The sequence below is a fragment of the Phyllobacterium brassicacearum genome (genome assembly GCF_003010955.1).
Lineage (GTDB): Bacteria > Pseudomonadota > Alphaproteobacteria > Rhizobiales > Rhizobiaceae > Phyllobacterium > Phyllobacterium brassicacearum.
In genome coordinates, this window is record NZ_PGGO01000013.1 from 1 (window position 1) to 167,594 (window position 167,594).

153 protein-coding genes, 1 tRNA gene, 4 pseudogenes and 1 riboswitch are annotated in these 167,594 nt (G+C 57.9%); of the genes and pseudogenes, 80 read left to right on the forward strand and 78 right to left on the reverse strand.

Translation table 11 applies throughout. The features are described from left to right. The first annotated feature begins 600 nt into the window (after positions 1–600). The 11 genes from CU102_RS17040 (at position 601) to CU102_RS17090 (ending at position 11,063) form a co-directional block, all read left to right on the forward strand. Positions 601–825: a hypothetical protein gene (locus CU102_RS17040; protein ID WP_106712306.1), complete on the forward strand. Its 225-nt coding sequence runs from the start codon at positions 601–603 to the stop codon at positions 823–825. 90 nt (positions 826–915) lie between these two features. Further along, on the forward strand, positions 916–1,260 hold the full coding sequence (locus tag CU102_RS17045) for an Rdx family protein (RefSeq protein ID WP_106712307.1): 345 nt from the start codon (positions 916–918) through the stop codon (positions 1,258–1,260). After that, positions 1,257–2,210 (forward strand): sugar-binding transcriptional regulator, encoded by a 954-nt coding sequence (locus tag CU102_RS17050; protein ID WP_106712308.1) that lies wholly within the window; start codon positions 1,257–1,259, stop codon positions 2,208–2,210. Before CU102_RS17045 ends, CU102_RS17050 begins: the two co-directional genes overlap by 4 nt. A 112-nt stretch (positions 2,211–2,322) precedes the next feature. Continuing rightward, the gene (locus tag CU102_RS17055; protein WP_106712309.1) at positions 2,323–3,633 is read left to right on the forward strand and encodes an ABC transporter substrate-binding protein; all 1,311 of its coding nucleotides are present in this window, start codon (positions 2,323–2,325) and stop codon (positions 3,631–3,633) included. Between the two features lie 103 nt (positions 3,634–3,736). After that, entirely contained in the window at positions 3,737–4,609 is an 873-nt protein-coding gene (locus tag CU102_RS17060; RefSeq protein ID WP_106712310.1) for a carbohydrate ABC transporter permease, read from the forward strand. A gap of 4 nt (positions 4,610–4,613) precedes the next feature. After that, positions 4,614–5,444, forward strand: coding sequence for a carbohydrate ABC transporter permease (locus CU102_RS17065; RefSeq protein ID WP_106712311.1), 831 nt, complete (start codon positions 4,614–4,616; stop codon positions 5,442–5,444). 18 nt (positions 5,445–5,462) lie between these two features. Further along, entirely contained in the window at positions 5,463–6,461 is a 999-nt protein-coding gene (locus tag CU102_RS17070) for an ABC transporter ATP-binding protein (RefSeq protein ID WP_106712312.1), read from the forward strand. Between the two features lie 18 nt (positions 6,462–6,479). Next, positions 6,480–7,256: an L-iditol 2-dehydrogenase gene (locus tag CU102_RS17075; RefSeq protein WP_106712313.1), complete on the forward strand. Its 777-nt coding sequence runs from the start codon at positions 6,480–6,482 to the stop codon at positions 7,254–7,256. A 64-nt stretch (positions 7,257–7,320) separates the two neighbouring features. After that, the gene (locus CU102_RS17080; protein ID WP_106712314.1) at positions 7,321–8,799 is read left to right on the forward strand and encodes a mannitol dehydrogenase family protein; all 1,479 of its coding nucleotides are present in this window, start codon (positions 7,321–7,323) and stop codon (positions 8,797–8,799) included. 3 nt (positions 8,800–8,802) lie between these two features. Further along, positions 8,803–9,480 (forward strand): HAD family hydrolase, encoded by a 678-nt coding sequence (locus CU102_RS17085; protein ID WP_106712315.1) that lies wholly within the window; start codon positions 8,803–8,805, stop codon positions 9,478–9,480. Further along, positions 9,477–11,063 (forward strand): FGGY-family carbohydrate kinase, encoded by a 1,587-nt coding sequence (locus CU102_RS17090; protein WP_166648481.1) that lies wholly within the window; start codon positions 9,477–9,479, stop codon positions 11,061–11,063. The genes CU102_RS17085 and CU102_RS17090 overlap by 4 nt, the downstream gene beginning before the upstream one ends. Before the next feature lies 1 nt (position 11,064). Here the strand turns inward: CU102_RS17090 and polA are convergent, their stop codons facing one another. Beyond that, a complete protein-coding gene (gene polA / locus CU102_RS17095; RefSeq protein WP_106712317.1) occupies positions 11,065–14,019 on the reverse strand; it encodes a DNA polymerase I in 2,955 nt (984 codons plus the stop codon). A 420-nt stretch (positions 14,020–14,439) separates the two neighbouring features. Between polA and CU102_RS17105 the strand changes: the two genes are divergently transcribed. Together CU102_RS17105 and CU102_RS17110 are read left to right on the forward strand one after the other, a co-directional pair. Then, positions 14,440–15,828, forward strand: a complete 1,389-nt coding sequence (locus CU102_RS17105) for a M20/M25/M40 family metallo-hydrolase (protein WP_106712319.1) — start codon at positions 14,440–14,442, stop codon at positions 15,826–15,828. 17 nt (positions 15,829–15,845) lie between these two features. Further along, on the forward strand, positions 15,846–16,463 hold the full coding sequence (locus CU102_RS17110; protein ID WP_106712320.1) for a ribonuclease D: 618 nt from the start codon (positions 15,846–15,848) through the stop codon (positions 16,461–16,463). Between the two features lie 5 nt (positions 16,464–16,468). Here CU102_RS17110 and CU102_RS17115 read toward each other — a convergent pair whose 3' ends face one another. Both CU102_RS17115 and CU102_RS17125 read right to left on the reverse strand, forming a co-directional pair. After that, a complete protein-coding gene (locus CU102_RS17115; RefSeq protein WP_106712321.1) occupies positions 16,469–17,587 on the reverse strand; it encodes an acyltransferase family protein in 1,119 nt (372 codons plus the stop codon). A gap of 282 nt (positions 17,588–17,869) precedes the next feature. Continuing rightward, a complete protein-coding gene (locus CU102_RS17125; protein WP_106712323.1) occupies positions 17,870–18,067 on the reverse strand; it encodes a hypothetical protein in 198 nt (65 codons plus the stop codon). Positions 18,068–18,244: 177 nt separating this feature from the next. Here CU102_RS17125 and CU102_RS17130 point away from each other — a divergent pair, with 177 nt between their 5' ends. Continuing rightward, entirely contained in the window at positions 18,245–20,446 is a 2,202-nt protein-coding gene (locus tag CU102_RS17130) for a transglycosylase domain-containing protein (RefSeq protein WP_106712324.1), read from the forward strand. A gap of 4 nt (positions 20,447–20,450) precedes the next feature. Here the strand turns inward: CU102_RS17130 and glpK are convergent, their stop codons facing one another. Then, positions 20,451–21,941: a glycerol kinase GlpK gene (gene glpK / locus CU102_RS17135; RefSeq protein WP_106712325.1), complete on the reverse strand. Its 1,491-nt coding sequence runs from the start codon at positions 21,939–21,941 to the stop codon at positions 20,451–20,453. 96 nt (positions 21,942–22,037) lie between these two features. On the opposite strand from glpK, the gene CU102_RS17140 reads away from it, so the two are divergent. Next, positions 22,038–22,811 carry an SDR family NAD(P)-dependent oxidoreductase gene (locus CU102_RS17140; protein WP_425351563.1) on the forward strand — a complete coding sequence of 258 codons (774 nt, stop codon included), beginning with the start codon at positions 22,038–22,040 and terminating at the stop codon, positions 22,809–22,811. A gap of 39 nt (positions 22,812–22,850) precedes the next feature. Here CU102_RS17140 and xylA read toward each other — a convergent pair whose 3' ends face one another. From xylA to CU102_RS17155, 3 genes are read right to left on the reverse strand one after another with little or no spacing between them, the layout of a single operon-like run. Next, complete coding sequence (gene xylA, locus CU102_RS17145; RefSeq protein WP_106712327.1) at positions 22,851–24,161, reverse strand: xylose isomerase; 1,311 nt, start codon at positions 24,159–24,161, stop codon at positions 22,851–22,853. After that, positions 24,158–25,612 carry a xylulokinase gene (gene xylB, locus CU102_RS17150; protein WP_106712328.1) on the reverse strand — a complete coding sequence of 485 codons (1,455 nt, stop codon included), beginning with the start codon at positions 25,610–25,612 and terminating at the stop codon, positions 24,158–24,160. Before xylB ends, xylA begins: the two co-directional genes overlap by 4 nt. A gap of 22 nt (positions 25,613–25,634) precedes the next feature. Then, positions 25,635–26,879 carry an ROK family transcriptional regulator gene (locus tag CU102_RS17155; RefSeq protein ID WP_106712448.1) on the reverse strand — a complete coding sequence of 415 codons (1,245 nt, stop codon included), beginning with the start codon at positions 26,877–26,879 and terminating at the stop codon, positions 25,635–25,637. Between the two features lie 211 nt (positions 26,880–27,090). Between CU102_RS17155 and xylF the strand changes: the two genes are divergently transcribed. From xylF to CU102_RS17170, 3 genes are all read left to right on the forward strand, one after another. Continuing rightward, positions 27,091–28,134 carry a D-xylose ABC transporter substrate-binding protein gene (gene xylF, locus CU102_RS17160; protein ID WP_106712329.1) on the forward strand — a complete coding sequence of 348 codons (1,044 nt, stop codon included), beginning with the start codon at positions 27,091–27,093 and terminating at the stop codon, positions 28,132–28,134. Between the two features lie 82 nt (positions 28,135–28,216). Then, the gene (locus tag CU102_RS17165) at positions 28,217–29,524 is read left to right on the forward strand and encodes a sugar ABC transporter permease (protein WP_106712330.1); all 1,308 of its coding nucleotides are present in this window, start codon (positions 28,217–28,219) and stop codon (positions 29,522–29,524) included. A 14-nt stretch (positions 29,525–29,538) separates the two neighbouring features. Further along, positions 29,539–30,318, forward strand: a complete 780-nt coding sequence (locus CU102_RS17170) for an ATP-binding cassette domain-containing protein (protein ID WP_106712331.1) — start codon at positions 29,539–29,541, stop codon at positions 30,316–30,318. 51 nt (positions 30,319–30,369) lie between these two features. Here the strand turns inward: CU102_RS17170 and CU102_RS17175 are convergent, their stop codons facing one another. From CU102_RS17175 to sppA, 15 genes are all read right to left on the reverse strand, one after another. Then, positions 30,370–30,948 carry a NifU family protein gene (locus CU102_RS17175; RefSeq protein ID WP_106712332.1) on the reverse strand — a complete coding sequence of 193 codons (579 nt, stop codon included), beginning with the start codon at positions 30,946–30,948 and terminating at the stop codon, positions 30,370–30,372. Positions 30,949–31,049: 101 nt separating this feature from the next. Then, positions 31,050–31,538: a universal stress protein gene (locus CU102_RS17180; protein ID WP_106712333.1), complete on the reverse strand. Its 489-nt coding sequence runs from the start codon at positions 31,536–31,538 to the stop codon at positions 31,050–31,052. A 44-nt stretch (positions 31,539–31,582) separates the two neighbouring features. Continuing rightward, positions 31,583–32,662 (reverse strand): tryptophan--tRNA ligase, encoded by a 1,080-nt coding sequence (gene trpS / locus CU102_RS17185; protein ID WP_106712334.1) that lies wholly within the window; start codon positions 32,660–32,662, stop codon positions 31,583–31,585. Between the two features lie 106 nt (positions 32,663–32,768). After that, the gene (locus tag CU102_RS17190) at positions 32,769–33,137 is read right to left on the reverse strand and encodes a VOC family protein (protein ID WP_208113845.1); all 369 of its coding nucleotides are present in this window, start codon (positions 33,135–33,137) and stop codon (positions 32,769–32,771) included. A 14-nt stretch (positions 33,138–33,151) separates the two neighbouring features. Then, the gene (murJ, locus tag CU102_RS17195; RefSeq protein ID WP_106712336.1) at positions 33,152–34,750 is read right to left on the reverse strand and encodes a murein biosynthesis integral membrane protein MurJ; all 1,599 of its coding nucleotides are present in this window, start codon (positions 34,748–34,750) and stop codon (positions 33,152–33,154) included. Between the two features lies 1 nt (position 34,751). After that, positions 34,752–37,565, reverse strand: coding sequence for a [protein-PII] uridylyltransferase (locus tag CU102_RS17200; RefSeq protein ID WP_106712337.1), 2,814 nt, complete (start codon positions 37,563–37,565; stop codon positions 34,752–34,754). Between the two features lie 82 nt (positions 37,566–37,647). Next, positions 37,648–40,308, reverse strand: coding sequence for a DNA mismatch repair protein MutS (gene mutS, locus CU102_RS17205; protein ID WP_245425394.1), 2,661 nt, complete (start codon positions 40,306–40,308; stop codon positions 37,648–37,650). 247 nt (positions 40,309–40,555) lie between these two features. After that, positions 40,556–41,395, reverse strand: coding sequence for a l-ornithine N(alpha)-acyltransferase (olsB, locus tag CU102_RS17210; protein WP_106712449.1), 840 nt, complete (start codon positions 41,393–41,395; stop codon positions 40,556–40,558). 147 nt (positions 41,396–41,542) lie between these two features. Further along, a complete protein-coding gene (gene lspA / locus CU102_RS17215) occupies positions 41,543–42,046 on the reverse strand; it encodes a signal peptidase II (protein ID WP_106712339.1) in 504 nt (167 codons plus the stop codon). A gap of 12 nt (positions 42,047–42,058) precedes the next feature. Then, entirely contained in the window at positions 42,059–42,931 is an 873-nt protein-coding gene (locus CU102_RS17220) for a TrmH family RNA methyltransferase (protein ID WP_106712340.1), read from the reverse strand. Further along, positions 42,928–44,034 (reverse strand): class I SAM-dependent rRNA methyltransferase, encoded by a 1,107-nt coding sequence (locus tag CU102_RS17225; RefSeq protein WP_245425381.1) that lies wholly within the window; start codon positions 44,032–44,034, stop codon positions 42,928–42,930. The genes CU102_RS17220 and CU102_RS17225 overlap by 4 nt, the downstream gene beginning before the upstream one ends. Before the next feature lie 69 nt (positions 44,035–44,103). Then, entirely contained in the window at positions 44,104–45,078 is a 975-nt protein-coding gene (gene lhpI / locus CU102_RS17230; protein ID WP_106712341.1) for a bifunctional Delta(1)-pyrroline-2-carboxylate/Delta(1)-piperideine-2-carboxylate reductase, read from the reverse strand. 24 nt (positions 45,079–45,102) lie between these two features. After that, a complete protein-coding gene (locus CU102_RS17235; protein ID WP_106712342.1) occupies positions 45,103–45,435 on the reverse strand; it encodes a LapA family protein in 333 nt (110 codons plus the stop codon). Positions 45,436–45,478: 43 nt separating this feature from the next. Further along, a complete protein-coding gene (locus CU102_RS17240; RefSeq protein ID WP_106712343.1) occupies positions 45,479–45,763 on the reverse strand; it encodes an integration host factor subunit beta in 285 nt (94 codons plus the stop codon). 91 nt (positions 45,764–45,854) lie between these two features. Beyond that, positions 45,855–46,841, reverse strand: coding sequence for a signal peptide peptidase SppA (gene sppA, locus CU102_RS17245; RefSeq protein WP_106712344.1), 987 nt, complete (start codon positions 46,839–46,841; stop codon positions 45,855–45,857). Between the two features lie 262 nt (positions 46,842–47,103). Between sppA and lptC the strand changes: the two genes are divergently transcribed. From lptC to ptsN, 6 genes are all read left to right on the forward strand, one after another. Next, the gene (gene lptC, locus CU102_RS17250; protein WP_245425396.1) at positions 47,104–47,820 is read left to right on the forward strand and encodes an LPS export ABC transporter periplasmic protein LptC; all 717 of its coding nucleotides are present in this window, start codon (positions 47,104–47,106) and stop codon (positions 47,818–47,820) included. Between the two features lie 55 nt (positions 47,821–47,875). Beyond that, positions 47,876–48,493: an LptA/OstA family protein gene (locus tag CU102_RS17255; protein WP_106712346.1), complete on the forward strand. Its 618-nt coding sequence runs from the start codon at positions 47,876–47,878 to the stop codon at positions 48,491–48,493. A 74-nt stretch (positions 48,494–48,567) separates the two neighbouring features. After that, positions 48,568–49,326 (forward strand): LPS export ABC transporter ATP-binding protein, encoded by a 759-nt coding sequence (lptB, locus tag CU102_RS17260; protein ID WP_106712347.1) that lies wholly within the window; start codon positions 48,568–48,570, stop codon positions 49,324–49,326. A 167-nt stretch (positions 49,327–49,493) separates the two neighbouring features. After that, the gene (gene rpoN, locus CU102_RS17265; protein ID WP_106712348.1) at positions 49,494–51,158 is read left to right on the forward strand and encodes an RNA polymerase factor sigma-54; all 1,665 of its coding nucleotides are present in this window, start codon (positions 49,494–49,496) and stop codon (positions 51,156–51,158) included. Between the two features lie 206 nt (positions 51,159–51,364). After that, positions 51,365–51,958, forward strand: a complete 594-nt coding sequence (gene hpf, locus CU102_RS17270) for a ribosome hibernation-promoting factor, HPF/YfiA family (protein WP_106712349.1) — start codon at positions 51,365–51,367, stop codon at positions 51,956–51,958. 76 nt (positions 51,959–52,034) lie between these two features. Next, complete coding sequence (ptsN, locus tag CU102_RS17275; protein WP_106712350.1) at positions 52,035–52,499, forward strand: PTS IIA-like nitrogen regulatory protein PtsN; 465 nt, start codon at positions 52,035–52,037, stop codon at positions 52,497–52,499. 49 nt (positions 52,500–52,548) lie between these two features. On the opposite strand, the gene CU102_RS17280 is transcribed toward ptsN, so the two are convergent. From CU102_RS17280 to hutI, 17 genes are all read right to left on the reverse strand, one after another. Beyond that, the gene (locus CU102_RS17280; protein ID WP_106712351.1) at positions 52,549–52,983 is read right to left on the reverse strand and encodes a Fur family transcriptional regulator; all 435 of its coding nucleotides are present in this window, start codon (positions 52,981–52,983) and stop codon (positions 52,549–52,551) included. A 124-nt stretch (positions 52,984–53,107) separates the two neighbouring features. Beyond that, positions 53,108–61,735 carry a glycoside hydrolase family 94 protein gene (locus CU102_RS17285; protein ID WP_106712352.1) on the reverse strand — a complete coding sequence of 2,876 codons (8,628 nt, stop codon included), beginning with the start codon at positions 61,733–61,735 and terminating at the stop codon, positions 53,108–53,110. 287 nt (positions 61,736–62,022) lie between these two features. Next, positions 62,023–63,060: a sulfate/molybdate ABC transporter ATP-binding protein gene (locus tag CU102_RS17290; RefSeq protein ID WP_106712353.1), complete on the reverse strand. Its 1,038-nt coding sequence runs from the start codon at positions 63,058–63,060 to the stop codon at positions 62,023–62,025. Between the two features lie 12 nt (positions 63,061–63,072). Beyond that, on the reverse strand, positions 63,073–63,954 hold the full coding sequence (gene cysW / locus CU102_RS17295; protein ID WP_106712354.1) for a sulfate ABC transporter permease subunit CysW: 882 nt from the start codon (positions 63,952–63,954) through the stop codon (positions 63,073–63,075). Beyond that, positions 63,944–64,804 (reverse strand): sulfate ABC transporter permease subunit CysT, encoded by an 861-nt coding sequence (gene cysT, locus CU102_RS17300; protein WP_106712355.1) that lies wholly within the window; start codon positions 64,802–64,804, stop codon positions 63,944–63,946. The genes cysW and cysT overlap by 11 nt, the downstream gene beginning before the upstream one ends. Positions 64,805–64,808: 4 nt before the next feature. After that, positions 64,809–65,840, reverse strand: a complete 1,032-nt coding sequence (locus CU102_RS17305) for a sulfate ABC transporter substrate-binding protein (RefSeq protein ID WP_106712356.1) — start codon at positions 65,838–65,840, stop codon at positions 64,809–64,811. A 253-nt stretch (positions 65,841–66,093) separates the two neighbouring features. Then, positions 66,094–66,273 (reverse strand): hypothetical protein, encoded by a 180-nt coding sequence (locus CU102_RS17310; RefSeq protein ID WP_106712357.1) that lies wholly within the window; start codon positions 66,271–66,273, stop codon positions 66,094–66,096. Positions 66,274–66,289: 16 nt separating this feature from the next. After that, positions 66,290–66,796, reverse strand: coding sequence for a hypothetical protein (locus CU102_RS17315; protein ID WP_106712358.1), 507 nt, complete (start codon positions 66,794–66,796; stop codon positions 66,290–66,292). Positions 66,797–67,202: 406 nt separating this feature from the next. Further along, entirely contained in the window at positions 67,203–67,793 is a 591-nt protein-coding gene (locus tag CU102_RS17320; RefSeq protein ID WP_106712359.1) for an SCO family protein, read from the reverse strand. Further along, positions 67,793–68,323, reverse strand: coding sequence for a copper chaperone PCu(A)C (locus CU102_RS17325; protein WP_106712360.1), 531 nt, complete (start codon positions 68,321–68,323; stop codon positions 67,793–67,795). Before CU102_RS17325 ends, CU102_RS17320 begins: the two co-directional genes overlap by 1 nt. Before the next feature lie 23 nt (positions 68,324–68,346). Beyond that, positions 68,347–69,711: a PepSY-associated TM helix domain-containing protein gene (locus tag CU102_RS17330; protein WP_106712361.1), complete on the reverse strand. Its 1,365-nt coding sequence runs from the start codon at positions 69,709–69,711 to the stop codon at positions 68,347–68,349. A gap of 81 nt (positions 69,712–69,792) precedes the next feature. Next, positions 69,793–70,176 carry a hypothetical protein gene (locus CU102_RS17335; protein WP_106712362.1) on the reverse strand — a complete coding sequence of 128 codons (384 nt, stop codon included), beginning with the start codon at positions 70,174–70,176 and terminating at the stop codon, positions 69,793–69,795. Positions 70,177–70,255: 79 nt separating this feature from the next. After that, positions 70,256–70,801 carry a HutD/Ves family protein gene (locus tag CU102_RS17340; RefSeq protein ID WP_166648482.1) on the reverse strand — a complete coding sequence of 182 codons (546 nt, stop codon included), beginning with the start codon at positions 70,799–70,801 and terminating at the stop codon, positions 70,256–70,258. After that, the gene (hutU, locus tag CU102_RS17345) at positions 70,801–72,471 is read right to left on the reverse strand and encodes a urocanate hydratase (RefSeq protein WP_106712364.1); all 1,671 of its coding nucleotides are present in this window, start codon (positions 72,469–72,471) and stop codon (positions 70,801–70,803) included. Before hutU ends, CU102_RS17340 begins: the two co-directional genes overlap by 1 nt. Beyond that, positions 72,471–73,274, reverse strand: a complete 804-nt coding sequence (gene hutG, locus CU102_RS17350; RefSeq protein ID WP_106712365.1) for an N-formylglutamate deformylase — start codon at positions 73,272–73,274, stop codon at positions 72,471–72,473. Before hutG ends, hutU begins: the two co-directional genes overlap by 1 nt. Then, positions 73,271–74,812: a histidine ammonia-lyase gene (gene hutH, locus CU102_RS17355; RefSeq protein WP_106712366.1), complete on the reverse strand. Its 1,542-nt coding sequence runs from the start codon at positions 74,810–74,812 to the stop codon at positions 73,271–73,273. Before hutH ends, hutG begins: the two co-directional genes overlap by 4 nt. Positions 74,813–74,815: 3 nt before the next feature. After that, the gene (hutI, locus tag CU102_RS17360; RefSeq protein ID WP_166648483.1) at positions 74,816–76,045 is read right to left on the reverse strand and encodes an imidazolonepropionase; all 1,230 of its coding nucleotides are present in this window, start codon (positions 76,043–76,045) and stop codon (positions 74,816–74,818) included. 49 nt (positions 76,046–76,094) lie between these two features. Between hutI and CU102_RS17365 the strand changes: the two genes are divergently transcribed. The 4 genes from CU102_RS17365 to CU102_RS17380 all read left to right on the forward strand — a co-directional run bounded on the left by CU102_RS17365 (position 76,095) and on the right by CU102_RS17380 (position 80,343). Continuing rightward, entirely contained in the window at positions 76,095–77,477 is a 1,383-nt protein-coding gene (locus tag CU102_RS17365) for a formimidoylglutamate deiminase (protein WP_106712368.1), read from the forward strand. Beyond that, entirely contained in the window at positions 77,474–78,175 is a 702-nt protein-coding gene (locus tag CU102_RS17370; protein WP_245425382.1) for a histidine utilization transcriptional repressor HutC, read from the forward strand. Before CU102_RS17365 ends, CU102_RS17370 begins: the two co-directional genes overlap by 4 nt. Before the next feature lie 332 nt (positions 78,176–78,507). Beyond that, a complete protein-coding gene (locus CU102_RS17375; RefSeq protein ID WP_106712369.1) occupies positions 78,508–79,737 on the forward strand; it encodes an Mrp/NBP35 family ATP-binding protein in 1,230 nt (409 codons plus the stop codon). Positions 79,738–79,848: 111 nt separating this feature from the next. Continuing rightward, positions 79,849–80,343, forward strand: a complete 495-nt coding sequence (locus CU102_RS17380; protein WP_106712370.1) for a hypothetical protein — start codon at positions 79,849–79,851, stop codon at positions 80,341–80,343. A gap of 14 nt (positions 80,344–80,357) precedes the next feature. Here CU102_RS17380 and CU102_RS17385 read toward each other — a convergent pair whose 3' ends face one another. From CU102_RS17385 to CU102_RS17395, 3 genes are all read right to left on the reverse strand, one after another. Then, entirely contained in the window at positions 80,358–82,358 is a 2,001-nt protein-coding gene (locus CU102_RS17385; protein ID WP_106712371.1) for a glycosyltransferase, read from the reverse strand. Continuing rightward, positions 82,340–83,572 carry an HlyD family secretion protein gene (locus CU102_RS17390; RefSeq protein ID WP_106712372.1) on the reverse strand — a complete coding sequence of 411 codons (1,233 nt, stop codon included), beginning with the start codon at positions 83,570–83,572 and terminating at the stop codon, positions 82,340–82,342. The genes CU102_RS17385 and CU102_RS17390 overlap by 19 nt, the downstream gene beginning before the upstream one ends. A 323-nt stretch (positions 83,573–83,895) precedes the next feature. Next, positions 83,896–84,537: an alpha/beta hydrolase family protein gene (locus CU102_RS17395; protein WP_106712373.1), complete on the reverse strand. Its 642-nt coding sequence runs from the start codon at positions 84,535–84,537 to the stop codon at positions 83,896–83,898. 513 nt (positions 84,538–85,050) lie between these two features. Here CU102_RS17395 and CU102_RS17400 point away from each other — a divergent pair. Beyond that, positions 85,051–87,006, forward strand: a complete 1,956-nt coding sequence (locus CU102_RS17400; protein WP_106712374.1) for an elongation factor G — start codon at positions 85,051–85,053, stop codon at positions 87,004–87,006. Positions 87,007–87,036: 30 nt separating this feature from the next. Here the strand turns inward: CU102_RS17400 and CU102_RS17405 are convergent, their stop codons facing one another. Continuing rightward, positions 87,037–88,665, reverse strand: a complete 1,629-nt coding sequence (locus CU102_RS17405; RefSeq protein ID WP_106712375.1) for an alpha-D-glucose phosphate-specific phosphoglucomutase — start codon at positions 88,663–88,665, stop codon at positions 87,037–87,039. A gap of 153 nt (positions 88,666–88,818) precedes the next feature. Here CU102_RS17405 and CU102_RS17410 point away from each other — a divergent pair, with 153 nt between their 5' ends. Together CU102_RS17410 and CU102_RS17415 are read left to right on the forward strand one after the other, a co-directional pair. After that, positions 88,819–89,076 carry a type II toxin-antitoxin system Phd/YefM family antitoxin gene (locus CU102_RS17410; RefSeq protein WP_106712376.1) on the forward strand — a complete coding sequence of 86 codons (258 nt, stop codon included), beginning with the start codon at positions 88,819–88,821 and terminating at the stop codon, positions 89,074–89,076. Then, positions 89,076–89,489 (forward strand): type II toxin-antitoxin system VapC family toxin, encoded by a 414-nt coding sequence (locus tag CU102_RS17415; RefSeq protein WP_106712377.1) that lies wholly within the window; start codon positions 89,076–89,078, stop codon positions 89,487–89,489. The genes CU102_RS17410 and CU102_RS17415 overlap by 1 nt, the downstream gene beginning before the upstream one ends. A gap of 46 nt (positions 89,490–89,535) precedes the next feature. Here the strand turns inward: CU102_RS17415 and CU102_RS17420 are convergent, their stop codons facing one another. Then, a complete protein-coding gene (locus tag CU102_RS17420) occupies positions 89,536–90,153 on the reverse strand; it encodes a L,D-transpeptidase (protein WP_106712378.1) in 618 nt (205 codons plus the stop codon). Positions 90,154–90,330: 177 nt separating this feature from the next. Here CU102_RS17420 and CU102_RS17425 point away from each other — a divergent pair, with 177 nt between their 5' ends. Continuing rightward, on the forward strand, positions 90,331–90,825 hold the full coding sequence (locus tag CU102_RS17425; RefSeq protein WP_106712379.1) for an MmcB family DNA repair protein: 495 nt from the start codon (positions 90,331–90,333) through the stop codon (positions 90,823–90,825). Position 90,826: 1 nt separating this feature from the next. Here CU102_RS17425 and CU102_RS17430 read toward each other — a convergent pair whose 3' ends face one another. The 3 genes from CU102_RS17430 to hrpB all read right to left on the reverse strand — a co-directional run bounded on the left by CU102_RS17430 (position 90,827) and on the right by hrpB (position 95,289). Next, positions 90,827–91,390 carry an ActR/PrrA/RegA family redox response regulator transcription factor gene (locus CU102_RS17430; protein WP_106712452.1) on the reverse strand — a complete coding sequence of 188 codons (564 nt, stop codon included), beginning with the start codon at positions 91,388–91,390 and terminating at the stop codon, positions 90,827–90,829. A gap of 72 nt (positions 91,391–91,462) precedes the next feature. Continuing rightward, positions 91,463–92,761, reverse strand: coding sequence for an ActS/PrrB/RegB family redox-sensitive histidine kinase (locus tag CU102_RS17435; protein WP_106712380.1), 1,299 nt, complete (start codon positions 92,759–92,761; stop codon positions 91,463–91,465). A gap of 83 nt (positions 92,762–92,844) precedes the next feature. Beyond that, the gene (hrpB, locus tag CU102_RS17440) at positions 92,845–95,289 is read right to left on the reverse strand and encodes an ATP-dependent helicase HrpB (protein WP_106712381.1); all 2,445 of its coding nucleotides are present in this window, start codon (positions 95,287–95,289) and stop codon (positions 92,845–92,847) included. A 218-nt stretch (positions 95,290–95,507) separates the two neighbouring features. Between hrpB and CU102_RS17445 the strand changes: the two genes are divergently transcribed. The 5 genes from CU102_RS17445 to fghA all read left to right on the forward strand — a co-directional run bounded on the left by CU102_RS17445 (position 95,508) and on the right by fghA (position 99,422). Then, positions 95,508–96,032, forward strand: a complete 525-nt coding sequence (locus tag CU102_RS17445) for a hypothetical protein (RefSeq protein WP_106712382.1) — start codon at positions 95,508–95,510, stop codon at positions 96,030–96,032. Positions 96,033–96,188: 156 nt separating this feature from the next. Next, a complete protein-coding gene (locus CU102_RS17450) occupies positions 96,189–97,301 on the forward strand; it encodes an S-(hydroxymethyl)glutathione dehydrogenase/class III alcohol dehydrogenase (RefSeq protein WP_106712453.1) in 1,113 nt (370 codons plus the stop codon). Continuing rightward, positions 97,301–97,774: a GNAT family N-acetyltransferase gene (locus CU102_RS17455; RefSeq protein WP_106712383.1), complete on the forward strand. Its 474-nt coding sequence runs from the start codon at positions 97,301–97,303 to the stop codon at positions 97,772–97,774. The genes CU102_RS17450 and CU102_RS17455 overlap by 1 nt, the downstream gene beginning before the upstream one ends. A gap of 6 nt (positions 97,775–97,780) precedes the next feature. Then, complete coding sequence (locus tag CU102_RS17460) at positions 97,781–98,431, forward strand: DUF1345 domain-containing protein (protein ID WP_106712384.1); 651 nt, start codon at positions 97,781–97,783, stop codon at positions 98,429–98,431. A gap of 157 nt (positions 98,432–98,588) precedes the next feature. Continuing rightward, positions 98,589–99,422 (forward strand): S-formylglutathione hydrolase, encoded by an 834-nt coding sequence (fghA, locus tag CU102_RS17465; RefSeq protein WP_106712385.1) that lies wholly within the window; start codon positions 98,589–98,591, stop codon positions 99,420–99,422. A gap of 3 nt (positions 99,423–99,425) precedes the next feature. Here the strand turns inward: fghA and CU102_RS17470 are convergent, their stop codons facing one another. From CU102_RS17470 to CU102_RS17480, 3 genes are all read right to left on the reverse strand, one after another. Then, positions 99,426–100,184: an RES family NAD+ phosphorylase gene (locus tag CU102_RS17470; RefSeq protein WP_106712386.1), complete on the reverse strand. Its 759-nt coding sequence runs from the start codon at positions 100,182–100,184 to the stop codon at positions 99,426–99,428. Next, positions 100,144–100,527, reverse strand: coding sequence for an MbcA/ParS/Xre antitoxin family protein (locus tag CU102_RS17475; protein WP_106712387.1), 384 nt, complete (start codon positions 100,525–100,527; stop codon positions 100,144–100,146). Before CU102_RS17475 ends, CU102_RS17470 begins: the two co-directional genes overlap by 41 nt. A 224-nt stretch (positions 100,528–100,751) precedes the next feature. After that, on the reverse strand, positions 100,752–102,134 hold the full coding sequence (locus tag CU102_RS17480) for a cytochrome P450 (protein WP_106712388.1): 1,383 nt from the start codon (positions 102,132–102,134) through the stop codon (positions 100,752–100,754). A gap of 201 nt (positions 102,135–102,335) precedes the next feature. Here CU102_RS17480 and gyrB point away from each other — a divergent pair, with 201 nt between their 5' ends. The 10 genes from gyrB to thiD all read left to right on the forward strand — a co-directional run bounded on the left by gyrB (position 102,336) and on the right by thiD (position 114,122). Beyond that, positions 102,336–104,777, forward strand: coding sequence for a DNA topoisomerase (ATP-hydrolyzing) subunit B (gene gyrB / locus CU102_RS17485; protein ID WP_106712389.1), 2,442 nt, complete (start codon positions 102,336–102,338; stop codon positions 104,775–104,777). A 237-nt stretch (positions 104,778–105,014) separates the two neighbouring features. Continuing rightward, positions 105,015–106,070 carry a dipeptidase gene (locus CU102_RS17490; protein WP_106712390.1) on the forward strand — a complete coding sequence of 352 codons (1,056 nt, stop codon included), beginning with the start codon at positions 105,015–105,017 and terminating at the stop codon, positions 106,068–106,070. Positions 106,071–106,103: 33 nt separating this feature from the next. Continuing rightward, positions 106,104–107,708 carry an ABC transporter substrate-binding protein gene (locus CU102_RS17495; RefSeq protein WP_425351566.1) on the forward strand — a complete coding sequence of 535 codons (1,605 nt, stop codon included), beginning with the start codon at positions 106,104–106,106 and terminating at the stop codon, positions 107,706–107,708. 27 nt (positions 107,709–107,735) lie between these two features. After that, a complete protein-coding gene (locus CU102_RS17500; protein WP_106712392.1) occupies positions 107,736–108,803 on the forward strand; it encodes an ABC transporter permease in 1,068 nt (355 codons plus the stop codon). Further along, complete coding sequence (gene nikC, locus CU102_RS17505) at positions 108,800–109,732, forward strand: nickel transporter permease (RefSeq protein WP_106712393.1); 933 nt, start codon at positions 108,800–108,802, stop codon at positions 109,730–109,732. Before CU102_RS17500 ends, nikC begins: the two co-directional genes overlap by 4 nt. Continuing rightward, a complete protein-coding gene (locus CU102_RS17510; RefSeq protein ID WP_106712394.1) occupies positions 109,729–110,562 on the forward strand; it encodes an ABC transporter ATP-binding protein in 834 nt (277 codons plus the stop codon). Before nikC ends, CU102_RS17510 begins: the two co-directional genes overlap by 4 nt. After that, positions 110,559–111,317, forward strand: a complete 759-nt coding sequence (locus CU102_RS17515; protein ID WP_106712395.1) for an ABC transporter ATP-binding protein — start codon at positions 110,559–110,561, stop codon at positions 111,315–111,317. Before CU102_RS17510 ends, CU102_RS17515 begins: the two co-directional genes overlap by 4 nt. Positions 111,318–111,465: 148 nt before the next feature. After that, positions 111,466–112,428, forward strand: coding sequence for a TadE/TadG family type IV pilus assembly protein (locus CU102_RS17520; protein WP_166648484.1), 963 nt, complete (start codon positions 111,466–111,468; stop codon positions 112,426–112,428). Between the two features lie 47 nt (positions 112,429–112,475). After that, positions 112,476–112,578: riboswitch (TPP riboswitch) on the forward strand. Between the two features lie 66 nt (positions 112,579–112,644). Further along, a complete protein-coding gene (thiE, locus tag CU102_RS17525) occupies positions 112,645–113,310 on the forward strand; it encodes a thiamine phosphate synthase (RefSeq protein ID WP_106712397.1) in 666 nt (221 codons plus the stop codon). Further along, positions 113,307–114,122 carry a bifunctional hydroxymethylpyrimidine kinase/phosphomethylpyrimidine kinase gene (gene thiD / locus CU102_RS17530; protein WP_106712398.1) on the forward strand — a complete coding sequence of 272 codons (816 nt, stop codon included), beginning with the start codon at positions 113,307–113,309 and terminating at the stop codon, positions 114,120–114,122. Before thiE ends, thiD begins: the two co-directional genes overlap by 4 nt. On the opposite strand, the gene CU102_RS30435 is transcribed toward thiD, so the two are convergent. Beyond that, a complete protein-coding gene (locus tag CU102_RS30435) occupies positions 114,064–114,810 on the reverse strand; it encodes a lytic transglycosylase domain-containing protein (RefSeq protein WP_106712399.1) in 747 nt (248 codons plus the stop codon). The genes thiD and CU102_RS30435 overlap by 59 nt on opposite strands. A 232-nt stretch (positions 114,811–115,042) precedes the next feature. On the opposite strand from CU102_RS30435, the gene CU102_RS17540 reads away from it, so the two are divergent. The 9 genes from CU102_RS17540 (at position 115,043) to CU102_RS17580 (ending at position 122,955) form a co-directional block, all read left to right on the forward strand. Further along, a complete protein-coding gene (locus tag CU102_RS17540; protein WP_106712400.1) occupies positions 115,043–115,798 on the forward strand; it encodes a FadR/GntR family transcriptional regulator in 756 nt (251 codons plus the stop codon). Positions 115,799–115,822: 24 nt separating this feature from the next. Further along, positions 115,823–116,800: a sialic acid TRAP transporter substrate-binding protein SiaP gene (locus CU102_RS17545; RefSeq protein ID WP_106712401.1), complete on the forward strand. Its 978-nt coding sequence runs from the start codon at positions 115,823–115,825 to the stop codon at positions 116,798–116,800. A 68-nt stretch (positions 116,801–116,868) separates the two neighbouring features. Beyond that, on the forward strand, positions 116,869–117,441 hold the full coding sequence (locus CU102_RS17550; RefSeq protein ID WP_106712454.1) for a TRAP transporter small permease: 573 nt from the start codon (positions 116,869–116,871) through the stop codon (positions 117,439–117,441). 3 nt (positions 117,442–117,444) lie between these two features. Beyond that, a complete protein-coding gene (locus tag CU102_RS17555; protein ID WP_106712402.1) occupies positions 117,445–118,851 on the forward strand; it encodes a TRAP transporter large permease in 1,407 nt (468 codons plus the stop codon). After that, a complete protein-coding gene (locus CU102_RS17560; protein WP_106712403.1) occupies positions 118,848–119,894 on the forward strand; it encodes an L-idonate 5-dehydrogenase in 1,047 nt (348 codons plus the stop codon). Before CU102_RS17555 ends, CU102_RS17560 begins: the two co-directional genes overlap by 4 nt. 224 nt (positions 119,895–120,118) lie before the next feature. Further along, on the forward strand, positions 120,119–120,937 hold the full coding sequence (locus CU102_RS17565; protein WP_245425384.1) for a D-alanyl-D-alanine carboxypeptidase family protein: 819 nt from the start codon (positions 120,119–120,121) through the stop codon (positions 120,935–120,937). A 262-nt stretch (positions 120,938–121,199) separates the two neighbouring features. Beyond that, positions 121,200–121,790, forward strand: coding sequence for a hypothetical protein (locus CU102_RS17570; RefSeq protein WP_106712405.1), 591 nt, complete (start codon positions 121,200–121,202; stop codon positions 121,788–121,790). Next, positions 121,787–122,383, forward strand: a complete 597-nt coding sequence (locus CU102_RS17575) for a hypothetical protein (RefSeq protein ID WP_106712406.1) — start codon at positions 121,787–121,789, stop codon at positions 122,381–122,383. The genes CU102_RS17570 and CU102_RS17575 overlap by 4 nt, the downstream gene beginning before the upstream one ends. A gap of 11 nt (positions 122,384–122,394) precedes the next feature. Then, entirely contained in the window at positions 122,395–122,955 is a 561-nt protein-coding gene (locus CU102_RS17580; RefSeq protein ID WP_245425386.1) for a hypothetical protein, read from the forward strand. Position 122,956: 1 nt separating this feature from the next. Here the strand turns inward: CU102_RS17580 and CU102_RS17585 are convergent, their stop codons facing one another. The 3 genes from CU102_RS17585 to CU102_RS17595 all read right to left on the reverse strand — a co-directional run bounded on the left by CU102_RS17585 (position 122,957) and on the right by CU102_RS17595 (position 126,340). Next, positions 122,957–124,252 (reverse strand): hypothetical protein, encoded by a 1,296-nt coding sequence (locus CU102_RS17585; protein ID WP_106712408.1) that lies wholly within the window; start codon positions 124,250–124,252, stop codon positions 122,957–122,959. 63 nt (positions 124,253–124,315) lie between these two features. Further along, positions 124,316–125,140, reverse strand: coding sequence for an aldo/keto reductase (locus tag CU102_RS17590; RefSeq protein WP_106712409.1), 825 nt, complete (start codon positions 125,138–125,140; stop codon positions 124,316–124,318). Positions 125,141–125,155: 15 nt separating this feature from the next. Continuing rightward, positions 125,156–126,340 (reverse strand): MFS transporter, encoded by a 1,185-nt coding sequence (locus tag CU102_RS17595; protein WP_106712410.1) that lies wholly within the window; start codon positions 126,338–126,340, stop codon positions 125,156–125,158. 165 nt (positions 126,341–126,505) lie between these two features. Here CU102_RS17595 and CU102_RS17600 point away from each other — a divergent pair, with 165 nt between their 5' ends. After that, entirely contained in the window at positions 126,506–127,450 is a 945-nt protein-coding gene (locus CU102_RS17600) for a LysR family transcriptional regulator (RefSeq protein ID WP_106712411.1), read from the forward strand. 53 nt (positions 127,451–127,503) lie between these two features. Further along, a complete protein-coding gene (locus tag CU102_RS17605; protein ID WP_106712412.1) occupies positions 127,504–128,370 on the forward strand; it encodes a protein-L-isoaspartate O-methyltransferase family protein in 867 nt (288 codons plus the stop codon). Here CU102_RS17605 and CU102_RS17610 read toward each other — a convergent pair. From CU102_RS17610 to CU102_RS17625, 4 genes are all read right to left on the reverse strand, one after another. Beyond that, complete coding sequence (locus tag CU102_RS17610; protein WP_106712413.1) at positions 128,361–129,257, reverse strand: DMT family transporter; 897 nt, start codon at positions 129,255–129,257, stop codon at positions 128,361–128,363. The two genes, CU102_RS17605 and CU102_RS17610, sit on opposite strands and share 10 nt — an antisense overlap. Positions 129,258–129,270: 13 nt before the next feature. Continuing rightward, on the reverse strand, positions 129,271–129,684 hold the full coding sequence (locus CU102_RS17615; RefSeq protein ID WP_106712414.1) for a VOC family protein: 414 nt from the start codon (positions 129,682–129,684) through the stop codon (positions 129,271–129,273). A 163-nt stretch (positions 129,685–129,847) separates the two neighbouring features. After that, positions 129,848–131,281, reverse strand: a complete 1,434-nt coding sequence (locus tag CU102_RS17620) for an FAD-binding oxidoreductase (RefSeq protein WP_106712415.1) — start codon at positions 131,279–131,281, stop codon at positions 129,848–129,850. Between the two features lie 269 nt (positions 131,282–131,550). Then, positions 131,551–132,354, reverse strand: a complete 804-nt coding sequence (locus tag CU102_RS17625; RefSeq protein WP_425351564.1) for a winged helix-turn-helix transcriptional regulator — start codon at positions 132,352–132,354, stop codon at positions 131,551–131,553. 59 nt (positions 132,355–132,413) lie between these two features. On the opposite strand from CU102_RS17625, the gene CU102_RS17630 reads away from it, so the two are divergent. Continuing rightward, on the forward strand, positions 132,414–132,575 hold the full coding sequence (locus CU102_RS17630; RefSeq protein WP_100000395.1) for a Thivi_2564 family membrane protein: 162 nt from the start codon (positions 132,414–132,416) through the stop codon (positions 132,573–132,575). A 25-nt stretch (positions 132,576–132,600) separates the two neighbouring features. On the opposite strand, the gene CU102_RS17635 is transcribed toward CU102_RS17630, so the two are convergent. Further along, positions 132,601–133,482, reverse strand: coding sequence for a LysR substrate-binding domain-containing protein (locus CU102_RS17635; protein WP_106712417.1), 882 nt, complete (start codon positions 133,480–133,482; stop codon positions 132,601–132,603). Between the two features lie 128 nt (positions 133,483–133,610). Between CU102_RS17635 and CU102_RS17640 the strand changes: the two genes are divergently transcribed. After that, positions 133,611–133,853 (forward strand): hypothetical protein, encoded by a 243-nt coding sequence (locus tag CU102_RS17640; protein ID WP_133624598.1) that lies wholly within the window; start codon positions 133,611–133,613, stop codon positions 133,851–133,853. A gap of 6 nt (positions 133,854–133,859) precedes the next feature. Here CU102_RS17640 and CU102_RS17645 read toward each other — a convergent pair whose 3' ends face one another. The 3 genes from CU102_RS17645 to CU102_RS17655 are packed head-to-tail and all read right to left on the reverse strand — an operon-like array spanning position 133,860 to position 134,863. Continuing rightward, a complete protein-coding gene (locus CU102_RS17645) occupies positions 133,860–134,048 on the reverse strand; it encodes a hypothetical protein (protein ID WP_106712419.1) in 189 nt (62 codons plus the stop codon). A gap of 42 nt (positions 134,049–134,090) precedes the next feature. Next, positions 134,091–134,492: a (R)-mandelonitrile lyase gene (locus tag CU102_RS17650; RefSeq protein ID WP_106712420.1), complete on the reverse strand. Its 402-nt coding sequence runs from the start codon at positions 134,490–134,492 to the stop codon at positions 134,091–134,093. Further along, positions 134,492–134,863 carry an ArsR/SmtB family transcription factor gene (locus tag CU102_RS17655; RefSeq protein ID WP_106712421.1) on the reverse strand — a complete coding sequence of 124 codons (372 nt, stop codon included), beginning with the start codon at positions 134,861–134,863 and terminating at the stop codon, positions 134,492–134,494. Before CU102_RS17655 ends, CU102_RS17650 begins: the two co-directional genes overlap by 1 nt. 122 nt (positions 134,864–134,985) lie before the next feature. Between CU102_RS17655 and CU102_RS17660 the strand changes: the two genes are divergently transcribed. Then, positions 134,986–136,161, forward strand: a complete 1,176-nt coding sequence (locus tag CU102_RS17660) for an MFS transporter (protein ID WP_106712422.1) — start codon at positions 134,986–134,988, stop codon at positions 136,159–136,161. A gap of 38 nt (positions 136,162–136,199) precedes the next feature. Here CU102_RS17660 and CU102_RS17665 read toward each other — a convergent pair whose 3' ends face one another. The 5 genes from CU102_RS17665 to CU102_RS30875 form a co-directional block, all read right to left on the reverse strand. Next, positions 136,200–136,652 (reverse strand): pyridoxamine 5'-phosphate oxidase family protein, encoded by a 453-nt coding sequence (locus CU102_RS17665; RefSeq protein ID WP_106712423.1) that lies wholly within the window; start codon positions 136,650–136,652, stop codon positions 136,200–136,202. A 72-nt stretch (positions 136,653–136,724) separates the two neighbouring features. Beyond that, positions 136,725–137,771, reverse strand: coding sequence for a fatty acid desaturase (locus CU102_RS17670; RefSeq protein ID WP_106712424.1), 1,047 nt, complete (start codon positions 137,769–137,771; stop codon positions 136,725–136,727). A gap of 88 nt (positions 137,772–137,859) precedes the next feature. Beyond that, complete coding sequence (locus tag CU102_RS17675; protein WP_106712425.1) at positions 137,860–138,063, reverse strand: hypothetical protein; 204 nt, start codon at positions 138,061–138,063, stop codon at positions 137,860–137,862. 225 nt (positions 138,064–138,288) lie between these two features. Beyond that, positions 138,289–138,762, reverse strand: coding sequence for an acyltransferase family protein (locus CU102_RS30870; protein ID WP_166648480.1), 474 nt, complete (start codon positions 138,760–138,762; stop codon positions 138,289–138,291). Continuing rightward, positions 138,759–139,166: an acyltransferase family protein gene (locus CU102_RS30875; RefSeq protein WP_106712427.1), complete on the reverse strand. Its 408-nt coding sequence runs from the start codon at positions 139,164–139,166 to the stop codon at positions 138,759–138,761. The genes CU102_RS30870 and CU102_RS30875 overlap by 4 nt, the downstream gene beginning before the upstream one ends. Positions 139,167–139,579: 413 nt before the next feature. Between CU102_RS30875 and CU102_RS17690 the strand changes: the two genes are divergently transcribed. Continuing rightward, complete coding sequence (locus tag CU102_RS17690) at positions 139,580–139,777, forward strand: hypothetical protein (RefSeq protein WP_106712428.1); 198 nt, start codon at positions 139,580–139,582, stop codon at positions 139,775–139,777. A gap of 273 nt (positions 139,778–140,050) precedes the next feature. Next, positions 140,051–140,824 carry a DUF899 family protein gene (locus tag CU102_RS17695; RefSeq protein ID WP_106712429.1) on the forward strand — a complete coding sequence of 258 codons (774 nt, stop codon included), beginning with the start codon at positions 140,051–140,053 and terminating at the stop codon, positions 140,822–140,824. Between the two features lie 565 nt (positions 140,825–141,389). Here CU102_RS17695 and CU102_RS17700 read toward each other — a convergent pair. The 3 pseudogenes from CU102_RS17700 to CU102_RS17710 all read right to left on the reverse strand — a co-directional run bounded on the left by CU102_RS17700 (position 141,390) and on the right by CU102_RS17710 (position 143,826). Next, positions 141,390–141,739: pseudogene (locus CU102_RS17700) on the reverse strand (ethanolamine utilization protein). A 79-nt stretch (positions 141,740–141,818) separates the two neighbouring features. Then, positions 141,819–142,743: pseudogene (locus CU102_RS17705) on the reverse strand (pirin family protein). A gap of 234 nt (positions 142,744–142,977) precedes the next feature. Then, positions 142,978–143,826 (reverse strand): annotated as a pseudogene (locus CU102_RS17710) (LysR family transcriptional regulator). Between CU102_RS17710 and CU102_RS17715 the strand changes: the two are divergent. After that, positions 143,819–144,130 (forward strand): hypothetical protein, encoded by a 312-nt coding sequence (locus tag CU102_RS17715; protein ID WP_245425388.1) that lies wholly within the window; start codon positions 143,819–143,821, stop codon positions 144,128–144,130. The pseudogene CU102_RS17710 and the gene CU102_RS17715 sit on opposite strands and share 8 nt — an antisense overlap. 38 nt (positions 144,131–144,168) lie before the next feature. On the opposite strand, the gene CU102_RS17720 is transcribed toward CU102_RS17715, so the two are convergent. Then, positions 144,169–144,245 (reverse strand) — tRNA-Arg (locus CU102_RS17720). Positions 144,246–144,491: 246 nt separating this feature from the next. On the opposite strand from CU102_RS17720, the gene CU102_RS17725 reads away from it, so the two are divergent. Further along, positions 144,492–145,751, forward strand: a complete 1,260-nt coding sequence (locus CU102_RS17725; protein ID WP_245425390.1) for a serine hydrolase domain-containing protein — start codon at positions 144,492–144,494, stop codon at positions 145,749–145,751. A 19-nt stretch (positions 145,752–145,770) separates the two neighbouring features. On the opposite strand, the gene CU102_RS17730 is transcribed toward CU102_RS17725, so the two are convergent. Beyond that, positions 145,771–146,865 (reverse strand): acyltransferase family protein, encoded by a 1,095-nt coding sequence (locus CU102_RS17730; protein WP_106712431.1) that lies wholly within the window; start codon positions 146,863–146,865, stop codon positions 145,771–145,773. Positions 146,866–147,062: 197 nt separating this feature from the next. Between CU102_RS17730 and CU102_RS17735 the strand changes: the two genes are divergently transcribed. Continuing rightward, on the forward strand, positions 147,063–147,746 hold the full coding sequence (locus CU102_RS17735) for a superoxide dismutase (RefSeq protein WP_106712432.1): 684 nt from the start codon (positions 147,063–147,065) through the stop codon (positions 147,744–147,746). A gap of 43 nt (positions 147,747–147,789) precedes the next feature. Here the strand turns inward: CU102_RS17735 and CU102_RS17740 are convergent. Beyond that, positions 147,790–148,023: pseudogene (locus CU102_RS17740) on the reverse strand (aldehyde dehydrogenase family protein); the annotation flags it as partial. Between CU102_RS17740 and CU102_RS31145 the strand changes: the two are divergent. The 8 genes from CU102_RS31145 to CU102_RS17785 all read left to right on the forward strand — a co-directional run bounded on the left by CU102_RS31145 (position 148,021) and on the right by CU102_RS17785 (position 155,204). Then, positions 148,021–148,302 carry a DUF533 domain-containing protein gene (locus tag CU102_RS31145; RefSeq protein ID WP_425351567.1) on the forward strand — a complete coding sequence of 94 codons (282 nt, stop codon included), beginning with the start codon at positions 148,021–148,023 and terminating at the stop codon, positions 148,300–148,302. The pseudogene CU102_RS17740 and the gene CU102_RS31145 sit on opposite strands and share 3 nt — an antisense overlap. 491 nt (positions 148,303–148,793) lie before the next feature. Further along, positions 148,794–149,684, forward strand: a complete 891-nt coding sequence (locus CU102_RS17755; protein ID WP_106712435.1) for a LysR family transcriptional regulator — start codon at positions 148,794–148,796, stop codon at positions 149,682–149,684. Positions 149,685–149,817: 133 nt separating this feature from the next. Next, a complete protein-coding gene (locus CU102_RS17760; RefSeq protein WP_106712455.1) occupies positions 149,818–150,621 on the forward strand; it encodes a carbon-nitrogen hydrolase family protein in 804 nt (267 codons plus the stop codon). Positions 150,622–150,632: 11 nt separating this feature from the next. Next, on the forward strand, positions 150,633–151,304 hold the full coding sequence (locus tag CU102_RS17765) for an RraA family protein (RefSeq protein WP_106712436.1): 672 nt from the start codon (positions 150,633–150,635) through the stop codon (positions 151,302–151,304). 35 nt (positions 151,305–151,339) lie between these two features. Beyond that, positions 151,340–152,380 carry an ABC transporter substrate-binding protein gene (locus CU102_RS17770; RefSeq protein WP_106712437.1) on the forward strand — a complete coding sequence of 347 codons (1,041 nt, stop codon included), beginning with the start codon at positions 151,340–151,342 and terminating at the stop codon, positions 152,378–152,380. Between the two features lie 30 nt (positions 152,381–152,410). Further along, complete coding sequence (locus CU102_RS17775) at positions 152,411–153,526, forward strand: ABC transporter ATP-binding protein (protein WP_106712438.1); 1,116 nt, start codon at positions 152,411–152,413, stop codon at positions 153,524–153,526. Then, positions 153,523–154,404 carry an ABC transporter permease gene (locus tag CU102_RS17780; RefSeq protein WP_166648486.1) on the forward strand — a complete coding sequence of 294 codons (882 nt, stop codon included), beginning with the start codon at positions 153,523–153,525 and terminating at the stop codon, positions 154,402–154,404. The genes CU102_RS17775 and CU102_RS17780 overlap by 4 nt, the downstream gene beginning before the upstream one ends. A 5-nt stretch (positions 154,405–154,409) precedes the next feature. Further along, the gene (locus CU102_RS17785; protein ID WP_106712439.1) at positions 154,410–155,204 is read left to right on the forward strand and encodes an ABC transporter permease; all 795 of its coding nucleotides are present in this window, start codon (positions 154,410–154,412) and stop codon (positions 155,202–155,204) included. Between the two features lie 83 nt (positions 155,205–155,287). On the opposite strand, the gene amaB is transcribed toward CU102_RS17785, so the two are convergent. Together amaB and hglS are read right to left on the reverse strand one after the other, a co-directional pair. Next, a complete protein-coding gene (amaB, locus tag CU102_RS17790; RefSeq protein WP_425351565.1) occupies positions 155,288–156,799 on the reverse strand; it encodes an L-piperidine-6-carboxylate dehydrogenase in 1,512 nt (503 codons plus the stop codon). 77 nt (positions 156,800–156,876) lie between these two features. After that, the gene (gene hglS, locus CU102_RS17795) at positions 156,877–158,283 is read right to left on the reverse strand and encodes a 2-oxoadipate dioxygenase/decarboxylase HglS (protein ID WP_106712441.1); all 1,407 of its coding nucleotides are present in this window, start codon (positions 158,281–158,283) and stop codon (positions 156,877–156,879) included. Between the two features lie 124 nt (positions 158,284–158,407). Between hglS and CU102_RS17800 the strand changes: the two genes are divergently transcribed. From CU102_RS17800 to CU102_RS17810, 3 genes are all read left to right on the forward strand, one after another. Next, positions 158,408–159,304 (forward strand): LysR family transcriptional regulator, encoded by an 897-nt coding sequence (locus CU102_RS17800; RefSeq protein ID WP_106712442.1) that lies wholly within the window; start codon positions 158,408–158,410, stop codon positions 159,302–159,304. A 136-nt stretch (positions 159,305–159,440) separates the two neighbouring features. Next, positions 159,441–160,724, forward strand: coding sequence for an NAD(P)/FAD-dependent oxidoreductase (locus CU102_RS17805; RefSeq protein ID WP_106712443.1), 1,284 nt, complete (start codon positions 159,441–159,443; stop codon positions 160,722–160,724). Positions 160,725–160,809: 85 nt separating this feature from the next. Continuing rightward, a complete protein-coding gene (locus tag CU102_RS17810) occupies positions 160,810–161,661 on the forward strand; it encodes an endonuclease/exonuclease/phosphatase family protein (protein ID WP_106712457.1) in 852 nt (283 codons plus the stop codon). Here CU102_RS17810 and CU102_RS17815 read toward each other — a convergent pair. Both CU102_RS17815 and CU102_RS17820 read right to left on the reverse strand, forming a co-directional pair. Next, positions 161,633–163,093, reverse strand: coding sequence for a phospholipase D-like domain-containing protein (locus CU102_RS17815; RefSeq protein ID WP_106712444.1), 1,461 nt, complete (start codon positions 163,091–163,093; stop codon positions 161,633–161,635). The two genes, CU102_RS17810 and CU102_RS17815, sit on opposite strands and share 29 nt — an antisense overlap. 17 nt (positions 163,094–163,110) lie before the next feature. Next, entirely contained in the window at positions 163,111–164,610 is a 1,500-nt protein-coding gene (locus CU102_RS17820) for a sensor histidine kinase (RefSeq protein ID WP_106712445.1), read from the reverse strand. Positions 164,611–164,870: 260 nt separating this feature from the next. On the opposite strand from CU102_RS17820, the gene rpmH reads away from it, so the two are divergent. The 3 genes from rpmH to yidC are packed head-to-tail and all read left to right on the forward strand — an operon-like array spanning position 164,871 to position 167,286. Next, positions 164,871–165,005: a 50S ribosomal protein L34 gene (gene rpmH / locus CU102_RS17825; RefSeq protein WP_040853797.1), complete on the forward strand. Its 135-nt coding sequence runs from the start codon at positions 164,871–164,873 to the stop codon at positions 165,003–165,005. 37 nt (positions 165,006–165,042) lie between these two features. Beyond that, a complete protein-coding gene (rnpA, locus tag CU102_RS17830) occupies positions 165,043–165,405 on the forward strand; it encodes a ribonuclease P protein component (protein ID WP_106712446.1) in 363 nt (120 codons plus the stop codon). Positions 165,406–165,438: 33 nt separating this feature from the next. Beyond that, positions 165,439–167,286 (forward strand): membrane protein insertase YidC, encoded by a 1,848-nt coding sequence (yidC, locus tag CU102_RS17835; protein ID WP_106712447.1) that lies wholly within the window; start codon positions 165,439–165,441, stop codon positions 167,284–167,286. 76 nt (positions 167,287–167,362) lie between these two features. Here the strand turns inward: yidC and CU102_RS17840 are convergent. Next, positions 167,363–167,594: IS3 family transposase (locus tag CU102_RS17840; protein ID WP_146146472.1), on the reverse strand; the 232-nt coding region annotated here is incomplete at its 5' end.

Sequence of the window (167,594 nt, forward strand, 5' to 3'; positions counted from 1 at the left end):
CCAGTGGTCATGTGCGACCACACACAAAGGCCGCACATATGGAAGCAAGCGATCTGATCAAAAAAAATCTGCAGAAAACACTTGCAAGCGGGAGCCGTCCACATATGGGAACTGCTTCCGGAGCCGTCGAAGTGGGAGAAGGACCGGCGCCTCCGATGGCGGGTAACGGGCCCGCTGGCCGGGGAAGTTCCGTCCAAGGGTTCCCCTGCCGGTACTATGACCGGCGCGTGCTGGAGCACTCTAAGGGGCGCGTAGGCGACGCATGTGTTGCTCTGCCAAGGGCAACCCCGGTGCCGAGGCCTCCCAAGCGGAACGGACGGGATGAAAAGTCGCCGGATGGGCGGTCTTCGGAGCGCAGTCACTACTTTTGATGAGCGTTCCGATGACCGCCCGTCTTCCCAACCATTTCAATGGCCAGACTCAGATGAGGGCGTGGCAAGGAGCAACCGCAAGGAGGTGATACATGGGCAAGCATAAACGGACGTCAGCGGGCAAAATGATTTCGTTCTCGCAGTTCCGAAGCCGTTGCCGACAGTCCCTTTGGAAAGGCGACCGCGGAGAGCCCAACAGACCGACGAGCAACATGCTGCGGAATGGGAGATGAACAAGCGGACACATCGGCGTTGGGTGGTGATGCTGTCGCTTTTTCAGGCAATGGCAACTGTTTATGGCTACCACAAGACGTGCAAGAAGCCGCAATGCCGCCGCAAGCTCCGCTGCACCGGAATACGGCTGCCGGGGTCGAAGGACAATTATCCAATTCCCCTGTTTCCCTTTTGCGGTACCATCGATATGGCCGAACGGGTCCGTAAGGGAGGTGGTTGAGATGTCCGCCATAATGAACACGAACCATTATGTCCTGGTCGCCCCAGACGGCAGCTTACATCCCAGTCCGGAAATGATAGAAGACGAAACATGACAACGAAACCGCGCATCACCATTCTATATTGCACGCAGTGCAGCTGGCTTCTTCGCTCCGCCTGGATGGCGCAGGAGCTGCTGTCTACCTTCGGCGCCGATCTCGGCGAAGTGGCGCTCATCCCCGGCACCGGCGGTGTGTTCGAGATCCGTGTGAACGGCGATCTGATCTGGGAGCGCAAGCGCGACGGCGGCTTTCCCGAGGCCAAGGTGCTGAAGCGACTAGTACGCGATATCGTCTGGCCGGAGCGCGATCTCGGGCACTCGGACGGGCATAAGAAATCCGGGGTCCCCATCAGCGACGAGCACCGCGAGGAGCTTAAGGGTGGGGCAAATAAGTGAGTAAGCCGGAGATTACAACGACCAAGCTCGACGACGCGGCGCGCGCCGGCTGGCTCTATTATGTTGCCGGCAATACGCAGGATGAGATTGCCGCCAAGCTTGGCATTTCGCGCCAGTCGGCGCAGCGCATGGTGTCGCTCGCCGTCTCGGAAGGGCTGGTCAAGGTCCGGCTCGACCATCCGATCGCCCATTGCCTCGATCTCGCCGAACAGCTGAAGCAGCGATTCGGCCTGAAGATGGCGGAAGTGGTGCCGACCGACCCGGGCTCCACATCGACGACGCTTGGCGTTGCCGATGCGGCAGCGGCAGAGATGACGCGCTGGCTCCGGTCGGACGCGCCGATCATCCTTGGCATTGGCACCGGCCGCACGCTGAAAGCAGCGATCGAGCAGCTGTCGCCGATCGAATGCCCGCAGCACAAGGTCGTCTCGCTGACCGGCAATATTTCGCCCGATGGTTCGGCGGCATTCTATAACGTCATCTTCAACATTGCCGACAAGATCAAGGCGCGCTCCTTCCCGATGCCGCTGCCGGTCATCGCCTCCTCGCCGGCGGAGCGCGAGCTCCTGCACAGTCAGGCGATGATCCGCCCGGTGCTGGAATTGTCGGCACGCGCGAACGTGGCGTTTCTCGGTATCGGCGACCTTGAGGAGGACGCGCCGCTCTTCATCGATGGCTTCATATCGCGCGAGGAGCTGAACGCCCTGCGCACAGCCGGAGCCGTGTGCGAAATCATCGGCCGTGCCTTCGACGAGAACGGCCAGCCCATCGAGGGCCTGACCAATGACCGCGTCGCCAGTGCGCAGATCCCGCCGCGCGACACCGCCCTCGTCATCGCCACCGCCAAGGGGCCGAAGAAGCTGCCGGGCATTGTCGCAGCGATAAAAGGCAAGCTTATCAATGGCTTGATCACAGACGAGTACACTGCCGAAACCCTGCTCGCCCGCTAGATACCATCCAATTGTTGCAATGCAGCGACGAATTGCTCTTGACTTGTTTCGTCGTTGTGTGAGTATTTGCCCATACAACAAGCAATTGCTCATAACATTCGGGAGGAATGAGATGTTATCAAGAACGCTTCTGCTCGGAGCCGTGTCTGCGCTCGCGCTCGGCGGTGCAGCCCATGCCGAGACGCTGACCATCGCCACGGTCAACAATAGCGACATGATCCGCATGCAGAAATTGACCGAAGATTTCACCAAGAAGAATCCGGATATCCAACTCGAGTGGGTGACGCTCGAGGAAAACGTGCTGCGTCAGCGCGTCACCACCGACATTGCCACCAAGGCTGGCCAGTACGACATCGTGACGATCGGCACCTACGAAGTACCGATCTGGGCCAAGCAGGGCTGGCTGCTGCCGCTTGACGGCCTCGGCGATAGCTATGACAAGGCGGACCTTTTGCCGGCTATCAGCGACGCCGTTTCGGTGGACGGAAAGCTCTATGCCTCACCGTTCTACGGCGAAAGCGCCATGGTCATGTACCGCAAGGACCTGGCCGAAAAGGCTGGTGTGACCATTCCGGAGAAGCCGACTTGGGACCAGATCGCCGAAGCGGCGAAGAAGATGACCGACAAATCCACCGAGACCTACGGCATCTGCCTGCGTGGCAAGGCCGGCTGGGGCGAAAACATGGCGCTCTTGACGGCGACGGCCAATTCCTATGGCGCACGCTGGTTCGACGAAAAGTGGACCCCGCAATTCGATCAGCCGGAATGGAAGAAGGCGTTGCAGTTCTACGTCGACCTGATGAAGGAAGCCGGCCCTCCCGGAGCGTCGTCCAACGGCTTCAATGAAAATCTTGCGCTGTTCCAGACCGGCAAATGCGGCATCTGGATCGACGCAACGGTTGCCGCCTCCTTCGTGACCAACCCCAAGGAATCCAAGGTCGCCGATCAGGTTGGCTATGCACTGTTCCCGACCGGTGGCGTCGAGAACCACGGCAACTGGCTCTGGGCCTGGAACCTCGGCGTGCCGGCGGGCACCCAGAAGGCGGAAGCAGCGCAGAAGTTCGTCTCCTGGGCAACGGACAAGGCCTATTCCGAGCTCGTCGCGAGCAAGGAAGGCTGGGCCAACGTTCCTCCGGGCACGCGCAAGTCGCTCTACGCCAATCCGGAATATGAGAAGGCGGCTCCCTTCGCCAAGATCACGCTTGATGCGATGAATGCGGCGGATACGAGCAAGCCGACCGTGAAGCCGGTACCCTATACGGGTGGCCAGTTCGTCGCCATTCCTGAGTTCCAGGGCATCGGCACGGCTGTCGGCCAGCAGTTCTCCGCGGCTCTCGCCGGCTCCGTCAGCGTCGACCAGGCTCTGCAGAGTGCGCAGCAGCTGACGACTCGCGAGATGACCAAGGGCGGCTATATCAAGTAGGATCCTCCTGGCTCCGGACGGCTCCTGACGCGAATGTCAGGGGCCGCCCGGGCCTCCGTTTAGAGACCCGCTTTTCAGCAATCGCTGCATTGGAAACCCGACCATGGCTACGCTTCAGACACGCGCGACTGCCCGTTTTATGATGTCCCCCGCCGTCATCCTGCTGTTTCTTTGGATGATCGTGCCGCTTGTCATGACCCTGTATTTCTCGTTCCTGCGCTACAATCTCTTGATGCCGGGAACCGAGGAATTTATCGGCTTCCTCAACTATCAATATTTTCTTACCGACCCGGCATTCTTCACCGCGCTCAAGAACACCCTGGTGCTGGTCGGTGGTACGTTGCTGATTACGGTGATCGGCGGCGTATTGCTGGCGCTGGTGCTTGACCAGCCATTCTTCGGACAAGGGATTGTCCGGCTGTTGGTCATCGCGCCCTTTTTCGTCATGCCGACCGTGTCTGCGCTGGTGTGGAAAAACATGCTGATGCATCCGGTGAATGGCCTTTTTGCCTGGATCGCTCGCACGTTCGGACTCCAACCGATCGACTGGTTCGCCGAAGTCCCGATGTTCTCGATTATCCTCATTGTCGCCTGGCAGTGGCTGCCGTTCGCGACGCTCATCCTGCTCACTGCCTTGCAATCGCTTGACGGCGAACAGATCGAGGCGGCGGAGATGGATGGCGCAGGGGCGCTCTCGCGCTTCTTCTACCTGGTGCTGCCGCATATGTCGCGGGCGATCACTGTTGTCATCCTGATCCAGACGATCTTCCTGCTTAGCGTCTTTGCGGAAATTCTGGTGACGACCAATGGTGGTCCGGGCATCCAGACGACGAACATCACCTATCTCATTTATGCGCAGGCGCTGCTGCAATTCGATGTGGGTGGAGCTTCGGCCGGTGGTATCGTAGCGGTCATCCTTGCCAACATCGTCGCATTCTTCCTCATTCGCCTCATCGGCAAAAATCTGGAGAGGTAGAGCCATGGCCCGCGCAGTAACGACACGACGCAAGATGACATTCACCATCATCGGTTGGGCGATCGGCCTTCTGATCTTCTTCCCGATTCTGTGGACGTTCCTGACCAGCTTCAAGACCGAAGGGACCGCGGTTGCAACGCCGCCGCAGTTCCTGTTCTTCGACTGGACCTTGGAAAACTACCACGAGGTGCAAAGCCGCTCCAACTACATGAAGCACGTGACCAATTCGGTGGTGATCTCGGTCGGATCGACATTGATTGGCCTTGCTCTCGCCATCCCGGTTGCCTGGGCCATGGCGTTCTCACCGACAAAGCGGACCAAGGACGTGCTGATGTGGATGCTTTCCACCAAGATGATGCCGCCTGTCGGTGTCCTGGTGCCGCTCTACCTGATCTTCCGCGATTGGGGCCTGCTCGATACGCGTCTCGGCCTCGTTGCGGTCCTGACAATGATCAACCTGCCGATCATCGTCTGGATGCTCTACACCTATTTCAAGGAAATCCCGGGCGAGATCCTCGAGGCGGCCCGCATGGATGGCGCGTCGCTGATGAAGGAGATCGTCTACGTGCTGACGCCGATGGCGGTGCCCGGTATCGCATCGACCATGCTTCTCAATATCATCCTTGCATGGAACGAGGCATTCTGGACGCTGAACCTTTCCGCCGCCAATGCCGCACCGCTCACCGCGTTCATCGCGTCCTACTCAAGTCCAGAAGGCTTGTTCTGGGCCAAGTTGTCGGCTGCATCCACCATGGCGATCGCCCCCATTCTCATCATGGGGTGGTTCTCGCAAAAGCAGCTGGTTCGCGGCCTGACGTTCGGCGCGGTGAAATAGGATTTCAGGGAGGATATAATGGGAAGTATTACGCTCCAAAAAGTATCGAAGTCATTTGGAACAACCTCGGTCATCCCGGAAATCGACCTCGAAATCAACGATGGCGAGTTCGTTGTGTTCGTTGGTCCCTCCGGCTGCGGTAAATCGACCCTCTTGCGGATGATCGCTGGCCTTGAAGACCTCAGCGGCGGCCGCATCGTCATCGACGGCAAGGACATGTCCAATGAGGCACCGGCAAAGCGCGGCCTGTCGATGGTATTCCAGTCCTATGCACTCTATCCGCACATGAGTGTCTACGGCAACATCGCCTTTCCGCTGAAGATGGATGGCCAGGACAAGACGGCGATCGATAAGAAGGTCAAGGACGCGGCCCACATCCTCAACCTCACCAACTATCTCGACCGGCGGCCGGGTCAGTTGTCCGGCGGCCAGCGCCAGCGTGTTGCAATCGGACGCGCCATCGTGCGTCAGCCCAAGGCGTTTCTCTTCGATGAACCGCTATCCAATCTGGACGCTGCGCTGCGCGGTAACATGCGGCTCGAGATAAGTGATCTGCATCACCAGCTGAAAACGACGATGATTTACGTCACCCACGATCAGGTGGAGGCGATGACGATGGCTGACAAGATCGTCGTCCTGAATGCCGGACGCATCGAGCAGGTTGGATCACCACTCGACCTCTACCGTAGCCCGAGGAACGTCTTTGTTGCAGGCTTCATCGGTTCCCCCCGGATGAACCTTATCGAGGGGCAGGAAGCAGCCAAGCAGAGTGCCGTAACCCTTGGCGTACGGCCCGAGCATATGCGTATTTCGAAAACTGAAGGCACATGGAAGGGCATCGTTGGCGTAACCGAGCATCTCGGCTCCGACACGTTCATCCACGTGCAGGTCGACGGCGTTGGCAAGATCACCGTGCGAACCGATGGCGATTTCAGTACCGAATTCGGCCAGCAGGTATATCTCACGCCAGAGCCGGCGCGGCTGCACCGCTTCGATGCGGACGGCCAGGCAATCTGAAATGATAGGCAATTTGAAATGAACAGACTGGAAGGCAAGACAGCATTCATCACGGGATCGGCGCGCGGCATTGGCCGGGCGTTCGCTGAGGCATACCTGCGTGAGAGCGCGGCCCATGTGGTGATTGCTGACATCAATCTGGAACGTGCGCAAGAAACCGCGAGGGAGCTTGGTGCCGGGGCTTATGCGGTTCGCCTCGACGTTACGGATCAGGCGTCGATCGACGCGGCCGTCAGCGAGACGGTCACGAAGTTTGGCGGGATCGACGTGCTCATCAACAATGCGGCCTTGTTCGATCTGGCGCCGATCGTTGAAATCACCCGCGAAAGCTATGAAAAGCTCTTTGCCGTCAATTTTTCCGGCACGCTGTTCACCTTGCAAGCCGTTGCGAAGGCGATGATTGCGCGCGGCAAGGGTGGCAAGATTATCAACATGGCCAGCCAGGCCGGACGACGCGGCGAACCGCTGGTAGCGATCTACTGCGCGACCAAGGCTGCAGTGATCAGCCTGACCCAATCGGCCGGGCTCAATCTTATCGAACACGGCATCAATGTGAATGCGATGGCGCCGGGTGTGGTCGATGGCGAGCACTGGGAAGGCGTCGATGCGCTCTTTGCCAAATACGAGAACAGGCCACGCGGTGAGAAAAAGCGCCTGGTCGGCGAAGCTGTTCCTTATGGCCGTATGGGTACCGCCGAGGACCTGACCGGCATGGCGATCTTCCTCGCAAGCAGCGAAAGCGATTACATCGTTGCCCAGACCTACAATGTCGACGGCGGCAACTGGATGAGCTGACGTTTTCCTGCGCTGCGGCAACCGCGGCACAGGTGCACCTTATGTGAAAGAGGGGTGAAGCCCGATGACTGTCAAACTTTCAAAGGCCACGCTGCAACAATTGCCGCAGAATGTCGGTGTTCCTCGCTATGACCAGTCCGATCTGAAGGCCGGGATCATCCATTTTGGCATCGGTAATTTCCATCGTGCGCATCAGGCTGTCTATCTCGATGAATTGTTCAATGCGGGCACTGACCATGAATGGGGCATCGTGGGTGCCGGAGTTCTGGCCTCCGATGAAACCATGCGGCAGAAGCTGCGGGAACAGGACTGGCTGACCACGGTCGTCGAACAGGACAGTGGCCACAGGACAGCTCACGTCACCTCCTCGATGATCGACTACCTGAAACCCGGCGAGGCGGCGAACACCATTACCCGGCTTGCCGATCCCGAGATTCGTATCGTTTCGCTGACAATCACGGAGGGCGGGTATTTTATCGATCCTGCTTCCGGCGTTTTCAATCCGGAACATCCGGCAATCGTCGCCGACGCCGCCAATATCAAGGACCCGAAAACCGTTTTCGGCTTGATCCTGGCTGGTTTGATCCGCCGTCGCAGCGACGGCACAGCCCCATTCACCGTGATGTCCTGTGATAACATACCGGGCAATGGTCACGTGACCAGCGATGCTGTCAGCGGTCTCGCCGCTCTCGTCGATCCGAGCTTTGCCGATTGGATCAAGGCCAATGTCGCGTTTCCCAACAGCATGGTCGATCGTATTACCCCGGCAACAACGGACCGCGAACGCAATCTTCTGGCGACGGATTTCGGTGTAGAGGACAATTGGCCGGTTTTCTGCGAACCGTTCAAGCAATGGGTGCTGGAGGATCACTTTCCGACAGGACGCCCTGCGTTGGAAAAGGTTGGCGTGACTTTTGTCCGGGACGTGGCGCCGTATGAATTGATGAAAATTCGCATTCTCAATGGTGGCCATGCCGCCATCGCCTATCCGGCAGCGCTGATGGATATCCACTTTGTCCATGAGGCCATGGAGGAACCGCTGATCCGCGATTTCCTGATCAAACTTGAGTCAGAGGAAATCATTCCGGTCCTGCCGCCGGTTCCGAACATGCCATTTGATGACTATTTCGCTCTCATTGTCAGACGCTTCTCCAATCCCAAGATTGGCGACACGATCCAGCGCCTTTGCCAGGACGGCTCCAACCGCCAGCCGAAATTCATCCTGCCGACAACTGCGGACCGTCTCAAGGCTGGCAAGGGTATCACTGGACTGTCACTGGTTTCGGCTCTCTGGTGCCGGTTTTGTGCCGGAACGACCGACAGCGGCAAGCCGACGAACTATCTTGATGCGAGTGAAGAACGATTGAGGGTCGAAGCATTGAAGGCGAAGGATGATCCGAAGGCGTTTCTTGCGATGAACGATATTTTCGGCGATGTTGGGACGTCTCCAGTTTTCGTCGAATCGTTCTCAAGCATCCTGCGGACACTCTGGGACAAGGGCGCGCGTGAAACCTTGAAGCTCTATCAGTTCAACAAGCTTTGACAAATGGCAAAGCCCGCTCTTGTCATATTCGATTGTGACGGTGTTCTGGTCGACAGCGAGCCTATTTCCATTGCGGTGCTACTGGACATGATCGCCAAAAGCGGGACGACATTATCCGAGGATGATGCGTATGACCGTTTCCTCGGTCGTAGCATGACAACAATCAGCAAGATTCTGCACGAAGAGTACGGCTTTGCTGCGAGCGAGGCCGACCTCGATGAGATGCGCGCCAATCTCTTTGCGCGCTTTGAACTGGATTTGAAGCCGATCCCAGGTATTGCCGAGACATTGAGGCGGCTCGACGTGCCGCGCTGTGTTGCCTCATCAAGCCAGCCCGACCGCATTCGGTTGTCACTGTCACTGACTGGCCTGCTCGGCCTTCTCGATCCGCATATCTTCAGCGCAACCATGGTGAAGCGCGGCAAGCCGGCCCCTGATCTCTTCCTCTTTGCAGCCAAAACCATGAAAGTTGAACCCCGTGATTGCCTCGTGATCGAAGACAGCCCGGCCGGGATTGAAGCCGCGAAGAGTGCGGGCATGCGTGTTTTTGCATTTACAGGCGGGACACATTCGCGAGGCGGACGATTGGAAGCGGCACTTGCGTCCCTCAAACCAGACCGTATATTCGACGACATGTTGCAATTGCCGGGCTTGCTGGAAGCCACGCCGAAAGTTCGTTGATGCCGAAATTCGTCTGTGCGGTCGATGTTGGGACGGGAAGCGCGCGTGCGGGCATTCTTGACGCAATGGGAAACCTCCTCGGCCGCGTTGAACATCCCATCTTGATGAACCGTCCGCTTGCCGATCATGCAGAGCACGATTCGGAAGACATCTGGAAATCTGTCTGCATCGCGGTGCAAGGTGCCGTTGCGGCCGCCAGAGTCAGCCCTTCCGATGTCGCAGGGATAAGCTTTGACGCAACCTGTTCCTTGGTCGTGCGCGACAGGGAGGATACGCCGCTCACGGTTTCCACCACAGGAGAACCACGCTGGGATACAATTGTCTGGCTTGATCATCGCGCGTTGACGGAAGCCGATGAGTGTACGGCCACAGGTCATGAGGTCCTGAGTTTCCTTGGCGGCGTTATGTCTCCGGAAATGCAAACCCCGAAACTGATGTGGCTGAAACGGCATTTGCCGGAGACATGGAACAAAGCCGGCTATTTCTTCGATCTCGCTGACTATCTGACCTGGAAGGCGTCAGGTTCGCTGGCGCGATCGCAATGCACGCTGACCTGCAAGTGGACCTATCTCGCGCATGAAAGCGGGGGCTGGCAGTCTGATTACCTCAAGACAATCGGCCTTGAGGATATGATCGAGCGCGGAAATCTGCCGCAGCATGCGAGCCCCATGGGAGCCTTTGTCGGCGCGCTGACGCCCGAGGCCGCCAAAGCCATGGGACTGACCACCGACTGCCGTGTTGGAGCCGGCCTGATCGACGCATATGCGGGTGCGCTCGGCGTTCTGGGCGGCTTTGCCGGAGATCTTTCGGAAATTGACCGACACCTTGCCCTGATCGCGGGAACGTCAAGCTGCTTGATGGCTCTGTCACAGGAGCCGGTTTCCTTCAGTGGTGGCTGGGGACCTTATTATGGCGTCGCGCTCCCGGATTGCTGGCTGAGCGAGGGGGGGCAGTCGGTGACCGGCGCCTTGCTTGATCATGTCATTCGCTGGCACGGCGCAGTTGGTGAACCCAACACTGCCCTCCACAAGAGGATCACCGACCGGGTGATGGAGCTGCGTGAAAAGGAAGGTCTGGACCTTGCTGGCAGGCTGCACGTTCTACCGGATTTTCACGGCAATCGTTCGCCGCTCGCTGATCCGCATGCCGTGGGTGTGATCAGTGGCCTTACCCTCGATGCTTCGTTCGACAGCCTCTGCCGCCTTTACTGGCGCACTTCTGTTGGGATCGCACTGGGGGTGCGCCACATTCTCGATGCGCTGAACGACAAAGGCTATGCGATCGACACCATGCATGTCACCGGCGGACACACCAAGAATCCGCTGCTGATGGAGCTTTATGCGGATGCCACAGGCTGCACCGTCATTACATCCGCCGCCGAAGATGCGGTTTTGCTGGGCACAGCCATGGTGGCGGCGACAGCGGCGGGGCTCTATCCCGATTTGCCATCCGCCTGCATCGCAATGAAACAGGGCGGCTACCCGAGGCAGCCAAACGCCGATGCACGTAAGCGTTTCGACCGCGACTATCGCATTTTCCTTGAGATGCATGCCCAGCGAAAGGTACTGGACACGCTACAATAGATCAGTGCGCTTCTTCCCAGTTGTTGGCGGCGCGGGCGTCGACTTGGAGCGGCACTGCAAGCGAGATGGCAGGCATCGCGGCGTTCTGCATGACGTCCTGAATAACCGGGATCGTCGCTTCCACCTCCACTTCCGAGGTTTCGAAGATCAACTCGTCATGCACTTGCAGGAGCATGCGCGCCGAGAGCTTCGCTTCGTTCAGGGCGGGTTCCATACGCACCATGGCGCGCCGGATGATGTCGGCTGCCGAACCCTGAATTGGCGCGTTGATCGCGGCACGCTCGCTAAATGCCCGATGTTGCGGATTGGATGAGCGAATCTCCGGATAATGCGCGCGCCGGCCGAAGATCGTCTCAACATAACCGTGCTGACGGGCAAAAGCCTTGGTCGACTCCATGTAATCCCGGATACCCGGAAAGCGGTCGAAATAGGTGCGGATATACTGGCCGGCCTCCTCGCGCGGGATCGACAGCTGGTTGGCAAGCCCGAAGGCCGAAATGCCGTAAATGATGCCGAAGTTGATTGCCTTGGCGCGGCGGCGCACTTCGGACGGCATGTCCTTGACCGGAACACCAAACATTTCCGATGCTGTCATTGCATGAATGTCGATGCCGTCGGCAAAGGCCTGGGTGAGTTGAGGTATCTCGGCGACATGCGCCAGAACGCGCAATTCAATCTGACTGTAGTCCGCAGAAATCAGCTTGTTGCCGGGCTCTGCGATGAAGGCGGTGCGGATCTTGCGGCCCTCGCTGGTTCGCACCGGTATGTTCTGGAGGTTTGGCTCGGATGAGGAGAGTCGACCGGTCGACGTTGCGGCCATGGCATAGGACGTATGCACACGTTTCGTCCGTGGGTTGATGTAGCCAGGCAGAGCGTCGGTATAAGTTGACTTCAGCTTGGTCAGTTGGCGCCAGTCGACGATCTTCCTTGGTAGCTCGTGACCTTCTGCAGCGAGGTCTTCAAGGAGTTGAGCTGAGGTAGACCATTGGCCGGTCTTGGTCTTGGACCCGCCGGGCAAACCCATCTTGCCGAACAGGATGTCACCCATCTGCTTCGGCGAGCCGATATTGATCTTTTCTCCCGCAAGTTGGTAGATTTCCTCCTCGATGGCTGCTGCCGATTGGGCGAGATCGCCGGACAAACGCGACAGAATTTGCCGGTCGACGGAAATGCCGCGTTCCTCCATACGGGCGAGCACGGGGATGAGGGGCCGTTCCAGCCGCTCGTAGACCGATACGAGCCCATCCGCAACAAGACGGGGTTTCAACAAGCGCCAGAGACGCAAGGTGATGTCTGCGTCTTCTGCCGCATACTCGGTGGCGCGCTCAATGGCGACCTTGTCAAAGGTGACCGACGATTTGCCTGAACCAATCAGGTCCTTGTAGGCGAGCGGCGTATGCCCAAGCCAGCGGTCGCAAAGGCTATCCATGCCGTGGCTGCCTTCACCGGCATCAAGCACGTAGGAGATCAGCATTGTGTCATCCACGGGATGAAGATCGATCCCGTGGCGATGCATGACGAGCCATTCATACTTCATGCTGTGCGCGATTTTCAGAACGGAACGGTCTTCGAGGAGCGGCTTCAATAGACGGAAGACATCCTGTTCAGGTATTTGATGTTCCACCAAACCTCCGCCAAGGAGGTCACCATCGCCGGACTTGTGGTTGATGGGGATATAGGCAGCGCGGCCGGGCCGGGTGGCGAGTGACAGGCCCACAACTTCCGCCTGCATCGGATCGGCGGAGTTGGTCTCCGTATCGAAAGCGACGATGCCGGACGCCATCGCCTCATCGATCCAAACCTGCAACGTCGCCATATCGCGGATGGTTGCGTATGCGCTCCGATCAAACTTCGCCGCAAGGATCTCGTCGGTACGCGATTTGGCAAGATCAGCAGGGGTAGCTGCACCATTTGATGCCGACTGCTTTGGCGATCCCACTGCCAGATTTATTGCCGGCGATGCTTCGCCGATCGTAGCTGGAGCGGACGCAATGTCGACGTCGGGTCCATGTGCCTCGGCTACCGCTTCTATCTTGAGAGGGGCGGGTTGTATCGCGCTCGCGTCGACACCAGTTGCTTCCGCCGCCCGCTTGATCAGCGAGTTGAATTCCATCGTTTTCAGGAATGCGATGAGCTTCCGTCCGTCCTGCGGTTCCAGGCTGAAGTCTTCGATGCCGACATCGATTGGCGTGTCTTTTTTCAAGGTCACGAGTTGACGCGAAATGCGGGCTTGCTCCGCGTATTGGAGAATGTTCTCGCGTCGCTTCTGCTGCTTGATCTCACCAGCGCGGGCCAGCAGTTGGTCAAGATCGCCGAATTCCTCGAGCAACTGCGCCGCCGTCTTCGGTCCGATGCCCGGAATGCCTGGAACGTTGTCCGTCGAATCGCCGGTCAGCGCCTGCAGGTCGATCATCTTTTCCGGCGGCACGCCCCATTTCTCAATGACGTCCGGAATGCCGATCTGTTTGTCCTTCATGCTGTCATACATCGACACGTTTGGCGTGACGAGCTGCATGAGATCCTTGTCGGAGGAGATGATGGTAACCTCGGCGCCTGCCTCCTCGGCCATGCGCGCATAGGTTGCGATCAAGTCGTCAGCTTCGAATCCTTCCTTTTCAATGCACGGCAGATTGAAGGCCTTCGTTGCCTGACGAATGAGCCCGAATTGCGGGATCAGGTCTTCAGGCGGTGCTGAGCGGTTCGCCTTGTATTCCGGATAGATCTGCTTGCGGAATGTATGCGACGAATAGTCGAAGATAACCGCAAAATGTGTCGGGGTATCGCGCACCGAAGTGTCCCGGGCTTCCCGGAGCAGCTTCCACAACATATTGCAGAATCCCGAGACAGCACCGACGGGTAATCCATCGGATTTCCGGGTGAGCGGCGGGAGCGCATGGTAGGCCCGAAAGATGTAGCCGGACCCGTCGACGAGGAAGAGATGATCACCTTTTTTCATGGGCGATAGGATTAAATGATGATCTGCAAAAAGGAAATGAGCAGTCTATTTCTTTCCCCGAAAGTTCACGAAAGTGCGGGTCCATACTGACAAATGAGCATCACGCGTTTGTTACAAAGATGTAATGTCCAATGCCCTTGAATTGCCACGGTTTGCCCCCCAAATCCTAAGTGTCGACGTTAGATCGATGTCCGGGTTAATAGGCTCGTCCCCCGCCTGATCCCGGACGCGGCCAGCCTCATCCCCCTCTCCAGGGTTGACCGCATATGAGTGTAGTGATCTGGTCGCCTGTGGTCCCCCCGCCACGGCGACCATTTCTTTTGTGGCGTCAGCCGCAGCCACTTTTTTATGCCGCGGTTCCAAAAATACGCTAAGAAGAACCCCCTTCACGAATCCCGGCTATAGAAATCAGGAAACACCATGCCAGCTCTCGAACCTGTCTTGAACACACTTGATAACAACCTCGATAAAAGCCTGGAGCGCCTGTTCGATCTGCTGAAAATCAAGTCGATCTCGACCGATCCGGGGTTCAAGGCTGAATGCCGCAAGGCTGCCGAATGGCTTGTCGCCGACCTCAAGTCCGTTGGTTTCGAGGCCAGCGTCCGCGACACGCCTGGCCACCCCATGGTGGTTGCCCATCACGATGGACCGAGCGCCGATTCGCCGCATGTGCTGTTTTACGGTCATTATGACGTGCAGCCGGTCGATCCGTTGGAGTTGTGGGAGAATGATCCGTTTGCTCCGGCAATCAAGGATGTCGGCAATGGCCGCAAGATCCTTACCGGACGCGGAACGTCCGATGACAAAGGCCAGCTCATGACCTTTGTTGAAGCATGCCGCGCTTACAAGGAGGTCCATGGCAACCTGCCGGTCAGGGTATCCATTCTATTCGAGGGCGAAGAGGAATCCGGCTCGCCATCGCTCAAGCCATTTCTGCAGGCTAATCGAGACGAATTGAAAGCAGATTTTGCCCTCGTTTGCGATACGGGTATGTGGAATGCCGAAACGCCGGCAATCTCAGTTGGCCTGCGCGGTCTTGTCGGTGAAGAAATAGTGGTCAAGGCCGCTGATCGGGACCTTCACTCCGGACATTTTGGCGGGGCTGCCGCCAATCCGATTCGGATTCTCGCAAAGGTGCTCGCTGATCTGCATGATGAGAACGGCGCCGTCACGATCCCCGGATTCTATGATGGTGTCGAAGAAACGCCCACGCAAATTCTGCAGATGTGGGATGGATTGGGCACCACACCTGAAAGCTTTCTCGGACCCATCGGGCTTTCCGTTCCTTCCGGTGAAAGAGGCCGCTCGATCCTGGAATTGATCTGGGCCCGCCCGACGGCCGAGATCAATGGTATTACCGGCGGATATGCCGGGCAGGGCTTCAAGACGGTTATTGCAGCCCAGGCCTCGGCCAAAGTATCGTTCCGCCTCGTGCACAAGCAAGATCCGGTGAAGGTCCGTGAAGCTTTCCGGGCGTTTGTTCGCGAACGCATTCCGGCTGATTGTTCGGTGGAGTTCCATGAACATGGCGGTTCGCCGGCAATTCAGCTTTCCTATGAATCACCGCTGCTTACCAAGGCAAAAGATGCATTGAGCGATGAATGGTCGAACCCGGCCGTGCTCATCGCCATGGGTGGATCGATCCCGATCGTCGGCGATTTCCAGAAAATGCTCGGCATGGAATCGCTGCTCGTTGGTTTCGGCCTCGAGGATGACCGGATTCATTCGCCAAACGAAAAATATGAGCTGAATTCTTTCCACAAGGGTCAGCGATCGTGGGCGCGCATCCTTGCAGCGCTCGCCAAGTAATCGAAAGAGAAAATCCCATGAGCATCCGTTTTCACCGCAACGATCTCCCCAACCTGAGCAATTATCAGGTCGATGCCGTTGCAATCGACACGGAAACGCTGGGCCTCAATCCCCACCGTGACCGGCTTTGTGTTGTACAGATTTCGCCTGGCGACGGGTCAGCCGACGTCATTCAGATTGAGAAGGGCCAGAAAACGGCGCCAAATCTGGTGAAGCTTCTTGGCGATGATGCGATCACCAAGATCTTCCATTTCGGGCGCTTTGACCTTGCAGTGTTGTTTCACACCTTTGGTGTCATGCCAAAGCCGGTCTTTTGCACAAAGATCGCCTCGCGTCTGGTGCGCACCTACACCGACAGGCATGGCCTGAAGGAAATCTGCAGCGAGTTGTTGGACATAAACCTTTCCAAACAGCAGCAATCGTCAGACTGGGCAGCACCGGAACTGTCCCAGGCTCAGCTGGAATATGCGGCGTCGGACGTGCTGTACCTGCATCGTCTACGCACCATCTTGCAGCAGCGGCTGGTACGCGACGGACGGTCCGACGAGGCCTCGGCCTGTTTCGAATTTCTGCCCACGCGCTCCAAGCTCGATTTGATGGGCTGGGAAGAGCAGGACATTTTTGCGCATAGTTGAGACGGCTATTCGGCCGAAGCCAACGCTTCCCTGCGTGCCGGGGCGCGATCAATATGCGCCCATTGCGGTCGTTTGAACAAAAATTGCCCGTACCCGCTCCATTGGATCAGTCCGTAAAGGATCACGGGACTAAGCACGCCGCTCGCTACCGTAAGAAGCGATATCGTGCCGATGTCGGTGATGATGCCAGTTTTCAGCAGAATGGTACGGGCGATCGCCATTGGCAGGAAGAATGCGAGATAAACGACGATCGAATGAGCTCCAAGCCAACGCAGTGGTGTGACGACCCTTTCCCACGAGGAGAGGGAGCCTGCAATCAGTGCGGAGACCGAGACGATGGCCAAGGCTCCGGCGAAACCGGCGGTCAAGGAGATTACCGGGACGCTGCTCCAGCCGCCGAGGCCGCCTGACGTGTAGCTTTCCTCCGGGATCCAGGCCGAAAACGGCTCGGATGCAGGATGGAACACCAGCCACCCATTGGTGAGCGCCCAGAAACCGAGAATAGTAAGGGCTACAAGCGGTCGCTGCCGCAGCCAATCGGCTAGGCGGAAAATTGCAGGAGCGAAGGCGTAGCCGGCAAAGAAATAGACGAACCGGCTGCAGAATTCGTCAATCACCAACCAGCCGGTGTGGATGGGCAAGGTTTCCAGAGCTGCGGCAACGCCCAGAACAAACCAGACATTGACGCCCTTGAGGAGGCGCGTGAAGACGAAGAAAACCGGTAATAGATAGATGAACCAAAGGGTTCCGAACGGTTGGACAAAGGCCAGAAGATAGGCGGTGATGGCACCCCCTATACCACTTTCTGCAATGATTCCCGGTGCCTTGAACAGGAACTGTATGGTCAGCCACAGCACGTAGAAATAAGCAAAGTGGATGATCTTGCGGTCCGTATAACGTAGCCACGGGCGGTCGATCACCAGTCCGAGGAAAAGGCCCGAAATCAGGAAGAAATCCGGCATTCGGAAAGGCTGGGCAAATGCAACAACCGGGTGCATCCAGCCTCGGGCCCCTGCCTCGTTTTCGACACCGAGAACCGAATGCATCATCACGACAAAGATTATGCAGATGCCTTTGGCAATATCGACCCAATCGACCCGTGTCTTTTCACCGGTGCTTACCATTCTCTGTTCCCCAACCCGTTCTGCTTTGATACGCGAAAATCGCGAAGAGGAAGTAAAATTCAGGTGATGGATGGTCAAACAAAAAAGCCGGGCAAAAGCCCGGCGAATTGTGAACGCTAAAGCGTCCAGAGGGGAACACGCAACGAGCGAAAAATGGGAGGAGAACCACTCGTTACGCATGAATGAAAATAGAGCTGCCCCAGATGCTTTTCAAGGGGTGCAAGATATTATTTTACGCGCGCGATCATTTTTTGTCTCGGGCGGCTTGGAACCGGCCTGATTTTAGTTGGCTGGAGTACGGGGCTGGGCACTCTGGCCGGAGAATTCCTCCAGATCCTTGCAAACGCCATGGCCGCGCAGCTGGCAACCACCGAGACGATACTGTGCTTCCGATGCCGGTGCAGGATTGAGGCGCTCTATGGCACCGCCGGCGCAGCCGCTCAACAACACCGACAAACCGGCAAGGACGACAAAACGCATTGATTCACTCCGTCATTGATACCGGCAAGGTAGCGTTGGTTACCTTTTTTCTCAATCGTTCAACGGCGCGTATTAAATCCGATAAACTCGACTTTAACCGCACCTTAAATCGCCGCATTTACCCTGCAACGGGTCGCGGATCATTCTTGCGGCTCATGTGGGGCGGGACTTCTATTAATGGCATCACGCGATAGGGGCAGACAACGTATCGAGCCGGGGTTCAGTTCGGACCGCCGTTCGGGCGACGATTTGCGCGCAGATCCGGAGGACAGGCCTGTGGCGAAACGCAAGACCGTACGAAAATCCACCAAATCCAAACGCGGCAAATCCCGCCGTGGCAGCGGAAGCGGTGGTTTCTTTGGCCTGTTGCGGCGCGCGGTCTATTGGTCGTTCGTGCTCTGCATCTGGGGCGGCATCGCCTTGGCGGGGACGGTCATCTATTTCGCAGCCAAGATGCCCCAGACAACAACCTGGTCAATTCCGGACCGCCCGCCCAATGTCAAGATCGTTTCGGTCGAGGGCGACCTGATCGCCAATCGTGGTGCTTCAGGCGGTGAAGCAATCAGCCTGCACGACATGTCACCATACCTGCCAGAGGCTGTGGTCGCCATTGAAGACCGGCGTTTCTACTCGCATTTCGGCGTCGATCCGATCGGCTTTGCCCGCGCCATGGCAGCCAATGTCATGTCCGGGCGATTGGTCCAGGGTGGGTCGACCATTACCCAACAATTGGCGAAAAACCTTTTTCTGACGCCGGATCGCACCATCGAACGCAAGGTTCAGGAAGTGTTGCTGGCGCTCTGGCTGGAGCAAAAATACACCAAAGACCAAATCCTGGAGATGTATCTGAACCGCGTGTACCTGGGTTCTGGTTCCTATGGTGTTGCCGCGGCCTCACGACGTTATTTCGACAAATCGGCAAAGGAAGTGACCTTGCCAGAGGCGGCACTGATTGCCGGGCTGTTGAAGGCGCCATCAAGACTGTCGCCGGCACGCGATCCAAAAGCAGCCAGTGAGCGCGCGCAGCTTGTCCTCGCCGCCATGCGCGAACAGGGCATGATCGGAGACAAGGAACTGACCTTTGCCATGAAGCAGCCGGCAACCCGCGCTGCATCCTATTGGAGCGGCTCGGAACAATATGTTGCCGACCGGGTGATGGAGGAGTTGCCGGGTTTGATCGGCGACGTGCGCAGCGACGTCATTGTCGACACCACCGTCGATCTCGGATTGCAAAAGCTCGGCGAAGCATCAATTCGCGATTTGATCAGCAAGAACGGCGAGAAACTGAATGTTTCGCAAGGTGCGATGGTGTCGATCGATGGCACTGGGGCCGTGCGAGCACTCATTGGCGGTTATGACTACGCCAACAGTCAGTTCGACCGCGCCAGCGAAGCCAAGCGCCAGCCTGGGTCAGCATTCAAGCCGTTTGTATACCTGTCAGCCCTGGAGCAAGGCTTTACACCGGAATCCGTACGCAACGATGCGCCGATTCGCATCGGCAATTGGACACCTGGAAACTACAACGGCAAATATTTCGGCAAAGTCACGCTTGCCGAGGCGCTTGCACGCTCGTTGAATTCGGTTTCGGCGCAGCTGGTGATGGAAGTAGGGCCCAAGACTGTTGTCTCGACCGCACACCGCCTGGGGATCGAATCCAACCTCACCTCGAATGCCTCACTGGCGCTCGGAACGTCCGAAGTCACGCTGCTTGAGCTGACCGATTCCTTCGTGCCTTTTGCCAATGGCGGCTACAAGGCGCCGCTGCACATTATTCGCCGTGTGACTACCAATGAAGGCAAGGTGCTTTACGAGTACAAAAGCCCGGCGCCGAACCGCGTCATTGACCTGCGCAATGTCGGGATGATAAATGCGATGCTGCGGCAGACAGTCGAAAGCGGGACGGCCACCAAGGCGAAGTTCGGTTGGCCAGCGGCCGGAAAGACCGGGACAAGCCAGAATTTCCGCGACGCCTGGTTCATCGGGTACACATCGAACCTGGCAACGGGCGTGTGGTTCGGCAATGACGACGGCAGACCGACAAAGAAAATTACAGGCGGTTCGCTGCCTGCTATCGCCTGGAAAGACTTCATGGTTGCCGCCCACAAGGGTGTGCCGGTGGCGTCACTGCCAGGTGAATATCAGCTGGATCAGCAGGTCAACGATGGCAACGATATTTTGCCGTCGTCCGGAGTAGACCCCGCGGCGCCTGCATCCGAGGGAGTGCCATCAGCGCAACTCAACCCGGCAGGGCCCATGCCGCCGGTTGACGTCGGGAACCAGACTGGATCAACCCGTCCGGTTCCGCCGGCGAATGTTGGCAGCAATGGTCAGAAGGGCCGTAAGACCACCACGCTATTCGATTTGATCATGGGAAACTGACGGCTTAGCTCGTCAGCGTCCGCTTTACCGCGGTTTTCCAACCCGCAAGCTTCGTCTTACGGGTTTTCTCGTCCATTTTCGGGGTGAATTGCACGTCACGTTCCCATGTCTTGGAAAACTCGCGCCTGTTTGGCCAGATACCGGCTTTTGAGCCGGCAAGCCAGGCAGCGCCGAGAGCCGTCGTCTCGAGGATCTCTGGACGGTCTACCGGCGCATCGAGGATGTCGGCGAGGCGCTGCATGGTCCAGTCAGACGCGACCATGCCGCCATCGACACGCAGCACCGTTTTCGTGCCGGATGACTTCCAATCCTTGCGCATGGCGTCAAGCAGGTCGCGCGTCTGGTAGGCAACCGACTCAAGCGCCGCACGCGCGAACTCCGCCGGGCCGGTGTTGCGGGTAAGACCGTAGATCGCGCCGCGCGCTTCCGCATCCCAATGGGGAGCGCCAAGACCGACAAAGGCCGGAACCAGATAGACGTTCTGACTGGGATCCGCCTGATCGGCGAGCTTACCGGTCTCCGGCGCCGATCCGATGATCTTCAGTCCATCGCGCAACCATTGTACGGCCGCGCCAGCGATGAAAATGGAGCCTTCCAGCGCGTAGGTCGTCTTGCCATTGAGCCGGTATGCAATCGTCGTCAGCAACCGGTTCTTCGACAGGACCATGTCGCTGCCGGTGTTGAGGAGCGCAAAGCAACCGGTGCCATACGTCGATTTGAACATGCCCGGCTCGAAACAGGCCTGGCCAATAGTGGCGGCGTGCTGGTCGCCGGCGACGCCAAGAATGGGAATCGTTGCGCCGAACAGTTCGGCCTCGGCGGCACCGTAATTGGCGGCGCAATCCTTGACTTCCGGCAGCATGGCACGAGGGATGCGGAGTATATCCAGCAGCTCATCATCCCACTCATTCGTGGCGATGTTGAAGAGCAGCGTCCGCGAGGCATTTGTGGCGTCAGTCGCGTGCACCTTGCCGCCGGTCAGCCGCCAGATGAGAAAACAATCGACTGTCCCGAACAATAACTCGCCGTTGGCGGCGCGTTTTCGCGCGCCCGGGACCTTGTCCAGGATCCACGCAAGCTTGGTACCGGAGAAATAGGGGTCAAGAAGGAGGCCCGTTTTCTTGGTGAACGTCTTTTCGAGCCCTTGTTTCTTCAGTCTCTGGCAGATCGGCGCCGTGCGTCTGTCCTGCCAGACAATGGCATTATGGACAGGTTTTCCCGTCGCCTTGTCCCAGACGATGACGGTCTCGCGTTGATTGGTGATGCCGATGGCGGCAACATCGCCCGCATGTATCTTGGCGTTCTCGATCGCGACTTGACATGTGCTGAGGACGGATTGCCAGATTTCTTCCGGATCATGCTCGACCCAACCGGACTGCGGATAGATCTGTGTGAATTCCTGCTGGCTTTTGCCAACGACCTTGCGATTCTTGTCAAAAATAATGGCGCGGCTCGATGTGGTGCCTTGATCGATGGCCAGAACATATCCGTTCATGCTTCCCCCCTGATTTGCGGTCACAATATTTATCTGAGCGGAGCAGATCAATCGTTGCGACATGATATGCCTCGAATTTCACGCTGCGATGCGATAATGCTGTGCCAACGGAGTATTCACATGACCAATGATGAACCACGCAAGGTGCTTGTGCTAACCGGTGCCAGCCGCGGTATCGGCCACGCCACTGTCAAACGTTTCTCGCGCGCAGGCTGGCGCGTCATCACCTGTTCCCGCCAGAGCTTTGACGACAATTGTCCTTGGCCGGCCGGTCCCGAGGACCACATCAAGGTGGATCTGGCCGATCCCGCCGACGTCGACCATGCAGTTTCTGAGATACAGCAACGGCTTGCGGCCGAAGGCGGCAAACTCAATGCACTCGTGAACAATGCCGGCATTTCGCCGAAGAACAGCACGGGCGACCGGCTTGATTCGATCGAGACACCAATGCAGACATGGATGACGGTGTTTCAGGTGAACTTCTTTGCGCCGATCATGCTCGCTCGCGGTCTGTTCAAGGAGCTTGAGGCGGCACAGGGGTCGGTGGTCAATGTGACCTCGATTGCGGGCAGCCGCGTCCATCCTTTCGCAGGAACGGCCTATGCGACCTCCAAAGCTGCACTGGCTTCGCTGACCCGGGAAATGGCATCGGATTTTGGGCCGCACGGCATTCGCGTCAATGCGATTGCACCGGGTGAAATCGATACGGCGATACTCTCTCCAGGGACCGACAAGCTGGTCGAGCATTTGCCGTTGCGACGTCTTGGCAAGACGGCCGAGGTGGCTGAGACGATTTACTTCCTGTGCACCGAGTCGTCTTCTTATGTGACCGGATCGGAGATCCACATCAACGGCGGGCAGCACGTTTAATAGCCTGCCCTCCCCGTGGAGCGGGCAGGCTTTTGATGTTCAAACGTAGCGGTTAACGACGTTCTCGAGGTATTCCTGCTTGCCCGAACGCGGTTGCGGCTGAATGTTGTTTCCTTCAACTTTCTTGGCAATGTCTTCGAGCGAGAGTTTACCCGAAAGCATGGCTTGCCCATCCGGCTTGGACCAGCCTGCGTAACGCTCGTCAACAAAGCTGGTCAGAACCTTGTCTTCGATCATCTTCGCTGCCGCCTTGAGACCCCGGGCGCACGTGTCCATGCCGCCGATATGCGCGATCAGCAAATCCTGGGGATCAAGCGACTGCCGGCGCAGCTTGGCGTCGAAGTTCGTGCCGCCCGTCGTGAAACCACCAGCCTTGAGGATCTCGTAATAGGCCAGGGCTACTTCCGGAACATTGTTCGGGAACTGGTCCGTGTCCCAACCGGACTGATAATCGTTACGGTTCATGTCGATTGAACCTAAAATGCCCAAGGCGGCAGCCGTTGCCAGCTCATGCTCGAAGGAATGGCCGGCAAGGATTGCATGTCCCTGTTCGAGATTGACCTTCACTTCGTTTTCGAGCCCGAACCGCTTGAGGAAGCCGTAAACCGTCGCAGTGTCGTAATCATACTGGTGCTTGGTTGGTTCTTGCGGCTTTGGTTCGATGAGGATTGCGCCCTTGAAGCCGATCTTGTGTTTGTAATCGACGACGAGACTGAGGAAGCGGCCCATCTGGTCGAGTTCGCGTTTCATGTCGGTGTTGAGCAGCGTTTCGTAGCCTTCGCGGCCGCCCCAAAGGACGTAGTTCTCGCCCTTTAGCTTCTGCGTGACATCGATACAGGTTTTGACGGTTGCGGCAGCGTAGGCGAATACATCGGGGTCCGGATTTGTTGCTGCACCGGACATGTAGCGGCGGTTGGAGAAAAGATTAGCTGTGCCCCAAAGCAGTTTAGTGCCGGTCATTGCCATCTTGCCTTCGAAATAATCGGCGATTTCGTAGAGACGCTTGTTACTTTCCGCGATCGTATCGCCTTCCGGACGCACATCGGCATCATGGAAACAGAAATACGGTGCGCCAAGAATGGAAAACATCTCGAACGCAACGTCCGCCTTCAGCCTTGCCCCATCCATCGTGTCGTTGAACCAAGGACGTTCGAAAGTCTGGCCACCGAAGGGATCCCCGCCCGGCCATACGAAAGAATGCCAATAGGCGATGGCAAAACGCAGATGGTCCTCTTGCCGCTTGCCGAGAACAATCTCGTCGGGATTGTAGAAGCGATAGGCGAGCGGATTGATGCTTTCCGGGCCTTCGTACGTGATGGGTTTTATATCACCAAAGAATCCGCTGCTCATGACTGAACTCCTTTTAATGCTGGATAGAGGTTGTGATAGCGATTGTACGCGGCGTCGAAGGCGTCGGTGAGAGCCGTTTCGGGTTCGATCGTGTAATCTGTGGAAGGTGCGGCACAGATTGCGCGAGGGTCGCCATTTTCTGCAGCGATAAGACCGAGCCGGGCGGCGCCAAATGCAGCACCGAAATCACCATCGGCCGGAACGTCGACCGGGATGTTCAGCGCCGTCGCGATAGCCTTGAGCCAGTAGGTCGAACGCGAACCACCGCCAACTGCTGTCACGCGCTCAAGCTTTGTCCCCGCGGCGGCAAGCGCGTGCAGGCAGTCGCGAAACGCAAAGGCAACGCCTTCAAGGACAGCCTGCGTCAGGACAGCCCGGTCGCTGGCGTGTTCGAGGCCATGGAACGAGCCGCGGATGGCGGAATCGTTGAGCGGTGTGCGCTCACCGGAAAGATAGGGGAGGAATGTGACGCCGGAAGGTGCGCGCAACTGGTCACCAAGCTCACCCGTCAGTTCTGCCGGCTGGCGGGATGCGATCCCTGCATACCAGTTCAGCGCGTCGGTCGCCGACAGGATAACCCCCATCTGGTGCCAGGTGTTTGGAAGGGCATGGCAGAAGGTATGAACGGCGCTTTGGGGATTGGGCAGATAGGCACTGTTGGCCGCAAAAAGCACGCCGGAGGTGCCGAGCGACACAAAGGCATGGCCTTCAGCGACTGTCCCCATGCCGCAGGCTGAAGCAGCGTTGTCACCGGCACCGCCTGCCACCACCACGCTGGTGCCCATACCCCAGCGCGCTGCAAGGTCAGCTTTCAATTTACCGGAAACCTCGGTTCCTTCGACAAGCGAGGGCATAAAGCTTGCATCGAGACCGGTTGCGGCAAGCAGTTCTGGAGACCAGGCGCGTTTGCCGACATCGAGCCACGAAGTACCCGCTGCATCGGACATTTCCGATACATGCTCGCCCGTGAGCCATAGCCGCAAGTAGTCCTTTGGCAGGAGCACTCGGCTGAGCTTAGCGAAGACATCAGGCTCGTTGTTCTTGACCCAGGCGATTTTGGGTGCGGTGAACCCGGGGAACACGATGTTGCCGCTCAGCGCGCGGAAGATTGGGTTGCTGTCGAATTCGGCGGCTTCCTTATGGCTGCGCGTATCATTCCATAGAATGCAAGGCCGCAGCACCTGATCACCGGCATCGAGCAGCGTTGCTCCGTGCATCTGGCCTGACAGACCGATACCCTTTACAGCAGCAAGTTCCTTGCCATGCGTGGCTCTGACCGCTGCAACCGCACCCTCGGTGGCCTTGATCCAGTGGGATGGATCTTGCTCCGACCATCCAGATTGTGGCCGCGAGATATCGAGTATCCCGGTACCCGAGGCTATGACGGACTGTTTCTCGTCGATCAGCAATGCCTTGACACCGGACGTGCCCAAATCGAGACCTAGATACATAGATTCTTCTCCTGAAATTTAGCTAGATCGCACGCTTGAGCGGCGCTTCCTTGACGTCACCAGGTGCGAAGATCTGGGTGTCAAGGTGAAGCAACGACGTCATCATGCAACCTTGAAGGATCAGCGGATGTTCGTCCGGGTAGCAGCGGATATTGAGATCCTGTGTCGCACCCCAGCCCGAAGTGCCCGAAACGATACCGCGCAATTCATCCTCCATGAGATCGAAGACTCCCGCTCCTGGACCAACCAACGCCACGGGAACCGGGTCAATGAGGGAGAACAGACTGCGCAACCCAGATCCGATCGCTTGCCCAGCCTTCCGAAACGCTGCGCGCTCGCTGCCGTCGTTTGCGCGCGCGAGATCGGCGACTTCGCCAAAGGCTGCGGGATCCACATCCTGGGCAGGCTGGGAATTGTCTTCTTGGCCGGACGTTTTTCGCAAGATCGCATAGTCGCTGGCATAGGCTTCGATGCAGCCATGACGGCCGCAACGGCATAGCGCACCGTTTGGTACGTGCAGCATGTGGCCGAATTCGGCAGCGGAGGATTGAGCTCCGACGAATGGTTTGCCCTTGAGATACAGGCCCATGCCGATGCCGTGCGAAAGCAGAATTGCTGCAAAATCCTCAGCATAATGGGAGGGGTCGCTCCAGCGCAGCGCTTCAGAGATCATGTTGCAGTCGTTTGCGACGGCAACGGTTACGCCATATCGCTTTGAAAGCGTTTCTCCGAAAGCAATGTTGCTGTCAGGTGTAATTGGGGACCAAAGCATGGTGCCGCCGGCAGAGTCCGTGACGCCTTGCACACCCATCGATATATGCATCAGCCTTCCTGCTTTGGGGGGAAGACTTCCGAGCTGATTATCGAGCATCCGGCATATCGACTGGTTGAGATCGTCCGCCGCTGCCGCCAGTGTCGGGACGCGTTGGAGCTCCTCGGATATCACCTGTCCCTTGTAGTCGAACAAGACGGCGTGAACGAGGTTGAGGGCGAGTTCGACAGCAGCGATCGTGCCTATTTCCGGGTTCAATGCGAGAGCGACCTGCGGCCGTCCGCGGCGGTTCGAAGCGACATCGCTGTCGCGGCTTTCGCCTATGATTCCTTCGGCAATGAGCGCTGTTGTAATGGCCGATACCGTGGATGGGCTGAGACCGGTCTCGGCAACGATATCGGTGCGCGACAGCGACCCGTGCCGGCGCAGGCCCGTCAGGACGAGCCTTCGATTTTGGCGCCTGACATCGTCCGGTCTCGCGATCTCATCGATCAACAAAATGATTTCCTCCCGAAATCTTTTTTTGTGCGTCGCAAAATTATTGTTGCGCTGCAATAGGTTATCCTACGCAAAACCAAGTTGACATGGAAATGGTTTTAAGTCACTATTTTTTTCGAGCCTCGAAATAAAGAGGTTTTGGTGCTGGCCGGAGGTGAAAGGTCAAGCATCGATCAGTCAACGTGCTGCATGCACTGGGAGGATTATCATGAAAAAATATGCAACCGCTTTGGCGGGTGCCGCTGTTCTTGCTGTCTCCATAGCCGGACCTGCTCTGGCGAAGGACAAGGTTGTTGGTGTGTCTTGGTCCAACTTCCAGGAAGAACGCTGGAAGACCGACGAAGCAGCTATCAAAAAGGCGCTCGAGGCCAATGGCGACAAGTACATTTCGGCTGACGCTCAGTCTTCCGCTTCCAAGCAGCTGACCGACGTTGAAAGCCTCATCTCCCAAGGTGCGAACGCCCTGATCATCCTCGCGCAGGATTCGGGCGCCATCGGACCAGCTGTCGAGAAGGCCGTTGCCGAAGGCATTCCAGTCGTCGGCTATGACCGGCTGATCGAAAACAAGGACGCGTTCTACATCACCTTCGATAACAAGGAAGTTGGCCGCATGCAGGCGCGCGGCGTCTTCGCTGTGAAGCCCGAGGGCAACTACGTGTTCATCAAGGGCAGCTCCGCTGATCCGAACGCAGACTTCCTGTTCTCGGGTGCCCAGGAAGTCCTGAAGGAAGCAATCGACTCCGGCAAGATCAAGAACGTCGGCGAGGCCTATACGGACGGCTGGCTGCCTGCCAATGCCCAGAAGAACATGGAGCAGTTCCTCACTGCCAACGACAACAAGGTTGACGCTGTTGTTGCCGCCAACGACGGCACCGCAGGCGGTGCAATCGCTGCTCTGCAAGCACAGGGCCTTGCTGGAAACGTTCCGGTCTCGGGCCAGGACGCCGACTTCGCTGCGTTGAACCGCGTTGCGCTCGGCACGCAGACCGTGACGATCTGGAAGGACTCGCGTGAGCTGGGTGCGCAGGCGGCCGGCATCGCTTCGGCTCTCGCCGACGGCAAGAAAATGGAAGAAATTCCAAACGTCCAGAAGTTCGCCGGTGGTGCCAACAAGGTTGAAGTCAACGCTGTCTTCCTGACACCGGTTCCGGTGACCAAGGACAACCTCGATGTCGTCATCGATGCTGGCTGGGTGACGAAGGACGTCGTCTGCCAGGGTGTCAAGGCTGGCGCTGTCCCGGCCTGCAAGTAAACCGCTCAAATCTGCTAATATTGAACGCCGCTGGTCCACTGGATCAGCGGCGTTTTAAAAAACATGGAACTGGGAGAATAAAATGAGTGATCCAGCCATAAGTCTCGACCGGGCACGCGCCTCAGAACTTGGCATAGTTGCCCGGTTCTTCAAGGCAACTGAGCTCGACACACGCCTTCTCGGCATGATCGGAGCGCTGGTCATCATCTGGCTTGCCTTCCAGTTCCTCTCGGGGGGGCAGTTCTTGACGCCGCGCAACCTGTGGAATCTGTCGGTCCAGACATCGTCCATTGCCGTGATGGCAACCGGCATGGTCCTGATCATCGTTACCCGCAATATCGACCTCTCGGTCGGTTCCGTGCTCGGCTTTGTCGGGATGATCATGGGCGTCACCCAGGCAGAATTCCTGCCGAAGCTGATAGGCTTCGAGCATCCAGCCACCTGGATCATTGCCCTCGGCATCGGCATCCTGACAGGCGCGCTGATTGGTGGTTTCCAGGGCTTCATCATCGCATTCCTCGGCGTTCCGGCCTTCATCGTTACCCTTGGCGGGCTCCTCGTTTGGCGAGGCGCGGCCTGGTGGGTCACGTCCGGCCGCACGGTTGCGCCGATGGACTCGACCTTCCGCCTCATGGGCGGTGGACCTGAAGGCGCAATCGGCGCCACGTGGAGCTGGGTTGTCGGTATTATTGCTTGCCTTGCCATCGTCGCGATGGTCGTCAACAGCCGCCGCCAGCGCAAGCGTTTCAATTTTCCGCGCAGACCAGTTTGGGCAGAGGTGTTCATGTCGGCTGTGGGCTGCGGTCTCGTCCTCGGGGCAGTTGCCCTCGCCAACGCCTATTACTGGCCGATCGGTATCGTGCGCAAATACGCAGAAGCCAGCGGCATCACGATTCCCGACGGCGGCCTGTTCATCTCGCATGGCATCGCCCTGCCAGTGCTGATTGCCGTCGCGACGGGCATTATCATGACGTTTGTCACAACACGCACGCGCTTCGGCCGCTATGTCTTTGCCATGGGTGGCAATCCGGAGGCGGCCGATCTTGCCGGTATCAATACCCGCTGGGTTACGATGAAAATCTTCATCATCATGGGCATTCTTTGTGCCATTGCCGGTGCGATCTCCACCGCACGCCTGAATGCTGCGACCAATGCGCAAGGCACACTGGACGAACTCTTGACCATCGCCGCTGCGGTTATCGGCGGCACGTCCCTGGCGGGCGGCGTCGGCACGATCGCCGGGGCGATGATTGGTGCACTGCTGATGCAGTCGCTGAGTTCGGGCATGGTGCTTCTTGGTCTTGATACGCCGTTGCAGAACATTGTCGTCGGTCTCGTTCTCGTCGTTGCCGTATGGCTCGACACGATCTATCGCCGCCGCACCGCTTGAGGGGAGAACAAGAAATGACCAGTACACAAGCACCTCTCGTTGATATGGAAAACATCTCGATCGCTTTCGGTGGTATCCGGGCGGTCGATGGAGCTTCCGTCAATTTGTACCCTGGTGAGGTCGTGGCTTTGCTCGGCCATAATGGCGCCGGCAAGTCGACGCTGATCAAAATCCTCTCGGGCGCCTACAAGCGCGACAGCGGGACGATCAAGGTCAATGGCGAAGAGGCCGCGATCAGCAACCCCCGCGACGCCAAATCCCACGGTATTGAGACGATCTATCAGACATTGGCGCTCGCAGATAATGTGGATACGGCCGCCAATCTCTATCTCGGCCGCGAGCTGATGACACCCTGGGGCACACTAGACGACGTGGCGATGGAGCACAGCGCGCGCGAAGTCATGGGGCGGCTAAATCCGCGCTTCCAGCGGTTCAAGGACCCGGTTAAGGCACTTTCCGGCGGTCAGCGCCAGTCGGTCGCCATTGCACGCGCGATCCTCTTCAACGCCCGCATCCTGATCATGGACGAGCCCACAGCCGCGCTCGGACCGCAGGAGACTGCCCAGGTTGGTGAACTCATCAAGCAATTGAAAAGCGAAGGTATCGGTATCTTCCTGATCAGCCACGACATTCACGACGTCTTCCATCTCGCAGATCGAGTGGCCGTGATGAAGAACGGTCAGGTCGTCGGCACCGCCAAGGTAGGGGATGTAACCGAGGATGAAGTGCTTGGCATGATCATTCTAGGTAAATGTCCGCCAGGCGCGATACCGGGTCCCGGTGCCGTCAACTAAACGCAATAAAAAGGCCGCTTTAAGCGGCCTTTTTATTGGGAGCTGGATTGCTCAGATTGATTCGACGTGCTGGACCTCGGGAACGAAATGCTTAAGAAGGTTCTGGATGCCGTGTTTGAGGGTGGCCGTCGATGAGGGGCAGCCAGAGCACGCACCCTTCATGTGCAGGAAAACAGTGCCGTTCTCATAACCGCGGAACGTGATATCGCCGCCATCCTGGGCCACAGCGGGGCGGACACGGGTTTCAAGCAGTTCCTTGATTGTATCGACAATTTCCGTGTCGGCACTGTCAAAGAACTCGCCATCGGTCTCGCGCTGTGCCGTATCGGCAACCTGGGTCGCATTGGCCATGACGGGCGCGCCCGACATGAAGTGCTCCATGATTGCGCCGAGGATGGCGGGCTTCAGGTGCTGCCACTCCGGGCCTTCGGACTTGGTCACCGTAACGAAATCGTAACCGAAGAACACGCCGGTAACACCGGGGATGGCAAAGATCTTGCCAGCAAGCTGAGAAGCCTCTCCCGCACTCGCCGCGTCGCGGAAATCAGCCGTTCCTTCCTCAAGCACCACCTTCCCAGGCAGGAATTTCAAGGTCGCCGGATTCGGCGTTGCTTCAGTCTGGATGAACATGGCGGATCTCGCGTGTCTAGTTTAGAACCATTCAAAGGGCGATATAGGCCTTTAAACCCAACTCTTCAAGTCAGGATTGTATCACGATTTTGCTCACGCGATCACGTAATCGCGTCGATGTCCTCATCGGAGAGATTATACGGAACGACCGTCACCGGAATGGAGAAGGATTCGCGCCCGGCAAGCGACTGGACGAGGGGGCCGGGGCCTTCTTTGCCGGAGCCCGCGGCCAGGACGAGGATGGCAATATCCTGATCCTCTTCGATCAGTTTCTGAATCTCTTCGGACGTAATTCCCTCACGCACAACGAGTTCCGATTCGATTCCAATCGATTCACGCACACTTGCCGCAAACTTGCTGAGCGTCGAATGGGCACGCTCCTCGGCTTCCGCACGCATGATCTGCTCGACGCCCAGAAACGCTTGGAAATCGGCCGAGTCGATGACGAACAACAGCAACAGCACGCCGCCGGTGGTCTTGGCACGGCGGGAGGCATAAGCGACTGCACGTTCGCATTCAGGCGTCTCGTCGATGACGGCCAGAAATTTGCGACGGTGGCCGGCTTCGCGGCTGAGACGTTTCGATACCATGTGGTCAACCTGCCCTAACCGTTGAGCGTCCGCAAGGCCCGGGCCTAATCCTGCAGAAAGCCCATAATATCACGGACATTGCGCATCGTCTTCTCGGCAAGAACGCTCGCGCGTTCGCCACCATCTTTCAGGATCGCATCGACATGGCCGGGGTCTGCCGAAATCCGGCGCATCTCCGCAGCGATCGGCGCCAGTTTCTCCACAGCAAGGTCGGCTAGCGCCGGCTTGAAGACAGAAAACTGCTGTCCGCCAAAATCGCGGATGACGCTTTCCTTGTCGCTGTCGATCAATGCAGCGTAAATGCCGACAAGGTTGTCTGCTTCCGGACGATCCTTCAGTCCGTCAACATCCGACGGCAGCGGTTCCGAATCTGTCTTGGCCTTGCGAATCTTCTTCGAAATCGTGTCCGCATCATCGATGAGGTTGATGCGGGATAGATCGGATGGATCGGACTTTGACATTTTTTTGGTACCATCACGCAGACTCATAACGCGTGCGGCAGGACCACCAATTACCGGCTCGGTCAGCGGAAAGAAACTTGCAATTGTTTCGTCACCCGATTGCGTCTCGACACCGAGCCCAAGTTCAGCAATTCGATCCGAAAAGTCCGTGTTGAACTTCTGGGCAATATCGCGCGTCAGCTCCAGATGCTGCTTCTGATCTTCGCCAACCGGTACGTGGGTTGCGCGATAGGCGAGAATGTCGGCTGCCATCAGATTGGGGTACGTAAAGAGACCGACCGAGGCATTTTCGCGATCCTTGCCCGCCTTGTCCTTGAACTGAGTCATCCGGTTCAACCAGCCCATGCGAGCGACACAATTGAAGATCCAGGCAAGTTCGGCATGCTGGTGAACGCGGCTCTGGTTGAAGACGATATGCTTCTTTGCATCGATGCCCGAGGCGAGGAACGCAGCAGTCACTTCTCGCGTATTGCGCATCAGCTCGGCCGGCCCACCCCAGACGGAAATGGCCTGGGTGATCGCATGCTGGTCCACGACGCAATAGATACAGTTGTTACTTTCCTGCAGTGCAACCCAACGGCGGATTGCACCGAGATAGTTGCCGAGATGCAGATTGCCGGTTGGCTGGACACCGGAAAAGACGAGCGGTTCAAACGTGCTCATAAATCGTCCTTGATCGTTCGGAGATCGGGCCCGCGGCGCCGATAGCAATGAAGACGCGGTTTTGGCAGAGGGAGGCGTTGTATTCAAGCCCTATCAATGCAAGGGCTCATTTGAGTTCCAACAGATCCCATTTATTGCCGTAAAGGTCTTCAAACACGGCAACGCTGCCGTAGGTCTCATGGCGCGGTTCTTCGAGGAACCGCACGCCATCTTTCATCATGGTCGCATAATCCTGCGCAAAATCGTCAGTCTGCAGAAACAGTGCGACGCGTCCGCCGGTCTGGTTGCCGATACTTGCCTCCTGTATCTCACCGTCGGCTTTGGCGAGGAGCAACCGGCTGTCGCCCTTTTCGGGAGCGACGACAACCCAGCGCTTGGCATCCGAGAGAGGAGTGTCGCTGACAAGTGAGAAGCCAAGCACTTTCGTGTACCAGGCAATTGCCTCGTCATAGTCGCGGACGACCAGTGTGATCATGCCAAGATGACGACTCAAGATGCGGTGTCCTCGGGGGGGATTTCCGGGGTTTTTGCTCCGCGTCTGACGTTGCGCCGTATCATGCCGAGACTGGCACCGCCGGTCCCAAATGCCAGCGCGAAGTAAAGGATCATCGATAGTCCGACCAGTGACATGACCGCGATCGCCTGCGTGTGCAGCGGCGCATGCGGAGCAAGTGCGGGACCCATCCAGGCAATGGCATAATAAAGCGCAAGCCCCATCAGGCCGGCGGCGAGGACCAAGCGTGGAATGCGTGTCAGCAAGGGAATGTCGCGGCCCCAATGCCCTCTCCACACGAGCGTTGTGAATAGCAGGATTGCATTGGTCCATCCGGCGACGACCTCGGCTGTTGCTATGCCGGTCTCTGCCATTACGGGGAAAAGCGTTAGCGCCAGAGTGACATTCACGATGACAGCTATGATGGCAAAGATCATCGGCGTCCGGGTATCCTCGCGGGCAAAGAAACCCGGCAAAAAGGCTTTGATAAGTACGAAAGCGGGAAGTCCAAGGCCATAAATTGCCAGAATATTGCCGACAGTGTGGGTGGAAGCCGTAGAGAAATTGCCACGCTCGTAAAGCATGCGAACGATTGGCTCCGACATGACCAGGAGAGCGGCTGCAGCGGGAAGTGTCAGGAAAAGGGTGAATTCCACCGATCGGTTCTGCAGGCTGCCTGCCTCCTTGAGATTGCCTGAGCGCAGGGCACGGGCCAGTTCCGGCAGAAGCACTGTTGCAACGGCGATACCAACGACACCAAGTGGAAGTTGATAGATCCGGTCGGCATAGGCGAGAGACGAAATCGCCCCTGACTTCGCTGACGCAATATTCGTGTTGATAAGGAGGTTGATCTGGGTAATGCCACCGGTAACGGCTGCGGGGAAAGCGAGTACCAGCAACCGTTTGACGTTCGGGGTCAGGTGGGGCAAGCGGAATCCGATTGAAATCCCGGCGTTGCGAACAGCGAACCAGACGATCGCAAGCTGGACGACGCCTGAGGCCATTACACCCCAGGAAAGCGCATATCCAACCTTCGTGCCATCGTGTCCTTTCAGCCAAGCGTAGCCGAGGATGGCGATGAGGATCACATTCAGGAAGACCGGCGCAATTGCAGCCGCGAAATAGCGATGCAGAGAATTGAGCATACCGCTCATCATTGCCGCAAGCGACATGCAGGCAAGGTAAGGAAACATGATGATCGCCATCGACACGGTGTTGTCGAACTTCAGCGCATCCTCAACGAAGCCCGGCGCTATCACATAACGCACTATTAGCGGCATGGTGAGTTCCATAAGGATCGTCAGGCCGAGGAGCACCGTGAACAGGACGCCGAATACTTCCTCGGAAAAGCGCCGTGCGCCATGCAGTCCGTTGGCTTCGATTTCCTTCGCGAACAGTGGAACAAAGGCGGCGTTGAAGGCCCCTTCGGCAAAGAGCCTGCGGAACGTGTTCGGAAAGCGGAAAGCCGCGTTGAAAGCGTCAGCGATTGGACCAGTACCCAGCGCTGCTGCCATCAACATCTCGCGGGTGAAACCGAAAACGCGGCTCATAAGCGTGCCGGATGCAACCGTGGCAAATTTTTTGACCAGACTCATTCTACTCTGCCGTCATGAGAAGGTTTTGCCGTTGCGGCTGAGCCGTCGTTATGTCACCTTCACCGAAGAGCGCGAGCAGTTTTTTACGGATCCTATTTTGTCTCGCCGTGTTGGTAATTTGATGGCCAACGAGATCGGTGACATAGAACACGTCGATGACCTTCTCACCGAATGTGGTCACATGGGCTGAGGTGATGTCGAGTGAAAGATCCGAAATGATGCCGGTAATTTCAGACAGAAGGCCGGGACGGTCCAAGCCTTCCACCTCGATGACGGTGAATTTGTTGGAGAGCGTGTTGTTGATTTCGACCCTCGGTGTGATGCGGAACGCCTTGACGGCGCGCTTTGGTTTGGTGCGTGCGGCAAGCATTTCCGGCAAGTAGGATTTTCCGGAAAGCACGTCCTCGATCAGGCGACCAACACGCATGGCGCGCCGCCGCTCATCGTCGTCGGTCGGGAATTCACGGCTGATCAGGATCGTATCAAGAGCACGTCCGTCGCTCGTTGTAAAAATCTGTGCATCGACAATATTCGCGCCGGCTGCGGCACAGGCACCCGCGATGATCGAGAGCAGGCGCGGGTGATCGGGCGAAAGCACCGTGATCTCGGTGACACCCTCGAAATCATGGGTCTTCACCATGGTTGCAAGCGTTTTCCCGCCCGCGTCCGACTCGCGTATGAAGTTGGCGTGGCGTATCTGGTCATCAAGGCTGACCGTCAAGAGGTAGTTTTGATAGTGCAACGCCAGATAGGATTGGCGATCAACCTGTGGCCACGATGACAGGGCGTGATCAAGTTGCGCCCTGGCATGATCTGTCCGGTCCTTGCGAGATACTTCGGAGAAACCGCCCGTCAACAACAATTCGGTTTCGTAGAATAGGTTGCGCAGCAATTGGCCTTTCCAGCCATTCCAGACACCTGGTCCGACCGCCTTGATGTCGCAAATGGTCAGAACCAACAGCAATTTCATTCGATCAAGGGTTTGCACGATCTCGGCAAAATCCTCGATCGTCTTGCGATCATTGAGATCGCGCGACTGCGCCACTCGGCTCATCGTCAAATGCTGGTCGACGAGCCAGGCCACGGTTTCCGTATCCGCCTTCGAAAGTCCAAGGCGCGGACATATGCGCCGTGCAATGCGAGCACCGGCAACGGAATGGTCTTCCGGGCGCCCCTTCGCGATATCGTGGAGCAGCAAGGCGACGTAGAGCAGTTTCCGGTCTTTCTTGAGGCCCGGCATAATCTGGTTGGCGAGCGGGTGTTCCTGTCCAAGGTCGCCGTGCTCGATTTCCGAAAGTACTGCTATGCAGCGCAACAAATGCTCGTCGACAGTGTAGTGATGATACATGTTGAATTGCATCATCGCGACAATCTTGCCGAAGTCCGGGATGAATTTACCAAGAACGCCGGATTCATTCATCCGCCGCAAGATGAGTTCCGGGTTGCGTTCCGAGGTGAGGATTTCCAGAAAAAGACGATTTGCTTCGGGATTTTCCCGCAGATCGGCGTTAATCAACGACAGAGAACGCGTCACCAGCTGCATGGCATCCGGGTGAAATTCCAGCCCGTGTTCATCCGCAAGATGAAACAGGCGAATGAGGTTGACCGGATCCTTGCGGAACACGCCGTCATTGGCAATTGTGATGCGATGATTGTCGACGACAAAGTCGACAGTACCGGCAAGTTTGCGCTTGCGCCGCGAAAACGTCAGGAAAATGCGGTTAAAGCCGGGGACGTGCTTTGCCTGTGCTTCTTCGAGAGCAGCGCAGATAATGCGCGTGAGATCACCGACTTCCTTGGCCACGAGGAAGTAGTGCTTCATGAAACGTTCGACGTCACGCTGGCCGGGGTGCGCCGTATAGCCAAGCCGCCGGGCAATCTCGCTCTGGATATCGAAGGAAAGCCGCTCTTCAGCCTTGCCTGCGATGAAATGCATGTGGCAGCGAACCGCCCACAGAAGATCTTCGGCCTTGCGGAAGATGTTGTGTTCGGCGCGTGATAGAACGCCGAGCGTCACCAATTCGTCGCTGGTCTTCACCCGGTAGTAGTATTTGGCGATCCAGAACAGTGTGTGCAGGTCGCGCTGACCACCCTTACCTTCCTTGACATTCGGTTCAACCAGGTAGCGTGTAGCTCCTGCCTTGCGGTTTCGTGCGTCACGTTCGGCGAGCTTGGCTTCGATGAATGCGGGGCCGGTACCCTTGACCACCTCCACATCGAAGCGCTGTACCAGCTTGGTGAAAAGCTCTTCATTACCGCAGAGATAGCGTGCTTCAAGAATGCTGGTTCGGATCGTCATATCGGACAGCGACAGACGGATCGACTCGTCGAGATTGCGTGTGGCGTGTCCGACTTTGAGCCCGAGATCCCACAACATGTACAGGATATACTCGACGACCTGCTCACCCCAGGGTGTCTGTTTGTAGGGCAACAGGAACAACAGGTCGATGTCCGATCCCGGAGCGAGTCCGCCACGGCCGTAGCCGCCAACAGCCACGATAGTCATGCGCTCTGCTGTTGACGGGTTTATCGCCGGATAGACGTGGGTGATTGCGAATTCGTAGAGCGCCGAGATGATCTGGTCCATGAGATAGGAAAGGCGCATCGCACAAGTTGTGCCACCCGCGTCCTTCATCAACATCTCTTCGGCACTCTTGCGGCCGGCAGTCAGCGCTTCTTTCAACAGCTGCAATACGTCATTGCGATTGACAGAAGCTGCGCCGCTTTTTCTCGCCGATTGGACCAGTTCCTCAAACTGACGATGAAGTTTGGCCGGGTTGACGATCTGTTCCAGTTTCAGGTCTGAGGCGCTCATGAACACGTCTTTATGAATGATGGCCGCACGCTATAGCGCGAATTTGCTTCGAACGGAATGATTACATTTGACCGCGATTGATTCAGGATGTCGGATGGACAGCAAGACCCTTCAGTCTGTAAAGAGCATCGAGCGCCTCACGTGGCGTCATTTCGTCTGGGTTGACTGAGGAAAGGGCCGCTAAGAGTGCACTGTCTCGGCCCTGCACCAGTTTGGGTGGTTGCCGCCTGACTTCGACGGAGAAGAGCGGCAAATCGTCAATCAGCTTGTCGGCCTTACCGGACGTCTCGCCTGCTTCAAGTTGATGCAGTACATCGCGGGCGCGATTGACGACGGCTTCCGGCAATCCTGCCAGGCGGGCTACCTGCACACCGTAGGAGCGATCTGCTGCCCCCTTTGCGACCTCGTGCAGGAAGACGACATCGCCGTCCCATTCCTTGACCCGCATCGTTACATTGCTCAGTCGTGGCAGCTTTTCCGAGAGTGCAGTCATTTCATGGAAGTGTGTGGCAAAGATCGCCCGGCACTGGTTCTTTTCATGCAGATATTCGACCGCCGCCCAGGCTATGGAGAGGCCGTCGAACGTTGCTGTGCCACGCCCTATCTCATCGAGTATAACCAGCGAACGATCGGTGGCCTGATTGAGGATTGCGGCCGTCTCGACCATTTCCACCATGAAAGTGGAACGTCCGCGCGCGAGATCGTCGGAAGCGCCAACGCGTGAAAACAGTCGGTCGACAATACCGATGTGCGCCGAGCCTGCCGGAACGAAGGAGCCCATCTGCGCCAGGATAGCAATCAGAGCGTTCTGGCGCAGGAATGTCGACTTGCCGCCCATATTCGGGCCTGTCAGCAGCCAGATTGCGCCTTTGGACGGGCCTTCGGGCGATAAGTTGCAATCATTGGCAACAAACGGATTGGCTGCCTGCCGGCGCAGCGATTGCTCAACCACCGGGTGCCGCCCTGCGACTATTTCGAAGGCGAGGCCGTCATCGACGAGCGGACGGCAATAGCCCTGTTCCTCGGCAAGGGCGGCCAGAGAGACTGAAACGTCGAGGGCTGCCAGTGCAGCGGCGCCGGCGCGTATTGCGTCGGCATTGGAGACGGTCTCATTCGTTAATGTGTCGAAAACGCCAAGCTCGATGGAAAGTGCCCGGTCCGCAGCGTTGGCTATCTTGGTTTCCAACTCCGCGAGTTCCGTCGTCGTAAATCGCATTGCATTGGCAATGGTCTGACGATGGATGAATTTCCCCTTGGCCTCAGCTGTATCGGTCATTACCGAGGCGTTGTTGGCAGTCACTTCGATGAAATAGCCAAGCACATTATTATGCTTGATTTTGAGCGACTTGACGCCAGTCATCTCCATATAGTCCGCCTGCAGACCGGCGATAATACGGCGCGAATGATCGCGCAAAGCCCGCATTTCGTCGAGCTCGGCACTGTATTGTGCGCGCACGAACCCGCCATCCCGTTTGAGAAGCGGCAACTCATCATCAAGCGCCTGGTCAAGGTGCATCATGAAATCGGATGGTAGTTGACCGAGTTGATCACGGACCTTTGCGAGTTCCGGCGGCAACGCTTCATTGCCGAGCACCTGCGAAATTTCGGCTGCTGCCTCAAAACCTCGCGCGAGTGCACCGAGGTCGCGCGGTCCTCCGCGACCCACCGCCAGTCGTGACAGGGCGCGGGGCATGTCGGGCACGCCCTTCAGGGCTTCGCGCATAGGGTCGGCGAGCGACTGGCGAGCGAGAAAGAAGGAAACAGAATCCAGCCGTTCTGCGATGCCTATTGGATCGGTGAGGGGAGATGTCAACCGCTCTGCCAGCAGCCGCGCACCACCACCTGTGATCGTACGGTCGATGGCTTTGAGAAGACTTCCTTCTCTGCTCCCCGACAGCGTGCGCAGGAGTTCAAGATTGGCGCGGGTGGCCGGATCAATAAAGAGTGATCCGCCCTCGGATTCGCGCTCGGGCCGCATCAGTGGCGGGCGTTCGGCGATCTGGGTCTTCTCGATATACGCAATTGCGCCTGAGATGGCGGAGAGTTCGGCACGCGTGAACTGGCCGAAACCATCAAGTGTGCTGACATCGAAATAGCGTTGAATGCGCGTCTCAGCTGTCGCACTGTCGAAGAGACTGGGCGGTTGCGAACTGACGGAACGGCCAATCACATCGAAGACCGGCCTCAGTTCCGGGTCATGGAATACCGGGTCTGCAACGATCAATTCACGTGGTTCGACGCGCAGGATGTCAGCGAGAAGCCGGGAGGTGTCGGTCTCGCTCACACGGAATGTACCGGTGGAAATATCGATCCAGGCAAGGGCGAACTGGCCTTGGCCCGTTCCCTTGACGCGGCCAAGCGTCATCAAATAATTGGCCTCGGATGGATCGAGAAGTTTCTCCTCGGTGATCGTCCCCGGGGTCACAAGCCGCACGACATCCCGCTTGACGACCGACTTTGCCCCGCGTTTTCTCGCTTCGGACGGATCTTCGATCTGCTCGCAAACGGCGACGCGGAAACCACGCGCGATCAACTTCTGCAGATAATCGTCCGCAGCATGAACCGGAACGCCGCACATGGGGATATCGTTGCCGAGATGCTTGCCGCGTTTGGTTAGCGTAATGCCGAGCGCACGAGAAGCCTCGACCGCATCATCGAAGAACAGCTCGTAAAAATCACCCATGCGATAGAAGAGCAGGCTATCCGGGTTGGTGGCCTTGATCTCGATATATTGTTCCATCATCGGCGTTGGGCGTGCCAATGGTTCAGCCTCGTAAGACGAAGGTTCGATGATAGATGCCAGTTCGGCCAAGACGCTCTCCATTGACCGAGTCCGATCGGGAGCAATCTATTCGCTATTGCGGGATTTACACACCTCTTCAGTGCTCACTCAAGGCTTTTCCCACAGGTGATGACGTGTGCCCGAGCAATTCCAGCAAGAGTGCGTAGCGGTTTTGCGACCGGAATTGCGTAACTACTTGACCGCGATTTTATGCGAAGCGTTTCGCCTCGGCGGCATAGTGACTGATGTAACGTTCTGAAATACGGGTGACGGGCAGGATGATGAACACGTCGGTTGTACCAAAATCGTGATCGATTACGGCACCGTCACCGATCATCGCACCAAGGCGCAAATAGCCCTTGATCAGCGGTGGCATGGCGAACAACGCCACCCTGGCGTTAATTGCCTCGGTGGGGACAAGATCCATCGGCTGGTAAAGCGCGGGAAGGGCACGTACATCCCAATCCGGTGTCGCACGGCAATTATGCTGCAGGAACGACAGCGGGAGGGCGTGAGCGGCCGGCACGGTTCCATGGAACGAGGCGCATCCGAACATCACGCCAATGGAATGGTGCCGGCAATAGGTCCATATGCCCTGCCAAAGCAGCTCGACCGTGCGTTTTGACCGGTACTCCGGCAGAACACAGGAGCGTCCAAGTTCAAGGAAGCGCAATTCTGGCTTCGCAGTAACGAGGCGGTCGATGGAATACTCGCTTGCCGAATAGAAACCGCCAGTCTCGAACGCCTTTTCCCCACGAAGAAGCCGGTATGTCCCGACGATTTGCTTATGCTTCGGCCCGGGAATTGAGGTGTCGTAGACGAGCAGGTGATCGCAGAAGGGATCAAAGCGGTCGGCGTCACGCTGTTCCGACGTCGCCGAGCCCTTGGCCCCGAGTTCATCAAAAAAAACCTTGAATCGAAGTTGCTGCGATGATGCGATCTCGTCCTCGGTTTGCGCAAGGCAGACCTCCATCGTACCGATGCGACCGAGCACCGAAACAAGGTGTGGCGCCGTAAACGGCGAGGGAGTTGAATCGACCTGCGACATCATCCGTTGATCTTTAGTGATTGAAGCAGGTTCAAGCAAGGCGATGCCCATAGCGATTCGCTCTCATCCGGAGTTAATCGGTGATTGTTCATCTTTGAATACAACAATTGGATGACGGCTACATGACGTGGAAAACGGCTAATTTCTTCAGTTTTCACCGGGTGCGCCGTTTCGGGACCGCCGTTCGCGCACCCAGGCAACAATTTCTTCGATCACAACCAGCGCTGCGCCAATCGATATATAGGCATCGGCCAGATTGAAGACGGCAAACGACCATGACGGCAGGTGGAAAAGAATATAGTCGATGACGTATCCGTGTAGGCTGCGGTCGATTAGATTGCCGATAGCACCGCCGACGATCAATGCGAATCCAGTGCGGGATATCCAGCGGGCCGATGCGGTGGTCCACCAAAGATAACTGACAAAGCCAATGACAACGACGGTAAGTCCGATCAGGGCCGTATCGTCCAGGCCACTGAGCATCGAAAACGCGATGCCATTGTTGTGAACCCGAAAAAGTGCGAGAAAGGGTAATAGGTCTATCTGCTGTTGATAATCCATGCCAGTCTCGACCAGATACTTGATGATCTGGTCGCTGATGACAGCGACGGCAATGATGGCAAAAAGGCTGTAAAAGGCTTTGCTCTTCATAAGTTTGTTTTCTCAAGTTCCGCTATCGAGCTTCAGCGCGCCGCGTCTGATCTCGAACAACATGACGCCAGTCGCAATGGCGAGATTGAGGGAGTCGGCGCGGCCCTCCTGTGGAATTCGCGCAAGCTTGTCGCAGGCCGACGCAAGATGGTCCGGCAACCCTTGCTGCTCATTACCCATCACCAAGATAACTGGCTTATTGCCATAAGCTATGGTCCGATAGTCGACTGCACCTTTGAGATGAGTTCCCACGATCAGACCCGAAAATCCCTTCCTCCAGGTAAGGAACTCAGCTTCTGTGGCGCGCGTCACAGGTACGGCAAAAACCGAACCCATCGTGGCGCGAACTGTTTCCAGCGAAAACGGATCGGTGGTGTCGCCAATGAGGATGATACCTTTCGCGCCCACTGCATCGGCCGTGCGAACGATCGTTCCAAGATTGCCGGGGTCGCGTACGCGGTCGAGCGCGACATAGACGTCGTTGCCCTGCGGCTTGATTGCGGACAGCGATAGGACCTTCTGTTCGAAGACACCGACAACCATTTGCGGGTTATCGCGCCGCGTGATGGCAGCAATCACCTTCTCGCTGACTTCGAGCACATCTCCGCCCTTGGCGATAGTGCGGGCTGCGACCTGTTCGACTAGGGAATTGCCCTTGCCTGCCTTCGAATAGACCAGGGTCTTGATGGTCCAGCCAAGGTCGAGTGCATCGATCACGAGCTTCAGGCCTTCGGCGATGAAGGCGCCTTGCTGGTCGCGATATTTCTTTATCGCCAATGAACGCAAATCCTTGACGATCGGATTGGTCAGGCTGGTGACCTCCTTGACCTTTCCGGGACGGGCCAGCCCGCTGTCCCGGTGGTGGTGGTCGTCGTGTCTCGTCATTTTGCACCCCAACGACTAAAGAGGGAGGTAGAGAGCGCTCGCCCGGACGAACGTTCACGCAGGATGAGCTCACCGGACTGTACTTCGCCGCCAAGACCGGTAAAGGCATCCCGCATCAGTTCATGGATCGCAAAGAATGAAGCGCGAATTGAGTAGGCCGTCAGAACGACCGCGAGCGGGTTTGGGTTGAGGATCGCGCGGCAAAGATCGACCATATCGGGCAAATTATCGAACAACTGCCAAACTTCGCCATTCGGCCCGCGTCCGTAAGCCGGGGGATCAAGCAGGATGATATCGTAACTGCTGCCGCGCCGTTCTTCTCGCGCCACGAATTTCATCGCATCTTCGCAGATCCATCGAATGGGTTTGCCGGAAAGTCCGGCCATTTCCTGGTTTTCCCGCGCCCACACAATGGCCTTTTTCGACGCATCGACATGGGTAACTTCCGCACCGGCCCGGGCTGCGACCAACGAGGCAACGCCCGTATAGCCGAAAAGATTGAGAACCTTCACTGGCCGCTTGGCCCCACGGATCAAACTGTCCATATGCGACCAGTGTGTGCCCTGCTCGGGAAACACGCCTACGTGCCGGAAGGAAGTGAAGCGGCCAAAAAAGGGGAGGCCGTCAAATGCAAGTGGCCACGTCTCGCCGAGGGGCACTTTCGGGAAGTGCCAGCGGCCAACGCCTTCTTCATCGGTATTGCCGGTAAAGACGGCGTCGGCCCTGTCCCACTCCGACCTGTCCCAGGCGGGAAGCCAAATAGCTTGGCCCTCCGGACGGATAATACGGTAGGGCCCATATTGCTCGAGCTTCAAACCGTTGCCGCTGTCGAGGAGCGCGTAATCCTCCGAGGGGAGGGTTTCGAGAATGAGGCCTGTCTGTTCGTGCGGACGTGCACCGGAACGCCGGGTCAGCAGACGTCCAGGCGTTGGTTCCGAGCGTGGCGTTGGCTTTGCTTGCGCTTCGCTGTCTGCAGCACGCACTGGTTTGGCAAACTGCGGACGCGGCTTGGTCGCGCTCTGCCGATGGGGAGTGCTTTTGGGTGCACTACCCTTCGTGCCTGCGCCCTTGGCTTTCCTGATTTTTCCGCCATACGATTTCAAGTCGTGCTTTCCTCATAGTACTTTGGAGGTTTCCTATGCCATGACGAGGAAAGGCGAAAGCAAAAACGATCAAGCTGACGCGGCTATCGCCTTTTCATAGACGAGAATTCCGGCAGCGAGGTCCTCCAAAGCAGCACCAACCGACTTGAACAGCGTGATTTCGTCAGCGGATTGACGACCCTGGATCGCACCACGTGTCAAACCAAACAAATCGCCGACCACATGGCTCTCGGTCACGATGCCGGCCTTGATTGGCTGCACAATGTCGCCGCCTTCCTTCAAGGCGCCGTCCTTGGTATCGACAAAAACGCGAGCGAGCCGGATGCACTCGTCATCGCTCTCACGCATTGTAGGCGTGAACGCGCCGATCAAATCCACGTGAGCGCCAGGCTTCAGATGCTTGCCGAGGATCAAGGGCTCCGTGGACAGTGTTCCCGCCGTGATGATATCAGCCTCAGCGATTGCAGCGTCCTTGTCCTGGACTGCCTTTGCATTAAAGCCCTCCGCGACAAGCTCGGCTGCCACTTTTTCTGCTCCAGCGAAACTGCGGTTCCAGATCGAAATTTCCTTGATGGGCCGGATGGCGCTGTGCGCACGTGCCAGAAAACGGGAAAGCGCACCTGCACCCAGCACGACGAGCTTCGACGCATCCTCGCGCGCAAGATAGCGGGCGGCGAGCGCTGATGCGCCTGCTGTGCGCCATAGCGTCAGACGTTGTCCATCGATCAACGCCTTGGGTTCGCCGGTCTTGCCGTCGAGGAGAAGATAGACCCCCATGACTGCGGGTTTGGAGACGGCGCCATTGTCCGGCGAGACAGTGACGATCTTGACGCCCATGTAACCCTTTGAGGAATCGCCAAGTGCGTCGAAATCCGACCATGCCGGCATCAACAGCAAAGTCGATGCGGCACCGTCTGGCCGTCCGACCGTGTGGTGATGACGAACGGGCTGGATAACGCCTTGACGGAAGGCCTGCTCGATCGCGGCGATCATGTCGGGCCAATTCAACAGGCCGTCGACCTCGACCGGAGAGATCAGTTTCATGGAAAATCCTTGTGTTTGTAATGCCTAATGCAGCGAGGGAAGATTAGGCGTGGACGTGTTCTCGGCCGACGCCTTGCGCGCTTCCTTGCGCAGAAGCTCCGCCTCTAGCTTGCGCTGTCTCGCCAATTTCCGGTGTTTGCCCTGATTGTACCAAGTCGCAAGGCTGCCAAGAACCAGTCCGACAATAAGGGCAAGAAACAGCCAGACAAACAATGGAGCGGAATAGGAAAGCAGGGGATTTCCCGGATTGAACGGGTCGATCGTAAGGGACACTGCCTGGCGATTCGCCACTGACAACGCAATCAGAATGACGGCAAGCGGCAGCAGAATGAGCACGACAACGATGCGATTGACCATATCTATCTCCCCGGAAGCGCTTCAAACGCTCAATAGATGCGCCTCACCCGTGCGAATTGAGCCTGTCGCGGAGTTCCTTGCCGGTCTTGAAAAAAGGCACCCACTTTTCCTCAACGTCGACGCTCTCGCCGGTACGCGGATTGCGGCCACTGCGCGCCGGGCGGTTCTTCACCGAAAAGGCACCAAAACCACGAAGCTCGACCCGATTGCCTTCAGCCAGTGCGTCGGTGATCTCGTCAAAGATAGCACCAACAATATTTTCCACATCACGCTGAAACAGATGTGGATTGCGGTTGGCAATGATCTGCACGAGCTCTGATTTGATCACAGCGAAGTCCCTTCCGGTTCAAGATCAGGCGGGCACGGTCGAAAAGGTTGCAGCCTAACGACTATGTCACTGATCTTATGTGTTTAATACCTTATTGCGCCCCGACAGGCTTGCCGTCAACGTGCCAAACAGAAACGAGCCCGTCAAGGAAGATACGCTCCCCAGTCAATTCCCGTAGTATTCCGGCACTTTCCTGTGGAATGCCGAGGTACTGAGCAAGCATATTCAGGGCAGATTCTGAGAAAAGTCGGCCCAGGGATGATTTTTGGACGGGTTTCCACTCGACGACGGGCAGCTTGCTGTCGACGCCTTTCGTCGCGAGCCAACCAATTGCCTTGTCTTCGCCGCCAAGTTCATCAATCAGCTTGTTGGCAACAGCCTGACGTCCGGTGAAGACCGACCCGTCAGCAAGTGCCAGGGCCTGTTCATGGCTGAATTTGCGCCGTTCCTGAACAAGACCAACGAACCAGTCGTACGAATCAATGATCATGCGATGGATCATGGCTTTGGCTTCATCGCTGGCAGGATTGAAGAAATTGGGCTCTGCCTTTAGCGGACTGGATTTGATCGTTTCGACTTTGACGCCGAGCTTGGTCAAAAGCTCCGAGATGTCGGGATACTGGAAAAGCACCCCGATCGACCCGATGATCGAGGATTGGCGCGCGACGATATGGTCCGTGGCACTGGCAATCATGTATCCCGCCGAAGCGGCAAGAGTGCCAACCTGCGCGACCGCAGGCTTCTTCATAGCGAGTTTGCGCACAGCTTCGTAGATTGCCTCCCCGCCGGCGGTTGTGCCACCTGGTGAATCAACGGTTATAATGACGCCTTTCACTGCGGCGGACTCTTCTACATCCTTGAGGCGCTTGAGCAGTTCTTCGTTCTCAAAAATCGTCCCCTCGACGCGAACCTTGGCGATGTGTGGCGTCGACTTGCTGGAGAAACTATCCTCGCCGGTGGATAAAAAGTAGAAAGAAATCAATGCAAGCGCGATAAGCAGAAGTGTGAAAGCGCGCCAGAATGTCAACTTCCTGCGGAGGCGTCGTCTGTCGATAATTGCGTCAGCGGTATTTGCCATCGTCGTGTCCGTTCGCTCTCAGGTTCGGTTGGGTAATCTTCTGCGACAACATTTTATGGAAGTCCAGACGTCATGCCGCGGCGTTTGATCTGCACATGCATCTTGTAACTCGTCGAATGACGGCATATTTGTTGCCTCGAATGCAACTTGTGCGACTAGTACTCCGTCCATTTCATCGAAAAATAACCATATTGGCGTTCAAGTAGCCATATTACTGTAATCGGTAACCGCAGTCAGACCTATGTCCATCGAAAGATACGATATGCATCCCGTGCGCGATGCGACCACTGATGTCGACCACCACGCTGAGGTGGCGCGGCAGTTTGCTGCTTCCGATAAGGATTCTACGGTTTTTCGCGCGGCCGAGCGCCATTCCCGACGTGTGCGTTTTTTGAAGTTCGCTCTACCCGCAGCAGCCTTGCTTGGCGCGGCAGTGTTCTCGTGGTTTACATTCTTTTCGACGTCCAGTGTGCCAAGCAACATTTCACTTGATAATGCGGGCATTGAGGACGGGAAGCTGGTAATGACCAATCCCAAGCTCGACGGGTTTACAAAGGACAAACTACCTTACAAAATGAGTGCAGTACGGGCGTTGCAGGAAGTGGGCAATAGTAACGTCATTTCCCTCGAAGGGATCGACGCGGAAATTCCGCTTGGCACAGAATTGCGCGCCCAGGTCAAAGCAAAGTCGGGAGTTTTCGATAATGCCAATCGCCAGCTGACGCTTGACAGCGACATAAGTCTGACAACATCCGATGGCATTACGGCACGGCTGCAATCGGCTGATATCGACATCGCAGGAAATTCCATGTCGACTGATCAACCGGTCAGCATCAACAATAGTAATTCGCAGATTACCGCTGACAGCATGCAAATCACGGAAAGCGGTAAAGTAATGACTTTTGAAAAGCGCGTAAGGCTTGTCATTCAGCCCGCAAAGCTGCAAGAAGGTGGCAAGGAAGTCAAATCGCCAGAGTGAATTCTGGAAGCGATTGCGATTTCAAGGGAATATCCCGAAGCTAGGAGAGAAGACGATGTCGTGCGGGGCAAGACTGATCAGCATTTCGACAGTTGCATTGGGTATATTGGCATCTTCAATGATCGTTCCCGCTGTTGCACAGGATGCCGGCGCCGCGAAGGGTATCAAGCTCTCCGGTGATCAGCCGATCCAGATCGATGCGGACAAGCTCGTGGTACATGACAATGAAGGTACCGCTACCTTCACCGGCAATGTCACAGTTGTTCAGGGGGCAACGCTCCTGAAGGCTGGTTCGATGATCGTCTATTACGTCAAAAACGACAAGAAAGAGACCGCTGGTGCAGCCCCAACTGCGAACGCGCCGAAGGACGGCGGCCTTGCGGCGCCAGGTCCTGCAGCTCAGGACATTGACCATCTTGAAGTGAACGACAAGGTTTATGTGAAGTCCGAGGATCAGGTTGCGACCGGTGATCACGGTACTTTTGATATGAAAACGGAAGTGCTGGTTCTTACCGGGAACAAGGTCGTACTCACGCAGGGCGACAATGTCGCCATCGGTTGCAAACTGACTGCACAGCTGAAGACCGGCGAAGCACAGCTTGAAAGCTGCAAGAGTGGTCAGACCGGTCGTGTTTCGATCGTTGTTGCGCCCAAGAACGCTCCGAAGAACTGAGCCATTAAGTGACCTTGTTTTCGCGTCGCCCCACCAGCAAGACGTCTGCGCGGCCAGACTCCAGCGTTTCCGAAATGCGACCAGCCGATCCGGCAGCCAAGGATCGTATGAAGGGTACGCTTGTCGCGCGCGGGATCACCAAGAGTTACAATGGCCGCCAAGTGGTCAACGGCGTGTCGTTTGGGGTTCGCTCAGGCGAGGCTGTTGGTATTCTTGGGCCAAACGGTGCAGGCAAGACGACATGCTTTTACATGGTCACCGGTCTTGTGCCGGTCGATAAGGGCACGATCGAGATCGATGGTTTCGACGTGACGACAATGCCAATGTATCGCCGTTCGCGGCTTGGCATTGGTTATCTGCCCCAGGAAGCGTCGATTTTTCGTGGCCTTTCTGTCGAGAATAACATCAAGGCGGTTCTTGAGGTTGTCGAAAAAGACCGGGGCGCCCGCGCGCAAGAACTCGATTCCCTTCTTGAAGAGTTCCATATTGCGCACTTGCGAAAAGCCCCGGCGATCTCGCTCTCGGGCGGCGAGCGGCGGCGTCTGGAAATTGCACGCGCTTTGGCTTCCAGGCCCAATTTCATGCTATTGGACGAGCCTTTCGCCGGTGTCGATCCAATTGCCGTTGCCGATATTCAGCAATTGGTACGGCACCTGACCGGACGAGGGATTGGAGTGCTCATTACGGATCACAATGTGCGCGAGACACTCAAGCTGATCGATAGAGCGTATATTATTCACGCGGGGCAGGTGCTTACGCATGGCCGACCAGACGAAATTATTGCCAACCAGGATGTCCGCCGACTTTATCTGGGCGACCAGTTCAAGCTCTGAATTTTGTAGTTCTTGTTGAAATTCGTGAAGAATTACGTTTCAGACACCCGCATTGGTTGAAAATTCGCATAGCGCGGCGTTTTTTGGTCCCTTGCGATTGACAAGCAAGGATCGGGCCAGTTCTGTACATTAGCAGGGAATTTCGTACAGGAGCGTCATCGTTCATCATGGCCTTGTCGCCAAAACTCGATCTCAGGCAAACTCAGGCACTGGTAATGACGCCGTTGCTCATGCAGTCGATTCGACTGCTGCAACTGACGCATGTTGAACTCGAACAATTCATCGATCAGGAGATAGAAAAGAATCCCTTGTTGGAGCGCGACGAAACCTACGGCGACCGCTTGTCGCTCGACGAACGCAATCTTGGTGGGGATCGTAGCTACTCCGACGGAGAGGATTTCAACAGGGCGAGTGCGAGCGGAGATTCGGATGCGCGTGATGATCGTGACGATCCGAATGATCAAAGCGATCACTGGCTTGTGAGCGGCGAGTCGACAAGTGCCGGCTCGATGTCCGATACTTTTGATAGTTCGCTTGAGAATATTTTTCCCGATGACCCCGGTACGCAGGATTTCATTGCAGGCGATCTTGCCTCTCAGTGGAAGTCATCGTCCGGCGACGGTTATGTTTCTGTTGGGGGCGAAGGATATAATCTCGAACAGGTTACAGCATCTCCGCTGACGCTTCGCGATCACGTTGGCGAGCAGATCGTCTTTGCATTCATCAGCGCCGCTGATCGGCTGATTGCTGCGGAGCTGGCAGATCACCTCGACGAAATGGGATACTTGCGCGCTGATACCTGCGAGATCGCCGAAAGACTCGGCGTCGACATGGCATATGTGGAAAAACTGATTGCAGTGATGCAGGGGTTTGAACCGGCAGGACTGTTCGCCCGAGATCTGGCTGAATGCCTGGCACTTCAGCTTCACGCCCGAAACCGGCTCGATCCTGCGATGAAAACCCTGTTGCAGCATCTGGATCTTCTCGCAAAGCGCGATTTTAACAGTCTGAAGAAACTCTGCGAGGTGACTGACGCGGATATTCTCGACATGTTGCGAGAAATTCAGCTTCTCGACCCAAAACCGGGAACCGCTTTTTCTTCAGGCGTAGCGGACAGCATTATCCCTGACGTGCAGGTCGATGCCGGACCGGACGGAACCTGGCGGATCGAACTCAACCCCGACGCTCTGCCGCGTGTCCTGGTCAACAACAATTATTACGCGACCGTGACGAAGGCTAAAGTGTCGACGGAAGAAAAGACGTTTCTGAGTGAGTGTCTGCAGAATGCTAACTGGCTAACCCGCAGTCTCGATCAGCGTGCCCAGACAATTCTGAAGGTCGCCAGCGAAATCGTGCGCCAGCAGGAGAACTTCCTCCTGTACGGCATTGCGCACTTGAAGCCACTGAACTTGCGCAATGTGGCCGACGCGATCGGTATGCACGAATCTACCGTAAGTCGCGTTACAGCAAACAAGTACATGCTGACCAAGCGCGGCGTCTTTGAATTACGCTACTTTTTCAACGCGGCAATTTCCGCAACCGAAGGAGGTGAGCAACATTCGTCACAATCTGTTCGCCACCAGATCAAACAACTTATCGACGCTGAGGCAGCCGATGATATTCTATCGGACGATACAATTGTCGACCTGCTGAAGCAACAAGGCGTGGAGATTGCTCGCCGTACCGTAGCCAAATATCGGGAAGCCATGAATATTGCATCTTCGGTGCAAAGGCGACGCGAGAAAAAAGCCCAAACCTCTGTGCGCAAGGGCGATGGAAGGTCTGGATTCGTCCGCAACACAGGTGTAGGGTTTTTGCGAGTGGGTAAATAAACTGGGCCAAAGAAGTCCGGTCAGGGAGAGAGAGAAGCGCCGGTAATTTGCGACAATCGGAGCGAAAGCGCGCGTTTGAACATGACGAATCAGAAAGCGAAATGTGATGGAAGGCTCGCACGGAATGTGCGGGATGTCTTTGCTCGGCTCTCAACAACAGTGTAGATTGGCTAGGGCAATGAAAATCACAATGAAGGTGAGGTATCATGAGTCTGCGTGTATCTGGGAAACATATGGACATTGGTGACGCTTTCCGCGTTCGGATTGAAGAGCGGATCGGGGAGATGGTGACCAAATATTTCGATGGCGGATATACCGGCCACGTTACAGTGGAAAAGCAGGGATCGCGATTTATTGCAGACTGCCTCATCCGCCTGGATACTGGTACGGTGTTGCAGGCTGCAGGTGAAGCGCAGGATCCGCTCCTCGCCTTTGATGCAGCAGGAGAGCGTGTGGACAAACGCCTCCGTCGCTACAAGCGGCGTCTCAAATCGCATCAGGCCCCAGGTTCGAACGGTGTTTTCGACGATGTTTCCTATCGCGTCATGGCCCCCGTGCCGGACGATGATGAGGATTTCCCGGAGGATTACGCTCCAACTATCGTTGCAGAATCGTCAATGGCACTTCGAAGCATGAGTGTGGCATCGGCTGTCGTGGAACTCGATCTGAAAGATAGTCCTGTGGTAGTATTCCGCAACTCTGGCAGTACGCAGGTTAATATCGTATATCGCCGTCCTGACGGAAATATCGGCTGGATCGATCCCTCGGCAGTGGCTGGCCAAAACGCTGCCCAGCAATGAGCAAGACCTAGCGCAATTTGAACTATCGTTCGCGCTCATGTAAGAGCGCGGACGGTAACTGGAAGGAAGAGAGATAATGGATCTGGGTGATCTCATTCAGCCTGACGCTGTCCTGCCCGCATTGAAAGTCAATTCCAAAAAACAACTTTTGCAGATCATGTCGGAAAAGGCAGCTGCCTTGACCGGCTTGAGTGAGCGGGAAATATTTGACACTGTCTTGCAACGCGAGCGCCTTGGCTCTACTGGCGTCGGCAATGGTATTGCCATTCCGCATGGCAAGATCAATAGCGTCAAACGCATTGCTGGGGTTTTCGCCCAGCTCGAGACGTCCATCGATTTTGAGGCACTCGACGATCAGCCGGTTGACATCGTGTTCCTGTTGCTGGCGCCCGAAAATGCGGGCGCAGATCACCTCAAGGCTCTGTCACGCATCGCCCGCATGTTGCGTGATCCGGAACGCATTGCAAAGCTGCGGACTGCCCACGACGCGAGCCTGATCTACGAACTTTTGACGACACAGCCAACCTCAAACGCAGCTTGATCACTAATCTCTCAGTGTAAATAAAAGCCGCCCAGATGGGCGGCTTTTTTTACGAGGATCGGTCGATCTTTCTGCCGTAAAGCTCGAGCCGGTGATGGATAATGTCGTAGCCGAGAGACTTGGCGATCTCTTCCTGCAGCTTTTCGATCTTGTCCGACTTGAACTCGATAACGGCGCCCGTATCGACGTCGATAAGGTGATCATGATGTTCACCATGCGCCTGTTCGAACCGCGACGGTCCGCCATTAAAGGCGTGGCGATGAATGGCGCCCATCTCCTCCAGCAGGTTCATTGTGCGATAAACCGTTGATAGGGAAATGCTGTCATCGATCTCGATGGCGCGGTGAAAAATCTTCATCGCGTCTGGGTGGTCCTCGGTAGAAGTCAGAATATCGAGAATGATTCGGCGGGGCCGGGTGATGCGTACGCCTGCATTACGCAGTTCTTTTTCATAATCCGGCTTTTGATTGAAGGTATGTTTCATGAACGCAATTATGCGCCAGATCGGACACAGTTGCAAAGATTCTCAACTGGAATTCCGGACGGTTTGTGGCCGGCCCCGGGTCAAACACCGCCAGCGAAGCAACGCTGGCGGTGCGGCGTTTGTATCAGCTGGCTGCAGTCGCTGTCAGGTCGGTGACTGCACTGGCTGGCGGCACTTCCACAAGGACTTTGTGTTCGCCAGAATCGTCCAGTGGAATTCCACTATCAGGCTTGGCCAGCTTTTTGCCGTTAACAGTTATCTTCTTGCCGCCCTTTGCGGCTGGCTTGACTTCCACTATGTAGCGGGCGTCGCCGTTGCGCAGAACAAAGCTGAAACCGTCCCAGTCCGAAGGGAGGGCAGGGTCTACGAACAACCGGTCATTCTGGCGGCTAATGCCGAGAATGCCTTCCGTCGCAACGCGATAGAGCCAGCCTGCCGAACCTGTATACCAGGTCCACCCTCCGCGTCCGCGCATTGGATCGACTGAATAGACATCCGCAGCCACCACATAGGGCTCCACGCGATAGGATTCAGCTCTTTCTGCGTCCAGAGAGTGGTTCACAGGATTGAGTTTCCTGAACCAGCGATAGGCCTCATCAGCATCGCCAAGTTTGGCCATGGCGAGCACGGCCCAGGTTGCAGCATGGGTGTATTGCCCGCCGTTTTCGCGGACACCAACAGGATAGCTCTTGATGTAGCCGGGATCGTGCCGCGACTTGTTGAACGGTGGCGTGAACAATTTGATGATATCGACCTCTTCATCGACGAGATGCGTCGCCACAGAATGCATGGCTTGTTTTGCCCGGTGCGGGTCACCATAGCCGGACAATACGCTCCATGACTGTGCGATGGAATCGATTTTGCACTCCTCGCTCTTCTTGGAGCCAAGTGGTGAGCCATCATCAAAATAGCCGCGGCGGTACCATTCCCCGTCCCAACCGTCCTTTTCGAGAGCCGCCTTGAGACGTTCGATATGGGCTTCCCAATGCTGTATGCGGTCCGTATCCTTGAAGTGTCTGGCGATGGGTAGGACATCGCGCAAGGTGCTGATCAGGAACCAGCCGAGCCAGACGCTTTCACCCTTGCCGTCTTCACCAACGCGATTCATGCCGTCGTTCCAGTCGCCCGTCATCATCAACGGCAGGCCGTGTGATCCAGTACGTGCTACGGCAAGATCAAGTGCACGTGCTGCATGCTCGTAGACGCTTACCCTTTGCCCGGAGATTGTTGGCTGATAGAAGGCGTCGTGCTCGCCATCTTCAAGTGCCCGCCCTTCGATGAATGCGACTTGCTCATCAAGGATGCTCATATCGCCGGTAACCGAGGTATAATGCGCAATGGCATATCCGAGCCAGACAACATCATCGGAGATTTTTGTCCGCACACCTGCCCCTGTCGTCGGCAGCCACCAATGCTGGACATCGCCTTCCTTGAACTGACGCGCGGAGACGTTCAAAATCTGCTTCCGCGCAAGCGATGGATCGAGGATCAGCATGGACAACGTATCCTGCAGCTGGTCCCGGAAGCCGAAGGCGCCGCTTGCCTGATAGAACGCCGAGCGCGCCCAGATACGGCAGGCGAGGCTTTGATAAGGCAGCCAGCGATTGACCATGACGTCGAATGCATCGTCGGGGGTATCGACCTGCAATCCGTCGAGGAAGTTTGCCCAGATCGCCTTCGAGGCTGACAGTGTTTCCTCGAACGGGCGCTTACTGTGTTCCGCGACGATGCGGCGTGCCTCATCGGCATTGCCGGCATCACCCATATAGAACAGAACTTCTCTGGTTTCCCCTGCAGCAAGGTCGATATCGACCGCAAGCGCCGCGCATGGATCCCCTCCCGCCTCGACAAGATTCGACAAAGACTTCGCTTGAAGCACTGCCGAAGGCCGATCAACTGTACCGAGCGCGCCGAGGAATTCGGCACGATCGGCTGTAACCGATTGCGGCTTCAAATTGCTGGCGAAGAACGCCACATTCGTACGTCGGTCGATGCCGTACGGGTTCCGGGCAAAGAGTGCACCGGTTTCGGGATCGGATGATGGCACAATGAACGGTGCAGTCTTTGCGCGGGCATTGCCGAGCAGCCACTCGACGAAGCCATAGATGCGCAAGCGCTTGGCCGAACCGCCCTGGTTGGTGATCTTGAGACTGGACACGCGCACGGGCAATTTGGGATCGACAGTATGGGTCAATTCCAGCCCGACATTGCCATGCCGCGAGACAAAGGTCGAATAGCCCTGACCGTGACGCGTTTCGTACTTGACGGCAGGATCGCGTAACACCGAGGCAGTGGGCGCGAAGGCGATATTCTTGTCGAGGTCAACCACATACAGCGCTTCGCCGGAGCGGTTGATGACAGGATCGTTGGACCATTGCGTCAACTGGTAGTCACGGCTGTTTCCAGACCAGGTGAAGCCTGCCCCCTCGGCTGATACGTGGAAGCCAAAACTGGAATTGGAAATGACGTTGATCCAGGGTTGCGGCGTGTGGCTGTAGCCGGAAAGGCGGATAACGTATTCGCCGGTCTTCATGTCAAAACCACCAAAGCCGTTCCAGAAAGCGAGGTCGTCTCCGGACATCTTCGCGCCGCGCTTGTTCATGAGTTGCGTTGGAGCGGGGGCTATGCCCCGCATGTCCTCGGCCTCAGCGTCAGCAGTAACAATCGATTTGCCTCTTGTTTCCGTTACGGGAACAAGATCCAAAGTGAGGCCTTCCATTCGCTTCAGCTGTTCGGCCAGCGAGCCATTTTGGGCGTGCATGACGATGCGGGCGGAAGCCAACAGGGTGTTGTAGCTTGCGTCACTCATCTGATCACGGCGGACGGTGAAGATATGAACACGTGGCCCGAGCTGGGCACCACGTGCACGGCTATTTTCACAGATTGCCTCTAGACCGCGCTGGAAGTCCTGGGCATACGAGAAAGAACGTTCGTTGATGACCACTACATCGACAACCAGGCCTTTGGCGCGCCAATACTCGTGCGCCCTCAACAGGTTCCGTAGCGTCTCCATGTCAGCTTCGTCATCGATGCGCAGGGCGAGGATTGGGAAGTCACCTGAGATGGACATCGGCCAAAGTTCGGATTGACTGCCAAGACCGCTTGCAATGCTTTCGGACGGCATCCGCAACGTCTTGTCAGGATAGATCAGGCTTGTTGCAACACGTTGAAAGACCTGGGCCTCATCGGGGTTTATCCCGATGTGGTGAAGGCGAACCTGTGAACTTGTCCATGACAACGAGAATTCGCGCGCGAAACAATCCGGGTGGCGGAAGCGTGCAACGACCTCTTCCAGTTCCTGACGGTTTGGCCGGACGAGCGTCCAGAACACCAGTGTAACCTTCTTGTGTGCCGGTACTCGAACGCGGCAGCGCAACGAAGCGATGGGGTCGAGCACAAACCCTTGGCTGCCGGTCAGCGTCGCGCCTTCGTCGAAGGCAGCCGGATTACGCAAGGAACGTCCTCGGCCAATGAACGCACGCCGGTCCGTTTCGGCCTGGACTTCGCGCATTGCGCCGGAACTGTCGCTGACCATGTGTGCAACATGGATGTCCGGCTCACCATTCCCGCGCTTGCGGCGCGTGGCGTAAATTGTGTCGCCGCGCTGGTCGATCTCAGTCTCCACGAACATCTTGGCAAATGCGGGATGGGCCGTATCAGTATCGTCATTGGTCAACACCAGTTCGGCGTAGGACGTCACTTCGATGATACGGTCCTTCGTCCCGGTATTCGTGATGACAATACGCCGGCCTTCGCCGTCGGAATCCGAAGCGACGATGGCCTCTACGGTCGAATGCAGCGTGCCGGTTTCCTTGATGAACTCCGCCTTGTAATCGGTGAAGATCGTGGTGCTCTTTTCGCCGGAGACACGTACCGGATCGCCGGTGGCTGACCACCATTCGCCATTCTCCATGTCCCGCAGGAACAGGAAGGTGCCGTAGCCACTTTCGAGGATGTCGGGCTGGAAGCGCGTGATCGCAAGCCCGTTCCAGCGGCTGTAGCCGCCGCCATTGGCCGTAACCATAACCGAATAATGGCCATTCGACATGACTTGCGTCGCGCGGGGAGCGGCGAGCGGATTCTGGATGATATGAATTGAAGGCGTCTCTTCGCTGCTTTCGACGGCCTTGCGCATCGGATTCTCGGCCTTTGCCTGCAGAACCGGGATTTCGCGCGGGGCCTTCTCCTGCAGCAGTAGTTCAGCGGCCTCTATAACAGGATCTGCGTGGAATCGGTCACGCATGCGTCCCTCGAATACCACGTTGTTGACTGCAACGATCGACATGCCGTGATGGTGTGCCATGTAATTGCGGACCACAGCGTATTCTTCATCCTCCCGGACGCGCGACTTGGTGAAATCGACGGCATCGTAGAAGCCATACTTGCCAAGGGCGCCCATCTCGCGCAGCCGGTTCAGGTTCTTCACGGCCGCGGCCGGCTGATATTGGCTGGCCATGATGCTCGCATAGGGCGCGACAACGTAGTTCTTGGAGAGCCCACGCTTGAGACCGAGTGTCGGGACGCCGAAGTTGGTGTACTGATAGTTCATTTCCGGATCGCGCGCATTGTATGCGGCCTCCGAAATACCCCATGGCAACCCTTTGGATTCGCCATACTCGATCTGACGCTGAACGATCAGCTTGTTGGTCTGGTCCAGCATGCTGCCGAGTGGTTCGATCATGACCAATGGCGGCATGAGGTACTCGAACATCGAACCTGACCAGGAGATCAGCGCACCGCGCCAGCCAACCGGGACCAACAGACGTCCGAGGCGGAACCAGTGATCCACCGGGATATCGCCCTTGGCGATGGCGAAGAGGCTCGCCAGCCGCGCTTCGGATGCCAGAAGGTCATAGCAGCTTGCGTCGAGTTCATTGGTCTCAACGCGGAAGCCGATTGACAGCAGGCGGCGTTCCTTGCGCTCAAGGAAGGTAAAGTCAGTATCGAACGCCAATTGCCGGGCTCGCGTCGCAAGCGTTACCAGTCGCTCGCGCAGAACATCCGTGCCCTCATGGCTACCAATGGCATCGTCCGTGTGCGCCTGGCATGTCTTGACCAGCAGCAGCGCCCACTCATTGGCCGTTGCACTAACCGGGCTTTCGAGTTCGCCATGCAACTCTTCAGTCAGGCGTTGAATGTCACCAGCGAAAAGTGAGAGATTGATCGTGCGCAAAGAGGCCGTTTCCGGCTCTTCCTTGATCGTTGTAATCGCGCGGCGGAAATTGGAGACGCGCTCGTCAAGACGGCGGCGCAGCGGCCTGAGAACCCGGCGGTCATCCGGAATGTCACCGATCGCTTCTTCCAGAATGTCGCTGACATCGAGTACGCCGTCGAGGTCGCTCTGGAGATAAACAGAGGGGGCCTCGGCCCATTTCTCGAGCGCAGAGGAGAGCGCGACGAGATGACCGGCAAGGTTACCGCTGTCAACCGCCGATACGTAAAGCGGCAATAGCGGCCGCAAGGTGGTCGTCTCATACCAATTGTAAAGATGGCCTCGATATTTCTCCATCTTTTCAAGGGTCTCGAGCGTCTGATCGATCCGTGTCAGCGTTTCGGTAAAGCCGATCCAGCCGAAATCACGGGCTGCAACAGTCGAAAGCAGGTACATGCCGATATTGGTCGGCGATGTGCGAGTGGCGATGACGGGATGAGGATCTTCCTGGAAATTGTCAGGCGGAATGAAATTCTGCTCCTCGGTCACGAACGTATCGTAATAGTGCCAGGTGCGGCGGGCGAACCGGCGCAGTTCCCCCTTGTCCGAAGAACGAACATTCAAATCATCGAGCGGTTTGGCTGAGCGGCTGACTAGCCAGGCAATCATCGGCGAAAGGAACCAGATCAATGCGAAGGGCACTGCGATGAACCATGCCGGGCTATACGCGGCAAGCGGCAGACCAATGGCAACAACAGCAACGACCACTGCCGGCCACATCAGCTGGGTGTAGTAGCTGAGCGTGTCAGGCGAACTCGTCTTGGCCTGCGCAGCGGCACGCCATTCGAGCAGATGCTTGCGGGAGACAAACAAGCGGTAAAGCGTACGCACAATAGCGTCGGCCATCAGGCAGGCCATGTTGGCAACGAACGTAATGCGCAGGGCAATATCGGCCGCCCCGGAGAAGACATCGGTCAGAATCGCCTGAACATGCCCCTTGAGCGAAAGGTTCATGTCGGTTGGGACGAGGTTCGTAAACAGGATCATCGTAGGCACGATGAACATGCTGAAGATCAGGAAACACTGCCAAAGTGTGGCCAGCCCAGGCGGCAGCAATGTCCACCCGGCGATGGCAGCGATAATCCAGAATATCGGCGCCAAGGAACGACGGAGATTATCGACCATCTTCCAGCGGGTGACCGCAGTCACACCCGGTTTGGTGCTGAAGAGATAGGACAGGAGCTGCCAGTCACCGCGAGTCCAGCGATGGTGGCGGGAAATATCGACATTATAGCCGGTCGGATAGTCCTCGACCACTTCAACATCGCTGACGAGCGCGCTGCGCGCATAGCCGCCTTCGAGCAAATCATGGCTGAGAATTGAATTCTCACCAATCTTGCCTTCAAGCGCGGCTTCAAAGAAATCGATGTCGTAAAGGCCCTTGCCAGTGAACGTTCCTTCGCCCAGTACGTCCTGGTAAACGTCGGAAACCGCGAAGACATAGGGGTCGATACCACGATTGACAGAGAAGACGCGTTGGAGGAACGAGGCGTCGTCGCCTGTCGTAAGCGACGGCGTTACCCGCGGCTGAAGCACGGAGTAACCGCTGACCACGCGACCCGATTTAGCTCTGTAGATGGGGCGATTGAGCGGGTGTACCAGCTTGCCGGCGAGACGGTTGACCGAGTCCGGCGTCAGCCTCGTATCGGAATCCAGCGTCATCACGAATTTGATGTCGGTTGGAACCTCCTCATTCGTCGGGAAGTACGTCGTATCCTTGTCGCCACGCAGGAGCAGATTGAGCTCGTGGAGCTTGCCGCGCTTACGCTCCCAGCCCATCCAGCAGTTTTCCTGCGCATTGTACAGGCGCTTGCGATGCAGCAAGAAGAAGCGCGGATTGTTCTGGGTGTAATGGTTGTTTAGCGCAGTGATCTTTTCACGGGCGTAATCGAAGATATCGAGATCATCGTCGGTTTGTTCGACCTTGCTGTCAGCCCAGTCCGTGAGCAGCGCGAAATAGACTTCGCCGCGCGGATTGGTCAGATAATGCACTTCGAGATTGCGGATGTGTTCGTCGACGGAATCGCGAGATGTGATCAATGTCGGTACCGCGACAAGGGTCTTCGCTTCCGGGGGCAAACCATTCTTGTACTCGAACCCGATCAGCCGCGTTGGCGGCATGAACATTGGGATGATCCAGTTGACGAAGCCATTGGCCGTTTCCATTGCCGGAAAGACAGCAAGAAGGGTAAAGACCAGGGTCAGATCACTCGGAACGCCGGCATGGCGCAGCCAGTAGTGGATCAGAAGCAGGATCACGATCGAGAAGAAAGACGCCGGCACCCAAAGCCCGGCCAGACCGAGTTTGCGATAGAACCGGACCCAGCGTTCAAGTACAGTCGGCCGGTAGGTACAGGTTGCCTCAAGTTCCGGGCGGCCCTCGCCGGCGAGATAATAACCAACGTCGCGTCGCCGCTGCTCGGTAACACCCCCTTCGTCGCCGGTTTCCTCGGCACTTTTCTGTGCGAGGCTCAGCGCTGCCTCAGTGATGTCCTGTTCGCTTTTGCCTGAACGGCGAGCGATTTTTTCAATGGCAACGCGGTATGCATTGCGTGAATGGAAGTCGAGGGCGTCGAAGTTCGAATGTTCGCGCAAGACAGCGTCGACACCGCTGACAGTCTCGAACCAGGTGATCCAGTCGACATCGTCGATGGATTTCAGACTGCGGATGAGGTTGCCCATCGTCACGCCGCCGGTTGATTGGCGTGTGTGCTCCTGAATGATGGCGTCTTCGGCATCGCTGCCGTTCTTCTCAAGCTCATCTTCGAGCCAGGCTACGGCCGCGCCCGAGTGGGTTGCGCCGCCGCGCAGACGATAGAGCAAATGCGTGGCGAAGGTACTGTCACGCGCCGCGGCGGCATATTGCGCCAGAAGCTGCGGCAGGGTGTCCTTGTCGGCGTTCAGTGTGATTTCGTCGGCGACACTATTAGCGTAGGCACGCATGCGGCGCGCCCGTTCGACGCGCAGGGACAAACGGCGGGCATTCTCGATGAGGATAAACCGGACGGCAGATGGCAGCGCCCATAATTCACCGATATGCAGGGGCTGGATAGTCTGAAAACCCTCCACGATGGCACTCAGGCTGTTCAGCGAAAACTGGCTGTCCGTATGTGCAACATACAACCATGCCAGGGCCATGACCCTTGGGATTTCCGGCTTGCCTGTCAGCGACGGCAATTGCCGGAAGAATTTCTTGGGAAGGTCGCGCTCAACCTGCTGAATATTCTGGTCGACCAGATAATAATTATCGAGCAACCATTGGGCGGCCGGCGTGATCGTTTCTCCTTTGCGTGCTGCGGCATCGGAAGAGCGATAGGAATGCAGGATGAGCCGCGCGTTTTCGACCGTGCGCTGCTCGAAGACCATGGGTTCATAGTCGGGGAGGCGGACGTCCTCGCCTTTCGCCACGCGCGCTCCCAGATCCCTCAGATCATCAATGGACTTGTAGTGAGCCCTGATCGGGTTTGGCTGGACAGAAAGGACCTGGCCAACAGTTTTCTTCTGGGATGCGAATGCTTGAATAAAGCTCAATACGGGCATTTGCCTTCGTTTCGGTTGGGAAGAAAAATCTTCGAGATTGCAGCACTGGGTTGACCACGGGTCGAGCACCCGCCGGTCAGTTTACGATCTAATCAGGTCAAGGCAATTAAGCTATCACCACTTTTGTTGTTAGCGATCAGTTTTGATGAAAATGAGTCAGATTACTATTAGGCTTTGTATGTAATTTTGGCCAGTCTCAGCGAATGATGCGGATAGCTCGGAGCATGCACCTCCAAACGAAAAGACCGGAGTTTTCCAACTCCGGTCCTTGGTTCAGTGTCCTCTGTTCAGCTTTTTGGAAACACCCGCCAATGCTGTGGACGGAACGCGATCCCGCTCATTTCTTTTGCGGGATGATCGGCGGAAATTCCTATTTCAATACGCTCGGAAGCGCCGCCTATCTCAAGCTCCACCCGTCTGGTTGCGCCGACGCGGCGGCTCGCCACCACGGTGCCCATAATGCACGCATCGGAGTCGCTGACGAGCGCGACATCGTGGGGTCTGAAGTAGAGCGAAGCATCGCCATCAGGAAGATCGCTCTTTAGGCCAAGGCGTCGATCGGCAAGCCACAATTCACCGTTTTCGACGCGAACATCAATCTTGCTTGATTCGCCAATGAAACTGTAGACGAAGGGTGAATTCGGCTTGTCATAAACTTCGTCGGGCGTTCCGATCTGTTCGATCCTGCCCTGGCTCATAACGACCACACGGTCGGCGAGTTCCAGCGCCTCGTCCTGATCATGTGTCACAAAGACCGTCGTATGCTTGGTCTTGTCGTGGATCTCACGTAACCAGCGGCGCAATTCCTTGCGTACTTTTGCATCAAGCGCGCCAAAAGGCTCGTCGAGGAGCAGAATACGCGGCTCGATCGCCATTGCCCGGGCGAGTGCGACACGCTGGCGCTGACCGCCGGAAAGCTGCGCAGGATAACGCTTTTCGAGGCCAGAAAGCTGAACAAAATCAAGAAGCTCCGAGGATCGCCGGCGAATTTCCTCGCTGCTCGGGCGACTGGAGTTTGGCCTAACCTTTAGACCAAAACCGACATTATCGATCACCGTCATATGCCGGAACAGTGCATAGTGCTGAAAGACGAAACCAACATTGCGTTCCTGGACCGACTTCAATGACGCATCCTCATCGCCGAAGAAGACCTTGCCTTCGGTCGGTGACTCAAGTCCGGCGATCAATCTCAAAAGTGTCGTCTTGCCCGAACCGGATGGTCCCAGCAGGGCGATCAGTTCGCCCGAGTTGATTTCCAGCGACACGTCGTGCAACGCCGGAAAGCGATCGAATTCCTTGCGTACACCACTTACGCGAACATCCATTTCTATTCCCTCTCAGTGTCCGCTGGCTGCACGAAGTTCGGCTCCATATTTCAGCTCCAGCAGCGTCTTGAGAACGAGCGTCACAAGCGCGAGCAAAGCCAAAAGCGAAGCCACCGCAAAAGCAGCGACAAAATTATACTCGTTGTAAAGAATCTCGACATGCAGCGGCATTGTGTTTGTCAGGCCCCGAATATGGCCCGAAACGACCGACACTGCGCCGAATTCCCCCATAGCCCGGGCGTTGCACAAAAGCACGCCATAGAGCAAGCCCCATTTGATGTTGGGAAGTGTAACATGCCAGAACGTCTGCCAGCCATTGGCCCCGAGCGACAGTGCAGCTTCCTCATCCGTCGTTCCCTGATGCTGCATTAAGGGGATAAGTTCACGAGCAACAAACGGGAAGGTGACAAACATGGTTGCGAGGACAATGCCTGGAACAGCAAACAGAACCTCGATCCCATGCGATTTCAGCCAAGGCCCCAGCACGCTGTGCGAACTGAACAGCAATACGTAGACGAGGCCGGAAATAACGGGTGAGACCGAGAATGGCAGGTCGATCAGGGTGGTCAGAAACGCCTTGCCCTTGAACTCGAACTTGGCAATCGTCCATGCTGCAACGACACCGAAGATGAGGTTGAGTGGAACCGCCGTAGCGGCCACAAGGAGCGTCAGCCGTATAGCAGCCCTGGCATCAGGTTCCAACAAGGCAGCGAAATATTCAGCCGGCCCCTTGCGGAATGCCTCGACGAAGACAGAGACAAGTGGCATGAACAGAAACAATCCAAGAAATGCCAGTGTTATGGCGATCAAGGCGTAGCGTGCGGCGCGGCTTTCGGTTGTTGCCGGATGCCAAACTTTGGCCGACGATTCTGTTTGGGGCAGATCAAGTGCCATAGCCGTACCTCCTGCGGCTCCACGCCTGAATGAGATTGATGACGAAAAGCATGGCAAAGGAGAGCAGGAGCATGATGGCTGCAATGGCTGTCGCGCCGGCATAGTCGAATTCTTCGAGCCGGATGACGATCAACAGAGGTGCAATTTCCGAAACATATGGCAGATTACCTGCGATGAAGATCACGGAACCATACTCACCGACCGCCCGGGCAAAGGCCAAGGCGAAACCGGTTAGGATAGCTGGCTGCAAACCGGGCAGCAGCACCCGGGTGATTGTCTGAAATCGATTGGCACCCAAGGTTGCCGCAGCTTCCTCGACCTCCTTGCGGATTTCCTCCATCACCGGCTGCACTGTCCGCACAACAAAAGGAAGGCCGACGAAAATCAAAGCGATTGTAATGCCGATGGGCGTAAACGCGACCTTGATACCAAGCGGCTGCAGCAACTGACCGATCCAGCCATTCTTGGCGTAAAGCGATGTCAGCGCAATACCGGCTACGGCTGTCGGGAGCGCAAAAGGCAGATCGACAATGGCATCGATAATCCGGCGGCCGGGAAACCGATAGCGTACAAGCACCCAGGCGACGATCACTCCGAACACGACATTGATGAGGGCGGCGACGAATGCAGTACCAAAGCTGATCTTCAGGGCGTTTACTGTGCGCGGGTCAGATGCGACCTGCCAGAATCCTGTGAATCCCAGCGATGCTGAGCGCCATACGAGGCCGGTTAAAGGGATAAGTACAATCAATGCAAGGTAGGCAAGAGTGAAGCCGAGTGTCAGTCCAAACCCTGGAATGACACTCGGCCTCTTAAACCGCCAACCCGCTTTCGCTAGGTTGGAAATCATGCTGTTACTGTTTCGGCTTGTAAATCTGGTCAAACGTTCCGCCATCTCCGAAGTGGTAGGGCTGCGCCTTAGCCCACCCGCCGAAGATTGGATCATCGATTGTGACCAGTTTCAACTCTGGTAATTTTTTCAATAGATCGGCTGGCACCAATTCGGGTTCGGCCGGGCGGTAAAAATGCTTGGCGGCCAATGTTTGACCTTCTTCCGAATAGAGATATTGGAGATAGGCTTCGGCAGCTTTGCGCGTACCTTTCGCATCGACATTTCCGTCGACGACCGCCACCGGAGGCTCGGCCAGAATTGACTGTGGCGGAACGACAATATCAAATTTGTCGGCACCGAATTCCGCCAGAGAAAGATAGGCTTCGTTTTCCCAGGCCAGGAGCACGTCACCAAGTTCGCGTTGGGCGAAGGTCGTGGTCGATCCACGTGCGCCGGTGTCGAGTACGGGAACATGCTGGAAAAGGGTGCCAATATACTCCTTGATCTTGGCTTCATCGCCGCCGTGTTGGCCATAGGCCCAGGCCCAGGCCGCCAGATAGTTCCAGCGTGCACCGCCGGACGTCTTCGGGTTGGGTGTGATAACTTCTACACCGTCCTTGACCAGGTCGCCCCAGTCCTTGATGCCCTTTGGATTACCCTTGCGCACCAGAAAGACGATCGTCGATGTGTAGGGGGCAGAATTGTGCGGGTATTTGGTGCGCCAATCGGGAATGATTTTGTTGCCCGCTTTAACGATGGCTGAAATATCGCTTTCGAGCGCCAGCGTCACCACATCGGCGTCGAGGCCGTCAATGACCGCACGCGCTTGCTTGCCCGAGCCGCCATGCGATGTCTGGATCGTTACTGTCTCGCCGGTGTCGGTCTTCCATTTTGCGGCGAAAGCAGCATTGAATTCCTTATAGAACTCCCGTGTCGGATCGTAAGACACGTTCAAGAGCGTCGTGTCCGCACGGGCAGCAGACAGCGGCTGGAAGGCGACAGTTGCTGTAAGCAACACAGCCGCCAGTGATAGGGAAAGTCGCGAATGTTTCATGCCTGCCTCCGTGTGATCAGAACTGAAGCGTAGCAGAGCCCCATCAAAGAGGGGCGTTAGAAAGAATTCCTTTTATATGGAAATATTAGAAAATTCTACCAGATGATCATAGTCTACCGAAACAGTCGTCTATTTGAGCGGAGCATAAGATTTCGATCGCGCCTGGGCCAGCGCCTCACGACGAAACGACGCAAAACTTAGCCGATAGTGGCCTGGGCGCCTACACCGATCGAACTCGTACGCAGCCTGAAGATTATTTGCGCAACAAGAGGTTTGTGGATGCTGCATCAGCCAGTTTCAAATAGCTGGCAGCGGGTTCCAGGAGAGCATTGGTCGGTGCATGCGTCTTAATCGGCATGACAAAGATCGCAGCTGTCAAAAGTGCGGTTGCGGCGATGGAAAGGCGGCGTTCCATGCGTGAATTGATGATCATGCTCTCTTTCCCTTTCTTAATGATACTTGGCCCGAAACGGGCGCGTAATAATGTCGTCGATCACGGATTTGGGGATTGGCAGAAGCACTTGGTCCAATTCGACCAGTGTTTCCGCAAAAACGATCGCGGCATTCTCCACCTCCTCATGAGCAGAGGGGCATGCCATGGCATTAAGGCACGTTCGTGCCGTGTCGACGTCGCAATTTTGTAGCCCGGCGATGAGTCCCAAGGTCAGGCACTCTTCCCGGCACACGTGGTGCGACCCGAACGGGAAGGTTTTTAACGGACAAAGTGCGCAGTGCCGCAGGGTGCGGATGAAGAACGACAGCTCGGAAAGCGCGCGGTTGCCGTTGCGGGTGCCGAGCAGTTCGCTGTAAAGGCCGAAAGCCATTTCCCAGGCCACAACGGAACCGGTCTCAAAGCCTGCCGTCCAGCGGCGATAGCCTTCGAGCACCAACTTCTCCGGCGTGCGGTCGAAATAGCATCCCGCTCCATTACCTGCTTCAGATAAGCGTGGGTACATCGCCGCTCCCATCCTGTTGGTTATTGCAGATCAAGGCGAGGGGCCTATTGCGGCAGGAGGGGTCCAAAGGCTGTGTCAGCCTGTCATGGCTGGAAACAGAAGATAAAGGCTGCCTACGCAGCAAAGAAACCACGCGCAGGCGTGGCAGAAAAAGACCTATCATAGGGTCCTCCAATCGAAAGGGTTCAAGGCCCAGACATCAAAGGGATGTGCTCGTACTTTTGCATAAAGGCGACGGAAAATCGGAATGTCAAATACTAATTCTTTAAAACCTATAAAAATATCAATAGGTTAGAATAATTCTAGAAAAATATGAGTTTTTTAGTATACAAATGCTCGAATTGAAGTGAAATGAGCAAACCTATCCCTCCCGACAGCAGCCGAGAGGGATAGTGATTCACTGGGGTCAGCCCGCAATCAGCAGCCTGAGCTTCTTCAATGCAACGTCCGGGCTTTCTTTGTAGTCGATCGTGCTTTTCAGCCGCGCATTGCGGTCAAGCAACATGACCGAAGCCGTATGGTCCATCGTATAGTCTCCATTTTCCGTTGGCACCTTCTTGGCATAGATCTTCCAGCTCTTGAGGAGCTTTTCCATTTCCTCGGGTTTTCCGGTGATGCCAGTAATCCGGTCGGTGAAGGCGGCTGTATAGCCCTTCATGACCTCCGGTGTGTCGCGCTCAGGATCGACAGAGATGAAGAACACACGCAGGTCCTTCCCCTCATCGCCAAGGTCCTTCAACCACCCGGCCATTTCGAACAACGTCGTTGGGCATACTTCAGGGCAATGGGTGAAGCCAAAGAACAGCACCGTCGGGTGGCCATTGAATGCGGCTTCCGTGATGGGTGCGCCATCCTGGTCCTGCAGCGTGAACGGAGCGCCAAGTTGGACGGCGCCAGCCTTGTCGCCAAAACGGGTATTGGCGTAGGTGAATACCAGGAAGAGCGTAAGAGCGGCGATAACCGCCCAAACCGCGATGCGCAGCATACGATAATTCATCAGTGATGTTCCATGCTGGTGGCGTTTGCTGGACCGACCATGAATTGCACGTCGACCTTGCCTGCCTTGGCGAATTCGAGAGTGACAGGGACCATGTCGCCCTGCTTGAGCGGCTTGGTAATATCCATCAGCATCAGGTGGGCGCCGCCGGGGGCGAGTTCAGCAGTACCGCCCGCTGGAATCTTGAGACCGTCTTTCAACTGGCGCATCTGCATTACATTGCCGTCCATCTTCATCTCGTGCACCTCGACACGGGCGGCGGCGGGGCTTGAACCGCCAAGCAGGCGATCATCTTCCTTCGACGGATTGGAAATGGAGAGGTAGCCACCGCCAACTTTGGCGCCAGGCAACGTAGCGCGTGTGAATGCACCGCTCAAGACAAGCTCGCCCTCTTTGACAGGTTGCATCGTGTCGTCACTCATTGCGCCGGCGTTACCCTTGCTCATTTTGGAGTGATCATGCGCATGGGCGCTGAAGGATACCGAGGTAGCCAGCAGTACGAGCGCTACGATTGGGATATTGAATCTCATTGGATATCTCCAGTTCAGATTGGTCAAGAAAATACGCGTTTCAGAGGCGAGGGGATGCGCAGGATCAACTGGTCAAGGACCAGCGTCGCGAGAATTGCAAACCCGGTGAGCGGAAAGAGGATGCCGAAGCCTAGAATGACCAGTGTCAGGGTAGCGAAAATGTGTCTCTGTGATGGCATTGGCGGCACACCAAGTCGGCCCGACGGTCGGCGCTTCCACCACATGACAACCGCAGAAACCGAGGTCAACATGATGGCGAGGCAGGTCAGCAGCATGATGATCTGATTGGCTACCCCTAGGTATTCGCCTTGGTGCACGCCGATGCCGAGTTCTATTGCCTTGGCGCCAGTTCCATAATCGGCGAACTTGATGTCGACAAGCGGTTTGCCGGTATACTGGTCGAAATGGATCGTCCGCTGTTTAGCGATGTCATCCGGAAAAACCGCCGCCGTGTAGACACCTGGCTTATCGGAGGGGAATGACACCTCAAAGCCCGGTGCAAGGCCCACAGCATTGGCCGAAGCGACGATCTGATCGATCCCGACAGCTTGACCCGTCCCGTTGGGTGTTGATGTGGGTACAGGGGCGTTCTCGACGGTCCAGCCGGCATTCGTCAGAACATCCTTGGTTGGAACGTGCGAAACCGGAACATCGTCCCAAAGCTGCGCCGGATAGCCCAGGCCTGCGCTTGACAACGCCGTGTTCACCTTGTCGCCCCAGTAGCCCGACCAGGGCATGCCGGTGATCGCCAGGAAGAAGATCAGTGCACCTGCGATCGCCCCGGTCACCGCATGTATATCCCGCCAGAACACGCGCTTGTCCGGCGTGCCGCGTACGCTCATGACGCCTCCGGTCTGCTTGCGCGGCCACCAGAGATAAAAGCCGGTGACGACCAGAATAAGCGCGAGCCCGCCGACGGCTTCAACGATGCGATTGAACGCGAAACCGAAATAGTCGAGGCTGTGAATCTTCTTGACGACCCAGTTGAATTCTTCTTTCTCCCCGACCTTGCCGAGGACCGACCCGCTAAAGGGATCGACAAAGACAAGAGTTTTACCTGCATCGGTGCCGACGGTAACCCGGGCGGATTGTGTGGGTTCAGCGGGAGCGCGGAATCGCAGGACCTTCGAGCCAGGGACAGCGGCCTTGGCATGATCGGACAGTATCGACGGTGATAACGCCTCGCCGCGTGGTTGCACGACGTTGCGGTAGGCAAAGGCGGTGTTGTCGATCTCGTCCTTGAACAGGTAGAGGCTGCCCGTGATTGCGAGGTTGAGCATGAACGGGATGACCAGAAGGCCAGCGAAAAAATGCCAGCGCCAAATGGCGCGGTAAAGCGAAAGACTGATGTCGTTGGGCTTCTCGGAAGCCACGCTTGAGACGGTCATATGTGTTCCTATCGTCTGACAGCAAAGAAGGCAGACTGCCGATGCAGGCCGCGTGGTGCGCCGCGAACGGCGAATGCTATGTCAGGCGAAAGGTGGGGCTCGCGGCGGGGCCGAGGGCGGATAGAGGCTATGCGCGATCAGGATCGCTTCGCGCTGGATGGCCAGGGACTTTGCAGGCTGCACCTTTGGACCGGATGCAACGGGCGGCACCGGCAGAATGAACGATGCCGAAAGCCGGCAGGCCTCGCAACCCGTCCCATGCCAGGCACTCTTGTGCTGGTCCTGATCGCCGCCGCGCGGGAGGCAAAGCACGGGAACAGTGCCATCCGGCAACGTATAAGCCGCAAGATCGATCGGGTCAGCGTATGCTGTCGTGATCGGCTTGTGTGCGAAGGCAACGAATACGAGTGCCAGCGCGCAAAGCATGCGCACGGCCAATCGCCAATCGTTGCAGATCTTGCGCATCCACGCCTCGTCAGTTGTCGGAGGCATTCAAATACATGAGCCGCGCGCCAAAATCTATGCGGCAAAGAGACAATGGCTGTTAGATAGCCCTTATCTCGATCAGCCACGCATTCTCTGGTCCGATCGCGAAAGCCAACCGCTCGAAGCGCGAAAGCTGGATAACATCATCAACGCCAAGCACTTCCCCGGTCGCAGTTTCCGCATCTGACCGGAAAAGCACAAATGTTTCATCGGCGTGGGCGACAACTTCGGCTTGATCAAGCCGGCGCACGCCGGCGTCGAACTTGCCGCGCCGGGTCATGACGTTGAGGTCGGTGACATCACCGATGACGTCGGCGCTGGTTGGCGTATCGCCGGGGAAGGCGATTGCCGGAGAGGCTGGACCCATAAACACGGCGCTATCATTACCGATTGTCAGCAGCATCTCGCCGTCGAGCACGGCAAGTACCCTTTCAATATTGGCAAATGCAGAAAACGGACCCGAGGCCGGCACTTTTGCCATGCTGATACGCCAATCAAAATTGCTGACCGTCGCATCAGGAGACGAGATCGCGACCTCGGTCGTGACCCCGCCGCCGTTCTTCCAGGGCATTTGCCGGTGGTCACCGGCGCGCAAGATGCGCATCAGCCGAGAATGCCCGGCAGGTTGAGGCCCTTTTCCCTGGCGCATTCGATGGCGATTTCATAGCCGGCGTCGGCATGACGCATGACACCGGTTGCAGGATCATTCCAAAGCACGCGCCCGACGCGCTCGGCAGCATCGTCGGAGCCGTCGCAACAGATAACCATGCCCGAATGCTGTGAATAACCCATACCGACGCCGCCGCCATGATGCAGCGATACCCAGGTTGCCCCTGAAGCAGTGTTGAGCAAGGCATTCAGAAGCGGCCAGTCGGAGACTGCATCGGAGCCATCTTTCATGGCTTCCGTCTCGCGATTGGGGGAAGCGACCGAGCCTGAGTCGAGATGGTCGCGGCCAATGACGATCGGCGCCTTTAACTCGCCGTTCCTCACCATCTCATTGAAGGCAAGACCGAGCCGGTGCCGGTCGCCGAGGCCCACCCAGCAGATGCGCGCCGGCAACCCCTGGAAGGCGATGCGTTCACGCGCCATGTCGAGCCAGTTGTGCAGATGCGTGTTGCCGGGCGTGAGTTCCTTCACCTTGGCGTCGGTTTTGTAGATGTCTTCCGGATCCCCCGATAGCGCCGCCCAGCGGAATGGACCGATCCCGCGGCAGAACAACGGACGGATATAGGCAGGAACGAAACCGGGGAAGGCGAAGGCGTTCTCGAGACCCTCATCCTTGGCGACCTGCCGGATGTTGTTGCCATAGTCGAGCGTCGGGATGCCGCGATTCCAGAAAGCGATCATGGCTTCGACGTGTTCGCGCATCGACGCACGGGCGGCCTTTTCAACGGCCTTGGGGTCGCTCTCGCGCTTCTCGCGCCACTCCGCCATGGTCCAGCCCTTCGGCAGATAACCGTTGATGGGATCGTGTGCAGAGGTCTGGTCGGTGACGATATCCGGGCGTACGCCGCGGCGCACCAGTTCCGGCAGGACGTCGGCGGCATTGCCAATCAGGCCAACCGATTTGGCTTCGCCGGCCTTTGTCCAGCGATCGATCATTTCAAGCGCTTCGTCCAGTGTCTCCGCTTTGGCATCGACATAGCGGGTGCGCAGGCGGAAATCGATCGAGTCGGGATTGCATTCGACTGCCAGGCAGCAGGCTCCGGCCATGACGGCGGCAAGTGGCTGGGCGCCGCCCATGCCGCCGAGACCGCCCGTCAGGATCCATTTCCCCTTGAGGTTTCCGCCATAGTGCTGGCGGCCCGCCTCGACAAAAGTCTCGTACGTGCCCTGCACGATGCCTTGTGTACCGATATAGATCCACGAACCGGCGGTCATCTGGCCGTACATCGCCAGCCCTTTCTTGTCGAGTTCGTTGAAGTGATCCCACGTAGCCCAATGCGGCACGAGGTTGGAATTGGCGATCAGGACGCGCGGTGCATTGGCATGGGTCTTGAAAACGCCGACCGGCTTGCCAGACTGGACGAGCAGCGTTTCATCCTCGTTCAGGGTCTTCAGGGTCGAGACGATCTTGTCGAAATCATCCCAGGTACGTGCCGCACGGCCAATGCCGCCATAGACCACGAGTTCGTTGGGGTTCTCGGCAACGTCGGGGTCGAGATTATTCATCAGCATCCGCAGCGGCGCTTCGGTCATCCAGGATTTGGTGTTGAGCTGATCGCCGCGCGGCGCGCGAATTTCCCGGATATTATGCCTCGGATTGTTCATTACCTGCTCCCCAGTTTGATAGCGGTCTGTTCGATGATTTCGAGAATGTCTTTGAGATGCCTGCGCAGTTTCTCCGCCTTGCCCTCGTCGAGCGCGAAGGGCGGCGCCTCCGTAGCCAAATGCGATGATTGCGTCAGTTCCATCTGGATCGCGTGGATGCCGGAAGACGGCTTGCCGTAATGGCGCGTGGTCCAGCCACCCTTGAAACGGCCGTTGATCACCGCATCGTAACCGCGGGCCGCAAAAGCGATCCGCCCGACCGCAGAGGCGATTTCCGGTGAACAACTGGCGCCCTCATTGGTGCCGATATTGAAGTCCGGCAGCTTGCCCTGAAACAGAAACGGAATATGCGAGCGGATGGAATGGCAATCATAGAGAACGACGAGCCCGTGTTCCTTCCTCACCCGCTTGATCTCCTCGTACAGCGCGTTGTGGTACGGGCGATGGAACTGCTCGAGGCGAATCTTTGTGTCGGCAGGCCCTGGTTTCTCGCCGTCGCGCCAGATCGGCTTGCCGTCGAAATCCGTTTCCGGGATCAGCGCCGTGGTGTTTTGCCCAGGATAGAGGCTGATACCTTGCGGATCGCGGTTTGCATCGATGACGTAGCGATGGAACGTCGCCCTTACCGTTGTGACGTTCGGCAACAGTCCGTCATAAAGCTGGTCTATATGCCAGTCCGTGTCGGCGAGGCGCTGGCCATTCTCATTAAGTCGGTTCCACACATCGGCAGGAAGGTCGGTTCCGGTGTGGGGAAAACCGAGCACAATCGGGGATGACCCCTGTTTGACTTCGACAACACTCATAGGCGCGTTTCCAGAACGGGCAGAATGCCGGCGGAGATCGCTACGTTGAGTGCGCCCGAAGCTATCAGGTCGGCAACGGCCTTCAGGTCGGGCGCCATATAACGGTCATCATCAAGCGTCGGCACCGCCTCACGAATAACGTCGTGCGCACGGCTGAGTTCCGGGCTGGTCTGAAGCGGCGCACGCAGGTCGATGCCCTGTGCAGCGGTCAGGGCCTCGATGCCGATGATCGAGAAAAGATTCTCGGTCATCTGCAGCAGGCGGCGCGCACCGTGGCAGGCCATCGACACATGATCTTCCTGGTTGGCGGATGTCGGCGTCGAATCGACCGAAGCCGGGTGCGACATCTGCTTGTTTTCCGACATCAGCGCCGCGGAGGTGACCTCCGCAATCATCAATCCCGAATTGAGACCAGGTTTTCTTGCCAGGAATGCGGGCAGGCCATAGCTCAGCGCCGGGTCGACGAGCAGCGCGATGCGGCGCTGGGCGATCGACCCGATCTCGCAGATGGCGAGGGCGATCTGATCCGCAGCAAAGGCCACGGGCTCGGCGTGGAAATTGCCGCCGGAGACGACCGAACCATCGCTGAGCACCAGAGGATTGTCGGTCACCGCATTGGCCTCGATCTCGAGCGTCCGCGCCGCCATGCGCAACAAGTCGAGGCAAGCACCATCCACCTGCGGCTGGCAGCGAATGCAGTAAGGATCCTGCACCCTTTCATCGCCTTCGATATGACTCATCCGAATAGGGGAGTTCTCGAGCAATTGACGCAGTGCCGAACCTGTATCGATCTGGCCGCGATGGCCACGCAGGCTATGAATATCTGGATGGAACGGTGCTGACGATCCCATTGCGGCATCGGTGGAAAGTGCACCGGTGACCAGCGCCGACTGGGCTGCGCGATGAGCCCGGAACAGACCCGCCAATGCAAGGGCCGTTGAAACCTGCGTTCCGTTGATGAGCGCAAGACCTTCCTTCGCCGCAAGCACGACCGGTGCGAGACCCGCTTCGCGAAGACCGACACCTGCCGGCATCTGCTTGCCGCCCACGACCACATCGCCTTCGCCGATCATGGCTGCCGCCATATGGGCGAGCGGTGCGAGGTCGCCCGAGGCGCCCACGGAACCTTTTTCCGGAATAACCGGGGTAACGCCCTTCTCAAGCATCGCTTCGAGCAGGTTGATGAGGTCGAGGCGCACGCCCGAAGCACCGCGCCCAAGCGAAATCAGCTTCAGCGCCATGATCAGGCGCACGATGTTCTCGGGCAAAGGATTGCCGACGCCGCAGCAATGGGACAGGATGAGGTTGCGTTGCAAGGTCGTCACATCTGCCGGCGCGACCTTGATGCTGGCGAGTTTCCCGAAGCCGGTGTTGATGCCGTAAACCGGTTCATCACCGCCTGCGATTTCCGCAATGCGCCGTGCCGCAGTTTCGATTCCAGCACGAAAGGACGGATCAAGCCTGACGGCCGTACCCTGCCAATAGATTGTTTCCAAGGTGGAAATCGGCACAGAGCCGGGATGCAAGACGATGGTCATGGACTATGCTTTCAAGATAAGCTGATGGAGCGGATTGAAGCCGATGCGATAGCAGAGTTCCGCTGGTTGCTCTGCGTTCCAGATGGCGATCTCGGCGCGCTTGCCGGGCGCAATCGTGCCGATTTCCCTTGACAGACCGAGCGCATGGGCCGCCTCGCGTGTTGCCCCGGCGAGCGCTTCCTCCACGGTCAGGCGGAAGAGCGTGCAGGCCATGTTCATGGTCAAAAGTAGCGAGGTGAGGGGCGATGTGCCCGGATTGCAATCCGTGGCAACCGCAATACGCACGCCAGCATCGCGCAAGATCTTGACCGGGGGAGCGCGCTCTTCCCTCAATGCATAGAAGGCGCCGGGAAGCAGCACCGCGACGGTTCCTGCGGCGGCCATGGCCTTTGCTCCATCTTCGTCAAGATATTCCAGATGATCGGCTGACAGCGCGTCGAACGATGCGGCAAGCTTCGCACCGCCCAGATTGGACAATTGCTCGGCATGAAGCTTTACAGGCAGCCCAAGGGCTTTGGCCTTCTCGAAAACCCGTGTGATCTGCGCAGGCGAGAAGGCAATTCCCTCGCAAAAGCCGTCGACCGCATCGACGAGGCCTTCGGCGTGCGCTGCTTCGAGACCCGGCAGCGCCACCTCGGAAATGTAGTCGTCGGCGCGACCCCGATACTCTGGCGGCACCGCATGGGCGCCAAGATAGCTGGTCAGGACCCGTACTGGCCGCATCGTTCCGAGATGGCGCGCAACGCGAAGCATTTTCAGCTCGGCCTCGATGTTCAGGCCATAGCCGGACTTGATTTCAATGGTCGCAATTCCCTCCGCCAGGAGCGTATCCAGCCGGGGCAGGCTCTGCGCGACAAGTTCGTCTTCGCTCAAGCCATTGGTTGCCTTGACCGACGAGACGATGCCGCCGCCTGCCCGCGCTATCTCCTCGTAGCTTGCACCCTCCAGCCGCATTTCAAACTCGCGGGCACGATTGCCGCCGAACACAATGTGGGTATGGCAATCGATCAGGGCCGGAGTAGCCAGCCTGCCGCCGAAATCCTGGCTTCCAATACCGCTCCAGTCGCTCGGAATGTCTCGCCCGACCCAGGCAATATGCTCGCCGTCGATGCCGATCGAGCCATTCTCGATCAGACCGTACGGCGTGCCGGTCTGCTCGAGCGTGGCGATCCTCAATCCGGACAGAATTTTCCTCATCGGCCTTGGAAGCCTCCCATTTATGGTCTTGCTCATATCATTATTATGTATATACATATTATGTCAATTGGGTGAGGGAGAAGAAATGAGCGGAGCCACGAAATCTGTTTTTGCGAGCCAAGCGCTCACCGCAGAAGGCTGGAAAGACAATGTGCACGTCTCCATGGATACGGCCGGCCGGATCATCGCTGTTGAGCCGGAAAGTGCAGCCGATTCAAATGCATACACGGTCGATATTCTGCTCCCCGCACAATCGAATTTGCACAGCCACACATTCCAGCGGGCCATGGCGGGGCTTTCCGAAGCACGCAGCCCGGCCGGGCGCGACAGTTTCTGGACGTGGCGCGAAATCATGTACCGCTTTCTCGACATACTGGGTCCCGAGGACATCGAGGCGATCGCCTCCTTTGCCTTTGTCGAGATGCTGGAGTCTGGCTATTCCAGCGTTGCCGAATTTCACTATGTGCACCATCAGCCAGGCGGCCAGCCCTATGACCATCTCGGCGAACTGTCGGAGCGGATCGCTGCGGCGGCAAGCGCCACCGGCATCGGCCTGACACTGTTGCCCGTCGCCTATATGCAAGGCGGCGTCGATGGACGGGCGCTTGCAGGCGGGCAATTACGCTTCGGCAATGATTTCGAGCGCTATGTCGAGCTGGCGCAACTGGCTGAAAAGGCTGCAAAAAATGCAAGCGTTGATGCAGGCTTCGGCGTTGCCCCGCACTCGATCCGTGCCGTGAACGAGCGCGACCTCAAAGCTTTGGAGCAGCATTTCCAAGGGATGCCGTTCCACATCCATATCGCCGAGCAGATCCCGGAGATCGAGGAAGTCCTGGCTGCCTATGGCCAGCGCTCGATGAGCTGGCTGCTCGATCATCTGCCGGTCAACGAACGCTGGTGCCTGATCCATTCCACGCACATGACATCCGAAGAGACAAGCCGGGTTGCAGCAAGCGGGGCGGTTGTCGGGCTTTGCCCGATCACCGAAGCCAATCTCGGTGACGGTATCTTCAACGGAGTCAATTACTTGAATGCCGGTGGCCCCTTTGGCACCGGGTCGGATTCCAACATCCGCATTTCGCCGTCGGAAGAGCTGCGCCAGCTCGAGTACAGCCAGCGGTTGCGAGACGTGTCGCGTGTGACCCTGTCGGCGGCGGGTAAGTCCTGTGGCCGGACTCTCTACGACGCGGCACTGGCGGGTGGCGCTCAGGCTCTTGGACGGGAGTCAGGGAGCCTCGCACCTGGAAAATGGGCGGACATGATCGGCTTGGATGTTGAAAATGCTGCGCTTTTGGGCTTGACCGGTGACAGGCTGCTTGACGGCTGGATTTTTGCGGGCGACAGACAGGCGGTCAGCGATGTCTGGTCTGCGGGCCGCCACGTGGTGCACGAAGGCCGGCATCGCGACCGGGCGGCAATATTTGCAACCTATAGGACGCGGCTCGCGTCGATACTGGAGAGAGTGTGACGGCATCTGCGCGCAAATCGTTCCATGCCATCAAAGCCGAGATGGCGCGGCGCATCGCGGAGCGCGTCTGGGCGCCGGGCGCGCTGATCCCGGGCGAGGAAGTGCTTGCCGTCGAGTTCGATTGCGCACGCGCGACAGTCAACCGCGCCCTGCAGGAACTGGCGCGCGGCGGCGTGCTCGTGCGCAAGCGCAAGGCGGGAACCCGGGTTGCGCTCCACCCCATGCGCGAGGCACGTTTCGTCATCCCGATCGTCCGGCAAGAGATTGAAAACAAAGGCGGAATTTATCAGTTCCGGCTGTTGTCCAATCAAGTTGAAAAGGCGCCGCAATCAATCGCCGAACGCCTTGGCCTAGCCAAAGGCAAGGCGATGCTGCATGTCCGCAGCCTGCATCTGTCGAACAGCAAGCCCTATCAATATGAAGATCGCTGGGTCAATCTGGACGCTGTTCCGTCGATCCGCCACGAGACCTTCGAAACCATCAGCCCCAATGAATGGCTGGTGACTCATTCGCCTTTCTCGCAGGCAGAAATCGTATTTCACGCGGCTTTAGCCGACCCCGAAGAGGCGGCGATCCTCGATGTCAGAGAGCGAGATTCGGTCTTCATCATCGAGCGCCTTACCTATTTGCCGCAGAAGCCGATCACCTATGTCCGGATGATCCATCCAGGCTCGCACCGAATGGTCACACAACTCTAGACAATCAAAATGCGCGCGCGAGTTGATAATCTTGTACCAGAATCGCTGTTTCTTGTTCCGGTTTTCACTGATTCTCGTAACAGATTGGACAATTTTCGTTCAAAACTTTCCGGTATTGAAGGATAGGCGTCTCAATTTCGGATTTTGATTGTTCTGGCGCAAGGAGAGCCGGCACACGTCGCCGTCAGCCACTCACGCCGTGGATAAATCGCCATTGGCGTTTTGCGCAAAACACACTATTTGAAAGTATCTCGTATTACGCAATTCCGGACGGAAAACCGCTTCGCACTTTTCCTGGAATTGCTCCAGGGAATGACAGGATTGGAATTGCAATGGCAGGCGTGACGAAAGACCAGGTTCTCGAGCAGCTGAAGACTGTGACCGGTCCGGATTTCAACAGCAACATCGTCGAGCTCGGCCTCGTTTCGGATATTTTCATCGCCGACAGCAAGGTGTTCTTCTCGATCACCGTTCCGGCGGCGCGAGCGCAGGAACTTGAGCCGCTACGGGCAGCTGCCGAACGCGTCGTGAAGTCCATGCCAGGTGTTGCCGGAGCCGTGGTCGCCCTGACGGCCGAGAAGAAGGGCGGGCCCACCAGCGACGACGCGCCGCCAAGAGCGGTTCCATCGCCACGTCCAACCCAGCGCCCGGCGCCGGCGGGTGCCGTGCCACCGCCGCGTGTCCCGGCCCAGGGTGCACCCGCCCAAGCTGCGCCGGCGCAAACGGCGCATGGACACGGCCACGGCGCCCCGGTCAAGGCCGGGGTTCCCGGCGTCAAGGCCATCATTGCGGTTGCGTCCGGCAAGGGCGGTGTCGGCAAGTCGACCACGGCCGTCAATCTCGCTTTGGGGTTGCAAGCCAATGGCCACAAGGTCGGCATTCTCGATGCGGATATTTACGGGCCCTCCATGCCAAGGCTGCTGGGTCTCCATGGCAAGCCGGAAGTCATCTCCGGCCGAGTGCTGAAGCCGATGGAAGGCTATGGTCTGAAGGTGATGTCGATCGGCTTCCTTGTCGAAGAGGAAACGCCGATGATCTGGCGCGGTCCTATGGTCATGTCAGCGCTGACGCAGATGTTGCGCGAAGTGCAATGGGGCGACCTTGACGTGCTCGTCGTCGACATGCCGCCCGGCACCGGCGACGCGCAATTGACCATGGCACAGCAGGTACCGCTAGCCGGCGCCGTCATCGTCTCGACGCCGCAGGACCTGGCGCTGATCGATGCGCGCAAGGGCCTCAACATGTTCAAGAAGGTGGATGTGCCGCTCCTCGGCATCGTTGAGAACATGAGCTATTTCATTGCTCCCGACACTGGCGCCCGCTACGATATCTTCGGCCACGGCGGCGCAAGGAACGAAGCCGAACGGCTTGGCGTGCCCTTCCTCGGCGAAGTGCCGCTGGTCATGGAGATCCGCGAGACATCGGACTCCGGCAAGCCCGTGGTCGTCAGCAACCCGGATGGCCCGCAGGCCAAGGCCTATCGCGACATTGCGGCACGAGTCTGGGACCAGCTGGCAATGGCAAAAGGCGGACGCACCGCCCCGGCGATTGTGTTCGAGTAAGAGACCATTCAGGAAGTCCAGTAGCGCCGCACCCGCCAGCCCGGGCCCATGGCATTCGCCGTCACCGCGAATGGTGCTACCATGTGCAATTCGCGCTTGAGGGGAAATCCTATGAGCAAGCTCTGCCATGCGGCCGCCCTGATCATCTTCCTTGGTGCCCACGCGACCCCGGCACATCCGCAGCAGTCCAATCCGGCCATGCCAGCCACCCCGGCGGGCTGCAACGACGCACTGAACCGGCTTGCCGTGGTTATCGATGACTACAACGGAGCCAAGTTCGCGCTGGACCGCGCCATACAGCTTCTCGCTTCGGCGCGCTTTTCCAGCGGGGTTGGCATGATGAACATCGATCTCGCCGGCCGGCAAGCCGACGCTGACGTTGCTATGGCCGCATATGCCGGAGCAATTGGCCCGGCCTATGGCGCACTTGCGCTGCTTGACGCCAGCTGCAGGGACGACGCGGCCAGGCTGCCTGGCAGCCGTTTCGCAAGAAAGCTCGACGGGGATGTCTTAAGGTTCCTGTCCAGCAGTGTCGACAAACTGGCGGATGATCAGATGGCAGACATCAAGAAGGTGTTCGGCGGGATGAAGACACGGCAGAAATAGCCAGGAGTGGCTGCTTAAGCCCTTACCGACCGTGTTCGGCCGAATGCCCGCAGCAACAGGCCGACGGATACTGCGGTTTTATCGATTTCTGGCACATCCTGGGAATAATTCCCCGTGTAGAGCTTGATAATGAGCTGGTCGCGCAGGGACCCGCCCGGTTCAAAATGAAGATGCAGGTAATCTTTGCGCTTGTCGCCGGGCCGGCTTATGCCTCTTCGCCGTCTCGTGGTCTGCCTGTGTTCCACCTGGAAAGCCTCGAACCCATTGAGTTTGAGCGGGATATCCTTCGTATCGAAAGTTGTCCCGCCGGGAACCGCAACCACCGCCTTGTCGAGTGCAAGACTGACGAGCTGGCCGGAAACTCCATCTATACGAACGGGTTCCTCCACCTTGAAGGCATGGAACAGCCGGCGAGGCTTCTCGAAACAGATCAGGGAAGCGATAACGAGAACGACAATATTGATGCCCGACCAGCATGCTGCGACAAGGGAGAACTCATCACCCCTGTTGATCCATTCGGGCATGATATTCAGCAACAGTCCCAGAGCGGTGATTATGAGCAGGGCCGCTATCCAGGCGAAGCTGTACTTATCGAACTGGTTAGCCTCGTTGCCGGATCCCTTGGGGGTAACCTTGAACGGCTTCCCGAAGGGATGGATGATGCTGGAGGCGACCGTCGGCAACATGCGAAAAGTCGCAAATGTGCCGATGGCACTGGATACGACAGGCAAATACCGTGTCGGCGTAATCCAGATCATCAGCATAAAATAGGCGGCAAGGAGGGGTATCTGGTGCGAGAGATATTCAGAAACGCTGGTGAAATATAGGGGAAGGGCGCCGAACCAGAGATAGACCACGGGCACCAACAATATGGTCAGGCGCACAGGGTATTGAACGATCCAGGACATCGGCAAAAACATGATGCGCTGGAACAGCGACAGTCCAGGGCCGCGCAGAGGACCATTGTGAAGATAGAGTGTCTGGATACCCCCCTGACACCAGCGCTCCCGCTGAACAAAGTAACCCGTCAGAGTCTCCGCCGCCAGTCCCATGGACAGGCGTTCGTTGAGATAGCGTGTCTTGTAGCCCCGGTTGAGCATGGAGAGGGTTGTCAGCAGATCCTCGGTGATCGATTCGGTGGGAAAACCACCAATTTCGTCAAGCGCCTCCCGCCGTGCGATCGAGCATGATCCGCAGCAGAAGCTGACGTCCCATGCATCGCGGCTCGGCGCCATCTCGTCGAAAAAGAGGCGCTGTTCATCCGGCCAGATGTTTTCAAGACCAAGATTTGACTGCACTGGATCGACGTTGAAGAAATGCTGCGGGGTTTGCACGATACCTATCACAGGATCGGTAAACAGGGGTAGCGTGCGCCGCAGGAAGTGCCGGTACGGGACGAAGTCTGCGTCGAAGATTGCTATAAAATCGCCCGAGCTGACCTTGAGACCATTGTTCATATTGCCGGCCTTGGCATGGGAGTTGTCGGGCCTCGTGACGTGTATAGCCCCCTTTTGCTCACAATAGGCCTTCAGCCAGTCCCGGCGCTTGTCATCGAGGACGTAGACCTTCAGTTTCTCTTTGGGGTAGTCGAGGGCAAGCGCACCGACGATTGTCCGCTCCAGAACATCCAGCGGTTCATTGTAGGTCGGGATGAAAACATCCACTGCGGGCAGATCCTGCGGATCCTTGGCAAAATATGCTGGTGCAAGCGCATCCACTTCCGCACTTCTGTTGACGTACCGGCTCATCAATATGAGGAACATCACAACTTCGCAGAATGCCAGGAGCTCAATGACAAACAGGAACCAGACCCAGTAGAAATTGGCGCCGTCGTCTGGATAGGGCAGAACGGTTTCCGTCAAGCGCCACCACAGATAACGGGCGGCCACGGCAAACACGAAGATGCACGTGGCCGTCCTGGTCCAGCTATGGTAACGCGACCAGCTGAACGGGCCGAGCAGGAAGAAAGCGAAGACTAGCAGAGTGGGTGCAAGGACTATGAGATGCTGAACCATAGGCTCTCCAACCATCGCGTCCAATTCATGCTGCGCTTTGCAAAACGCACCTGTACTGAGCGGCCGACCTGGCAGAAATTGGCAGAATCGGTGTTCAAGGCCGACGGTGCGAGACCCACCCTGATACGCGCATTGCGGTTTTTGGTTGTCGGCAGAATTGCCGCAAGCGTGACCTCTTCGACAACGGCAGCGCTGCCGCGCACCGACAGAACTGTGCCCTTCAGGAAATCGCCACGGCCAAGCAGCCGTATTTGCGCCTCTCGCCCGGGGAAGATTTCGTCGTAATTGATTTCAGGTACAAGTATGTCCACAAACAATTCGCGGCAATCGAGGATACGCATCAGTTCATTGTTGAGGATGACATTGGAGCCGTTGATGATGCTGCTGCGCCAGACAACGCCGTCGAACGGAACAGGTACGATTGCGGTTTCGAGATTCTTGACCCGGTTTTCCTCCTCGATCATTTGTTTTTCAGTCTGGGCCGCCCGAGTCTCGTTGTCCGTTATGCGGCTATCGATGTCACTGATGCGCACGATGACTTCATCCTGCCTCTGGCGCGAGTATGGCACGTCGTTCTGGCCATCTCCCGCGACGTAAATGCCTTTCTCGACTGCCGCCAATTTTTGTTCGAGCTGGTCGACGCTCATGTTGATTATCGTCACCTGACCCGTTGCCGCGGCTTCCGCCGCCCGGGCGATCTCGACGATATTCGTTGAAACGATCCCTCGCGATCCCAGCTGCGTGCGCCGTTCGAGGTCGGCCTGCGCTGCGATATTCTGGGCCTCCGACACCTCGACGCGCTTGCGCAGGATCGAAAGCTCCTGCTGGATGCTGACAATTGTTGCTTTCTGATAGAGATCCAGGCGGTTGGCCAATTGGTCGCGAAGCTGCGCCAGTTCGTTGCGCTCACGGCGGAGCGCTGCAACGCGGTCGAGTGCGGTCTTACGCTCGGCACTCAATGAGGCCAGTATGGCACGATTTACACGTTCGTTGCGGATCTGGAGAAGCGGCGTTCCTTCGACGATGGACGTACCGACCTTCGGAGTAGCCTCTGCAATTGTGCCGTCAATTGGCGCGTTCACAATTGCAAAACGTGCGTTCACAGTTCCGTCAAGGCTTGTGTAGCCAGTCAATCCCGGTAGCAAAACGACAAGCGCAAGTCCTGCAAGCAATAGACCAACAGCAATACGCAGAACACGATGATTCCAAACCATGATCTATACCTAATGTCGACAGCAGAATCGCTGTGGTTACCAGGCTTTGTCCTCAACTTTTAATCATTTATAACGTCCAATTCATACTGAATCGTTAAAGAATGATTAATCTCCTCGGTGTTGAGTATTTCGCAAGTCTGACGGTGGGACATTCTTGGCGCAATCGCCGGGATAAAGTGGCAAGAGAATTGGAAGCTAGAACAGGCGGCAAATGCATCGCCCATCCGTATGTAATCCTTTCGATGTAGTAAATAAGTCGGTAAAGTGGCCATAATGTGGCAAAAACAAGGCGTAACAAATGCTTGCCTGGTCATAAGCAGCTGTCAGCGGGCCAAACGTGCTGCCCACGCCTTGACCGCTTCGGCCATGGTCGTCATGTGATCGGCAGCCGTGAAGCCAGATATGCTCTTGCGCGGCTTGAGATCGTGGTCGCCGTCTTCAAGCCAGAGAATTTCGATGGCGTCCGAGAGCGCATAACCGGCAACATCCTCGCGCGTGCCGAACTCGTCGCGCGTTCCCTGACAAATCAATGCTGGCGTCACCAGTCCGGCGAGGTGCTTTGTGCGCAGCTGCGCCGGCTTGCCGGGTGGATGAAACGGATAGCCGAGGCAGAGGAGGCCGGCGACCTTCCCGGCAGAATGAAGCTCATCCGCAATCATGCTGGCGACCCGTCCGCCCATCGACTTGCCGCCAATGATCAGAGGACCGGTTGAACCGAGTTCATCGATTGCCGTTCTGTACTCCGGGATGAGCATTTCGGCGCGGGGCGGGGGTTTCCGGTCGCCGGATGTGCGCCGCGCTGCCATGTAGCCGAACTCGAAACGGGCGACACGGAAACCCGCTGTAGCAAGGGCTGCGGCGCTTGCGGTCATGGAAGCCGAGTCCATTGGCGCTCCCGCGCCATGGGCAAGCAGGATCGTGAGATTGGCATCGTCCGCTCCGTCGAAGAGCAATCTTCCTTGCATGACGATTGTGCAACTCCCGTGATGGCTAGGAGCAGGACCTGCCAATCGATCAGATTAACAGGCCCTGACCCTCATTTGCGCCTAACCCAAATTGACTATGCAGTTAAGTGAGAAAAAACTCAAAAGCATCGTTTGAGTCACGCTTGCGTAACGCCCGGTAACATAATTTCATTAACGTGGTCGTAAGTTCAGTACACGAAATACAACAATAAGAAGCATGCAAGCGTGTGATGAGTGAACGAGCAGCGGTGGGGGACTAAGCCGCAAATTCTATAGTCAGTTGAGTTGGAATAATGGCTTAGCACTGTGGAATGATACTATAACAGTGACAGGCGAAAGCCCTTCTATTACGCGCCCTCCGGGGCGCGTTTTGTTTTGTGCAGATCTGTAGCGGACAAATTCGCCGAAAACCTCTTCCTCAGCATCCAGCAAGCATCTCGCTCTAGCGTATCGCGCCGGTTCGAGGCAGACTGCTAACGGAGAATTGCGAACTTGGCTGAGGGAGGATGGCCGATGCGTTGTTTCACGATACTTGGACCCTCGCAGACCGGAAAATCCACGCTAGTGGAGAAACTGGCCTCGCTGGAAGGCACACCGAAAAAATCTGTCTCCCCTTATGGATTGGGCCTGACTGAGTTCACGTTCGGCGGCGAAGCCTGGTGCGCACTGGATACATCGGGATCGGGTGAAGCCATCTCCCACGCCCAGGATGCGCTGGTTGCGAGCGATGCCTGTATTCTGTGTGTCTCGCCCGTCCCCGAAGAGGCCGTCCTCGCGGCCCCGTATCTGCGGGTGATCGAAGCTTCGGGAACGCCCTGCATCCTCTTTGTCAACCGAATGGACGAGCCGAGGGGGCGGCTCAGGGACGTCATCGCTTCGCTTCAGGATTATGCCAGTCACACCTTGCTGCTCCGGCAGATTCCGATCCGGGAAGGGGACAAGATCGTCGGCAGCTGCGATTTGATTTCCGAACGCGCCTGGCGTTATCGTGAAGGTCAGACCTCAGCGCTGATCGAGATACCCGAGAGTGAAGTCGAGCGCGAACACGAGGCCCGCGCCGAACTCCTGGAAAACCTTTCCGAATTCGACGATTGGCTTCTGGAAGAACTCATCGAAGACCGAGAACCGCCGAGCGACGCCATCTATGCCATTTCCTCCCGCGTGCTGCGCGAAAACAAGGTCATTCCGGTGCTTGTCGGTGCGGCGAGCCACAGCAACGGCATGATGCGGTTGATGAAGGCCCTGCGGCACGAAGCGCCCCCGGTCGAGTCGCTGCGCCAGCGGCTTGCCACCGCAGGCAACATCAAGGAGAACGCGCTGGTTGCAACGGCCTTTCACGCCTATTACCGCCAGAATGTTGGCAAGACGGTCTTTGTCCGTGCGCTTGGCGATGGGCTAAAACAGGGTGCGCTGCTGGGCGGCGCGCGATTGGGACCGGTGCAGGATCCTGGAACCGGACGGCCGATTTCGGCGGAAACGCCAGTGCCAGGATATGTCTTCGCTACGGTCAAATCCGACCATTTGCCTGTCCCGTCATTGTTGACGACTGAAACTGCGGTGGCTGCGCCGGAATGGACAATGCCACCCACGCCGATGCTTGAGCGGGTCCTGGTGCCGGCCAGCGAACGCGATGAAACAAAGCTCTCGGAGACCCTCGCCAAGCTCGCTGAAACGGATCGCGGGTTGAAAGTCATGCAGGAGGAAGGGACTGGCGCGCAGCTGATCTGCTCGCAGGGACCGGTGCATTTGCGCGACGTTTGCAAGGCTCTGGCCGAGGTCTTTCATGTCGAGGTCACAGATAAGATGCCGAGCCCGGTTTACCGGGAAACGATTTCGAAGTCCTCCGACGTTCACTATCGTCATCGCAAGCAGACCGGCGGCGCCGGCCAGTTTGCCGATGTCAAACTCAGTATTCATCCCAACGGGCGTGGCGATGGGTTCAGCTTTGCGGAAACCGTCAAGGGCGGGGCTGTACCCCGCAACTACATACCCGCCGTCGAGGCAGGAGCCCGCGAAGCCATGGAAAAGGGCCCGCTTGGCCTGCGGGTCATCGATGTCGGGGTTACGCTTACGGACGGCCAGCACCATTCGGTGGACAGTTCGGAATTTGCGTTCCGTGCAGCTGGCAAGATGGGCGTGCGGGATGCGCTCGCGCAGGCCTCGGCCGTGCTGATGCAGCCGATATTCCGCGTCGAGATTCACATCCCCTCGATCTACTCGGGAGGGCTCGTGCCGATTGTCTCATCCTTCAAGGGCCAGGTCCTTGGCTTCGACCGGGACGAGACAGCGAAGGGGTGGGACAATTTCCGGGCCCTCATACCCGGAAGTGCGCTGGACGAGCTGGCACGCTCGCTGCGCTCCGCAACGCAGGGCATCGGAACCTTCGCGAAAACCTTCGATCATTTCGAGGAACTGTACGGCAAGGAAGCAGACGCCATCATCACGGCATACGCATCCCACGCGAATTAGAGCCGGCTACGTGCCGGCTCATTCATCAGGTCAAGTGATCACACTTGGCTTGTCGCGGCCCGTATGGGCCTTGATACCGGCGAGATCTTCGGCGGCACGGATGAGGTCGGCGAGCGCACCCTGGGTTTCAAGATCGTGGCGCTTCGGATCAGGCTCGTAGCGCTCGACATACACACGAATGGTCGCGCCGGTCGTGCCGGTTCCCGACAGGCGGAAGACGACCCGCGAGCCGCCCTCGAACAGGACGCGGATGCCCTGGTTCTTGCTCACCGATTTGTCGACCGGGTCATGATAGGCAAAATCGTCGGCGGTCGCGATTGTCAGGCCTTGTACAGAGGTGCCGGGCAATGCAGGCAGTCGGCCGCGCAGATCTTCCATCAGCGTGTTTGCGGCAGCCGTGTCGACACCCTCATAGTCATGGCGCGAATAATAATTGCGGCCATAGATGGCCCAATGTTCGGATGCGATCTCCTGCACGCTGATGCGGCGTACCGCGAGGATGTTCAGCCAGAGCAAGACCGCCCAAAGCCCATCCTTTTCGCGTACATGGTTGGAGCCGGTGCCGGCGCTTTCTTCGCCGCAGATCGTCGCCATGTCCGCATCGAGCAGATTACCGAAGAATTTCCAGCCGGTCGGCGTTTCATACATGCCGATCCCGAGCTTCTCGGCGACACGGTCCGCGGCGCCGCTGGTCGGCATGGAACGGGCAATCCCCTTGAGACCCGCCTTGTAACCCGGCGCGAGATGGGCGTTGGCGGCGAGCATGGCCAGCGAATCCGACGGGGTGATGAAGATACCCTTGCCGATGATGAGATTGCGGTCGCCATCACCGTCTGAAGCGGCGCCGAAATCCGGACCATCTGGCGACATCAGCAAGTCATAGAGGTCCTTTGCGTAAACGAGATTGGGGTCGGGATGATGGCCGCCGAAATCCGGCAGCGGCACGAAATTCACGCAGGTACCTTCCGGCGCACCAAGGCGGTGTTCGAGGATTTCCTTGCCATACGGGCCGGTGACGGCGTGCATGGAATCGAAGCGGAAAGTGAAGCCTGACTTGATCAATGCGCGGATTGCATCGAAATCAAACAGCTCTTCCATCAGTGCCGCATAGTCGGCCACAGGGTCGATGATTTCGATATCCATGTCGCCAAGCTTCTGCGTGCCGATCGTATCGATGTCGGCATCGGGAGCCTCGGCGATCACATATTGCGTGATTGTCTTGGAGCGGGCGAAGATTGCTTCGGTAATCTTTTCCGGCGCGGGTCCGCCATTGCTTATGTTGTACTTGATGCCGAAATCTTCGGTCGGGCCGCCGGGATTATGGCTGGCGGAGAGGACGAGACCGCCGAAGGCCTTGTATTTACGTATGACGTTGGAAGCGGCGGGCGTCGACAAAATGCCGCCCTTGCCGACGAGGACACGGCCAAAGCCGATGGCGGCGGCCATCTTGATGGCGGTCTGCACCACCTCGCGATTGTAGTAGCGGCCGTCACCGCCGATCACCAGGGTCTTGCCTTTGAAGCCTTCGAGCGAATCAAACACCGACTGGATGAAGTTCTCGGCGTAGTTCGGCTGCTGGAAAACCGGAACTTTCTTGCGAAGGCCCGAAGTTCCGGGCTTCTGGTCATCGAATGGCGTGGTGGCAACGGTTTTGAACATATGGTTTTCCAGTCTCTGCTACGCGTCTGCGACAATCTATGGGCCGGTCATGTATCAGGTCAACACGACAGAATTTCGAAGGTACAATGCAATCGCACAGCTTGAGCGCGATGATTGAATGTAGTAACATGTCTACAATTTAAAGGAGGCTTCATGGGTATCACCACAATCTCCAGTAGAGAATTCAATCAGCACGCCAGCGAGGCCAAAAAGGCAGCGAATGATGGACCGGTGTTCATTACCGATCGTGGTCGGCCGGCGCACGTCCTTTTGAGTATTGAAGAGTATCGAAAGCTGACCGGCAAAGGCAAAAGCCTTGCAGAGGCTTTGGCGCAGCCGGGCGAAGGTGGGGAAATGGATTTCGAAATACCCCGTATCGATGGTTTCTTTCGACCGGCCCATCTCGACTGATGTTTTTGCTGGACACCAATGTCGTGTCGGAATTGCGCCGCCGGGATAAGGTCGATGCTAACGTCTTGCGATGGGCAGTCGATATTCCCGACGTGCACCTATATCTTTCCTCTGTAACGATACTCGAAATTGAACTTGGTGTTCTGTTGAGGGAGAGGAAAGATGCGCGGCAAGGCGCGATCGTTCGTTCGTGGTTACAAAATCAGATCTTACCCGATTTTGATGGCAGAATCCTTCCGGTTGACGTATTCGTGGCGCAACGCTGCGCGCATTTGCATGTCCCGAACCCTCGATCCGTTCACGATGCGATGATAGCCGCGACGGCGCTTGTCCATGGCATGACGGTCGTCACCCGTAACGTGGCGGATTTCGAATCGACGGGCGTACAGGTTTTCGATCCCTGGAATACATAAAAGGCCGCTCGAAAGCGGCCTTCTCCTCAATCCATGAGTCAGCAAATTAGCGGACGATGACCTTGGCGCCGACCTGGGCGCGATTGTAGAGATCGATGATGTCCTGGTTCATCAGGCGGATGCAGCCGGACGACATGGCCTTGCCGATCGACCACCATTCCGGCGTGCCGTGCAGGCGGTAGCCGGTGTCACCGCCCTTGTTGAAGAGGTAGAGCGCGCGCGCACCAAGCGGGTTGGTGATGCCGGGGTCCATGCCGTCGCGGAATTTGGCGAGCACGGGCTGGCGCTGGATCATCTCGCGAGGCGGCGTCCATGTCGGCCATTCGCGTTTCATCGCGACACGGGCCGTGCCCGACCATTCGAAGCCTTCCTTGCCGACGCCGATGCCGTAGCGCATCGCCATGCCGTCGCCGAGAACGTAGTAGAGATACTTCGCATTGGTATCGACGATGATCGTACCCGCGGCTTCGCCGCCATCATAACGGACCTGCTGGCGCAGATACTGCGGCGGAACCTTCATGCGCGGCACGGCCGGAATGACATAGCCGGCGTCGACGACGGAGTTGTAGGAAGCGGTCGAATAGCTGAGTCCGATAGTCGAACAGCCGGTCAGAGCAGTTGCACCCATCAGTCCAACCGCAAGGACAATAGTCTTCAATTGCATGGTCACCCCGTTGAATATTTCGCGAATCCCGAATGGTATTGTTGTTTGTCTCTCTATCGCCACTATTGTTAATGTCTGATTAACCGTAAAGCGTAGTTTCCTGTTAACCATGTTTTCAACAACCGGATAGTGCATTTTTCCCGAGCATGGTTGCAGATTTGCCGATATTCTTTTGTCATGCCCCTTGTGATTCCAGGTCAGACAAACCCGCTCATCGACGGCCGGCAATCGGAAAACGCCATGCTGGTGCGCCGCGGCGTGCAGCGGCTTTTCGTTGAACTCGGCCTTGCGGTGGTGCCGGAACTGCCGCTGGCTTCGGGCCGGCGCGCCGATCTCGTGGCGCTGACCCGCAGTGGAGAAATCTGGATCGTCGAGATCAAATCATCGATCGAGGACTGGAGGGTGGACCGCAAGTGGCCGATCTATCGCGAGCACTGCGACCGGTTGTTCTTCGCCACCCATCCGGGCGTTCCGGCGGATATTTTCCCGGAGGATTGCGGGTTCATTCTGTCGGACGGCTACGGGGCCGAGATCATTCGCGATGCGCCGGAGCATAAATTGGCAGGCAGCACCCGCAAGGCGATGACCCTGCGCTTCGCCCGTGTCAGTGCAGCGCGCATGACGCTGGCTGAACTGTCGGGGATCCATTTGCCCGAAACGGATATGGAGTAGCTTAACGCGGCGCCCGCTTGGCCAATATCCGTTGCAAGGTGCGGCGGTGCATGTTGAGGCGGCGCGCCGTCTCGGACACGTTGCGGTCGCACATTTCGTAGACGCGCTGGATGTGTTCCCAGCGAACGCGGTCAGCGGACATCGGATTTTCAGGCGGGGCGATTTTCTCGCCGGTGCGCCGGGTCAGTGCCGCAAAGACCTCATCGGCATCGGCAGGCTTCGACAGGTAATCGATGGCGCCAAGTTTGACCGCATTGACCGCCGTCGCAATGTTGCCGTAGCCGGTCAGGACGATTGCCCGCGTATCTTCGCGGCGCGCACGGATGGCTTCGATGATGTCGAGACCATTGCCGTCGCCAAGCCGCATGTCGACAACCGCATAGGCGGGCGCCTGCGTCTTGACACTGGCAAGCCCTGCCTCGACCGAGTCGGCGATGGCCACCGTGAAGCCGCGTGTCTCCATGGCGCGCGCGAGGCGCTGCAAAAAGGGCTTGTCGTCGTCAACAAGAAGAAGTGTGCGATCGCCGCCGATTGCTGCAATATCGTCCTGATCCGTGTTTTCCATCAGGTATTCCTGCTCATATTCCAATAATTATATACCGTTAATGGTTCGCAATGAACAAAATGTCAAAGATTATCAATCTGCCGTCAATTGATTGCGCGGCCATGTTACAACAACTTCCGCGCCCTGGCCGGGATCATTGCGATTTCGGAAGGTGATCGTGGCCCCCGAGCGCTCCAGCAGCGTCTTGGCGATGAACAGGCCGAGCCCCAGACCGCCACCATGTTCATTGGTCTCGCGGTCACGGCCAGTCGTATAGGGCTCGCCGATCCGGTCGAGAATATCCGGGGCGAAACCCTTGCCGTCGTCGCTGACGATGATCTCCACCACCTTGTCGGTCCAGCCCCAATTGACCTCGATCGTTTCGCGGGCAAAGTCGACCGCGTTCTCGACAAGGTTGCCAAGCCCGTAGATGATACCGGGGTTGCGGCGGATGATCGGCTCGATGCCTTCCCCGCGCAGTTTGGTCACCTTTATGTTGATGCCGAAATTGCGGTTTGGTTCGATGACTTCCTCGATCAGCGAGGAAATCTTCAACCGGGACATGTGTTCCTCGCTGGTCGAGGAAAGGCTCGTCAGGCGTTTCAGGATTTCACGGCAGCGTTCGGTCTGCGAGCGCAGGAGTTCGATGTCCTCGGCGTAGCGCTCATCCTGCTTGAGGCTGCGCTCCATTTCCTTGGCGACAAGCGCAATGGTAGCAAGCGGCGTGCCGAGCTCATGTGCTGCGGCGGCAGCAAGTCCATCGAGCGCCGAAAGATGCTGCTCGCGTTGCAGGATCAGCTCCGTCGCAGTCAGGGCGTCGGCGAGCAGGCGGGCCTCTTCGGCGACACGGTAGGCATAGACCGCAGTGAATGCCAGCGCCGAGACCACCGAGCACCAGACGCCGGCAATCAGCACGAAAGGAAGCTGCATGGTCTCGCCAGGATACCATGGCAGCGGGAGATAAATATTGGCGAGAAGCGTGGCGCAGATCGTGACAAGCAGGCCGAGTGCGGTGGTCGCGTAGGCTGGCAAAGAGGTCGCGGAAATGATGACGGGAACGATCATCAACACGGCGAAGGGATTCTGCAGGCCGCCGGTCATGTAGAGCAGTCCCGCCACCTGCAATATGTCAAAGGCGAGAACCGTAATCGCTGCACGCGGCTCGAGCCGGTGGTTGATCGGATAGCGGAACGACATCAGAAGGTTGAGCCATGCCGAGCAGGCGATCAGCGCAAAGCATATGCTCACGGGGAACGGAAATTTCAGAAAGAGCGCGACGAACAGTACGGCGATGCTCTGGCCCGCAACAGCAAGCCAGCGCAGGCGGATTAGCGTCGTCAACCGCAAACGGCGCGACAGATAAGATGAGCGAATGGCGATTTCCTGGACCATGCGGGAGCTTTAGAACAAAGCAGAGCCAAAGGGAATTGCAGAGTTGGTGGGGGTGCGTACTGTGGGAGAGATAAGCGCGGCGCTCACGTTCCCCGTGGCTTTGCCCTGGCGGTCGGCGATGCATTTGCCGGATCCTCCGGCCAGACGTGCTTGGGGTAACGCCCGCGCATGTCACTGCGCACATCGGCCCATGAGCCCCTCCAGAAGCCGGGCAAATCGCGCGTGATCTGGATCGGGCGATGCGCGGGGGAGAGCAACTCCAGCAACAGAGGGATCGTTCCGCCCGCAATTGCCGGATGTGCGGCAAGCCCAAACAGTTCCTGCACGCGTACGGCGAGCACTGGCTCTTCCCTCTCGTAGCGGATCGGAATGTTTGAGCCGGTCGGCACCTCGAAATGTGTCGGCGCGAGAGCGTCGATCTTGCGTTGGAGGTCATAGGGCACGAGTGACCGCAGCCCCTCGATCACGACATGGGCCGGAATCTGACCAAGCTGGGAGGAGCCCTTGAGGAAGGGCAACAACCAGTCATCCAACGACGCGATGAGAGCATCGTTATCCATGGCTGGCCAAGGCGAACCGAGACCCTTGTGCAACCACGCAAGGCGGCGGCGCAGGATCGTCGCTTCCCTCGACCATGGCAGAATGTCGAGACCGTGCGCGCGGACGGCGGCGATGACGCCAAGATCAGCCTCCTCGCCTGTCGGCGCGGGCAGTGTTTTTTCGGAGAGAGCAATCGCGCCGATACGGGTGGCGTCACGCGCCTGCAGAGCGTTGCGGGTCGGATCGTAAGTCACCTGCCGCCCGCTGATGATGCTTGTCGCGAGCGCTTCGCGGATTTCCGCTTCCGTCACTTCGGCAGCTGCAAGAATGCGCGTGCGCCCTGCACGCCCGGCGAGATCAGCCACGACGAGCCATGGCGACTTCGCCAACGATGTGGCGGGATCGACCTCGCCGCCGCGCCCGTTGGCAAGGGTGAACTGGCCATTGCCGCGCGCCTTGGCGATCCGGTCAGGATAGGCGCCGATGAGCAGGCGGCCGACACTGTCCGGATCTGCCGCAGCGCTGCCATTTCCCGCTAATCGCTTTGCTAGTCCGCGCGCCCGGGTTGCACGATCACCGCGCTCACGCTGGAAGCGGGAGAGGCGAACGTCAAGATCAATATCATTGCCGCCAAGGCCCCGTTCCGTCAGCAGCACCGCAAGTTCGGCAGCGCGTTGAGACTGCCCTCGCGCACGGGCTGTCAAAACCATATGGGCTAGCCGGGCAGGCAGAGCAAGCGCCCGCATCGCATTGCCCATGGGGGTCACGCGATTGCTTTCCAGCGCTCCGAGATTTTCCAAAAGCGCCTTGGCCTCCTTGATTGCAGGGGCCGGCGGCGCATCGAGAAAGGCGAGGTTTGTGGGGTCGGCAACGCCCCAGGCCGCGCAATCGAGGACCAGACCGGTCAGGTCCGCTTCCAGGATTTCCGGCGGGGCGAAGGCTTCGAGCGCTGCCGTCTGCTCGGCGCGCCACAGACGCAGCGCGCTGCCGGGCTCTGTGCGTCCAGCACGGCCCGCGCGCTGGTCCACGGCAGCGCGCGATGCGCGGACTGTTTCCAGCCGGGTCAATCCGGTGGCGGGCTCGAACTTCGGCAGACGCGCCAGGCCGCTGTCGATGACAACGCGCACGCCATCGATGGTAATCGAAGTTTCGGCGATTGAGGTTGCAAGCACCACCTTGCGCTTACCAGTCGGCGCGGGCTTGATCGCCGCATCCTGGTCGCGGCCTTCGAGTGCACCGTAAAGCGGTACGATCATCACATCGGCGGGCACGCGTCCTTGCAGCGTTTCGGCGGTACGTTCGATCTCGCGCTGGCCGGGCAGGAAGGCAAGGATGCTGCCGGTCTCGTCGGCAAGCGTATCGCGGATGGCCTTGGCCATGGCGTCCTCGATCCTCTCATCGGGATTGCGCGGCCGGTAGCGGATATCGATGGGGTAAGACCGGCCCTTGCTTTCCAGTACCGGGGCATCGCCCAGCAGTTTTGCGACCCGCGCGTCATCGAGCGTTGCCGACATCACCAGCAATTTCAGGTCCGGTCGAAGGGCTGCTTGTACATCGAGCGCCAGTGCAAGGCCGAAATCCGCATCGAGGCTGCGCTCGTGGAACTCATCGAAGAGCACGGCGGCGATGTCTTTCAGGTCGGGATCGTCGAGGATCATCCGCGCGAAAACGCCCTCCGTGACGACGAGGATGCGGGTTCTGGCCGATACCTTGTTTTCAAGCCGCATGCGGTAACCGACGGTCGCGCCGACGTCTTCGCCCAAAAGGCTTGCCATGCGGCTGGCGGCGGCGCGCGCGGCGAGGCGGCGCGGCTCGAGCAGGATGATTGTGCGGTTGTCCCGCCATGGTGCGCCAAGAAGATGCTGCGGAACGAGCGTGGTCTTGCCCGCGCCCGGCGGCGCGACCAGCACGGCAGCGTTGCCCGCAACCAGCGCATCATCAAGCGCTGGAAAAATCTCGGTTACGGGAAGGGCAGGCAGGTCGATCAAGGCGTTGTATCCGGCATTGCAATAATGTGGCGGTTTGACAGGGTTCCTGCTCACAAGTCCAGCAGCTTTTCGAGATCATTGGTCATCAATAACTGTGTGCACTTCATGAAACGAATCGAATAAGGGCATTTTTGTCGTCTGATTAAACTTTAGGCGAATTGTGCAGCGCAGCAAATTTTGAAAGGGTTGTATGCAATTGTAATCAGGATTTTGCACTTATGAATTTTCGCTTTTTGCTGCTTTTCGCAGCGCTCGGCCTTAGCGCCTGCAATGGTTCCGATTCTTCCGATCAGCAGACAAATGAAGGCACCTTCGTACCGCCTGTCGCTGTCGTCGACACCGGCGATACAAAGGCTATCGGTGACACAGGTGGCGGCAAAATTATTGAGCCGGAGCCTACCGCACAGCAAATAACCCGAATGAAGGCAGCCGACTTGCAAGCGCGGGGCAAGATCAACGAGGCGGCACTGGTCTTGAAAGAAGCAGGACTGATCAGCGAGGCCGCCGGGACGTTCAAAAGCGCTGGCCCCGACGAGGAAGCCTACAAGCTCTACGCGCCGGAAGATTATGTGGTTGAGGACAAGACCAAATATGATGGCTCGGCGGGCGCAAAGCTCGCGGCCGCCGTCGGTAATCATGACGGCTACGCCAGTTTCGTCGAAGTGCAGGCCTTCTTCGATTCTCGCTCGCCCTTGCCTGCCGCCAGAGCAAGGGCTGCGGCGAAGGTGCAGGTGGTGGAGTAGGACTGGGGCGCCTTGACAAAAGGCATGCCATAGGAGACGTGCCATTCCCGATAAGAAATGTCGTTCATTCGATTGACGATCCCCGGTGCTATCCCGATAGTGCGCACCTACAAAGCAGTAAGCTTGCACGAATCAAGACGCATCAGGGAGACAATCATGAAATCGCGCGCCGCCGTTGCCTGGGAAGCCAAGAAACCGCTGACCATCGAAACCATCGAGATCGGCGGTCCCAAGCCCGGCGAGGTGCTGGTGGAAGTCATGGCGACCGGCGTTTGTCACACCGACGCCTATACGCTCTCCGGCCTTGATTCCGAAGGCAAGTTTCCCGCCATTCTCGGCCATGAGGGCGCGGGCATCGTGCGTGAGATCGGCGCGGGCGTCACTTCGCTGAAGGTGGGCGACCATGTCATCCCGCTCTATACGCCAGAATGCCGCCAGTGCAAGACGTGCCTGTCGCAGCGCTCGAACCTGTGCACCTCGATCCGCGCCACGCAGGGCCAGGGCGTCATGCCCGACGGTACCAGCCGCTTCTCCTGCGATGGCGGTGAGGTGTTCCATTACATGGGCTGCTCGACTTTTTCGAATTTCACGGTTCTGCCGGAGATCGCGCTGGCGAAAGTGCGTGAGGACGCCCCTTTCGACAAGATCTGCTATATCGGCTGCGGTGTTACCACCGGCATCGGCGCGGTTATTTATACCGGCAAGGTCTGGCCGGGTGCCAATGTCGTGGTCTTCGGTCTCGGCGGCATCGGCCTCAACGTGATCCAGGGTGCCCGCATGGTCGGCGCCGACAAGATCATCGGTGTCGATCTCAATCCCGGCAAAGTAGAGATGGCCAGGAAATTCGGCATGACCGATTTCATCAATCCGAACGAGGTTGGCAACGACAAGGTCGTGCAGGCGATCCAGGAACTGACCGACGGCGGCGCTGACTTTTCCTTCGATGCTACCGGCAATACCAACGTGATGCGCCAGGCGCTCGAATGCTGCCACCGCGGCTGGGGCACCAGCATTGTCATCGGCGTTGCGGAAGCGGGCAAGGAAATCTCAACGCGGCCATTCCAGCTTGTCACCGGCCGCAACTGGCGCGGCACGGCTTTTGGCGGCGCACGCGGCCGCACGGACGTGCCGAAAATCGTCGACTGGTACATGGAGGGCAAGATCGATATCGACTCGCTCATCACCCACAAGATGCCGCTCGAAGAGATCAACACCGCCTTCGATCTCATGCATGAAGGCAAGTCGATCCGCAGCGTCGTGACCTTCTGATGAATGGCAGCGCCTACAAGGTCGTGTTGAGCGGACTGGACGAACTCTCGCCGCGCGACCTCTATGCCATGCTGAAATTGCGGGTGGATGTCTTCGTCGTCGAGCAGAAATGCCCCTATCCCGAGCTCGACGGCAAGGATGCCGATGCGCTGCATCTGCGTCTGCTTGCCGGCAAGGAGCTGGTGGCAAGCGCACGAATCAGGAAGCCGGCGAAAAGTGATCCGGCGGCGCGGATCGGCCGTGTCGTCGTCTCGCCCGAACATCGGGGCAAGAAACTTGGCGACCGGCTCATGGTCGAGGCGATCGCACAATGCGAACGGCTCTATCCGCAAAGCCCGATCAAGCTGTCGGCCCAGAGCCATCTGCAGCGCTTCTATGGGGCGTTCGGCTTCGTCCCGGTATCGGAGGAATATCTAGAAGACGATATTCCCCATGTCGACATGCAGCGGCCGGCGGCCCTTGCATCGGAGTAAACAGAGATGTGGAAGCGGCACAATCCTTTCTACCTTGCCGCTGCTGCTGGCGTTCTAGAGCTGGTTTTCTCGCTCGTGTTCGTGCCGCGCATTGCCTATGTTGCCGCCGCCAACGCCTTTTTCCTGGTCTATCTCGTTCTCTCCATCGTCAAGGTCCAGAAACTGACACCTGACTATCTGCGCCGTAACGCGGCCAAATCCGATGAACCGGTGTGGATCATTTTTGCGGTGACCCTCGGCACCGTCGTCGTTGCGGTCAGTTCGCTGTTTGTGCTGATCAATTCCGGCGAAGATCCGCATCCGCTTGACCTCTCGCTGGCGCTGGCCGCCGTTCCGCTCGGCTGGCTGACAGTGCACATGATGGCGGCCATTCATTATGCCCATCTCTATTGGCAGCCGGACGAGACGGCGGAGGGTGCAAAGCAGGCGCCCCGCAAACATGTCGGCGGGCTGGACTTCCCGGGAGACAATGAGCCCGGCGGGTATGATTTTCTCTATTTCTCCTATGTCATCGGCATGACGGCCCAGACATCGGACACCGCCATCACCAGCACCGAGATGCGCAAAGTCAACCTCGTCCACGCCATTGTTTCATACGTCTTCAACACGGTGCTCGTTGCCGCCGCGGTCAACGTCATCGTCTCGCTCGGCCAGTAAGAGCCCGTCTTGAAACTCTACTGCAGTGGTCATCTGACGCGGTTTTCTGCGCTTCCGGTGCTCACGTACTTTATGTACGCTGCGCTCCGGGTCTCGAAAACCACGCCACCTGACTCACCGCAGCGACTTTCCAAACGAACTCCAAACGGGAATATCCATGGAAACACTATCGATCGCCAAGAGTTTCGAAGGAATGCAAGGCGTCTATCGTCATCGCAGTGACGCCTGCCAGTGCGACATGACCTTTGCAATGTTCCTGCCGCCGCAAGCCAAGGATCGCCCGGTGCCGCTGCTCTGGTACCTGTCGGGCCTGACCTGCACGCACCAGAACGTCATGGACAAGGGCGAATACCGCTGTGCAGCGGCGGAACTCGGCATTGCCATCATCTGCCCGGATACCAGCCCGCGCGGCGACCATGTGCCGGACGAGAAGGACAATTGGCAGTTCGGCAGCGGCGCCGGATTCTATCTCGACGCTACCGAGGCGCCCTGGTCGACGAATTATCGTATGGCGAGCTATATCGGCGAAGAACTGCCGGAACTGATTGCGGCCAATTTCCCCGTCGATATGCAGCGCCAGGCTATTTTTGGCCACTCCATGGGCGGCCACGGCGCGATCACGCTGGCGCTGAAAAATCCCGGCCGGTTCAAATCTGTGTCCGCGTTTGCGCCGATCGCCCGGCCCAGCGTAGCGGGCTGGTCACGTCCTGCCTTCGAGAAATATCTCGGCGACGATGAGGCGGCATGGCGCGCCTATGACAGTGTCGCGCTGATCGAAGATGGCCACCGTGTGCCTGAGCTGCTGGTCGACCAAGGGAAGGCGGATGGCTTTCTCGACGATGGTTTGCGGCCATGGCTGCTCGAGGAAGCCTGCGAGAAAGCTGGCATTCCGCTGCAGCTCAACATGCGTGACGGCTACGATCACTCCTATTTCTTCATTTCCACCTTCATGGCCGATCACATCGCCTGGCATGCACAGCGGCTGGGATAGTTGCTACCGCGCGGCCATCCGCATGCGCGGGTCGCCGGCAAAGGTAGCGATGCTGAAGCCAAGCCGCAGATCCGGCAAATCGCAGATGGCGTTAACGCCATAATTGGAAAGGTGCAGGCGCCAGGTCGTCATGCGTATCGGACGCGGCATGGCAAAGACGCCGCAGGAAAGCAGAGCGAGATTGGCGCCGCCATTGGGATCGCGGACGGAGCGGTAGCGGATCAGTTCGATCCCGGCCTCATGCGCCTTGTCGGCAAGGTCAAGGCAGGCCGAATAGTCGGTGACGTGCATCCATCGCTCTGCCTGATCGGCAAAGGGCGCGACTGTCAGGTCGATCGCATGCGTCGTCGCAAAGCGCGCCTCGAAGGCGGTGAACTCGAGGGCATTGCGCGGCCACGGTGTCCCCGGACTTTCAATGAAGAAGAGCAGCCGGTAGAAGGCGGTTTCGGCGACGGCGGTTTCCACCATCTCGCTGGCATAGAAGACGCCAGGCGAATAGCCTTCGCGGCGGAATCGCGAATTGCCGGGATAGCGGCCATAGCGGAATGGCGTTGCCAACAGGTAGTCCAGATGAACGCAGGCAGGCGGCAGCGGCGGCTTGGTCGCTTCCAGTTCGTCTTCAAGCAAGGCCTGCTCGTCCAGCGTATCAACGAGCTTCATGGTCGAGACGCGATGCTGTGCCTCGACGAGGCGCCAGCAGGCCCCGTGGTTATCCCTGGATTCAGATCGGAGCGCGTCGGGCGTCCAGATAGGCGAGGACATGGGCGAGACCGTCAATGGTTTTGATCCGGTTGAGCGGCTTGCCGCCGAGCATGGTGTTGTCAGTTCGTATCCAGTGCCGGGCCACGGCATCATCACCGCCGACAATCGCATCGAGCGAGCGGTAGAGGCGGATGAAAAGCAGTGCGAGTTCGTAGCTCTTGCCGGTGAGCGGACTGCCGCTCTCGCTGCGCTTGAGCCGCGATATGCTGGGCTCGGAGAGTCCAACGATGGTGGAGAGTTCCTTGGCGGTCAGACCCAGCAATTCCGACGAACGCAGCAGGGCCTTGGAGACCACGGCGGTCTTCCCCGGGGGATCTGCAATCGGTTGCGCGGTGGTTCGCATGAGTCACTCCTTTCACTGGAAAGAAATATAGTAGGAATTTCTGGTGAAATCAAGCGATTGTCGATCATCTCTCCCCTTGTGGGATAGAAATCGCAAGAGAGGGGATTTGCCAATTGAACTACCCCTCACTTGGATTTTCCAGGGATTTAGCAAAGAGGTAAATCCGGGAAAATCCTTTCTCTCCCGCAAGGGGAGAGATAACCGACATCTGACGCCGCGATCGCCTACCGCCTCGCTGTAACTGTCATCGGCAAGCCGCCATCTGGCTGGGTCGTCAGTTTCTGCACCGGCCAGGGCTTGATGGACCCGGCCATATCGAAACGATAGCGATGGAGCAGTGTTGCCAGGGCGATGATTGCTTCCTGCAGTGCAAAGCTTGCGCCGATGCAGACGCGTGGCCCGGCCCCAAATGGCAAGTATTGAAACCGGTCGATCCTGTCGCGATTTTCCGGGTGAAAGCGCGAAGGCATGAAGGCATCAGGGTTGTCCCAGTAAAGCCGGTGGCGGTGGACGGTCCAGGGCATGACGAGGACGGCAGCACCCTTCGGCAACACGAGGTCCTTGTACTGGTCGTCCTCGATCGGTTCGCGGTTGATGGAGGGCGCGGGGGGATAGAGCCGCATGGCTTCCTCGAAGGCTGCCCGTGTCAGGGGCAGGGCGTCCAGCCATTCATGTGGAGGCGGAACGTCTGCCTGATCCATGAAGGCGTCGATCTCCGCTTCGATCAGGTCGCGCTCCCAATATGCCTGCGCCAGAAGATAGAGGGTCCAGCCGAGAGCTCGCGCTGTGGTTTCGTGTCCGGCGCCGATGAAGGTGATGATGTTGTCTTCGATCTCGGCGCGTGACAGACCATCCGGCCCTTCGGCTCGGAGCAGCAGCGTCAGAAAATCATTGGGGACCTTGTCGCCCTCCTTGTCCATGCGAACCTTGCGCATCTCGATCGTATTGGCGACGATCTGGCGGAAGAAGGCGAGCGCGCGGCGCCCGCGGATCTGGGTGAAACGCGGCAGCCAGCTTGGTGCACCGAGAAGATCGAGCGGATCAACACGGCCCATCGTCTCGAACAGCCGGTCGACCTCATGGGAAAACTGGTCGGGATCGCCGGCGATTTCGCCGGAAAACAGCGTTTCGGCAAGAATGTCATAGGTAAGCATCGTCATGTCGCGCGACACATCCGTCGTGCCTTCGAGACCTTCATAACGATCAGCAAAACTGTCTGTTGTCCGTTTCATCGCCTCGGCGAAGCCATGAATATGGCGCGGCGTAAACACGGGTGCCATTGCCTTGCGCGAGCGCCGCCACACCTCGCCCTCGGCCGTCAGCAGGCCATCGCGCAGGATGGGGCGCAGGATGCGCTGGCGCACCGCCGCCATCTTGTAGTTCTTGGCGTTGTCGACGAGCACGTGGCGGATAAGCCCGGGATCGTTGGCGATGATGGTGTGGGCGAACGACCAGTCGATGGACACCCATGGTTCGTTGTAGGAAGGCTCGCCCCACAATTCGAGTGGATTGCGGTAAATGGTGCGGATCAACCGCAGTGTACCAACCGGACCGGTGCGCGGGATCGGAGCGGGGGGGATGAATGCGGTTCGGGTGGTGGTTTCCATTGATGGCCTCCGGCACGATATGTGGGTAGAAATCGTCGAAAAGTCCACCAATTGGCCATGATCCGTGGATAGAGTGGGTGTCACGAATTGGAAAAACCGACATTAATCACTATATCTAATCCAGCAACCGGGCATGATTCGCCCGGACTATGATATAAGAACGGGCGCGCCGTTCTCCTTCCAGGAAAAGATTGAAATTATATGAGTGAAACACCCGAGATGACAGTCGAAACCTCGCTGGAATACGGCGCGGAATCCATCAAGGTCCTCAAGGGGCTGGATGCTGTCCGCAAACGCCCTGGCATGTATATCGGTGATACGGACGACGGGTCTGGACTGCACCACATGGTCTATGAAGTCGTCGACAACGCCATCGACGAGGCGCTTGCCGGGCACGCGACGCGCGTGACTGTGACACTCAATCCCGATGGTTCGTGCACTGTGACGGACAACGGCCGTGGCATTCCGACCGACATGCACTCCGAGGGTGTTTCGGCAGCCGAAGTCATCATGACGCAGCTGCATGCCGGCGGCAAATTCGACCAGAACTCCTACAAGGTCTCCGGCGGTCTGCATGGCGTTGGTGTGTCGGTCGTCAATGCGCTCTCGGTCTGGCTGCGATTGAAGATCCGCCGTCAGGGCAAGATCCACGAGATGAGCTTCACCCATGGTGTCGCGGACGCGCCGCTCAAGATCACCGGTGATGCTGGCGAAGAGACCGGCACCGAAGTATCGTTCCTGCCGTCGACCGACACGTTCACCATGGTCGAGTTCGACTTCAAGACGCTCGAGCACCGTCTGCGCGAGTTGGCATTCCTCAATTCCGGTGTTCGCATTCTGCTCGCCGACCGCAGGCACGCCGACCCGGTCGAGTTGGAGTTGTTTTATGAAGGTGGTCTGACCGCCTATGTGCGCTATCTCGACCGCGCCAAGAAGGAACTCGTGTCCGAACCGATCTATATTCGTGGCGAAAAGGACGACACCACGGTGGAAGTCGCCATGTGGTGGAATGACAGCTACCACGAGAATGTGCTGTGCTTCACCAATAACATCCCGCAGCGCGATGGCGGCACGCACCTTGCCGGTTTCCGCGGCGCGCTGACCCGTCAGATGACTGGTTATGCCGAGACGTCCGGCCAGGCAAAAAAGGCGAAAGTCACGCTCACCGGTGATGACTGCCGTGAAGGGCTGACAGCGGTCCTGTCGGTCAAGGTACCGGACCCGAAATTCTCATCGCAAACCAAGGACAAGCTCGTTTCCTCCGAAGTTCGCGCGGTCGTTGAAAGCCTCGTCAACGAGGCGCTTTCAACCTGGCTTGAAGAGCACCCCGCCGAGGGCAAGGTTCTTGTCGAAAAGGTGATCCAGGCGGCATCGGCGCGCGAGGCAGCGCGCAAAGCGCGCGATATCACCCGCAAGAATTCGCTCAGTATCAGCTCGCTGCCGGGCAAGCTTGCCGATTGCCAGGAGCGCGATCCGGCGAAATCCGAGATATTCATCGTCGAGGGCGACAGCGCCGGCGGCTCGGCCAAAGGCGGGCGCTCCCGCCAGAACCAGGCGATCCTGCCGCTGCGCGGCAAGATTCTCAATGTTGAACGCGTCAAGCTCGACCGCATGCTCTCTTCCGACCAGATCGGTACGCTGATCCTCGCGCTTGGCACCAGCATAGGCAAGGACGAGTTCAATCCGGACAAGCTGCGCTACCACAAGATCATCATCATGACAGACGCCGACGTCGATGGTGCGCATATTCGAACGCTGCTCTTGACGTTCTTCTTCCGCCAGATGCCGGAGCTGATTGAGCGCGGCCACATCTATATTGCGCAGCCGCCGCTCTATAAGGTGTCGCGCGGCAAGTCCTCACAATACATCAAGAACGAGACCGCCTTTGAGGAATTCCTGATCGAATCGGGGCTTGAGGAAGCATCGCTTGAACTGAGCACGGGCGAAGTCCGGGCGGGCGTGGACCTGCGTTCTGTCATCAATGACGCGCTTGCCGTGCGTCATCTCTTGCAGGGGCTGAACACACGCTACGACCGCGCCGTCGTTGAACAGGCGACTATTGCCGGTGCGCTCAACCCGGAAGCCATTTCCGATACGGCGAGGGCAGAGGCGCTGGTGACGGAAGTCGCCGGTCGCCTTGATATCATCGCCGAGGAAACCGAAAAGGGCTGGACCGGCCGGCTGGCAACACCAGATGACGGTGTCGACGGCTATATCTTCGAGCGCTCGCTGCGCGGGGTCAAGGAAACGGTCACGCTCGACATGGCTCTCTTAGGCTCTGCCGATGCACGCCAGCTCGACCGCTATTCTGCCCGCCTGCACGATATTTACTCCAAGCCGCCAGTGCTGCGCCGCAAGGAGAAGTCGGATTCCGTTGCTGGGCCGATCGCCCTGCTGGAAGCCGTATTCGCTGCCGGACGCAAGGGTCTGTCGTTGCAGCGCTACAAGGGTCTCGGCGAGATGAATGCCGACCAGCTGTGGGAAACGACGCTCGATCCGAACGCGCGTTCGCTGCTGCAGGTAAAGGTAAACGACGCCACCGATGCCGACAGCCTGTTCTCCAGGCTGATGGGCGACGACGTGGAGCCCCGCCGCGAGTTCATTCAGGACAATGCGCTGAGCGTGGCCAATCTGGATGTCTAGGCATTAAAATTGCGATGCGGGCGGTTGCATCGGGGGCAACCGCTCGCCTTTCGGCCATCCCCGAGTTGCGCCCGTCATTGGCCAAGGCTTTTTATACTTTTGTACAACAACTCTCTTGCCTGTTCGTCGGCGTCATGATCTTTTGTTGCAAAAGGGCGCGCGATGTCCGGGGAATTGACCAACCGATTGCCTCGCAAAAGTGGCCTGCCTTTTGAGCCAACCTGATCGGGAATCGAAATGCAGCCTGTCTTTGATGGTCACAACGATGTGCTTTACCGGTTGTGGAAACATTCAAGAGACGGCGCCGATCCGGTCGAGGAATTCATCGAAGGCACGACTTCTGGCCATATCGACAAGGTGAGGGCGCTGAAAGGCGGACTGATTGGCGGGCTGTGCGCCATCTATGTTCCGTCTGGCGATCTCGCGTTCAAGGCGCCGGACAGCAACGGGCATTATTCGACGCCGCTCGCAGCCCCGCTGGAGCGCGCGCCATCCCTTGATATTGCGCTTGAGATGGCGTCCATCGCGTTGAAATTGCAGCAGGCCGGCGGCTGGAAACTCTGCCGCTCCACCGCCGAGATTACCGAATGCATGAGCGATGGCATGTTCGCAGCTGTCCTTCATATGGAAGGCTGCGAGGCGATTGGCGCGGATCTGGCGGCGCTCGACGTCTTCTATGCGGCGGGGCTGCGTTCGCTGGGACCGGTTTGGAGCCGCAACAACATCTTCGCGCATGGCGTGCCCTTTGCTTATCCGATGGATCCGGATACCGGCCCCGGATTGACGCGGGAGGGTGAGGAACTCGTCAAGGCCTGCAATCGCCTCGGTATTCTCATTGACCTCGCTCACATAACGGAAAAGGGCTTCTGGGACGTGGCCCGCATCAGCGACCAGCCGCTCGTTGCCAGCCATTCCAACGTCCATGCGCTGACGCCTGTCGCCCGCAACCTGACCGACCGGCAGCTCGATGCAATCCGCGAAAGCAAGGGGCTGGTCGGGCTCAATTATGCGGTCGCGATGCTGCGTCCCGATGCACGGGAAAACGCCGATACGCCGCTGTCGGATATGCTGCGCCACGTCGACTATATGGTGAACCGCATGGGCATCGACTGTGTTGCGCTTGGCTCTGATTTCGATGGTGCTAAAATTCCAGGCGAAATCGGCGATGCAAGCGGTAACCAGAATTTTGTCGCTGCATTGCGGGATGCCGGATATGCGGGGGACGATCTGGCAAAGATCTGCCGTGAAAACTGGCTGCGTGTGCTGCGCTCAGCCTGGCACGAAGAAAACTAAAATCGCTCTAAAACAGGGAACAGAACAATGTCGATGAACCACATCAATTCGAAATTCCGGCTCCTTCTTGGCGGCGCGGCACTCTCCGCGATGCTGCTTTCCGGCATGCCGGCATGGGCGGAAACGCCAGCTGATACGCTTGTCGAGGCCTTTGCCATCGACGATGTCATCACGCTCGATCCTGCCGAAGCTTTCGAGCTCACCATGGGCGAAATCAACGGCAATACCTATGACAAGCTTGTACGGCTTGATATCAACGATCCTTCGAAGATCGTGGCTGATGTCGCCGAAAGCTGGACCGTTTCCGATGACGGCCTGACATACACCTTCAAGCTCAAGCCGGATCTGAAATTCGCTTCCGGCAATCCGATTACAGCCGAGGATGTTGCCTATTCATTCGAACGCGCCATCAAACTCGACAAGAGCCCGGCGTTCATCCTCACTCAGTTCGGTCTGAAGGCCGATAATGTGACCGAGAAAGCCAAAGCCGCTGATCCCCTGACCTTCGTTTTCACGGTCGATCAGCCTTATGCGCCGAGCTTTGTCTTGAACTGCCTGACGGCGACCGTGGCCTCCGTTGTCGACAAGAAGCTGATTTCCGAGCACGTGGTCGCTGACGATTATGGCAATGCATGGATGAAGACGGGCTATGCCGGTTCCGGCCCCATGAAGATCCGCGACTGGCGTGCCAACGAGATCATCGTTCTTGAGCGCAATGACAATTATTATGGCACGAAGGCTCCGCTCAACCGTGTCATATATCGCCACGTCAAGGAAAGCGCGGCCCAGCGTCTGCTGCTTGAAAAGGGTGACATCGATGTTGCCCGCAATCTTGAGCCGAACGATCTGGAGCAGGTCGTCAAGAACAGCGATATTACCACGACCAGTGCCGCGAAAGGCACGATCTACTATTTCAGTCTCAACCAGAAGAACCCGAACCTGGCCAAGCCGGAAGTGCGCGAAGCGCTGAAGTATCTGGTCGACTACGATGCGATCGGCGAGAAGCTGATCAAGGGCATCGGCGAGATCCACCAGACTTTCCTGCCGAAGGGAATCCTCGGCGAACTCGATGAGAACCCCTACAAACTCGATGTCGAGAGGGCCAAGGGGCTGCTCGAGAAGGCTGGGCTCAAGGACGGCTTCTCCTTCACGATGGATGTACGCAACAACCAGCCTGTTACCGGCATCGCCGAGTCCGTGCAGCAGACCTTGGCGCAGGCTGGCGTGAAGATGGAGATCATTCCCGGAGATGGTAAGCAGACGCTAACCAAATACCGTGCTCGCACCCATGATTCCTATATCGGCCAGTGGGGTGTCGATTATTGGGATCCGAACTCCAACGCTGAAACCTTCACCTCCAATCCGGACAATTCGGATGCGGGCACCAACAAGACCCTGGCCTGGCGCAACGCCTGGGATGTGCCGGATCTGACCAAGGAGACGAAGGCAGCTCTGCTCGAGCGCGATGGCGCCAAGCGCGCCCAGATGTATCAGGACCTGCAGAAGAAGGTTCTCGAAAGCAGCCCGTTCGTGCTGATCTTTCAGCAGACGGAAGTCGCCGGCCTCCGCTCGAATCTCAAGGGTTTCAAGCTCGGACCGTCATTCGATACGAACTACGTCTTCAACGTATCGAAGTAATCGGGCTCTGACCCAGGGCTGATAGTTATGAGCAGTACCGAATCACGATTGGAGTCCAGGCGTTCAGGCGCCTGGGCCTCCAGCTTATTATTGGCAACGGGCAGGTTCATCCTGATCGGCGCCATCACGTTCCTCGGGCTGCTTGCGGTCACGTTCTTCATTGGAAGGGTGATCCCGATCGATCCGGCGCTTGCCATCGTCGGCGACCGGGCACCCGCCCACGTGGTCGAACGGGTCCGCGAGGAGCTTGGCCTCAATCTGCCGCTCTACGAACAGTTCGTGATCTATGTGAAAGACGCCCTGCAAGGCAATTTCGGCAATTCGGTGCTGACCACCAATCCCGTCATGACGGACATAAGGCGGGTCTTCCCGGCGACCATGGAGCTTGCGACGCTCGGAACGTTGATCGGCGCTCTCATCGGCGTGCCGCTGGGTGTGCTCGCGGCAGTCAAACGCGGCAGCATCATCGACCAGATCGTCCGTATTATCGGACTTATCGGTTATTCAGTGCCGATCTTCTGGCTGGGGCTGCTGGCACTGCTCGTCTTCTATGCAAAGCTCGGCTGGACCTCGGGTCCGGGGCGTATCGACGTCGTCTATGAATATACCTTTACGCCGATCACCGGTTTCTATCTGCTCGATGCGGTACTGCAGGGCAACTGGGAAGCATTTCGTAACATCTTCAGCTTCATCATCCTGCCGGCATCGCTGCTTGGCTATTTCTCGCTTGCATATATCAGCCGCATGACACGCTCGTTCATGCTCAATGAACTTGAGCAGGAATACATCGTCGCTGCCCGTGCCAAGGGCCTTTCCGAAACACGCATCATCTGGGGGCATGCACTGCGCAACGCGGCGGTGCCGCTGGTGACGGTGATCGCGCTATCCTATGCGGGGTTGCTCGAAGGCTCGGTCCTCACCGAAACGGTATTCTCCTGGCCGGGGCTTGGCCTCTACATCACCAATTCGTTGCAGAATGCCGACATGAACGCCGTGCTTGGCGGAACCATCATCATTGGTACGGTATTCGTCGCCATCAATCTCCTGTCCGACATTCTGTATCGGGCACTCGACCCACGGACACGCGCGCGATGACTGAGGCGATTCCCACTACACGTCCCCTTTCGCGCCGCGAATGGCTGATGAGCGACCGGCCGCAATCACGCATGCAGGCCCGGCTTGGCCGCGCCTATCTGGTGTGGAGCCGTTTTGCCAGCAACCGCCTCGCCGTCGTCGGTCTCGGCATCATCATCGCGCTTCTGCTTGTCGCAATCTTTGCCGGCGTCCTTGCGCCGCATTCGCCCGTGTCCGGCGATCTGCGCAATGCGCGCCTATTGCCGCCGGGTGGCGAGTACCTGCTTGGAACGGATGACCAGGGGCGTGATATCCTCTCGCGGCTGATCTATGGCTCGCGCCTGACACTCTATGTCGTCATCCTGGTCGCCATCATCGCCGCTCCTCTCGGACTGCTTGTCGGGACGATCTCCGGTTATGCCGGCGGCTGGGTCGATTCCGTCCTCATGCGGATTACTGACATCTTCCTTGCCTTCCCCAAGCTTATCCTGGCGCTCGCCTTCGTTGCTGCGCTCGGACCAGGCATTGAAAATGCGGTCATTGCCATAGCGATCACGTCGTGGCCGCCCTATGCGCGCATTGCCCGCGCCGAAACGCTGACGGTGCGCAACTCGGATTATATCGCCGCGGTGCGGTTGATGGGTGCTTCGCCGACACGCATCGTGCTGCGCCACATCATGCCTCTCTGCCTGTCCTCGCTGATCGTGCGGGTGACGCTCGATATGGCCGGCATCATCCTGACGGCGGCAGGCCTGGGCTTCCTTGGCCTCGGCGCGCAACCGCCGCTGCCCGAATGGGGTGCAATGATCGCCTCGGGCCGCCGGTTCATCATGGACCAGTGGTGGGTAGCGGCCGCTCCCGGCTTTGCCATCCTGATCGTCAGCCTCGGCTTCAATCTCCTTGGCGACGGCCTGCGCGATGCGCTCGATCCGCGGGGCAGCAATCAATGAGCTCGATGCTTGATGTAGAGGACCTGCGGGTTCAGTTCCCGACCCGAACCGGCATCGTCGAAGCGGTGCGCGGCGTGTCGTTCACGCTTGGCCGCGAGCGGTTGGGCATCGTCGGCGAGTCCGGCTCCGGCAAGTCGCAGACCGGCCGTGCGATCATGGGGCTGACGCCGCCGCATGCCAGGATCACCGCCAAGACGCTGAACTTCGATGGCATCGACCTGCTCGGCGCTTCAGTCAAGGAAAGGCGGGCTTTGCGCGGCAATCGCATTGCCATGATCCTGCAGGACCCGAAATACTCGCTCAACCCGGTGATGAGCATCGGCAGGCAGATCGTCGAAACCCTGCGGACACACGAAAAAGTCAGCAAGGCCGAGGCGCGCAGACGGGCGCTCGAGATGCTCACCGCCGTGCAGATCCGCGATCCAGAGCGGGTCTATGACCTGCATCCGCATGAAGTGTCTGGCGGCATGGGCCAGCGTGCCATGATCGCCATGATGCTGATCACCGGACCCGAGCTGCTGATCGCGGACGAGCCGACCTCGGCGCTCGATGTCACGGTACAGCTCGATGTCCTTCGCATTCTCGACAATCTGGTGCGGGACCGGGGTATGGGGCTGATCTTCATCTCGCACGATCTGCGGCTGGTATCGTCCTTCTGCGATCGGGTCATCGTCATGTATGCAGGCCGCATTGTCGAAGAGATCGCCGCCAGGGATCTCCACATGGCGAAACATCCCTACACGCAAGGATTGCTCAATTGCATGCCGCAGATCGGCGCCGACCGGCATCCGCTGCCGGTCCTTGACCGCAAGCCGGAGTGGGCCGCATGACGCATATTCTGACGACTGAGAACCTTGAAGTTGTCTTCAACCGGTTTCGTGCCCTGCGCGGCGTGAGCATCGAGGTGGCGCCTGGCGAATCCTTCGGTCTTGTCGGCGAGTCAGGGTCCGGCAAATCAACGCTCTTGCGCGCGGTCGCCGGGCTCGCGCCGGTGAGCGGCGGCACGATCACCGTCAATGGCAAGACGCTCGGTTCGAGACGGACCAAGGCATTCTACCGGGAGGTGCAGATGGTGTTCCAGGACCCTTACGGTTCCCTGCATCCGCGCCAGACGGTGGACCGGCTGCTCTTGGAGCCGCTCGCCGTACACGGCTTCGGCGATATCGAGAAGCGTATCCTGCGCGCGCTCGATGAAGTGGGGCTCGGGTCAAGTTTCCGGTTCCGCTACTCGCATCAGCTCTCCGGCGGCCAGCGCCAGCGTGTGGCGATCGCCCGGGCGCTGATCCTCGAGCCATCAATCCTGCTCCTCGACGAGCCTACCTCGGCTCTCGACGCCTCAGTCCAGGCGGAGGTGCTCAATCTGCTCGAACAGATCCGCCGTGACCGCAAATTGACGTTCCTCATGGTCAGTCACGATCTGGCGGTCATCACGCATATGTGCGACCGGTTGATGGTGATGCAAAACGGAGCAGAGGTGGAGCGTCTGACGGCTGCCGAGCTGACGAAGCGCAAGGTCAGCCAGGATTATACGCGCAACCTGCTTGTCGCCAGCCAGGGGTTTGTGCGGCCCGGCGCCTCGCTGTAGGGGCAGTCTTCACCTGATTTTTACCATTCCGGAAGCGAGTTGACGGAAATCGTACCTCCGAAGTCTGATCGTGAAAATCTGAATGAATTTGCTAAGCCCGCATTTACGCCATGGATTCAATGGTCTCACTCAACGACTGGAGTGGGACATGAAGCTTTTCCGAGATTTCCTGAAAGACCGCAGCGGCGCAACCGCCGTCACATTTGGATTGATGCTCGTGCCGATCCTGGGCGTGACAGGACTCGCCGTCGATTACGGCGTTGCCACCAATGAGCGGGGGAGGTTGCAGGATGCGGCGGACGCGGCCGCTCTGGCCGGTGCTTCTGTCTTTACCGGCGCCAACCAGCAGGCGGCAGAGAACCGCGCCCGCGCGTATCTCAAGGCAAATCTCGGAGCCAAATATGATGCCGTCACGGTCGACTTCAGCGCCGCGAACCAGCGAGTGACCGTTAGCCTCGGCAGCCAAACCAAGACGATGTTCATGCATATCCTCGATCAGGACACGATGGCGGTTGGAGTCAATGCTCAGGCGCTGGCGCCGCTGAAGCCGTCCAGCGCGGAAATCAATATCGGAGACATGTACGGATACTGGGCAAAGAAGATCTCGATCATCGTCGTCAGACCGGGGCAAACGACCGAACAGGTCGTTGGAACCGTCACCTACGAAGCCCAGAGCAAAACAGGCGGTAATGGCCGTGGAACCGGCCTGACTACAAAAGATCCTGCAACCAGCAATATCGTGCTCGGCGAGTACTCGAAGCTTTACATCAAGATGGAAGTGAAAAAAGACGGGTGCAATTACGGAAGATACAATTCAACGCCAAGTTCGAACACGGTATTCACATGCAAAGATTCAAAGGACAGTAAATACAAGAAATACGATTCAACCCTGCGCACCGACGACCCGGCCACGGTAAATCACCTGTTCGTCGATGGTGTCCAGCTGAAACTGGGGTCGGCGCCGCCGTTGGAAGATCTGCTGAACTGCGATGAAGAGTGGCATGATCACGCTTGGGAAGATGGTGGCGGTTTTGCGCAGCAAGATTTTTTCTATCAGATCAAATCTGCCTGCAAATCGGTGGATGGCGAGAATGTCCGCCTGACACATTGATCGCTTGGCGGCGCAATTGACTTTGACCCTGCGCCGCTCCATCATGACTTCATTCCGAGGGGGGCACTGTACAGTGCTGAGATAGCGTCGAGCTGGACCCTTGAACCTGATCCGGGTTATGCCGGCGTAGGAACGGGAATTGAGCATTCTTCACGCACTCTGCCTCGTCTTCGCACATATCCGGATCTCCAACCATGATATGATGGAGTCCAGACTGTGCGACCAAAAGTAGATTTCCGGCTGAATGCCATTGTCGATGTCGATGCGATAGGCAGTGACAAGGATCTGGGCGAGCTCGCCCTCGCCGCCGCCCGCGGCGGGGCTACCATCATCCAGTATCGTGACAAGAACTCCGCGACGCGGGTTATGGTCGAGCGTGCGCGGCGCATCAGCGCTGCATTGAAGGGGACCGGTGTCCCGCTTGTCGTCAATGACCGTATTGATGTGGCGTTGGTTGCCGGCGCTGAGGGCGTGCATATTGGTCGCGAGGACATGCGGGTCGAGGATGCCCGACAGTTGCTAGGCCCTGATGCTATCATCGGCCTGACGGTCAAGAATGAAGCCGATGCGCGTAATGCCACGACAAGCGATATCGACTATGCCTGCATTGGCGGCCTGTTCGAGACGCCTGCCAAGCACAATCCCGATGGGCCGATTGGTTTCGATGGCTTCAGCCGCCTTGCGCCGATCATTCGGGCTGCGAAACCCGATCTGCCAATTGGGGCAATAGCAGGGATCGATGTTGCGCGAACACCGCCGGCAATTGCAGCCGGGGCCGACGGCGTGGCGGTGATTTCGGCGATCTTCCGCCACTCCGATCCGCAAGGAGCGGCTGCTGCCCTGCGCGCCGTGGTCGATGAATCGCTGAAGGAACGGGCATGACCGCAATCGCCCAGACCGCCATTGCTATGACCATTGCCGGTTCCGACAGCGGCGGCGGCGCGGGCATCCAGGCGGATCTGAAGACATTCTCGGCCCTGGGCGTCTATGGAACGAGTGTGCTGACGGCGATCACCGCGCAGAATACGCGCGGTGTGACCGCCATCGAGAACCTGACGCCCGGCATTATCCGTGCGCAGATCGATGCGGTCTTGTCCGACATTGATGTGAAGGCGATCAAGGTAGGCATGGTCTCGACGTTTGAGACGATCGATACCATTGCCGCCGCATTGCGGGATTGGCGCCGGCGCGTTGTGCTTGACCCTGTCATGGTGGCGACGTCCGGCGACCGCCTGCTGCAGCCGGAGGCGATCGACGCGTTGCGGCAAAGGCTTTTGCCGCGTGCCGTCATATTGACGCCAAACCTGCCCGAGGCCGCATTGCTGACCGGTCGGACGATAGCGGAAGATGAAGAACAGATGGCCCGGCAGGCCGAGGAGTTGCTGGAGCTCGGACCTTCCGCGGTCCTGATCAAGGGCGGTCATGCGGCGGGCGAAATGAGCACGGACATTCTGTTCGACGGGGAGAGTATATACCGGTTCGTCAGCCCGCGCATCGAAACGAGCCATGACCATGGCACCGGTTGCACCCTGGCAGCAGCAATTGCCGCCGGGCTGGCGAAGGGCCAGAGTTTGGGCGATGCGGTTGCGAACGCGAAGGGTTATCTTACGGCGGCGATGGCCGCGGCCGGCAATCTCAAAGTGGGGCTTGGACGCGGGCCCGTGCACCATTTCCACCAGTGGTGGCCGGTGTAACCGTCATGATGTCCTGCCGCTCGAATGGCAGTGGAACCACGGAGGGAAGCACGACGCGCTCGTCGGCAAAGGCGAGCTGGGTTGGTGCTGCGAGCGCTGTCGCTGCTGCAGCGGGTCCGGCAGCCGCCACCGAGGGCGCAGCAGCGAAAGCAACAGGAGCCGGATCGACAGGTGCGGTGTCCGGCTCGAGGACACTCAGAAGCCCTTTGCGCTTGGCCTGGTAATAATAACCGCGCGAGTAAAGCCGGACAGCCTGATCCGGATTGTTGTCTGCAACCTTGTAGGCGCCCGCCAGATATTTGACGCCATATTTGAGGTTGGTTTCGGCGTCGAGCAAATCCTTGGCACTGCCATCATGGCCGAGGCCACGCGCCGTTGCCGGCAATAGCTGCATCAGGCCCCAATACGGCCCGTTGCGTGCCTGGGGATTGAAGCTGCTTTCGCGTTTGACGACGCGGCGCACCAGGGATTCAGGAACCGCGTAAGCGACGGAGTATTTAGAAATGAGGCCATCGACGGATTTCGCCGTCGGCCTGGCTTGCGTGGCGGCGGCGGCACGCGGTGAAGACTCAGGAACCGGAGCTGAAGCCGCATTGGGCAATTTGGGCTCGGTTGTCGTGCAGGCGCCGAGGGAGAGAGCAAGGCTCACACAGGCGAAAGCGCGCAGCAATCGAATTTCAAACAGCATTTGTCACCGGTGCGAAGAGGCGGATGGCGGGTGGTTGGTTCCTCATAGCTTGTTCGGGGGCGGCAGCGGCAATCACTTTCCAATACAGATTGTTACAATCGAGATGCAGCCGCTGTGGGCAGTCGAAACGGGTCGGGTTGACTCCAGCATATATATCAATGTATCAGTTATATATTGGTAAGGCCAGTTTACCAGTCTAGCGCGGAAAGGGAGACCCGTGCGGGGAGGATCAATGTTCGCAGCCATTCAACCGCGCCGGCTTTACCGGCAGGTGGCAGACCAGATTCGCACGCTGATCGAGGGCGGCAAATTTGCCGCCGGCGAACGGCTGCCGGGTGAGCGTGAACTTGCCGAGGAGCTGGGAGTCTCCCGTCCGACCATTCGCGAAGCGCTGATCGCGCTGGAAGTGGAAGGGCTTGTGCATATCCGCATGGGTTCCGGCATCTATGTCACGGGCCAGCAGCGTGAAAAGCCGGCTCTGGCGCCTGCCGAAGATCTGGAGGGACCGTTCGAATTGCTGCGCGCCCGATCGCTCATCGAATGCGCGATTGCCGAGGAGGCTGCGAAAGTTGTGACATCCGAGCATATCGAGGCGATGGACGCGGTGCTGACCAAGATGGCGCAAACGTTCAACAGCCCACGGACATCCATTGCGCTGGACCGGACATTTCACACGACGATCGCGGGTATCATTGAAAATGCAGCGCTCAACCGGTTTGTCGGCGAGCTCTTCGATCAGCGTATGACGCCCTATTTCGAAAAGCTGGCGAGCTATTTCGAAAGCCCGAGCTCATGGCGAGAGGCGTTCGAGGAGCATCGGGCGATACGTGATGCCATCGCCTCTGGCGACCCGGCGCGCGCCAAAGAAGCGATGCGATTTCATCTGCAGCAATCGCAATCAAGATTTTCCAGGAGTTTCGATGAAGACCTGGAGAATGAGAAAGGCCGTCCTGCGGGAGGCCGCCGAAACGGAAACAGCAAGATCTGAGTTCAAATCTGGGAGGAGAAAGACATGAAGATCAAACTAACGACAATTCTGGGTGCGGTTGCCGCGCTCGCGCTATCTGCCGCAGCGGCACAGGCGCAGACCGCACTGAAATGGGCGCATGTTTACGAAACATCCGAGCCATTTCATACAGAGTCTGTCTGGGCGGCCGAAGAGATCAACAAGCGGACGAATGGCCGCTACAAGATCGATGTTTTCCCTGCCTCGCAGCTGGGCAAGGAGGCTGATATCAACCAGGGCCTGAAGCTCGGTACTGTCGACATCATCATCTCCGGATCGAGCTTTGCGGCACGCGATTACAAGCCAATCGGCGTAACTTATTTCCCCTATATCTTCAGCGGCCCGGATCATCTGATCGCTTATACAAAGAGCGACGTGTTCAAGCGGCTTGCCGCCGGCTATGAGGAAAAGACCGGCAACCATATTGCCGCTGTCAGCTATTACGGTACGCGCCAGACCACATCGAACAAGCCGATCGCCAAATGTTCGGACATGCAGGGCCTGAAGATCCGCGTACCGGATGTTCCGGCCTATCTCGCCATGCCGCGCGCTTGCGGTGCCAATACGACGCCGATCGCCTTTGCCGAAGTCTATCTCGCCCTGCAGAACGGTACCGTCGAGGCGCAGGAAAACCCGCTCACCACCATCGAAGCCAAAAAATTCTTCGAGGTGCAGAAGAACATCATCCTGACCGGCCATATCGTCGACCACCTCAATACGGTGGTTTCGAAGCAGCTCTGGTCCAGCCTTGCGGACGAAGACAAGAAAATCTTCGGCGAGGTGATGCAGGAGGCGGCCGAGCGGACAACGAAGACGATCTCCGAAAAGGAAAAGGCCCTCGTAACCAGCTTCAAGGAAAAGGGCATCAACGTGACTGAAGTCGACAAGGCCGATTTCGAAAAGAACGTCATGGAAAAGGTGAAGTTCGAGGATTTCGGCTACGAGAAGTCCGATTGGGAAGCCATTCGCGCCATCAAGGAATGATTGACCGATGGCCGGGCAATCGATCTGCCCGGCCATCCCGCCTGATGCGCTAACGGATGGAGGCCTTTATGGCAGAAGAAGTTCACACACAGATTACCGCTGAGGAAATCGCCCACTCCTTCGAGGAGGCGGCGCCTGTCGCCAATGTTGCGGATTATGCCATAGAGGACTGGCTGACGCTCATCGTCTTCTGGTTGATGACAGCTTGCGTCTTCCTGCAGTTCTTCACGCGCTATGTCATGAACGACAGCTACGCCTGGACCGAAGAAATTGCGATCAACTGCTTGATTGGCGTCGTGTTCCTCGGGTCGGTGATGTGCGTGCGTGTCTCCCGCCATATCCAGGTGGACGTGCTCTACCACTACCTGCCGGGGTCTGTTGCGCGCGTCCTGTCGATCTTTGTCGACGTCGTGCGTATCGGTTTCTTCATCTACGCCGTCTGGTTGATGTGGCGTTATGTCGAGATCGTCGCCGAGGAGCGGATGGTGACGGTCGATCTGCCGCGCAACATTGTTTTCTATGGCGTTTTGGCCGCCTTCGTCCTGATGCTTTTCCGCTCCATTCAGGTATTCATCAGCAATATTCGCCGCGGCTATTCCGTTCTGGAACGTCCCGAAGAATTTCAGAAGATCGAGGATTGATCGATGCTATTGCTTGTCGGAACATTTCTGCTGCTCATGCTTGTCGGCGTGCCGGTCGCCATTTCCATGGCAGTCGCTTCGGTTCTCTATCTGGTGTTCTTCGGGGTGGCCCCTGACATCATCGTTGCGCAGCGCATGATCGCCGGCGTCGAGAGCTTTCCGCTGCTCGCCGTGCCGTTCTTCATTCTCGCCGGCAACCTGATGAACTCGGCTGGTGTCACCGGCCGCATCTATTCTTTCGCCGTTGCCCTTGTCGGCTGGATGAAGGGCGGGCTGGCGCAGGTCAACATCATCGGTTCGGTCATCTTCTCAGGCATGTCGGGTACAGCGCTAGCCGACGCGGCGGGTATCGGCACGATCGAGATCAAGGCGATGAAGGATCACGGCTACCCCGTCGAAGCCGCTGTCGGCGTGACCGCAGCATCGGCGACGCTCGGCCCGATCTTCCCGCCGTCACTGCCGTTTGTCATCTATGGCATGATGGCCAATGTCTCCATCGGTGCTCTGTTCATGGCCGGCATTGTGCCGGGCGTCGTCATGACGGTGCTCATGATGGTCACGGTCGCCATCTTCGCCTTCATCCGGCGATGGGGTTCCGACGCGCCGTTTGAGTTGAAGCAGCTTCTGGAAGCTTCGCTTGAAATCGTCGTCGTTCTGGCGGTTCCGGTCGTTATTTATCTCCTAATGCTGACCGGCCTTTCAATCAATGCCTCCGTCGGCATCGCCCTTGTGTTGCTGATTGCGCTGGACTGGTATTTCGACTTCTCGGCCGTTATGGCTTTGATGACGCCTGTCATCCTGATCGGCGGCATGACCATGGGCTGGTTCACGCCGACGGAAGCGGCTGTCGCCGCGGTCCTGTGGTCGCTGTTCCTCGGCCTTGTCCGTTATCGCACGATGACATTGTCGAGCCTTGCCAAGGCCAGTTTCGACACGATCGAAACGACCGCATCGGTCCTGTTCATCGTGACGGCTGCCTCCGTCTTCGCGTGGCTGCTGACAGTCAGCCAGGCGGCGCAACTCCTGTCCTCCGCCATCCTATCGATCACCGAGAACAAATGGGTCTTCCTGATCCTCGTCAACCTTCTGATGCTGTTCGTTGGCTGCTTTCTCGATACGATTGCCGCCATCACGATACTTGTACCGATCCTGTTGCCGCTCGTCCTGAAATTCGGCATCGATCCGGTGCATTTCGGCCTGATCATGACGCTTAACCTGATGATTGGCCTTCTGCATCCGCCGCTCGGCATGGTACTCTTCGTCCTGTCACGTGTGGCCAAGCTTTCGGTCGAGCGCACCACCATGGCCATCCTGCCATGGCTCGTTCCGCTCTTCATCGCTCTGATCGCCATCACCTTTATTCCGGCGATCACCCTTTGGCTTCCAACACAACTGGGTCTGATCAAATGAGTACCAAAGGCATTGCTGCAACTCTCTTCGGCGCGGAGGATCTGCGCGTTGTCGATGTCGAACTTGGCGAACTCGAACCGAATATGGTGCGGGTCAGGTTCGGCGCAGGTGGCATCTGCGGTTCGGACATCCACTATTTCCGCCACGCCAGAACCGGCGATTTCGTCGTCACTTCGCCGCTGATACTCGGCCACGAGGTGGCTGGCGAGATTGTCGAAGTCGGCAGTAACGTGACAGGATTGGCAGTCGGCGAGCGTGTTGCGGTCAATCCATCCCGCTGGTGCGAACGGTGCGTCTATTGCCATGAAGGACGTGCCAACCTCTGCGAGAACATTTACTTCATGGGCTCGGCGTCGAAGACCCCGCATATGCAGGGCGGCTTCGCCAGCCTATTTGACGCAACTGCAGCGCAGTGCGTCAGGGTGCCGGCGGACTTGCCGTTCCAGGCGGCGGCGCTGGCCGAGCCATTGGCCGTCTGCCTGCACGCCGTACGCCGGGCCGGCCACGTCAAGGGCTTCTCGACCATTGTCTTCGGCGCGGGTCCGATCGGCCTTCTCACCATGCTCGCGCTTAAACATGCCGATGCAGGTTCCGTCACCATGGTCGACGTCGCCGCGGCACCGCTAAAATTTGCCGAAGAGCTCGGAGCCGACCAGATCGTCGATCTGTCACAAGGTGAAGATCAGCTAGCGCAACTGGCGACGGTATCGCCTTTCGACATCGCCTTTGAAATCTCCGGAACCGCGGCGGGTCTTGCCTCGGCCATTCGCACAGTCCGGCGAGGCGGTACCGTCGTGCAGGTCGGCAATCTTGCAGGCGGGACGATCCCCGTGCCTGCGAACGCTGTGATGGCGAAGGAACTCGACCTGATCGGTACCTTCCGCTTCGGCGAAGAATTCTTCGAGGCGGTCGAATTGATCGTTGAGGGGAAGATCGATGTGCTGCGGCTGGTGACGAGCGAATACAAACTCGCAGATGCGCCAGAGGCCTTCCGGACGGCATTGGACAGGTCGCGCAGCGTTAAGGTTGTGCTTACGATGTAGGGACTTGCCCTACATCCTTTTAGCAACGCGACAGGCAGCGACAATTTGTTGTAGAAACACTCGCTTGGCGTGGCCGTTCAAATCGGCTAACAAGCGGGGGTAAAGCTGAATTTTTAACCATCCTGCGCTAGATATTTTATTCTTTCGCAAGTCCAGAGATCCGGAAAATAAACGTGCCGCGAGTTTATATGTCGTTGTATTCACTTCCGAAAATCGTGGCACTAATGACACTGATCCTTGGCGTCGCAAGCGGCTGTACGACAGCCGCAACGCTTGCCCCGGTGGGTGGGGCTTCCGCTCCCGTTTCGGAAAAATCCGCATCGATCGTAGTCGACGGCAGCACAGGCGTGGTGCTCTATCAGTCGAGCGCCGATCTGCCGCGCATTCCGGCATCGCTCACCAAGATGATGACGTTGTATCTGACGTTCGAGGCACTGGAGTCCGGCCGCATTACCAAATCGACACCCATTCCGGTGTCGGCCCACGCCGCATCGCAGGCACCAAGCAAGCTTGGGGTCAGGCCAGGCCAGACCATCGATGTGGATACGGCGATCAAGGCAATCGTGGTGAAGTCGGCCAATGACGTGGCAGCGGCACTCGCCGAGTATCTTGGTGGAACGGAAGAACAATTCGCGGCACAAATGACGGCAAAGGCGCGCCGGCTCGGCATGAGGGGCACGACGTTCCACAATGCTTCCGGCCTGCCCGACCCGCAGCAGATCACCACGGCGCGCGACATGGCCATGCTTGGTCTCGCCCTGCGCAGGCATTATCCGCAGCATTACTATTATTTTGGCACCCAGGATTTCGCCTTCAATGGCAGGTTGATCCGCGGCCACAACCGTGTGTTGAGCCAGGTAAATGGCGCTGACGGCATCAAGACCGGCTACGTCCGGGCTTCCGGTTTCAACATTGTGACCTCCGTGAGTGACAATGGCCGCCAGCTTGTGGCGGTTGTCATGGGTGGCAATACCGCGAAAACCCGCGACGCCCAGGTCGTCAGTTTGGTGAACACCTATCTGCCGCAAGTTGCCTCGCGCTAAGAGCCCGTTCTAAAAGTCTACTGCGTCGGTCATCTGACGCGGTTTTCTGCGCTTCCGGTGCTCACGTGCTTAAGTACGCTGCGCTCCGGTTCTCGAAGACCACGCCATATGCCTCGCCGCAGCGACTTTCCAAACGGGCTCTAGAGGTCTGGCCCAGGGCAATCCCGGGTCTTGAATTTCACCCTCCAGACGTTGCATGGTTAGAACAACAGCGACTCGTTTTTGACCGGTGCGTGCCGGCAAATGGGAGGAGGGTCGGCCAATGTGGTCCCATGTTCTGAGCCTGCGCAGCAAAGCCGCTGCGTGGCTGACAGCCGGAATAGGTACCTTCGCGGCACTTGCCGCGGCGGAGATGCTCGGCGCCTTCGAGGCGATGCCGAAGCAGCAGGAGCTGCAGTTCACACCCAATGAGACGGTAGAAGCCGGGCAATGGCGCATCAGGCCGCTCGGAGTTCGCGTCGCGAGTGACAAGGTCTTCGAGGTGACGCCCAAGGACGGCCAGAAGGCGATCATTCTCGAGACCGAGCTGACGAACCTGACAGCGAGATCCTCGAAGGATTATTACGGTGTCTTCCATTTTCCATCGACGATCGATGCGCAGGCGGAAAAGCCAATGATCTACCTGCAGCGCGATATGGCATTGCTACCGGATCTGCATCCGGGCATGACCGAGAAGTTGGCCTATGTCTGGCTGGTGCCGGCAAGCCTTGTTCCGGTCGATGCAGTTGAGTTGCTTGTGACGGCGAAGACCTACAAGGCGCGGGACAATCTCACGGGCAGTCCCGGTTGGTACAACGACCATACTGCCGGGGTCATTCGGCTCCCGATAACCACGCAGGCGGCACAGCAATGAAACGCAGGCTCGGCAATATTCTGGTGCTATGCGCGGCGATCGTCGTACTCTATGGCATGCAGCAATCCAAACCGCACTACATGGATCTGACGGGACCGATACCGGTTCCCGGCAAGATGCATGACAAGGTTCGTACCCGGCAGTTTGACGTCATCGTCGACAATGTGGTGTTCGCGCGTGAACTGACATTTGAGAGGTTTGGCACAACCAAGGTGATGACGACGTCAGGCGTTTGGGTGGTCGTTACGGTCGCGTTGGGAGCCACCAGCGCCTCCAACTCCGTGGCCCGGGCGACCTGGGTCGGGCCGACAGGACTGCAATATGACAGTTCTGATCGTACCGGCTACTTGCCCGGTCTCCCGCCGCATTCCCTCGAACCCGGACTGCCCAAGATGGCGCGTTTCGTCTTTGAAACCCTCCCGGATCAGGTGAGTGGCGCGACGCTGGTGCTCTCGAACCAGCTGTTTCCCCGCCTGGATTCGCAGGCGCACATTGCGATCGACGATTTCAAGAAGTTCAATGACGGACAGCCTCTCGTTCTCGACAGCTTCGACATGAACAAGCCGATAACCGTTACAGAGAAAGCTGGCTGATGACGCTGTCCATGGACAACACACGAACGCAGGGAGAGCGGATATGGCGCCGCCGCAGTCTGTGGGCCCTGTTTGTGCTCGTACCGCTGGCGCTGTTCGAGATTTCCTATGGCAGCCTGAAGGAACTCATCCGTGGCAACGACCTTTTTGCACGCGATATTGAGGCAGGCCAGCCCGCTCGGTTCGGCGGCAGCGCCTGGCAACTCGTCTCGCTGAAAACGCCTGAGGGAATCAAGAAAAACCGGCTTCCGGCGGGTTCGGTCCCGCTGATCGCACGCTTTCTGGTCGAAGTGGGCAATCCAGATCTGCAGAACCTCTGGCTCGGATGTTCGATCAAGCTGGTCGACTCTCGGGGTCGCTTGTGGAGCCAGACATCCGTTCCCGGGATGCCCTATCCGGCCGATGGCATCATGTCGTGTAGCTCGGCCATATTTTCGGGGGCCGAGAGCGGCGCGCGTATGGTGATAGAGGCGAACTTCCTCGTTCCGCAGGATGTCGCCGCGGATCTGCGCGTTACACTCGGCGTCGGCAGTGAGAGGCCGTATTATTTGAGGTTTGCACGATCGGGATAACTCAGGCCGTAGTTGCCTGCGCGGCGCCTTCTGGTGCCGATACCTTCTTCGTCATCGAGAACGCCGTCTCGAGCACTGCTGCGAGGAAGCAGATGCGCAGGGGCTCGACGAGGATGCCGGTTGAGGAGTCCTGGAACGGGCTACCAAACAGCAATGACACGCCATGTGAGAGAACCTGCCAATAGTCGAGCGCGTGCGGGCCGATCAACCGTGTCGTGCCGAGCCAGGCCCAGGCAGCAGCCCAGTCGATCAGGCGGTAGCCCACAATCAACGTGATGATCAGCAGCAACCCGGAATTGAGCGTGAGCCTGACCCCATTGGCGATCGGCAGATAACGGGAGCGATAGCCGCTGATGAAGTGCTCGACGAAATCGCGCAGGAACTTCGGTATCGCCTTGTACCGTTCGCCGAAACGTTCGACGCGATGGTGGATACGCATCAGTTCCTGGTCATCGCGAACATCATAGCCGTAGACGAGTGCAACCATGACGAGCCAGATCACCGGCAGGAGTGCATAGAAGAACAGGCTGACGATGGTCGATGACATGCTGACTGAGCTTTGTTCGACAGGGAATATCGCCGCCGCGTAGGCAGATGAGACAGGCTGCGCCAGGCTGCTCCAGAGCCCTTCGAAAAGATTGCCGATGTTTCGTGTGGTCAGCCAAACCAGGAACGTGTCCTTCCAGCGGCTGATCACATAAAGACCGATGAAGATCCAGTTGGTCTCGCAGACGACAACGATGATCTGCCAGATCGAGTTGGTGGACCGCTTCTGCATGATCTGCGCGAACTTGCGTACGATCCAGGCAACCGCCACCGAAAGGATAAGCCACTTCGAATCGAGCACGTCGAGCACATTGCCGGATTCGCCGAAGGGGGCGTAGTCGAGGGCAAGGCGTGAATATTGCCGGATCGTGTCACCAAGGAAACCCCAGGCGGCGTAGTAGGCGAAGAAGGGCAGGAGCGCTACGGCGACGATTGTCGCGAGACGCGAAACACCGCGTTCTGGCTTGCCCTTGTCAGCTTGGTTTTGGGCGGCGGCCTGCGCGGCACTGATCGCTGGCAAGCCCGGCCGCACGATCAGGATCATCGATACGGTTGTCACCAGCTGCGTGAGGGCGACCAGCGTGAGGACCCCAAGGCCTGCATAATGATTGAGGAAGGCGGCCTTGACCGACAGCCACATCAGGATATCCGAACAAAGCAGGCCGAGAAGCACCACCGCAACAAGCTGCGGCCAGAAGCGTAGCCAGAGCCTGAATGTCAGCTTGATGGGCAGTGCCACTTCGGCCAGCATGAAGAACCTCTTGCGAATCTCATGCTGACCTTAGCAATTTTATCGCGCCTGTCACTACTGAGGCTAGTCCCACTCGGGTGCGAGATTGCGTGGGCTGACGATGCGGCCGTCGGGCCTGGCAAGAGCGTGAAGGGCGCGCATTTCGCCTGGCGACAGCTCGAAATCGAAGATCTCGAAATTGCTTTTCGCCCGGTCTTCGCTGACGGTTTTCGACAGGGTCACAACACCTTCCTGTTGAGCGAGCCAGCGCAGAACCACCTGTGCTTCGCTTTTGCCGTGGGCAGCTGCGATCGCCTTGATGGTTGGATCGCCAACCACCTTCCCATCGGCCATTGCGTAATAGGCAGTGATGCTCATGCCGGACTTGCGGGCCGCGTCGAGCACGGCGGTCTGGTCCAGGTAGGGATGATATTCCACCTGGTTGGTGACAATCGGGGCTTTGCTAAGCGAAACCGATTCCGCCATCAGTGCGATGTTGAAATTGCTGACACCGATGTGACGGACCTTGCCCGCATCACGCACTTCATTGAGAGCGCCGATACGCTCGGCGAGGGATACGTCGCTTTGCGGCCAGTGGAGAAGCAGGAGATCGACATAATCCGTCTTCAGTTTCTTCAGGCTTTCATCGACTGACCTGATGAAGTCATCATGCCGGTATTTGTCGACCCAGACCTTGGTCGTGAGGAAGATATCAGCCCGGGGAACATCCGAACTGGCGATCGCTTCGCCGACCTCGGCCTCATTGCCATATATCTGCGCCGTATCGACGTGGCGGTAGCCGAGTTTCAAGACCGCGGGGACCATGCGGAGCACATCGGCGCCCGGCATGCGGAAAGTACCGAAACCGATTGCGGGGATTGTTGCACCATTGGCGCTTACATTGAACATTGCGTTTCCCTTGTTTTAGCAGGAAGCCAGGGCTTCGACGGAGGAGCGCCGGTCGAGCATCTGGCTCCAAAGTGTCAGGCCGAGAGCACTGACTACGAGAAGAGCACCGACCCACGGCGTTGCGCCAAGGCCGAGCGGCGAAGCGACTATGATGCCACCCAGGAAGGCGCCGCCGGCAATGCCGAGGTTGAAGGCGGCGATGTTGAGCGCCGAGGCGACATCTACGGTATCAGGCGTATGGATCTTGGCAAGCTGGACCACATAAAGCTGCAACCCCGGAACGTTGGAGAAGGAGAGCGCGCCAAGGGCGGCAAGGGTTACGAGCGACCATACTGGCGATACGGCCGTGAAGGTGAAGATCGCAAGGACGATAGCCTGCAGCAGGAACATGATGCTGAGAGCGCCAACGGGATTGCCGTCGGCCACGCGACCGCCAACCATATTGCCAATCGCGATGGACAGACCATAGAGGACGAGGATCAAGCTGACCGTGGAGCCGGCGAAGCCGGTGATTTCCTGCAATACGGGCGCGAGGAATGTGAACATGACGAAGGTGCCGCCATAACCAAAGGCTGTCATGGCAAAAGCGAGCAGCAGGCGTCCGCTGGCAAGCACACGCACCTGATCGATAAGCCGGGCAGGAGCAGCCTTGGCAATCTGCGACGGCAGGAGGATCGCAATCCCGGCGAAAGCAATGACGCCGAGCCCGGACACGGCCCAGAACGTGGCGCGCCAGCCGAGCTGCTGACCGATGAAGGTACCAAGCGGCACGCCGGTGACGATGGCGACAGTCAGGCCGAGGAACATCATGGCAATGGCAGAGGCTCGGCGGTTTGGCGCGACGAGGTCTGCAGCGATGGTGGCGCCGACGGAGAAGAATACGCCATGCGCGAAGGCGCTGAGTACGCGGGCGACGAGCAACAGTTCATAGTTTGGCGCGAGCGCAGCGGCGGTGTTGCCAACGATGAAAAGGCCCATCAAACCGAGCAGAAGTGGCTTACGCTCGATGCGGCCGGTGAGGGCGGTGAGGATCGGTGCGCCGAAGGTAACGCCGAGGGCATAGACGCTGACGATGAGGCCGGCGAGGGGCAAGGAGATATTGAGATCACTGGCAACGGTAGGCAGAAGGCCAACAATGACGAACTCTGTCGTCCCGATGGCATAGGCGCTGATTGTCAACGCCAGAAGAGCGAGAGGCATTGTCTTGTCCTTTGAATTTTGAGGCTGTCTTGGGAACCAGCCTTGCGAGGTCGGAAAAGGGCGGAACAAGTCCGGTTGGGCTGAATATGAGCCATCGCGATTACCTTGATAATTGCCCCGGATTGCTCAATACTTATGAAACGAATTCACAAATGAAGGTGCGACATGGATAATCGGGCCGGCGAGATGGATGTTTTCGTGCAGGCGGTGGAGCTCAACAGCTTTTCTTCTGCGGGGCGCCGGCTTGGACTGTCGCCCTCCGCCGTCAGCAAGATGATCACCCGGATCGAGGACCGGCTTGGTACGCGACTTCTCGTCCGCTCCACGCGCACCCTGCGATTGACACCGGAAGGGGAGATCTATCACCAGCGGGCACTGCGTATCGTTGCGGAGATCGAGGAGGCAGAGCGGGCCGTTGCCTTTGGTGCGTCGGCTGCCCCTCGGGGTCTGCTGCGGGTCAACTCGTCCGTGCCGGTCGGTGTGCACTGCATCCTGCCGCTCGTGCCGAAATTCCTGCAATGTTATCCTGAGGTGGAACTCGACGTTTCGCTCAGTGATGGAGTGGTCGACCTCATCGAGGAGCGTGCCGATATCGCCATTCGCGTCGGACCGATGCGCGATTCCAGCCTGAAGGCCCGCAAGCTGTTTGAAAGCCGCATGGTGGTGGTTGCCTCGCCGGACTACCTTGCGAAGCACGGCATGCCCGAGCACCCGCATGATCTCGACAAGCACAATTGCCTGAATTTCAATTTCCGCAGAATAAGGGAAGAGTGGCCGTTCAAGGATCCCGAGTCGGGTGAAACCGAGATGCTGACGGTGTCTGGGAATTTTCTGGCCAATAATGGGGTGACCGTACAACAGATGTGCGTCGCGGGACTTGGTATTGCCCGGCTGGGCCTGTTTCATGTGCGCGCGGATATTATCGAGGGCCGTCTCGTTCCCGTTCTCGAAGCATATAATCCCGGCGACATGGAGATGACTCATGCAGTTTTTGTGGGGCATGAATACCTCGCGGCGCGGGTCCGCAGTTTTGTCGATTTCCTGTCCGACAATATCGGATCCTGTGCGGAATTGCCTGTGCCCTTGACGAACGGCGCTGCGGGGTCATGATCATTTAGAGCAAATTTTGTCTGTAAGAATTTGCTCCAGGTTGAAACACAGCGATGACAGACGCAGGCAAACTCGAGACCGTACGCCGCGCTTATGCCAAGCAAATCCTGGCGAGCGTAGGAGTTGAGGACGCACGCATCGAGCAAGCCTTCGCCGATGTGCCAAGAGAAGATTTCCTCGGGCGCGGACCGTGGCCAATCAGCCGGTTCGGCTTGGGCTACGTCTATAGTCCGAATGACGATCCGACCTATCTCTATACGGATGATCTGGTTGGAATAGCGCCGGAACGGCACATCAACAATGGCGAGCCATCCCTGCACGCTCACCTGTTGTGGTTCGCGCAGCTTGCCAAGGGCGAGCATGTCGTCCATGTCGGCACAGGAACCGGTTACTACACGGCGATCATGGCGCATCTTGTTGGGTCTTCGGGTCACGTAACGGGTATTGAGCTCGAACCGGATCTCGCGGCCCGCGCGAGGGATTATCTTTCTCCTTATTCCAACGTTGAGATTGTCGAGGGCGATGGAACAGTCGTCCCGTTCGAACCTGCTGATGTGATCTACGTCAATGCCGGTGCGACCCGGCCGGCGGATATCTGGCTGGACCGGCTCAAGGATGGCGGCCGCCTCGTCCTGCCGCTGACAACCGACGACGGTTTTACTATGCTCGGCCGCGGCAGCCGCCCGCGTGGCGCCGTGTTTCTCATAACCCGCGAAGGCAGCGAATTCTCGGCACGTAGCGTTTCAGGTGTCGCCATCTATCCTTGTGCCGGGGTGCGGGACGCGAAATCGGAGAGGGCGCTGGCAATCGCCTTTGCGGACGGCAGTCTCAGGCGTGTCTCACGTTTTTACAGGACCTCTGACATCCCCGATGACCGGTGTTGGCTCAAGGGGGATGGCTGGTGTCTCGCTTATGACTGAGGCAGAGAGGCGGGAACGTTCGCTTTTGCCGAGGCGGTCCGGTTCTTGAGATTGAGTAGGTTGCCCGAAAGGATCAGTGCGGCACCGACGGCCGTGAACATGTCGATGCGCTCGGCATAGATCAGCCAGCCGAGCACAGCCATCAGGGGCACGCGCAAGAAGTCCATAGGGATGACGACCGTGGCATCGGCATATTGCAAGGCTTTGGCCATGCAGAAATGCGAGAACGTGCCGGTGAAGGCGATGATAACGACCCACGGCAGCACATGCATGGAAGGCCATTGCCATACATGCAGAGCCGGCAGGAGGCCGATCCCGGACTGGATAATCAGCATCCAGAAGATGATCTTCACCACGCTGTCAGTGCGGGTCAGCGATTTGACCATGGTGAAGGAGATGCCGAAAGTGAACGCCGCGCCGAGGACGATCAACTGACCGATTTCGACAGTGCCGACCCCCGGCCGGACGATGATGACGACGCCGATTATGCCGAGCGCGATGGTGAGCACCCGCCAGATGTTCAGACGCTCTCCAAGAAACGCAACCGCCATCAGCGCGGTCCAGGCGGGCGTTGTGAATTCGATGGCAATCACCTGCGCCAGCGGGATCATCGACAGGGCCTGCAGCCATGCGAATTGCCCGGCATAATGTGCGCTGTTGCGTCCGAGGTGCTGCCATATCCGCTTGGTCTTCATGGCCCTGAAGCCGCCCGAGGAGCGGATCAAAGGATATAGCATGGCGAGGCCGATGACCGAGCGCATCTCCATGATCTGGAAGACGTTCAACTCCCTCGAAGCTTCACGGCCGGAAATCGCCATCAAAATGATGGCGGTGAGCGATCCCATCATCCAAAGCGCCGCTTTCAGATTGGATTGTTGCATTTCCATGGTTGGGCGGGTGTTATTTCGCGTAGATGGAGGCGAAATCGGCGAATCCCTTGACCTCGATCGGATTGCCGGCAGGATCGCGGAAAAACATCGTCCATTGCTCGCCCGGCTCGCCCTTGAAACGGACGACCGGCGGCATGACAAAATCGATCTCGGCCGATTTCAAACGCTCGGCAAGCGCATTCCAATCCTCAAGCGACAGAATGACGCCGAGATGCGGCATGGGAACCATGTGGTCGCCGACCTTGCCCGTGTTCGTCGTTTCGAACGGCTTGCCGAGGTGCAATGAAATCTGATGGCCGAAGAAATCGAAATCGACCCAGGTTTCGGTGCTACGGCCTTCCTCGCAACCCAGTATGCCACCGTAGAAACGTCGCGCTTCGTCAAGATCGGTTACGTGGTAGGCGAAGTGAAACAGCGAGCGCATGGAATATCCTGATGGGTGACGGGGGCGAGCCGGACCCTAGCAGCAAGGTTATAGCGAGACAATGAGCGGTTGAGGCCGCAAGCATATTTCGTATCTGCGGGTAGAAAAAACCACCAAACGCAATCTATGTGTTTGAGAAAAAACTGCAATTTGGCGGTCTGTTTTATCCCGCTTTGCTTTCTGGTTTGACGTTCTGGTTCAGCCGGAAGAGGTTTCCAGGGTCGTACTTGGCCTTGAGGGACGTCAGCCGTGCATAGTTGCCGCCATAGGCCTGGGCCACTCTGTCCGTTTCGTCCTCCGGCATGAAATTGACATAGACACCGCCGGTCGCGTGGGGCGCAGTGGCCGCAAAGAGTGCCCGCGCCCATTTGATGGAGGCTTGTTCGTCGGCATGGTCGCGCCACCTGGTATGAACGTTCATGACGAAGTTGGCATCGCGATGCGGATAGGCCGTTGCATCGGGGGCTACGCGGCTGCTGGCACCGCCGAGTTGGCCGATGAAGATCTCGCACTCCTCAGTCGGCAACGTGCCAACATAGTCGATCAGAGTGTCGATCAGGCCATCGCTAAGAGTCGTGAAATTGTGCGACTTCCAGTAATTGAACGCACCCGGCGTGAGCAGCGGATCGAATGCCGTCTGCCAAGCGGAGTATGGTTGCACGCCGATCACGTCAGCGATCGGTTCGCCAAGTGCACGAAGTGGGGCAAGCGCCTCATCCGCTTTTCCAGGCTCTCCGGCATAGCAGACGGCGAAAACCAGGATTTCCTTGCCGTGCACTTCCTCGGGCAGGAACGGTAAAGGAGGTGCCTTACGCAACACCGCCCACATGGTCAGATCGTCGGCAGCGGCCGCCGCCACGTCGCGATAGCCGACAAGGAGTTCGCGGGCGCGGGTAAACGGATGGACGATCAGCCCGGATACCAGATCGGGACCGACTGCATGCAGTTTGAATTCGAACGACGTGACCACTCCGAAATTTCCGCCACCACCGCGAATAGCCCAAAATAGGTCTGGACTCTCCGTTGCGCTTACCTGAACAAGCTCGCCGCCGGCGGTAACCACATCGGCCGAGGTCAGATTGTCCACCGTGAATCCGTATTTGCGGCTGAGCCACCCGAAACCTCCTCCAAGCGCTAGGCCGGCCACCCCGGTGGTCGAGTTGATGCCGAGCGGGGTGGCAAGGCCGAACGCTTGCGCCTCCCTGTCGAACTCACCGAGCGTTACGCCAGGTTCTACGCGCGCGGTGCGTGCTTTTGGATCGACGCGGACTGACCGCATTGGTGAAAGGTCGATCAGAAGTCCGCCCTCGCAGACAGCGTTGCCGGAAATGTTGTGACCCCCACTGCGCACCGATAGGAGCAACTTGTTGTCGCGGGCAAAGTGCACCGCTTGTATCACGTCGCTTGAGCCATGGCAGCGCACCACGGCGCCTGGCCGCCGATCGATCATGGCGTTCCAGATCGTCCTGGCCTCGTCGTACCCGGCTTCGTCCGGCAGGCACAAGTTCCCGCGACACCGTGCTTGTAGGGCCACCAGCAGGTCGTTTGAAAGGGCGATCGTTTCGCCTTGAAGCCCGCTGAATTGAACGTCGGTCATTTTATCCCCTCCCTTGCGGCCCGATGGATGCCGCAGTTGAAAAGCGTTGCAATCTCGGAAGGCACTACGGCGTTCTGCGTTGTCTTTCGCTCTTCTAAAGTTGTACCGAACCCAATCCTGAAGCAGTTCACAAAGAGGCTGCAGATGTCTGTTGGATCGTGGGTTAGCGGCCGGGAAGGAGTTTCGCGCTCTCGGATCGATCTGGCTAGTGTAGAAACTGTAGCGATACCTGTCCGTTCATAGTGTGGACAAATCCGATAACCGCCCAATCAGTACTGGGCAAAGGAACTGCGGCCCAACCACCTTTCGATGGAAGCCGCAATGGACGAATCGCCTATCAATGAAATCTTGCCCTGCGATATCTCCGCTCTCAGGGTGGACAGGCCAATCCACGCCGAGGTCATCGCCTTCAGATCGGCAGAGACAAAGAGGTCGACGTTATGACCAGGATCGAGCGCGCATAGGTCAACGGGCATTCCGGGCTTCGTTACCAGCCAATAATTTTGCTCATTCTTTGGCAATTCCGGATAAGTGAACTCGATCACACTGCGTCTGGCTGGCAAAGCGCTGGTATCGATCTTGCGACGCATGTTCCACATGAGTAGTTTGGCATCGAGCTTTTCCAGCGTCACCTCGGCATCGACATTGCGGTGCGCCCATTTGCCAAGTGCGTAAACGATCGGTTCAAGCTCATCAGCGACCTTTGTGGTGGTGTAGTTGATGTCACCCGTCGATGGATTTTCCGTGCGGACCACGAGACCGTTCGCTTCCATCTCCCGGAGCCGCTTTGACATGAGCGTCGGCGACATACCGGGTACCCCGCGGTGAATTTCGTTGAAGTGAGTCGACCCTGACCACATTTCGCAGAGCAGCAGTAGCGTCCAACGCGGCTCCAGCACTTCGCATGCTTTTGACACTGGACAATACTGGTTGTAGCCGTCGCTTGCCATCGGACGATTTCCCAAAGCTGAAATATGCGGCGTAGCGCCAGGATCGTCCAGTACGGAATATGCAGTAGCCGAGCGCCGCCAGGTAGCCGAGAATTCTCTACTTCTGTTCGAAGGAACCAACATGGCCAACTGTGAGTTGTAGGAAGCTACACTTTACGAAGCCCGGAAACAGGAAGTTTGAAATGTCGATTTTGATTAGTCTCTTGATCACCGTTCTGGTGATCTTTCTCGTACTCTACCTCATTCAGATGTTGCCGCTGGATGGTCGTGCAAAACAGATCGCCCAGGTCATCGTTATCGTGATCGGCATTATCTCGCTGCTGCGTTACCTCGCAGTCTTCTAGGCCTCAGACGGAGCCGTGGCTCGGTTCAGTTCTCCTCAAGTTGTCCGAGCAGCCAGTCGCGGAAGGCGCGGACCTTCGGAACGTTGCGTCGCGCTTCCGGATAGACGAGCCAGTAGAAATGATCGGCAGTGCCGACAATATCGAATGGTTGGATAAGCTGGCCTTGTGCTAGCTCCGTCTCATAAAATGCAGGGGTCAGTATCCCGACACCTTGCCCGGCGATGACGGCCTTCCCCTCCAGATGCTGATCGCCGAAACGGCTGCGCGGATCGCCACGCAGATCGGGGTTGGGGATACCTGCTGCACCAAACCAGAGCTTCCACCAGGGATCGCTCGGATCGACGATCGGCAGCTTCAGCAGGTCTTCGGGGGTTTTGACGCCGCCGATCGAAGCTGCGAGCGCGGGGCTCAACATTGGTGTGAAGTCCGCATCGAATATCTTGTGTGCGATCATTCCAGGCCATCGCCCGCTGCCTGAGCGAATGCCGACATCAGCGTCCTGTCGTGAAAAATCAATCACATCCCGCGTTGCCTGCAGCCGGACGGCGAGTGCGGGCTGGGCAAGCTGGAATGAACCAAGCCTGGGAACGAGCCAATTGGCGGCGAAGGTTGGAATTGTCGTGATAGTCAAAACACCGTCGGCGTTCTCGCGCGTGGCAGCAATAGCTGCACGCATCATGTCAAAAGCCTCGCTGATAACGGGCGACAGCCGCGCGCCGACCTCCGTCAGCGTAACGTGGCGCGGGCGCCGCAGGAAAAGCGCTGCGCCGATGCGCTCCTCCAGAAGCTTGATCTGATAACTGACCGCCGCCTGGGTCATGCTCAACTCTTCGGCGGCTTTGGTGAAACTGCCGTGGCGGGCCGCAGCCTCAAAGGCCCGGATAGCGGCAAGAGGAGGAAGGTTCATGAGGCATCTCACATAAGCTGTCCTTATGCATGGTACTTGGTGTTTTGTTGGAAAACAAGCGCGGCAAGGTGCATCTAGTACTCAACACAGCCAGACGCAAAGCGTCGCCAACATTCGGAGTTGAGGTCATGAACGTTGTATCGTCACCGGTTTCGCCAGCCGCCAGCCACGTATCCTGGTGGAGCAAGTTTGCCAATCCGGACAAGTCCGACGGCAAGCACGGACATCCTTCCAACATTGATACGGATGATTTCTCGGATCATATGCTGCGCGACATCGGCATTCGCGACGGCCGACCTACACGCGGCGACCAGCGGGATCCAAACGATTGGAATTCGTTGTTTAACGATTACACCAAACGGTCTCTTTAACGATCTTCAGGAATCAAAATCGGCTTCGAGTTGCTTTTCGAGTTCGACAAGGTCATCGGGCAGTGGCATGCCCATGGCCTTGAGCTCATTCAGCTGCTCGCGCAGGTTCTCATGAATCTCATGGGCATCCGTTGGCCGCTGGACCATCGCTTCAAGCAGGAGAGCAATCCGGGCCTTGATGTCTTCGAACGCCATGACGGTTCCTTTCACATACGCTGTGCGCGCTATGGTAACAGATTATGCCTCGCCAGAATATTGCGTATCCGAGACCTTTTCCATCCATTCCGCGGATTTACCGTCGAGCATTTCCTGCATGGCGATATGGGCCATGGTCGTATTTGGGCCAGCGCCATGCCAGTGTTTCTCGCCCGGCGGTATCCATACCGTGTCGCCCGCCTTGATTTCGCGCAATGGTTGTCCCCAGACCTGGACAAGGCCGGAACCAGACACGACGTGGAGCGTCTGGCCGAGCGGATGCGCATGCCATGCCGTGCGCGCTCCCGGCTCGAACCTGACGATCACCGCCTGAAGGCGGGCAGGTGCCGGTGTCTCGATGAGAGGGTCCTGCCAGACCGTGCCGGTGAACCAATCCGACGGTGCGCGGCGGGACGGAACTGTGCCAGCTGCCTTGATATCCATCACTCATCTCCTGTGGATTCGGTTGTCGCGGCCCAATCCTGATCGTCGGGATGCGACACCACCGCCGCTGATGCTACCACCGAATCGAGGATACCCGGAAAGCGTTTCTCCAGATCATCGCGACGCAATGTGAGCAGGCGTTTTGTACCATCGGGCCGGACGTGGACAATGCCGGCCTCGCGCAATTTTGCCACGTGATAGCTTAGTGCAGTCTTTGATCCGAGTTGGAGGAATTGACCGCAGGCCATGGCCTTTTCGCTGTTACGGGCAAGGATGGCAATCATCGCAAGGCGTGTTTCATCGCCAAGCGCTGTCAGGACAGCTGGAAGTTCGATGTCCTCGGTAGCCGGATGCGGGAGATAATTTGTCATGGGCACTTAATAGCAATTGGCAGGAGAGATTTCAATGTTCAGCATTTATTGAACTTTGCGCTTGACTTTCGCGCAAGAAGGTTTCTTAGTTCAATGATTGTTGAACATTAGAGTGACTCCCCATGGATATTCGTCTCGTCGGATTGGCGCTTGGCGCATTTGCAATTGGCATTGAAGGATTTGTGGTCGCCAGCCTCCTGCCGCAAATTGCCGGTGACACAGGTGTCACGCTTGTTGAGGCCGGTTATCTCGTCGTGACCTACGCTTTCGCCTATGCGATCGGAGCCCCGGTCGTTGCCGCACTCACGGGGGCGCTCGACCGGCGCGTTGTGCTGGTTGGCAGCACCTTCGTATTCGTTGCCGGTGCTCTGCTGGCTGCCGTTTCGCCGTCCTATCCCCTGCTCATGGCGGCGCGCCTTCTGATTGCTGTAGTGGCCGGTCTTTATGCGGCAACAGCGCAGGCGACTGCCGTCGCCATTTCCGAACCGCATCATCGCGCTCGTGCGATCGCTGCCATTGTGGGCGGCACGACACTTGCGGTGGCATTCGGTGCGCCGCTCGGTGCATTCATCAGCGCCTTTGCCGGATGGCGAGGCACCTATTTGTTCATAGCGCTCGTTGGTGGGTTGGCAACATTGGCCGTCTGGTTTGTGCTGCCGCGTGGCCTTTACGCCGACCGGCTTACGATAGCGCAGCGGCTTGGCGTCATCCGCCATCCGGGCCTGATGCCGGCGCTGTTGACCATGCTGCTCTACATGACCGGTCCATTTGCTGTGTATACCTACATTGCTGCGGTCGCCGTCGACGGTACGGGGTTGAGCCGTTCGCTGCTGCCGGTGGTTCTCCTTGCCTTCGGTATAGGTGCGGCGATCGGAAATGTGCTCGGCGGCCAGCTATCCGATCGTTTTGGTGCAACGCGAACAGTCATTCTGGCTTCGGTTCTCAATGCTGTGCTGTTGATGTCGGTGAGCTGGATCATGACCTTGCCGAACGATGTGGCTGGTCCGAGCCTGATTGCGACCATGGTCATCTGGGGCGTCATCGCCTGGATGTTCCCGCCAGCCCAGGCGAGCCGCGTTCTCGCCATCGCTCCGGAAAGTGCGCCGCTTGCCCTGTCGCTAAACTACTCGGCCCTTTACCTCGGCGTGGCCTTCGGCTCGATGATAGGTGGCCAGATTATTGCCCATATCGGCCTTGCGTATCTCGGCTGGATTGGCGGCCTCTTTCCGCTCATGGGCCTGGCTGTCATGCGGCTCGCACGTACCGGCGTTCGCAAGGAGGAATTGTCGATCGCCTAAGGTTCAGAGCCTTGCTTGCATTGCAGGCAGGGCTCTGCTTATTCGCCTTTGACGGCCTTGTGCCCACTGGTCTCAGTGATCGCAATGCGGAAATAGACCGGTTCGAGCGGGCGCTCATGCTCTTTGATGACCGTTTTCACATAGCCAGGCTGCCACCATTCGGCTTTCCTGTTCAGGAGGGCATGCGCCGCGTTTCTGGCGTCGACATGACCAGGATCCTTTGTGAGCTCTTCGAAGCGACCAATGACGATGACGCTCTGCCAGTGGTTCGTCGAGGAAATCTCATCAAACTCGACACAGACACGAGGGTTGAGACGCATGTAGTCGATCTTCTGCCCCACCGTCGTGAAGGAATAGAGGAATACGCCATCATAGGCGAACGACAGCGGCACCACATAGGGCTGGTCATTCTTGACGCAAGCAAGCCTTCCGATCGTCGCCCTCTCGAGTAACTCCCGTATTTCGTGCCTGGTCAATTCGGTGATGATCATGATGCCCTCTTCACAGACAGAATTTCAGTCCGGGTTACAACCGTCAAGGTTTTTCCTGCCGTGCCGCAGTACCTATTTTACGGGCACTGCCGGTAGAGTCCGAGCCTCTCGAAACGAGATGAGCCTGTGGTGATTTTCGTCCCAAAGGACGAGTTTGACGCAACGCAGGCTTTCCAGGATCGTGATGCGGCCGATATCGGCAAGCTCCGGATAGTCATTGAGTACTTCGGGAAGCCGGTAACAGGGAACCCTGCTGGAAAGGTGATGTACGTGGTGAATACCGATATTGCCGGTCATCCACCGCAACAAGCCGGGCATGACATAATGCGATGAGCCGTGCAGTGCCGCTTCCTGGAACTGCCATTCGTCGCCTTTTGACCAATGCGTCTCTTCGAACTGGTGCTGGACATAGAACAGCCAGATGCCGGCAGCCCCAGCCAGCGTGACAATCGGCAGATGGACGAGGAGGAACGGGCCAACACCGATCAGCCACATCAGCACGATCGCCATGACGGCAATGCCAAGATTGGTTGCCATTGTGGAAACCCAGGGCTCCAGACCAGAGCGCATCATGCCGAAAGGCAGTCTTTGCTTGAAAATGAACAACCAGACTGGTCCGATACCGAACATGACGGCAGGGTGGCGATAAAGGCGGTAACCGAGGCGTCCCCAGCGCGAAAGCGCACGGTATTCGGCAACGGTGAGGGTGGTGATATCGCCATCGCCGCGCTGGTCGAGATTGCCCGCGGAAGCATGATGCAGCGCGTGCGTGCGGCGCCAATAGTCATAAGGTGTCAGCGTGAGAACACCGATGATGCGACCGGTCCAATCGTCCGAATGGCGGTGTGCGAAGAAGGAGCCGTGACCGCAATCATGCTGAATCATGAACAGGCGCAACAGGAACCCCGCCGCGGGAATGATGAGCAACAGGCCCCACCAGAAACCGTAATGAACGGCTGCACCGCAAAGCGCCCAGAAGATCGCGAAGGGAACAACGGTCACAGCCAGCTCGAACGCGCTGCGTCCGCGATGCGGTTTGCGATAGTTGGCAAGAATTTTGGTCCAGGCGCGTTCGCCGGGGCCAGTGGAAGGCAAGATTTTCGGAGAAGTAGATTTCATCGGCCATAATAGGCTTGGCGAGATGGGCCACGCAAGATGGCAGACCGATAAACCTTTGGAGAGCAGAAAAATAAAACAGGACAACAGTTCACTGCTGTTGTGTGGTGCGCCAGACACCTTTCTCGTCCTCATCGGGAGTCATGGCGCGATAGAACCAAAGTCCTTTGTCATGATAACGAAGCCGCATGATGCGGCCGCTGATCATTTCGCCGCTGAGAGATTTCACCGGCGTGTCAGCCGAGTAGGGCCGCCACTCCGAGCCATAGACAATTCGAGAAACCAATGGCCACATCTCGCGTCCTCTAAATTTTAGATGCATTTTAGCAAACCGTCGTGACAGGACCGTGATTGCCCTCCGGTATGGTCATCCGGCTATCTTGGGTTGCAAAGAAGTGCGTTGCCGCGCCGACAGGAAACGCCGTACCGGCACATCATAGAAATGGTAGAGCAGGGCGCTGCCAGCAATGAGGCAGGGCATGAAGACCCACAGGACACTCGTACCGGCGAGCCCCATATTCTAGGCGACATGATTGAACATGAACAGCAGCGGGAAGTGTATGGCATAGACAGGATAGGATATGTCCCCGAGGAAGCTTGCCAAGGGGCGGATCTGCTGAGGGCATTCAAACACGATGCCGTAGTAAAGGATCGTGGGGCAAATAAAGAGGCCAATTGCTAGATCAAACATCGTCCGATATTGCTGAGGTACCGGGATGCCGAAAGCCAGTATGAGCAGGATGATCGGGACTAGTGCCGCCCATGAGACTGTCTGGCGAGGGGTTGCGCTGTCGCGGGCGAGCAGGATGCCTATCGTGAATGCGAAGGTCACGCGCACAAAGCCTGCATAGAGAGTGGACCAATTCCAGCCGACATTAAGCGACTGCTCATGGCTGACTACCGTCACCATTGCGAGCCCCGACACGGCTGCCAGAAGCACGAGCGAGCGGCTTCTCCAATTGACGAGCCACAGCGCGAATATGACATTGATCACGATTTCCAGGAACAGTGACCAGGCGGGACAGGCGGTAGTGTCGGAAGGATGGCGAGGCCAAAGACCGTTGCGCTCAGGATCTGTGCGCCGGTCAATGCGTGTGGAGCCGCAACGAGCCATGCACCAAGAACCTTGGTCAAGCCGAGGACCAGTCCGACGAGGTAGAGAGGGTAGAGACGGGCCAGCCTTATCCTGATGAAGCGCTGAGGCGTAAGTCCGTTACGCAGTCTTGCTTCGTAAGTTGCCGCGATCACAAAACCACTCAATGCGAAAAAGAAGTCGACTGCAATATATCCAGCAGGTGCAACAATGGTGGCAACCGGCCCTGCGTGGTAGAGCACGACCATAATCGCAGCAACTCCACGCATGGCATCCAGGGTAAAATAACGTCCGGTTTGATGCATTCGGACCCACCGCTGAAACTACTGTTCATGCACGGGAGAGCTGCGTTCAGCTGTTCATATGCCGGAACTGCAATTTGACCTTTGTTGTTATTGTTTAATTTTCTTCAGTCGACGCCAAGGTGACATGAACCTGTCTTCACGTCATCAAACAATTCGAACTAGTCCGCCTATGCCGAGACCAGCCTTTTGACGGCTTTCCTCCCAGCCAGGTGCTTGCCACCCGAAGACCCCGAGCTCAATCAAACTGATTAGAAAATTACCTGTGAAATAATCCAAGCGGCTTATCACGAGCTCACTCCAAATCAAGCTACCGATTCTACAGGGGCAGTGGGGCGGCACAGGAAATGAAGAGTAGTCAGAATGGGCTATCAGGTGTGTTGAAGGACCAATCGGAGGCAATTGAGCAGTTAAGTATGGACTACGCGGTTGAACGCACTTTGATCGCGGGCATTCTGGCCGGGCTGACAACCCGCGGCCTCCTCGAACAGATCGATTTCGATACAATCGCGCAGGTCGGTTCCGCCTTGGGGAGCTCCGATTTTGCCAAGCGTTTGGCGATGAGGATTGAGACGCTGCGAAACGGCATGGCGGCTATACCGGGGTCGGCGTGACCAGCTTCGCCAGGGCTACAACAAAGAGACGAATGACCCGATCAGAAATTTAGTGCAAATTTTGAATTATCTTTTCGGTGTCGTGTGGTCTGGCTGCATTGAATCACGCATCGCTACGCGGATCGCCGGATTTTCCGACTGCAAGACGACCCAGAGGACCAGCCACCGACGTCAGAAGCGTTCCAGTTGCGACGGGCAGATGCTTGGGGGTGATGGGGCAGGTCCGCTGAAGTCGTGCTATACGTTGATTTGTTTGCTTCAATGGAGGCATCTATGGGCATCACCTTTCCAAATGAAAGTCCGGAATATCGTGGCGCTCGCAACAAGCTGCTGCAGCGCGAGTTGGCGCTCAGGCGCGAAATGGAAGCCGTGGCAAGGGAAGTCAGAGCGCTTCCGCCCGGGGGAGCGGTTCCCGAGGACTACGAGTTCGACCACATCGACGCACAGGGGATATCCGCCAAGATACGGCTGTCAGAGCTCTTCCGGCCCGGAACCGACACTTTGATCCTCTACCACTACATGTTCCCCCGCCACCGCAGCGACGAGCGGCCAGGGCCGAGCAGCGGGCCGATGGCCCATCTGCCCTTGGATGATGGACCGTGTCCGTCTTGCACGGCATTACTCGACAACTGGGAGGGCGCTGTACCCCACGTTGAGGGGCTCGGCGCAAACATAGCAGCCGTCGCCCATGCACCGATCGAGCGGGTCGCGGCCTTCGCTGCGCATCGCGGCTGGCGCCATTTGAAGTTGATTTCGGCCGCCAACAACCGCTTCAAGCGCGACTATCATGGCGAGGATGAGGAGGGACAGCAGGTGCCGATCCTAACCGTATTCCACAAGGATACCGGTGGGGTGGTCAGGCTGAGCTGGGCATCGGAGCTGTTGTTCTTGCCGACGGACGCCGGACAGGATCCGCGGCATGTCGGCACGGTCGAGCCGATGTGGACCCTTTTGGACCTCACTCCCGCGGGGCGGCCCGACGCGTATGAGCAAATTGAAAACGCATTCTATCAAACGGAGGTTGCGGGGAGCAGTCATGCCGAATAATGGAATGTCCGCTGACGTGCCCGCATAGACAGCCAAGTGACCAAAAAGGCAGCTTTTCGTGGCAATCGTCATCATTGCCCTTCCCGAGAGATGGGTGACATTCAGTCCAGTTTGGAAGTGGTTTCAGTCGCATGTCTCAGGAATAAACCGTAACCTATGTGTCCGGTATGGATCCCCAGGGAGAGTGGCGCGCCGCACCGGGTGATGATGATAAATACATCTACGCTATAGCCCTCCAAATTCAGAGGCCTCAGCGTGACTTTAAGTGACTGAACTTACAGAATATTTATGATTTTATCCCATCGATCATGTGCGTTCTCGCAGTTTGGGACCAAGCACTCTCGGCCGAGCAATGACCGCGATTGCCTCCCTTCATGTCGCGCTCCACGAGGTCAATCGGAAAGCTGGCCGCCGCAAGCGCAACATGCTTTAGATCGAAGCCCATCGACGCGGCAAGATCCTGGCTAAGATGCGGCCAGCACGAAGCCAGGATTGAGTCCACCGAAATCGCTCGGATGAGTATGATCCGCGTGGACCTCGAGCCTGCGGCGTCGCCCCGGAGGACTTACCCTTGTGCCTCCTGCCAGTGGGGATAGGTGACATAGGCCGTGACCGCGCCTTGCTCGTGCGAGCAGATCGTGACCTTCTGGCCTTTGGGCAGATGGACGATCTCGCCCGGCCCTGCGGTGCGCTGCCTGACTTTCCGGACACCGACAGCCGCCCCTCGAGGACGACCATAACATCATCAACGACCATTGTCTCCTCGAGTGTCTGGTTCGGCCCATAGCGCCCGTACCCGATGGTGATCGGGGAGGCATGGGGCTGGTCGACCAGATTGCCCACAAACACGTCTCCGTCCTGTCCCGGGGAACGCTCCAGCGCAGCGTCGGTGATGGTGAACTTGCGAACCTTCATGGGAATTGCTCCTTCTAGCTGGTGTGTCGTCGTTCTCGCCCGCCCGAGCCGTGTCCGGCGATCACGTTATCAACGCCGGTCAGTCCGGAAGAGGAATGAGCTCATCCCGGTCATCGATCGGGAGATCGAAGCGCCCCTTGCCCCAGTTCTGCGCGCGCCATTCGGCCTTGGCCTCTTCGATGCGGTCCTTCGAGGAGGCGACGAAATTCCACCAGATGTAGCGGGGACCCGAAAGGGTCGCGCCGCCGAGGATCATCAGGCGCGCGCCTCTGTCGCCGGCCGCGACAGTGATCCTGTCGCCGGGGCGGAAGACCATCATCCGACCCGCCTCGAAATCCTGGCCGGCGATCGAGATGGAGCCATCAACGATGTAGATGCCCCGGTCCTCGTGATCGTGCGGCATTGGCAAGCAGCTTCCCTGTTCGAGCTGCACATCGGCGTAAAATGTCTCCGAATATAGCGTCGCCGGGGCAGCCTCGCCGTAGGCGTTCCCGAGGATAAGCCGAACCGAGACGCCACGATCCTCGATCATTGGCAGCGCCTCCTTGCCGTGATGCTCGAACATGGGCGCCATGTCCTCATGACTGTCAGGCAGCGCCAGCCAGGTCTGAATTCCGAACAGGCTGTTCGGACCGCTTCGGGCGGCCGCTGACGTGCGCTCCGAATGGGTGACACCGCGTCCCGCAACCATCCAGTTCAACTCGCCGGGACGGATGGTTTGGTCCGTCCCGGTGATGGAAGTCGCCGCGAAAGCGATACGTAACGGTGCCGAGACCGATATGAGGATGCGGCCGAACGTCAACGCCCTGTCCGGTCAGGAACTCGGCCGGCCCAGCCTGATCGAAGAAGATGAACGGTCCGACCATCTGCCGCTTCGGCGCCGGCAGAGCGCGCCGAACCTCAAAGCCACCGAGATCGCGCGCGCGTGGAACAACGAGCGTTTCGATCGCGTCGAGGCCAACCTCATCGGGACAGCCCGGTTCGATTGCCGGGTTCCAACTCATGCGCCTCATCCTCTCTTGGGTTTATGGGAGGCCTCGCCCTTGCCGATGCGAATGCCAAATCCGGACCGCGCGAGCGGGAAGAGCGCTTTCGGCCCGACGAATGCCTAAACTGGCGAGCGACCCTCTGCGCAACTAGCCCTGTGATACGTCTAGCTGTGTCGCAGTAAGTGGAACGTGCGGGCAATGTCGTCGAGCTCAGCGGCCCGCAGCAGAGCAACGGTCGAACGCAAATGTTCAACAAGGCTTCGTCTCGGTGAGCACCCGCACTTTCCGCGTGGGATGCTGACCCGGCGGGCGGATGACATACGCGGCCCCCGGAGGTACCGGATAGCGTGTCATGATCGGGACCAGCGCGCCGGAGGCCACATATTCATGTGTGATGCAATCGGGGAGCCAGGCGATGCCGAGACCTGCCGCCGCGGCGGCGGCAAGCGCCGTGGCGCTGTCGGCCTTGAACCTGCCCTGCGGACGAACTGTGATGATCTTGTCGCCATCCATGAACTGCCAGCTTCCGTTCCCTGCATGAGGGCCTGATGGGTGACGAGTTCGTCCAGAGTCTCGGGTGACCCGTGCACTTCGATATAGTCCGGGCTTGCGACAAGCCATGGATCGGCCCGACGCGCTTCGCGATCAGGTTGGAGTCCTGAAGGTGGCGCCCCGGATCGCGCAATCGAATCCCTCTGCGATGAGATCGACGAAGCGATCGCTGTAGGAGGTATGAATGTGAAGCTGCGGGTGCTGGCGCGCCATTTCCGCGAGTACCGGGGCGAAGTGGGTTGGGCCGAAAGTAAGCGGCATGGCAACCCTCAGGCGGCCGCGCAGCTCACCGGTGGGGAGGATCGTTTCCCTGGCCGCATCGATCTCGGCGCTGGCTCTGGCCGCATGGTCTCGAAACGTGACCCCCGCTTCTGTGAGCGCCGCGCCGCGGGTCGTTCGTGCAAGAAGCTGAACACCAAGTTCCGATTCAATCCGCAAGAGCCTCCGGCTGACGATTGACTTGGAGACTCCGAGCCGGCGCGCGGCGGCCGATACACCCCCGGCATCGGCCACTGCCACGAATGTCCTCAGATCTTCGATGTCCATACCGGCGTTCCCCTATTCGCGACACAGCTTGCCACAAAAGGGTACCACCGCATGGCGCATGGGAACGGCAATACTGCTTCTAGGCAACGTCGCCACTTGCGGGCGCATCTGTTACAAACGCAAGAAGATCAACCTCAGCCAGGTCTTCGCCGGCCAGACCGTCGGTATCAAGCGGGTCGAAGACCGAATTTGGCTCGCCAGCTTCATGGAGTATGATCTCGGATATTTCGACGATGAGACATGCAGACTGGTACCACTTCCAAACCCCTTCGGACCGAAAGTCTTACCCATGTCTCAGGAATAAACCGTTACCTATGTCTCCGGTATGGACACAAGGGTATTTGGCGCACCCGACAGGATTCGAACCTGTGACCTCTGCCTTCGGAGGGCAGCACTCTATCCAGCTGAGCTACGGGTGCATGGGCCGCGAAAGCTCGCATGCGCGAAGCGGTTCTAGCCGATGCTGCGTTCCGCATCAATGGCGAATTTCGCTTACTGCATGAAACCCGCAGCAGTCGCGGACAGGGCAGGGCAATTCCTGTTGCGTGCCGGGCGGGGCGGCGTCGGTCGTGCTCATCCACAGCTTGCATGGACGGAAGCGACACACGCCATTCAACATAAGCACTGAAAAAGACACACTTGTTCCAGCACAGAGGAGAGGTGTCATGTCAGGAATGAGTGTTGCAATCGGCCGCAGCAGCCGCGGCTGGAACCGTTTGCGAAAGGCGGTGCTGGCGGGATCGGCATTTGCCGCGATGGCGCTGCCTGCGGCTGCACAGGACTATCCGCATGCGGGGGAGAAGATCGGCACGGTCGAGCAGATCTATGACGGGGCGATGCTGCCCGATCTTGCCGTCAGCACCTACCGCAACATAGACAGGCTCTTTCCCACCCGTACGATCAAGGCGAGCACGAAGCCTCACCCCTTGCCGCAAGCCGACAAGCAGCTCGGAGATGTCCGCTTCAAATATGAGGGCAAGGATTACGATCTCTACGATTTTATGGCGCTCGACAATATTACCGCCATGCTGGTGCTGAAGGATGGCAAGATCGCCTATGAAACCTATCAGCGCGGCAATAGCGAAAAGACGCGCTGGATGTCGATGTCGGTGGCGAAGTCCATCAGCTCCACCTTGGCCGGCATCGCTATCAAGGAGGGGCTGATCAACGGCCTGGACGCACAGGTGGTCGATTATGTGCCGGAGCTGAAGGGCAGCGCCTATGACGGCGTCAGTATCAGGGATGTGCTGATGATGTCGTCAGGGGTTAAATGGAACGAGACCTATACCGATCCGCAATCGGACCGCCGAGCGCTTCTGCGGGCGCAGATATCGCAGAAGCCCGGTTCGGCAGTGGAGCTGATGGGAAAGCTGCCGCGCGCCGCCGAGCCAGGCACGGTCAATACCTATAGTACCGGCGAAACCCAGATCCTTGGCGAGATCGTGCATGGCGCGGTGAAAAAGCCGCTGGCCGACTATCTGTCGGAGAAGATTTGGCAGCCCTACGGCATGGAAAGCGATGCGAACTGGTGGCTGGATTCGCCCGATGGCGTCGAGATCGGCGGCAGCGGCATCAGCGCGACGCTGCGCGATTACGGGCGGTTCGGGCTGTTCTTCCTCGGCAATGGCGTGATTGACGGACAATCCATCCTGCCGGATGGCTGGGTGAAGGAAGCAACCACCCCGAAGACATTGAAGGGCGGAGCCAAGCTCGATTACGGCTATATGTGGTGGACCGCCTGGACCGAACCGTCGATCAAGCATGGCTCGTTTTCGGCCATCGGCATCCATGGCCAGAATATCTACATAGACCCGGTCGAAAACGTCGTCATCGTCACCTTCGGCGCGCAGCCGAAGCCGGTCGGCAAGGAGCCGATAGACCCGAACGTGTTCTTCGACGCGGTGGTCGAGGCGCTGAAGGACTGAGCCGATGCGGCCGGGATGCTCAGCCGACGCGGTTGAGTATCCTGCCGAGCGGAAAGCTGGCCGGGATCATGCGTTCGGTGAGCTCGCGCAGGATCTGCCGCAGCTTCGGCATGAGCGGGCGCTCGAAATAATAGGATACCAGCCAGGAAACGAAGAGCAGCAGCGCGATCAGCACCACGAGCGGCAATGTGCCCGTGAAGCTCGTACCGAGCTGCTGGATGGCGATGTAGCCGATCTGCTGGTGCAGGAGATAAAGCGGATAGGTCAATCCGCCGAGGAATGTCAGCCAGGCTGCCGGCAGCAGGGGACGGTCGGCAAAGGCCGCCACGGTAAAAAGGCCATAGCCGCCGAGCAGCGTCAGCGCGGCCACCGACGGTTCGAATGTGACGCCGACGGCGTCGGTTATGGCGCGGGTGCCGACGACGGTCGTGATCATCGAATGGGCGAAGGCTGCAGCCAGGAGCAGGCGCGTGACCATGCGTCCGTCGCCGCTTCGGATGCGGTAGATCAGGATGCCGGCGGCGAAGAAGCCGCAGAATTCCGTGATGAACAATTGCCGGAACGTGGTGACGTTCAGCACGAATTCGGCAATGGTCGAAAAGCCGAGCCAGATGGCGATGATTGCCAGCTGGTAGCGCTGGAACAGCCCCAAGGTCAGCAGCACGAAGACCCAGAAATAGAAGACGAGCTCGAGCGTGATCGACCAATAGGCGCCGTCCATGTATTTCTGGCCGAAGGCCGGGGCCATCATGGTCAGATTGGCGAGATATTGCTGCGAGCCGGTGTAGAAATGCGGCGCGCCGAAGAGCAATGTCGCCAGCGCCGTCAGGCTCATGATCAGCGCGAATGTCGGGTGGAGCCTGGTGAAGCGGGCAATGGCAAATTCGAGGGCGGAGCGGCCATTGGCGGAATAGGCGATGACGTAGCCGCTGATGAGGAAGAAGACGCTGACGCCGAGATAGCCATATTGGGCTGCACCGACCATCCAACCGCTGCGCTCCACGGCCGGTATCGTTTGCATGGCCGGCCCATGGAAGACGAAATGGAACAGGACGACGGCCATGGCCGCGACGAGACGCAGGCCATCGAGGTTGTAGATCCGTTGCCCGCTCATTTCTCTCTCCGGATTGCGTGCCGAAACGCGGATGATTAGGCGCGTTAATCGCCGCAGGGGCAAGGATTGGGCCGCTAATCCATTAGACGTAAGTCGCTTCCTTGCAGCGCCATGCGATCCGCCCGATGATCGTCATGGAACCGATCGCCACGAAATTCGGTTGAAGGCATATCCCCGACCATCCAAGGAGAAGATCCATGCAACTCAATCGCCGCCACATGCTGGCCGTGTCCGGTGCGGCCCTTGCCACCACATTGTTCGCTCCCGCCGTGCGGGCGCGGGCGGCGGCCCGCTTCGAGCAGCCGCCACTGCCCTATGATGAACAGGCCCTGGCGCCGATCATATCTGCAAAGACTGTCGGGCTGCATTTCGGCAAGCATCATGCGGGCTACTTCAAGAAGCTCAACACCCTGTCGGAAAACACGCCCTTCGCCGAATTACCGTTGGAAGAGGTGGTCGTTCGCGCCAGGAAGGAAGACAAGGCCGATATCTTCAACAATGCCGCGCAGGCATGGAACCACAACTTCTACTGGATGCAGTTCAAGGGCGGGCCCGCGCCGGCGGAAGGTGCCTTTGGCGACGCGGTAAAGAACTCATTCGGCAGCATGGACGAGATGCAGAAGAAGATCGTCGCCGCATCAGACAAGGTCTTCGGCACCGGCTGGGTCTGGCTGGTGAAGGATGGCGATGGCCTCGCCATCACCGGCATGCAGGATGCCGGTAATCCGCTGGCGGAAGGCAAGAAGCCGTTGCTGGGGATCGATGTCTGGGAACACGCCTATTATCTCGACTATGAGAACCGGCGCACGGAACATGTCGATGCGGTTTTGAAGAAGCTGGTCAACTGGCGGTTCGTCGGCGAGCAGTTCCAGGCCGCCTGACGGGCAAGGGCTCCACGTGTTCGCGCGGAGCCCTTGGTCATCTTCAGTCGATGTCGAAGGACACGCCCTGTGCCAGCGGCAGGGCGGTGGAGTAGTTCACAGTATTGGTGGCGCGGCGCATATAGGCCTTCCATGCATCCGAGCCCGACTCGCGTCCGCCGCCGGTTTCCTTCTCGCCGCCGAAGGCACCGCCGATTTTGGCGCCTGACGTGCCGATATTGACGTTGGCTATGCCGCAATCCGAGCCATCCGCGCTGAGGAAGCGTTCCGCCTCCTGCTCGCTTACCAGGCGCTAAAGCGTTATCAGGCGCAGCAAGCCGGCGGGTCGAAATCGACGGGCACGGCTGCAGCAGGTGCAGTGGTGCCGCCGCCCGATAGCGGTTTTCATCCCGCACAGGCGGCGGGCGGTGCCGATGCCCTCTCCGGTGTGCTCGTCAAGGCAATGGTGGCCGCGACGCAGGCCGACGGTGTTATAGACGAGGACGAGCAGCTGGCGCGCCTGAGCCACTCGTTCGGTCTTCGGGCGACCCGGTGCTTGGCGGATGCCACTGTATGACGATCCGTCCGTCGTGGACCGGACAATGGGTCTGACGAAAGCCTTCATGAAATGATTGGTGGATTTCTCTCGCGCGCTTTGACTGGGAAATCCGCTCAAACGCTCGCTGGGGAGTGGCGTAAACGTGCCTTGTCCCAAGGCCCGGACATCGAGCGATCAACAGTCAATTGAAATCAAAGGGGAAAATATTGTATTTTTCAATGGCTTGAGTGGATTCGGAGGGCAGCACTCTATCCAGCTGAGCTACGGGGCTGATACAAGGCTTTGGCCTTACATGCGCGAAGCGTTTCTAACCGATGCGGGCCAAGGCTTCAATGGCGAATTTTGTGCTCAAGGAAGATATCACGGCGGCTATGAACGCATTTGACGTAAACGTAGGCCAGTCCAGCTGAGCGTCCTCGCTACGGCACTCAGCGCTCTGGATCATGTGCGTTCGGGCATTGGCATCACGCTTCGTTTGCGGGAAGATGGCTCGGAAAGGGCCGAGCACCATGAATCTGCGCTTCGTCGAAACATTTCTCTGGATCGTCCGGCTCGGCAGTTTCAGTGCCGCTGCGGAGAAGTTGAACACAACGCAGGCTTCGATCTCCAACCGCATTGCCACACTCGAACGAGAACTTGGCGTTCAGCTGTTTGATCGCGACATGCGCACTGTCAAACTAACACCTGTCGGGCAACAGGCAGTTCCTAAAGCAGAAGAGATCGTGAAGGCCGTTGGAGAGTTTCGCGAGGCGATTGCCGATCCGACCAGCCTGAAAGGCTCAGTCAGCATCGGCACGATCGACTCCATCGTCCACTCGTTTCTGCCACGCCTTGTCGAGCGTGTCCAAGAGCGCTATCCGGGGATCGCCATCGATCTCAATGTCGATACCAGCCTCAACATGGCGCGGGAAATCATCGAACGGAAAATCGACCTTGCATTGATCATGGGACCGGCGCTTGATCATGGATTGGTCAATATCGATCTTGGAACCTATCGTTGCGTCTGGGTGGCAAGCCCGAAATACGGCTTGGCAGGCAAAAAACTGACACTTGCGGACCTTGCGAGCTATCCGTTGTTGGCCTTTTCGAAAGGCAGCGTTCCTCACCATGGGTTGTTGCAGCAATTTCGTGAAGCCGGGCTTGAGGCGCCCGCGATCTCGAATTCCAACTCGCTTGCCACCATCATGCGCCTGGCCAAAGATGGTCTTGGCGTTGCGCCTCTGCCGCGGGTCATTCTGGGTGAATATGTTGACGCAGGTGCATTGGAGATCCTTGACGTTACACCAGCATTTCATCCGCTCACATTCCATGCGGTCTATGCCGATCACCCGGACAGTCTGCTTCCGTCGATCATTGCTCAGATGGCAGCTGAAGTATCGCTCTGTATGGCGGACGCCTGAGCGCATCCTAGCGGAACGCAAACAGCCCACCACGAACGCATAAGAAAATTCTATAGGACTGCTCAAGTATTTCGAGTTTGTCTCACCACGATATTTTGCGCACGATCCCTTCATTGAAAATGGAGGTATGAGCGTGAAAGTCAGTCTAGTGCAAATGAACTCGCAAGACAGTAAGGCTGCTAATCTTGAAACAGCCGCACGTCTGATCAACGCAGCCGTTGAGAATGATGCACCTGATCTCATCGTGTTGCCTGAATACTATGCCTTCCTTGGCGAAGGCCGGGACAATATCTACGCCAATGGCGAGACGTTTCCGGATGGCGAGGGCTACCGGCTGATGTCGGGACTGGCTGCAAAGCACAGCGTAACAATTCATGCTGGCAGCATTGTCGAACAGGATGGCAACAAATATTACAACACGACGATTGTCTTTGGCCCTGACGGCAAAGAGCTGGCGAAGTACCGTAAAATTCACTTGTTCGATGTGGATACACCCGGCGGCACGGTCTACCGCGAGTCAGATACGATCAGCCGCGGCGAGGACGTCGTGACCTACCAAGTAGGCGATACGAAAGTCGGTTGCGCCATCTGCTATGACGTGCGCTTCCCCGAACTGTTCCGCAAGCTGCGCGATGAGGGGGCCGAAGTCATCGTTCTTCCCGCTGCCTTCACGCTGATGACCGGCAAGGATCATTGGGAAGTGCTTGCCCGCGCCCGCGCCATCGAAACGCAGACCTATTTCCTTGCGGTTGGGCAGACGCTCTCCCATGCCGAGGGTCGCAAATGGTGTTGGGGTCACTCCATGGTCATCGACCCATGGGGCCATATCGTGGCGCAATGCTCAGATGGTGTCGGAACCACCAGCTCCAAACTTGACCTCGGCTACATCAGCAAAGTGCGCGGCGATGTCCCAGTTGCCCGCCACCACGTCCTTTGAGAGGTTAGAACATGTTTGAAGTCAATGAAATGCCGCGCCAGATCGATGCTGAATTGATCAAGCTCATGGAACGGGTCGAGACAGCCACGATTGGACACTTCCTGCATTCGGGTTTCGTCGATCGGGAAATTCGCGCTGTTCTACCGGAAAAACGTGTTGCCGGAACTGCAGTCACTATCCGAATTCCGCATGCGGATTCGACTATCCTGCATTACCTGACCAAGATTGTCCGTCCTGGCGATTTCGTCGCGATCGAACGGTGTGGTGATAATCGCCATGCCTGCTGGGGGGGCGTAGTGACACATGCGATGAAACTGGCCGGCGTCGTCGGTGCGGTAATCGATGGTCCGGCCACGGATTTTTCCGAGATCCGCAAGGTGGAAATGCCCATGTGGTGTCGTGGACCCTCACCGATAACGACCAAAATTCTGGGACTGGAAGGGGCGATTAACATCCCGGTTACGGTCGGCGGTCAAGTTATCAAGCCGGGCGATGCGATCATTGCCGATGAAAGTGGCGTCGTGGTCCTGGCACCATCCCAGGCACGGGCTGCCGCTGAGAAAGCACTCGGCATGCAGGAAAACGAAATCGTATTGCTCGAACGCTTGCGTAAAGGCGAATTCCTCCCCGACATTTCGGGGGCCACGAAAATCGTGGAGGGCCAGAAGCGCCAGGTCGCCTGATCGATAACAGTCAACTCATAAAAACAGGGAACGAGATGATGTTTGCAAGACTTTCAATTGCTGTTTCAGCACTGACAATCGCCGCGGTCACCAGCGCACCGGCCGAGACTGTGACGCTGACCGCCTATAGTGGGATCTTTCAAGAACACTACACGAAAGCGGTCATCGAGCCGTTCATGAAAAAGTATCCTGATATCACTGTGCAGTTCTATGGCATGCCGAACTCGGCGCAGATGCTCGGCACGTTGCGTGCGCAGAAAAGCAGCCCGCAAATTGATGTGGCGATCCTTGATGTGAGCGTGGCCAAGGCAGGAACGGATGAGGGCCTGTTCGACAAGGTCGACGAAAGTGTTTCTCCGAATGTCAAAGACCTTTACCCGAATGCGCATGCGGAGGGCGTAGCGGGGGTTGGCGTTACCTTTGACAATCTGGTGATCATCTACAACACCGATCAAGTGAAGGCAGCGCCGACGTCCTGGGACGCCCTTTGGGACAAGCAGTATGAAGGGAAGGTGATCATACAAGCCGCCCCGGATATTCAGGGAACTACATTTACCATCATTTCGAACAAGCTCGCTGGCGGCGGGGACTACAAAACCGACGTTTCGGCGGGCATCGCCAAGATTGGCGAACTCGCGCCGGGCGTACAGACCTGGGATCCGAAGCCGGATGTTTACGCTCCAATCGCCAATGGGCAAGCCGCTCTGGGTATCGGCTGGAATGCACGAGCTCAGATTTATTCACAGACCTCTGGCGGAAAACTGGGCGTTGCCCTGCCAAAAGAGGGGAGCGGTTTCCAGATCAATACGATCAATCTCGTGAAAAATGCTCCGGCGGGCGATGCCGCCAAGAAATTCATCGATTACGCGCTTAGCCCTGAAGCCCAGGCGGCATTCACGAGCGAAATGTTCTACGCTCCGACAAATTCCAAGACAGTCATCGCACAGGACGCTTTGAAGCGCACGGCTGCAGACGATATGGACAAGATGATCGATATCGACTGGCTGGCAGTGGCGAAAGTGCGTGATGGCATCACCGAGCAATGGCGTCGTCGCATCATTCCGCTCAGCCGCTAAACTTCAAGCAGTGAAAATTTGGAGGCTACCATGATGCATCAGACCATCAAACGCGATGGCGTTGAAACGATTGGCGACCCGTATCTCTGCCTGGAAGGGATGAACAAGAAGTACGGTCTTGTCGAAGTCATCTCAAATCTGAACCTGGCGGTCCGCAAGGGCGAACTGATCGCCCTGCTGGGTCCTTCCGGATGTGGCAAAACCACAACCCTCCGTATGATTGCCGGATTGATCGCTCCCACTGCTGGAAGGATCACTGTCGGGGGGCGTGATGTGACCCAAATCGCCCCCCATGGCAGGGACATGGGGCTGGTCTTTCAAAGCTATGCACTGTTTCCGCATATGACGGTGGCCAAGAATGTAGCGTTCGGTCTCGAAATGCGCGGCCTGTCGCGTGCAGATATTGCCAACAAGGTGGCCAAGGCGCTTGGTATGGTCCAGCTTGAACATCTTGCCGAGCGAAAACCACGGGAACTTTCCGGCGGCCAGCAGCAGCGCGTGGCGTTGGCTCGCGCTCTCGTCATTGAACCGTCGATACTTCTGCTCGATGAACCGCTCTCGAATCTCGACGCGAAACTGCGCGATGAAATGCGGACGCAGATTCGGGACATACAGCAGCAGCTGGGCATTACGACGGTTTTTGTGACGCATGATCAGGTAGAAGCCTTGAGCATGTGTGATCGCATCGTGGTCATGAAAGGCGGACTGATTGAACAAGTTGGCACGCCGCATGAGATCTATGAGCGGCCGGCGACACCTTTCGTCGCTTCCTTTGTCGGTCGCACGAACCGGGTCAAGGGCAAGCGCACGGCAGACGGCTGCATACGAATTGGTTCATCGATGATCCGGTCGGCCAGACCGGCGGTGCAGGATGATGTTATGGTGATGGTGCGCCCGCACAGGATTCATATCGATTGGAACGCAGCGTCAACGGAACAGCAAGGTGAAACGGCAAACCGGATGGCCGCCGTCCTTTCGCGGATCACTTTCGTTGGCGACGTTATCCAGTACCATTTTGACGTGGGCGGTTCTGAATTCATCGTCGAAGAGTCGACCAAAAAGTCTCAAGTCAGCCGTGACCAAGGCGATAAAGCAGTACTCTCCTGGAGCGTCGAGGACACGCTCGTCTTCGGAGCGGATCAATGACGACGGCAACCTTCGATATGCCTGTGGGAGCACAGAAATCGTTCGGCACTGCCGGAGTTGCTGTTGCCTTGCTGTTGCCGATCGCTCTGGTCAACGCCATCGGATTTATCCTTCCCGTTCTAAATCTGGCGAGAATGTCCTTCAACGAGGCCCTGCCGGGTGGTGGGATTGCAGAGGCGTTAACTGCCGCCAACTGGACAGGATTGCTTCACGATAGCTTCTATATCGAGCTGATCACGAATTCGATCGTGGTCAGTTTGGGGATCACCCTCGCAACCCTGTTGGTGAGCTATCCCATTGCCCTCTATCTTCATCGTGCATCCGGTGCCTGGCGGACGTTCTTGACGGTTCTTGTCATTTCGCCGCTTCTGACTTCTGCGGTGGTGCGCACCTATGGCTGGATCGCGCTGCTTGCGGAACAGGGGCCTGTTGCCAATGTGATTGCATCGATGGGGTTTCAACCGCCGCGTATGATGTTCAACACCACCGGCGTCGTCATTGGACTGACCGAGATCCTGATGCCCTATATGATCTTGTCGTTGATGGCTGGATTCGGCCGGCTCGATCCCAAGGTAGAGGAGGCAGCCCGAACCCTTGGCGCGACGCCTTTCCGGACGTTCTGGCGCGTCATTCTGCCTCTGACACTACCGGGTATCGCCCTCGGCTGCCTTCTTTGCTTTGTCCTTGCCATCTCCTCCTTCATTACGCCGAAGCTCATGGGCGGCGGACGGGTATTCCTGCTGGCGACGGAAATCTACGATCAGGCGATCGTGACATTGAACTGGCCGCTGGCTGCGACGCTATCGATGCTGGTGCTCATCATTTTCGGAGCGGCATTGGCAGTTTATTCGCGCATCCTGCGCATGATCGAAGGGTAACGGTAATGGAAGAAAATCCCACCTCCTGGTTTATGCGTGTGACCGTGACCATCCTGTTCCTGTTTCTTCTGGCGCCAGTCCTGCTCGTTTTTCCGATCTCCTTCAGCGGCGATCAGATTCTCGCCTTTCCGCCAAGCTCGTGGTCGTTGCAGTGGTATGAGGCCCTCCTCGGAAATACCGTGATGATGTCGGCGTTCCTGACAAGTCTCGGCCTTGCAACCGTCGTTACCGTCCTGTCATTGATTATCGCGATTCCTGCTTCCTATGCGATTGTCCGGTTGAAGGTCACGGGATCGGAATTCCTGTTCAACCTCTTCACCGCACCATTGCTGTTGCCGACGATCGTGCTGGGGCTGGCCATACTGATCATTTTCGCGTCGATGGGTCTCCTGGCGACGTTCACAGGCCTTGTGATCGGTCACCTGGTGATCACGCTTCCCTATGCGCTGCGGGTGCTCTCCGTATCGCTCGGCAATCTCAACCTTGCATGCGAAGAGGCTGCTGCGTCGCTCGGAGCCAAGCCGCTGGCCGTGTTCGGGAAGGTGACCCTGCCGATGATGGCGCCGGGTATCGTTGCGGCTACGGCGCTCTGTTTTCTCGTTTCATTTGACGAAGTGGTCATCACTCTGTTCCTGACCGGCCCGAGAATGACGACGTTGCCAGTTGAGCTGTTCCATCACGTCGAGAGCCAGGCTGACCCGTTGGTTGCAAGCGTTTCAGTTCTTCTGATCCTGATGACGCTGGCAGTGGTCATGATCGTGGACCGGACAATGGGTCTGACGAAAGCCTTCATGAAATAGTGGAGTTCCCTTGCGGATATCCACAAGGTGAGGTGTAGGCCGCTCCCGATATTTTATCGGGAACGGGGCTGGAAATTTAGAGATTACTCGATATCGAACGAAACGCCCTGTGCCAGCGGAAGGGCCGACGAGTAATTCACGGTATTGGTTGCACGGCGCATATAGGCTTTCCATGCATCCGAGCCGGATTCGCGTCCGCCACCGGTTTCCTTCTCGCCGCCAAATGCACCGCCGATTTCGGCACCGGAGGTGCCGATATTGACGTTGGCGATGCCGCAGTCCGAGCCGTCCGGGCTGAGGAAACGCTCGGCTTCCTGCAGGTTCAAGGTGAAGATCGACGACGAAAGACCTGCGCCGACAGCATTGTGATCGGCGATGGCCTGGTCAAAATCGCTGTATTTCATCACGTAAAGGATGGGCGCGAAGGTCTCTTCGAGCACCGGACCATCCTGCTTGGGCATCTCGACTAGGGCAGGGCGAACATAATAGGCTTCTGCGTGGCCAGTATCGACACGGGCGCCACCGGTCACCTTGCCGCCGTGCTCAGCAGCTTCGTGCAACGACTTCTGCATATTGTCGAATGCAACCTTGTCGATTAGCGGTCCAACCAGAGCCGCTGTATCCAGCGGACTGCCGACAGTGACGCTCTCATATGCCTTCTTCAAGCGCGGAACCAATGTGTCATAGACACTCTCGTGCACGAAGAGACGGCGGAGTGTCGTGCAACGCTGGCCTGCAGTACCCATGGCACCGAAGGCAATGGCGCGCAGCGCCATGTCGAGATCGGCCGAAGGGCACACGATACCGGCATTGTTGCCACCGAGTTCGAGGATCGAACGGGCGAAACGCTTGGCAAGGCGCGGGCCAACTTCACGGCCCATGCGGGTCGAACCGGTCGCCGAAACCAGAGCAACCTTCGGATGGTCGACGAGGGCTTCGCCAATGGTGCGGTCCCCCATCAGGGTCTGGGCGAGCCCGGCGGGAACGTCTCCAAAGCGTGCGACGGCGCGGTCAAAGATGGCCTGGCAGGCAAGGGCTGTCAGCGGCGTCTTTTCCGAAGGCTTCCAGACGACAGCGTTGCCGCAGACAAGCGCCAGCGCGGTGTTCCACGACCAGACGGCGACCGGGAAATTGAAGGCCGAGATGACGCCAACGACGCCGAGCGGATGCCAGGTTTCCATCATGCGGTGGCCTGGCCGTTCGGTCGCGATCGTCAGACCGTAGAGCTGACGCGACAAACCAACAGCGAAATCGCAGATGTCGATCATTTCCTGGACTTCGCCAAGACCTTCGGATGGGATCTTCCCGGCTTCGATCGAGACAAGGCGGCCAAGTTCGCTTTTGCGCGCACGCAGTTCTTCGCCAAACAGCCGTACCAGTTCGCCGCGCTTTGGCGCCGGCACCAGACGCCACTGGCGGAAGGCAGCATCTGCTTTTTCGATCGTCTTGGCTGTGTCATCGGAGGAATGCGTTGCGATATCGGCGATCTTCTCGCCGGTGACAGGGCTGAAGGATGGCATTGTGCCGCCTGTATAGGCCGCTTCATTGACTTCGAGCTTGGTGAGGAGCGATTTTACTTCTTGAGCAATGGTCATCTTGCTTCCCTTCATTTCTTGTCTGTTTGACTGACCGGCTTTTATCAGCCGACCCGAGTTTTTGATACGGCTACGGTTCAGCTTGCGAGGGCGACAGGCCTGTAGTGCTGCCGGCAACGTTCGATGGATGCTTTTTGCAGGCCCTCATAATGCGCGAATTCATCGAGTACCGGCGTGCCAAGATCAGCTTCGAATTCCCTTTGGCTCGGGCTCGCGGCGAACTTCTGGCTGTCATCGTCACCGAGATTGGATTGGAAGATACCAGCCGCACTCACGGGCAGGAAGTCTTCATAGACGATCGGATCAAACTGCACGGCACCAAGTGCCACAAGTGTTTCGACATCCGAGGCGTCGCGCGGGGACAGGCTCGTGTGCGGAAAGTTCTGGACTGGCGTAAAACGGAAATAGCCGAGGCCCTGCCTGCGCATGCTGTCCCAATCGTCCGGGAAGGCATTGAAGGCATCGGCGAGCGCTGCGGTGTAGGCGTCCGCGTTGGAACCGTCGGGAGCAGGGCGGACCACCTTGCGGGATTCGGCGAGAAGCCGGTCGTAGAGCGCTCTTCCCTTTGGCGTCAGGGCGATGCCGCGCTGCTCGATCTCCCCAAAGCGGGCCGAATGCGAGCCGGCTTCCCATGCACCTTGGTCGTTTTTGAATGAGACGCTCTCTTCCAGCGCCTTGAATGATGTCTGCCGCAGCAGGATAGGACATGCACGCGTGGGCGGGCCTTCGATCACGGCCTTGGGTGAAATACCGTAGGCGGGCATCATTGCCTGCACCGCATCGATGTCGAGCGTGCGTGGCGTCAGGTGATTGATGTGAGGCCCCTTGAAGGAAACGACGTCGGCGATCAGCCGATGTGCGTCATGCAGGCGGCGGTAAAGATCCCTGCTTACGCTTGCCTGGTCGTGCCAACGGAAGGACTCGATGATTTCCTTGACGAAAAGTGCAGCATCATCAAGTGCAAGGCCGCCTTGGGCTTCCGCTTTCTCAACGAGAGAAATTGCTGTTGCAGTGAAGATCTGCCGCGCCTGCAGCGTCTTGCGCGCTTCGTCGCGCAGCTCGGCGTCCGCAATGAGATCAAGCCGCAACAGTGAGGTGAAGACACGAAATGGGTTGATCTTCAGCGCGGCATCTCCAACAGGGCGGAGCGCTGTCGAGTGCACCGGAACGCCGGCTTCGCTCAGATCGTAATAGCCAACCGGATACATGCCCATGACCGCGAAGACGCGGCGGAGCATCGAGAGCTCGGCGGGCGTGCCGACGCGGATCGCGCCATGACGTTCTTCCGAAATGCGGTCTAGTGTGTCGGTCTGTTCGAGGCGGTGCCGGAGTTCCGGTGAGGCAGCGAGAGTCTGGTCATTCACCTTGGTGACCAGTGACAAAAGCGTTCCGTACGCGGGAACCTCAGTCCGGTACATGGACGACATGGCCGATGAAAATGACGCCCTGATCACGTCTGTTGAGATAAACGTGGCTGATTTCATGATGATAAGTTCCGCTTTATTGATGCGACAGCAATTTTTTGGACTGTCATGCTCAAATTGGATTATAGATGGGAACACCACCCATGAATTACGAAGATTCCAACTGGGTTGATGCGAGATAAGAATGAAGTTAACCCGGCGCCTGATCCCTGATATCGACATCCTGCAGACGTTTGAGTGCGCCGCCAGGCACGGGAGTTTCACACAGGCTGCCAGGGAGCTAAACCTGACCCAGAGCGCCGTCAGCCGCCAGATGAGCGAACTCGAGGGGCAGATCGGCGTGCTTCTGTTCGAGCGAGTTCGCCAGAGGGTTGTCCTTTCCGAGGCGGGGCAAAAGTTTCTTCCCGAAGTGCGGCGTTTGCTTGGCCTGACCGAGGAAACCATGTTGCGTGCCATGGCAGCGTCGCAATCGGCGTCGTCCCTAAGCATTGCTACCCTGCCAACTTTTGGCAGCCGCTGGCTGATGCCAAGACTTCCAGACTTCCTTGGCCGTCATCCGGAAATGGCGCTCAGTGTTGCATCGCGCTCGCAGCCTTTCGATTTCGAGGAAGAACCGTTCGACCTTGCCATTCACTACGGCCAGCCAGTCTGGGCGCATGCCACCTGCACCTATTTGTGCAGCGAACTCATTGTGCCCGTTGGAAGCCCTGAATTGTGTGCTTCGAACCCGGCGACCACTCCGCCTGAGCTTGCAAACGCTGCGCCGCTTCTGCATCTGTCGACGCGTCCCAAGGCCTGGGCGTCGTGGTTCGAGACAGTAGGGGCGGATGTTGCAAGTCCTTACAAGGGGCACCGCTTCGAGCATTTCTCCATGGTCATTGAGGCAGCTCTTGCTGGTCTCGGCTTCGCCTTGCTGCCGCGCTACCTTATTGAACACGAACTGGCATCAGGACGGCTAAAGGTGGTGTTTGACCAACCGCTCCAGACTGAAAACAGCTATTATCTCGTCGTTCCGGACCACAAGAAGGAGAACCCATTGGCCCAGAGCTTCTTCACTTGGATTGCCGATCAGGTCACCTAGCGTCAGACGGAAGCGCCGGTCATTCGCTAGCCGCATCATGTCTTCGACGTTTTTCACTTTCGCTGGCGAAATCGTTATTTATAACGACAAATGACAAAGACTGCCGGTGCGTCCGGCCCGACCTGACGGTGATCCCATGCTCAACGACGAATGTTCTCACGGCCTGTGGGAAAAGACGGCGCCGCCAGCGCCCAAGACTGATCGGTTGCAGGGAGATATCGCCGTTGATGTCGCCGTGATCGGAGCAGGGTATACCGGCCTGTCGGCGGCGTTGCACTTGGCGGAGGCTGGAACGAAGGTCGCCGTCGTCGATGCTGTCGAGATCGGATTTGGCGGCTCGGGCCGCAATGTTGGTCTCGTCAATGCTGGCATGTGGGTGATGCCCAATGATTTGCCCGGCGTATTGGGTCAGCTGCACGGCGAACGTCTCCTGGAACTCCTCGGTAACGCTCCGCAGTCGGTATTCGATCTTGTGGCCAGGCATAAGATCGATTGTGAACTGGAACGCAACGGCACCTTGCATTGTGCTGTTGGCACTGCCGGGGTCAAGCAACTCGAACAGCGAGCCGAACAGTGGCTGGCGCGGGGCGCTGCGGTCCGCCTACTTGATGCGAAGGAAACGGCAGCCAAAGTCGGGTCCACGGCCTATATGGCCGCGCTGCTCGACAACCGCGCCGGAACGATACAGCCGCTTGGTTATGTGCGCGGATTGGCAAGGGCTGCGCTTGGTGCGGGTGCTGCAATCTACACCGGAACGCCGGTCGCTGCGACGGAACGCACGGGCGACCGCTGGATCCTCCGCACGCCGGCGGGCACCGTGTCGGCAGACTGGGTGATCGTTGCCACGAATGCCTACACAACATCGCCATGGCCGGAGCTGCGGTCCGAGCTATTGCGTCTGCCCTATTTCAATTTCGCCACCACACCGCTGCCCGAGAATATTAGGGAAACGATCCTGCCCGAACGGCAGGGCGGTTGGGATACGAAGGAAATCTTGAGTTCCTTCCGCATGGACAAAGCCGGACGACTGGTGTTTGGCAGTGTCGGCGCATTGCGGGGCACTGGCATGGCCGTTCACAAGGCCTGGGCGGCGCGATCGATCGCCAAGATTTTCCCACAGATCAAGGACATCACCTTCGAAGCTGGATGGTACGGCCAGATAGGCATGACAAGGGACAGTCTGCCGAGGTTCCACACTCTCGCTCCGAAGGTGATAAGTTTCAGCGGTTATAATGGCCGTGGCATCGCTCCCGGTACGGTGTTCGGCCGTATCCTTGCGGAGCAAATCGTCGGCAAGATTACAGACGCCGATCTGCCCTTGCCGGTGACCCAGCCGAAGGACCAAGGCCTGCGCGCCGTTCGCGAAGGTTATTACGAAGTCGGCGCGCAACTCGCGCATCTGGTCGGGAACAGGTTTTAAGTTTGCAGCGTTAACCCGACCTTTGCAATCGCTTGCCATTCTTGGCGTACCGACATATCTCTAAGTGATGGATAGCAGGAAGCCGATGCGGCACACCAGACCGAGCGTCTCCGCCAGCATTCTCGCCGCGGTCAGGAACCGCAACAAACGCCCTACGGGCGTCACCCGAGTCGTGCGCAACGACCTGCTGATTGCTTCTTACAATGTTCACAAATGTGTTGGCATCGACAAGAAATTCGATCCCGATCGCGTCGCCCATGTGATTGGCGAGATTGGGGCGGATGTCATTGCCATTCAGGAGGCCGACAAGCGGTTTGGCGAAAGATCCGGTCTTCTTGATCTGGCGCGCCTTCATCGCGAGAACAGCCTTGTTCCAGTGCCGGTGACGTCGCTTTATCCCAAAGGGCATGGCTGGCACGGCAATCTCCTGCTGTTTCGCGAGGGTGTCGTTCGGCGGGTTCAGCAGCTCGGTCTTCCGGGTCTGGAGCCGCGCGGGGCCCTTGTGGTCGACATCGATCTTGAGGCTGGCCCGCTGCGCATCATCGCCGCGCATCTGGGCTTGCTGAGGCATTCGCGGCAGCAGCAGTCGGAAGCTATCGTTCGCGCCGTGCAGGCCGATCCGGCGCGCCCAACCTTGCTCATGGGTGACCTGAACGAATGGCGCGTTGGAAAGGGCTCGTCGCTGCATTTCCTGCATCCGGTTTTCGATCCGGCGAAGAATGCGGTACCGAGCTTCCCATCGCGCTTCCCTGTGCTTGCGCTTGACCGGGTTCTCGGGCATCCCCATAACTTGGTCACGGCGATTGAGGTTCATGACACGCCTTTGGCCCGTGTCGCTTCCGACCACCTGCCGATCAAGGCGCATGTCGATTTGAAGTCAGCCCTGGCCGAGGCAGAAGTCCTGGGAGTCAGAGATAGGGCGACCCTAGCCAGATAATCCGGTCGAGCAGGCGCACCCAAAACGAACGTGCGCGCAGGCTCTGCAAGAGAACCGGCTTCGCCGATGCCATTGCGCTCTCGACGAGAGCCTCAACGTCGGACGCGAATTGCGCATCCATGACCTCGAGATCAACTTCGAAATTCAGCCGCAGCGAGCGCGGATCGAGATTGGACGAGCCGACATAGGCCCACAAACCGTCGATCACCAGCAGTTTGGAGTGATTGAAATTGCCGCTGGCCCGCCAGATACGACAATGGCCCTTGAGTATCTGGTCGAACTGGGCCGTCATGGCGCGATCAACCAGCTTGAGATTGTTGATTGCCGGAACGACGACATCGACCTCTACGCCGCGGCGTGCAGCCGTAACGATTGCACTGATCAATTCCCGGTCCGGCAGGAAATAGGGTGACATGATACGAATACGTGTTTGAGCGATGGAAAATGCGCCCATGAGCATGCGATGATTGGCTTCAAGACTCCGGTCAGGGCCCGACGGTACGGCGCGGATGAACACGGGTTCTCCAGCATGCTTTTCCGACGCACCGATGTGCCAGGGTTCACCTGACAGGGCTTCCCTGGTGGTAAACCGCCAGTCTTCTGAAGCAATATGAAAGAGATCCGTGACGATGGGACCGGTGAGGCGGAAATGCGTGTCTCGCGCATTGTCTTCACCCACGACTTCCGCCGAGAAACCGGCGCGAATATTCATGCCGCCAGTAAAGGCGATTGTGCCGTCGACGATCAAGATCTTCCTGTGGGTGCGAAGGTTCGCATAGGGCAGGCGCAGGCCCACGATAATATTGCCATTGAACACATCGACCGGAACACCGCCTTTGGCGAGGTAACCGACAATACTGGGAATGGAATAGCGGGCGCCGACGGCATCAATGAGCACCCGGACCTCGACCCCCCGTTTGACCGCTGCTATCAGCGCATCAGCTATACGCAGCCCGATCTTATCGCGATCAAAGATATAGGTTTCGACGAGGATGCTGCGCTTTGCTGCACCGATCGCGTCAAGCATGGCGTGGTAAGCGCCATCGCCGCTTTGCAGCATGACAATCTCATTGCCGGTCGTAAGCCTGCAACGGCTGACCCGATCGCCAACCGTCTTCATTGCGACAAAGCGCTTCTCGAAATGCGCAAGTATGTTCTTCTCGCTTGCATCGAAGCGCATGAGATGGTCCTGGCCAATCTCATGCAGGAAAGCGCGCTGCGATGAGATGGACGAACGCCTGATCCGGTTGATGCCGGCGACCGCATAGATCACCGCGCCGATCACCGGCGAGAGGATAATAACGCCGACCCAACCAATTGCCGCGCGGACCTCTTCCTTGGTCATCGTCGCATGAATTGCGGCGGGAACGCCTAGCGCAATCGAGAGCACGAAGAGAATATGCGGCCAATATGTAGGGAGAAGATCACCCATCGTTGCGTGGCTTCATGTCAGGACGCTGAATCCCGGCGCGAACGCCATTCGGCCAGTGAGACTGGTTGATCTGGAATGCGGATTTCAAAACTCGTCCCTGCCCCCTCGCTCTCGCGCAATTCAATCGTCCCCCCATGGGCGCGCACCAACTCATGTACAATGGCAAGCCCGAGACCAGTTCCGCCCGAGCGGGCGGAGCCCTTGAAGGCTGTAAACAGGTTTTCGCGCGCCTTAGGCGGCAGGCCTGGCCCCGTATCCTCCACTCCAATGATGGAGGTCGTGCCGATTTGCCCGGCCGTGATCGTCAGCCGTTTGATCACCGATGCGTCACTGCGGGTGTCACCGGCCATGGCCTGAACGGAATTGCGGCAAAGATTGGAGATGACCCGGAAGAACTGGTCAGGATCGACATCGATTTCGAGCGATTCCGGTACCAGGTTCCTGAATTCTATACCGGATTTGGCATCCAGGTTGAGCATTTCCTCAACGTCGTTGACGACCGTGCGCAGTTTTACCCGCCGCCGCTGTGGCGGTGCCTCCTGCGTGCCGCCATAGGCCAGCACGGTCTGCGAGTAATGGATGGCACGGTCGATTGTACGCACCAGCTTCGGGACGAATCGCTGCATCGTTGGGTCGCTGGTGTTGGCGAGATGATCTGACATGAGCTGGGCGGAAGCCAGAATATTGCGCATGTCGTGGTTGATCTTGGAAACGGCAAGACCGAGGTCGGCGAGGTGTTTTTGCTCCGATAGCGTGCGTTGCAATTGGCGCTGCATATCGGCCAGCTCGCGCTGGGCAATGCCAAGTTCATCCTCGCGCGATTCTGGCTTGATGATTCTTTGCGGGTCATCGGGTGATTGCGCGAAGGCCAGCATGTTGGCACTCATACGCTGGATGGGTCGAATGAGCAGGCGGCTGATAGCGAGAAATACCAGGCTTGCGGTGATCAATGAAATGAATAGCGAAATAAGTGCCACGTTGCGGGCATAGTGCAGCATGGCGTTGCGCAAAGGCGCATCGGATGTGAGCAGTTCAATAATTTTGCCGGTGTCGCCGACCGGTCCATAGACCCTGATGACGCGATGTCCGCCATTGATCAGGGTATCGAGGGCATCTCGGATCATAGTAACGGGATCGGTCACGGTAATGTCGATGTGCTTGTCGACCTTCGAAGGCATCTCGGACACTGCTAACAGGCGAGACGCGCCTTGCTCGCTTAGCGCAATTGCTTTCGTGCCGGTTGCAAGAAGGACGTCATTCTGGACCGACTGGGGGATATCCTTGTCGCTGCTCGCCGCGAGCACGACGCTGGCGGCCGCAACGGTATTGAGCCGGTCCGAAAGCCAGCGCATACGCATGTCGGCAACCGTAGGCACAAAGATCATGACTTCCGCAAGCAGCCCGAACAGGAGCGTGAGGCGCAGCAATTTGCCGGAGAGACGTTTCAGAACCGGCAAACGCTGACCGGCATGCAATTGCATGTCGGTCACTTCTGGCTTTTGCTGAGGTGCAATCATCTGTACTCCGTCAACGTCGGGTGTAAGTCAAACGCTTTCCTGGCACAATAGAGCCTTTCTCTCTTGGATAGAAGCAGTTGCCTTTTGTGCCGATTTTGAATCGCGTCGATGAATTGACTTATCTGTATCCTCCCTCTATAAGCCGCGCACGTCCGGGTTGACCGCCCCGGCGGCGTATTCTTATGCGCTAATGGCGGTCCTGATATGCTCCTGTCAAAGAACAGACCACAAGAAGGGCCGCACACCGCGGTATTTAACAAATGAAGCGTACCTATCAGCCATCCAAACTTGTCCGCGCACGTCGCCACGGGTTTCGCGCCCGCATGGCAACGGCAGGCGGCCGCAAGGTCATTGCAGCGCGTCGCGCTCGCGGTCGCAAGCGGTTGTCGGCATAAGGCAGTCCGCACGGTTCCGTGCGGTTGGCACTACAGAATGAATGAGCAAAAACCACTCCGCCTTCGCAAGAGAGCGGAGTTTTTGGCTGTTCGGGCTGGAGAAAAGCGCCGCGGCGCTTATTTTCTGATCGAGGTCAATGGGCGAGCGGACCAGGATGGTCCTCCACGCGTCGGTTTTACGGTCACCAAGAAGAACGGAAATGCCGTTGTCCGCAATCGCATCAAGCGCCGCCTGCGCGAGGCCGTGCGCGTCAATGTTGCAGATGACATGCATCCTGGAACCGACTATGTGATCGTTGCTCGTCGCGACGCGCTCAATGCGCCGTTCGCGGATCTGACCCGGGAACTCTCGAAACGGGTTTCCAAGAAAACGCAGACTCGGCGTTCGTCGAAGCCTTAACGGCGCGGCAGGACCCGACCCCAAGGACTGACAATGGAAACGAACCGTAATTTCTTTATCACCATTGCCTTGTCCATTGTGATCCTGACGCTTTGGCAGGTGTTCTACATGAACCCCAAGATCGAAGCGCAGCGCGAACAAGCCCAGATCGAGGCTACGCGGCAAGGACAGACGCGCGTTGATGGACAGGCCAGCGCACCCGCCGGCACGAGCGCTGATGGGACGAATTTGCCATCCTCGACGCCGGCTACGCCTGGCGCCAATATTCCTGGCCAGTCGCAGGATGCCGCCCAGGCAGGCAGCTTGACCCGCGCTGCCGCTCTCGGCCAGTCCGGCCGCGTCAAGATCGACACCCCAAGCCTTCGGGGATCCATCAACCTGACCGGCGCGCGCCTCGACGATTTGCAGCTCAAGGAATATCACGAGACAGTCGACGACAGTTCGCCGAATATCGAGCTGTTGAGCCCCGCGCAGATGGCAGACGGCTATTTTGCCGAGATCGGCTTTACCGGCAACGAACTGACCGGCACGGTGCCTGGCCCGACGACGGTCTGGACTGTTGAAGGTAACGGTGCGCTCAGCCCGGCAACACCGGTCACGCTTGTCTATACCAATGACAAGGGCCTTACATTCAAGCGCACGTTCAGCGTCGACGACAATTATATGTTCACCGTCAAGGATGCGGTGACGAACAGCACGTCCGCTCCTGTCTCACTTGCCTCCTATGGCCGAGTTACACGGTTCTCGAAGCCTCTGCATGCAAGTACGTACGTGCTGCATGAGGGCCCGATCGGTGTGATCGGCGACGATGGTTTGCAGGAATACACCTTCTCGGCGATCGAGAAGGAAAAGGAAGTCTCACCGCCAAAGGCAACGACCGGCGGCTGGATCGGTATCACCGACAAGTATTGGGCAGCCACGCTGGTTCCGTCATCGGACAAGCCCTTCCAGGCACGCATGTCCTATTTCGAGGATGGCCGTCCGCGCTACCAGAGCGACTACCTGTCCGACCCGACCACGATCGAACCTGGCCAATCGGCAACGATTGAGAACCTCATCTTCGCCGGGGCGAAGGAAGTCGGCAAGATCAACGCCTACGAAAAAGAACGCAATATCCGCCAGTTCGAATTGCTGATCGACTGGGGCTGGTTCTATTTCATAACCAAACCGATGTTCTATCTGATCGACTGGCTCTACAAGGCCATCGGTAACTTTGGTGTTGCAATCCTGGTGGTGACGGTGCTGCTCAAGGGAGTGTTCTTCCCGCTAGCAAACAAGTCCTACGCGTCGATGGCGCGCATGAAACTTGTTCAGCCGAAGATGACAGAAATCCGCGAGAAATACGCGGACGACAAGGTCAAGCAGCAGCAGGCGCTGATGGAATTGTACAAGACGGAAAAGATCAATCCGATCGCCGGTTGCTGGCCGATCCTGATCCAGATCCCTGTTTTCTTTGCGCTGTACAAGGTTCTGTACGTCACTATCGAAATGCGTCACGCGCCGTTCTTTGGCTGGATTCAGGATCTTGCCGCGCCGGATCCTACATCGCTGTTCAATCTGTTCGGATTACTGCCTTGGGCCGTCCCCGCCTTCCTGATGATCGGCGTCTGGCCGTTGATCATGGGCGTGACGATGTTCCTGCAGATGCGCATGAATCCAACCCCGCCCGACCCGACACAGCAGATGATCTTCAACTGGATGCCGCTCATCTTCACGTTCATGCTGGCGAGCTTTCCGGCGGGTCTGGTCATCTACTGGGCGTGGAACAACACGCTGTCGATTATCCAGCAGGGCGTCATAATGAAGCGTCAGGGCGTGAAGGTCGAGCTATGGGATAACCTTGCCGGCATGTTCAAGAAAAAGCCCAAGCCCGCCGAGTAGGCACCCTAATTGCCAGCGGAATGACGAAAGCCCCCGGCTCGGTGAACTGACCCCGTAAAGTTGGACGGTTAATTGGCTAGGATAATAGGGACTGAGTTCTGTACTGCACAGGGCTCAGTCCCATTAGTTTCAGCTTAATGCGCTGATGATTGTAGTAGTGGATGTAGTCGTCGATGCCCGTCTTCAGGCTTTGGATGCTTTCGAAGCGATTGGGATAGAAGAGCTCGGATTTGAGGGTGGCGAAGAAGCTTTCCATCGCCGCGTTGTCGAGGCAGTTGCCTTTGCGTGACATGCTCTGGGGGATGCCA

What these genes read in the sequence shown, in the direction of transcription:
- CU102_RS17040 (WP_106712306.1), top strand. Translation starts at nt 601, where the DNA reads ATGAACAAGCGGACACATCGGCGTTGGGTGGTGATGCTGTCGCTTTTT.
- CU102_RS17045 (WP_106712307.1), top strand. Translation starts at nt 916, where the DNA reads ATGACAACGAAACCGCGCATCACCATTCTATATTGCACGCAGTGCAGC.
- CU102_RS17055 (WP_106712309.1), top strand. Translation starts at nt 2,323, where the DNA reads ATGTTATCAAGAACGCTTCTGCTCGGAGCCGTGTCTGCGCTCGCGCTC.
- CU102_RS17060 (WP_106712310.1), top strand. Translation starts at nt 3,737, where the DNA reads ATGGCTACGCTTCAGACACGCGCGACTGCCCGTTTTATGATGTCCCCC.
- CU102_RS17065 (WP_106712311.1), top strand. Translation starts at nt 4,614, where the DNA reads ATGGCCCGCGCAGTAACGACACGACGCAAGATGACATTCACCATCATC.
- CU102_RS17070 (WP_106712312.1), top strand. Translation starts at nt 5,463, where the DNA reads ATGGGAAGTATTACGCTCCAAAAAGTATCGAAGTCATTTGGAACAACC.
- CU102_RS17075 (WP_106712313.1), top strand. Translation starts at nt 6,480, where the DNA reads ATGAACAGACTGGAAGGCAAGACAGCATTCATCACGGGATCGGCGCGC.
- CU102_RS17080 (WP_106712314.1), top strand. Translation starts at nt 7,321, where the DNA reads ATGACTGTCAAACTTTCAAAGGCCACGCTGCAACAATTGCCGCAGAAT.
- CU102_RS17085 (WP_106712315.1), top strand. Translation starts at nt 8,803, where the DNA reads ATGGCAAAGCCCGCTCTTGTCATATTCGATTGTGACGGTGTTCTGGTC.
- polA (WP_106712317.1), bottom strand. Translation starts at nt 14,019, where the DNA reads ATGAAAAAAGGTGATCATCTCTTCCTCGTCGACGGGTCCGGCTACATC.
- CU102_RS17105 (WP_106712319.1), top strand. Translation starts at nt 14,440, where the DNA reads ATGCCAGCTCTCGAACCTGTCTTGAACACACTTGATAACAACCTCGAT.
- CU102_RS17110 (WP_106712320.1), top strand. Translation starts at nt 15,846, where the DNA reads ATGAGCATCCGTTTTCACCGCAACGATCTCCCCAACCTGAGCAATTAT.
- CU102_RS17115 (WP_106712321.1), bottom strand. Translation starts at nt 17,587, where the DNA reads ATGGTAAGCACCGGTGAAAAGACACGGGTCGATTGGGTCGATATTGCC.
- CU102_RS17125 (WP_106712323.1), bottom strand. Translation starts at nt 18,067, where the DNA reads ATGCGTTTTGTCGTCCTTGCCGGTTTGTCGGTGTTGTTGAGCGGCTGC.
- CU102_RS17130 (WP_106712324.1), top strand. Translation starts at nt 18,245, where the DNA reads ATGGCATCACGCGATAGGGGCAGACAACGTATCGAGCCGGGGTTCAGT.
- glpK (WP_106712325.1), bottom strand. Translation starts at nt 21,941, where the DNA reads ATGAACGGATATGTTCTGGCCATCGATCAAGGCACCACATCGAGCCGC.
- CU102_RS17140 (WP_425351563.1), top strand. Translation starts at nt 22,038, where the DNA reads ATGCTGTGCCAACGGAGTATTCACATGACCAATGATGAACCACGCAAG.
- xylA (WP_106712327.1), bottom strand. Translation starts at nt 24,161, where the DNA reads ATGAGCAGCGGATTCTTTGGTGATATAAAACCCATCACGTACGAAGGC.
- xylB (WP_106712328.1), bottom strand. Translation starts at nt 25,612, where the DNA reads ATGTATCTAGGTCTCGATTTGGGCACGTCCGGTGTCAAGGCATTGCTG.
- xylF (WP_106712329.1), top strand. Translation starts at nt 27,091, where the DNA reads ATGAAAAAATATGCAACCGCTTTGGCGGGTGCCGCTGTTCTTGCTGTC.
- CU102_RS17165 (WP_106712330.1), top strand. Translation starts at nt 28,217, where the DNA reads ATGAGTGATCCAGCCATAAGTCTCGACCGGGCACGCGCCTCAGAACTT.
- CU102_RS17170 (WP_106712331.1), top strand. Translation starts at nt 29,539, where the DNA reads ATGACCAGTACACAAGCACCTCTCGTTGATATGGAAAACATCTCGATC.
- CU102_RS17175 (WP_106712332.1), bottom strand. Translation starts at nt 30,948, where the DNA reads ATGTTCATCCAGACTGAAGCAACGCCGAATCCGGCGACCTTGAAATTC.
- CU102_RS17180 (WP_106712333.1), bottom strand. Translation starts at nt 31,538, where the DNA reads ATGGTATCGAAACGTCTCAGCCGCGAAGCCGGCCACCGTCGCAAATTT.
- trpS (WP_106712334.1), bottom strand. Translation starts at nt 32,662, where the DNA reads ATGAGCACGTTTGAACCGCTCGTCTTTTCCGGTGTCCAGCCAACCGGC.
- CU102_RS17190 (WP_208113845.1), bottom strand. Translation starts at nt 33,137, where the DNA reads ATGATCACACTGGTCGTCCGCGACTATGACGAGGCAATTGCCTGGTAC.
- murJ (WP_106712336.1), bottom strand. Translation starts at nt 34,750, where the DNA reads ATGAGTCTGGTCAAAAAATTTGCCACGGTTGCATCCGGCACGCTTATG.
- CU102_RS17200 (WP_106712337.1), bottom strand. Translation starts at nt 37,565, where the DNA reads ATGAGCGCCTCAGACCTGAAACTGGAACAGATCGTCAACCCGGCCAAA.
- mutS (WP_245425394.1), bottom strand. Translation starts at nt 40,308, where the DNA reads ATGATGGAACAATATATCGAGATCAAGGCCACCAACCCGGATAGCCTG.
- olsB (WP_106712449.1), bottom strand. Translation starts at nt 41,395, where the DNA reads ATGTCGCAGGTCGATTCAACTCCCTCGCCGTTTACGGCGCCACACCTT.
- lspA (WP_106712339.1), bottom strand. Translation starts at nt 42,046, where the DNA reads ATGAAGAGCAAAGCCTTTTACAGCCTTTTTGCCATCATTGCCGTCGCT.
- CU102_RS17220 (WP_106712340.1), bottom strand. Translation starts at nt 42,931, where the DNA reads ATGACGAGACACGACGACCACCACCACCGGGACAGCGGGCTGGCCCGT.
- lhpI (WP_106712341.1), bottom strand. Translation starts at nt 45,078, where the DNA reads ATGAAACTGATCTCTCCGGTCGAGGTCGACGGCCTGTTGAATTGGCCC.
- CU102_RS17235 (WP_106712342.1), bottom strand. Translation starts at nt 45,435, where the DNA reads ATGGTCAATCGCATCGTTGTCGTGCTCATTCTGCTGCCGCTTGCCGTC.
- sppA (WP_106712344.1), bottom strand. Translation starts at nt 46,841, where the DNA reads ATGGCAAATACCGCTGACGCAATTATCGACAGACGACGCCTCCGCAGG.
- lptC (WP_245425396.1), top strand. Translation starts at nt 47,104, where the DNA reads ATGCATCCCGTGCGCGATGCGACCACTGATGTCGACCACCACGCTGAG.
- CU102_RS17255 (WP_106712346.1), top strand. Translation starts at nt 47,876, where the DNA reads ATGTCGTGCGGGGCAAGACTGATCAGCATTTCGACAGTTGCATTGGGT.
- lptB (WP_106712347.1), top strand. Translation starts at nt 48,568, where the DNA reads ATGCGACCAGCCGATCCGGCAGCCAAGGATCGTATGAAGGGTACGCTT.
- rpoN (WP_106712348.1), top strand. Translation starts at nt 49,494, where the DNA reads ATGGCCTTGTCGCCAAAACTCGATCTCAGGCAAACTCAGGCACTGGTA.
- hpf (WP_106712349.1), top strand. Translation starts at nt 51,365, where the DNA reads ATGAGTCTGCGTGTATCTGGGAAACATATGGACATTGGTGACGCTTTC.
- ptsN (WP_106712350.1), top strand. Translation starts at nt 52,035, where the DNA reads ATGGATCTGGGTGATCTCATTCAGCCTGACGCTGTCCTGCCCGCATTG.
- CU102_RS17280 (WP_106712351.1), bottom strand. Translation starts at nt 52,983, where the DNA reads ATGAAACATACCTTCAATCAAAAGCCGGATTATGAAAAAGAACTGCGT.
- CU102_RS17285 (WP_106712352.1), bottom strand. Translation starts at nt 61,735, where the DNA reads ATGCCCGTATTGAGCTTTATTCAAGCATTCGCATCCCAGAAGAAAACT.
- CU102_RS17290 (WP_106712353.1), bottom strand. Translation starts at nt 63,060, where the DNA reads ATGGATGTTCGCGTAAGTGGTGTACGCAAGGAATTCGATCGCTTTCCG.
- cysW (WP_106712354.1), bottom strand. Translation starts at nt 63,954, where the DNA reads ATGGCACTTGATCTGCCCCAAACAGAATCGTCGGCCAAAGTTTGGCAT.
- cysT (WP_106712355.1), bottom strand. Translation starts at nt 64,804, where the DNA reads ATGATTTCCAACCTAGCGAAAGCGGGTTGGCGGTTTAAGAGGCCGAGT.
- CU102_RS17305 (WP_106712356.1), bottom strand. Translation starts at nt 65,840, where the DNA reads ATGAAACATTCGCGACTTTCCCTATCACTGGCGGCTGTGTTGCTTACA.
- CU102_RS17310 (WP_106712357.1), bottom strand. Translation starts at nt 66,273, where the DNA reads ATGATCATCAATTCACGCATGGAACGCCGCCTTTCCATCGCCGCAACC.
- CU102_RS17315 (WP_106712358.1), bottom strand. Translation starts at nt 66,796, where the DNA reads ATGTACCCACGCTTATCTGAAGCAGGTAATGGAGCGGGATGCTATTTC.
- CU102_RS17320 (WP_106712359.1), bottom strand. Translation starts at nt 67,793, where the DNA reads ATGAATTATCGTATGCTGCGCATCGCGGTTTGGGCGGTTATCGCCGCT.
- CU102_RS17325 (WP_106712360.1), bottom strand. Translation starts at nt 68,323, where the DNA reads ATGAGATTCAATATCCCAATCGTAGCGCTCGTACTGCTGGCTACCTCG.
- CU102_RS17330 (WP_106712361.1), bottom strand. Translation starts at nt 69,711, where the DNA reads ATGACCGTCTCAAGCGTGGCTTCCGAGAAGCCCAACGACATCAGTCTT.
- CU102_RS17335 (WP_106712362.1), bottom strand. Translation starts at nt 70,176, where the DNA reads ATGCGCAAGATCTGCAACGATTGGCGATTGGCCGTGCGCATGCTTTGC.
- CU102_RS17340 (WP_166648482.1), bottom strand. Translation starts at nt 70,801, where the DNA reads ATGCGCATCTTGCGCGCCGGTGACCACCGGCAAATGCCCTGGAAGAAC.
- hutU (WP_106712364.1), bottom strand. Translation starts at nt 72,471, where the DNA reads ATGAACAATCCGAGGCATAATATCCGGGAAATTCGCGCGCCGCGCGGC.
- hutG (WP_106712365.1), bottom strand. Translation starts at nt 73,274, where the DNA reads ATGAGTGTTGTCGAAGTCAAACAGGGGTCATCCCCGATTGTGCTCGGT.
- hutH (WP_106712366.1), bottom strand. Translation starts at nt 74,812, where the DNA reads ATGACCATCGTCTTGCATCCCGGCTCTGTGCCGATTTCCACCTTGGAA.
- hutI (WP_166648483.1), bottom strand. Translation starts at nt 76,045, where the DNA reads ATGAGCAAGACCATAAATGGGAGGCTTCCAAGGCCGATGAGGAAAATT.
- CU102_RS17365 (WP_106712368.1), top strand. Translation starts at nt 76,095, where the DNA reads ATGAGCGGAGCCACGAAATCTGTTTTTGCGAGCCAAGCGCTCACCGCA.
- CU102_RS17375 (WP_106712369.1), top strand. Translation starts at nt 78,508, where the DNA reads ATGGCAGGCGTGACGAAAGACCAGGTTCTCGAGCAGCTGAAGACTGTG.
- CU102_RS17380 (WP_106712370.1), top strand. Translation starts at nt 79,849, where the DNA reads ATGAGCAAGCTCTGCCATGCGGCCGCCCTGATCATCTTCCTTGGTGCC.
- CU102_RS17385 (WP_106712371.1), bottom strand. Translation starts at nt 82,358, where the DNA reads ATGGTTCAGCATCTCATAGTCCTTGCACCCACTCTGCTAGTCTTCGCT.
- CU102_RS17390 (WP_106712372.1), bottom strand. Translation starts at nt 83,572, where the DNA reads ATGGTTTGGAATCATCGTGTTCTGCGTATTGCTGTTGGTCTATTGCTT.
- CU102_RS17395 (WP_106712373.1), bottom strand. Translation starts at nt 84,537, where the DNA reads ATGCAAGGAAGATTGCTCTTCGACGGAGCGGACGATGCCAATCTCACG.
- CU102_RS17400 (WP_106712374.1), top strand. Translation starts at nt 85,051, where the DNA reads ATGCGTTGTTTCACGATACTTGGACCCTCGCAGACCGGAAAATCCACG.
- CU102_RS17405 (WP_106712375.1), bottom strand. Translation starts at nt 88,665, where the DNA reads ATGTTCAAAACCGTTGCCACCACGCCATTCGATGACCAGAAGCCCGGA.
- CU102_RS17410 (WP_106712376.1), top strand. Translation starts at nt 88,819, where the DNA reads ATGGGTATCACCACAATCTCCAGTAGAGAATTCAATCAGCACGCCAGC.
- CU102_RS17415 (WP_106712377.1), top strand. Translation starts at nt 89,076, where the DNA reads ATGTTTTTGCTGGACACCAATGTCGTGTCGGAATTGCGCCGCCGGGAT.
- CU102_RS17420 (WP_106712378.1), bottom strand. Translation starts at nt 90,153, where the DNA reads ATGCAATTGAAGACTATTGTCCTTGCGGTTGGACTGATGGGTGCAACT.
- CU102_RS17425 (WP_106712379.1), top strand. Translation starts at nt 90,331, where the DNA reads ATGCCCCTTGTGATTCCAGGTCAGACAAACCCGCTCATCGACGGCCGG.
- CU102_RS17430 (WP_106712452.1), bottom strand. Translation starts at nt 91,390, where the DNA reads ATGGAAAACACGGATCAGGACGATATTGCAGCAATCGGCGGCGATCGC.
- CU102_RS17435 (WP_106712380.1), bottom strand. Translation starts at nt 92,761, where the DNA reads ATGGTCCAGGAAATCGCCATTCGCTCATCTTATCTGTCGCGCCGTTTG.
- CU102_RS17445 (WP_106712382.1), top strand. Translation starts at nt 95,508, where the DNA reads ATGAATTTTCGCTTTTTGCTGCTTTTCGCAGCGCTCGGCCTTAGCGCC.
- CU102_RS17450 (WP_106712453.1), top strand. Translation starts at nt 96,189, where the DNA reads ATGAAATCGCGCGCCGCCGTTGCCTGGGAAGCCAAGAAACCGCTGACC.
- CU102_RS17455 (WP_106712383.1), top strand. Translation starts at nt 97,301, where the DNA reads ATGAATGGCAGCGCCTACAAGGTCGTGTTGAGCGGACTGGACGAACTC.
- CU102_RS17460 (WP_106712384.1), top strand. Translation starts at nt 97,781, where the DNA reads ATGTGGAAGCGGCACAATCCTTTCTACCTTGCCGCTGCTGCTGGCGTT.
- fghA (WP_106712385.1), top strand. Translation starts at nt 98,589, where the DNA reads ATGGAAACACTATCGATCGCCAAGAGTTTCGAAGGAATGCAAGGCGTC.
- CU102_RS17470 (WP_106712386.1), bottom strand. Translation starts at nt 100,184, where the DNA reads ATGTCCTCGCCTATCTGGACGCCCGACGCGCTCCGATCTGAATCCAGG.
- CU102_RS17475 (WP_106712387.1), bottom strand. Translation starts at nt 100,527, where the DNA reads ATGCGAACCACCGCGCAACCGATTGCAGATCCCCCGGGGAAGACCGCC.
- CU102_RS17480 (WP_106712388.1), bottom strand. Translation starts at nt 102,134, where the DNA reads ATGGAAACCACCACCCGAACCGCATTCATCCCCCCCGCTCCGATCCCG.
- gyrB (WP_106712389.1), top strand. Translation starts at nt 102,336, where the DNA reads ATGAGTGAAACACCCGAGATGACAGTCGAAACCTCGCTGGAATACGGC.
- CU102_RS17490 (WP_106712390.1), top strand. Translation starts at nt 105,015, where the DNA reads ATGCAGCCTGTCTTTGATGGTCACAACGATGTGCTTTACCGGTTGTGG.
- CU102_RS17495 (WP_425351566.1), top strand. Translation starts at nt 106,104, where the DNA reads ATGAACCACATCAATTCGAAATTCCGGCTCCTTCTTGGCGGCGCGGCA.
- CU102_RS17500 (WP_106712392.1), top strand. Translation starts at nt 107,736, where the DNA reads ATGAGCAGTACCGAATCACGATTGGAGTCCAGGCGTTCAGGCGCCTGG.
- nikC (WP_106712393.1), top strand. Translation starts at nt 108,800, where the DNA reads ATGACTGAGGCGATTCCCACTACACGTCCCCTTTCGCGCCGCGAATGG.
- CU102_RS17510 (WP_106712394.1), top strand. Translation starts at nt 109,729, where the DNA reads ATGAGCTCGATGCTTGATGTAGAGGACCTGCGGGTTCAGTTCCCGACC.
- CU102_RS17515 (WP_106712395.1), top strand. Translation starts at nt 110,559, where the DNA reads ATGACGCATATTCTGACGACTGAGAACCTTGAAGTTGTCTTCAACCGG.
- CU102_RS17520 (WP_166648484.1), top strand. Translation starts at nt 111,466, where the DNA reads ATGAAGCTTTTCCGAGATTTCCTGAAAGACCGCAGCGGCGCAACCGCC.
- thiD (WP_106712398.1), top strand. Translation starts at nt 113,307, where the DNA reads ATGACCGCAATCGCCCAGACCGCCATTGCTATGACCATTGCCGGTTCC.
- CU102_RS30435 (WP_106712399.1), bottom strand. Translation starts at nt 114,810, where the DNA reads ATGCTGTTTGAAATTCGATTGCTGCGCGCTTTCGCCTGTGTGAGCCTT.
- CU102_RS17540 (WP_106712400.1), top strand. Translation starts at nt 115,043, where the DNA reads ATGTTCGCAGCCATTCAACCGCGCCGGCTTTACCGGCAGGTGGCAGAC.
- CU102_RS17545 (WP_106712401.1), top strand. Translation starts at nt 115,823, where the DNA reads ATGAAGATCAAACTAACGACAATTCTGGGTGCGGTTGCCGCGCTCGCG.
- CU102_RS17550 (WP_106712454.1), top strand. Translation starts at nt 116,869, where the DNA reads ATGGCAGAAGAAGTTCACACACAGATTACCGCTGAGGAAATCGCCCAC.
- CU102_RS17555 (WP_106712402.1), top strand. Translation starts at nt 117,445, where the DNA reads ATGCTATTGCTTGTCGGAACATTTCTGCTGCTCATGCTTGTCGGCGTG.
- CU102_RS17560 (WP_106712403.1), top strand. Translation starts at nt 118,848, where the DNA reads ATGAGTACCAAAGGCATTGCTGCAACTCTCTTCGGCGCGGAGGATCTG.
- CU102_RS17565 (WP_245425384.1), top strand. Translation starts at nt 120,119, where the DNA reads ATGACACTGATCCTTGGCGTCGCAAGCGGCTGTACGACAGCCGCAACG.
- CU102_RS17570 (WP_106712405.1), top strand. Translation starts at nt 121,200, where the DNA reads ATGTGGTCCCATGTTCTGAGCCTGCGCAGCAAAGCCGCTGCGTGGCTG.
- CU102_RS17575 (WP_106712406.1), top strand. Translation starts at nt 121,787, where the DNA reads ATGAAACGCAGGCTCGGCAATATTCTGGTGCTATGCGCGGCGATCGTC.
- CU102_RS17580 (WP_245425386.1), top strand. Translation starts at nt 122,395, where the DNA reads ATGGACAACACACGAACGCAGGGAGAGCGGATATGGCGCCGCCGCAGT.
- CU102_RS17585 (WP_106712408.1), bottom strand. Translation starts at nt 124,252, where the DNA reads ATGCTGGCCGAAGTGGCACTGCCCATCAAGCTGACATTCAGGCTCTGG.
- CU102_RS17590 (WP_106712409.1), bottom strand. Translation starts at nt 125,140, where the DNA reads ATGTTCAATGTAAGCGCCAATGGTGCAACAATCCCCGCAATCGGTTTC.
- CU102_RS17595 (WP_106712410.1), bottom strand. Translation starts at nt 126,340, where the DNA reads ATGCCTCTCGCTCTTCTGGCGTTGACAATCAGCGCCTATGCCATCGGG.
- CU102_RS17600 (WP_106712411.1), top strand. Translation starts at nt 126,506, where the DNA reads ATGGATAATCGGGCCGGCGAGATGGATGTTTTCGTGCAGGCGGTGGAG.
- CU102_RS17605 (WP_106712412.1), top strand. Translation starts at nt 127,504, where the DNA reads ATGACAGACGCAGGCAAACTCGAGACCGTACGCCGCGCTTATGCCAAG.
- CU102_RS17610 (WP_106712413.1), bottom strand. Translation starts at nt 129,257, where the DNA reads ATGGAAATGCAACAATCCAATCTGAAAGCGGCGCTTTGGATGATGGGA.
- CU102_RS17615 (WP_106712414.1), bottom strand. Translation starts at nt 129,684, where the DNA reads ATGCGCTCGCTGTTTCACTTCGCCTACCACGTAACCGATCTTGACGAA.
- CU102_RS17620 (WP_106712415.1), bottom strand. Translation starts at nt 131,281, where the DNA reads ATGACCGACGTTCAATTCAGCGGGCTTCAAGGCGAAACGATCGCCCTT.
- CU102_RS17625 (WP_425351564.1), bottom strand. Translation starts at nt 132,354, where the DNA reads ATGTTGGTTCCTTCGAACAGAAGTAGAGAATTCTCGGCTACCTGGCGG.
- CU102_RS17630 (WP_100000395.1), top strand. Translation starts at nt 132,414, where the DNA reads ATGTCGATTTTGATTAGTCTCTTGATCACCGTTCTGGTGATCTTTCTC.
- CU102_RS17635 (WP_106712417.1), bottom strand. Translation starts at nt 133,482, where the DNA reads ATGAACCTTCCTCCTCTTGCCGCTATCCGGGCCTTTGAGGCTGCGGCC.
- CU102_RS17640 (WP_133624598.1), top strand. Translation starts at nt 133,611, where the DNA reads ATGAACGTTGTATCGTCACCGGTTTCGCCAGCCGCCAGCCACGTATCC.
- CU102_RS17645 (WP_106712419.1), bottom strand. Translation starts at nt 134,048, where the DNA reads ATGGCGTTCGAAGACATCAAGGCCCGGATTGCTCTCCTGCTTGAAGCG.
- CU102_RS17650 (WP_106712420.1), bottom strand. Translation starts at nt 134,492, where the DNA reads ATGGATATCAAGGCAGCTGGCACAGTTCCGTCCCGCCGCGCACCGTCG.
- CU102_RS17655 (WP_106712421.1), bottom strand. Translation starts at nt 134,863, where the DNA reads ATGACAAATTATCTCCCGCATCCGGCTACCGAGGACATCGAACTTCCA.
- CU102_RS17660 (WP_106712422.1), top strand. Translation starts at nt 134,986, where the DNA reads ATGGATATTCGTCTCGTCGGATTGGCGCTTGGCGCATTTGCAATTGGC.
- CU102_RS17665 (WP_106712423.1), bottom strand. Translation starts at nt 136,652, where the DNA reads ATGATCATCACCGAATTGACCAGGCACGAAATACGGGAGTTACTCGAG.
- CU102_RS17670 (WP_106712424.1), bottom strand. Translation starts at nt 137,771, where the DNA reads ATGAAATCTACTTCTCCGAAAATCTTGCCTTCCACTGGCCCCGGCGAA.
- CU102_RS17675 (WP_106712425.1), bottom strand. Translation starts at nt 138,063, where the DNA reads ATGTGGCCATTGGTTTCTCGAATTGTCTATGGCTCGGAGTGGCGGCCC.
- CU102_RS30875 (WP_106712427.1), bottom strand. Translation starts at nt 139,166, where the DNA reads ATGCATCAAACCGGACGTTATTTTACCCTGGATGCCATGCGTGGAGTT.
- CU102_RS17690 (WP_106712428.1), top strand. Translation starts at nt 139,580, where the DNA reads ATGGACTACGCGGTTGAACGCACTTTGATCGCGGGCATTCTGGCCGGG.
- CU102_RS17695 (WP_106712429.1), top strand. Translation starts at nt 140,051, where the DNA reads ATGGGCATCACCTTTCCAAATGAAAGTCCGGAATATCGTGGCGCTCGC.
- CU102_RS17715 (WP_245425388.1), top strand. Translation starts at nt 143,819, where the DNA reads ATGTCCATACCGGCGTTCCCCTATTCGCGACACAGCTTGCCACAAAAG.
- CU102_RS17725 (WP_245425390.1), top strand. Translation starts at nt 144,492, where the DNA reads ATGTCAGGAATGAGTGTTGCAATCGGCCGCAGCAGCCGCGGCTGGAAC.
- CU102_RS17730 (WP_106712431.1), bottom strand. Translation starts at nt 146,865, where the DNA reads ATGAGCGGGCAACGGATCTACAACCTCGATGGCCTGCGTCTCGTCGCG.
- CU102_RS17735 (WP_106712432.1), top strand. Translation starts at nt 147,063, where the DNA reads ATGCAACTCAATCGCCGCCACATGCTGGCCGTGTCCGGTGCGGCCCTT.
- CU102_RS17755 (WP_106712435.1), top strand. Translation starts at nt 148,794, where the DNA reads ATGAATCTGCGCTTCGTCGAAACATTTCTCTGGATCGTCCGGCTCGGC.
- CU102_RS17765 (WP_106712436.1), top strand. Translation starts at nt 150,633, where the DNA reads ATGTTTGAAGTCAATGAAATGCCGCGCCAGATCGATGCTGAATTGATC.
- CU102_RS17770 (WP_106712437.1), top strand. Translation starts at nt 151,340, where the DNA reads ATGATGTTTGCAAGACTTTCAATTGCTGTTTCAGCACTGACAATCGCC.
- CU102_RS17775 (WP_106712438.1), top strand. Translation starts at nt 152,411, where the DNA reads ATGATGCATCAGACCATCAAACGCGATGGCGTTGAAACGATTGGCGAC.
- CU102_RS17780 (WP_166648486.1), top strand. Translation starts at nt 153,523, where the DNA reads ATGACGACGGCAACCTTCGATATGCCTGTGGGAGCACAGAAATCGTTC.
- CU102_RS17785 (WP_106712439.1), top strand. Translation starts at nt 154,410, where the DNA reads ATGGAAGAAAATCCCACCTCCTGGTTTATGCGTGTGACCGTGACCATC.
- amaB (WP_425351565.1), bottom strand. Translation starts at nt 156,799, where the DNA reads ATGACCATTGCTCAAGAAGTAAAATCGCTCCTCACCAAGCTCGAAGTC.
- hglS (WP_106712441.1), bottom strand. Translation starts at nt 158,283, where the DNA reads ATGAAATCAGCCACGTTTATCTCAACAGACGTGATCAGGGCGTCATTT.
- CU102_RS17800 (WP_106712442.1), top strand. Translation starts at nt 158,408, where the DNA reads ATGAAGTTAACCCGGCGCCTGATCCCTGATATCGACATCCTGCAGACG.
- CU102_RS17805 (WP_106712443.1), top strand. Translation starts at nt 159,441, where the DNA reads ATGCTCAACGACGAATGTTCTCACGGCCTGTGGGAAAAGACGGCGCCG.
- CU102_RS17810 (WP_106712457.1), top strand. Translation starts at nt 160,810, where the DNA reads ATGCGGCACACCAGACCGAGCGTCTCCGCCAGCATTCTCGCCGCGGTC.
- CU102_RS17815 (WP_106712444.1), bottom strand. Translation starts at nt 163,093, where the DNA reads ATGGGTGATCTTCTCCCTACATATTGGCCGCATATTCTCTTCGTGCTC.
- CU102_RS17820 (WP_106712445.1), bottom strand. Translation starts at nt 164,610, where the DNA reads ATGATTGCACCTCAGCAAAAGCCAGAAGTGACCGACATGCAATTGCAT.
- rpmH (WP_040853797.1), top strand. Translation starts at nt 164,871, where the DNA reads ATGAAGCGTACCTATCAGCCATCCAAACTTGTCCGCGCACGTCGCCAC.
- rnpA (WP_106712446.1), top strand. Translation starts at nt 165,043, where the DNA reads ATGAATGAGCAAAAACCACTCCGCCTTCGCAAGAGAGCGGAGTTTTTG.
- yidC (WP_106712447.1), top strand. Translation starts at nt 165,439, where the DNA reads ATGGAAACGAACCGTAATTTCTTTATCACCATTGCCTTGTCCATTGTG.